The 230,686-nt window shown below is 44.4% G+C and carries 182 protein-coding genes, 10 tRNA genes, 3 rRNA genes and 2 other annotated features (1 of these 197 running past the window's edge); of the genes, 31 read left to right on the forward strand and 164 right to left on the reverse strand.

Annotated features, from left to right (window positions below; genetic code table 11):
• Positions 1-137: 137 nt before the first annotated feature.
• The 6 genes from PODO_RS23455 to PODO_RS23480 form a co-directional block, all read right to left on the reverse strand.
• The gene (locus PODO_RS23455; RefSeq protein ID WP_036677647.1) at positions 138-656 is read right to left on the reverse strand and encodes an adenine phosphoribosyltransferase; all 519 of its coding nucleotides are present in this window, start codon (positions 654-656) and stop codon (positions 138-140) included.
• 144 nt (positions 657-800) lie between these two features.
• Positions 801-3,203 carry a single-stranded-DNA-specific exonuclease RecJ gene (gene recJ / locus PODO_RS23460; protein ID WP_038572989.1) on the reverse strand — a complete coding sequence of 801 codons (2,403 nt, stop codon included), beginning with the start codon at positions 3,201-3,203 and terminating at the stop codon, positions 801-803.
• 29 nt (positions 3,204-3,232) lie between these two features.
• On the reverse strand, positions 3,233-4,183 hold the full coding sequence (locus PODO_RS23465; protein ID WP_036677651.1) for a cation diffusion facilitator family transporter: 951 nt from the start codon (positions 4,181-4,183) through the stop codon (positions 3,233-3,235).
• Positions 4,184-4,326: 143 nt separating this feature from the next.
• Positions 4,327-5,229, reverse strand: coding sequence for a protein translocase subunit SecF (gene secF, locus PODO_RS23470; RefSeq protein WP_052097271.1), 903 nt, complete (start codon positions 5,227-5,229; stop codon positions 4,327-4,329).
• Positions 5,219-6,469 (reverse strand): protein translocase subunit SecD, encoded by a 1,251-nt coding sequence (gene secD, locus PODO_RS23475; RefSeq protein ID WP_036677653.1) that lies wholly within the window; start codon positions 6,467-6,469, stop codon positions 5,219-5,221. Before secD ends, secF begins: the two co-directional genes overlap by 11 nt.
• A 221-nt stretch (positions 6,470-6,690) precedes the next feature.
• Positions 6,691-6,942: a post-transcriptional regulator gene (locus PODO_RS23480; RefSeq protein ID WP_036677655.1), complete on the reverse strand. Its 252-nt coding sequence runs from the start codon at positions 6,940-6,942 to the stop codon at positions 6,691-6,693.
• A 196-nt stretch (positions 6,943-7,138) separates the two neighbouring features.
• On the opposite strand from PODO_RS23480, the gene spoVB reads away from it, so the two are divergent.
• On the forward strand, positions 7,139-8,737 hold the full coding sequence (gene spoVB / locus PODO_RS23485) for a stage V sporulation protein B (protein ID WP_038572993.1): 1,599 nt from the start codon (positions 7,139-7,141) through the stop codon (positions 8,735-8,737).
• A 4-nt stretch (positions 8,738-8,741) separates the two neighbouring features.
• On the opposite strand, the gene PODO_RS23490 is transcribed toward spoVB, so the two are convergent.
• Positions 8,742-9,506: a YetF domain-containing protein gene (locus tag PODO_RS23490; protein ID WP_036677658.1), complete on the reverse strand. Its 765-nt coding sequence runs from the start codon at positions 9,504-9,506 to the stop codon at positions 8,742-8,744.
• Positions 9,507-9,732: 226 nt separating this feature from the next.
• Between PODO_RS23490 and PODO_RS23495 the strand changes: the two genes are divergently transcribed.
• Positions 9,733-10,125 carry a TIGR04086 family membrane protein gene (locus PODO_RS23495; RefSeq protein WP_038572995.1) on the forward strand — a complete coding sequence of 131 codons (393 nt, stop codon included), beginning with the start codon at positions 9,733-9,735 and terminating at the stop codon, positions 10,123-10,125.
• 109 nt (positions 10,126-10,234) lie between these two features.
• Complete coding sequence (locus PODO_RS23500) at positions 10,235-11,059, forward strand: phosphatase PAP2 family protein (RefSeq protein ID WP_038572997.1); 825 nt, start codon at positions 10,235-10,237, stop codon at positions 11,057-11,059.
• A gap of 95 nt (positions 11,060-11,154) precedes the next feature.
• On the opposite strand, the gene yajC is transcribed toward PODO_RS23500, so the two are convergent.
• The 11 genes from yajC to PODO_RS23555 form a co-directional block, all read right to left on the reverse strand.
• Positions 11,155-11,475, reverse strand: a complete 321-nt coding sequence (yajC, locus tag PODO_RS23505; protein WP_038572999.1) for a preprotein translocase subunit YajC — start codon at positions 11,473-11,475, stop codon at positions 11,155-11,157.
• Between the two features lie 50 nt (positions 11,476-11,525).
• Positions 11,526-12,662: a tRNA guanosine(34) transglycosylase Tgt gene (gene tgt, locus PODO_RS23510; RefSeq protein ID WP_036677666.1), complete on the reverse strand. Its 1,137-nt coding sequence runs from the start codon at positions 12,660-12,662 to the stop codon at positions 11,526-11,528.
• Positions 12,663-12,683: 21 nt separating this feature from the next.
• On the reverse strand, positions 12,684-13,712 hold the full coding sequence (gene queA / locus PODO_RS23515) for a tRNA preQ1(34) S-adenosylmethionine ribosyltransferase-isomerase QueA (protein ID WP_038573001.1): 1,029 nt from the start codon (positions 13,710-13,712) through the stop codon (positions 12,684-12,686).
• 9 nt (positions 13,713-13,721) lie between these two features.
• Positions 13,722-15,821 (reverse strand): SpoIID/LytB domain-containing protein, encoded by a 2,100-nt coding sequence (locus PODO_RS23520; RefSeq protein ID WP_038573003.1) that lies wholly within the window; start codon positions 15,819-15,821, stop codon positions 13,722-13,724.
• 32 nt (positions 15,822-15,853) lie between these two features.
• Positions 15,854-16,861: a Holliday junction branch migration DNA helicase RuvB gene (gene ruvB / locus PODO_RS23525; RefSeq protein WP_036677672.1), complete on the reverse strand. Its 1,008-nt coding sequence runs from the start codon at positions 16,859-16,861 to the stop codon at positions 15,854-15,856.
• A 36-nt stretch (positions 16,862-16,897) separates the two neighbouring features.
• On the reverse strand, positions 16,898-17,515 hold the full coding sequence (gene ruvA, locus PODO_RS23530; protein ID WP_036677675.1) for a Holliday junction branch migration protein RuvA: 618 nt from the start codon (positions 17,513-17,515) through the stop codon (positions 16,898-16,900).
• Positions 17,512-18,015: a crossover junction endodeoxyribonuclease RuvC gene (gene ruvC, locus PODO_RS23535; RefSeq protein WP_036677679.1), complete on the reverse strand. Its 504-nt coding sequence runs from the start codon at positions 18,013-18,015 to the stop codon at positions 17,512-17,514. Before ruvC ends, ruvA begins: the two co-directional genes overlap by 4 nt.
• A 244-nt stretch (positions 18,016-18,259) precedes the next feature.
• Positions 18,260-18,985 (reverse strand): BofC C-terminal domain-containing protein, encoded by a 726-nt coding sequence (locus tag PODO_RS23540; RefSeq protein WP_036677682.1) that lies wholly within the window; start codon positions 18,983-18,985, stop codon positions 18,260-18,262.
• 749 nt (positions 18,986-19,734) lie between these two features.
• Positions 19,735-21,861: a CocE/NonD family hydrolase gene (locus PODO_RS23545; RefSeq protein WP_052097273.1), complete on the reverse strand. Its 2,127-nt coding sequence runs from the start codon at positions 21,859-21,861 to the stop codon at positions 19,735-19,737.
• An 11-nt stretch (positions 21,862-21,872) separates the two neighbouring features.
• The gene (locus tag PODO_RS30190) at positions 21,873-23,033 is read right to left on the reverse strand and encodes a dipeptidase (protein ID WP_052097275.1); all 1,161 of its coding nucleotides are present in this window, start codon (positions 23,031-23,033) and stop codon (positions 21,873-21,875) included.
• A 14-nt stretch (positions 23,034-23,047) separates the two neighbouring features.
• Positions 23,048-24,022 carry an ornithine cyclodeaminase family protein gene (locus tag PODO_RS23555; protein WP_038573005.1) on the reverse strand — a complete coding sequence of 325 codons (975 nt, stop codon included), beginning with the start codon at positions 24,020-24,022 and terminating at the stop codon, positions 23,048-23,050.
• Positions 24,023-24,205: 183 nt separating this feature from the next.
• Between PODO_RS23555 and PODO_RS23560 the strand changes: the two genes are divergently transcribed.
• From PODO_RS23560 to PODO_RS23570, 3 genes are all read left to right on the forward strand, one after another.
• Entirely contained in the window at positions 24,206-25,141 is a 936-nt protein-coding gene (locus PODO_RS23560; RefSeq protein ID WP_038573007.1) for an aldo/keto reductase, read from the forward strand.
• 524 nt (positions 25,142-25,665) lie between these two features.
• Positions 25,666-26,856, forward strand: coding sequence for an enoyl-ACP reductase FabV (gene fabV / locus PODO_RS23565; RefSeq protein WP_038573009.1), 1,191 nt, complete (start codon positions 25,666-25,668; stop codon positions 26,854-26,856).
• A gap of 162 nt (positions 26,857-27,018) precedes the next feature.
• Complete coding sequence (locus PODO_RS23570) at positions 27,019-27,939, forward strand: aldo/keto reductase (RefSeq protein ID WP_038573011.1); 921 nt, start codon at positions 27,019-27,021, stop codon at positions 27,937-27,939.
• 210 nt (positions 27,940-28,149) lie between these two features.
• On the opposite strand, the gene PODO_RS23575 is transcribed toward PODO_RS23570, so the two are convergent.
• Together PODO_RS23575 and PODO_RS23580 are read right to left on the reverse strand one after the other, a co-directional pair.
• Positions 28,150-28,932, reverse strand: coding sequence for a hypothetical protein (locus PODO_RS23575; protein ID WP_038573013.1), 783 nt, complete (start codon positions 28,930-28,932; stop codon positions 28,150-28,152).
• A complete protein-coding gene (locus tag PODO_RS23580) occupies positions 28,929-29,870 on the reverse strand; it encodes an ABC transporter ATP-binding protein (protein WP_169744800.1) in 942 nt (313 codons plus the stop codon). The genes PODO_RS23575 and PODO_RS23580 overlap by 4 nt, the downstream gene beginning before the upstream one ends.
• A gap of 156 nt (positions 29,871-30,026) precedes the next feature.
• On the opposite strand from PODO_RS23580, the gene PODO_RS30195 reads away from it, so the two are divergent.
• Together PODO_RS30195 and PODO_RS23590 are read left to right on the forward strand one after the other, a co-directional pair.
• Positions 30,027-30,764, forward strand: a complete 738-nt coding sequence (locus tag PODO_RS30195; RefSeq protein ID WP_080742573.1) for a LytR/AlgR family response regulator transcription factor — start codon at positions 30,027-30,029, stop codon at positions 30,762-30,764.
• Positions 30,757-32,037, forward strand: a complete 1,281-nt coding sequence (locus tag PODO_RS23590; RefSeq protein ID WP_038573017.1) for a sensor histidine kinase — start codon at positions 30,757-30,759, stop codon at positions 32,035-32,037. Before PODO_RS30195 ends, PODO_RS23590 begins: the two co-directional genes overlap by 8 nt.
• 276 nt (positions 32,038-32,313) lie before the next feature.
• Here the strand turns inward: PODO_RS23590 and PODO_RS23595 are convergent, their stop codons facing one another.
• Genes PODO_RS23595 through PODO_RS23605 form a run of 3 tightly spaced genes read right to left on the reverse strand, consistent with a single transcriptional unit; the run spans position 32,314 to position 36,348 of the window.
• Positions 32,314-33,321, reverse strand: a complete 1,008-nt coding sequence (locus PODO_RS23595; protein ID WP_036687482.1) for a FecCD family ABC transporter permease — start codon at positions 33,319-33,321, stop codon at positions 32,314-32,316.
• Positions 33,318-34,367, reverse strand: coding sequence for a FecCD family ABC transporter permease (locus tag PODO_RS23600; RefSeq protein ID WP_080742574.1), 1,050 nt, complete (start codon positions 34,365-34,367; stop codon positions 33,318-33,320). The genes PODO_RS23595 and PODO_RS23600 overlap by 4 nt, the downstream gene beginning before the upstream one ends.
• Entirely contained in the window at positions 34,354-36,348 is a 1,995-nt protein-coding gene (locus PODO_RS23605; protein WP_244886384.1) for an AraC family transcriptional regulator, read from the reverse strand. Before PODO_RS23605 ends, PODO_RS23600 begins: the two co-directional genes overlap by 14 nt.
• Positions 36,349-36,990: 642 nt before the next feature.
• On the opposite strand from PODO_RS23605, the gene PODO_RS23610 reads away from it, so the two are divergent.
• Positions 36,991-37,491, forward strand: a complete 501-nt coding sequence (locus PODO_RS23610) for a ParA family protein (RefSeq protein WP_052097279.1) — start codon at positions 36,991-36,993, stop codon at positions 37,489-37,491.
• A gap of 170 nt (positions 37,492-37,661) precedes the next feature.
• Here PODO_RS23610 and PODO_RS23615 read toward each other — a convergent pair whose 3' ends face one another.
• The 6 genes from PODO_RS23615 to PODO_RS23640 form a co-directional block, all read right to left on the reverse strand.
• A complete protein-coding gene (locus PODO_RS23615; RefSeq protein ID WP_143767795.1) occupies positions 37,662-38,819 on the reverse strand; it encodes a hypothetical protein in 1,158 nt (385 codons plus the stop codon).
• A gap of 71 nt (positions 38,820-38,890) precedes the next feature.
• Positions 38,891-39,973: a hypothetical protein gene (locus tag PODO_RS23620; protein ID WP_169744801.1), complete on the reverse strand. Its 1,083-nt coding sequence runs from the start codon at positions 39,971-39,973 to the stop codon at positions 38,891-38,893.
• Between the two features lie 81 nt (positions 39,974-40,054).
• Positions 40,055-41,263 (reverse strand): ABC transporter permease, encoded by a 1,209-nt coding sequence (locus PODO_RS23625; RefSeq protein ID WP_038573022.1) that lies wholly within the window; start codon positions 41,261-41,263, stop codon positions 40,055-40,057.
• The gene (locus PODO_RS23630) at positions 41,256-42,119 is read right to left on the reverse strand and encodes an ABC transporter ATP-binding protein (RefSeq protein ID WP_038573023.1); all 864 of its coding nucleotides are present in this window, start codon (positions 42,117-42,119) and stop codon (positions 41,256-41,258) included. Before PODO_RS23630 ends, PODO_RS23625 begins: the two co-directional genes overlap by 8 nt.
• A complete protein-coding gene (locus tag PODO_RS23635; RefSeq protein WP_038573024.1) occupies positions 42,109-42,777 on the reverse strand; it encodes a hypothetical protein in 669 nt (222 codons plus the stop codon). The genes PODO_RS23630 and PODO_RS23635 overlap by 11 nt, the downstream gene beginning before the upstream one ends.
• A gap of 43 nt (positions 42,778-42,820) precedes the next feature.
• Positions 42,821-43,762, reverse strand: a complete 942-nt coding sequence (locus tag PODO_RS23640; RefSeq protein ID WP_244886385.1) for a D-alanyl-D-alanine carboxypeptidase family protein — start codon at positions 43,760-43,762, stop codon at positions 42,821-42,823.
• Between the two features lie 397 nt (positions 43,763-44,159).
• Between PODO_RS23640 and PODO_RS23645 the strand changes: the two genes are divergently transcribed.
• The gene (locus PODO_RS23645) at positions 44,160-44,513 is read left to right on the forward strand and encodes a BlaI/MecI/CopY family transcriptional regulator (protein ID WP_051491512.1); all 354 of its coding nucleotides are present in this window, start codon (positions 44,160-44,162) and stop codon (positions 44,511-44,513) included.
• A 226-nt stretch (positions 44,514-44,739) separates the two neighbouring features.
• Here PODO_RS23645 and PODO_RS23650 read toward each other — a convergent pair whose 3' ends face one another.
• The 43 genes from PODO_RS23650 to PODO_RS23860 form a co-directional block, all read right to left on the reverse strand.
• Positions 44,740-46,593: an ATP-binding cassette domain-containing protein gene (locus PODO_RS23650; RefSeq protein ID WP_038573025.1), complete on the reverse strand. Its 1,854-nt coding sequence runs from the start codon at positions 46,591-46,593 to the stop codon at positions 44,740-44,742.
• A gap of 331 nt (positions 46,594-46,924) precedes the next feature.
• The gene (locus PODO_RS23655) at positions 46,925-47,113 is read right to left on the reverse strand and encodes a hypothetical protein (RefSeq protein ID WP_036687467.1); all 189 of its coding nucleotides are present in this window, start codon (positions 47,111-47,113) and stop codon (positions 46,925-46,927) included.
• 69 nt (positions 47,114-47,182) lie between these two features.
• The gene (locus PODO_RS23660; protein ID WP_038573026.1) at positions 47,183-48,727 is read right to left on the reverse strand and encodes a radical SAM/SPASM domain-containing protein; all 1,545 of its coding nucleotides are present in this window, start codon (positions 48,725-48,727) and stop codon (positions 47,183-47,185) included.
• A 685-nt stretch (positions 48,728-49,412) separates the two neighbouring features.
• Positions 49,413-49,982, reverse strand: a complete 570-nt coding sequence (locus tag PODO_RS23665) for an RNA polymerase sigma factor (RefSeq protein ID WP_036687464.1) — start codon at positions 49,980-49,982, stop codon at positions 49,413-49,415.
• Positions 49,983-50,181: 199 nt separating this feature from the next.
• A tRNA-Leu gene (locus PODO_RS23670) sits at positions 50,182-50,260 on the reverse strand.
• A 19-nt stretch (positions 50,261-50,279) separates the two neighbouring features.
• A tRNA-Arg gene (locus PODO_RS23675) sits at positions 50,280-50,356 on the reverse strand.
• A 10-nt stretch (positions 50,357-50,366) separates the two neighbouring features.
• Positions 50,367-50,441: transfer RNA gene (locus PODO_RS23680), tRNA-Gly, on the reverse strand.
• Between the two features lie 36 nt (positions 50,442-50,477).
• Positions 50,478-50,550, reverse strand: a tRNA-Lys gene (locus PODO_RS23685).
• 14 nt (positions 50,551-50,564) lie between these two features.
• Positions 50,565-50,642 (reverse strand) — tRNA-Asp (locus tag PODO_RS23690).
• A 25-nt stretch (positions 50,643-50,667) separates the two neighbouring features.
• Positions 50,668-50,744 (reverse strand) — tRNA-Met (locus tag PODO_RS23695).
• An 88-nt stretch (positions 50,745-50,832) separates the two neighbouring features.
• Positions 50,833-50,908: transfer RNA gene (locus PODO_RS23700), tRNA-Val, on the reverse strand.
• Between the two features lie 89 nt (positions 50,909-50,997).
• A tRNA-Glu gene (locus tag PODO_RS23705) sits at positions 50,998-51,072 on the reverse strand.
• 618 nt (positions 51,073-51,690) lie between these two features.
• Positions 51,691-51,807 (reverse strand): 5S ribosomal RNA (gene rrf / locus PODO_RS23715).
• A 146-nt stretch (positions 51,808-51,953) separates the two neighbouring features.
• Positions 51,954-54,879, reverse strand: a 23S ribosomal RNA gene (locus PODO_RS23720).
• 262 nt (positions 54,880-55,141) lie between these two features.
• A 16S ribosomal RNA gene (locus PODO_RS23725) occupies positions 55,142-56,699 on the reverse strand.
• The 16S, 23S and 5S rRNA genes sit together here, the layout of an rRNA operon.
• Before the next feature lie 454 nt (positions 56,700-57,153).
• Positions 57,154-58,908, reverse strand: a complete 1,755-nt coding sequence (locus tag PODO_RS23730) for a LysM peptidoglycan-binding domain-containing protein (RefSeq protein ID WP_038573027.1) — start codon at positions 58,906-58,908, stop codon at positions 57,154-57,156.
• Positions 58,909-59,212: 304 nt separating this feature from the next.
• Positions 59,213-60,094: a branched-chain-amino-acid transaminase gene (gene ilvE, locus PODO_RS23735; protein ID WP_036685189.1), complete on the reverse strand. Its 882-nt coding sequence runs from the start codon at positions 60,092-60,094 to the stop codon at positions 59,213-59,215.
• A gap of 4 nt (positions 60,095-60,098) precedes the next feature.
• Positions 60,099-60,986, reverse strand: a complete 888-nt coding sequence (gene pheA, locus PODO_RS23740) for a prephenate dehydratase (RefSeq protein ID WP_036685188.1) — start codon at positions 60,984-60,986, stop codon at positions 60,099-60,101.
• Positions 60,983-61,960, reverse strand: a complete 978-nt coding sequence (gene thrB / locus PODO_RS23745; RefSeq protein WP_038573028.1) for a homoserine kinase — start codon at positions 61,958-61,960, stop codon at positions 60,983-60,985. Before thrB ends, pheA begins: the two co-directional genes overlap by 4 nt.
• Positions 61,961-62,019: 59 nt before the next feature.
• Positions 62,020-63,306: a homoserine dehydrogenase gene (locus tag PODO_RS23750; protein WP_036685184.1), complete on the reverse strand. Its 1,287-nt coding sequence runs from the start codon at positions 63,304-63,306 to the stop codon at positions 62,020-62,022.
• Between the two features lie 33 nt (positions 63,307-63,339).
• On the reverse strand, positions 63,340-63,777 hold the full coding sequence (locus PODO_RS23755) for an ACT domain-containing protein (protein WP_038573029.1): 438 nt from the start codon (positions 63,775-63,777) through the stop codon (positions 63,340-63,342).
• 158 nt (positions 63,778-63,935) lie between these two features.
• Positions 63,936-65,297 carry a zinc ribbon domain-containing protein gene (locus PODO_RS23760; protein ID WP_038573030.1) on the reverse strand — a complete coding sequence of 454 codons (1,362 nt, stop codon included), beginning with the start codon at positions 65,295-65,297 and terminating at the stop codon, positions 63,936-63,938.
• Between the two features lie 66 nt (positions 65,298-65,363).
• Positions 65,364-66,140, reverse strand: coding sequence for a hypothetical protein (locus tag PODO_RS23765; RefSeq protein WP_038573031.1), 777 nt, complete (start codon positions 66,138-66,140; stop codon positions 65,364-65,366).
• 14 nt (positions 66,141-66,154) lie between these two features.
• Entirely contained in the window at positions 66,155-66,901 is a 747-nt protein-coding gene (locus PODO_RS23770; RefSeq protein ID WP_038573032.1) for a hypothetical protein, read from the reverse strand.
• Between the two features lie 10 nt (positions 66,902-66,911).
• The gene (locus tag PODO_RS23775; protein ID WP_038573034.1) at positions 66,912-68,234 is read right to left on the reverse strand and encodes an SPFH domain-containing protein; all 1,323 of its coding nucleotides are present in this window, start codon (positions 68,232-68,234) and stop codon (positions 66,912-66,914) included.
• 210 nt (positions 68,235-68,444) lie between these two features.
• Complete coding sequence (obgE, locus tag PODO_RS23780; protein WP_036685174.1) at positions 68,445-69,755, reverse strand: GTPase ObgE; 1,311 nt, start codon at positions 69,753-69,755, stop codon at positions 68,445-68,447.
• 15 nt (positions 69,756-69,770) lie between these two features.
• Entirely contained in the window at positions 69,771-70,511 is a 741-nt protein-coding gene (locus PODO_RS23785) for a Spo0B domain-containing protein (protein ID WP_036685172.1), read from the reverse strand.
• Between the two features lie 243 nt (positions 70,512-70,754).
• Entirely contained in the window at positions 70,755-71,066 is a 312-nt protein-coding gene (gene rpmA / locus PODO_RS23790; protein ID WP_036685171.1) for a 50S ribosomal protein L27, read from the reverse strand.
• Between the two features lie 17 nt (positions 71,067-71,083).
• Positions 71,084-71,419 (reverse strand): ribosomal-processing cysteine protease Prp, encoded by a 336-nt coding sequence (locus PODO_RS23795; RefSeq protein WP_036685168.1) that lies wholly within the window; start codon positions 71,417-71,419, stop codon positions 71,084-71,086.
• A 12-nt stretch (positions 71,420-71,431) separates the two neighbouring features.
• Complete coding sequence (gene rplU / locus PODO_RS23800) at positions 71,432-71,743, reverse strand: 50S ribosomal protein L21 (RefSeq protein WP_036685166.1); 312 nt, start codon at positions 71,741-71,743, stop codon at positions 71,432-71,434.
• 14 nt (positions 71,744-71,757) lie between these two features.
• Positions 71,758-71,844, reverse strand: a sequence feature (ribosomal protein L21 leader region).
• Positions 71,759-71,926 (reverse strand): hypothetical protein, encoded by a 168-nt coding sequence (locus PODO_RS31330; RefSeq protein WP_155288184.1) that lies wholly within the window; start codon positions 71,924-71,926, stop codon positions 71,759-71,761. Its footprint overlaps the feature before it by 86 nt.
• Positions 71,907-73,148 carry an Rne/Rng family ribonuclease gene (locus PODO_RS23805; protein ID WP_038573035.1) on the reverse strand — a complete coding sequence of 414 codons (1,242 nt, stop codon included), beginning with the start codon at positions 73,146-73,148 and terminating at the stop codon, positions 71,907-71,909. The genes PODO_RS31330 and PODO_RS23805 overlap by 20 nt, the downstream gene beginning before the upstream one ends.
• A 54-nt stretch (positions 73,149-73,202) precedes the next feature.
• Positions 73,203-74,045 carry a M50 family metallopeptidase gene (locus PODO_RS23810; protein ID WP_038573036.1) on the reverse strand — a complete coding sequence of 281 codons (843 nt, stop codon included), beginning with the start codon at positions 74,043-74,045 and terminating at the stop codon, positions 73,203-73,205.
• Positions 74,038-74,934 carry a M23 family metallopeptidase gene (locus tag PODO_RS23815; RefSeq protein WP_038573037.1) on the reverse strand — a complete coding sequence of 299 codons (897 nt, stop codon included), beginning with the start codon at positions 74,932-74,934 and terminating at the stop codon, positions 74,038-74,040. Before PODO_RS23815 ends, PODO_RS23810 begins: the two co-directional genes overlap by 8 nt.
• 202 nt (positions 74,935-75,136) lie before the next feature.
• A complete protein-coding gene (gene minD, locus PODO_RS23820) occupies positions 75,137-75,931 on the reverse strand; it encodes a septum site-determining protein MinD (protein ID WP_036685156.1) in 795 nt (264 codons plus the stop codon).
• A 5-nt stretch (positions 75,932-75,936) separates the two neighbouring features.
• Positions 75,937-76,596: a septum site-determining protein MinC gene (gene minC / locus PODO_RS23825; RefSeq protein ID WP_036685154.1), complete on the reverse strand. Its 660-nt coding sequence runs from the start codon at positions 76,594-76,596 to the stop codon at positions 75,937-75,939.
• Positions 76,597-76,675: 79 nt separating this feature from the next.
• Positions 76,676-77,206, reverse strand: coding sequence for a rod shape-determining protein MreD (gene mreD, locus PODO_RS23830; protein WP_080742577.1), 531 nt, complete (start codon positions 77,204-77,206; stop codon positions 76,676-76,678).
• Positions 77,206-78,084: a rod shape-determining protein MreC gene (gene mreC / locus PODO_RS23835; RefSeq protein ID WP_036685152.1), complete on the reverse strand. Its 879-nt coding sequence runs from the start codon at positions 78,082-78,084 to the stop codon at positions 77,206-77,208. The genes mreD and mreC overlap by 1 nt, the downstream gene beginning before the upstream one ends.
• A gap of 62 nt (positions 78,085-78,146) precedes the next feature.
• Positions 78,147-79,181: a rod shape-determining protein gene (locus PODO_RS23840; RefSeq protein WP_036685150.1), complete on the reverse strand. Its 1,035-nt coding sequence runs from the start codon at positions 79,179-79,181 to the stop codon at positions 78,147-78,149.
• A 38-nt stretch (positions 79,182-79,219) separates the two neighbouring features.
• Positions 79,220-79,909 carry a RadC family protein gene (gene radC / locus PODO_RS23845; protein ID WP_036685147.1) on the reverse strand — a complete coding sequence of 230 codons (690 nt, stop codon included), beginning with the start codon at positions 79,907-79,909 and terminating at the stop codon, positions 79,220-79,222.
• 25 nt (positions 79,910-79,934) lie between these two features.
• Positions 79,935-80,531 (reverse strand): Maf family protein, encoded by a 597-nt coding sequence (locus tag PODO_RS23850; protein ID WP_036685146.1) that lies wholly within the window; start codon positions 80,529-80,531, stop codon positions 79,935-79,937.
• A 34-nt stretch (positions 80,532-80,565) separates the two neighbouring features.
• Positions 80,566-80,811 (reverse strand): DUF4321 domain-containing protein, encoded by a 246-nt coding sequence (locus PODO_RS23855; RefSeq protein WP_036685144.1) that lies wholly within the window; start codon positions 80,809-80,811, stop codon positions 80,566-80,568.
• A gap of 199 nt (positions 80,812-81,010) precedes the next feature.
• Positions 81,011-82,249, reverse strand: a complete 1,239-nt coding sequence (locus tag PODO_RS23860) for an SPOR domain-containing protein (RefSeq protein WP_052097281.1) — start codon at positions 82,247-82,249, stop codon at positions 81,011-81,013.
• Positions 82,250-82,465: 216 nt separating this feature from the next.
• Here PODO_RS23860 and PODO_RS23865 point away from each other — a divergent pair, with 216 nt between their 5' ends.
• On the forward strand, positions 82,466-83,452 hold the full coding sequence (locus PODO_RS23865) for a diaminopimelate dehydrogenase (protein ID WP_038573038.1): 987 nt from the start codon (positions 82,466-82,468) through the stop codon (positions 83,450-83,452).
• Positions 83,453-83,543: 91 nt separating this feature from the next.
• On the opposite strand, the gene PODO_RS23870 is transcribed toward PODO_RS23865, so the two are convergent.
• From PODO_RS23870 to hemC, 12 genes are all read right to left on the reverse strand, one after another.
• Positions 83,544-84,731, reverse strand: coding sequence for a glycosyltransferase (locus PODO_RS23870; RefSeq protein WP_036685141.1), 1,188 nt, complete (start codon positions 84,729-84,731; stop codon positions 83,544-83,546).
• A 336-nt stretch (positions 84,732-85,067) separates the two neighbouring features.
• A complete protein-coding gene (locus tag PODO_RS23875) occupies positions 85,068-86,225 on the reverse strand; it encodes a GGDEF domain-containing protein (RefSeq protein ID WP_038573040.1) in 1,158 nt (385 codons plus the stop codon).
• Positions 86,226-86,258: 33 nt separating this feature from the next.
• Positions 86,259-87,425 carry a GGDEF domain-containing protein gene (locus PODO_RS23880; protein WP_036685138.1) on the reverse strand — a complete coding sequence of 389 codons (1,167 nt, stop codon included), beginning with the start codon at positions 87,423-87,425 and terminating at the stop codon, positions 86,259-86,261.
• 207 nt (positions 87,426-87,632) lie between these two features.
• The gene (gene murC, locus PODO_RS23885) at positions 87,633-89,009 is read right to left on the reverse strand and encodes a UDP-N-acetylmuramate--L-alanine ligase (RefSeq protein ID WP_036685137.1); all 1,377 of its coding nucleotides are present in this window, start codon (positions 89,007-89,009) and stop codon (positions 87,633-87,635) included.
• Between the two features lie 6 nt (positions 89,010-89,015).
• Positions 89,016-90,392 carry a bifunctional folylpolyglutamate synthase/dihydrofolate synthase gene (locus PODO_RS23890; protein WP_036685135.1) on the reverse strand — a complete coding sequence of 459 codons (1,377 nt, stop codon included), beginning with the start codon at positions 90,390-90,392 and terminating at the stop codon, positions 89,016-89,018.
• Between the two features lie 5 nt (positions 90,393-90,397).
• Complete coding sequence (locus PODO_RS23895; RefSeq protein WP_051491372.1) at positions 90,398-93,097, reverse strand: valine--tRNA ligase; 2,700 nt, start codon at positions 93,095-93,097, stop codon at positions 90,398-90,400.
• A 581-nt stretch (positions 93,098-93,678) separates the two neighbouring features.
• On the reverse strand, positions 93,679-95,049 hold the full coding sequence (locus tag PODO_RS23900; RefSeq protein ID WP_036685134.1) for a LysM peptidoglycan-binding domain-containing protein: 1,371 nt from the start codon (positions 95,047-95,049) through the stop codon (positions 93,679-93,681).
• Between the two features lie 332 nt (positions 95,050-95,381).
• Positions 95,382-96,317 (reverse strand): RluA family pseudouridine synthase, encoded by a 936-nt coding sequence (locus PODO_RS23905; protein WP_244886386.1) that lies wholly within the window; start codon positions 96,315-96,317, stop codon positions 95,382-95,384.
• Entirely contained in the window at positions 96,314-97,615 is a 1,302-nt protein-coding gene (hemL, locus tag PODO_RS23910; RefSeq protein WP_038573041.1) for a glutamate-1-semialdehyde 2,1-aminomutase, read from the reverse strand. Before hemL ends, PODO_RS23905 begins: the two co-directional genes overlap by 4 nt.
• Positions 97,616-97,697: 82 nt before the next feature.
• The gene (gene hemB / locus PODO_RS23915) at positions 97,698-98,696 is read right to left on the reverse strand and encodes a porphobilinogen synthase (RefSeq protein WP_038573042.1); all 999 of its coding nucleotides are present in this window, start codon (positions 98,694-98,696) and stop codon (positions 97,698-97,700) included.
• An 895-nt stretch (positions 98,697-99,591) separates the two neighbouring features.
• Positions 99,592-101,139, reverse strand: coding sequence for a uroporphyrinogen-III C-methyltransferase (gene cobA, locus PODO_RS23920; RefSeq protein WP_038574799.1), 1,548 nt, complete (start codon positions 101,137-101,139; stop codon positions 99,592-99,594).
• 5 nt (positions 101,140-101,144) lie between these two features.
• Entirely contained in the window at positions 101,145-102,098 is a 954-nt protein-coding gene (gene hemC / locus PODO_RS23925) for a hydroxymethylbilane synthase (RefSeq protein ID WP_038573043.1), read from the reverse strand.
• A 209-nt stretch (positions 102,099-102,307) separates the two neighbouring features.
• Here hemC and PODO_RS32370 point away from each other — a divergent pair, with 209 nt between their 5' ends.
• Both PODO_RS32370 and PODO_RS32390 read left to right on the forward strand, forming a co-directional pair.
• Entirely contained in the window at positions 102,308-102,487 is a 180-nt protein-coding gene (locus PODO_RS32370) for a DUF1720 domain-containing protein (protein ID WP_080742579.1), read from the forward strand.
• A gap of 393 nt (positions 102,488-102,880) precedes the next feature.
• Positions 102,881-103,069 carry a hypothetical protein gene (locus tag PODO_RS32390; RefSeq protein WP_483310473.1) on the forward strand — a complete coding sequence of 63 codons (189 nt, stop codon included), beginning with the start codon at positions 102,881-102,883 and terminating at the stop codon, positions 103,067-103,069.
• A 37-nt stretch (positions 103,070-103,106) separates the two neighbouring features.
• Here PODO_RS32390 and PODO_RS23930 read toward each other — a convergent pair whose 3' ends face one another.
• From PODO_RS23930 to PODO_RS24085, 32 genes are all read right to left on the reverse strand, one after another.
• Positions 103,107-103,754 (reverse strand): precorrin-2 dehydrogenase/sirohydrochlorin ferrochelatase family protein, encoded by a 648-nt coding sequence (locus tag PODO_RS23930; protein ID WP_038573044.1) that lies wholly within the window; start codon positions 103,752-103,754, stop codon positions 103,107-103,109.
• A gap of 5 nt (positions 103,755-103,759) precedes the next feature.
• Positions 103,760-104,587 (reverse strand): cytochrome c biogenesis protein CcsA, encoded by an 828-nt coding sequence (ccsA, locus tag PODO_RS23935; protein ID WP_036685126.1) that lies wholly within the window; start codon positions 104,585-104,587, stop codon positions 103,760-103,762.
• A gap of 5 nt (positions 104,588-104,592) precedes the next feature.
• Positions 104,593-105,990 carry a glutamyl-tRNA reductase gene (gene hemA, locus PODO_RS23940; protein ID WP_038573045.1) on the reverse strand — a complete coding sequence of 466 codons (1,398 nt, stop codon included), beginning with the start codon at positions 105,988-105,990 and terminating at the stop codon, positions 104,593-104,595.
• Positions 105,991-106,831: 841 nt separating this feature from the next.
• Complete coding sequence (locus PODO_RS23945) at positions 106,832-107,401, reverse strand: YdcF family protein (protein WP_169744802.1); 570 nt, start codon at positions 107,399-107,401, stop codon at positions 106,832-106,834.
• 78 nt (positions 107,402-107,479) lie between these two features.
• The gene (gene rfbB, locus PODO_RS23950) at positions 107,480-108,475 is read right to left on the reverse strand and encodes a dTDP-glucose 4,6-dehydratase (protein WP_036685119.1); all 996 of its coding nucleotides are present in this window, start codon (positions 108,473-108,475) and stop codon (positions 107,480-107,482) included.
• A 28-nt stretch (positions 108,476-108,503) separates the two neighbouring features.
• Complete coding sequence (gene rfbC / locus PODO_RS23955; protein WP_038573047.1) at positions 108,504-109,064, reverse strand: dTDP-4-dehydrorhamnose 3,5-epimerase; 561 nt, start codon at positions 109,062-109,064, stop codon at positions 108,504-108,506.
• Positions 109,065-109,084: 20 nt separating this feature from the next.
• Positions 109,085-109,963 carry a glucose-1-phosphate thymidylyltransferase RfbA gene (rfbA, locus tag PODO_RS23960; protein ID WP_036685112.1) on the reverse strand — a complete coding sequence of 293 codons (879 nt, stop codon included), beginning with the start codon at positions 109,961-109,963 and terminating at the stop codon, positions 109,085-109,087.
• 148 nt (positions 109,964-110,111) lie between these two features.
• Positions 110,112-111,521, reverse strand: coding sequence for a lipopolysaccharide biosynthesis protein (locus PODO_RS23965; protein ID WP_038573048.1), 1,410 nt, complete (start codon positions 111,519-111,521; stop codon positions 110,112-110,114).
• Positions 111,518-112,621, reverse strand: coding sequence for a polysaccharide pyruvyl transferase family protein (locus PODO_RS23970; protein WP_038573049.1), 1,104 nt, complete (start codon positions 112,619-112,621; stop codon positions 111,518-111,520). The genes PODO_RS23965 and PODO_RS23970 overlap by 4 nt, the downstream gene beginning before the upstream one ends.
• A 69-nt stretch (positions 112,622-112,690) precedes the next feature.
• Complete coding sequence (locus PODO_RS23975) at positions 112,691-113,713, reverse strand: glycosyltransferase family 2 protein (protein ID WP_169744803.1); 1,023 nt, start codon at positions 113,711-113,713, stop codon at positions 112,691-112,693.
• A gap of 188 nt (positions 113,714-113,901) precedes the next feature.
• Complete coding sequence (locus PODO_RS23980) at positions 113,902-114,984, reverse strand: EpsG family protein (RefSeq protein ID WP_169744804.1); 1,083 nt, start codon at positions 114,982-114,984, stop codon at positions 113,902-113,904.
• 79 nt (positions 114,985-115,063) lie between these two features.
• Positions 115,064-116,065 carry a glycosyltransferase family 2 protein gene (locus PODO_RS23985; RefSeq protein WP_425311699.1) on the reverse strand — a complete coding sequence of 334 codons (1,002 nt, stop codon included), beginning with the start codon at positions 116,063-116,065 and terminating at the stop codon, positions 115,064-115,066.
• 130 nt (positions 116,066-116,195) lie between these two features.
• Positions 116,196-116,798 (reverse strand): DapH/DapD/GlmU-related protein, encoded by a 603-nt coding sequence (locus tag PODO_RS23990; protein ID WP_038573053.1) that lies wholly within the window; start codon positions 116,796-116,798, stop codon positions 116,196-116,198.
• Positions 116,798-117,928 carry a glycosyltransferase family protein gene (locus tag PODO_RS23995; RefSeq protein ID WP_038573054.1) on the reverse strand — a complete coding sequence of 377 codons (1,131 nt, stop codon included), beginning with the start codon at positions 117,926-117,928 and terminating at the stop codon, positions 116,798-116,800. Before PODO_RS23995 ends, PODO_RS23990 begins: the two co-directional genes overlap by 1 nt.
• Positions 117,929-117,930: 2 nt before the next feature.
• The gene (locus PODO_RS24000) at positions 117,931-118,809 is read right to left on the reverse strand and encodes an NAD-dependent epimerase/dehydratase family protein (protein WP_038573055.1); all 879 of its coding nucleotides are present in this window, start codon (positions 118,807-118,809) and stop codon (positions 117,931-117,933) included.
• Between the two features lies 1 nt (position 118,810).
• Positions 118,811-119,437 carry a sugar transferase gene (locus PODO_RS24005; protein ID WP_038573056.1) on the reverse strand — a complete coding sequence of 209 codons (627 nt, stop codon included), beginning with the start codon at positions 119,435-119,437 and terminating at the stop codon, positions 118,811-118,813.
• Positions 119,438-119,526: 89 nt separating this feature from the next.
• The gene (locus PODO_RS24010; RefSeq protein ID WP_038573057.1) at positions 119,527-120,555 is read right to left on the reverse strand and encodes a copper amine oxidase N-terminal domain-containing protein; all 1,029 of its coding nucleotides are present in this window, start codon (positions 120,553-120,555) and stop codon (positions 119,527-119,529) included.
• A 2-nt stretch (positions 120,556-120,557) separates the two neighbouring features.
• On the reverse strand, positions 120,558-121,256 hold the full coding sequence (locus tag PODO_RS24015) for a RodZ family helix-turn-helix domain-containing protein (protein WP_038573058.1): 699 nt from the start codon (positions 121,254-121,256) through the stop codon (positions 120,558-120,560).
• Between the two features lie 23 nt (positions 121,257-121,279).
• A complete protein-coding gene (locus PODO_RS24020; RefSeq protein ID WP_038573059.1) occupies positions 121,280-123,112 on the reverse strand; it encodes a polysaccharide biosynthesis protein in 1,833 nt (610 codons plus the stop codon).
• Between the two features lie 41 nt (positions 123,113-123,153).
• Complete coding sequence (locus tag PODO_RS24025) at positions 123,154-123,840, reverse strand: CpsD/CapB family tyrosine-protein kinase (RefSeq protein ID WP_038573060.1); 687 nt, start codon at positions 123,838-123,840, stop codon at positions 123,154-123,156.
• Positions 123,821-124,600, reverse strand: coding sequence for a YveK family protein (locus PODO_RS24030; protein ID WP_036685072.1), 780 nt, complete (start codon positions 124,598-124,600; stop codon positions 123,821-123,823). The genes PODO_RS24025 and PODO_RS24030 overlap by 20 nt, the downstream gene beginning before the upstream one ends.
• Before the next feature lie 119 nt (positions 124,601-124,719).
• Complete coding sequence (locus PODO_RS24035; RefSeq protein WP_038573061.1) at positions 124,720-126,711, reverse strand: S-layer homology domain-containing protein; 1,992 nt, start codon at positions 126,709-126,711, stop codon at positions 124,720-124,722.
• Positions 126,712-126,846: 135 nt separating this feature from the next.
• On the reverse strand, positions 126,847-127,629 hold the full coding sequence (locus PODO_RS24040; protein WP_038573062.1) for a tyrosine-protein phosphatase: 783 nt from the start codon (positions 127,627-127,629) through the stop codon (positions 126,847-126,849).
• A gap of 104 nt (positions 127,630-127,733) precedes the next feature.
• Positions 127,734-128,402, reverse strand: coding sequence for a ribosome biogenesis GTP-binding protein YihA/YsxC (yihA, locus tag PODO_RS24045; protein WP_036685063.1), 669 nt, complete (start codon positions 128,400-128,402; stop codon positions 127,734-127,736).
• Positions 128,403-128,414: 12 nt separating this feature from the next.
• Positions 128,415-130,778, reverse strand: coding sequence for an endopeptidase La (lon, locus tag PODO_RS24050; protein ID WP_052097284.1), 2,364 nt, complete (start codon positions 130,776-130,778; stop codon positions 128,415-128,417).
• 234 nt (positions 130,779-131,012) lie between these two features.
• On the reverse strand, positions 131,013-132,722 hold the full coding sequence (gene lonB / locus PODO_RS24055) for an ATP-dependent protease LonB (protein WP_038573063.1): 1,710 nt from the start codon (positions 132,720-132,722) through the stop codon (positions 131,013-131,015).
• A 1,593-nt stretch (positions 132,723-134,315) separates the two neighbouring features.
• The gene (locus PODO_RS24060; protein ID WP_036685058.1) at positions 134,316-134,987 is read right to left on the reverse strand and encodes a BlaI/MecI/CopY family transcriptional regulator; all 672 of its coding nucleotides are present in this window, start codon (positions 134,985-134,987) and stop codon (positions 134,316-134,318) included.
• A gap of 202 nt (positions 134,988-135,189) precedes the next feature.
• On the reverse strand, positions 135,190-136,317 hold the full coding sequence (gene ispG / locus PODO_RS24065; RefSeq protein WP_036685055.1) for a flavodoxin-dependent (E)-4-hydroxy-3-methylbut-2-enyl-diphosphate synthase: 1,128 nt from the start codon (positions 136,315-136,317) through the stop codon (positions 135,190-135,192).
• A gap of 112 nt (positions 136,318-136,429) precedes the next feature.
• Complete coding sequence (clpX, locus tag PODO_RS24070; RefSeq protein ID WP_036685052.1) at positions 136,430-137,686, reverse strand: ATP-dependent protease ATP-binding subunit ClpX; 1,257 nt, start codon at positions 137,684-137,686, stop codon at positions 136,430-136,432.
• A gap of 12 nt (positions 137,687-137,698) precedes the next feature.
• Positions 137,699-138,289, reverse strand: coding sequence for an ATP-dependent Clp endopeptidase proteolytic subunit ClpP (gene clpP, locus PODO_RS24075; RefSeq protein WP_036685049.1), 591 nt, complete (start codon positions 138,287-138,289; stop codon positions 137,699-137,701).
• A 287-nt stretch (positions 138,290-138,576) separates the two neighbouring features.
• Entirely contained in the window at positions 138,577-139,911 is a 1,335-nt protein-coding gene (tig, locus tag PODO_RS24080; RefSeq protein WP_036685045.1) for a trigger factor, read from the reverse strand.
• A 98-nt stretch (positions 139,912-140,009) separates the two neighbouring features.
• Positions 140,010-140,855, reverse strand: coding sequence for a hypothetical protein (locus PODO_RS24085; RefSeq protein ID WP_038573064.1), 846 nt, complete (start codon positions 140,853-140,855; stop codon positions 140,010-140,012).
• A gap of 279 nt (positions 140,856-141,134) precedes the next feature.
• Here PODO_RS24085 and PODO_RS24090 point away from each other — a divergent pair.
• Positions 141,135-141,208, forward strand: a tRNA-Arg gene (locus PODO_RS24090).
• Between the two features lie 936 nt (positions 141,209-142,144).
• On the opposite strand, the gene pstA is transcribed toward PODO_RS24090, so the two are convergent.
• The 4 genes from pstA to PODO_RS24110 form a co-directional block, all read right to left on the reverse strand.
• Positions 142,145-143,026, reverse strand: a complete 882-nt coding sequence (gene pstA / locus PODO_RS24095; RefSeq protein WP_036685040.1) for a phosphate ABC transporter permease PstA — start codon at positions 143,024-143,026, stop codon at positions 142,145-142,147.
• Positions 143,023-143,970: a phosphate ABC transporter permease subunit PstC gene (gene pstC, locus PODO_RS24100; protein ID WP_036685038.1), complete on the reverse strand. Its 948-nt coding sequence runs from the start codon at positions 143,968-143,970 to the stop codon at positions 143,023-143,025. The genes pstA and pstC overlap by 4 nt, the downstream gene beginning before the upstream one ends.
• 82 nt (positions 143,971-144,052) lie before the next feature.
• Complete coding sequence (locus tag PODO_RS24105; RefSeq protein WP_038573065.1) at positions 144,053-144,913, reverse strand: phosphate ABC transporter substrate-binding protein; 861 nt, start codon at positions 144,911-144,913, stop codon at positions 144,053-144,055.
• 54 nt (positions 144,914-144,967) lie between these two features.
• Positions 144,968-146,404: a stalk domain-containing protein gene (locus PODO_RS24110; RefSeq protein WP_038573066.1), complete on the reverse strand. Its 1,437-nt coding sequence runs from the start codon at positions 146,402-146,404 to the stop codon at positions 144,968-144,970.
• A gap of 470 nt (positions 146,405-146,874) precedes the next feature.
• Here PODO_RS24110 and PODO_RS24115 point away from each other — a divergent pair, with 470 nt between their 5' ends.
• The 6 genes from PODO_RS24115 (at position 146,875) to PODO_RS24140 (ending at position 154,010) form a co-directional block, all read left to right on the forward strand.
• The gene (locus tag PODO_RS24115) at positions 146,875-147,072 is read left to right on the forward strand and encodes a hypothetical protein (RefSeq protein ID WP_038573067.1); all 198 of its coding nucleotides are present in this window, start codon (positions 146,875-146,877) and stop codon (positions 147,070-147,072) included.
• A gap of 60 nt (positions 147,073-147,132) precedes the next feature.
• Positions 147,133-147,570, forward strand: a complete 438-nt coding sequence (locus PODO_RS24120) for a hypothetical protein (RefSeq protein WP_038573068.1) — start codon at positions 147,133-147,135, stop codon at positions 147,568-147,570.
• A 489-nt stretch (positions 147,571-148,059) separates the two neighbouring features.
• Entirely contained in the window at positions 148,060-148,791 is a 732-nt protein-coding gene (locus PODO_RS24125) for an ABC transporter ATP-binding protein (protein ID WP_038573069.1), read from the forward strand.
• Positions 148,788-149,837, forward strand: coding sequence for an ABC transporter permease (locus tag PODO_RS24130; protein ID WP_038573070.1), 1,050 nt, complete (start codon positions 148,788-148,790; stop codon positions 149,835-149,837). The genes PODO_RS24125 and PODO_RS24130 overlap by 4 nt, the downstream gene beginning before the upstream one ends.
• A gap of 57 nt (positions 149,838-149,894) precedes the next feature.
• Positions 149,895-150,584 (forward strand): TetR/AcrR family transcriptional regulator, encoded by a 690-nt coding sequence (locus PODO_RS24135; RefSeq protein ID WP_038573072.1) that lies wholly within the window; start codon positions 149,895-149,897, stop codon positions 150,582-150,584.
• 81 nt (positions 150,585-150,665) lie between these two features.
• Positions 150,666-154,010, forward strand: a complete 3,345-nt coding sequence (locus tag PODO_RS24140; RefSeq protein WP_038573073.1) for a DEAD/DEAH box helicase — start codon at positions 150,666-150,668, stop codon at positions 154,008-154,010.
• 73 nt (positions 154,011-154,083) lie between these two features.
• Here the strand turns inward: PODO_RS24140 and PODO_RS24145 are convergent, their stop codons facing one another.
• The 3 genes from PODO_RS24145 to PODO_RS24155 form a co-directional block, all read right to left on the reverse strand.
• Positions 154,084-155,652 carry an exosporium glycoprotein BclB-related protein gene (locus PODO_RS24145; RefSeq protein ID WP_483310474.1) on the reverse strand — a complete coding sequence of 523 codons (1,569 nt, stop codon included), beginning with the start codon at positions 155,650-155,652 and terminating at the stop codon, positions 154,084-154,086.
• A 680-nt stretch (positions 155,653-156,332) separates the two neighbouring features.
• A complete protein-coding gene (locus PODO_RS24150; protein WP_218918679.1) occupies positions 156,333-159,023 on the reverse strand; it encodes a collagen-like triple helix repeat-containing protein in 2,691 nt (896 codons plus the stop codon).
• 45 nt (positions 159,024-159,068) lie between these two features.
• A complete protein-coding gene (locus tag PODO_RS24155) occupies positions 159,069-159,428 on the reverse strand; it encodes a hypothetical protein (protein ID WP_036687001.1) in 360 nt (119 codons plus the stop codon).
• Positions 159,429-159,677: 249 nt separating this feature from the next.
• Positions 159,678-159,896 (forward strand) — a binding site (T-box leader).
• A gap of 52 nt (positions 159,897-159,948) precedes the next feature.
• Between PODO_RS24155 and PODO_RS24160 the strand changes: the two genes are divergently transcribed.
• Positions 159,949-161,802, forward strand: coding sequence for an arginine--tRNA ligase (locus tag PODO_RS24160; protein ID WP_425311700.1), 1,854 nt, complete (start codon positions 159,949-159,951; stop codon positions 161,800-161,802).
• Positions 161,803-161,863: 61 nt separating this feature from the next.
• On the opposite strand, the gene PODO_RS24165 is transcribed toward PODO_RS24160, so the two are convergent.
• From PODO_RS24165 to PODO_RS24195, 7 genes are all read right to left on the reverse strand, one after another.
• Positions 161,864-165,208, reverse strand: coding sequence for a GH36-type glycosyl hydrolase domain-containing protein (locus tag PODO_RS24165; protein WP_038573075.1), 3,345 nt, complete (start codon positions 165,206-165,208; stop codon positions 161,864-161,866).
• A 46-nt stretch (positions 165,209-165,254) separates the two neighbouring features.
• Positions 165,255-167,423, reverse strand: coding sequence for a beta-glucosidase BglX (bglX, locus tag PODO_RS24170; RefSeq protein WP_036686991.1), 2,169 nt, complete (start codon positions 167,421-167,423; stop codon positions 165,255-165,257).
• 109 nt (positions 167,424-167,532) lie between these two features.
• Complete coding sequence (locus tag PODO_RS24175; protein ID WP_038573076.1) at positions 167,533-169,137, reverse strand: extracellular solute-binding protein; 1,605 nt, start codon at positions 169,135-169,137, stop codon at positions 167,533-167,535.
• Positions 169,138-169,194: 57 nt separating this feature from the next.
• Positions 169,195-170,094, reverse strand: a complete 900-nt coding sequence (locus PODO_RS24180) for a carbohydrate ABC transporter permease (RefSeq protein ID WP_036686985.1) — start codon at positions 170,092-170,094, stop codon at positions 169,195-169,197.
• A gap of 17 nt (positions 170,095-170,111) precedes the next feature.
• Positions 170,112-171,035 carry an ABC transporter permease gene (locus PODO_RS24185; protein WP_036687012.1) on the reverse strand — a complete coding sequence of 308 codons (924 nt, stop codon included), beginning with the start codon at positions 171,033-171,035 and terminating at the stop codon, positions 170,112-170,114.
• Positions 171,036-171,097: 62 nt separating this feature from the next.
• Positions 171,098-171,847, reverse strand: a complete 750-nt coding sequence (locus PODO_RS24190; protein WP_038573077.1) for an alpha/beta hydrolase — start codon at positions 171,845-171,847, stop codon at positions 171,098-171,100.
• Positions 171,848-171,871: 24 nt separating this feature from the next.
• Positions 171,872-172,885 (reverse strand): LacI family DNA-binding transcriptional regulator, encoded by a 1,014-nt coding sequence (locus PODO_RS24195; protein ID WP_038573079.1) that lies wholly within the window; start codon positions 172,883-172,885, stop codon positions 171,872-171,874.
• 443 nt (positions 172,886-173,328) lie between these two features.
• Between PODO_RS24195 and PODO_RS24200 the strand changes: the two genes are divergently transcribed.
• On the forward strand, positions 173,329-174,237 hold the full coding sequence (locus PODO_RS24200; protein WP_052097285.1) for a serine hydrolase domain-containing protein: 909 nt from the start codon (positions 173,329-173,331) through the stop codon (positions 174,235-174,237).
• 1,468 nt (positions 174,238-175,705) lie between these two features.
• Here PODO_RS24200 and PODO_RS24205 read toward each other — a convergent pair.
• Together PODO_RS24205 and PODO_RS24210 are read right to left on the reverse strand one after the other, a co-directional pair.
• Positions 175,706-175,779: transfer RNA gene (locus tag PODO_RS24205), tRNA-Arg, on the reverse strand.
• Positions 175,780-175,988: 209 nt separating this feature from the next.
• The gene (locus PODO_RS24210; RefSeq protein WP_036686975.1) at positions 175,989-176,345 is read right to left on the reverse strand and encodes a hypothetical protein; all 357 of its coding nucleotides are present in this window, start codon (positions 176,343-176,345) and stop codon (positions 175,989-175,991) included.
• A gap of 144 nt (positions 176,346-176,489) precedes the next feature.
• Here PODO_RS24210 and asnB point away from each other — a divergent pair, with 144 nt between their 5' ends.
• Complete coding sequence (gene asnB / locus PODO_RS24215) at positions 176,490-178,334, forward strand: asparagine synthase (glutamine-hydrolyzing) (protein ID WP_036686972.1); 1,845 nt, start codon at positions 176,490-176,492, stop codon at positions 178,332-178,334.
• Between the two features lie 113 nt (positions 178,335-178,447).
• On the opposite strand, the gene PODO_RS24220 is transcribed toward asnB, so the two are convergent.
• The 4 genes from PODO_RS24220 to PODO_RS24235 form a co-directional block, all read right to left on the reverse strand.
• Positions 178,448-179,284, reverse strand: coding sequence for an aldo/keto reductase (locus PODO_RS24220; protein ID WP_036686969.1), 837 nt, complete (start codon positions 179,282-179,284; stop codon positions 178,448-178,450).
• A 155-nt stretch (positions 179,285-179,439) separates the two neighbouring features.
• Positions 179,440-179,895 carry a cupin domain-containing protein gene (locus PODO_RS24225; protein ID WP_036686965.1) on the reverse strand — a complete coding sequence of 152 codons (456 nt, stop codon included), beginning with the start codon at positions 179,893-179,895 and terminating at the stop codon, positions 179,440-179,442.
• A gap of 102 nt (positions 179,896-179,997) precedes the next feature.
• Complete coding sequence (locus PODO_RS24230) at positions 179,998-180,933, reverse strand: SPFH domain-containing protein (protein ID WP_036686962.1); 936 nt, start codon at positions 180,931-180,933, stop codon at positions 179,998-180,000.
• A complete protein-coding gene (locus PODO_RS24235) occupies positions 180,933-181,457 on the reverse strand; it encodes an NfeD family protein (RefSeq protein ID WP_244886387.1) in 525 nt (174 codons plus the stop codon). The genes PODO_RS24230 and PODO_RS24235 overlap by 1 nt, the downstream gene beginning before the upstream one ends.
• 512 nt (positions 181,458-181,969) lie before the next feature.
• On the opposite strand from PODO_RS24235, the gene PODO_RS24240 reads away from it, so the two are divergent.
• Together PODO_RS24240 and PODO_RS24245 are read left to right on the forward strand one after the other, a co-directional pair.
• On the forward strand, positions 181,970-183,913 hold the full coding sequence (locus PODO_RS24240; protein WP_038573080.1) for a glycosyl hydrolase family 18 protein: 1,944 nt from the start codon (positions 181,970-181,972) through the stop codon (positions 183,911-183,913).
• A gap of 60 nt (positions 183,914-183,973) precedes the next feature.
• Entirely contained in the window at positions 183,974-186,376 is a 2,403-nt protein-coding gene (locus PODO_RS24245) for a glycosyl hydrolase family 18 protein (RefSeq protein WP_052097287.1), read from the forward strand.
• 412 nt (positions 186,377-186,788) lie between these two features.
• Here PODO_RS24245 and PODO_RS24250 read toward each other — a convergent pair whose 3' ends face one another.
• The 3 genes from PODO_RS24250 to PODO_RS24260 form a co-directional block, all read right to left on the reverse strand.
• Positions 186,789-187,445, reverse strand: coding sequence for an XTP/dITP diphosphatase (locus PODO_RS24250; protein WP_038573081.1), 657 nt, complete (start codon positions 187,443-187,445; stop codon positions 186,789-186,791).
• Between the two features lies 1 nt (position 187,446).
• Positions 187,447-188,205, reverse strand: a complete 759-nt coding sequence (gene rph / locus PODO_RS24255) for a ribonuclease PH (RefSeq protein ID WP_036686952.1) — start codon at positions 188,203-188,205, stop codon at positions 187,447-187,449.
• A gap of 163 nt (positions 188,206-188,368) precedes the next feature.
• Positions 188,369-189,502 carry a GerMN domain-containing protein gene (locus PODO_RS24260; protein ID WP_170914313.1) on the reverse strand — a complete coding sequence of 378 codons (1,134 nt, stop codon included), beginning with the start codon at positions 189,500-189,502 and terminating at the stop codon, positions 188,369-188,371.
• Between the two features lie 269 nt (positions 189,503-189,771).
• On the opposite strand from PODO_RS24260, the gene PODO_RS24265 reads away from it, so the two are divergent.
• Complete coding sequence (locus PODO_RS24265; RefSeq protein ID WP_036686950.1) at positions 189,772-190,380, forward strand: phosphatidylglycerophosphatase A family protein; 609 nt, start codon at positions 189,772-189,774, stop codon at positions 190,378-190,380.
• Positions 190,381-192,217: 1,837 nt separating this feature from the next.
• On the opposite strand, the gene PODO_RS24270 is transcribed toward PODO_RS24265, so the two are convergent.
• From PODO_RS24270 to PODO_RS24290, 5 genes are all read right to left on the reverse strand, one after another.
• A complete protein-coding gene (locus PODO_RS24270; protein ID WP_038574806.1) occupies positions 192,218-193,228 on the reverse strand; it encodes an MBL fold metallo-hydrolase in 1,011 nt (336 codons plus the stop codon).
• 38 nt (positions 193,229-193,266) lie between these two features.
• Complete coding sequence (locus tag PODO_RS24275; protein ID WP_038573082.1) at positions 193,267-194,001, reverse strand: class I SAM-dependent methyltransferase; 735 nt, start codon at positions 193,999-194,001, stop codon at positions 193,267-193,269.
• Positions 194,002-194,152: 151 nt separating this feature from the next.
• Entirely contained in the window at positions 194,153-195,844 is a 1,692-nt protein-coding gene (locus PODO_RS24280) for a glycoside hydrolase family 13 protein (protein WP_038573083.1), read from the reverse strand.
• 71 nt (positions 195,845-195,915) lie between these two features.
• Positions 195,916-197,571, reverse strand: a complete 1,656-nt coding sequence (locus PODO_RS24285) for a response regulator (RefSeq protein ID WP_038573084.1) — start codon at positions 197,569-197,571, stop codon at positions 195,916-195,918.
• A complete protein-coding gene (locus PODO_RS24290; protein WP_038573085.1) occupies positions 197,572-199,392 on the reverse strand; it encodes a sensor histidine kinase in 1,821 nt (606 codons plus the stop codon).
• Between the two features lie 238 nt (positions 199,393-199,630).
• Here PODO_RS24290 and PODO_RS24295 point away from each other — a divergent pair, with 238 nt between their 5' ends.
• From PODO_RS24295 to PODO_RS24305, 3 genes are all read left to right on the forward strand, one after another.
• On the forward strand, positions 199,631-201,007 hold the full coding sequence (locus PODO_RS24295) for an ABC transporter substrate-binding protein (protein ID WP_036679562.1): 1,377 nt from the start codon (positions 199,631-199,633) through the stop codon (positions 201,005-201,007).
• A gap of 206 nt (positions 201,008-201,213) precedes the next feature.
• Positions 201,214-202,098: a carbohydrate ABC transporter permease gene (locus PODO_RS24300; RefSeq protein WP_036679565.1), complete on the forward strand. Its 885-nt coding sequence runs from the start codon at positions 201,214-201,216 to the stop codon at positions 202,096-202,098.
• 27 nt (positions 202,099-202,125) lie between these two features.
• The gene (locus PODO_RS24305) at positions 202,126-203,016 is read left to right on the forward strand and encodes a carbohydrate ABC transporter permease (protein WP_038573086.1); all 891 of its coding nucleotides are present in this window, start codon (positions 202,126-202,128) and stop codon (positions 203,014-203,016) included.
• A 92-nt stretch (positions 203,017-203,108) separates the two neighbouring features.
• Here the strand turns inward: PODO_RS24305 and PODO_RS24310 are convergent, their stop codons facing one another.
• The 10 genes from PODO_RS24310 to nifB form a co-directional block, all read right to left on the reverse strand.
• Positions 203,109-204,239, reverse strand: a complete 1,131-nt coding sequence (locus tag PODO_RS24310; protein WP_038573087.1) for a homocitrate synthase/isopropylmalate synthase family protein — start codon at positions 204,237-204,239, stop codon at positions 203,109-203,111.
• A complete protein-coding gene (locus PODO_RS24315; RefSeq protein WP_038573088.1) occupies positions 204,236-204,988 on the reverse strand; it encodes a HesA/MoeB/ThiF family protein in 753 nt (250 codons plus the stop codon). Before PODO_RS24315 ends, PODO_RS24310 begins: the two co-directional genes overlap by 4 nt.
• Before the next feature lie 38 nt (positions 204,989-205,026).
• The gene (locus PODO_RS24320; protein ID WP_038573089.1) at positions 205,027-205,593 is read right to left on the reverse strand and encodes a DUF269 domain-containing protein; all 567 of its coding nucleotides are present in this window, start codon (positions 205,591-205,593) and stop codon (positions 205,027-205,029) included.
• Positions 205,577-205,981, reverse strand: coding sequence for a NifB/NifX family molybdenum-iron cluster-binding protein (locus PODO_RS24325; RefSeq protein WP_036679578.1), 405 nt, complete (start codon positions 205,979-205,981; stop codon positions 205,577-205,579). Before PODO_RS24325 ends, PODO_RS24320 begins: the two co-directional genes overlap by 17 nt.
• Positions 205,947-207,284, reverse strand: a complete 1,338-nt coding sequence (gene nifN / locus PODO_RS24330; protein ID WP_038573090.1) for a nitrogenase iron-molybdenum cofactor biosynthesis protein NifN — start codon at positions 207,282-207,284, stop codon at positions 205,947-205,949. The genes PODO_RS24325 and nifN overlap by 35 nt, the downstream gene beginning before the upstream one ends.
• Positions 207,274-208,638: a nitrogenase iron-molybdenum cofactor biosynthesis protein NifE gene (gene nifE, locus PODO_RS24335; RefSeq protein WP_038573091.1), complete on the reverse strand. Its 1,365-nt coding sequence runs from the start codon at positions 208,636-208,638 to the stop codon at positions 207,274-207,276. Before nifE ends, nifN begins: the two co-directional genes overlap by 11 nt.
• 77 nt (positions 208,639-208,715) lie before the next feature.
• Complete coding sequence (gene nifK / locus PODO_RS24340; RefSeq protein ID WP_038573092.1) at positions 208,716-210,257, reverse strand: nitrogenase molybdenum-iron protein subunit beta; 1,542 nt, start codon at positions 210,255-210,257, stop codon at positions 208,716-208,718.
• Positions 210,254-211,717, reverse strand: coding sequence for a nitrogenase molybdenum-iron protein alpha chain (gene nifD / locus PODO_RS24345; protein ID WP_036679590.1), 1,464 nt, complete (start codon positions 211,715-211,717; stop codon positions 210,254-210,256). The genes nifK and nifD overlap by 4 nt, the downstream gene beginning before the upstream one ends.
• Positions 211,718-211,792: 75 nt before the next feature.
• Positions 211,793-212,662: a nitrogenase iron protein gene (gene nifH, locus PODO_RS24350; RefSeq protein ID WP_235219430.1), complete on the reverse strand. Its 870-nt coding sequence runs from the start codon at positions 212,660-212,662 to the stop codon at positions 211,793-211,795.
• 3 nt (positions 212,663-212,665) lie between these two features.
• Positions 212,666-214,042, reverse strand: coding sequence for a nitrogenase cofactor biosynthesis protein NifB (nifB, locus tag PODO_RS24355; protein WP_038573093.1), 1,377 nt, complete (start codon positions 214,040-214,042; stop codon positions 212,666-212,668).
• 662 nt (positions 214,043-214,704) lie between these two features.
• On the opposite strand from nifB, the gene PODO_RS24360 reads away from it, so the two are divergent.
• Positions 214,705-215,532, forward strand: coding sequence for a TerC family protein (locus tag PODO_RS24360; protein ID WP_036679597.1), 828 nt, complete (start codon positions 214,705-214,707; stop codon positions 215,530-215,532).
• 78 nt (positions 215,533-215,610) lie between these two features.
• Here the strand turns inward: PODO_RS24360 and PODO_RS24365 are convergent, their stop codons facing one another.
• The 6 genes from PODO_RS24365 to PODO_RS24390 form a co-directional block, all read right to left on the reverse strand.
• Positions 215,611-217,263, reverse strand: coding sequence for a response regulator transcription factor (locus PODO_RS24365; protein WP_244886388.1), 1,653 nt, complete (start codon positions 217,261-217,263; stop codon positions 215,611-215,613).
• A complete protein-coding gene (locus PODO_RS24370; RefSeq protein WP_038573096.1) occupies positions 217,250-219,013 on the reverse strand; it encodes a sensor histidine kinase in 1,764 nt (587 codons plus the stop codon). The genes PODO_RS24365 and PODO_RS24370 overlap by 14 nt, the downstream gene beginning before the upstream one ends.
• An 83-nt stretch (positions 219,014-219,096) precedes the next feature.
• Positions 219,097-219,984 (reverse strand): carbohydrate ABC transporter permease, encoded by an 888-nt coding sequence (locus PODO_RS24375; protein ID WP_038573097.1) that lies wholly within the window; start codon positions 219,982-219,984, stop codon positions 219,097-219,099.
• Between the two features lie 19 nt (positions 219,985-220,003).
• Entirely contained in the window at positions 220,004-220,909 is a 906-nt protein-coding gene (locus tag PODO_RS24380) for an ABC transporter permease (RefSeq protein ID WP_036679607.1), read from the reverse strand.
• 183 nt (positions 220,910-221,092) lie between these two features.
• Positions 221,093-222,757 carry an extracellular solute-binding protein gene (locus PODO_RS24385; RefSeq protein WP_038573098.1) on the reverse strand — a complete coding sequence of 555 codons (1,665 nt, stop codon included), beginning with the start codon at positions 222,755-222,757 and terminating at the stop codon, positions 221,093-221,095.
• 740 nt (positions 222,758-223,497) lie between these two features.
• Complete coding sequence (locus PODO_RS24390) at positions 223,498-225,870, reverse strand: YcdB/YcdC domain-containing protein (protein WP_038573099.1); 2,373 nt, start codon at positions 225,868-225,870, stop codon at positions 223,498-223,500.
• 161 nt (positions 225,871-226,031) lie between these two features.
• Here PODO_RS24390 and PODO_RS24395 point away from each other — a divergent pair, with 161 nt between their 5' ends.
• Entirely contained in the window at positions 226,032-226,979 is a 948-nt protein-coding gene (locus PODO_RS24395; RefSeq protein ID WP_038574807.1) for a serine hydrolase domain-containing protein, read from the forward strand.
• A gap of 148 nt (positions 226,980-227,127) precedes the next feature.
• On the opposite strand, the gene PODO_RS24400 is transcribed toward PODO_RS24395, so the two are convergent.
• From PODO_RS24400 to PODO_RS24415, 4 genes are all read right to left on the reverse strand, one after another.
• Positions 227,128-227,904, reverse strand: coding sequence for a Cof-type HAD-IIB family hydrolase (locus tag PODO_RS24400; protein ID WP_038573100.1), 777 nt, complete (start codon positions 227,902-227,904; stop codon positions 227,128-227,130).
• A gap of 132 nt (positions 227,905-228,036) precedes the next feature.
• Positions 228,037-229,125 (reverse strand): low temperature requirement protein A, encoded by a 1,089-nt coding sequence (locus PODO_RS24405; protein WP_038574808.1) that lies wholly within the window; start codon positions 229,123-229,125, stop codon positions 228,037-228,039.
• A 208-nt stretch (positions 229,126-229,333) separates the two neighbouring features.
• The gene (locus PODO_RS24410) at positions 229,334-230,326 is read right to left on the reverse strand and encodes a carbohydrate ABC transporter permease (protein WP_051491074.1); all 993 of its coding nucleotides are present in this window, start codon (positions 230,324-230,326) and stop codon (positions 229,334-229,336) included.
• A 3-nt stretch (positions 230,327-230,329) separates the two neighbouring features.
• Positions 230,330-230,686 carry the end of a carbohydrate ABC transporter permease gene (locus PODO_RS24415; protein WP_052097289.1) on the reverse strand. It continues 519 nt past the right edge of the window, so 357 of the gene's 876 nt are visible here — the last part of the coding sequence; its start codon lies off the right edge, out of view; it ends in the stop codon at positions 230,330-230,332.

Raw genomic sequence — 230,686 nt, forward strand, 5'->3', positions numbered from 1 at the left:
CTGCTGTTATTATCTTACATTTTCCAATTACTGTTTAACTTCCACCCTTTTCGTCACGCGCTAATCTTTGCACTTTTCAGCATAATTCGAGAGCCGAATCCCCGTTTATTTCCCGGGAAAAGACAAACTTCACAAGATTAATCCTCGTAATTCACCAAGGAAAGAACTTCAACTCCAGAAAGCTTATTACGCCCAGCAAGCTCAACCAGTTCAATCAGAAAAGCAGCACCTACCACTTTACCGCCAAGCTGTTCTACAAGGTTAACCGAAGTAGCAATGGTTCCACCAGTTGCCAATAAATCATCAGCGATCAATACTTTTTGACCAGGCTTGATAGCATCCGTGTGAACAGCAAGTGTGTCCTTGCCATACTCAAGATCATAACCTACCTCTATAGTCTCATATGGAAGCTTGCCGCTTTTACGAATCGGCACAAAACCTACTCCCATCGCATAAGCAAGAGGTGCTCCAACTACGAAGCCACGTGCTTCTGGTCCAGCGATAACGTCGATTTCCAAGTGCGCTACGAGAGCTTTCAACGCGTCAATCGCTTGGCGGTAAGCCTCCCCGTCTTTAAGCAATGTGGTGATATCTTTAAAACTAATACCTTCTTTAGGGAAATCAGGAATCACACGAATACTATCTTTAAAATCCAAATTTATCATCTCCTATAAGTTTTGTTAGCATAGCTGCTTTGATTCAGATCGACAAAACTTGCTTCGTAAGCATACGTTTTGTTATATTGAGCGTTGCATTTTTATACACCGTTGGGTACGCTCAGCAGCTCATATTTGCATGGATTATGATACGCCTAAACGACGCGATAACATCCAGTCCTGTAACTCTGACAGGCTGCCCTCCATGAAGTATTGCTCCATTTCCGCCATCTGTCCCAGTCGGACAAAATGACTCGATGCTGTCAGACTTTTAGCTACTGGCTGAGTAATAAACGCCACACTTCCCTGACTTCTTTTAATAAAATCAAGCTCCTCAAACACATCAAGCATGTTGTTAAGCATGCGGATACTTAACGAGGACTGGCGGCTTAACCGCAGCAAAACTTCGTTCTCAGGTGTTGCAACTGAGGTGATCGAAGCCAACAGTTTATATAGTATTTTGAAATGATCCCGTGTCGGAGTAATAAGTCGTTCTCGGCCATCCTTGATAGAATGCAATAACGCAATATTATCAGCATTAGGGAAGGTTTCGAGCAGCGCATCCAGTTGTTCAGGAGTCTCCGGCATATCCAGTAAGCATAACAGGGAGACATGCCCTGATTCCTGAAGGGGCTCATCCTTAACAGCAGCGCTAATGCCAGCTTCTTTATCATATACCCATAAAGACATTCCTATCAATTCACTTGCAGGCGTACTACGTCCGTTCTGAAACACTGCAGCAGCTCGATACGGACCCGCACCACTATAAGGAAGAAGTAGTTCTCTAATATGTGCGGCTTGCCGTACGGCGTCAGCAGCACCACGAAGATCGAATAACTGAGCATCCTGCACAGATAAATCCTGCAGCATCAGCTGTGATTTGCGTGAGCCATTCCATTCATTGATCGACAGCTCAGCTAACACGTTGATCGTAGTACCCGCCGGTAGCAGCCTGGATAAAGCGCCTTTACCAAACGCCAAGGCTTCAATGCTGTTTTTCCCCTGCTGCAATACAATCTTCAGGTGTTTTCCATCTTGGCCCATTGTACGTGTCTCTTTCACGGTAGCCCCACGAATAATAAACTTCGGCAACGGATTAGACATTCCGAATGGTGCAAGCCTTTCCAATTCTAACGCGGTCTGCAGTGATAAATCTGAGATTGACACCTCTGCATCAGCGGAAGCAACAGGAACGAAATGCTCTGGCGTTAACACCCCGGACGCATATTCGTTTAATGCTGCAGCAAAGGCTTCTAATCCATCCCGATGCAGGCTCATTCCCGCAGCGGCTGGATGACCTCCAAAATGATCCATTAAATCAGAACAAGAAGAAAGTGCAGCGTAGATGTCAAGTCCAGGAATGGAGCGAGCAGAACCTTTGCACATTCCGGTCTCTGGATGTATATCCAGAATGATCACAGGCCGATAATAACGCTCCAGCAGTTTGGAAGCCACTATACCTACCACACCTACATTCCAGCCATGATCAGCAAGAACAATGATGTCTGGGATTTCGCCACCCTGTGTCATCTGCTCCAGCTTGGCAGTAGCCTCAACAACAATTCTTTCTACCACCAATTGGCGTTCTTTGTTAAGCAGGTCCAGCTCTCCAGCTAGCTGCTCTGCCTCAGCCGCATGCTCGGTAGTGAGGAGGGACACAGCCCGTCCAGCATGGTCCAGGCGACCACTGGCATTAATGCGCGGCGCCATGCCAAAAGCGATATTGACCGCACTCACAGTGCTCATGTTCACACCGCTGACAGCGAGTAAGGCACGAATCCCCGGGAAACTTGAATGCCGCATACTTTCCAAGCCATTTCTAACAATCTCACGGTTTTCGCCAAGCAGCGGCATTAAATCCGCAACCGTTCCTATCGCTGCAATCTCTGCCCATTCTGTGGGAGTTTCTTCCCCTAGAATAGCCTGAGCAAGCTTATAAGCCACACCTACACCCGCTAATCCTTTGAACGGATAAGGGCAGTCTGGCAGCTTGGGATTAATAAGCGTATAGGCCTCTGGCAAAAGCTCAGGGGGTTCATGGTGATCCGTAACGATCACATCGATCCCCAGTTCATTAGCGTAAGCAACCTGATGATAAGCGCTAATGCCAGTATCTACTGTAATGATTAAGGAGACACCTTGCTGTAAAGCCCAATCCAGGGCATGATTATGCAGCCCATAACCCTCATTAGAGCGGTGTGGGATATAAATATCAAAGGAAGCGCCTAAATAGCGCAGCAGATGAATCATAAGTGCTGTGCTGGACACCCCGTCGGCATCATAATCGCCATAAATAAGAATATGTTCTTCATCTTTTAAAGCCTTTCTAATTCTAGGAACCGCTTCAGCCATTCCTTTGAGTAGGAACGGATCATGCTGTTCTTCCTCACTGCCATCCATGAAGCTTAGAGCTTCATGAGGCGTGTTCATTCCTCTATTTACTAATAGTGAGGATAAGAGTGGAGAAATAGAAAGGCTCCGGGCCATATCCCTAACTGTGTCGGGATTGGCTGCCGGAGATTGCCATCTTGTTTTTGAATAAAGCAATAGAACTCACCTTTCTCTCACCTTGCAAACTACTGAAGCAACGTAGGAATATCATTATCCGGCAATTCATAATTGCTTTTGTACGGATAGCCGGGATCATAAGGAACAACGTCCATATGCACCTCACCGACATGAACAAACCGGTGCTGCAGCAGCTTCCTAGCGCATTCCGAAATATCCTGTGCTTCCATCACCGTAATCCGCGGATTCACACTGATCTTCACTTGAAGATTCACATAATTCCCTTGCTCAAGTGCCTTCAGATGTTCTACGCGAATGACGCCATGAACACGTTGCACCGTTTCAATAAAATTAGCGGCTTCCTCCGAAGGAAGCTCCTGCGCATTTTTAGTGTTAATAGAGCTAGCAATGAGTGAATAACCTTTACGAAGAATTAAAACTCCGGTTAAGAGTGCGGCAATAGGATCCATATAAGATAGAGGATGCCAATAGGTGCCACCCATGGATAACGAAATTCCGACTAATACTGTGATAGATGTATATAAGCTGAAACGATGACTATTAACATATGCAGCGTGACTGCCATCACCTATTTTTTTAAAGTAGCGATATTGATATTGAAATACAGCTTCTTTAAAAACAATAGATACTAAGACGGTTACAAACGCCAGCTGTCCGTGTGTAGATGATTTTCCATCCGTTAAGTCGCGGATTGCAGAGAATGCGATCTGCAGTCCCCCCATAAGAATAAATACCGAAAAAAGTATAGCCAACAGCGGCTCCTTAGTGCCCCGCCGTTCTTCGATCCGTTGCTTACTCTTTCTCCCTTGCTCAGAGCGCCACGGAAGAATATCCGCCAGTTTGGCTGCTGCGTCTGCTCCGGAATACAAAGCATCCCCCATTAATGCCTTGCTCCCTGAAATATAGCCAAAACTCCCCTTAGCTACTGCCAAAGTAACATCGCTAATGATCCCTGTCCAAGCAACCGTCTCGCTTTGCGGTGATCGTTCTTTATTCATACGAGGCCCTCCTTACCAATAGCAAGTAATCTCATGATGATTCAATACACATGACATGACCCTAAAGATTTCGAAAGCCGCGTCGCATTTGACGCGGCTTTCTTAAACGTATAAGAAAAGTAGAACTTCGATGCTAATTTCTTCTAACCTTTATTCGGGCTGCTCTTCACTTTAACCTTCTCACGCTTTTTAAGCACTAACCAGAGTGGACTGGCAATAAAGATGGAAGAGTAAGCTCCGAAGAGCAAGCCGATTACCATCGCAAGCGAGAACATCTTAATCGACTCGCCTCCGAACAATAACAGGAAGAACGCCGCAATGAATACGGTAAATGCGGTATAGAGAGAACGCATAAGCGTTTGAGCCACACTTTTATTCACAAGGTGTTTCAAGTCTTCATAAGTTTTCTGTTTACCAAAACGTAAATTCTCACGGATACGGTCAAAAATAACGATCGTATCATTAATGGAATAACCGATAATCGTAAGCACCGCTACAATGAAAGTCAAATCCACTTCCAAACGGAAGATAGAGAAGAGCGCGACTACGATAAAGGCATCATGGAGCAAGGCCACAATCGATGCCACGGCGAAACGCCATTCAAAACGAATACTTACATAAATAATAATCCCCAGACAAGAAATCAGAACTGCATAAATAGCATTACGTGCCAATTCTTTAGCCATTTCAGTGTCCACGGTGTTAATCTCAAACGATGCTTTGTCATCCAGCTTAAGGATTTCAGCTTTTAGAGCCTCATCTTGAGCCTCATCAAGAACTTCGTCATAGCGGATATTCACACGCTGATCACCAAACGAAATCGTTGGTTCATGATCGACATCGATTGCACTAGTTGCAGTCTTAACCTGATCCAAGTTCAAATTCTTGGATAGGGAGATGTCCACATTAGATCCAGCTTTGAAGTCAACGCTGTAATTCAGGCCAAATGTCGCCAGGAATATCAATCCTGCTACTGTCAATGCGATAGAGAAAATATAGAAATATTTACTCAAATGTACGAAATCAAGCTCTTTCTTAAAGCGCACGGATTTCACTCTCCTTAACACCGAAGCTCTTCGGTTTGTTCAGCTTACCCGCTTTGACAAGCTGGCTAAGCAACCAGTGGGAGAAATAAAGATTCGTGGCGATACTCAGCACGATTTCTACAATCAGCACCAATGCAAAGCCTTTGACCGCACCTGTACCGAAGGCAAACATAACTGCTGCCACAATAATAGTAGTCACATTGGAGTCCATTACTGTCCGGAAAGAGGATTTATTCCCTGCTTTAACGGAGGACAGTATACTTTTTCCACTGCGCATTTCTTCCCGTATCCGTTCGTTGGTAATGATATTGGCATCGACCGCCATACCTATACCCAGAATAAATGCGGCTATACCAGGCAGTGTCAAGGTAAAGTCTGCGAAGACGAAGACCGCAATTAGCGCCCATGTATGCAAGAGCAAGGCAAAACTAGCCAAAAGACCTGGCAAACGATACATTCCGATCATAAAAATAAGGATAATCACAGAAGCCAGCAGACCTGCTCGAATCGTTTGATCAAGCGATTGCTTACCCAGGGTAGCACCCACACTTTGGGAATATTTCTCCGTCAGCTTCAGTGGCAATGCACCTAGGTTAATGGTGTCTGCAAGTTCACGCGCTTCCTTAATTGTATAGTTACCCGAAATAGAAGCACTGCCATCGGTAAGTACAGCTTGTACCGTAGGGTCAGATAGTTTGTTCTCATCCAAGTAAATCGCGAGATTCTTTCCTAAGAGACGTTTAGTAATCTCTGCAAATTTGTCCTTGTCCTTAATCTTGATGCTGATGATTGGCTGATTCAGGTTATCCCGTCCAACTTCTGCAGCACCTTCAACAAAATCACTACCTACCAGTTCGATTTTGCTGTAAGTTCCCTCAGCGTCACCTTCAGCAGCACTACGGAAAGTCAGAACTGCAGGTTCCTTCATTTTTTTACGAACCTCGGCTTCATCCGTTACGCCCGCAATTTTCAAACGGATACGGTCCGTACCTTCAGTAGTTACCTCTGGTTCACTTGTTCCGAGCGCATTCGCCCGTTTTTCTAAGCTTTCCGCTGTCTTCAGCAGAGAAGCTCGGGACAATGCTGCTCCCGCTTCCATAGGCTCAGCATGATACAAAATCTCAAATCCGCCTTTCAGGTCAAGACCAAGTCTAACCTTGTCCAGCAGTCCAGGAGTAGTAAATGCCATAACGCCTGTCAAAACGAGCACGGTAATAAAAAAGCCCATTAGTCTCTTCATGCTCTAGCTAGTTCCCCTTTCATTAACTCAATATTCCTATTATAGCTACACGCGAAATGACCGTCAATTCACAGCATTGATAGAGCTATACTCACACAAAGAAACGGCCGCCCCTGCTTAAATCAGCAAGACATCCGTTTTAATAGGAGATGTGGAGTTATTATTCTCTTACTTTACTGCTTTATCAGGCAGTTCGCAAAAAGAAATATGTGGTTTATTGTTCAGTTCAACCCCCGATAGGCCGCAATAGTCAAATAATTCATGTAACTATTGGCTTTCAAGGAATAAATGTCGTTTACCAGCTTATGTAGGGGAGGCAAGCCTTCCTTATCATAATTACGGCTGATGCAATCCCAGATATCCTTGCTGGTTACATACTCATAGCCGAGGAGCCGGAATTCTTCAGCTTTGCTGCGGCACATGGCTTCGATTTCTTCACTATGTTGATCATGATTCCACTGTTCCGATTCCACGTGTTGACACCTCCAAAGATCGCTCATGTTCGTATGCTCACCATAGATATTCGACTCTTGTTCTTCGCTTTCCTTCTTCCGTCACAAAAAGTTAAAGCTACTAAAACAAGGCATGCCGAGATAGGGGTATAGCATATCCATAAGAATAGACAAGTTCGCCAGCGTTTTATTTCATTTTGGGAAGAAGGCGTGACCTTTGAAGAAACAGAGCTTTATACAAGGAACTTTAATCTTGCTAGCCGCCGGCATCATTAATCGGATGCTTGGATTTATTCCCCGGATTGCTTTACCACGTATTATCGGAGCAGAAGGTGTGGGACTGTATCAGCTCGCATATCCTTTTTTTCTCGTGCTGGTTACTGTGATTACAGGCGGGATTCCACTGGCGATAGCCAAGATGGTAGCGGAAGCAGAAGGAGAGAATCGGCCAGAAAAATCACGGCTGATTTTACGTACTGGACTTGCCCTTAGTGTTGGACTTGCGATCTTCTTTACATTGGTTGCTATGATAAGCGCCTCATGGGTCTCTAATGTTATCTTAACAGACCATAGAGTTTATTATACGTTTATTGCCATGATCCCAATGATTGGGATCGTCGCCGTATCTGCAATCTACCGTGGTTATTTCCAAGGAAAGCAAAACATGATTCCATCGGCGCTCTCCTCTATCTTCGAATCTTTAGTTCGAATATTCTTTATGCTCTGGTTCTCCTGGTTGTTGCTTCCCAAGGGTATTGCTATGGCGGCGGCTGGAGCGATGTTAGGTGTGACGGTAGGAGAAATTGGCGGAATGTTAGCGATTCTGTGGCAATATTATGTCATTACTAAAAAAGATAAAAAGCAGACAAATCCGACTCCAGAGCAACCCGTTCTTGAGTCAGAGGTTATCCCATCTGATCCAGATGGTGTGAAAGCCAACATCCCCATATTACGGCGCTTATTAGGCATATCTATTCCCGTTACAGCAAGTCGGCTTGTGGGCTCTTTTTCATATCTGCTGGAATCTATTATTACAGTGCGCAGTCTCGCCTTGGCAGGTATAGCCACCGCTGCCGCTACAGCCCAGTACGGGTCTTTACAAGGGATGGTTATTCCCTTATTGCTGCTGCCCGGGGCACTGACCTCGTCACTTGCTGTATCTCTGGTTCCTTCCATATCAGAAGCTGCCGCAAGAAAGGACTTGCCTACCATTCACAAGCGTATGCATCAAGCGTTGCGGCTTGCGCTGGTAACAGGTGCCCCATTTGCTGTTCTTATGTATATCCTGGCGGTCCCGCTTTGCAATTTGTTATATGGCAACGCGGATACAGCCCCTATGCTGAAGCTTATGGCTCCGTTCGCCTTGTTCATCTATGTTCAAGCTCCCTTACAAGCTGCGCTGCAAGCTATGGATCGACCGGGCAGGGCACTCATCAACACCTTGATTGGAGCAGTAGTCAAAATCATTCTGATTGTAATACTGGCATCCCAACCTGAATATGGAATTTACGGCGCTATCATAGCCATTATTGTGAACAGCATTTTGGTTACGTTACTACACGGATACAGTGTAGTCAGTCTCATATCATTATCTTTAAGAGTAACCGAAACCGTAAAAACCTTATGTGCAATGCTCATTATGGGAGCGGGCGTGCATTATGTATACACTTCCATTCCCATTGCAGATGTACAATGGATTCAATTTTTATTTGCCTCTGCGATAGGAATGGTCCTGTATTTTGGAATCAGTCTGTTAGCTGGCCTTATCTCACTGCGTGATTTGGACCGTCTGCCGTTTATCAAACGCAGGCTCTAAAAGGTTATCTGTTGTCCAAACGGTCGACATAAATTCTGCCCTTATGATCTATGGAGCATAGAAATACATCTTTGAAATCAGATACTCCCTTTTGGCGAATTTGAGTTCTTAGCCAAAATCTGGTTTTTCCAATCATCTCTAAATTCTGATCCTGCACCTTTCCATCCATAATCAGAGGGATTGGAAGTCCTTCATACCTGATCTTATTCTTCGGCAGTTCTATCTTACGGTTCTTGTTCCCTTTATTATCGTCACTCTTTTTATGCTCAGCAGCTGCACTGCTATTGCCTGATTGGTTAGAGGATGAACTCCCCTTCTCTTTCTCGAATACGGTTAGCTGTCCACTAGGCTCCAGGATCGCAAATTCCACGTCAGCAGGACTGGCGATGTTCTGTCCACGCAATTGCTGCAGCAGATCATCAATATTATATCTCTGCCTACGCATTTCGCCCCGGTGCAGCTTGCCTCCAGAAATGAGTATGCTCGGTTTGCCGTCCATTAAAAGTCTGAGCTTTCTGCTCTTAAGACTGAGTTGAGCCACAATTACCTGTATCAACACTAATGTTGCCATCGGAACGACTCCTTCATAGATCGGCCGATTGATATCCTCAAGCACAAAAACAGCAATCTCGGCAATCATGATGGAGATCGTTAAATCAAATACAGACAGCTTACCTATTTCCCTCTTCCCCATGATGCGCATACACAGGAATATGAAGAAATACATCAGCACGGTCAAGAAAATATGGGTAGAGATATGCTGGAACATATAGCTTCGCTCCCCTCCATTCTCACCCGCAGACTTGTTTCCTCGGGTGGATTAATGTAACCCTATTCTGACCGCTCTGTGCAGGGAACATTCGGAAGCCGGCATATTAATTAATGGTAAAAAGGCTGCAATGCCCTTTCTTGTACTATTGGGGCAAGCCATCCCATACAATGAATAATAACTATGTTGATTCTTTTTTCTCAAAAAAACTTTAGGAGGTTGTACCATGTATTTAATCCGGCGCATGTTCTCGTGGAGAATAGCCAATCCTGTGTTATCTGGCCTATGTCGATCATTCCTTTGGATGCTGATGGGTGCGTTTGTCCTCTCTCTTTTGTTATGGGGCAGCAGTCTGAAGGAGCAGGATCTCTCAATGTACACATACATTGTGCACGGCATAGCTGCAGCATTCGGAGGACTAACCGCCGGTCGCAGAGCCACGAGCAAAGGCTGGTATCAAGGAAGTCTTACAGGAGCATTTTATGGGGTTATCGTTCTGTTAATCGGTTTTTTGGCACTGGATAGCGCACCATCTGGCGTAGATCTGCTATGGGTTCTCGCAGCTGCAGCAATTGGCGCTCTCGGCGGAATGTTTGGCGTTAATTTACAAAAAAGCTAAAATTATAATTCCATTAAATTCGAAACATTCCTTGAAAATATGTTAAACTGTGATCATCTGACTTCATTAAGAGATCAAGGAGGCTTCGATTGCTTTGTTTTACCAATCAATGAACCATATTGTTTTGTACACAGTTGCATTAGTAGTGATATTAGTATGGATTGGCTCTAAACGTAATCCAATCATGGCATTGGTTGAAATTGGGAAAGAGATGCTGCGATCTTATAAGTTTTTGTTGCTGATTGCAGGAATGTTTGGCGTATTAGCCATAAATAAATATGAACTGCAAATTGAACAAAAAATGCATCTTACCTCTGATTATACGCCATTTATATTTGGCCTAGAGGGTCATTTTGTCCAAGCCGTTCAGGATATATTCTACAGTCCATGGTTAACACCGATCATCGTCTTTTTCTACATTTTCATGCTTCAATCCGTTCTAGCAGCTTCATTAGGGGTATATCTGTTAGATAAAAACCGGGTGATGTTATACGCAACCTGTTATGCTATTATTATCAACTATGCCTTGGCGATTCCATTCTATCTTTACTTCCCGGTAAACGAGGTTTGGTCCTATCTGCCGGCAGGCGTCAAATTTACTATGCTGGATGTATTTCCGAAATTCGAACAGGAATATAGACCACTATCCGGTCTAAATAACTGCTTCCCGAGTCTACATACGTCCATATCTGTTACAATGGCACTTCTGGCCTTCCGTTCAGGGAACCGCCGCTGGATGGTCATCACTAGTATTTCCGCAGTTGTAATCGTCTTTGGAATCTTCTATCTGGGCATTCATTGGCTTACAGATATGATTGGTGGAACCTTGCTAGCTGTACTAGCCTCTACAGTTGGCGTTCAACTCGCCAAATTAACTTTGCGGGGACGTGAAGAATCGCTTACCGTTCCGAGCCGCGTAACAAATGTACGTTAAAGTTAAACTGCTAAATCGTAATAACCTTAAAGATCAAAAAAGCGGTGTCCTCTCCAATGAGAAGACACCGCTTTTTATGTACTTAAATAACAAGTCTATACTTTCTCTTCGACATCCGTCGCCACAGCGTGGCTGATGGAACCGCGATCAAAAGTCAGCTTAGTTACATCGTTGACCCGCAGAACCACAATATCATCGGAAATCTCCATGATCGTACCGTGAAGTCCTCCAATAGTAACGATTTTATCGCCCTTTTTCAGAGCTTTCAACATTGCGTTACGAGTTTTGGTCTTCTTTTGTTGCGGACGAATCAGCAAGAAGTAGAATACTACAAACATAAGGACAAAGGGACCTACCAGGCCTAGTATGCTACCTCCACCACCTGCGCCAGCTGCATATTGAAACGATTGAATCATATTTCTCCCCCCTTTCAAAGTACATTAAAGCATGACTCATAAATCAAACCCTAAAAGCCTTTAAGATTATCATATAATCCGTATTTGGCAAAAAACTCATCGCGAAAATCAAGCAGCCGATCTTCCTTGATGGCTTCACGCACTTTACGCATTAAATCCAACAAGAAGTGCAAATTGTGGTATGTCGTCAATCTAAGTCCGAAGGTTTCATCGGCTTTGATTAGATGGCGCAAATAAGCGCGGGAATAATTCCGGCATGTATAGCAATTGCACTCCGGATCAAGCGGCCCAAAATCACGGGCATACTTAGCGTTGCGTACAACGAGTCTTCCCTGACTGGTCATCGTTGTTCCATTACGGGCAATACGAGTAGGCAAGACACAGTCGAACATGTCCACTCCTCGGATTGATCCTTCCAGCAGCGCATCCGGTGAACCCACGCCCATCAAATAGCGAGGTTTGCCTTGTGGCAGCAGGGGAACTGTATAATCCAGCACTTCATACATTAGCTGCTTGGACTCTCCGACGCTGAGCCCCCCAATAGCATACCCCGGGAAATCCATGGAAGTCAAATCAGCCGCGCTCTGACGGCGCAGATCTTCATACATGCCCCCTTGCACGATAGCAAAAAGACCCTGATCGTTAGGACGAGCATGACTTTTCAGGCAACGTTCTGCCCAGCGCGTGGTGCGCTCCAGTGATTTTTTCACATAATCATACTCAGCCGGGAATGGAGGACATTCATCAAATGCCATCATTATATCTGAACCCAGGGAGTTCTGAACCTCCATCGCTACTTCCGGAGACAGGAATTTCTTATCCCCATTTAGATGGGAACGGAAATGAACTCCTTCTTCCGTAATCTTGCGCATGTCGCTTAACGAGAATACTTGAAACCCGCCGCTGTCTGTCAGAATCGGACGATCCCAGTTCATGAACTTGTGCAGTCCACCAGCTTCACGAACAATATCATGGCCTGGTCTTAGAAACAGATGGTAAGTATTGCTCAAAATAATATGGGCATCCATCTCTTTCAGCTCTTCAGGACTCATAGTCTTGACTGTAGCTTGTGTGCCGACTGGCATAAATGCTGGTGTCTCAATCACACCATGTGGAGTGTGGACTCTTCCAAGTCTGGCTCCGGATTGTTTGCACGTTTTGATGTGCTCATAAGTAATTGCTGCCATAAGTTAACCCATCCTCTTACCTTAATAAATAAACATTGCATCTCCAAAGCTAAAGAATCGGTACTTCTGCTCTATCGCTTCTTCATAAGCAGCTAGAATATGTTCCCGACCTGCCAATGCGCTAACCAACATAACCAAAGTAGACTTTGGCAGGTGGAAATTGGTAATTAGCGCATTTACTACACTGAACTTATACCCTGGATAGATAAAAATATCCGTCCAGCCACTGCATTCCACAAGCGGCCCACCTTCACATTGTCTTCCGACCGTTTCAAGTGTCCGACAAGACGTTGTGCCAACTGCAATAATACGGCCACCTCGTGCCTTAGTAGCATTTATGGTATCTGCCGTCTCTTGAGACATTACGAAGTACTCAGAATGCATAACATGCTCTTCAACCTTCTCTACAGACATCGGACGAAAAGTACCGAGACCTACATGAAGGGTGATATAAGCGATATTTACACCCTTAGCCTCAATCTGTTCCAGCAATTCTTGGGTAAAATGAAGCCCTGCGGTAGGCGCAGCGGCCGATCCCTCATGCCGAGCATACACAGTCTGATATCGTTCACGATCATCCAGTGTTTCCTTAATATAAGGTGGCAGCGGCATCGTTCCCAGCCTGTCCAGAATCTCCTGAAAAATACCCTGATATATGAAACGAAGCGTACGGCCGCCCATATCAGCTTCGTCCTCGATAACGGCACGAAGCTCATCGCTAAAGATGATCACTGCGCCTGTCTTGAGCTTTTTCCCTGGCTTTACAAGTGCTTCCCAGCGATCATCCCCAAGATTCTTCAGGAGGAGCACTTCCGCCTTAGCACCAGTATCTTCTTTCACTCCAAACAATCTAGCTGGAATGACTCTCGTATCATTTAGAACAAGCGTGTCTCCGGGATTAAAATAATCAATAATATCGGTAAAATGCCGGTGAGCCAGCTCTCCATCCTCCTTATTCACTAGAAGCAGTCTAGAAGCACTGCGATCAGCGAGAGGTGTCTGGGCAATCAATTCTTCCGGCAAATGAAAATCATAAGCATCTACATTCATGGTCTGTCTTCATTCCTTAACTATAGTAACGTTCTTATAATAGTGTTGCAATATTTGCTTGTAATCATACCCGCTGTCTGCCATGCCTTTCACGCCCCACTGCGACATGCCTAGACCATGGCCGTTGCCTTGCCCAATGAACAGAAAGCCCGAGCTGTTAGTGATCACTCTGGCCGCAGAATCTCCACCCATCACTACAGTTCCACTGCCATTCACATTAACCTTCCCCGATGCGGAAAGCACACCAGCACTTTGCGAGCTACTAATTGTGGCGGTAGCGCCGTCAGCGCCTAATACAGTATAACTTCCGGGTGCCACAATATCAAACAAAGTACTAGGTAATCCATTAAACGCGGAGCGGAACATATCAGGATATTTCACATTCAGAGCCTGACCATTAGCTTTCACCTGAATCGCTCTTCCAGAAGGACCGCGCTGGGTGACCTGCAGGTTAGAGATACTGGAAGGGAGCGTGCTTGTTGTTTTGCCCTGCAAGCTTTTTAGAAGTTCAGCAGAGGTATACGGCCCTTTGATCCAGCTATAGCTGCCAGACTCATATACTTTATCCAGAGCCACAGCGTTCTCACCCGGATTCAGCTTTCCGACTGCACTAACACTGCTCTCAATAACTGGCAGAGGACGTATATTCACATCTTTGGTTGTAGCGGTAACTATATCGAGTCCGGCAGCAGTTTTGCTGCCGGTTAATTTAATATTATCTTCACGTGCATAACCAGAGGTACCATTCGCAAGCATAACATAGTACCACTTCTTAGCAGCAGCAGCCGAAACATCTTCAACGCTTGGAACACTAGCAAATACATCGCCACCATTCGCCCAAACCTCTGAAGGGTCAGCTGTCATACCACCACTATTGGAAGAAAATACAGCCTCAACAACTTTACCACCGCTCATCAGCACTTCACCAGCAGTAGTATCTACAGCTTTGATAATGGAGGGAGCTTCAGACCCGATTCCGTTATATACCTGACTAAGAGTGGTATCTACTACATTCGCTACATCAAAACGGTTGCCTTGCGACAGCGCATAGCTGCGGGCGGCGACAGCCTGAGCTTTTAGCGCTTCTTCTGGCCAGCTGGAGGAAACCTCTCCTCCCACTACGGCATACAAGTATTGCTCCAGCGGCACTACATTAATTACAGCCAGCGATCCGCTCAAATTGCTCAGTTCCAAATTTCCGCGATATGTACGCTTGGATCTTTCCACTAACTGAATCCCAGTCTCGCTGCCTGCCGCAAGAAATTTAGCATTGCTTCCAGAAACCAGATAATGATCGGCTTGAGTTTCACTGCTAAAATCCAGCCCGGCATCCTTACGCAGTATTAATCCGGGCGAGGTGGCCACAGAAACCGTAAATTGTGGTGCCGCCGTAGACACAGCGGCCTGAACAGCTGTTAAATCACTATCATTGGCAGCTTCGCCTACCCATACCTCTACTTGTGCACTGCCATCGTTTCCTGCCAGAAACACCTTCCAAGCATCCAAACCAGCTGCAGTGAGGCTATTTAGCGCCACATCTGCTTCCTGCTCCGAAGAATAGCGGCCAGCTGATAGATGCTTATTGCCTTTCACCGCCGGGGTTTGGTCAGCAGGAATGCTCAGCCCTGCTTTGACTACACGGGTAAGCCCATCCTTGGCAGCTGCTTCACTAGCATAGACGCCCGTGTACAACTGATACACAGTCGCTCCATTTCTGGAGATTGCAACAATCTGTGGTTTATCGGAGGTGGATTGGAGCTTTTTAGCTGCATCCGCTGCTGTCTGCCAGCTTGAAACCTCCATCACCTTAACTCTATATCCGTCCAGACTTACACGAATTTGCTTCTGTGCTGGGATAGATACCAAAGGGGCACTTCCTGCTTGATCCGACAGCAAAGTAAAGCTTTGCGTTGATAGCAGTGTTACTGCTGGCACAGTGGATTTATATTTACTTCCAATATCAGCATAAAGAGCAACTCGTATCGTGCTATTAGAATCGGCATGACTGGCACCCGCAGGGATCAGGAAACTTCCTACAGCAAGCGCAGCCGCAAGCAATCCTTTGCTTAGCGGGGCGACCCCTCTCCATTTCCTCTTCGTATGCTTCATCCAGCATCCTCCTTTATAATTGTAGTGACGGACTAGTGCTGCTCCGGAGGGAGCGGAAGCCCTAAATGATGATAAGCGGCCGGGGTTACAATTCTTCCACGCGGACTCCGCTGCAAGAAACCTATCTGCAGCAGGTACGGCTCATATACGTCCTCAATCGTCTGACTTTCCTCACCAATCGTAGCTGCAATCGTGTCCAGTCCTACAGGACCGCCGCGAAAGCTTGAAATCATAGCACTTAACATCTTGTGGTCAATACTGTCCAGCCCACGCGGGTCCACCTGAAGCATCTTCAATGCTTCCCCAGAAATTTCAGGAGTTATAATTCCATCTCCGCGCACTTGAGCAAAATCACGGACCCGTTTTAATAAGCGGTTGGCAATCCGCGGCGTTCCCCGCGAACGAAGCGCGATCTCTTCTGCAGCATCGCCAACAATCTCAATGCCTAGAAGATCCGCATTTCGAGATACAATGTAACTCAGCTCATCTATGTTATAGAATTCCAGGCGACTGACCACTCCGAAACGATCACGCAGTGGCGCAGACAATAGTCCTGCCCGGGTTGTGGCACCTATCAGTGTGAACGGCGGCAAATCCAATCGTACCGAACGGGCACTTGGCCCTTTGCCGATCATGATATCCAGCGCGAAATCCTCCATCGCAGGATACATAACCTCCTCGACCGTGCGGTGCAAACGATGAATCTCATCAATGAAAAGCACGTCGCCTTCCTGCAGATTCGTCAGCAGAGCGGCAAGATCGCCTGGACGCTCTATCGCGGGGCCGGAAGTTGTTCGCAGGTTCACGCCCAGCTCATTGGCGATAATATTAGCGAGCGTTGTTTTGCCGAGACCCGGAGGTCCGTACAGCAGCACATGATCCAGCGCTTCGCTTCTCATTTTGGCCGCTTCTATATATACTTTCAGGTTTTCTTTCACCTGAGTCTGGCCGATATATTCTCCCAGATAACGAGGGCGCAAGCTTAGTTCTACCGCCTGCTCGTCCATCATCAAATTCGCGGATATAATCCGGTCATCCATTTCCTATCGCTCCCTTTCTTTAGGATGTGTACGGCTTTACTTAGCTATATATAGCAGCCCTAGTGCTTTCTTCATCAGCACATCTACAGTTCCTGTTTCTGCTCCCTCTTTCTTCAAAGCGAGCCACACGCGGTCCAATTCGCTTTCGGTATAACCCAGCCCCTTAAGCGCATCCCGCGCCTCTTGCCAGGCCAATCCGTCCGTTGCCTCTTCCGTTGGCACTGCAAACAATCCCGTTTGCATTGAAGCCATACTGAGTCCGTCCAGCTTGTCCTTCAAATCAAGGATCATGCGCTGTGCTGTCTTTTTGCCAATGCCCGGCAATTTCGTTAAGAACGTTATATTCTCTTGATAAATCGCTGAAATCAACTGATCCGGTGTTCCACCTGTCAGGATTCCAAGCGCAACCCTAGGACCGATGCCAGATACCTCTATCAGCTTGCGGAACAATTTTTGTTCCTCACGAGTCGGGAACCCAAATAATAGCGTAGCGTCCTCACGTGTTTGGTAATGAATATAGATCGTTACAGGTCCTTCTACTTTGGCAAAAGCATAAGGATTCGGGCAGAATACCCGGTATCCTACTCCCTGCACATCCAGCACCACATATTCCGACTCCAAATGAACAACGGGTCCTCTTAAGAAATCTATCATTTTCGCAATACCTCATTTAATTTAGAATTAAGACTGCTCGAATGGGCATGACATACCGCTACCGCCAGCGCATCCGCCACATCATCGGGTTTCGGAATCGCCGATAGCTTCAGCAGCAGCTTCACCATTTCCTGGACCTGCCGTTTCTCAGCCTTACCATAACCCACAACAGCCTGCTTTACCATCATAGGTGTATATTCCGAGACGGGGAGACCCCGCTGTACTGCAGCTAATATAGTCACACCGCGGGCCTGCGCCACTGGCAATGCTGTAGTAACGTTGCGAGCGAAAAACAGCTTTTCTATCGCCACAGCATCGGGTTTATATTTATCAATGAGCTGACCCATGCCTTCATAGACATGCAGCAGTCGTTCTTCCTCAGGCGTATGAGCCTCAGTCTGAATACAACCATATTGGACGGGGGTCAGTTTATGTCCTTCCTTATCTACAAAGCCAAAGCCGACGATCGCCAGCCCCGGATCAATTCCCAAAATACGCAAACATGATCTCTCCTCTATAACAGGCAGATTATTCCACCGTTTTCATCCATTCCTCCGCCATGAAGCGAACATATGTATTCCTTCTAACCATTATAGCAAAAATCCCCCTTGCGGGAGAAAAAAAGTTTACCGTTTGCAGCGAAATGGCAACTTTAGGCCTACAGCTTAGACTCTTCCCCGTTTCATTTCACACAAAAAAGCTGCCCTCAGCCATTAATAATGACTTTTGGACAGCTTATCAAATCTATTGCTTGTTCTGCATGACATGCTCAGCAGCTTCGCGGGCATAATCACTGAAGGTAGACAGCACACTGTTGTACTCTTCAATATCCTGAACACGAATCCCCTCGTGAAGCTCTTTCCAAATATTTTCCGGCAATGAGGATTTCAGGGAACCCATATCCATTTGAAAAAAAGTCTTCAGTACCTTTTCCTGAACTGGCGGACCTTTAAACAAGGTCAAATTCCCAAACGCATCTACACCAATATAGGCTTCTTTTTTTATCATTGTCGATAAATCATTCACTTTTTGTTCCAGCCACAAATCCCCTTCTGAACTAATCCAACCGCTCCATTCAGGGTGTTCATTGATTATAGTCTTCAGCTGAAGCGGGTTCTTTACGCCTGGCAACGTCTGAATCTCTTCTCCGGACACATAGGTTGTTTTTAAATGAACGGTTCTGCTGAGCCCACTTTGGGAGATGGTTTGCAGCAGTTGTTCGTTATTTAAAGTGCCCTTCTCTTTTGCCTCATCACTGTCCTCGCCTACTTTAAAGACAGCTGCGGCTAACTCACTATCGGCACTATCCGCCCAGCTAGAATTCGTCAGCAGTCCACTGATTTCCTCAGGTACCTGCATACTGCGCCAAGCCAGTACAGTAAAAGCTATACAAGCAGCTCCTACCCAAAGCGCCTTTTTCCAACGTCTCCATCGCCGCCAAAGTTGTTTTTTTAAGCGAAACGCGTTCACGTTAATCCCTTCATTCTGGTTTTTCCCTATTGTGACCTAAGAAGGGAGCATTTATGCGCTTTTCTGTGAATAATCGACATTTCTCCAAAAATACAAGGTTGACCTTGCAGTATGGTTCAAGGTTTATGGTGTAAGTCTGGAAGGGCGATTCTGGGGAGAGGTTTCACATACCGGCCTTAGGTGATACCTATTTCATGACGATCGACCATTTTTTCCACCAAAACTTTTGCTTTGCCAATAGACTATTTAGTTCTTAGTGTGCTATGCCATTGAATTGGGCGTTTGGGATGGTAGCGATGTAGGCGTTCTGCGTTTGCGTGATGGGGGGATGCGTTCTACGTTTGCGCGTTGTGCGGAGTGGATCTAAAACTAATTAGGGAAAAACTCCCTGAAAATAGCATATATTCGCTCTAAATGAACGAAATCAGGGAATTACTCCCTAATAAACAAGCTGTTTTCCTTAATTCCCGGGAATCAGACATATATTAGGGAGTTTTTCCCCCATTATATGTCTGACGACCAGAATCCTAAGAATTTCAGGGAGAAATTCCCTAATCGCTCTATAAGTGTTTTACTTTTTGCTTCAATTGAAGCATAAGTTCGTTCTTCACTTATTATTTTACCTAGGCCTCAATCGGTGCTCACTCGGTACGTCACTTGAAGCATCATTGGTCATCAAATGCTGCCTCAGCTTCAAGTGGTAATTTCTTTTACCTTTGTTCAGCATCTTCTTCGTATTAAAGTCATATTTAAGCGTTAGGAACCACCGGCAGCTTCACATGGCTCGGATACTCACGATTATGGTAAACGGTCTGCAGCACAGTAATCGCTTCTGAATCTTCATATGGATTATTACCTGTATTTGTATTAGGGAAAGCAACGAATTTGCTGGACGAAGTAACCGAGAACCGAATTCGGTGTCCAACAGCAAATCTATGGGCTATATTCGGCATGAAAATATCATATTTCTCCACCTGCCCAGGAATCAGCAGCTCAGGTGCTTCCAATCCATGACGGTATTTAGCTCTGACAATATAATTCGATAACCGGATGGAGTCCCCTTGTCCATTCACATCACTAAGCGTAACTACCCAATCCGTATCCTTGCCAGTACTGGTAGCATAGATAACCGCAGACAATTCTCCGGCCACAGTCAGCTCTTCCGTCAGAATATCACTAGTGTAGACAAGGATATCATTGCGCAGCTCGTATTTCCGCAAATTTTCAGGCTCTCGTTCACCGCTATCATTCATAGGATCATGAGGATTATAGACATAAGTATCTTCAGGAGAATGTTCCTCAGGCGCTGCGAGCAGTTGCCCATCCCCATGTCCTGAATTCGCTCGCCCACCGCTGGAAAGGTAGAAGGAAGAAACTGTGGCTTCGGCAGGTGTCCAATCCGCGGACGTTCTCCACTGATTTTCACCAACAACATAATAAGAGGCTCTAGGCTCCTGATCTATTCCATTTGGAATGCCTTTGAGGAAGCGGTCGAACCAGCGCAGCACAGAAACATCGTAATCATAGACTACGGCATCATTGCCGAAGCTCACACCTTCATAGTCTCTGGCTCTGTTCGGCCCGTGCTCCCAAGCGCCCAGACGGATTTTGCGATTAGGCACATCATGTTCTGTCAGCATTCTCCAAGTCTCCGATACGCCGGCGCTGTCGCCGTCATACCAGCCTGAGATGACATACATAGGCACCTGCACCTGATCTCCGCGCTCGGTAAAAGTACAGTTTTTCCAGAAATCATCATACTCGGGATGCTGGCTCCACAGATCCCATGGACCTGATGTTTTGCCAATCATTTGCTGAGGGATCTCTTTAATCGGTCTTGCATCAACGGCTGCTTCCGGATTCACCGTAATGCCTCCAAAGATATCAAAATCCGTCCGAGTACCCACAGATTGAGCAAGAGTCCAAGAGAGCAACGGCCAAGAACAAAGAGTTCCCCCTTTGCGAACGGTATCAACAAATGGAGAGCCTACATTCACTTCATCCACAACCGCCTTCAGATTCGGGTGCCCACTGGTGGCCGCCGCCACAACAACAAAACCTAGATAGGATGCGCCCCACATGCCGACGTTGCCATCCGACCATTCCTGAGCAATAATCCAATCAATCGTATCATAGCCGTCATCCCGTTCATTATAAAAAGGAATCAGTTCTCCTTCCGAATCCGCCCGCCCCCTAACATCCTGCCATACTACTGCATAACCTTTATTGGCCCATCTCATAAAAATCTCTTTTTTTCCGTTTCGGTCATAACATGTTCTTACGAGAATTGTTGGCAGCTTGGTTCCCGGCTTAATGCCCTCTGGTAAAAAAACATCTGTCGCCAGCCTCACTCCATCACGCATCGGAATCAGATCAGTGCCCAGATCGTTTACACCATATTCTGCCTTAGATAGAAGAGGATCATCGTAGACCACTAACGGAGTCAGCTTCTCATAACCCGCTTTAACCATAAGCTCAATACCATACCGATTCGGTGTAAGAAAAGCGATAATCTCCCCATCCAAAGTCACAATGTCCAGAGCCGTCTCTTTGCGCAGCGCCCATACTTGTGAGGTCAGTTCGCGGCCTTCAATCTGCGCCTGATACTGGATATGCTTTTGATAGATATCGCCATTACTCAGCACAACCTCATAATCTACCCACTCCGCTTTAGCATAAGCGTCTAAATGTTTGTGGATTTTTTGAAGTGGAAGCACAGTTTTGAACTGTCCATCCAGCACATTGTCTTGCATTTGCGTTCTTCTGCGCGGATCGACCTTAGCGAGCATGATCTGTTGCTCTGTAAAATGAATTTTGCCTGTATAAACACCAGAAAAGTAGACGTTAAATGTAGTTGTGTGTAAGTAGGTTGTCATCTGTTTATCCCCTATCCGCAAATTTCTTCAAATACGCGCAGCCAGTTGCCGCCCATGATCTTAGCAATATCTGCATCCGCATAACCGCGGGCAACCAAACCTCTAGTAAAGTTAATAAAATAACTATATTTCTCAAGTCCAGCAACGGTTTCTGTAGAAGGTCCGTCTCCTTTGGCGAATCCAAGCTTGGGTGCGACATGTTCTTTAAAATAAACCAATGACCAGAGCACATCGCTCATCGGCCAATCCGTTCCAATTCCGACATGATCCACGCCTACAAGCCGGATTACATATTCGATATGATCCAGCACATGGTCAATAGTTGTATGTTTAGGGTCTTCATGAACAAACCAAGGCATAGCAAAAATACCAATGACTCCACCCGTCTTGGCTATCGCGATAATCTCCTCATCACTTTTACAGCGCATATGCGGATAGATCGCCTCTACACCCGTATGTGAAGCAATCACCGGAGTTGTGGAATAAGCGCAGGCATCTAACGTAGTCTGTTTCCCGCAATGCCCCGTATCTACAATGATCCCCAGCTTGTTCAAGCGCGCAATGAATCTTTTTCCAAAATTAGTGACACCGGCGTTCGATTGTTCTGCGCAGCCCGCCCCAATCTGGTTCTGATTGTTGTAGGTCAATTGTAGAATTCTTAATCCGAAGTTATAAAGTACATCTAATTGATCAAGATTCGTGCCCAGACCATCCGTTTCTTGTGCTGTGATAATGCCCGCTTTATGACCATTACGCTTGGCAGCACGTATGTCTTCGGCAGTTAAGGCTTTGATTAACCAATCTGCGGAATCGAATTGCAGCTGCACCTCTGCCATGCTTGTAATGATGCTGTCTAAGGATTCTAAATGAAGTTCACGGTTCCCTGCTGTAATTCCGGACTTGTACCACTCTTCCTTATACTCAGGGATCTCTCCGCTCGCAGATAGCTTTGTGATGATTTTTGCAGGCATACTGCTGTATACCATTGGCTCATCTTTATAAGGCTCACATAATTCTTTGATTCTGTCAGAGATAGAGTCTGGAATCGCGCTTGGAGATAAGGGACCTTGAAACAGCAAATCGATAATAATGTTCTGCTCATGCAAGCGTTTAGCCCGCTCCTCCTCTTGCTCCGTCAACTTGAAATCATACAGACCTTCATAAGTGCTCATCGTGTAGTCGCTCCTTAGAATGTAATTTCAGTGCCTTTATGTAATCTAACAGCTTCATTATATATAAAATTAGCTGCTGCTAAATCCTCTATGGCCAGCCCTAATCCTTTAAAAAGAGTAATTTCAGCCGCGGACCTTCTACCCTCGATAGTGCCGCTGATCAGCTCACCAATCTCCCCGACAATATGATCTGCTGTGATTTTGCCTTCGTTCAGCGGAATTAAATAATCCCCAGATTCATTCTGAGCGGATTCCAGCCGATCCACATATAACTTAGCTAATTGGACGGTCTCCGAATCCAGCTCACGGTCATTGGGTCTACATGCGCCGACTGCATTGATATGTACACCCGGTTTCAGCCATTCTCCCTTGAGCACAGGTTCGGTGGATGCTGTCACGGTACAAATGATATCCGCTGCGCTGACTGCCGCTTGAACTGTCTCAGCAACAATGATCTGTACATTATATTTTTGGCTCATCTCTGTTTGGAAATCCTGCGCCTTTGCGAGTGTTCTGCTCCATACTTTTACCTCACGGATGGGTCGAACCCGCAACATCGCTTCCAGATGACTTTTTGCTTGTTCCCCAGTTCCAAGAAGAGCAAGGATTTCGGCATCCTCTCTGGCCAGATATCGGGTTGCTGCTGCACTGACTGCCGCCGTACGAATGGCTGTAATCTTTTGTCCATCCACTATAGCTTTCAGAACACCCGTAGATGAATCGAATAGAGTAACAAGACCTTGATGAGAAGGCAGGCCTGAACCGTGATTGCTGGGAAATACACTGATGATTTTGGCACCAGCTACCTCTTCATGCTGCAAATATCCCGGCATTAAGCCGAGCAGATTGCTCTTTTGTAAAGGAAGCACTTGTCTTAAGCTTTGCACGGCTTGTCCAGCAGACAGATCCTTCAAAACAGACTCCATAACAGAGATGCAAGATTCCATAGCTAATAGTTCAGCCACTTCATTTTGATTAATGACTAGCATAAGACGGACCTCCTTCTCCTCATCATGATTGCACGAACGCGAATATAAAATTTTCTTACTATCATAACTTATCCGGTTTAAATATTCATGTATAAAGCTGGAAGGCGAAAATTTGTCCTGACCTCAGTTATTCTCTATACTTAATATAGTACGTATTATATTTTAAGGAGCTGACTATTGATTATGGCTAATAAAATAACTTTAGGAAAAACCAATCTGCAGGTTCTCCCACTGGGTCTGGGTGCCAATGCTGTTGGCGGGCATAATTTATTTCCGGGTTTAAATGATGAAACCGGCAGAAATATCGTGCGCAGCGCTCTGGATCATGGGATTAATTTTATTGATTCCGCCTTTATTTATGGACCAGGAAGATCCGAGGAACTGATTGGCGAAGTGCTGAAGGAAAGAGGCGGCCGCGACAATGTGGTCATTGCTACTAAAGGCGCTCACGTGATTACCGGTGACAAGATTACACTGGACAACTCTCCAGCTTTTCTAAGACAGTCTGTGGAAGACAGCTTGAAACGCCTCCAGACCGATTATATTGATCTTTACTATATTCATTTCCCTGATGAAAACACACCTAAGGACGAAGCTGTAGGTGAACTTAAGAAGCTGAAGGATGAAGGGAAGATTAGAGCCATCGGGGTGTCTAACTTCTCCATTGATCAGCTGAAAGTAGCCAACAAAGACGGTCATGTGGATGTTCTTCAATCCCACTACAATCTGCTGCATCGTGATGCGGAACAAGATTTGCTGCCTTATACGCAGGAGCATGGCATTTCTTTCGTGCCCTATTTCCCACTTGCGTCGGGCCTGCTGGGCGGCAAATATAAGCAAGGCGATACATTCAGCGACATTAGAAAAAATGACCCGCTATTTCAAGGGGAGACCTTTGCCAAGAATCTGGAGAAGGTGGACAAGGTCCGCCAGATTGCCAATGCTAAAGGTGTCGAAGTCGCACATGTCGTACTTGCCTGGTATTTGACCGTACCTTCCATCGATGCGCTTATTCCGGGCGCCAAACGTCCTGAGCAAATCGTTTCCAACTTAGAGACGCTGAAGGTGCAGCTGACACCAGAAGAGATCAAAACTATAGATTCCATATTTAAGGCGTAATCTAGCCTCATTAGATTAAGGGGTTGTCCCATGGCCACGAAATGGCTGCTGGGGCAGCCCCTTTTGTGCTTTGGTTCATCCGATGATTCAGGTTAGATAGTTCGATTGCCATGATTCGTAAGATTCGTCATTCGTTCGTTTTATTTCCTTCGTACGTTCGTTCGATCGACCTATCACAGCTCCCCGCACAATGCCCCTATCGGACACACTTGACCCTTAACGCAGCATTATTGCACCTTTGGAATTCCATCGGACCTCATAGCCGCTATTGGCACAAAATACACCTAATATGAACCTTTTTCTAAGCAATAACGTCTCTGGGGTCCGAAACCCTGCTGAAAAGGCGATAAATTTGCATATAACGTCATCTGGGTCCGTAAGCGGCAGCGGATGGCAGTCGATCGTAGTGGAGAGCAGTCATTCTTCTCCAATATCCTAAATTCTTTGTATTAGTAAATATTGTTTGCTATACTTTCTCTGAAGTAACATTGGACTTTAATTATTATAAAAAGGGGAATTCCTTGATGATTATTCAACCTAAAACTCGCGGATTTATATGTACAACAGCCCATCCAGAGGGATGCGCCAAACAAATACAACAACAAATTGAATATGTAAAAGCACAAAAGAAAATTGAGGGACCCGCTAATGTACTAGTCATTGGTGCTTCTACCGGATACGGACTAGCTTCCAGAATTTCAGCCGCTTTTGGTGCTGGAGCCAACACTATTGGTGTTTTCTTTGATAAAGCTGCTGAAGGTCAACGTACAGCTTCTGCTGGCTGGTACAACTCTGCTGCTTTTGAACAACAAGCAGCGCAGCTTGGACTTAAATCTCACAGCATAGTTGGCGATGCCTTCTCCGATGCTATCAAAGAGAAGACCATTGAATTGATTGAAGCTGAATATGGCACAGTTGATTTAGTTGTCTATAGTGTCGCTTCACCACGCCGCACTCATCCGGTAACAGGAGAAACCTTCTCCTCCGTCATTAAACCGGTGGGAACCGCTTATTCGAACAAAACCTTGAACTTCCATACAGGTGAAGTTTCCATGACCACTATTGAGCCTGCTTCAGAAGAGGAAGTACGTCAGACCATCGCAGTTATGGGCGGCGAAGACTGGAGAATGTGGATCGATCAGCTTCAAGCAGCTGGCGTGCTTGCCGAGGGAGCTACAACCGTTGCTTACTCCTACATCGGGCCTGAAATCACTCACCCTATCTATCGCGACGGAACGATTGGTCAAGCCAAACATGATCTGGAACAAACAGCGGTCCAACTGAATGATCGCCTGTCCACTCAAGGTGGACGTGCTTTTGTTTCCGTGAACAAAGCTCTGGTAACCCAATCCAGCTCCGCGATTCCTGTAGTCCCTCTTTATATCTCTGCATTGTATGAAGTAATGAAGGAAAAAGGGCTGCACGAGAACTGTATTGAACAAATGTACCGTTTATTCTCTGAGCATCTTTACAGTGGGGGCGAAGCTACTGCTGACGGAGGCTGCTTGATCCGAATTGATGACTGGGAAATGCGTGAGGATGTTCAGACTGAGGTTATGAAACGTTGGGACGAGCTGACAACCGACAATGCAGGTGAGCTTGCTGATCTTGAAGGCTACCGCCAAGATTTCTTTAACCTGTTTGGTTTTAGAACAGAGGGTGTAGACTACGAAGCTGACATTGATCCTAATGTCGACATTCCAAATATGTATTAATAACTGATTTATAGACAAATGAGGTTATCTCTGAAGTAGTGAATTCTACTGATGAGATAACCTCTTTCTCTTTTAGATAGACATTGGCTTACCTCCCCTCTTTATGATATGGTTTGATTGAATACTGCATGTTCTACTAACATTCGAAGGAGTGAGTCACTTTTGGTTAAAAAAATTAGTGTAGCAAACGGCGCACTTGAGGTGTCACAAATTTCGCTTGGCTGTATGCGGATTGCTGATTTATCTGCAAAAGAAGCAGATACACATGTACATAGTGCCCTCGAGCTCGGAATAGACTTTTTTGACCACGCCGACATCTACGCAGCTGGCAAAGCCGAAGAAGTATTCGCAGGTGTACTGGAGAACAATCCGGGTATGCGTGATAAAATGATGATCCAAACCAAATGCGGAATCCGCAACGGTTTTTTTGATTTCTCCAAGGAACATATCCTGCAATCCGTGGAAGGCAGCCTTAAGCGCTTGAAAACAGACTATATCGACGTCCTACTGCTTCACCGTCCTGACACGCTATTTGAGCCAGAAGAAGTCGCTGAGGCTTTTGATATTCTGGAAAGCAAAGGTATGGTCAAACACTTTGGTGTCAGCAATCAGAACCCGTTGCAAATCGAGCTGCTTAAGAAAAATGTAAAGCAACCGCTGCTGTTCAACCAGCTGCAATTGAGCATTATGGTCACTGGCATGATTGATACAGGTTTCAATGTGAATATGACTAACTCCGGTTCAGTTGTTCATGATGGCGGGATTTTGGAGTACAGTCGCCTGCATGACATGACCATTCAGCCTTGGTCGCCTTTCCAATATGGCTTCTTTGAAGGCGTATTCTTAGATAACGATAAGTTCCCTGAATTGAACGAGGTCATTAACCGCTTAGCAGCTGAAAAAGACGTAACCAATACAGCGATTGCCATCGCATGGATTCTCAGACATCCGGCAAATATGCAGCCTGTCGTTGGCACAACTAATACGCAGCGCTTGCGTGATATTGCCAAAGCTTCCGATATTACTCTCACTCGGCAAGAATGGTATGAAATCTACCGTGCTGCCGGCAATGTCCTTCCATAAACACCTAAAGCCACGAGGTACGTTATTAACGTACGCCGTGGCTTTTTTACCAGAGAGCGATTCAATCCTCACGTTCTAGTAAAACTAGATAGACAGCGTCAAGATATTCGTATACTCACAAAAAGAACACAAAAAATAATAACTACTACCGAAATACTTAAGATCATAGTGGTTCTTTTGTTATCCTTTTTCATAATCCATCCTTCCTTTCTATAGATGCACATCTCTCTTTTCAAAAGAAATTAAAGCAACGCTCAAGCAAACTCCTATGATTACAACAGGGATTAGGATCATACGAACACCCTCGTTTAGGGTATATATTTCATGTGAATTTACAGCAGAGAATTTAAAAATTTGCGTCGTTAGCGTATTTTCAGAAATCACTCTCAGATATACATACGAAGAGTCTTTCAGATAACCACTGAGCAGAAAATCGCCAAATACAAAAACAAACGTGGCAATAACAGCGGTAGCCGATTTTTTCATCAATACTCCTAACAACAGCACGACAGCGGAATAAGCTGCGAGATACAAAATATTGAATCCAATAGCCCCCATAGCAACGATAAACTTCCCCTCTAAGCTTTCATTTCCGATATGGGAACCCGTAACAAGCGCTGCCAGTATATACAATACATAAAAAAGACCAAAAAATTGAATTACCCACCATAATACCACTTTTAATTCGGTCAGATATTTTCCCAGTAAATATAATGACCTGCTCTGACCCGAAGCGATAATGGTTTGAACCGACCCATACTCAAATCCCTCGGTAGCAAAAAAACAAACGTAAATCGGGATGATAAAATACAGAAAAAAAGATAACTGAATGCTAGTGATTAAAGGCTCTAAAGGACTGTCTATATCAAATCCTACTTGTACCCCCATCCAAACCAGTAATAAGGCACTTCCAAACAGCAAAAGAAGACTTATCCCCTTGAACATGGGATCCTTGGTTACATAATAAGCTTCAGCCTTAAGAAAATTCCTCATTCGTTACCTCCAGCAATTAGATCCATATAATAGTTCTCAAGATTTGGAGCCGACAGGTTAATCCCTTCAATATGGATGCCCCGCTGTAGAAAAAAAGACATCAGCTCTTCCAGATTTGTACTCTCTTTAGGAATTTGAATTTCTCCAGCTTCGCTGATCGTAATGGTTTCTAGTTGGAGTTCACTTTTCAAAATCTGAAGTGTCGCTGCGGGATCAGCCGTTCGAATACAGATCTTTGTTTCCGCCGTATGTAAGAGTTCCTCCGCAGAAGCTTCTTTGATTAACCTTCCTTTATGAATAAAACCGTATTGGGTCGCAAGTAGCTGCAACTCACTTAAAATATGACTGGATATTAGTATAGTCACTCCTTGCTCTTTGGATAGCTTCTCCAGGATCTTTCGCACTTCTACAATGCCTGACGGATCAAGACCATTAATAGGCTCGTCCAATACCAGAAATTTGGGATCGTTAAGTAGAGCAATAGCCAGACCTAAACGTTGTTTCATCCCAAGGGAGTATTCTGAGGTTAGCTTAGAACCGGCATCTGCCAGAGAAACTGCCTGCAATACTTCCGCAATTCTGCTCTTATCCTTAATCCCAAACGCACGGCAATAAAACGTAAGATTTTGCTTCGCATTTAGATTAGGATAAAGCGCTGGCCTTTCAATTAGAAATCCAACCTTTCGCCTCGCCTCGTGAACAGCTTTTGTGTCCTTTTTTTCAAAAAGAGAGATTTCGCCATGTGTCGGATGTACCAATCCGCCTATTATCTTCATTAATGTAGTTTTACCTGCCCCATTTTCGCCAACAAACCCATAAATATCTCCTACCCCAATCTTCATATAGACATCCTGAAGCGCAAAAGACTCTCCGTATTGTTTGCTTAAACCTCTGGCCTCAAAGATCGTTTGAGTCAAATCAAACACTCCTCTTTTCACTTTTCCACATCCTAACATGTTGTCATGGACACTACATTCAAACTGTAATAATCAAGTTAGTTAATGTAATTATTAAGAAGGATTTGTATAATGTGACTTATATGGTCGACAAATTCCCGGATATTTTGGACAATTCTTGTCGAAAGGAATGATAAAGTGATACGTATTGCTGTCTGTGATGATGACTTTCCCACTACTGAATTAATAGAGAGACTTATTCTGGAGACTCAAAGGAATTTCACAAGGAAAATAGAGGTGTCGATCTTTTATTCCGGAGAAAGCTTCACTAAGGCCATTCAAGAAGCCTGCTCGTTTGATATTATTTTTATGGACATTGAAATGGCGGATATGGATGGAATAAAAGCTGGGTATGTGCTGCGGGGAAATGATGAAAATGATCTAGTGCAGCTTATCTATGTCTCTAGTCATGATGAATATCATCTGCAACTCTTCGATGTTCAGCCCTCGGGATTTATAAAGAAACCTATCGATTCAGAGATATTTAAGCAAAAACTGATTTCTACGATTGAAAAAGTAATTCGCAAGCTGCAGCAAGGCAAAAAAAACTTCTTATCACTACAGCAAAAAGGAAAAGAAATTCTAATCCCCTATCGAAATATCATCTATCTGGAAAGCAACCGGCGGAGAATTATTCTTTATTCCTGCAAGGATCAACTCGACTACTACAGTACACTAAACGAGGAAGAGCAGAAGCTTCCTGTGAGCGATTTTGTCCGAATCCATCAATCCTACATCGTTAACTTTTACTTTATTAAAGAAATCAGCAACCAGGGAGTAATTCTCCTTAATGGCGAAGCCTTACCCATTAGTGCAAAATACAGTGCCGATTTTAAGAAAAAATATCTGAAATTCAGGGGGAGTCTTGTTGGATAATATCTTTCTGGAGGAGTTATTTTATCTAGTAACGCTTCCACTTTTACCTATCATCATTCATTACTTCTACAGCCATTGTTTCGTTAGCCGACTTACCACCAAAGCCAATCTTGTTATCGTGTACTCCTTATATTTCCTCTGTATTGTCTTTCTGCACTATAGCTCACTGCCAGGCTCAATCCTACTCACTCTCAATATTGGCCTGATTGCTCTCTTATCTTTTTTTTACAATGGAAATATCAAATGGCGGATCGTTGCCGCTCTTTTTCTGGTTGCGCTTATTACGCTTAGTGAGTTATCACTGCCCCTATTTTACTCGACAAAGGGATATATTCTGAACCAGTTTCTTTCCAAGCTGCTGATGTTTATATTAGCTTTTGTATCCGTGCGCGTAGCTAAAGCCTTTGGAAATGGCGGGTTATCTAAATGGTATTGGGTTCTATTATTTATTTGCCCTTCTATAAGCACACTAGGGATCTACAGCTTCGCATCCAGCCTTTATATGCAGTCCTTCCCTACCCTTGTTCCAATCCTGTCCACAGGACTACTCATTATAAATTTATTGATATTTATCTTATGTGACCGTATGTTAGTTATCCAATCTGCGCAGAACCAAAGTTATTTACTTGAGCAACAAAATGCTTACTATGTAAATCAATATCTTTTGACAAAAGAAGTACAGGAAGAATCTTTTAAGTTCCAGCATGATATTAAAAATATTCTCATAGGTTTACGCGCAAAGGTACAATCCGGTGAAGCTGCCAATCTAAATGAGTTGGACAACTTACTGGGGCAAATAGACAATCCAATAGGCGTCAGCAATAGCGGGAATACGATTATTGATTCCATTATCAACTACAAGCAGCAGGTCGCTGAGAAGCATCAGATCCCCTTCAAGTTAGACTTGAACATCCCTGCACAGCTGACGCTCGACACCACAGTTATCAGTGTGATTTTAGGAAATGCACTGGACAATGCCATTGAAGCTTGTTGCGATAAAAGAAATGAAGAGTGCTATATAACCATACATATGCATTATCTTAATGAAAGCTTGTTCATCCGGATTCAGAATCCTTATGTGAATGAAATTCATACGAATCGTTTTGGCGACATCTGCTCCACAAAAACTAATAAATCCGGTCATGGTATAGGCTTAAAAAGTATCCAGAAGGTCGTAGAGGATAGTAATGGTTTAGTAGATATTTCATATAACAATAATCTATTTCAAGTCGAAATTGTTCTTTTTATGGTCCCCTGTAAAAAAAGGATTTAGAAGCTTATCATAAGCTTCATCATAAACCCAAGTGATTCCTTCATCTTTACTGGTAAGATATATAGTTCCTGCCACACCGGTATCTTGATCAATTAACGAGATAGGGAACAGTCCTTCCTTTCTATTAAAGATAGGAGAAAGGGGATTTTTTTTATATTTATCAAACTTTTCTGGAATTTAATAAGCTCTGAAAATGAAAAAGGTCTATAAAATCGCTTATTAAGCAATCTTATAGACCTTTTTAGTATACGGTGAGAGGCTCGAACCTATCGATATTTATTTTGAACGCATTAATAGATATAGAAAATAAGGCACACTCAGCATTGTTACAATAATTCCTGCGGGAATATCTGACTTAAAGCTGACCGTTCGAGCAATCGTATCCGCTACAAGCAGCAATAGCGCACCAATAAGCGCTGAAGTAGGTAGAAGCACTTTGTAGTCGTGACCTACCAGCTTGCGAGCCACATGCGGACTAATCAATCCAATAAAGAAGATCGAGCCCCCGAGCGCTACACAGCCAGAAGCTATGCCTACAGCCGCAATCGCCAAGCGCAAAAATTTCTTCTTTACAGCGACTCCTAATCCTATCGAAATTTCGTTGCCTAGCACCAAGACGTTCAATGTCCTGAAATTAGAAAGAATATATGCGAATAGCAGCAATACCCAAGGTGCCAACAAGCTGATATAAGACCACTTGTCACCCCATAAACATCCTGCTTGCCAACGCTGCGCAAACTCATACTTCTGGTCATCAAGCTTTAAAGTCAGGAATAGCGATAGCGCACTAAACCCCATATTGATCGCAACACCAGTCAAGACAAGTCGTGTAGAAGAAATCATACGACGTTTTCTATAGGCTAGAACATAGATCAGAGCTGCTGCCAGCAGACCACCTAAGAATGCCATAGACGGCAGTAATAATGTTATAGCGGCGCCTTGAATGCTTACCGTTGAGATAATCAGCAACACCATAAGACCTGAACCTGAGCTAATACCAAGCATGCCGGGATCAGCCAGATCATTGCGCAGCAAAGCCTGCATAACTGCACCTGCCAGTGCCATCCCAAATCCAACAAGTATCGCTAATACGATCCGAGGAAGACGAAACTTATAAACAACGAGATTATGCTCCTCTGGACCTTGTCCAAGCAATACTTGAAATACTTCAAGTGGATTGAGGGACACCTTTCCCATATTAAGACTAAGAATAGCTCCTGCAATAAGCAGTATTAAAAGAGATAGAATCCATATTGTAGCCTTATGCGATTTAACAACTTTCATTTGAAGGCTCTCCTCTCTTTGCTCGCAATTAGCAAGAAGAAAGGAACACCAATCATTGCAAAAATAATGCCCAGTGCTGTCTCTGCCGGACGATTAATCAGCCTTCCTGCGATATCCGCTACAACCATAAGTGCGCCGCCGTAAATGGCTGATGCCGGAATAATATAACGATAATCTACACCTACAAAAAAACGCATAATATGCGGAATAATCAACCCTACAAAGCCGATTGGCCCTACAAGTGCAACAGCTACACCCGCTAGTAAAAGGACCGCAAGCGTAGCTATCATCTTAACGAGAACGATCCGTTGCCCGAAGCCTTTCGCAATCTCTTCCCCCAAGTTTAAAACAGTGATAGAGCGTGCAATGAATAGTGACAAAGCCAGTCCACCTAAGAACCAAGGTATAACTAGCCTAATTTCCACCCATGTTGCTCCAGCCACACTACCCGAAGTCCAATAAGCAAGGGCACGACCAATTCCATAGTTTAATGAGATAAATGACCCCACAGCTCCAAATAGCATTGTAATTGATATTCCAGCTAGCACCAGTCGTTGAGGTGTCATTCCTGAACGATTCAATGAAGCGGCAAGATACGTTAATCCTGCTCCAAGTCCTGCGCCAATAAAGCTAACCAGCAAGGTTGTTGTCTGCAGTTGTCCTGGAAGAAAAACCAGTGTAACGGCCATTGCAAGTGCTGCTCCTGCATTTACTCCCATTAATCCGGAATCTGCTAAGGGATTTCGCGTATAGCCCTGCATAACCGCTCCTGCTACCGCGAGACACATACCTGCAATAATATCAGCTGCTGTACGCGGAATACGAAGGGCATGAATAATCTGATGCTCGGTCAGTTCAGGATCAAAATTAAAAATCGCTGTCCATGCCATCTTCAGGCTCATAGAAGCAGAGCCAAATGAGATAGAAGCTGCTACTGAAAGCAGCAGCAGCAGTATCCCTAGGAGTAGAAACAGACCGAAATACGATTTCCCTCTTAAATCAGGGATAACGGTTGTTCTATCATCTAGCTTTCTATTTTTTTTCATACGCTGACACTAGCTTCTCAACTACAAAATCTAGCTGCTTATCAAGAGAGTAGATATCGGAATAATATGAAAAATCAAACCCAATTTCGATCAATCTACCTTCTTTGATTGCTGGAATGCTGTTCCAAATTGGATTGTCTGACAAATCATCAGCCCCATCCCATACAGAGCGGAACACGAAGTCTCCTATATACTCAGGTAACACCTCTAAGGAAACAAACCCTCCAGTAGCCTTCTCTCTGCCATCAATCTTTTTCTGAAGAATCTCTGGTGCTTTTAGCCCTAAATATTCATAAATGATCTGAGAGCCCCTTCCATAAAGCTTGCTATCGATCACCGCCATCTCTTTTTTGCCGCCTTCGATAATGGTTACTGTCTTATCCAAAATTCCAAGTTCATCAAGCTGCTGCTTGCTCTTCTCCAACTTCTCGTGGAAATTATCTAATAGAGCTTGTGCCTCCTGCTCCTTGCCAAATACCTCGCCAATCTTCATTACACGTTCATCCGTCGCCATTTTTTCATAAGGAATTGGAACGGTCGGTGCAATATCCTTAAGGATTTCGTAAGTTTCTTCAGAAGCAGCTATGATCAAGTCCGGCTTTACTGCCATAATAGCCTCTGGATTAGGCTCATACCATGAACCTAGATCTTCAATCCCCCCCAGCTCTTCTGCAAAGGCCGCTCCTTCAAAGACACTCGAAGTCCCTACTGGCTTAATGCCGAGGGCCACAAGATCCCCTTGAAGGTATAACACGACAACCCTCTTTGGATTAGCTGGAACAACAATGTCTCCCTTTATTGTAGAGATAGTTCTTGTCTGAGCCTCCTTATTGGCATTGTCAATTGCAGTTGAATTATTTGCTGGTGATGATGTAACTTCAGAAGCTTTGGATCCATTAGAATTTGTGGCATTAGAACCAACACTTGCAGATCCACATGCACTTAATAGCAAGGTAAAGCTAAGCAGCATCGCTACAATAAAACTTGACGTCTTTGTTAATCTCATAGGTGAAGACCCTCCGGTTATTTCATTTTGATAATAGTAATGATAATGATTATCATACTCAATAACATTATATCGGGAGGATATGTGCGCGCCAATGGAGAATTTGGCGGTGGTAAATGGACGATTGTCCGATGAGCTCACCTGCCTGCTTTCCTTGCGGAACCGGATGGGAGATTGACCATTGTATTTACTGAACATGCGACTGAAGTAATATACATCGTTATATCCAACTTCTTCTGCAATATCGCGAAGTGGAGCATCGGTACATCGTAATAGCTCTTCTGCATGTTTAAGCCGGAATCGTATCAAATATTCAATCAAGCTAAACCCTGTCTCCCCTTTAAAGCGGGTTGATAAATGACGAGGGCTATAATTAAATTGCTCCGCTATAGATTCTAGTGATAAATTATGACGATAATGCTCCTCAATATAACGGACAACCTGCCCAATGACATCCGGTTGCCTGAGGTTAATTCCATCCTTTGTAAACTGCTTTAATAATTCATGTATAAACTGATAGAACAAGCCTTTAACTTGAATTCTTTCCAATTGGCTTCCTTGTGCCCAAAGTTGTTCCATTGCCATTAGTTGATAGTGCAGTGGTAATGGCTCCAAAGACTCGAAGCTATACTGCATCCGAAATGGATTGCTGCGTTCTAAAAGTCTTGCTAAATCCTTTCTTCCTGGCAAGGAGGCTCTATAGAATAATAAATAGTATTCAAACAGCTTCCCTGTCTCTATACTTAGTCTCATGCCCTTGCCACCATGCACAATAAAGTGACGGTCTGCGTCGTAATCTATGCCGTTGAGATTCAAGCTGGCCGTCCCCCGCACACAGTAGATAAATCCGCATGCTGGTAATATATAGCCTTGCAGATTGTCCCCAGGCTCCATCACAGCATGTCGAATATCAAGTACTTTAACAGCAGCATAATTCCATGCGAAAATATGATCTTCCAGCTTCATCTTTGCCATACACTCCGATCTGCTCCACAATCTATTTGAATTAATTATATTCCACAACAATGATAATGATTATCAATTAGTATTAGGTAGTTCCTCTATTTTGTCAATCGCTGTTTAGTATCATGCTTGCTTATAGCTTCGAAGTGGAGCTTCCTCAGGAATGCCTCTATCTCATTCACATATCCTCTTACATTAATCATTCTCGGTACAACTAAGTACAATTTCTTATTCACAACTGAAGGATGTATCAAAAGTTTTCCGGCACAGGCATGAACGGAATTGTAAAAAAACAAACAAAAAAGTTCATCAGATATAGTATCTAATGAACTTTGAGTTGATTTAGTTGGTACCGGTGAGAGGACTCGAACCTCCACGGTTTCCCTCTCGATTTTGAGTCGCTCATGCTATCGGGAAGATAGCAGAAACTAAGTCAAAGAAAAGGAATCTAAAGCCCGCGAAAATCCTTGTAAGATCAAGTTTTTTTGCGGGTTCTTTTGTTAGATTTAAACGCCGCAAGGCTTCCGGGAATCTTCTCAAATAGTAGTCGCTTTTGCACAAATGAGAGAACTCGGAGAGAACTATAACAGATCAGCCCGCTCCCTATCATTGACAGATAATATCGAAGCTTTGGCTTCAGGGAGGGGAATTGATATGAGAAAAACAACAGTAAACACTATCGCTAATCAAAAAGGCAGTACAGGTAAAACCACCACCGCTTATAACCTGGCTTACGCCTTATATAATGAAGGAAAAAAGATATTACTGATTGATTTGGATCCTCAAGGGAATCTAACGATGTACTTTGGTATCGAACAACCTGATAAACTCCCTTACTCTATGTTCAACATCAAGAACGCGATGATGACGGACGAACCGCTTCCATCGCCCGAAGAGTGCATTCATTCTCAAGGTAACATTGACCTGATTCCTAGCAACATTGAACTGTCTGTTGCCGAAATTAACCTACGGGATGAAAATGGCGGTGAAAAGACATTGACCCCTTTACTGGAACCGATGAAAGCCAACTATGACTACATCATTATAGACACGACTCCATCACTTGGCTTACTCAATATCAATGCTTTGGTAGCACTCAACTGCTCAGACCATTGTGAAGGTAAAGAAGCGAATCAATCCACATATTCGCATTGAGGGCGACTTGATGACCAAGTGCGACACCCGTACCAATTTATATAATGAAACCATTCGTCTAGTGAAAGTGTGGTGTATCATAGAAGTCAGTCGTCCGGCAAGTTTATTTTGATCAATGAAAATGGACTCTAGACTCCAAAGCGAGGAAAACTGTCGGCCTGTCTTTTACGTTATTCAAAAATAATTAAGTCATCTATCTCCCCTAACGCAAAATACAAGAATCCTTTGAATTTATCAATCGTAACATTCCGTAAAATATCAGCAAAATCTTCATAATCTTTTATTACTTGAAAATTATTAAAGTAAACTTTATTCAATATCTCTGCTTCGCATTCACTTCGACTTATTGGACTAAATCTATTACTGTATACATTTATCCTTAACTCCTCTTTTAACTCGTGGAAATTTACACTTTCAAGCATGAAATTTATTATCTGTTCCACATCTATGGTTATCTTATTTGGAGTCTCGTAAATATCATTGCTGCTCGTTAATTCAAATATATAGTAAATTCTAGTAGAGTCCTCATTACTAAAAAATATAATTTCAAATTTACAGTTATTTTTGACACCATAAGCTTTATCTAATAATTTGCAAATACTTATCAAGTACAATTCATTAAGAATCGTTTGTTCTTTGTTAAAAATCTTAGAAAAATAAGTACTAGAAAGTGCAACTTTTTTATCACTATTACAAAATAATTTAAATATTTGTACATCTATATTTAAATTAGATGCTATGCGTTCCAGTTCTTTGTCATGGAATTCTTGCTTTTCCACACAACCTTTTCGCTTTGTTTTTTGAGGCAAGTCAGAAATAACAAACTCATTCTTTTCATGATTAAAAATGAAATATCTTAAATTTCCTGCTACATAAATACTACTTAAAGTCTCAAATAATTGGTCAACGTTCAAACTTTTTACGTCCTCAAGTAGGCCTATTGGTCGAGAAACAATATCTTTATTTAAATAATGAATCATTACATTGATCTTTGCCACCTCATTGTGTTTCGATAGTATTTCTTCCTCGACCTCTCTAATGGCCATTAACATTAAGTCATAATATTCATTTTTATTATTTAATATCCTCCTCATATAGTTTTCAAATTCAAAGATAAGGTTTAAACCTACTTGGTACTTCGCATTGCTCCAACTATATAAGCAATAGCAGTAACTTGTTTGTCCTCTCAAATTACTTTCTTTCTCTGTGAAAAAATCTTTGAGCATCGCCAGTATAACAAAGTGCTCTAGAACGTGAGCTAAACCGTTGTTGCTAATACCATCTTTTTCTGATCCAGCTTCGCATAAAATAAAAAATGAATACATCATCTACCTTCTTTCCGAACTTCACTTCATTTTTTTATCCTTGATGTGTTTTAACTTTATGCGTAATGCTCAATCTAAGAAGTAAACCTCATTTTATTAATGCATCTTGGCAAAAATAGTAGGAGTATAAATAAAACTGCAACAGTAATGGAAGGAACGGCAATAATTCTAGAAATACCTCCATAGGGTTCAAAACTTGTGTAATAGCTGTTGAACTTGGCTATCTGCATGGGCAGAAAATTGCCCACATAATGTTTCAGAAAGAATACCTCACTCATCTGAATGGCGTAAGATATGGCTATGGTGAATAGTAACAGGGCGTAGCCAGTATAAATCTGTGTGACTAATACGCTGATAAATAAAGTAATCCCTGTCATCAGTGAGATTGCCACATATCCAATAACCAGGTTGATTAAAAACTGCTCGAAATAATTCACCGCAACCATTGATAAAAAAAATTGTGGACTACTTTGTATAGGCAAATCCGCTCCTTGTAAACCGTACATAAAGAATATAGGCGTAATGTAAATCGCCACCGCCGCCAGATAAAGCAATAAAGAGAGCTGGAAGGCGTTGATAATCCGTATCCTACTCAGCTTACGTTTTCCAAACCTCGTGGATTTGACCAGTCCGTCCACGCCCAAGGTCTCGTCTTCATTAAAAATTGGGACCAGTAGAATGGAAATGAGAACCAGGATAATAAAAACACACTGGCTCATCCCTGAGTTAACGTTCTTCCATCCCTCGGCATAACCCATCCGGATAGGTTCGGAGAGAGAAGCCGCTGCATAATTCCCGTTGCTGATTCCTTCCCTAGAACTCCCCGCTTCCTTCTGTGCACTTTTGATGATGTCTGCCCTGTCCTGATAAAATTGTTCTGCTGAGACATCCCGTATTCCAGTCCAGTTCCAGCCATACACTTGGATAATCATATCCAAGGCTGGCAAATCTGCAACATCCGCTTTATTCCTGTCTTCTGGTAGGCTAAGTTCTCTGTATTTTTCCAAAATTTTATTAATCTCAACTTCATCCAATACCTCCGGTTGATAGAAATACCGGTATTCCGTCCCATCTGTTATCTCATATCTTGCCTGATTTAAATAACCTGTTTTGATGGTGTCTAAGTTGTAAAAGGTAAGTATCAGAAACAATGCCAACAAAAAACCGAATATGTTTATGTTTAGGATTTTACTTCTGTTTACTTTTGATAAATAGCTCATGATTTCACCTACCTTCCTCTACTGTAAATAATATCTTCTCATCCATATAGAGATACCGATTCGAGATAAGAGAATGTACACAGTACCCAGAAACAGGGCGACAAAAACATAAGGAAATACAGTATTACCCACAAAATATAATTTCTCTATGCCTATAAGATTATTGATAAAGTTCTGGGGCATGAAGACCATCACTTTTTCAATCAGCGCCCCCCTCCCCATCTGATAAGTATTTACGAGATAAAAATAAATCAGTGAAAGTGCTAATACCAGTTTCCCTCTTTTAAAAACCACTGACAAAAACAGGATAAGATGCGTCACGACAAGTGTGGAAAAGTATCCCATGGAAATATAGAGTAACCCCTCTTGAAGCTGATTCATAGAATAAAATGTAATTGTTCCGATTTGAACCGAAGAGTCCCAGCCGTGCAGCGTATACACTGCGGTAATAAACAGCAGTATGATCGCAATATACACAAAATAGGCTATCGTAGAAAACACACAAGCGGCACCAAGCTTGTAGCTGAGCAGCCTCCTCCTGCTCTCCTTGGTGGATAAGGTCACCTTGTCAATTCCTTTGCTGCTGTTTTTGGAGAATCCCTCGCATAGGATAAAGGCCAAGAACATGAAGAAAAGGTAGATCGTATTTAATAAACCTATTTTCAGGTACTCCCAGCCACTATCGTATTTGAATAAAAATGGGGTGGTTACTTTTTGCATTTTCTGGGATATGATTTCGATTTGTTTCTCTGTATAAGGAAATAGATTTTGTTCAGTGGATAAATATTCGGTAAAACTGCCCTTCCAATCTACATAAAAATTGGCGAGCTGCTCATCCGTTAAATTTAAGCTGTTATCGAGAACACGGTACTTTATATATGGAAAGTTCAGTTCCCAGTTCAGCGCATCGTGAGGAAAAGTTAATCTTTTTCCCAACTTGCGATCTGTATCCACTTCGCCTTCAATATAAGGTTTGTCCACGCTGTTTTCGTAGTTTTGTTTCATTTGTAATAAATAATCCGTCGTCATCGTGCCCTCAACCGTGCGCTCCCTTAAAATTTTCCAGCCTCCAAGACCGCTATGTATGGTTCCCTCATCATCCAAGACATCTATACTCTTGGCGGTTTGAATCCAGGGGATCAGAATAATAGTGAGAAAGAGTAGGCTGATAATTACTGTATTTTTATTTAATATTTTTTTCAGTTCTAATGGAATGAAATTACGCATGGCTCCCACTCCCTAAGTAGATGTAGTAATCTTCCAGCGTGGGCTCGCATACGATTGCGCCTGATTCCTTTTCTCCCAAGTAACGGACATTAACAACGTTTTCTTCCTGCCGGATCCGTACGATCAGGTGCTTCTTTTTAAAGGAGGCCAGTCGCTCTCTGTCCATCTCCTCAGTAAATACTTTTCCTTTAATCCCGGATAACATCTTTTGCACATTACCTTGCTCTTTAATTTTCCCCTGATTTAGGATGATCACATTGGTGGTAATTGCTTCGATATCCGAAATAATGTGGGTAGAAAACAAGATGATCTTGTCCTGTCCCATTTCGCTTATGATGTTTGAAAAACGGATTCGCTCATGGGGGTCAAGCCCAGCGGTGGGCTCGTCAAAAATTAATATCTTCGGATCGTTAATAATGGCTTGGGCAATGCCCACCCGCCTTTTCATCCCTCCGGAAAAGGTTTTGACCTTTTTATTAGCAACATTCTCCAGGTTGACAAACTGTAATACCTCTGGAACTTTGTGCTTCAGTTCTTTTTTTGACAACCCCTTCAGTGCTCCCATATATTCCAGATATTCTGTTGCTGTAAACGCGGAATAAACCTCGAAATCCTGGGGAATATATCCCACAAGATTCCGGTAGTCGTCGTTCATATGGAAGATATCCTTGCCGTTAAAGGTAACCTTACCACTAGTTTGATGGTCAACTGCCACAAGAATTCTCATCAAGGTGCTTTTCCCTGCCCCATTATCACCCAAAAGCCCATACACACCTTCAGGCAATGTAAAATTTAGTTCACTGATTGCCCGTTTCATTCCAAATGTTCTTGTTAAATTCTCCGCTTTAATTTCCATCGCTAATTTCCTCTCTCAATTGATATACGTCTCCTTCCGAGAGAACTTTCCATTCTTCTCCCGTAGACTTTCTACCTAACAGGAGGTTGGTATATTCTCCGTCCAGCTTTTTCACTTCCCATGCGAACAGATTTTCATTTTCGAATCCTGCTATGATACCTGTTTTTTCTTCCTTGTATAGAATATTTTGGATTCTTGGATCATCAGTGTTTCCCCTAGTGCCATTGTCCGCTGGTTCGGGAAACCGATCTGAATTTTCTCTCATGTATGCATCAACTGTTTTGTAGATGCCTGTTATATCCTCGATAGAAAGAGATGGAACTTCTATTGTTGGCCTAATTGATGACTCTTTTCTTCCTTGCTCCCGATAAGTTCTTTCATTTTTTTTCCTCCCTTCATCAAGACGTTTGTCCAAGGCAATATCCTCAAAAGTCCTTTTATCATCTAGCGTTGCATCCTTTGGAGTTTCCTCATTGCCCGGACTCTTATTCTCTGACTTTACATCCTTCGGATTATTATCTAAGATAATTAAATCCTCTGAGATGGTTTTATCATCCTGTATGCTTGCATATTCTGAGTAGCTGCTTCGATTTTGGAAGTAGAGGCTTCCTCCAATCAAAATGGTTATAGTTAATACAAACATTATGATTTTTTTCACTAAGACACCTCCATTTTTAATATGTAATTCTACATTTTATCGTTTATTTCAACTGACTTAATTTTCCGTATAAATTTAAAGTATCCCTAATCTGAGCCTGATCTGGATGACTAATGTCCTCTAATGGCGCCCCCATGACGATGACTATATACTCACGGTTATTCACTAACCCAAGTGTTGCCCAACATTGTCCAGCAGCAGATGTAGTTCCCGATTTACCTCCAATAATTTTGAAGCCGATTTGCTGATCTTCATTAAGGTACTTCAGTACCGTCGATTCTAACAGAATCCCTTCTGGATGGTCTGTTGTTGATGTCGTCAGGTATGTCTCTTGAGTAAACATCTTTTTAAAATCCTCGTTAGCTAATGCATAATCCAAAAGCTTTCCCACGTCTGAAGCGGTTGTATACTGATTGTCATCATGAAGGCCCTCAGGACTAGTGAAATGTGTACCATTTAAGCTGAATTCAGCGGCTTTATCATTCATCATCAGAACAAAATTTTCCACACTTCCCGCAACATGGACAGCTAAAGTGTTTGCCGCTTCACCGCCAGAAGTGAGAAGCGTCCCATATAACAAGTCTTGGTAGGTAACCTCCTCATCTTCGCAAAATCCGGCCATAGAAGAGTTACTTGCAAGAAGCTCGCCGAACGTTCTCCGGTCTACCGGCGCGATTACAGATAAGTCATCAACATGCTCAAGGGTGACAATTGCGGTCATAATTTTTGTCAGTGAAGCAGGATAAACCTTGGCTCCCGCACTTTCTTCGTAAATGGCTTGATCAGACTCTCTGTCATAGACATAAATATATGGACTGGCATAAGTGTTCTGTCCAAAGAATGGCAAGACCTTTTGTGAATCTAAATTCAGTTTACTTGCTGTTCCTATTAGCACTCCGAGAAGAACAATTGTGAATACTGATATTCTTACTAACTTGGGTTTCCTGTTCTTTAGCTTGCTACGTTCACCTTTCTCCATTTCCATTTTATCCCTATTCTTCTTGGTACAAAGTATAGATTCAACACCTTAAAAATCTAGGTGTGTAGATCTTAAATTTTTCTTAAATAAATGGTTTGGCTTTGCTATTCTTCTCTGCTTCATTAGTATCCTGCCGTACACGAACTTCAACCGAGCGTTATATATATAATGTTTCAAATAAATAGTGACATCAAAAAAATATCATCTAAATATTTTACTGCAATGTTGGTATTGCCTAACGTTGATTCTTTCTTTGTAAATCACTCATATATCCCTTAATATGCTCTAATAACAAACCAGTAAATTTTAAGAATAAAAAAATATGATGTCACTATTTTAAGATTGATATATTGTAATTTAGCAATTATAATAAACACAACCTACTATATGAAAGGTGAATGAAATGAAAAAACTGCCTAGAATCAGTCAAAAAGAACAAGATGTGTTATTGGTTTTTTGGCGAGATGGCGGAAATTTAACCGCATCAGCCATCGCAGATAAAGGGGACGGATTGGGTATTAATACCGTTCAAGCAGCGGTTCGGAATTTATTGAAAAAGGAATATATTGAAATTTCTGACATTGTATATAGTGGCACCGTATTAACAAGAAGTTATAAGCCTGTTATAAGTGCAGAACAATATGCTGCATATCAGTTGCAAATTTTAAAAATAAATGCTAAGAATTTTTCAGTATCGAACTTTGTAGAACATTTTAAAGAAAATAATGAGTTAGATTGTTTAAAAGAATTGAAGTAGTTATGCAAATCCAAGTTTAATCTCACCGTAGTTAAAGATAAAATTCATATAGGACGAGTATGAAAACTGAAAAATTAAGTATGTCAAGCATTTTGTTGATATACTATATAGACATCTGTTTATTCCTTCTTCAAGAATTACAACAATACAGGAGTATCAGATGTTTTTCCATTTTCACCTTTTGGACACTTTGTCAAGCACTGATTACTGCTTTGAGCTCTTTATATTATTTTAACAACTCACCAGCAAGAGCAGGCTCTTTAATGAATCCTTTATAGTTGTCTGCTTGAATGTCATACAGCTCCGCATATATTTTATTATTGCTAATCAGAAAATCATGATCCCCCACAGCGTCTACTTTTCCTTCGTGTATTACAATTATTTGATCAATATTTTTTATATTAGTGAATCTATGAGTAATAATTATATTAATCCTCTCTGTTTTTTTGTTTACCATATTTTCAAAGACTTCACTTTCTGTCTTAGCATCTAAAGCTGCTGTTGGTTCATCAAATACCATAACGTCTGCTTCCCGGACGAAACTTCTTGAGATAGCAAGTCTTTGCCATTGTCCTGTTGAAATATCCTCACTATTTTCCCATCCAATCAATAATTTTGTATCAAATTTCCTATTCAATTCATTAATAAAATCATGTGCTTGACCTAAGACGGAAGCTTCTATTATAACTGGCATATTGTTAATATTATCAACCATTGAAATTCCAATATTTTCTCTTATTGTAAGCGGAAACTTCACAAAATCCTGGAACATCGCGCTCATTTTCTCGAAATAGGCTTTCTTGTCGTACATAGTTCTATTAATGCCATTGATTAATATCTCGCCTTTTGTTGGTGCATATAACCCTAAAATGAGCTTGATCAACGTAGTTTTTCCACTTCCGTTATATCCGACAACTGCATAATCAAATCCTTTTTTTAATGTCAAATTTATATCTTCTAATATATGGTTACATGAGCTTGGATATTTAAAATAAACTCCTATAAACTCAATTGAATCCACGACAAAATCCTTTATTAAATCCTCACTAACTTCCTCGCTTTTTATTGAATTTATTTTGTTTAACCTTTCAAAGCTCAATAAATACAAACAATTTTCATATAGTGTCAAAGCACAGCTTATTAAATTGATCAAAGCATTTTGCAGCTTGGTAGCAGTTTCAATACTCATTATGATCACACCGATTGACAGTTTACTCATAATACCATTAACAACTATAATTATTTTCAATAAATAGGTCAGTAAATGTTGAATAGAATCACCTACTGTAGATTTTATAGTTAAAGTTCTTTTTACATTTTTATCTTGCTCAATTATCTTTTCAAAAATATTATTAATGATATTCTGTATAAAAGATATGTTGGAAAATAATTTCATTTCTTTGAAATTTTCATATGTAACTATCATATCCTTTAAAGAACTATAGTACCTAGTTTTTTCATATCGTTTATCATATACTTCAAATAACTTTGACATAGATTTTAAATTAATTATTGTACTTGGGACTATTGATAGTATGATGATAATCACTATACTTATCTGGTAAGATGCCAATATACTTATTGTACCAACGAATAAAGTCATATTCATGATAATCTCAACAATGTTATTCAAAATACCTATACTTCTCACTGTTGACTCGTCATTTGTTTTTTGGATGTCATTATGTAGTCTTGGATCTTCGAAATCTTGCATTTCCATGCTGTCTACAATTTCAATAGTTTTATTTGTTATATACTTATCAACTAATACAGTATAAATTTCCTTTACATAATTTGTAGTTTTATTAATAATTAATTTTATTAGTACAATAATGAAATGAAGAAGAAAGAGATATATTATGATAATATAATCTTTGGTGTCATTTATTAAAAGAGAACCTATTTGATCTATTATATGCTGCCATACAATTAAGTTTATGATATCAGGTAAAGCCATAACAGAACTTAAGACTAAAATTAATATGAAGTATTTTTTTGAAGAGGCGAATAATACGCTTAGAGTAGTTTTTATAATAGCAAAGTAGTTACTAAAGTGTCTAAAATTGTTGAATTTCTTCATCTCAATTATCCTCCAGTATTAATTGTGTTCTAAGTACTAAGGACGTGACTAAACCCTGAAGAATAATGTGGTATGGTTATTGTATTTCAATATAGGTCATAGCCTTCTGAAGAGTAACTCCAGTCTAACAACCTTAGATTTGAATACAACAGTGTCTTCGTCGGTATTGGACGAAGACACTGTTGTATTGTGAAACTCAATTTCTTGCCGCGTCGGAGTTATACGCGTTGTTTACAGAACCGACGCAAGAGCAATTACAATCAGGTTCTGAAATTTTATTTAACTGAATAGTTCGTTAATTGAGAATTACACATACTGCTGGTTTGTAAAACTAGTTTCTTGCTGCGTCTTGGTTAGCCGCTTCATTTACTGAACCGATGCAAGAGCATTGACAACCAGTTCCTGAAACCTTAGTAGCTGCTTGGTTCGCTAATTTAGAGTTACACACACATGGCGCACGAAAAGCTATGCTCTCATTGTCAATAGCTTGCTGTTGATATGGATTCATAATTTTCAGCATATTCTCACCTCCTTTCATTATGTATTTATCCAGGTTTAAATGAGAACAATTAAACCGAGAAATCAATTGTTATAAAAGAACATCTTCATTAAAGATTGCTAACTGTTCCGGTGATGTCCTAAGTAAGTTGTGATAATTCCTTAAACTACGTTCTGTTGTACTTCTATAATATTCACACTCTGCAAGATCAGGTTCCCTGACTCCCGAAGAATCCATTCTGTCTACATAACAACTACTACAAAGTTTAGCAGCCCAACAATCAGAGCAAATATTTTCCCAAACTTCGGAAAATTCATAAACATATTTTTTATAAATCTTTTCCTCAATAATCCCTTGATTTATATCTCCTATTGAAGGACTGTTTCCTATCCTTTCACATGCGAGAAAATCGCCATCTGCGGAAACAAATAATCGTCGGGATCCAACAACACAACAACCGTTCATTGGCACAAAATTAGTAGCTCTTTTTGTTACACTTCTTTTATGAATTCTGTCAAGTGAATTAAAGATAGTTTGTTCTTTAATTTCTTCCAAATTGCTAGTAATACTGATTTGCTTATCCTGCCATTGTCGTAGCGATTGGTCATTATAATCGGAGCTTTTAAGCAATTCTTCAGGCACAGTACCAGGACCGGCATAACCTAATTGATATCGGAAATCTTCATGAGTAAAATCTAAATTTGTAAAAAAGTCATCTATTTGAGAAACCTTTTCTTCGCTAAACGGAGGCATGTACACCGCATTTGCACTTATGTGCATTTCTTTACCATTTTTTCTAGCTACACTATTTAATAATTTGAATTTCTTGAAAACGTCATCAAATGAGCCTGAGCCATTCTTATAAACTCGATACATATCATGTATTTCTTTGGGACCATCAATGCTACAAAGAATAGATAAATTGTCAACGGTAGAAAAATATTCAGCCATTTTGGGGGTTAATACAGACAAGTTAGTAGTAAAAGAAAATTGTATAGTCCTTCCTGCTAAAGCAACCTTCGAGTATTCAATAACTTCTTTTAATAGCTCGAATTCAAGTAAAGGCTCTCCACCATAAAAAGTAATAGAAACTTCCTGCTGATCCCCATAAAGTTTCATGTAATCAATAGATTTAAGCGCCGTATCAGATGACATTCTTTTTGAAGTAAACGCCCGATTGTGAGGATACCCATCATGATATATACAATAGCGACAACGCATGTTGCATTTTCCAGTTAATTCCAAAATGAGTTGCGTTGTCCCTGTATTCATTTCATTTTTTATATACTCTAGGGATATGTCATTATATAAGTGCTTAATTTTGAATCCTTTGAATAAATCCTCCTCATTAATTGAAGTCATTAATTCATCTACATTAACGTTGTGAGCATAAATATATTGATTTAATTCATCTAAGCTTTTATTAGAGGAAATTAACAATTCAAATAACTGAGCTATATCATTGTCAAGCATCACAACCTTACTTGTACCACTATCGTAGAAGTAGTAAAAGTTATGTTCAGAGAATATCTTCCCTATGGAAAGTGCTGTTTGTGCTGGTTTTTCTTTTTTGTATTCTTGGATGTAATTAAAGAGTTCTGAAAAGTTTTCGAAGTTATCTTTATATAAATCCATTTCATTACCTCCTGCCATTAAAATACAACTCTTGAATATTATTATAGTAACATATTAAAAAAATATCAACACATTATTTTTTTAATATGTTACTTTTTGGTCTTACCACATCTAGGTTATGAAGTTTAGTAGGCGAAAACTCTACTTGATAAGACTAAACCGAGCCCCATATTTTAATAGACAACTTCGCATAGAAACCTGCAACACTCTAAATCAAAAAAGAGCAGCATAAGCGCTGCTCTTTTTTGCTAGGCTAGAATCGGAGTCTTAATACTTGAATTCATACGAATAGGAGTTTATTGTCTCCAGAACCGTACTATATTCCACAAATTTTGTTATATGTACCACCCGGTAGGTATTCCCGGAATTGACATAGTTAAACCCGTTCGAAGCATGTTAGCCCATGCTCGAGAAAGACTGGGTCCAAGACTTCACATCAGACCATTGATTGCTGCTGTTTTACCTCTTTTGTAGGGTGAGAGTAATAGAAGTATCATAATCCGTATAATTCTTTATTGTTCTCCCACTCTCAATAGTCAGCGAAACAGATGTCACCGAGATATACTATAAAGGGTATTATTATCTTCTCCTGTACAGCAGGTTCAGCATATTCTACTCTCTAAGGTCATGCAAATAAAGATTTCTTCGTAATTTCCCTCTATTTTTTTCTTATGCAGATGTTTCTTCATACTCCACTTCCGCCATTCTTAAGAAGCAGCTTCATTGCTCTGCGCCTGGCTCTGGTCAAATAGGATCTAATATTCACCGCTTGGACATCCATAGAAGCAGCAAGCTTGTGATCACTCCATTCAAGAATGTACTTGTTATACAATAAAGTCTGATCCCGTTCTGATAACTCACTGAGTATCTTGGCAATCTCTGTGTAATCCTCCTTGAGGCTATACATCTCCTCGATGCTAGGCTGCTTGTCGGCTATTTGCTCTATACTGTCAGCGGTTATCCCTGAAGAGGTATGATTCAGATGTCTTTTGCGCTGCTTCGCATGATTAATACTAGTATTATGTACGGTATGGACCAGATAGGATACTTGTTTATGCAGGTCTAGGGAACGCAATAATGCGGCTTTACTGATTAGTCTGACGAAGGACTCCTGTATCATATCATCAACAACATCATAGTCCTGCAAGATCTCATAAGCCTTCTTTTTCATAATAGGATAATACCTATCGTATAGCTCTGTTAGAAATACAACATCCTCGTTAACTTCTACAGTAGATAGGATGGTGAAGAACATGAATATTTTCACTCCCTTTAATTTACATTATAATACATAATAATAGTTGATAAACCTTATTTTGGAAGTGATGTATGATTCACAATATATGCTACTAGAAGCATTCAGCGAAACAAAAAGACCACTAGAAATAGCTATATTTAAAAAATAAAAAAAACTTGTAAAATTGCTGGAAGCAATCTTACAAGTTTTTTCGATATACCGGTGAGAGGACTCGAACCTCCACGGTTTCCCTCTCGATTTTGAGTCGAGCGCGTCTGCCATTCCGCCACACCGGCAAAGTATTAAGTTAAAATATGGCGCGCCCTGAGAGATTCGAACTCCCGGCCTTTTGATTCGTAGTCAAACGCTCTATCCAGCTGAGCTAAGGGCGCAAAATTTATATGGAGCGGACGACGGGAATCGAACCCGCGACCCTCGCCTTGGCAAGGCGATGCTCTACCGCTGAGCCACGTCCGCACACGGTATGTATTGATGTCCGACTCACTAAAGAAGTGAGCCATGAAGGACTCGAACCTTCGACACCCTGATTAAAAGTCAGGTGCTCTACCAACTGAGCTAATGGCTCATAAAGCAAGAAAATGGCGGAACCGACGGGATTCGAACCCGCGGTCTCCTGCGTGACAGGCAGGCATGTTAGGCCAACTACACCACGGTTCCAGAAGAATAATTGCTTAATGAAAATTGGTTGCGGGGGCAGGATTTGAACCTGCGACCTTCGGGTTATGAGCCCGACGAGCTACCGGGCTGCTCCACCCCGCGTCAGTAAAAAGTATTAATTCCCTTGGATTCCTCGGAAAGTATCCGGATTCCTCAGTGAAGCATTAACTTCACTTTTAGGGATGTGTTATGGTGGAGGCTGAGGGGATCGAACCCCCGACCCTCTGCTTGTAAGGCAGATGCTCTCCCAGCTGAGCTAAGCCTCCATGTAAAGAAGCAACTTAATTATCATAACACAATCAAAACTGTAATGCAACCATTTTTTCTAGAAGTCTAATGTTGTTTCAAGAAGAAATGGTGACCCGTATGGGATTCGAACCCATGTTACCTCCGTGAAAGGGAGGTGTCTTAACCCCTTGACCAACGGGCCGTTTTAAAAACAAATTGTTTTGACAACAAAAAAGATTATATCATGTATTATTAAGTATAGCAATACCTAAACTAATTATTTTTCTTTTTACTCTTCCTAGGTAATAGATTGATATGAAGCTTTTGAGATATTATCTCAACGATTTCACCTATAGTTCTATCATTCGTGTCTAGATGCTGCTTAAATACCTCGTGATCAAGCCCTCTGATGCACCTGTCGATCTGCTGAGCAGCCCAAGAGTCTTTTCCTTCACTCTAATGCTTAATCTCTTAAGCAAGGTCTCTCGGGAGGCACACAAACTAAAATGATAAAGCTCAATACCTCCATCAATTAACTTGCTGATGATTTCCCTGCAATAATCCGGATTCACTAGGGTCATAGGTACGATAATTATTCCATCATATTCGCTAGCTATGTTTTTCTTCGATAAATTTCATTTGCGGTTTCTGTCTTCCCTGGACCAAAAGCACCATTGATCCATATAATCATGATCATTTGCCTCCATGAACTAATTTTCATTCAAAAACCACTTCACAGTGATTGCCTATCCTTATAATAAACTGCTAAACATCGTACAACAAAAAGACCACTGTCGAATACTCAACAGTGGTCTTGCGTGCTTGGCAACGTCCTACTCTCCCAGGACCCTTCGGTCCAAGTACCATCGGCGCTGGAGGGCTTAACGGTCGTGTTCGGGATGGGTACGCGTGGAACCCCTCCGCTATCGCCACCAAACGGGCATTTGCGGTACAAATGCATTATTCAGGTCTCAGCATCGCCAAATGCTGAAAACAAATTCATCATCACACAGTCACTTGGACTATATAAATCTGAGCTTGATGCCTGAAAACTGAATCCGAAACGAATCTGCATTCTAAGTATAGGATAAGCCCTCGACCGATTAGTATTGGTCAGCTCCATGCATTGCTGCACTTCCACCTCCAACCTATCTACCTCGTCGTCTTCAAGGGGTCTTACTAATTGGGAAATCTCATCTTGAGGGGGGCTTCACGCTTAGATGCTTTCAGCGCTTATCCCGTCCGTACGTAGCTACCCAGCCATGCTCCTGGCGGAACAACTGGTGCACCAGCGGTACGTCCATCCCGGTCCTCTCGTACTAAGGACAGCTCCTCTCAAATTTCCTGCGCCCACGACAGATAGGGACCGAACTGTCTCACGACGTTCTGAACCCAGCTCGCGTACCGCTTTAATGGGCGAACAGCCCAACCCTTGGGACCTACTTCAGCCCCAGGATGCGATGAGCCGACATCGAGGTGCCAAACCTCCCCGTCGATGTGGACTCTTGGGGGAGATAAGCCTGTTATCCCCAGGGTAGCTTTTATCCGTTGAGCGATGGCCCTTCCATGCGGTACCACCGGATCACTAAGTCCGACTTTCGTCCCTGCTCGACTTGTAGGTCTCGCAGTCAAGCTCCCTTATGCCTTTGCACTCTGCGAATGATTTCCAACCATTCTGAGGGAACCTTGGAACGCCTCCGTTACTCTTTAGGAGGCGACCGCCCCAGTCAAACTGCCCGCCTGACACGGTCCCCGTACCCGGTAAGGGTACTAGGTTAGAACCTAGATACGATCAGGGTGGTATCCCAACGGCGCCTCCACCGAAGCTTGCGCTCCGATTTCTACGGCTCCCACCTATCCTGTACAGATCGTACCCAAATTCAATATCAAGCTGCAGTAAAGCTCCATGGGGTCTTTCCGTCTTGTCGCGGGTAACCTGCATCTTCACAGGTATTAAAATTTCACCGGATCTCTCGTTGAGACAGCGCCCAAGTCGTTACGCCATTCGTGCGGGTCAGAATTTACCTGACAAGGAATTTCGCTACCTTAGGACCGTTATAGTTACGGCCGCCGTTTACTGGGGCTTCGGTTCATAGCTTCGGGTTACCCCTAACCACTCCCCTTAACCTTCCAGCACCGGGCAGGCGTCAGCCCGTATACTTCGCCTTGCGGCTTCGCACAGACCTGTGTTTTTGCTAAACAGTCGCTTGGGCCTTTTCACTGCGGCCCCCTCGTGCTATTCACACTACCGGGGCACCCCTTCTCCCGAAGTTACGGGGTCATTTTGCCGAGTTCCTTAACGAGAGTTCTTCCGCGCGCCTTAGAATTCTCTTCTCGCCTACCTGTGTCGGTTTGCGGTACGGGCACCTTCTCCTGGCTAGAGGCTTTTCTTGGCAGTGTGAGATCATGACCTTCGCTACTATAATTTTCGCTCCCCATCACAGCCCAGCCTTAACGATGTGCGGATTTGCCTACACATCAGCCTCACTGCTTAGACGGACATCCATCAGTCCGCGTCACTACCCTCCTGCGTCACCCCATCGCTCATAGCGGATTACGGTGGTACAGTAATTTCAAACTGTTGTCCTTCGACTACGCCTTTCGGCCTCGCCTTAGGTCCCGACTTACCCTGAGCGGACGAGCCTTCCTCAGGAAACCTTGGGCTTTCGGCGGATCAGATTCTCACTGATCTTTTCGTTACTCATACCGGCATTCTCACTTGTGTAGTGTCCAGCGCTCTTTTCAGTACACCTTCAACCCCTACACAACGCTCCCCTACCCCAGATACATAGTATCTAGCCATAGCTTCGGTGGTGTGTTTAGCCCCGTTACATTTTCGGCGCAGAGTCACTCGACCAGTGAGCTATTACGCACTCTTTCAATGGTGGCTGCTTCTAAGCCAACATCCTGGTTGTCTGTGCAACTCCACATCCTTTCCCACTTAACACACACTTGGGGACCTTAGCTGATGGTCTGGGCTGTTTCCCTTTTGACAATGGATCTTAGCACTCACTGTCTGACTCCCGGCAATAAGTATATGGCATTCGGAGTTTGACTGAGCTTGGTAATCCTTGCGGACCCCGCACCCAATCAGTGCTCTACCTCCACTACTCTTATACCGAGGCTAGCCCTAAAGCTATTTCGGGGAGAACCAGCTATCTCCGAGTTCGATTGGAATTTCTCCGCTACCCCCACCTCATCCCCGCACTTTTCAACGTACGTGGGTTCGGGCCTCCAGTGCGTGTTACCGCACCTTCACCCTGGACAGGGGTAGATCACACGGTTTCGGGTCTACGTCCACATACTAATTCGCCCTATTCAGACTCGCTTTCGCTGCGGCTCCACCTTCTCGGCTTAACCTTGCATGTTAAACGTAACTCGCCGGTTCATTCTACAAAAGGCACGCCATCACCCATTAATAGGGCTCTGACTTTTTGTAAGCACACGGTTTCAGGTTCTATTTCACTCCCCTTCCGGGGTGCTTTTCACCTTTCCCTCACGGTACTGTTTCACTATCGGTCGCCAGGTAGTATTTAGCCTTAGCAGATGGTCCTGCTGGATTCATACGGGGTTTCACGTGCCCCGCACTACTCGGGATCCGTCTCGGAGAGAACACAGTTTAGGCTACAGGGCTTTTACCTCTATCGCGGGCCTTTCCAGACCTCTTCACCTACCATATTCCTTTGTAACTCCATGTGAGACGTCCCACAACCCCTAAGAGCAAGCTCTTAGGTTTAGGCTGTTCCGCGTTCGCTCGCCGCTACTGACGGAATCACTATTGTTTTCTCTTCCTCAGGGTACTTAGATGTTTCAGTTCCCCTGGTCTGCCTCTACATTTCCTATGTATTCAGAAATGAGTAACTGCGAATTACCACAGCTGGGTTTCCCCATTCGGACACCCCCGGATCAAAGCTTGCTTACAGCTCCCCGAGGCAGTTTCGTTGTTCGCCACGTCCTTCGTCGGCTCCTGGCGCCTAGGCATCCTCCGTGTGCTCTTATTAGCTTAACCTTGATTTTTCCGTAGAAAAATATCATACGATGACATTCTCTTTGGAATCATCTCACTAATAACATTTACTTGTTTGCACAAGTTGCTAAAAGATGTTCTAAAACGCAAATTCGTTTCGGTATCCAGTTTTCAAGGATCAAGTCTTACTTGAGAGCTTAAACTCTCAAAACTGAGCAACGAGTGAGTAACAGGCCTAAACCTGAGTTTTGGAAGTTAAACTTCCGATTTGAATGTCCTCATTGCAGAGAACGATTCTCCATAGAAAGGAGGTGATCCAGCCGCACCTTCCGATACGGCTACCTTGTTACGACTTCACCCCAATCATCTACCCCACCTTCGGCGGCTGGCTCCCTTGCGGGTTACCCCACCGACTTCGGGTGTTGTAAACTCTCGTGGTGTGACGGGCGGTGTGTACAAGACCCGGGAACGTATTCACCGCGGCATGCTGATCCGCGATTACTAGCAATTCCGACTTCATGCAGGCGAGTTGCAGCCTGCAATCCGAACTGAGACCGGCTTTGATGGGATTGGCTCCACCTCGCGGCTTCGCTTCCCGTTGTACCGGCCATTGTAGTACGTGTGTAGCCCAGGTCATAAGGGGCATGATGATTTGACGTCATCCCCACCTTCCTCCGGTTTGTCACCGGCAGTCACTCTAGAGTGCCCAGCATTACCTGCTGGCAACTAAAGTTAAGGGTTGCGCTCGTTGCGGGACTTAACCCAACATCTCACGACACGAGCTGACGACAACCATGCACCACCTGTCTCCTCTGTCCCGAAGGCCGCTGCTATCTCTAGCAGATTCAGAGGGATGTCAAGACCTGGTAAGGTTCTTCGCGTTGCTTCGAATTAAACCACATACTCCACTGCTTGTGCGGGTCCCCGTCAATTCCTTTGAGTTTCAGTCTTGCGACCGTACTCCCCAGGCGGAGTGCTTACTGTGTTAACTTCGGCACCAAGGGTATCGAAACCCCTAACACCTAGCACTCATCGTTTACGGCGTGGACTACCAGGGTATCTAATCCTGTTTGCTCCCCACGCTTTCGCGCCTCAGCGTCAGTTACAGCCCAGAAAGTCGCCTTCGCCACTGGTGTTCCTCCACATATCTACGCATTTCACCGCTACACGTGGAATTCCACTTTCCTCTTCTGTACTCAAGCCACCCAGTTTCCAGTGCGACCTCAGGTTGAGCCCAAGGTTTAAACACCAGACTTAAATAGCCGCCTGCGCGCGCTTTACGCCCAATAATTCCGGACAACGCTTGCCCCCTACGTATTACCGCGGCTGCTGGCACGTAGTTAGCCGGGGCTTTCTTCTCAGGTACCGTCACTCCGGTAACAGTTACTCTACCGGACGTTCTTCCCTGGCAACAGAGCTTTACGATCCGAAAACCTTCATCACTCACGCGGCGTTGCTCCGTCAGGCTTTCGCCCATTGCGGAAGATTCCCTACTGCTGCCTCCCGTAGGAGTCTGGGCCGTGTCTCAGTCCCAGTGTGGCCGTTCACCCTCTCAGGTCGGCTACGCATCGTCGCCTTGGTGGGCCGTTACCCCACCAACTAGCTAATGCGCCGCAGGCCCATCCCTCAGTGACAGATTGCTCCGTCTTTCATTCTTCTCTCAGGAGAAAAAAGAAATTATCCGGTATTAGCTACCGTTTCCGGTAGTTATCCCAGTCTGAAGGGCAGGTTGCCTACGTGTTACTCACCCGTCCGCCGCTAAGTTACTTTGAAAGCAAGCTTTCAAAGTAACTCCGCTCGACTTGCATGTATTAGGCACGCCGCCAGCGTTCGTCCTGAGCCAGGATCAAACTCTCCAATTAGTATTGAAAAGAGCGATATGCTCATTTTGAAACATCTGACGAGAAAATTAATTCTCTAATTTTGGATTTCACTTACGTGATTTCCTACTCACTCGTTGTTCAGTTTTCAAAGATCAAGTTCTCGTTGGCACCGTTTAATGTCTCAGCAGCAACTCTTATACTGTATCATGTTTTCTGATTTATTGCAACTCTTTTTTTTCAAAGTTCATTGCAATCTAATTCAGATTAACATTCACCAACCGAAAGCTTTATAGTTCCTCTTTGCGACTGGATTTATAATGTACCATATATCCCTATATAAAAACAATACTTAAAAATTTATATTTTATAAATAAGTGCTTTTGCCCCACTTAATTTAACATCTTTTATCCCTATCTACCTATAAAAAACGTGTAGATTCTAAGGATACAGAATCTACACGTGAGTCCGGACAGCGGCTTGTTTTATAAATTTATTAGTTTGAAATCCAAGGATTTCTACGTTTTTTAGTACTCGCTGCTGAACCTTGAGATTTCGTAGCAGCTTTGCTTTTCTTGCTGCTAGGTTGACCTGAGGTCTTTGCTTTTTTGCCTGTTGCTGTTTCCTTTACTACACTCCCCTTATTCTTGAGAGAAGCGTTAGAAGTTGACTCATCAGTCTCTGTTCTAGCCGCTTCAGGAGATTCCTGCACGAACGCTTCAGGTTCTTGAATTTCCGGCACCCGATTATGCTGCGAATAATTACCTATCCCTGGATACTGCGGATTGGATGGAATATTAGAGTTATCCTGTCCGCCAAATGCTCCAAGCGTAGAAGTAGGAACCATTCCCTGATTAGGCATTCCTGCTCCATATGCAGAAAAAGCGTTTGGATTCCCATATTCAGGATAGGTGTTGTATACAGGCATGTCATATGAATAAGTTTGCACTGGTGGAATATGCACGCCTCCGCACCCACAAGTTGGCCAAGGAAGGTTCGGCGTCTGTCCTCCATATTGAGGAACAGCATACGGGGAGAAATCCCCGCCTACGTTCATGCCAGCAACATTAGCCTCCATCGGATTCCACTGTCCTGGACTCATATTAGGGGCAGCATTGGGACTCCATTGTTCTGGGCTCACGTTAGGCGCTGCATTGGGATTCCATTGTTCTGGGCTTATGTTTGGCGCGGCATTTGGATTCCACTGTTCTGGGCTTATGTTTGGCGCGGCATTGGGATTCCACTGTTCCGGGCTTATGTTTGGTGCAGCATTGGGATTCCACTGTTCCGGGCTTATGTTTGGCGCGGCATTGGGATTCCACTGTTCTGGACTCATATTAGAATACATATTGCCCGAAAAATAACATGGTGAAATACATTCTGGTGCATAAGCCATTGGCTGAACATAACTTGGTGCCCAGTTCATGTTCATATTAGGGCTATTTTGATATGAATCATAGAGATAAGGATTTCCTCCCAGGCCCGGGTATCCGTTGGAATTATCCCATGAGCAATCATTGTCTGCTTTCTTCTCAGCTTTAGGTGCTTCTTGTTGAGCAACCGGCTCTTGATTTGGAACCGTAATCTGAACAAATAAACTCTGCATTTCAATTTCTTGCACTGGAGCAACTTCCATTTGCATATTAGGCGCAGGATTGGGTGCAATATTTTGTGTATTAATTGGGGCGATGTTTAGCGATGGGTGTGGTGCAGAATTGGATTCAGGTGAGATATTTGTCACTGGTTTAGGTGCAGGTTTAGCTTCTGGTTTTACTTCTGGTTTAGTTTCTGGTTTAGGTGCAGGCACTACCTCAGCAGCAGGCTGTTCTTTAGGACCTGTATATTCCTTGCCACCCACCTGCGTTTTCTCTGACGCGTTAGACGGTGTATACCCAGGCTGTGTCGGTGAGGTATTGGATACTTTTTTAGGAATATTAACTACTTCCCCTAGCATAAGTACATTTGGATTCTTTAGTTGGGGATTGGCCTCAACCATATCCTTTAAAGGAATTCCCCAGGCTTTAGATAATTTCCACAAGGTATCTCCTTGTTTAACGGTGTGCTTGTAGTAAACTTCACTGTTCTCCGGTACGGATACAGGGGCCGTAGGTATTTTTACTTTGTCTCCAACCGCTAACACATTCGGATTACTGATCTGCGGGTTTGCTTCAATAATTTTTTGTAACGGCACTCCGTACTTTTGCGATAAGGCATACAAACTATCGCCTTGTTTGACAATGTGTATTTTCACGTAGCATTAACCTCCTAAAAGTTTTGTGGAGTATTGCTTTCTTTACAGCTACACAGCAAAACTGACTTCGAAAGCAAACACCCTTTTCATGGAACATTGCTCTCTTACAAAGTTATATGCGGTACAGCCGCCTCCTTCGTTACTACATCTTATGCAGCCCATGGGCGAATGACATCCCCGAAATAAAAAAAATCCTTTCATGATCCATGAAAAGATTAACCGGAGACTCCCGTTTTCTTCTGCATGTATGCATAAAAGGACTTCTGATGCGTATTCAATGCTATTTACGTTGTATGATTAGTCTTTATTCCCAAACCTTATAGCCATCTTTATCAACCACATTACGGAACTCTTCGAGCAGCTTCAAAGTGATTGGACCCGCTTGTCCTTCACCAATGATCCGGCCGTCAATTTCACGTGCTGCAATAACCTCAGCAGCTGTGCCAGTGAAGAACACCTCGTCCGCTATATAAACATCATGCATTGTGAACGGTTCTTCTTTCAGTTTAATACCTAATTTCTCACAGAGCTCAATGATCGCCAGACGGGTAATTCCTTCAAGGGCTCCCAAGTAACATGGAGGAGTGAAAACTACACCATTTTTGATAATGAAAATATTATCGCCCGATCCCTCAGTAACATAACCTTGAGCGTTCATCATGATGGCTTCGTCGGCTTCTGCCAAGTTGGATTGGATTTTTACTAGGATATTGTTTAGGTAATTAAGCGATTTGATCTTTGGATTGAGTGCATCCGGAATATTACGGCGTTGGGACACAGAAACTGCACGAAGTCCGTTCAAATACGCTTGTTCTGGGTAAATAGCCAGTTGCTCAACGATAATAATTACACTAGCTTTTGGACAACGGCGTGGATCAAGACCTAAGTTCCCTGGTCCCCGGGAGACGATCAGTCGAATATAGCCGTTACGCATGTCGTTAAGACGAATCGTTTCAGCCATAGCTTCCAGCATCTCATCATACGTTAGCGGAATGTCCAGCATGATCGATTTTGCCGAATCATACAGTCTGTCCAAATGCTCTTTACATTTAAAAATATTGCCGTTATAGATACGGATACCTTCAAAAATACCGTCTCCATACAAAAAACCGTGATCAAAAACGGATACCTTTGCATTTTCCTTCGTTACGTGTTGTCCATCCAAATAGATCCATTGCTCAGCCATGAATTTACTGCACCTCCGCTTTCTCTTCCTCATAGGTGTATGTGGGATACGAGCCCAGAATCCTTACCTGACAGCCTAAAGCACTAATTTCTTCAATAGCCCCTGGCAGCAGAACAGATTCTATCGGTTCCAGCACATCAATATAAAAATAATAAGTACCCAGCTTCTTCTTCGTTGGTCGTGATTCAATCCGCGATAAATTCAGTTTCCGCCAGGAAAAAGCAGCAAGCACCTGATGCAAGGCACCTGGAAAATCCTCTGGCAGCGTTACTAGAACACTCGTCTTTACTCCTGTGCTGCTCCGCGGAAGATCTATCTTCTGTGGACCAACCAGGACAAACCGTGTGTAGTTGTTGTTGTGATCTGTAATTTGCCGATCTACAATCTCCAGCCCATGAGTAGCGGCGCCAAGAGCGGTACCGATAGCAGCCCAGCCCTTACCAGGATTGTTTTTGACGATTTCCACAGCTTCAGAGGTACTTCCGACCGACTCCAGTTCAGCCCAAGGGGCATGCTTACGAACAAATTGCATACATTGTGCCATTGCTACGGGATGCGAAAGGATTTTTACCATCTTGGTGAAATCCTTGTTGCCGTCTGTATCTGTGAATTCCCTTGGGTTACCGATAAGATTCTGTATCGATGGAAAAATCCATTCCGTCTGCATTGGCAGATCCACTTCATTGATGAGCCAATCGATGTGAAGACTAACTGAGCCTTCAATGGTATTTTCAATCGGAATCACGCTGTAATCGGTGGTACCATTCGCCGTAGAGAGAAATACATCGGAAATTAACTTGTGATGCACAAGCTTTACAGGTTCACCGTTAAACAAATGCAGCAGCGCTTCGTGGGATACCGAGCCCTGCGGCAATACCGCTATTGATTTCATGACCGTACTCCTTTTATCATATCCAAAAATGATACGTTTTGCATCTCGTTTATTTCAAGCAGCTCTGTAGTAACTCCAGAAGCACAAGGTGTTAACCAGCAGGTCCGAGCGGAAATGCCATGTTCCTGCATCGTATTCTTCAAGAAGGCCTCAAGCTCACTCTTACGGGTCTCTTGGCGATCCACTAAACATAGCAGAGTCGGTCCAGCACCGCTAAGTGCGATCCCTAAAGCACCATGTTCAGGAGCTTCTGCGAGCAGCTTCTCCATGCCCGGTATAAGCGGTGCACGATACGGCTGATGCAGGCGATCCTGCATCGCTCTGCTAAGCAGGTCAAGCCGGCCTGATGCCAGCGAAGCCGTCAATAGAGAGGTTCTGCTGATGTTGTACACAGCATCACTAACTGAGATTTCTGTTGGAAGCAATCCCCGCGCTTTTGTGGTTTCCAGTTCGAATTCAGGAATAACCACCAGCACCTCAAGATTTTGTGGTGGTTCCAGCCGAACATAATCCGCATGTTCACCATCCCACACGGCAGTAATAATGCCGCCAAACAAGGAGGCACCCACATTATCGGGATGTTTCTCAAGCTGGGTAGCCATATCAAACAGCTTAGCATTATCCAGCGGAGAGCCAATCATTGTGTTCGCTGCGGCCATTCCGCCAATAATAGCTGAGGCACTGCTGCCGAGTCCACGCGTAAGCGGAATCTCCGAGTACATGGATATCGATAATTCAGGCACCGTAACGCCTGCCTCTGCAAATACCATTTGAGCGACCTTATAGAGTAAATTGCTCTTATCCTGAGCCACTCCATTCATCTCGTCACCATACAGATGAAAAACAGTCTCCTCTGCTTCCTCCATCTCAATCCAGGCATATAGCGGCAAAGCCATACCCAGAGTATCGAAGCCCGGACCAAGATTGGCAGTACTAGCAGGCACTTTAACCCTAGCTCTTCCGTAAATACTCATAACAGGTACAATCTCCTTACTATGTTTTGAAATATGAAAGTATTAGTTCAGTGGCTTGGTTAACCTTCCACACGATAATGGCTCTTAATCCGGCGGATGACTTTCAGCTCCTCGAAATGGCGCAGCACTTTGTTCATGCTTGCTTTACTAGCGTTATGAGTGACAATAATGATCTCCGCATCAGGATTATTGGGATTGGCTTGCTGAACTACTGAATCCAAACTTACATCATATTCGGCAAACACTTGAGTAATCTTAGCCAATACCCCTGCTTTATCATCAACATGCAGAAGCAAAAAGTTTTTATAAAAAATAGCTTCATCACTCTTAAGCTTTTTCTGCTTGTAAGGTACTTTTTGCTTCAATCCATTCACACCTAGTTTAAGGTTCTTAATGACAGCTACCAAATCAGCTACCACTGAGGTTGCAGTTGGCATTGCGCCCGCACCCGCACCGTAGAACATGGTCTCTCCCACTGCTTCCCCGTATACGTAAACTGCGTTGAACACGCCATTGACGGAAGCCAAGGGATGACTAGCCCGAATCAAGGTTGGCTGAACACTGATGCTGAATTCTTCATCCTGACGTTCAGCGATGCCTAACAGCTTAATTTCATATCCGAGACGTTTCGCAAAGGCGATATCCGCCTTACTCACCTGAGAAATCCCACTCACACTTACATCATGCAGCTCCACGTTAGTACGGAAACCTAAGGTTCCGAGAATCGCCATTTTGCGGGCAGCGTCCAGGCCTTCCACATCCGAGGTTGGATCAGACTCTGCGTATCCCAGATCCTGCGCTTCTTTTAACACATCATTATAGGATGCGCCTTCTTGGCTCATTTTGGTTAGTATGTAATTAGTCGTTCCATTCACGATACCTATAATCTTCATAATCTTATCTGAGGAAAAGCCCTCGATAAGTGTGCGGATAATCGGAATGCCTCCTGCTACGCTAGCCTCATAAAAGACATCACATTGCTTCTCCTGCGCCTTAGCAAGAATCTCCGAGCCGTGCAGCGCCATCAAATCCTTGTTCGCAGTTACGACATGTTTACCGCGTTCCAAAGCTTCAAGAATATATTCTTTGGTTCCCGCGATTCCCCCCATAACTTCAACGATGACATCAATTTCAGGATCACGAATCACATCCCATGGATCTGTCGTTATTTTAGCAGGATCAACCTCGATTTCGCGTGGTTTATTAGAATTATTCACAGCTATACGTTCAATGACAATTGAAGAGCCTACCTGGCTGCTTAAATCCTCTTGATTCCCTTCCACGATACGAACTACACCTGTGCCTACTGTTCCCAGGCCCAGCAACCCCACTTTAACCGGCTTCATCTGTCTCCTCCTAAAAGTTTACGAATATAGTTCCTATCCCTGTCCAACGATTAAAGCACGCTTCACTCCTGGAATCTCTTTCAGACTATCCAGCATCTCTCCAAGTTCCTCATTTAAGTGTGAAATTTCTACGGAGATCACCACATTTGCCCGCCCTTGCAGCGGAATACTCTGGTGAATCGTCAACACATTAGCCCCATGTCCCGCTACAGAGCCTAGTACCTTGGAAAGCATTCCAGATTCGTGCTCCAAATCCATGGAAATCGTAACGATCCGCTCTCGTTCGAGCTGATGGATCAAGTGAATTCCATCCTTGTATTTATAAAAAGCGCTTCGGCTTAATCCCACCTGCTCTACACCTTCATTTACGGTCTTCGCATCCCCGGCCTCAAGCAATTGTTTAACCTGCATAGTCTTAAGTACAGCATCAGGCAATATGTCCTCCCGGACCAAATAATAGCGTTCTCTCACGAACGTCCTCACCTCAAAGACTTTTGTGTTTTCTTAGTGGACATTATATCGGAAAAGGCTTGTAAAATGCAATAACTTTATCTGGATGCTCCAAGGCCGGGTAGTTAGGTGTAGTAAAACCCCCGGATTCCCGGGGGCAGAAGGCAATCGTATGTACACTAACTGTATGGAATCGTCGTCCCGCAATAGTCACAGATTTTATCCTGCCCAGGAAGTACTCTACTCTTAGCACCGCAACTCGGACAAACGATGGATTTCGGCAGTTGGACAGGTGGCTTAGGCCTATTCTCCGGCAATGACTGCCGCCCAGATGATGGCTGGTTCTCTGATGCCGCGGAGGGCTGTGCCCGGTCAGGATGTACAAGATTGGGCGGTTGTTTATCTAAGAGCTTAACACGTCCTTCATAATAGACAAGATCAGAAGCAAGTAACCCCCATCTCACCAAATACCGTAGGTCTCTACGTACATCATCTTCACTTTGTTTCGTGATATCAGCTAAATTACCAATATGCCTAACATCATCCACTACGATCAGCATGAGATACTTCTTGCACAGAAAATCAAAGTTTTCTGTTGCAAAGGTAGCCCTCCCTGCAAAGCTGTCCGCCGGAATTATAAAGATCACGTAGAGGACCACCAGAATGATCAATAAAGTGTACCACTTAAAATCCCCTTTGTAGGTCCCCACGGCGAAGAGGACAGCAAGTTCCATAAAAGCTCCCATACATACATGATAGAGCAATTTGTAGTTAAATGATTTCCGCTCATTCTTATAATGAGTGCTTACAAAACGAAGCATCGCAAGTACAAACCCAAGCGGAGCAAACAAATAGGCAATCGCCATGATGATTCGATCAAACACTGTCCGGTCTCGCTTGTTACGGTAGCGAAGGTTATTCTCAGGCGCACGCACCAGTGCTTGTGCCCGTTTGGAATAAATAAGCTTCGGCGGCAATTTTACAAATGGATTGTCTACACGTCCTTCATAATAAACAATATCTGGAGAAAGCACTCCCTGATCTTTTAAATATTCCAAAACCTCGCGGACATTCTCTTCACTGAATCCGCGAATATCGGATAGGCTGCCGATATGCCTTATGCCGTCCACAAGAACCAATGCGATATAGTCATTGCAAAGATAGGTGAATCCCTCTCTCCATCCTACGGCCCTAACCGACAATTTGATGGCGGGAATCCTAAACAATGCGTAGATAATCACCAGCCTGATCAAGAGTGCGACATAATCGATTTGACCGAGTAGCTTGCTAATAATGAAATAGATCGCCAATTCTACAAAGGCACCCATACACGCATGATAAAACAGGTTAATATTGCTTGCTTTGCGCTGTCTCTTGGAATGTGTAGATAATAACCGAATGGCAGCCAATATAAAGCCAACCGGAGCAAATACATACGCAAACACAATAGTCGTATAATCAAACGCCGTCCGCTCATATTCATGCTTGTACACGGGTTTTCCCGATGTCGGCGGCTGTCTGCGTATATCCAATCCACTCATTTTGTCTTTAATCCCCTTATTTATGTAATCCTATATGCGATGCAGCTAATCTGTTGGTTGACGGCATTAATTGTACGGGATCTTCGTTCCACAGTAATCACAGCTTTTAGATTGGCTTGGGAGCACAGTATTCTGGGCTCCGCACCCCGGACAACGGATAGACTTAGGCAGTTGCGGCGGAGACTGAGGCTGCGCAGGTATCTGCTGCCCCGATGCTTGGGTTCTCCCCGTTCCTCCAAAGCCCGAAGTACTTTCAGGGTAACCTTGATTAGCTGCTGATGGTTCTGGCGTCTGGCGCCCTTCGGATAATGCGACATCAATATCAAGCAGTCCTTTATCCTTCAGATACTGGACATCTCTCCGTACATCACTTTCACTTTGGCCTATTCGTTCAGATATACTGCCAATATGCCGGATATTCTTATTTTGAATCAGCTCTATGTAAGAAGTGTTAAGCTTAGAAAGGGTATATTTAGCTTTCGCTGTCACACTGGCCAGTATAAAAGCTGGAGTCAAAAACATGATTGCAATTAAAATAAGCGTTGATACTAATTCAGAAGTTCCAAATTCCCCATTGAGCGCACTAGAAAACATGGCAATAGAAAGTTCAACAAACCCACCAATAAATACATGCATCAGCAGATTGAGGTTAGTCGGTCTGCGGTAATTTTTGTAATGCGTTGTCATCAAACGTAACAAGGCAAGCACGAGTCCAACTGGCATCAGCAGATAAGCAGCCGCGAGAATAACATAATCAAACCCGGTACGTTCGTATTTAAGCCGGGGAACGGCTGCATTTCCTCCCGGGAGCGGTGACGGCTCTTGTAGGTTCAAACTGTTCATGTAGTAAACTCCTCCTATTTAAGTGCCGCTAATTCACGGTTACGCCGCTGAAGTGTAGACTTTATACTCTCTGACATCTCATTTACTTCTACCTGCCAGCCCTCATGTGGCTCTTGGGTCGCCAGCAGTAGCTTCACGTGATCATGTAACAGGGAAATCTGCTGCTGCAGAATATCCTCTGTAGCATATAAAGACGGTTCTGATATCGGATCACTGTACTTAAATTTTTCCTCCAACATATCTAACACGTTCACTAGCTGCTCGGATTCGGAATTCTTCCAGCTACTAGCCAGCTCACTCATTTCAGTTAATTCGTTCTGATACCGCCGAAACTTTTGTAAAGACCTTTTGGCTTGCTGTTCCCCTGCCCCAGCATTCCACCCGTAAAGCCCTATCGCGGCCAAAGTGATCGCTCCTAACACAAGAATCAGCAATTGTTCGGCTGCGTACCACAAGGCGGGTAACTCCAGCAGCCAATCGAAGAGTAAGGCCGATACAAATACGATGGCTGCATAGATTCCCGTAATGATTGCGCCGCTGATAAGAAAAGGCGGAGTCTGGTGAATGCTACTTGCCGTTCGGAGCCAAAAAATACAATAGCCATAGATTACACTTTCTGCTAGCAGAACCGCGGATAAAGAAATTATGAACCGAAACAGTGAGTCAGAGAAACCTAATCCAATAAACGAGAACACTGTCAGTACTATAGCTACCGCATAAATGATGGTAATAATGTATATATATCTCCTGCTTTTGTTCATTAGGTCCTCCTTAGCCTGCTTTTGTTCCGCACTCTGCACAGAATTTTTGTCCAGCTTTCAGCTCATGTCCACAGCCGCTGCATTTAATCACCATGCTGTCTCCACAATGAGGACAGAATTTCACCCCTGGCGCTACCATAGTCCCACATTTACCGCAAGCTTTAGGCATTTCTTTTCCACAGGAGACACAAGAAGCCGCTCCCTCAGGATTATCTGCTTTACAGGATGGGCAAGGACGATAAGGATTCCCGCAACCTGGACAGAACTTAGCTCCCGCATTTAGTTCATGCCCGCATTCAAAACATTTGATCTTGTTCGCAGAGGGAGAACCTTGCGGGTTGCCTCCAAGCGCCTGCCCACAACCGCTGCAGAACCGTCCCTCTACTGGATTCATAACTCCACACTTAGAGCAGGAACGCTGCTCTTGACGTATAACTGTAGTCCCTGAATCCAAGTTCATCCCTCTAGTCATACGGTTCACCATATCCATAGCGGGTCCAGCAAATCCCATTCCAAGTCCAAGCCCCATCCCGGTGTTCATCATGCCCACTCCAAGATTGCCGGGATTACCTGCCGCTTCTTCCATCGTGTCAAAACCACGCTCCTGCTGATAGGTGAAGCCCATGATATCCATTTCCGCTTTTTTAGCCAAAGCTTCCTTCAAACGAATCGTTGCCGGATCATCCTCTGGAATATTGATCGAATCAATATAGAAATTATTCAGCTCAATGCCATTATCCAAGAAAGCCGAGGCTAGTCGGCCCTGAATATGTTTGGAGATCTCTGCAACATAAGCATTAATCTCCAGTATGCTGATTTGCTTGTGCACAAGGTAAGAAGAAATAAGTTCATTTATATTCGACATCAGCAGTCCGCGGAAATAACTGATAAGCGTTTCATGATCAAACTGCGGGAGTGTCCCTACGAGCTTCAGCAAGAATTTTCGCGGATCATCGATTTTTACACCAAACTGCCCAAAAGAGCGAACAGAAATCATGATTTTGTATTTAGGATCCTGAAGCTGTAAAGGCGAGCTTGTTCCCCATTTGACATTCATCGAATTCGTCTTATTCACATACCATACTTCAGCCGTAAATGGTGATTTTCCACCAAAAGGAAGATTAACGATATTGGATAAAATAGGTATATTAGCGGTGCTAAGGGTGTGCCGCCCAGCTGTAAAGGAATCAAGCGCTTGTCCGCCCTTGAATAGAATCGCTTCCTGGGATTCATTAACGATTAGTTGTGTCCATGTTCCCAGCTCCTGGTTAGGATATTTCCATGCAAATATACCTGGAGGACCGTCATACTTCACCACTTCTATAATTGCCATCTGCTATTCCTTCTTTCATTATCTTATATATAAATAACGTGTATGCTCCCAAATGGGAATTAGTGTATTTCGATATTTATTGTATACGATATATATCGTGTTTTGGGTTCTTTTATTGAAAAAAATTACTGATCTCCTCACAAAAAAAGCGCCAACTATGCCATCCCTTTACAGGAAAACCATAGTTGGCGCTTCATAGTCAGCTAAATATTAATAGTAGCTGCTGTTCTCAACGAATTCGAATTCGAAATCAGCGATACGGACAATTGTTCCTTCTACAGCACCGCGTTTACGAAGCTCTGCATCTACACCCATATGACGCAAAGTCCGTGCCAGCTTGAGAATCGCATCATGTGTGCTAAGCTGCATGCGCTTCAGCATACGTTCGATACGTGGGCTTGTGACCACAAATGCCTCGTTATCACGTGTAATAGTAAACGAATTATCTTCTTCTGCTTCCAGCTTATACACCTTACGTTCAGTAGTTTCAGCAACTTCCTCAACCACCGGAGCAACCGGAATACTGTCGAGAATATCCGTTGCACGATATAAGAGCTCCTGAACACCCTGACGGGTAAGGGATGAAATTGGCATGATTTCTAAATCCGGCCGCACCTCAGCTACGCGTTCACGGAAAGAAATAAGATTCTCTTCTGATTCAGGCATATCCATCTTATTCGCCGCCACAATCTGCGGACGATCGATTAGACTTGCATTGTACTGCTTCAGCTCATCATTAATTAGAACCCAATCCTCGAAGGGATCACGACCCTCAGAGCCAGACATATCAACTACATGAATGATGATACGCGTACGTTCAACGTGACGCAGGAATTCGTGACCCAGACCTATGCCTTCACTAGCTCCCTCGATTAATCCTGGCAGATCCGCCATCACAAAGCTTCGGCCATCCCCAACATCCACTACCCCTAAATTCGGTGTAATTGTTGTGAAATGGTAAGCTCCGATTTTGGGCTGAGCTGCGGACACAACCGACAGCAACGTAGATTTACCCACACTCGGGAAGCCTACAAGCCCTACATCAGCCATTACCTTAAGTTCCATAACAACATAACGCTCTTGGCCTTCTTCACCGTTCTCCGCAAGCTCTGGTGCAGTATTATTAGCTGTGGCAAAACGGGTGTTACCCCGGCCTCCACGGCCTCCACGTGCAACTACAACCTGTTGTCCATGACGCGTCATATCGGCAATGATCTCTTGCGTATCATCGTCAATCAGAATGGTTCCTGGCGGAATACGAACGATCATATGATCCGCATTCGCTCCATGTTGGCTTTTGTTCCGTCCTTTAATCCCTTTGTCAGCTTTGAAGTGGCGCTGATAACGGAAATCCATCAACGTGCGCAGTCCCTCATCTACACGGAAAATAACGTCGCCTCCACGGCCTCCGTCACCACCGGCAGGACCACCCTCAGGTACATATTTCTCCCGGCGAAATGCAACGAGACCATCCCCGCCGTCACCGCCTTTAACATAAATCTTAGCTTTATCTACGAACATAAATGTTCACCTTCCTCACATTTCAAGCGGTAATCGCAGCTCTACATAAGCCCTGCTAGGCTTAAACTGCTCTGCTTTCATGATTTTTCCTTGTACTATATTATAAATTTGCCCTTTGAGCAGCTCGGGATTGCCATGCTCCCCCTCGCCTTCGAAGGAGATAAGAATGTCTCCTCCATCCTGAAAAAAGCCAAGGCGCAGCTTGCGCGTCTCCCCCTGAGGAGCCAGCCCGTTGTACTGATAAGCCCGTATGGTCTGCATAATCACTGAAGTCAGCTCATCTCCTGCTTCTGGATTTAGCTTGTCCTCTAGCTGCAACCCTTCCTCCACCTGAACTTCCAATTCCAGACTAGACCTGTTAGTTCGGAAGGATTGGATATAGAAAACCAATGAAGGAATGCCCAACTTAGCGATACGACTATCAAGTGCTATGCGTTCCTTTATTCTTTCCACACACTCCACGGATTTATTAGGCTTTCCAAGCTGAATATATCCGTATAGAATCTGCAAATCGTTCATCCAATCATGTCGATGATGATTCAGTGTCCGAATCGCCGCCTGTTGCAGAGTGTTCTCTTGTATACGCAGCTCCCGTTCATAATGACGCTGGCTCCAGATAAAACTGAAAGCAACGATTGCCACTACCCAGATTCCGAGTAATAGACACGTCAGAAGAGAAGTATGCCAATACAAAAGACCTAAAGGAAGCATTACGGATAACATGACTGCCCAGATTGCACTTTTCCAGGATTTCATTCTTTCTCCCCGTCCCTCAGTTCGCAAAATTCATGACTTCGTTTAGATTATTTGTTTTGTTAGTATCATTTACCATTTCCTAGTATAACACACGCGTTCACTGTAGTTCACCAGAGATAATAACGAGATTTTCACATCTATCTAACCCTTCCAACTTTGCAACACAAATAATTATGAATATTCTACAAAAAAGCCTCCGGCACTCATGCCGGAGGCTTCTACTTGCTCATATGGTCCGTAAGCTTACGCTTCCAGTGCCGCTGCTACCGGAGCGACATCAACTGGGTACACGCTCACTTTTTTGCGATCGCGGCCCCAACGTTCGAACTTCACTACGCCATCCACCATTGCGAACAAAGTATCATCTTTACCGATGCCTACGTTAGTTCCTGGGTGAATTTTTGTTCCGCGTTGACGAACCAAGATGTTACCGCCGGTTACTGCTTGACCGTCAGCACGTTTCACGCCAAGACGTTTGGAATGGGAATCCCGTCCGTTTTTTGTGGAACCTACACCTTTTTTCGATGCGAACAATTGAAGATTCAATTTCAACATGTTGTCAACCTCCTTCTTTAAATATTTACTTGCTGTATTTGAATATACTTCCCGTATGATTCTGCGATATCATTCAGCATCACGACCATGGATTCAAGCAGCAATTGTACCTTCGCGGAAGTATCGAAATCTTCAACAGAACTTAATGTTCCACTTAAGAATCCGTTCTTCATGGACGTGTCCATGGAGATTCCGGTCAAGGTCTCAATCGAATTGACGGTTCCAACTGTTACAGCGGATACCCCGGCACATACGATATCTTCGCCACGCTTCGCATAACCCGCATGCCCCTTAACCTCAAAGCCAACGATAGTTCCTAGATCCGATAATCGTGTAATCCGCACGCTAATCATTAACGCACCTTCTTACGCTTGAATCTTCTCGATAGTTACTTTCGTGTACGGTTGACGATGACCTTGTTTCTTGTGGTAGTTCTTCTTAGGTTTGTATTTGTAAACTACAACCTTAGCGCCTTTACCATGTTTCTCGACTTTAGCTGTTACAGACGCGCCGCTTACTAGCGGAGTTCCTGCAGTCAGACCACCATCGTTAGAAACAGCCAATACACGGTCAAAAGTTACACTTGCGCCGTCTTCAGCTTCCAACTTTTCAATGAACAAAACGTCGCCCTCTTGGACTTTGTATTGTTTACCACCAGTTTCGATAATTGCATACATTTTACTTGCACCTCCTCATGTCTCAGACTCGCCTAGTCTAGGTGGCAGAATTCCCGTAGGAACTGCGCTTATGTACCCGATCGGAGCGGTTACAGCATGTGCAGGATCAACTGCATCAAACACATACTTGAAGATAGTATCATACTTATGACTTATCGTCAACTCATTCCAGCCATTCTCCAACTTTTCCGGTTCCCCCGCAGCACTGGCAAATCACAGGCGCAAAGCTGGCTGAATCATGCCTTGCCTTCTTTCTGGTCATCTCGAGCAGCCCGAGTCTTGTCCACCCCAAAATATGTGTTTTGGTGCGATCCTTGCAGATCACTTTCTCTAATCGCTCTGTGACCATCTTGCGGTGAAGCTCTTGTTCCATATCAATAAAATCGACAATAATGATTCCACCAGTATCGCGTAACCGGATCAAACGACCGATCTCCTCAGCTGCGAGCAAATTCGTATTGGTAACCGTTTCTTCAAGCGATGCTCCGCCAATGTATTGAGCGGTGTTGACATCAATTACGGTTAACGCCTCTGTCTCATCCCAGATCATTGTTGCTCCGCCCTCCAGCGTGATTTTGCGGCTGAAGCTCTTGAGCAATTGATCCTGAATACCATAAGCAGCGAAAATAGACTCCGCTCCATTATAAAGACAGACTGGCTTGTACCCTTCAGGAGCCATATCGTCCAGAAAGGCTGTTGCTTCTCTAGCTGCGGCAGATGAATCAATAATCAACTGATCCCGTTGCGGATTAAAGGCATCTCTTATAAAGCGTTGGACAATACTAAGATCACGATGTAGTAAAGCGGGAGCCTCTACCGTCTGTGCTTTACGTGTAATATTCTCCCATTGGGCACGCAGAAAGGAAAGATCGCCCTCCACAGCTTCATGTGGCTCGTCCTGAGAAACTGTCCGCATGATAAGCCCTTCTTCTTTCATTCGCAGACGTTCTCCGATTCCTTTGAGACGGCTGCGCTCTGCTTCCCGGCTTATTTTTTTGGAGACACCGACGTATTCTGCAAAGGGCATGTACACCATCCAGCGCCCGGGCAACGTATAATGAGTCGTTACACGCGCGCCTTTTCCGCCGCTTGGCTCTTTCCGCACTTGAACAACAATATCCTGTCCCGGCTGCAAAAGCGTCTCGATAGAGGGCTTCACATCAGGCTGTTTATCCAAATTAGGGTGCAATACATCATCAACATATAAAAAAGCATTCTTCTTCTGTCCGATATCAACAAAAGCAGCCTGCATACCTGGAAGTACGTTAATCACACGGCCTTTGTAATAACTGCCGACCAACCCTTGCTGCTGATCGCGTTCAGCCGCGTACTCCACCAGCCTTCCGTTTTCCAGAAGAGCCATTCGGGTAATGTGCTGCGTGCAGTGAACGATCATCTGTTTCATGGCTTCACCTCTGGTTTCGTTCGTTCATTCCTTCACATTCTCTGCATAAATACACTATATTCCGAAGTAGGTTGATATTAAGCGCTGTTCCGGCACAACAGCAACAACATTTCCTTTACCGTTTAACACATAGATAAAATGATATTGATTACGTTTAAATAGACGCAATATATCATCTAAAGGTTTCGCAGATAATGCAACTATTGGACGAGCTACGCTTCCTGTTCGCAAATGATACTCATAAACAGCCTCCCGATTCATCAAAAAAGCAACAAACCGGTACGGTAAATTACGATGGTCGGTAAAATTCGAATACAGCAAAAAAGCTCCGATCATGACCATATTCAGCCTAAGGCCTCCACCTGCTCCAAGAGGCAGCACCGCATATATAATCACAAGGACACTTGCGGCTACACTCACCCGTCCAGTCCATAACAAAGTGTAGTAATAAGGAAGCACTAAACTAATAGTGGCCTGAAGCACTTTACCTCCGTCAAGCGGCAGCACTGGCACTAGATTAAAAAGTCCAATCATGGCATTGGCATGAATAAAATAGGTCAGAAATTCCTGATTGCCATAACCGGCTTGTTGAAGTCCCAAAGCAATTACAATCATAATTCCATTTTGCAGTGGACCGGCAAGGGCAATTCCGATCTCACGACTGGCTGTAAGCCGCCCATGATCTTCAATAACAGCCACTCCGCCAAACGGAAGAAGCTGAACCGACTTAACTGTAACACCAGCCAAAAGAGCCGCAACGACATGTCCCATTTCATGAATGAAGACAATCGTAAATAAGGTGAGCAGCTCTAGAAATTGTCCCGTGATCACGGAGAATAACATAATGATCACGAACAGTGGATGTAGTGACAGTTCGATACCAAAGATCCTAATCAAACGATACCACTTCTGTAGGATCAATATAAGTCTTGTCTTTCATCACTGCGAAAAACAGTGTGGAAGCTGAGGATACGTCCTTCTCCATCATCCAACCGAGTGAATCCCCGCTCTGCACCCAGTCATCAACCTCCAGCTTGGTGCCGCTCAAATGTCCGTATTCTGCGGTGACACCACCTGAATGCTGAACAGCAATTCGAATGCCCCCTTCCAGCTCTTTAGAGATGGAGAGAATACGTCCCATGTCTATACTTTTCACCGTCACATTTAAGGTTGAATCGATTTGAGGCATAATTTCCACCCCTTTTAGCGTAGATGCAAAAGGCTGGACAACGCTCCCAGCTATCGGGGCAGTGAGTTGATGATGAGCGGCCACTTTTTGAGCAGGCTCATCTTTATCCCCAAATATCGGAATGAACGCTGGAGCTCCGTTAAAGTTCTCCTCATACCAAACTCTCACAGCCGTGAAATCCATGTCATTGCTTAACGCATCACTAATAAAAGCTTGCATCTTATACGACCATGGCTGATGTACCGCAAAAATCCCCCACACTGCTCCAAACACAAGAACACTAGCAACAAAGCGCCGAATAAAACCGGCAGTAAAATTTGAGCCTCCACCGCCATCATCCTCCCAGCCTCCACGACTCTTTTTCCACATCACCTCTGGATCGGGCTCTACAGAGGATTGATCCGCATTCTTAAATCCTGTTCCCCATTCCTTAAAGCTCGTACTCTTATCCGGCATAATAAATAAAGGGGGAGCCTCCGCTATTTCTAGTTCTTGAACTTCCGAAACTCCTGAGACTGCTGAGACTTCCGGGAGTTCCTCCAATAAACTACGAATACGCTCCTTGCGGCGATTCTTGATATCTGATTTCTGATCCATATTTATCCCTCCGGACGGGCTTGTTTTACTTCCATTTTATGAAGCACGGAAGTCTCTTTAGAACAAGCCCCTCCAAGACAGACCATTTAAATCCCGGAAATGCCATACATTCATATTTATTCAAAAAAAATAAGCCCCACCATAGATTTCTCTACTCGTGGGACCCGTGTATGCTTCTTATAATAGGATTGCTTAGTAAAAATTAAGCCATACCGAAAAATTTCTTAAGTTTCTTAAATGCTCCCGGTTTGCGGTCAAGCTGCATCAGGGGTACAGCATCACCTAAAATTCGTCGTGCAATATTGCGATAGGCAATAGCTGCTGACGAATCGGGATTCATAACTGTAGGTTCTCCGTTATTTGCGGCTTTAATAACTAGCTCATCATCCGGAACAATTCCGATAAGATCAATGTTCAGCACCTGTAATATATCCTCAATATCAAGCATATCCCCAGACTTCACAAGACCTGGGCGAATACGGTTTACCACCAATTTCGGCGATTCCACACTCGACTGTTCTAATAGTCCGATAATACGATCGGCATCCCGCACAGCGGCATGCTCTGGTGTGGTAACCACAATCGCTTTATCCGCACCGGCAATCGCATTGCGGAAGCCGTGCTCGATTCCTGCCGGACAATCGATCAGAACATACTCATATTCCTTCTTTAGTTCAAGAATGATATCTCTTACTTGTTCAGGAGAGACAGCCGTTTTATCCTTTGTTTGAGCTGCAGGCAGCATATACAATTCATCAAAGCGCTTGTCTTTAACGAGCGCTTGATTAAGGCGGCAACGTCCTTCCGCTACATCCACAAGATCATAAATAATACGATTCTCAAGCCCCATAACTACATCCAGATTACGCAGTCCAATGTCGGTATCGACGAGACATACTTTTTTGCCCTGCAGTGCAAGTGCGGTTCCAATGTTGGCTGTTGTGGTTGTTTTGCCAACTCCGCCTTTGCCCGAGGTTACGACTATCGCTTCTCCCATGGAGGCTACACCCCTTTAAACACATTTAAATCCTGACGTAATTTGACCAAATTATGAATCTTATCGATCTGCATAGCTCCGTTTGTTAAATATGCAAATTCCATACTGCTTTCACGGGTTTCCCATTCATCGGGCGGACGACTAATAATATCGGCAATTCGCAGCTGTGTTGGAGACATTAAAGAAGCAGCTATAATCGCTTCCTCATTCCCGTCTACTCCAGCATGCGCCATCCCTCTTAGCGAACCTAGTATATAAATATCGCCTGAACAGGTTATGGTCCCCCCAGGGTTCACATCCCCCAGATATAGAAGATTTCCGTTATGGTGCAGCACCTGACCGGAACGTAGAATTCCACTCATCAAAAACAATGCGTCATTATCCTCACTGCCGGGCGCTGGAAGCGCCTCTATAGATCGAATCAACAGATTTCCCTGTCCCTTAAGAATCTCCAGCACAGCTTCCTTGTCTTCCTCAGTTACGGTACGATTGCCCAGCTTTATGTCCACATGTACAATCGGTCCAGTTAAAATATTTTGATGGCTGTGCTCCAGCTTATAGCGAAGCTCGCTCAGAAGATCTTCAAAGGGACATTTGTCGTCTAGCAGGAATATCAGGCCATCCTTGATGCCCTTAATCCTTACATGCTTGGATTTTACTGTCATATGCCTGGCCCCCTATCCTCATTCATTCGTGCCGGGCCCCTTAAATTCCTGCTTTGTATAGAAAGAAAATAGAAGCTCTTTAAGCCGCTTCTTCCTTATTCGTTTCTTTCTTGATTAGCTCTAGCTGGCGCCGAACCGGTATGTAGAAGAGTAGCCCGATGGCAAAATGGAAAAGCATCGTCGGCAGCATGTGATTCAAAATCGCCCAGCTATAAGGTTCTTGATTAAGATTAAATACACTATAGATACCAAATAGTATACTATCCTCAAGTAGACTTCCAAGCAGAACCACAGTCATCATAAGGGGCAGCGGAGCACGCGGAATCTGAAATAAAAGGCCGATTAAATAAGCCGACAATCCCATCGCAAAAGAGTGTGCTCCAAGAATTCTGCCGTAAAAAACGACATCATGCAGCATTCCAAAACATAATCCCAATATAAGTGCTGTATGCCGATGATGATAAATAGTCACGAACAATAACACTACAAAAACCAGATTCGGAATGATTCGCATCTGCCACACATCTGGAATCAGCCAAGGTAAAATGGTTCCCTCCACAATAAATAAGAGGAACAGTAACAGAACAAGAACTGATCTGCGCATATTCACTATTCAGCACGCTCCTCCGTAAACACAACAATCAACTGCTTCCAGTCCTGAAATTCTGCTGAAGGCTTAATCACTGCTGTGGAGGTTAATCCAAATTCACCAACATCGACGCTTTCAACTGTGCCTATTGTCAATCCCCTTGGATACAACCCCCCAATACCGGAAGACAGAATAGTATCCTTCGCTGCAATAGGATCACCCGGTGGAATCTTAGTCATCAGCAGTCTGTTCGTCTCTGGATTATAACTCTCAATCATCCCAAAGGATTTACCCTCTTTATTTAAGGCAGTTGCCGCAATAGGCGGCTGGGAATTAGGATCATTGGTGTCCATCATTGTCATCAGCTTCACTGTGGAGGTGAAATTGCTCACCTTACTGATAACACCGACTAGACCATCCACTGAAATCACGGACATATTAGGTCTAACCCCATCTTTGGAGCCCAAATCGATAACAATCGTACTATTGCTTGGCTCTGTTGTCTGGCTAATTACCTGTGCAATACGATATTCATATTTATACAAATTTTTCTGTTCTTCAGTGAAATTCCAATTTCTCTCCAACTCGTCATTCCGCGCCTTGACGAAATTATACTGGGCTTTATCACGTGCATACTGGGCAGCCATAATTTTAAGCTGTTCATTTTCTTTAGCAAGATCACTCAGATTTCCAATATCTTCAAACAAGCCCGCTACATATCCAGCGGGCTTGTAGAACATTTTTTGCACGAAACCAGTCGAATCTCTGAGAAAGTTCTCCGGCCAGGACAAGCCTTTCCTTGTTGCCAAGCTGAAGCCCATTACCACAATGAACAGCACCAGTGTAATCAACAGAATAAACAGACGTTTATTGCTTAAGAGTTTAAACAGTTTCAACACCCTCTAACAACAGTATTTCTCCCATAACAGGGGTTGACTTACACAAGTGGTAGAACATCATCTTATCTCTTCGAACGAAGACTGGATCCGCTGCGGCTCTTGAACAAATGAATGTTCTCAAGTGCCTTACCGGTTCCAATAGCTACACAGTCCAGTGGATTCTCAGCAACAATAACCGGCATTCCCGTCTCACGTGCAAGCAGCTTATCCAAGTTGCGAAGCAAAGCTCCCCCACCTGTCAAAACAATTCCACGATCCATAATATCTGCTGCAAGCTCTGGCGGACATTTTTCCAATGTTACTTTAACCGCTTCAATAATAGCATTCACTGTGTCAGACAAAGCTTCACAGATTTCATCAGAAGTAATTGTAAGTGTTTTTGGCAGACCTGTTACGAGATCACGGCCGCGAATTTCCATGGTTTCAGCCTTTTCAAGAGGAAGGGCAGAGCCAACATCCATTTTGAGCTGCTCCGAAGTACGTTCACCGATCATCAGATTGTATTGACGTTTGATGTATTGAATGATGGACTCATCCGCTTCATCACCTGCAACACGCACTGAACGGCTAGTAACAATACCGCCGAGCGAGATTACGGCAACTTCAGTTGTACCTCCACCGATATCTACAACCATACTACCTGTAGGCTCCCATACTGGCAGATCCGCACCGATAGCAGCAGCAAAAGGCTCTTCGATAATGTAAGCTTCTCGAGCGCCAGCTTGTTTGGTAGCATCTTCTACCGCACGTTGCTCTACAGCAGTAATACCAGATGGCACGCAGACCATTACATTAGGGTGACGCTGGAACATAGAACGCTGTTTCTGTGCTTGACGAATAAAATATTTAATCATCGTAGCCGTTGTATCAAAATCAGCGATAACGCCATCTTTCATCGGGCGGATCGCACGGATATTTCCAGGAGTACGACCGATCATTTTTTTGGCGGATTCACCCACGGCTTCAATCGTCTTAGTATCAGTGTTAATGGCTACAACGGAAGGCTCTCTTACAACAACGCCCTTACCGCGTACGTAGACAAGCGTATTCGCTGTCCCCAAGTCAATTCCTAAATCTTTTGTGAAACCACCCAACATGCTAATTTCTCCTTTTCCTAAGTAAATCTACATTTATATTACATATGTCCTTTTTCTTTCAAGCTTACGAAACTGCTATCTCCGATAATTAGATGGTCCAGCACATCTATTCCGATAATCTCACCTGCCTGAAGCAATCTAGCGGTTAGGGAAATATCTTCTGGACTAGGTGTTGGATCACCACTAGGATGATTGTGCGCGCATATAATAGAGGCGCTACTGCATTTTATAGCTGCTCTGAATACCTCACGAGGATGAACGATCGAAGCATTCAGGCTGCCCATGGACAATGTTTCTTGTCCAATCACATGATTCTTCGTGTTCAGAAACAGACAGACAAAATGCTCCTTTTGCAAATAACGCAATTGCTCAGTCAGAATCTCTGCAGCGTCCCCAGGACAGCGGATAATGACCGGCATATTGAACCTGGAATTCGCAAGGCGCCTTCCCAGTTCGATGCCTGCTTTTAGTTGTACGGCCTTGGCAGGACCGATACCGTTGATTTTGGTCAGTTCTTCGATGCTAAGGTCAACTAGCCCACGCAGGCCACCGATCTTCCCCAGCATCTGCTGTGCAATATGAATAGCCGACTCGCGGCGTGTTCCCGTACGCAGCAGAATGGCTAACAACTCCGCTTGACTTAATGATTCCGCCCCATAATGCATCATGCGCTCTCTAGGTCGTTCTTCATGGGGGAGGTCCCGCAGCATAATTGGTTGCGACTCCATCCCTATCCCTCTTTCCCCAGGCTTCCTACCGGCTCAATACAGTTATACCGAACTCGGATAGCATTTCGCCAAGAAGCGACAAAGGCAATCCGACTACATTGAAATAACAGCCTTCAATTCGTTCCACCAAAATGGACCCAAGCCCTTGTATCGCATATGAGCCAGCCTTATCAGCAGGCTCTCCCGTAGCAATATAAGCAGCAATTTCCTCTTCAGTCATTGCCCTCATCGTTACGGAAGTAACACGGTGCTCCACTATAGTCTTCCCATTCGGGAGTCCGAGGCAGGCTACACCCGTGTATACCTTATGAGTTCGGCCCTGAAGTCTGGTAAGCATCGCTTTGCTGTCCAGCTTGTCCACCGGTTTGCCTAGCACAGTATTATCTAATACAACAATTGTGTCGCTTCCTATAATGACTGCGTTACGCTCTCCGGCCGCAGCTACTACGGCTTCTGCTTTTCGCAAAGCTAGACTGCGCACGATTCTCTCCGGCGTCCAATCCGGCGGTGTGCTCTCATCAGCTTCGCTGGTAATGACCTCAAAGGGCAAACCCAGTAAGGATAACAGCTCACGTCGACGCGGTGAACCTGAGGCTAGAATAATGAGTGGTGAGTTGTCCACGTTGTAAACGTCCCTTCTTGCTCAGTAACGAGAGTTACAGTCTGCGGTACAGCCATACAGCTGTAATAATACCGGCGAGACTAAGCATGCACAATTTCAAATGAATAGTGATGTCATAGGTTATGATGTCTAAATCGGCTCGCGGAGACCATTTGAGCACAGTCGATGTTGTTAGAAAAGACAGAGCCTTTACGGGCTGCAGCAGCTTGGCGATCCAGGCTCCAGCCAGCCAGCCTAGAATTAGAAATAACAGCAGTGTTCCTACATTTTTCTTCTTCATCTCAGTCTTCCCTCGCCATTTTTTGACACCCTAATTATTATACGGTGAAACGGTGATCAATACAAACGTAAAATCCCCTACGGTAATGTTTACCACCTTTTGCCCTAAAAGTTGCGGAACGATACCCCTCTCCGAAAAAAACAACAAGCCCCCAATTCCCCGGAGACTTGCTGTTATTTTGAATCCGCAATCCAAGCATTCAATTCATAGCAGACAGCAGCTGTTTTTGACTGGTCAAGAAGCTCAGCATGGATTCCTGCACTTCCCAAAGCAGGGCTTGCGCCTTGTTCTTGTTATATTCACTCAGTGCTGAAATTCCTTGGCTCATAGATTTCTCTAGCGCTGCGCAAATGCTTTTGGCTTCAGGCGTTATGCCTTGCTCCAGAGCTTTAACAGCTTCACTCCATTGGAGATGAAGATCACTCACAGCTGAGGTATTAGCTGCCGCATCCGTTTGCCCGTCACTGAGTAACGAAGCAGATTGACTGCTTAGTTCACTGAGCAGCTGTCCACTCACCGCAAAATAACTATTCACAGCCTCCGCATTTCCGGCAAACCCTAATCGTTCCACTCCGGGAAGCTCCACCTCTCTTACATAAAGCTCAATCCCTTGATTCTTCAGACCACTGCTGAGCAGCTTAGCTTGTTCACGGTCAGAGGACATTCCGGCATATACACGATTTCCGTCAGCAGGGTCCAAGCCCGCAGCCAAGCCAGCGTCCAACAGCTCTTGTCTAGCTTGTTCCGCGCCTGCCGGCGTACTGAATACGCCATACTGCAGCAGGTAGTAGCTTTGCGCAGCCACTTGAACAGGAATACTGTTTTTGCCGGCATCATCTGTGCCCGTAACCGGCAATCCCGAGGTTCCTACACCTGCTGGATCATTAGCTCCGGAAGTCTGCCCTGAAGTAGCCAACGTATCTGTTATCCCGGTTCCTGAACTACTGTCCATGTTTCCTCCATAAAAAAAGGAAAGTGCCGCATATCCTAATAGTAGACCCGTGCCGATCGCCCCCACCACAGACAGGGATAATTTCCACCAATACGATGGGCGACGAGTATGGTATGAGCCCCCATAACCTCCCGTGTAAACCTCTGCTGATTTATCTCTGTCATCCAGTACCAAATCTGAAAGCAGATACGATTGCTGCGTATTTCTGAAATCTCTATCCTGTTCGTCCCATTCTTGCTGGCGTGGATCTACAGTTCCTGAGTAGTAGTCGTAAGCATCCTCCGGTGGTGCCTCACGCGTAGAGCGTAAATTAGGTTCATGCACCCAAGTATGCTGCTGTGCTGGACCGACCTCCTTGCGCAACTCCTCTGCATATTCTTCAGCTGTGCCCAGTCCGCCACTGGACCAGCGCTCCACTACCTGCGGTTTTGGCTTAGGCTCGTCCTTATTCACGTCAAATCGGAATGTCATTCTTCCGTTATTCAACAGTAACACCTCACCTCATCTAATCTATATGGAAATATATGATAGACAATAGAGAGATATGCTATTTTTATAGCCAAATGAATAATGAAAGTTATACGGATTCAGTTTACATTACATGTAACTTTTATATACTATATAAAAAGAGCTAAAAGTGTGCACTATACTAGTTAAGCTAGAAATAGGATTTTAGTTCATTACAGTTTAGGAGGGCTTTTTCTGAAACAAAAAATTCAAGCAGCAATTGTGGGCTACGGTAATTTAGGAAAAGGTGTACGTAAGGCTATTAACCAAAGTGAAGATATCGAGCTGGTTGCGATCTTTACGCGCAGAGAGCCTGGACAACTGGAAGCCGGTGAAACCGGTGTGAAATTCGAGCATATCTCTGCCGTCGAACAATATAAGGGAAAAGTGGATGTTATGATTCTGTGCGGAGGATCGGCTACCGACCTGCCAGAACAGACACCAGCTATTGCCCGGATGTTTAATACCGTGGACAGCTTTGACACTCACGCCAAAATCCCTGAGTTCTTTGCGACCGTTGATGCCGCAGCTAAACAAGGCGGAACACTCAGCGTAATTTCTACGGGCTGGGATCCAGGCCTGTTCTCCATGAACCGTCTGCTAGCTGAAGCTATTCTTCCACAAGGTAAAGAATATACTTTCTGGGGTAAAGGCGTCAGCCAAGGTCACTCCGATGCCATTCGCAGAGTAGAAGGCGTTAAAGGTGGCGTGCAATATACGGTTCCAGTACAAGAGGTTATCGAGGCTATCCGTGCGGGTGAAACACCAGAACTTACTACTCGTGAAAAACATCTTAGAGAGTGTTTTGTAGTAGCTGAGGCAGGTGCAGATCAAGAGCGCATTCGCGAAGAAATCGTGAATATGCCGAACTATTTTGCAGATTATGATACTACGGTTACTTTCATCACTGAAGAAGAACTGGCAGCTCAGCATAGCGGTATTCCGCACGGCGGGTTTGTTATTCGCAGTGGTGTAACAGGAGAAGGCACGAAACAAATCGTTGAATTCGGCCTGAAGCTGGAGAGCAATCCTGAATTTACGGCTAGTGTGCTTGTGGCTTATGCCAGAGCTGCTCAGCGTATGAGTCAAGAAGGTCAAAGCGGAGCGCGTACTGTATTCGATATTCCACTTGGAATGTTGTCTCCGAAATCACCAGAAGAACTGCGCCGCAACTTGCTCTAAAATCCTGTCAACAAATAACCCGCGTAGGACTTTTAATGGTCCTCGCGGGCTATTTGTTGTCCAGAGCAGCAAGCATCTTGTCAGCAACCTTCTATACAAGACTAAGAATCTTACTCTTAACATGATTCATTTCATAATTCTTTAATAAAGTCTCATGCGCACGATCCGCAATAATAGCGCCAAGCTCAGGATTTTTCAGTAAATTCAATACACTTCCAACAACCTCAACCGAGGTATTAGCCAGCAAAATATTTCGGTTATGCTCACAATTCAGCTTCTCACACATGATAGAGCTAGTAACCACCGGCGTTTTAAGCGCCCAGGATTCCAGTATATTTCTAGAAACTTCGCAGCCTTCAAGGATAGGCACCAGAACAGCTTTAGACCGTCGTATGTATTCAGTAGAGGAATTTACTGGTCCAGTGACTATGACCGATTCATCTTCCTTAATCAAAGTCATGACCTCCGGGTGAACCTCTGAGCTGATAATATAACTTTTGATATCTGGCACTTGCTCCTTAATCATGGGATAGGTTTTTTTAAAGAATACTCGGGCTGCATCTATTCCCAGTCTCATATTCATATTCCAGTGCAGCACAATTGAATTTTCTTTAGTCACAGGCTCTGCAAAAGTCTCATACTCATTCATCTTGATGAAATGGGGGACAACATGAACCTTACGGGCATCTGCAAATGATAGAGATTTGAACGCTAGTGCATCCCATTCCGAGGTTGCTAAAAGCAGACCCGTTTTATTCATTAATCGCCGTTTATTCCTACGATCCCATGCAGCATTGAGTTTATTATAAGGATTCTTCCTGCTTAACTTTCCTGTCTCTCCGGAAGATCCTCCGCTTCCGTTTGCAAAACTATAGGTATCTGTGATCACACTGGCTTCTGGAAGCAAGTTCCTCACCATATCAATACATTTTCCCAATAGGACATGCGATATAAATACATGCTTATAATTATTGGAACGGCAAAGCTCCAAAATAGTGTTTTTCATATCTTTATCTATATGACTTAAATTTGAGAAATTCCGCAGTTTATGTAAGGGGCGCAACATTGGCCTCCAGGTCGTATAATCTTCGTTAATGTTATGAACCGTAAGTGCCGTCCGCTCATTAATAGACACGGTTTGGTTGGCACTTCCGTACGTCAGCAAATCTATATCAAATTTTCCAAGCAAAATCTCGAGAATACTCCCTGTTCTCATTTCTCCTTCTAGATCCTCTGCGCTTTGATTCTGGGCTGATAGGAACAGCATTCTTTCTCGCATGACTCTGGCTCCTTGTATTTTGTAATAAAAACCCCCATCTACCAACTGAAACTTTAGATGCAGTTCAATAGTAACTCATTTCACTTAAAAGTTTTGTCGATTTATAGGGGAAGTCTAAATTTTTTTAAGTTTTTTTCTGGTTCCTCAGAATTCTATTACAATTTCCCCTTATAAACCGCCGCTTTTTCTAAAAAACAGACTAACCCCCCTTTTTTCACGGCATACATAATCATGAATTGCTCAATTTATAGAGTTTGAAACGTTAGGTAATATGTACTACGCCTCTTTGCATACAAAAAAAGCGTCTCCCTCGCTTATTGTCGAATGGAAGACACTTTAGATGTCGTAGCTTCTAACTACACAGTTCCGGCCCTTTTTCTTAGCCTGATACAATGCAGTGTCACTAAGTTTGTAAAGAGTGTTCAATGAGTATCGTTCACCTGAATCCACCGTGATGATGCCAACACTTATCGTGTAATGCAAGGGTACACCATGAATGACCGCCCCTGTAACGGCTGTGCGCATCCGCTCTGCAATCATATCACTGTTTTGTTCATCGGCTCTATGCAGCAGCACAGTGAACTCCTCACCACCGAATCTTCCGAACAGATCGCCATTGCCAAGCTGCTGTTTTATTTTATGAGCCAGATCCTTCAGAACGTGGTCGCCGGTATTGTGGCCGTAGGTATCGTTTATACGTTTTAAGTGATCAACATCCAGCAGTAAAAAAGAATATGGCAGCTTCTTCATCGCTGAGGCAGCTATTAAAGGTCGGACACGCTGAACAAAGGATCTGCGATTCAAAATACCTGTCAGCACATCATAAGTGGCCACCCGCTCCAATTCTGTAAAGGAATCCTCTCTATATAGCAGCATGATTCCCGCAGTTCCTAAAAACATAAGCAAATAAATCCCCAGATAAAAAAATATCTGCAGCCAGTGAGAGGTCAGTGCATTCAGTCCTAACATCGAATAAAACGGTTCAAGTCCCTTGCCAACCAGCGTTAAAATTACAACACCGTACAACAATCCCATGGTTTGCTGGAGAGAGGTCTCTCTAATCTTCACAGCTAATATGTAAGCAGGTAAAGCTATGATCATAATCCCAAATAGACAAGTTGCAGCCATAACGAACCGCTCATCTGGCATAATTAAATGCAGTAGGACTACAACGACAATGGACACTCCGAACAGGATCGTATAATATCGTTCAACCCAGCTCCCAAAAACCCTGAGAAGCATCAGAAGCGCTAAGCTTTCCAGCGTACCTCCAGCTAAAGCAAGCAGCATACTGATTGGAATGGGAAGTCGCGAGTCTGTGAAATCGTTCAGCAAAAGGAGAATTAAAGCTGCCAGCTGCAAATATTTTGCCGTGACAAACAAGGTTGAAGTCCGTTCCTGCGCGTAACGCAAACGATAGACAACAATAAGCAATACCGTGAATGATTGCCACATAAAGAGGCAGACCAGCAGTGTCTTGAGATCCAGATGCATGTTAGTGAATTTCACCCCCTGTATTCTCTAAGCTCAATAAATATAATTGTATCTGACCACTCGGTTTCTTCCTTCTTGTTTGGCTTGGTATAACGCTTTATCGCTCAGCTTGTACAGCTTATTTATCCAGATCTCCTGATCCGGCATGATCGTAATTACACCTATACTAACTGTATATCCTTGTGAGAGTTTTTGTGTGGACGTCTTCATTACTGCCTCTCGTAACGCTTCAGCTTTCCGGTCACAGCTAGCTTCATCAAGCCCGCAAAGTATAACTGCAAATTCCTCGCCGCCAAGCCTGCCGAATAAATCGCTGTTTTCGAGGTTGTCCTTAATCGTCAATGCGAATTCTTCCAGAACAACATCACCGGTATCATGGCCGTATGTATCATTGATTTCTTTGAAGTGATCCAAATCCAGCAGCATAAACGAAAAGTACTCCTGCTCAGCAACTGCCTTCTCAAGCCGTACCTCAGCTTCCTGAAGAAATGCTCCACGGTTAAGGATTCCAGTCAGATCATCGTAGCTAGCGATTCGTTTTAGTTTTACAAAGGAATGCTCGTTAGAAAGTAGAATAAAGCCTGCGGCTCCCACAATCAATAATAAATACATCCCCAGGTAATATAAATACTGCGAAAGATTAGTTGTGAACACGTTCATCTCTGGCTCCCAGATCAGTGCAACAATCGCGCGGAGCAGCATAATCCCTGCAAAAGCGTAAAATAATATTCCGAGTATCTTCTGAAGAGGGGTGCCTTTGGGGTTCACCGTGAGGTGGTAAGCTGGATAGACAATAAAAAGTATCGACCATAGTGAGGTGCAGGCTATGCGCCAGCTGGAATGATGAAAGAAGACGGCAACAATACTAAAAGTAATCGAACTAAGTATGGAAAGCGTTATGTAATACAACTTTATCCGCTGCCCAAGGATGCCCATCATCAGCAGTAAAGCAATAATCTCCAGACAGCAGCCTAGAAGAATCAAAGCGTTGCTAAGTGGAATGGATAAAGCACGGGGAATATGGCCCCATAATAATAATGAACACCAGAAGAGCAGCTGCACCGCCTTAGAGCGTATGAATAAGGTGGATGCCCTGTCTTTAGGAGCGCTCCTCCGGTAATTGGTTATCAGTACCAATATAAATAGGTTTCCAAAAATAAATAAATACACTAACGTTTTGATATCAAGCTGGGAGTCCATGAGTCACCACCTACACGGAAAAATTGATCCTCTACTGACAGCACTATAGCACTCAATGGCCGGTTCAGCAAATACCCTATTTATTTCATTTTTTAGAATGTACTACACCGCTTAAGTATACAAAAAAGCACTTCCCCCTGCACGGAGCTCGGGGGAAGTGCTATGGTCAAGAGAATATGAATATTCTCGTGTAGGCCTGTGTTTGTATTAACGCTTCTTCAAGCCGTCCGCCAATGCGTATCCAACCTTCCAGATATCGCCTGCGCCCATCGTAATCACCAGGTCACCTGGGGCAATACGAGGTTTCAGATCAGCAAGCACATCTTCTTTGGTTGGCAGATGTCTTGCACCGGCGTTACTGTTCTGCACAATAAGCTCAACCAGCTTCGCAGAAGTAACCCCCTCAATCTGCTTCTCACCTGCGGGAGAGTAGATGTCGGTGATGATCACCTCATCTGCTTCGCTAAAGGCGCGGCTGAAGGCATCTAGCAGGAAGAACGTACGTGTATACCGCTGAGGCTGGAATACGGCAATAATCCGTTTCCCCGTTGCCTTAGCAGCACTGATTGTCGCCTGAATTTCAGTTGGGTGATGCGCATAATCATCGATGACCAGAATATCATCGACTTCTCCGAGTACTTGAAAACGGCGCTTCGCACCATGGAATTTCACAATCGCTTCAGCGATTTTCTCAAAAGAGATTCCTGATTTCAAACAAGCGATAACCGCAGCCATTGAGTTATACAGATTGTACTGACCTGGCACGGACAGTTCAATTTGTCCCAATACTACGCCATTATGGTTCATCGTATACGAAACCTGACGGTCGCCAAGAACGATGTCTGTTGCAATATAATCTGCTGTCTTCGACTTGATGCCGTAAGTAATCACCTTACCTGACACTTCAGGCAATAAAGAAATCACGTTCTCGTCATCTGCACACACAATCGCAGTGCCGTCTTCACGTGTCTGGTTCATAAACTGTACGTAAGCAGCCTTGAGACGGTTAAAATCTCCGCCGTAATTTTCCAAGTGATCTGCTTCCACATTCGTGACAATTCCAAGCCAAGGATGATAGTGCAAGAAAGAGCCATCGCTCTCATCCGCTTCCGCCACTACATAATCGCCTTGTCCTGCCTTTGCATTCGTACCGACATTCATAATCTCTCCGCCGATAATATACGTAGGATCAACTTCACACTCTTCCATTACAAGCGCGATCATGGAGGAGGTAGTTGTTTTACCATGCGCTCCGGCAACGGCTACCCCTTTACGTTCGTTCAATAAACGAGCCAGCATTTGTGAGCGGTGCAGAATTGGAATCTTAAGACGCTCTGCTTCCACCCATTCCACATTATCGCTGGACAAAGCCGTAGAGTACACGACCAGATCCGCACCTTTTACTTGTTCTGCTGTATGCCCAATATAAATCTTGGCACCTTTAGCAATCAATTTATCCGTCAATTCTTGGGCAGCCACATCGGAGCCCGTAACCGTATATCCCATTTCTAGCATTACTCGGGCAATCGCGCTCATACCGTAGCCGCCGATCCCTATAAAATGCACACGTTCAGTAGTATCCAACAGTCGTCACCAGCCTTTTTCAGTATCGGGTTGCTGCAAAAGTGTACCGCGCACGTCAGAAATCAAATACAGCGTACCAGATACGACGGCAAGGTCATCCTCCGCTGTAATCGACTTCAGTTGTTGCAGCGCTTTTCCCCAATTATGTTCTACTATGATTACCAAGTTTTCCTTGGCATATTTATCCCGCAGACTTTCTGCGATAACCTGCAGATGCTCCGCGTCCATTTTGTTCTGGAAATCCGGTTCGGTCAGGATGAGCGTATCCACTATAGGCAGTATATGCTTAAAGTAGGATTCATGATGCTTATTTGCCATCATTCCCATAAGTAAATTTAATTTACCGTATTTATAGAGCTGTGGCAGGCTTTTGGCAAGGCTCTCCGCGCCTTCCGGATTATGTGCTCCATCCAGTACGATCCTCGGAGATTTACTTACCTCTTCCAGCCTTCCAGCCCAAAATGCATGACGCAATCCTTCCAGAACATCTTCATCCTCTAGCATGAACGCCATATACTGGCGCAAAACTTCAAGAACCATCATGGCTCCCGCCGCATTGCTAATCTGGTGTTCGCCTTTCATCACAATCCCAAGTTCAAGCGAACGGAAGGGACCCTTAAAGTTAAAAGTCTGCACATCCGCATGGATTCCAGTAGCTTCATAGCTAAAATCTTCTCCGGCAAGATAAAGAGTAGAGCGGCAAGCCGCCGCTTTCTCCTTGAGTACAGCCACGACTTCCGGTTGATTTACGCAGCTAACAACGGGTACACCGGGTTTGATAATTCCGGCTTTCTCCATTGCAACCTTCTCAAGCGTATCTCCCAAAATATCCATATGGTCATGGCCAACATTTGTAATCACCGACACGATCGGAGTAACGATGTTCGTTACATCCAGCCTTCCCCCAAGCCCAGTCTCCCATACGACAACATCCGGACAAGAAACACCCGCAAAAAATAGAATAGCCACAGCTGTAGTTACCTCAAACATCGTTGGTGAGCCAAATTCCGTTTCTGCAATCTCATCTACCAAAGGACGAAGGGTATTCACTAGCTCAAGAAGAGTTTCTTCAGGAATGTCCGTATTATTATATTGGAACCTGTTCGTGAACTTCGTAATATACGGAGACGTGAAGGTGCCGACGGAATAGCCGCTTTGCAAAAGTGCGCTTGTCAAAAAGGCACAGGTAGAGCCTTTGCCGTTCGTACCCGCCACATGAATAAATTTCAGCCGACGGTGCGGGTTTCCCAGCTTGTCCATCAACATCTCAATTCTGTCTAAACCTGGCCGGATTCCAAACGGAATCAGGCCCTTGATCCAGTTAACCGCTTCGGTATATGTCGCAAGAGGGGCGGTGCTCCCGCCCCGATTTAGGTCATCCATGTCTCTTATCCTCTCAGCTCTGCTATGCGGGCAAGTACTTTCTCACGTTTGGCGGAGTAATCCGCCTGCTTCGCCTGCTCCTCTTCGATAACTTTTGCGGGAGCTTTGGCTACGAAGCCCTGATTGCTCAACTTTTTCTCTACGCGTTCTACTTCGCTGTTCAGCGTCTGCACTTCTTTTTCCAGACGAGCGATTTCTTGTTCAATATCAATCAGCCCCGACAAAGGCAGAAGCAGTTCCGCTCCCGTTACTACAGCGGACATTACCTTGTCTGGCGTTTCCGGATTCAGACCAGCTTCGAAAGAAGAGGTATTGCAGAAACGTCCAATGTAGTTGTCGTTACGAGTAATGATGCTCAGCGTTTCTTCATTGCTCGCTTTAATAATCAATTCAACCTTCTTGCTCATCGGTACGTTCACTTCAGCACGGATATTACGAACTGCCCGGATTACATCCATCAGCAGGTTCATTTCCGCTACCGCTTGCGGGTTCTCCAGAGCAGCATCATACTCAGGCCATGCAGCCAGAGTAATTGTCTCTCCTTCATGCGGCAGATGCTGCCAGATTTCCTCCGAAATAAACGGCATAAACGGATGAATCAAGCGCATCGTGCGGTCGAGTACATAAGCAAGTACGGACTGTGTCTTCGCTTTGGCTGCGGCATCCGTTCCGTAAAGCGACAGCTTCGCGAACTCAATATACCAGTCACACAAATCGTCCCAAATGAAGTTGTACAGCTGGCGGCCGGTCTCGCCGAACTCGTACGAGTCAATTAGACGCGTAATTTCACGAGAAGTTTCGTTCAGGCGGTGCAAAATCCAACGGTCAGCCGTACTTAGCTCACCAGTAATGTCAATATTCTCGAAGCTAACTCCTTCAAGATTCATAAGGGCGAAGCGTGACGCATTCCAGATCTTATTAGCGAAATTACGCGCCTGCTCTACCTTTTCCCAGCGGAAGCGTAAATCCTGACCCGCTGTGCTGCCGGTAGAAATCATATAACGCATAGCATCTGCCCCGTACTTCTCGATAACCTCAAGCGGATCTACGCCGTTGCCGAGTGACTTGGACATTTTTTGTCCTTCAGCATCCCGTACCAAACCATGCATCAATACGTCGGAGAATGGTTTCTCTCCCGTGAATTCCAGTGCCGAGAAGATCATCCGCGCTACCCAGAAATAAATAATATCATAGCCCGTTACGAGCACATCGTTCGGATAGTAACGTTTGAAATCTGCGCTGTCTTCATTCGGCCAGCCTAGGGTTGCAAACGGCCAGAGGTTGGAGCTAAACCAAGTATCCAGAACATCCTCGTCCTGTTTCAAGTCGGTTAGGCCGCTGATCCGGCGCGCTTCTTCCTCATCATTCGCCACAACCAGCTCACCGGTAGATTCAGAATACCAAGCCGGAATACGATGTCCCCACCAAAGCTGACGGGAAATACACCAGTCGCGTACGTTTTCAATCCAGTTCAGGTAGGTTCTTTCGAACCGTTCAGGTACAAAGTTAACCCCATTACCATCCTTCTGTGCATTGATGGCAGCTTCGGCGAGCGGCTGCATCTTCACGAACCATTGTGTGGACAGGTACGGCTCAACAACAGCTCCTGAACGTTCACTGTGTCCAACTTGATGCACATGATCTTCAATAGAGATCAGAACGCCTTGCTCCTTCAGATCCGCCGTGATGGCCTTACGGCATTCACTCCGGTCTTGACCTTGGTAAGGTCCTGCTTCTTCGTTCATTGTGCCGCTCTCATCCATTACGTTGATCTGCGGCAGATTATGACGTTGACCTACCTCGAAGTCATTTGGATCATGAGCTGGCGTGATCTTAACCGCACCGCTGCCAAACTCTTTATCTACATACTCGTCAGCGATAATTGGAATCTCCCGGCCGATAATCGGCAGGATCAGCGTTTTGCCAATCAGATCTTTATAACGATCATCCTCAGGATGAACAGCAACTGCCGTATCACCCAACATCGTCTCCGGACGTGTGGTCGCTACAGTGATATGTCCGCTGCCATCTTTAAGTGGGTAACGCAGATGGTACAGATGACCGTTAACTTCCTTATATTCAACCTCGATATCCGACAACGCCGTACGAGCCGCCGGGTCCCAGTTGATGATACGTTTACCGCGGTAGATCAAGCCTTTATTATAAAGCTTAACAAATACCTCGCGAACTCCCTTCGACAAACCCTCATCGAGGGTAAAACGCTCGCGGGAGTAGTCAAGAGAAAGTCCCATTTTAGCCCACTGCTCATGAATGGTGTTTGCGTATTTGTCTTTCCAATCCCACACCTGCTCCAGGAACTTCTCACGTCCGAGGTCATGTCTAGAAATCCCCTGCTCGCGCAGCTTCTGCTCTACCTTCGTTTGTGTTGCAATACCTGCGTGGTCCGTACCTGGCAACCAAAGCGTATCGAAGCCCTGCATCCGTTTGGTACGAATCAGGATATCCTGTAATGTGAAATCGAGCGCATGCCCGATGTGCAGCATTCCTGTTACGTTTGGCGGCGGGATCACAATGCTATAGGCTTGAGCATCCGGACGCTGGCCTGCACGGAAATATCCGCCCTCTGTCCAGTAGGAATACCATTTCTGTTCTGCTGCCTTCGGATCATACGTTGTTGGCATCTCGTTTTTAGATTCATTCGTAGCGGCAGCATCTGCCGCTGTTAGATGGTTTTGGTCAGCCATTCTCTGATACCTCCACTAGTTTACTTGTAGTTGCTTATAGTTGTTAATAAAGTTGCTGTATAGAGCGCACAGGTCTCTGAAAAAAACAAAAAGACCCCTCGTCTCAAAGGACGAAAGGTCATTCTTTCGCGGTACCACCTTTGTTTCGCGCCAATGAAAAATAAAACTACACTTCTTACCCAACGGATTCAGAAGCTTAGCGCGACACTCGTACAGATAACGGCTGCTACCGGCCACAACCTAACTTATCCTTCATAGATATGAAGATAAGCTCAGAAGGGCGACTCCGGGGCGACTTCGGGGGCTGTTTCCTACGGAATGTCACAGCACTTGCAATTCCGCTCTCTGAAGGGCTGACCGCCTACTCTTCCCGTTCCCAGTCTTTACTTAGATATTGCTTACTCCATAATACATTTTGAGCCCCCCCTAGTCAACCTGGATACGCCTTTGCAGCGGGACTTTAGGCTGAATTTCGACTTATTTCTTCTGAAGCATTCATTCCAACAATGAAACAGCAAAAATCCCGACCCTAAAACCTGATCGGGATTCACCTATTCATGTGTGTACGCATCACGATTCGATTACGGGATGTACAACACTTGGCCTTCCTCTACACTCTGCCCGGACAAGCGATTATACATCACCAGCTCCCGCGCACTTAGCTGATACTTCTCTGCAATGGTATCCAGTGTTTCTTCACGCTGTACAATACACAGCCGAACTTTGCGGAACATGTTAGCTCCGTCCGCGCTGGCAATGAATCTGCTCTTCCATTCCGTATTATTACCAACCTCTGGAACGTCCACTGCTGCAGATGTGTTTCCTTCCGACTGCAGAGCTTCCTGCTCTTTACGGACACGACTGGAGCTTAGTAAAGAGGAGAAGGTGAGATGTTCTTTTTCCGGAACCTCTGCTTCTTTTTTACTGCCCAAGGCGATCTTAAGATCTTGTTTCTCCTCATGAGAAGCCACACTCTCTTGTGAAACAAAAACTTCGTTCACATTCTCATGGATGGGTTCAGCATTCTCATCCTGTTCATGAAGCTCATGATTAGCCTCACTCTCAGAAGCAAATACAGGTATATCTTGATTCGCTTCTGCACTAGCCGTTGGAACAACGGTCTCTCTAGAAGCAAAAGAATATTCCTCTTCCGGCTGCTGCTTCTCTTCGCTCACATAACTTGCTTGATTCAGCTGGGACACTTCAGCTTCCTTGATCTGTGGCTCGGCTTTAAACCAGTAATCGGATAAACCCGCTTTGGCATCCTCTGCTTGTGACTCTAGACTATGTGTCCGGGCTTTTGCGCCCTTGTCCTTCTCCTGAGCGGATGAGAAATTGACTACAGGGGACGTATGAGCCGCTCCGCTTGAGACTAGTAACTCCTGTGCGTCCTCAGCCGCATCGGCCTGTTCATGTTCTTCTACAGCAACCTGTGATGCATCTTCACCAAAGGTCCACTGTGAATTTTCATAAAGGGTATCATTTTCGTGTTCTTGGTGCTCAGCAGTTGCTTCTATCACCCTGTCATCATTAACAGGAGAATAGGCGACTGTATACTCCTCTTGCTGCCAGGCCGGTTGAGGTTGAGGATCCGTACTACCGATCCCCCGCAGCGATAGTACGCCTGTTATATTCACAGTGCGCATCGTGAGCAGATCAATATCAAAATTCTCGATCTCCACCCCAATATCTTCAATCGAGCTGACGCGTGTAAGCGGAACAGTGATTTCGACGGGAATGGCATGCTCCAGACGTTGTGTTCGGTCATCTTCACTCCGGTAAAGCCCGGTAAGCAACAGCTGACCATATAACTCGGCCCGATCCTCCCGCTGAATCACCTGAATTTCCGGAAGTAGTTCAACCTCCTCCAGCTCAGCTATTCCCGGAAGCTCTTCCGAAAGGTGAATGCGTTCGTAAATATCAAACCGCAAGCCGTGGGACTGATCAAACACGGGATATGTCCTCCTTCTTGGCATAATCTAACCCTGAGACAGGCCCAGAGCATAAGCCCAAAATGTTACTCCCCACATGTATATGCTTCAAACAGAGAGGCATGACAACTTTGGTAGTACTAACCGGACAGGATGCTAATAAATTTCATGAATTTAAGAGCTCATCAAACCTTCAGCCTGCTGATAGATGCACTACTTCGTAAGAACAAAGTATTATATGCTGCTTTTATTAATAAGACATGGATAGATGTTTTTTTTCTGAAAAAAATAGAAAAAGAACAGCAGAACCAGCTTTTGCTGATTCTACTGTTCTTTAGTTGCTTACGTATCCGTCAGGGTGCTTCAGACAGCAGCTCTCGCAGCTGCAGCATATCCTCCGGCCACGGATCGCTGACTTCCAGCTGTTCTCCGCTCCAAGGATGGCGGAAGGACAACGACTCACCATGCAGGGCATGGCGGCCGGCAGCGCTGGAAGCCCAAACCGGGCCGCCATATAGTTCATCCCCATACAAGGGATGACCCATATGGCTGAGATGGACGCGAATCTGATGCGTCCGCCCGGTCTCCAGCTGCACATGCACCAGGCTTCCGCCATGCAGTGCCTCGCGCTCGATGATTCGCGTCACGGCAGATTGTCCGCCGGGCGAGACGCGTCTGCGCGCAGCGTGATGCCGATCGCGCCCAATCGGGGCATCGATCACCTTAAGTACAGGCGGCACTGTGCCTTCGACGATCGCGGCGTAGTGCCGTGAGATGCTTTTTTCACGCATATTCTCGTCCAGAACTAACTGTGCGAACTCATTTTTCGCATACATCACCGGACCCGTTGTATCTTTGTCCAAGCGGTGAATATGGCGCACAGCCACACTCTCGCCGGAAGTGATATAATGCGCAGCTACGAGGTGATCCAGAGTTACACCTGTTCCACTGCCATCTGGATGAACCGCCATCCCAGCTGGTTTATGAGCTACCAGGCAAAAATCATCCTCGTACAGCACCTCAAGCTCTTCCCATATCGGTTCAATCCCCACTTCACGATCGGGAAAAAGTGCCAGCCGAAGCCGGTCACCTTTCCACTGAATGCCTCCCTCGCGGCGTAACCGCAGATGAAGTTTCTCGGGCATGCCCACAGTTTCTCGCAGCCACTTATCAATCGTCGCCTGCGTATCCTCAGCTCCAGTAATGATTTTGCCGGGTGTTACCTCCAGCCATTCTCCACGCCGAGTCCAAGCGCCACCACCGGTTGTTTCTCCGGCTCCGATGCTCAAAGGGCCTTCAGGGCATTATAATGGCCCTCAATGGTATCATCAATATCCTGCTCACTATGTGCAGCCGATACGAACATCCCCTCAAACTGTGAAGGTGGCACACTGATGCCTTGGCTCACCATATGACCAAAATAACGACGGAAAAGATCCGTGTCACTCGTCTTAGCCGTTTCAAAATTGATTACAGGTCCTTCAGTGAAGAATGGACAAACCATTGATCCTACCCGGTTGATCGTGAGCGGAATGCCAGTCTCGATTGAATTCTTTCTCAAACCCGCTTCCAGACGTGCACCCAACTGTTCCAGTCGGTCATATACTTCCGGTGTCAACAGCTTGAGCGTAGTATATCCGGCTGCCATCGCTAATGGATTACCACTTAGTGTGCCCGCCTGATAAATCGGTCCAGTAGGAGCGATTTGCTCCATGATCTCTCTTTTCCCGCCATAAGCACCCACTGGAAGTCCGCCGCCGATAACTTTGCCAAAACAAGTAATATCCGGAGTAATCCCGAACAAGCCTTGAGCACAGCCGCGATTAACACGGAAGCCTGTCATAACCTCATCAAAAATAAGCAGCGAACCATTGTCAGAAGTTAATTTACGAAGCCCTTCCAGGAAGCCTGGAAGCGGTGGAACAACGCCCATGTTGCCGGCAATTGGCTCTACGATCACTGCCGCAATCTCATTGCCAAAACGTTCGAAAGCAATCTGAGTGGACTCCAAATCATTGTAAGGAACCGTAATGGTATTCATTGCAACGCCTTCTGGGACACCCGGGCTATCCGGCAATCCCAATGTAGCTACACCAGAGCCAGCCTTAATAAGCAAACTATCCGCGTGACCGTGGTAGGAGCCTTCGAACTTCAAGATCTTGCTGCGTCCAGTGTAACCACGTGCCAAACGAATCGCGCTCATCGTAGCTTCCGTTCCGGAGTTAACCATGCGCACGATATCTACAGATGCCACACGTTCAACAACGGTTTTTGCCATTTCCGTTTCGAGTAGCGTTGGGGCGCCAAAGCTTGTCCCTTTTACCGCCGTCTCCTGCAATGCCTTCACAACCTCAGGATGCGCATGACCCATAATCAGTGGTCCCCATGAGAGCACATAGTCGATAAAGCTGTTGCCGTCGATATCAAAAATACGCGAACCGATCCCATGATCCACATAAATCGGAGTCAGACCTACGGATTTAAACGCCCGTACAGGGCTGTTCACCCCGCCGGGAATATATTGTTTTGCTTCATCAAAAGCCTTCCGGGACGCTTCCTCTTTACGCGCCGTTGGCACATTACTCATGTATCTTCACTCCTATTCTCTTCTTGGTTACACAAGCTTGTACAAACATATATTAGCTGCCGCGATGTCGGTGTGATGAAGATTAGCCGCGCAGCCAGCGGGCTGCATCTTTTGCAAAATAAGTAATAATAATGTCCGCACCAGCGCGTTTCATGCCCGTCAGCATTTCCAGCACAACGGCTTGCTCGTCGATCCAGCCTTGTAATGCCGCTGCTTTTACCATGGAATATTCTCCACTCACATTATAAGCCACCAAAGGAAGATCAAACTGATCACGAATCGTACGAATCACATCTAGGTAAGCCAGGGCTGGCTTCACCATTAACATATCCGCGCCTTCCAACACATCGGATTCTGCTTCACGGAGCGCTTCGCGCAGATTGGCAGGGTCCATTTGATACGTTTTGCGATTCCCGAATTGTGGCGCTGAATCCGCTGCTTCGCGGAAAGGGCCATAAAATGCCGAAGCATATTTGACCGAATACGACATAATCGGCACATGCTCAAAACCGTTCTCATCAAGTCCCGCACGAATCGCGTGAACGAATCCATCCATCATGTTGGAAGGGGCGATAATATCTGCTCCAGCTTTTGCTTGGGATACCGCCGTACGAGTCAAAAGCTCCAGCGAAGCATCGTTGATAACATCGCCATGTACCACACCATTCACCGTATGCGTATGCACCATTCCACAATGTCCGTGATCCGTAAATTCACAAAGGCAGGTATCTGCAACGACCAACAGCTCTGGGTACCAGTGCTTGATCAAGCGAGTAGCCTCTTGCACAATTCCATCCTCTGCAAAACCGGAAGAACCGATAGCATCCTTCGTCTCAGGAATCCCGAACAACAATACAGCCGGGATGCCTAGTGCGGCGATCTCGTCCACTTCTGCTTTTAACGTATCCAGCGAAAAATGATACACGCCCGGCATCGAGCTAATCTCATTCTTCACACCTGTTCCATAAGTCACAAAAATAGGCTGTACCATATCCAGCACATTCAGTATCGTCTCCCGCACCATGCCACGAATTCCAGCAGAACCGCGCAAACGGCGGTGACGTGTAATTGGAAAGCTCATTTGTTCATCCTCCTGAAAAATAAAATATAAAACCAATTTATGTGTTTGGCAGCAAACCACAACTAGCCGCAGCCAAGTCCAAATTAGCCGCAGCCAAGTCCAAATTAGCCGCAACCAAACCGCCGACCACTGGCTAACTGCGTATAGTTGTAGTTTGTGCAACTATCTCGATGTTTTGTCCTAATTGTAAGCTTTAGTTGCATTCTCTACAGTTATTTATTACAAAAGAGCGAAGATTCCTCATTTAGCGGATATTTAATTGTACATACTACAACTAAACTCGACTTTAGCTGATATATAGGAAATTTAATTGTATGAAGTACAACTAAACCTAAACCTCAAGCAGACCTGTTCAAATTAACCTACCGACATATTCTCTACATACCAGTTAGTTTACAACCAAATATTATACTCCGAACTCCATAAGTAACTACTTTCGGAGTTCAATTTATATGTTACTTGAAGGTTGCGATGTGGCACTTTTGAGCGTAGATATAACGGCGAGCAAACCAACACATGCAATTAGTAAATGTAAGCGCAGACTCATTAATAACTACCAACTCACATGTAACCACCAACTATTTAGTAACTACCAACTCACATGTAACTACGAACTATTTAGTAACTACGAACTCACATGTAACCACCAACTATTTAGTAACTACCAACTCACATGTAACTACGAACTATTTAGTAACTACGAACAAAACTCTAGCCTGTAATGTAACTAATTATAAGCTGAGCGCTATATTTCTAAGCAGGCACTGCCTTTCTCCGTTGAACAGCTACTACTCTCCCCGCAGAGTAATCAGCTTCTACCTTCCCACCAGAAAGTAAGCTAAACAAGCCAAGCTCACCAGTAAACTATTGCTTCGTTCTATCCTCGATCCGAGCGCTACTGCAGCTGAGTCTCCGCATTCCAGCGGCAGAGCTCCTGCACCAAACCATCTATGGTTGCCTCTTCAGGCAAGAGTCCCGGTGTCAGTCCCGCGTCTACCGCAGTCTGCTCCGTTAACGGGCCGATGCAGGCGATTTTCACGTTTGCAAGTAGCGGGAGCGGATCTTCAAGTCCCATCCGTTTCAGGATGTGTATGAAATTACGCACGGTTGACGAGCTGGTGAAGGTTACCGCATGTACGCGACCTTCCTCTAGCAGCTTCAGCAGCTCGTCGTCATCCTCACCAGTGACAACCGTCTCATAAGTATCCACGTCTGTCACCTGTAGGCCAAGCTCTCTCAGCTTGTCCGGCAGCCAGTCCCGCGCCAGATCGCCGCGCGGCAAAAGCACGTTCTGCCCCGGCAGCAGCTGGGGACCGAACGTCTCAATCAGACCTTCCGCCTGAAACTTCGCCGGAAGTTCCTCAGCGATCACCCCGCGCTGCGCCAGCGCGGCGGCTGTGCCTGGCCCCACCGCTGCAATACGCGCGCGGTGTAGCCCGCGAATGTCCGCCCCCAGCTCCGCCAAGTGGCGCCAAAAAAACTCCACGCCGTTCGGGCTAGTGAAGAATACCCAGTCGTACGATTCCAGCGCGCCAAACGCCGCTGCAATCTTCGCCTTCTTCTCTGCCCCTTCCGGCATGATCGTCTCGATCACCGGGAACTCGTAGGGTTCCCCGCCGAGTTCTTCAATTCTATCCACCAGCTCGCTTGCTTGGCTGCGAGCCCGTGTCACCACGATGCGTTTGCCGAATAACGGCATCGCCTCGACCCACTTCAGCTGCTCACGCTGCAGCACCACGTCGCCGACGACGATGACTGCCGGCGGCTGAAAATCCGCCGCCTTCACCTTCGCCTCAATATCGGCGAGGGTTCCCGTCAGCGTCTCCTGATCCGCGCGGGTGCCCCAGCGCACAAGTGCCACTGGTGTTTCTGGCGGCCGCCCGTGCTTGATCAGCTGAGCGCTGATATAACCTATTTTAGCTACGCCCATCAGAAACACTAACGTGCCTGTGGCGTTCGTTACTTTATCCCAATGTATGGAATGATCCAGTTTATCCGGACTCTCATGCCCGGTGATAATCGACAGGGAAGAGGCATGATCGCGGTGCGTAACAGGTATACCCGCATAGGCAGGTACACTGATCGCTGACGTGATGCCTGGTACGATTTCGTAATAGATCCCATTTTTGCGCAGCAGCTCCGCTTCTTCACCCACTCGGCCAAAAATCGTAGGGTCCCCACCCTTAAGCCGCACCACTGTTTTCCCCTGTAAAGCCAAATCAACTAACAATTGATTAATCTGTTCTTGCTTCATCGTGTGGCGATCCGGCAGCTTGCCTACATAAATCTTCTCCCCGCCGGGTTTCATGCATTTCAGCAATCTAGGACTTGCCAAGCGATCATACACCAGTACGTCGCTTTTTTGGATACACTCGAGGCCTTTCACAGTAATCAGCTTTGCGTCCCCGGGACCTGCACCTACCAAATAAACCTTCCCCGTCAATTCACTCATCCCCTAACGTCTGACAGTATCTTCTCCGCTCCTCTTGCAATCAGCTTTTTAGCGACTTCTTCGCCGAGCTGTACCGGGTCAACCCCCGTGCAAGTTTCTTTCAAAATCGTTGAACCGTCCGGTGTTCCCACCATCCCCGTTAACGAGATTACTTTGTGCTCAGCGGTAGCAGCTTTGGCGGCTGCGTCAAGCACCGCATGAGCACCAATCGGCACTTGGCAGCCGCCATTCAGCACGCCAAGGAACGTGCGCTCCGCCGCTACCGTCAACGCCGTGTCGGCATCGTTGTATAACGCCAGCAGCTTCCGCAGGTCAGCGTCATCTGCGCGGCACTGGATGCCGAGTGCACCCTGCCCTACAGCGGGCAGGCAAACCTCCGGCGGCAGGTAGGCGCTCACGCGATCCTGCCAGCCCATGCGCGACAGCCCCGCCGCTGCCAGCAGGATTGCGTCGTATTCGCCGCTCTCCAGCTTGCGCAGCCGCGAGTCAATGTTGCCGCGCACGGGCTCAATGACCAGATCAGGCCGCAGCGCAGCAAGCTGGCTGGATCGGCGTAGGCTGCTTGTGCCTACGCGTGCACCCCGAGGCAGCTCGTCTAGCGAGACGCCTCCGTTAGAGATCAAAACATCACGCGGATCGACACGCTTCGGCACAGCACCATTGATCAGCCCATCCGGTAACTCGGATGGCATATCCTTCATGCTGTGCACCGCCATGTCGATTTCTTTTTCCAGCATCGCTTGCTCGATTTCCTTCACGAACAACCCTTTGCCGCCTACCTTGGATAAAGTAACGTCAAGAATGCGGTCACCTTTGGTGACGATCTTTTTCACTTCAAAAGTAAATCCAAAACCATGCTCTTCGCTAAGTCGCTCCAAATCAGCAATCACATGTCCCGTTTGCGTCAACGCAAGCGCGCTCTGTCTACTCCCCACTATAACCTTACGCATTGTCCATTCCTCCTGGTAACGTTCGCCTCTTACTCTTCACCACAGAACCTTGCACTAGAAATCCAAACCCAAACTAACCAATTAACTACTCTCACTCTAAAAAAGGCATTATTGCCTTTGAATTCGCTACTTCGGATGACTCCCACCAACCTGAGGCATTCTTGCCTTTCATTTGGCTCCTTCGGCGACTGTGGCTCGTTTAGAGGGCATTGTTACCGTTCATTCCGCCATCACAGCTACTTAAGTCCAATTCAACGGGATTTATACCGTTCATTTCACCATTCCAGTTACTTCAGCCCAATTCAACGGGATTTATACCGTTCATTTCACCATCCCAGCTACTTCAACCCAATTCAACGGGATTTATACCGTTCATTTCACCATTCTAGCTACTTCAACCCAATTCAACGGGATTTATACCGTAGATTCCACCATTCTAGCTACTTCAACCCATTTCAGCGGGATTTTTACCGTACATTCCGCCATTCCAGCTACTTCATCCCAATTCAGCGGGATTTATACCGCTCATTTCGCCATCCTAGCCACTACGAGCCAATTCAACAGTATTTATAGCGTACATTCCACCCTCTAAGCCACTTCAGCCGAATTCAGCAGTATTTATACCGTTCATTTCACCATTCCAGTTACTTCAACCCAATTCAACGGGATTTATACCGTTCATTTCACCATTCCAGCTACTTCAACCCAATTCAACAGTACTTATACCGTTCATTTCGCCATTCCAGCCACTTAAACCCAATTCAACGGGATTTATACCGTTCATTTCACCATCCCAGCTACTTCAACCCAATTCAACGGGATTTATACAGTACATTCCGCCATCCCAGCTACTTAAGCCGATTTCAACAGTATTTATACCGTACATTCCACCATTCCATCCACTACGAGCCAATTCAGCCATTCATTATGGTTACCCAAACAACCGCTCATCACTTCATATCTTAATCTAACCCAATTTTCTAATCTTTACAGTGTCCATGCGCACTTTTACTCCAACCGCTGCTCAGCAATCCAAGCGTCCATATCCTCCGGGCTCCACGCTATGAAGGTACCCTTGCTCATCTCGTTCAACACATCCAGCGCCCCAAGCTTCCGCAAAAGCCTTCCACGAACTTCAGCAGAAGGTTCTTTTTCCTTAATCCGGGTTCGCATGGCATGCACAAAATCCAAATATGGCTCATACGCCGCATCCAGCGCTTTTTCAAGCACATTTTTGATCTTCGTTGCCGCAAGCGGGCCAGCACCCGAAGTAGATACGGCTACCGTCAAACGTCCCCTCCGAACCACTCCGGGCGTGATAAAGTTTCCCGCTTCGGCATGGCTGGCCACATTTACATGAATTCCAAGCCGTCTAGACTCCCGCGCAACCTCTTCATTAACCGCCCTATCGTTAGTGGCTGCATATACGAGAAAGGCCCCACGGAGATCTCCGGGAGCATAAGTACGGTCCATCCAGATCAGGAGACCTTTTTCAGCTAGAGAATCAAGCGAATCTGTCAAAGAAGGACTAATCACCTTAACCGCCGCTCCAGCTTCCAACAGCCCGCTCACCTTACGTTCAGCCACGACACCACCGCCAATAACCACACAGTGCTGCCCTTCACAATCCAGCATTATGGGTAAATAACGCTTCATGCCCCTCACTCCCCGCTCCAACCGTGAAAATCAGACCAAGAATTCAACAGAAAATTTAAGATAATAAAAGCATATCCTAAAATCGCCCAGCGAGCCATACTTACTCCACTTTTCCGCCCGGACTTCTTAAAGATAATATAAAATATGTAAATCCCAAGACCGATAAGAGTCGTTAATACTTTTAAATCCTTCAATAAAAGCGTCCGTCCCTCAGATACTATAGATAAACCAGCCACCACCAGTGATATTCCCAGCAAAGGAGTGCCCACCAAAATAGCGGTGTAAGAGTATTTATCTGTAGTCTCCAGGTTCGGCAAACGACGGATCCGGTCGCTCCATTTCTTGCTTTTGAGTCTGGTGTGCAGGAACAAGTACAATATTGCAAAAACCGTCCCTAACGTCAGTGCTGCAAAACTCATATTTGCCAAAATCACATGCATCGTCAGCCAGCCATACACCGCACTCCAAGTCTCAAGCGTATGCCCACCCGCCGTCAGCCACACCCGATTAAGCAGAAAAACACTAAACCCGGCCATACTGAGCAGCAAAATCGTAAACTCGCCTCCACGTGTAAAAGCCACCGCAAGCGAAGTCAGCACAATACTAAACGCAAACCAAAACAAGAAATCATAAGGTGTGAAAATAGGCAGGCCTTTCTCCTGAGAGAAACGAATTCCAAGTCCTGCAACTTGCAAAAGACCTACAACAACAAGAAGCCCCGTGCCTAGCCGCTTCCCACCCGGACTCCTTTTAAGGCAATCCGAGAAAACAAACAGCAGGCTCAGGGCATAGACCAGCAGAGCGGCATCATATATTCCGTTCAGCAGTTGCATATTATTCACCCACCCAGCAAGCCTGCCGGAGCAAGCGCCGTCTTAGGCACAGAAAAATCAGCGCTGCCAGCCGTACGTTCTCCAGAACTAGAATCCTTAACCGAGGCAATATCTCCATCATCTGAATCGGATTTGAGCTGTTCCTGCAACGCAAAGATTTTGGAAAAATAATCAAGAGCTTCATTTCCCTGCTTACCGCCGGACAGCTCTTTAATTACATTGATCGGATCATGCATCATCTGGTTCACGATACTTTTAGTCAGACGGCGGATTACTTTCCGCTGATGCTCGTCCAGCTCGGGCAGCTTATTGAACAGACTCTCCATCGTTTCTTCATGAATCGTATTCGATTTATCCTGGAGTGCCCGGATCACCGGTCTTACCCCAAGCGTCTTGAGCCACACCTGGAACTCATCCATTTCCTCACTGATCATCACTTCGATCTTCGCAGCTTCACTTCGGCGCATTTCCAGATTGTTCTCCACAATGCCCTCCAGATCATCAATATCATACAAAAAAACATCCGGCACATTTGCCGCCGCAGGATCAATATCACGTGGTACAGCAATATCAATCATAAAAAGCGGCCGCGAAGGGCGGCGTTTCATAGCATGCGCTACCTTATCAGCCGTAAGCACATACCCATCTGCTCCTGTTGAGCTGATCACGATATCTACTTCATTTAGAGTTGTTAACGCATCTTCAATCGTACTCGGCTTACCCGAGAACTTCTCCGCCAATTCAATCGCACGCGACAGCGTACGGTTAGCGACAATCACTTCTGCCGCACCACTACTGTATAGATGCTTCACGGTAAGCTCGCTCATTTTGCCGGCGCCGAGAATCAGTACTTTTTTCCCAGTGAACATGCCAAAAATCCGCTTGCCCAGCTCCACAGCCGCATAACTGACAGATACTGCACTCTCGCCGATTGACGTTTCACTATGTGCTCTTTTGCCCAGCGTCACCGCTTGCTTGAACAACCGATTGAACCAAGTTCCAGTTACACACTCAGCCTGAGCTGTGAGAAAAGAACTCCGCACCTGTCCCAGGATCTGCGTCTCCCCAATCACCATGGAATCCAGACCGCAGGTCACGCGGAACAAATGCGCAATCGCCTGTTCGTCTTCATAAATATACATATGCTGAGCAAATTGCTCGCTTTTCACACCAAACCATTGCTCCATAAAGCCGCGGATGAAATAACCAGCCATATGAAGGCGGTCCATCACCACATAAATTTCCGTACGGTTGCAAGTAGCTACTAAGACCCCTTCTAGCACACCCTTCGTCTTCATCAGTTGATGGAGCGCTGCCGGAAGGTCACTTTCCGCAAAAGCAAACTGTTCCCGAACCTCCACGGGAGCCGTACGATAATTCAGGCCAACGACGACGATGTGCATCGATAGTTCACCATCCTAGTCTCTATAAGTTACTGAAATCCAGTTATATAAATTAATATCTTACTTACCGTTCACTTTCACAACATCCCAAAACACTGTGTTAAGTATATCACACGAAAATAAGACTTTTTACAGATTTTTTGAACGCTTTATGAAATCCAGATAATAATTATTATAAATAAAAAACCGTAGGTTCGCTACGGTTAGGATGAGTTATTTTTAGCTAATTTATAAGGTTGTGGAAGTGAGAATGAAATATTATGGCCTACTAGTTCTTAAAATCGTCAAAAAGTCCGTTCTCCAAAAAAAATAAGTCACTGCTAAGTGACTTAAAACTTCTCAGGTTTCTTAACTTTTATCGACGCTACTTCTCCACACCTTTTGCAAAATGTGAAGATAACTGGTGAGCCAAAAGAGAAGGCTTTCCCAATAGGCATGACGTTAGCATATCCGTTGCTCATTTCGCCTTTAGCGAATGTAGTATTCCCACATGATTTACAAACTAAATTGTCTTGACTCATGAGATCACCTCGGAAGTTGGACAAAAATATTAATTATATAGTAGACTCTACTCTTTTTAGAAGTCGCCGATGCTTAGACCAAACTTTAACCCAAACACGATTTTCATCATCTAGATAAAAACGAATATTCACTAATTTTAAAGGCGTCCATATTTCTTTAAAATAGTAATTTGGCATTTGGCGTCTCTCCCACGAGAATAATATTGATATAGTTATAAGTATAAAACTATTAAACAATATTGTTTGTCGTAATGCGCCTTAAGCCAAGATAAGAAAAAAACTGTTTTTGTCGGATTATAGTGTGAACGTTCTACAGCAGATTAGCGAAACCAGTTCTTAATCTGATCAAGGGTACTTTTTGCCTCCGGACCATTGTAACCAAAGGTGTTGCCGATCATTTTTACATACTCATTGAACGTTGTTTCTCTACTCTTTCGGTCACTCCACCAGCGTTTAGCGTTATATCCTGATGCAGAACCCACATACGTCAGCTCAATCTCCGATTTTTTGTACACACGACCAAAAAGAAATTTCACCCTCCGCATGTGAAAGTCAGAGGAAACAACAATCGCAGATTTAAAACCGTATTCTTTCATTATAGGAAGAGTGTACTCGGCATTCTGATAAGTGCTATCCGCCGCGTTCTCGGTATAAATAACGTCCTGTGGTATGCCTAAAGCTAGGGCGGTTTGGATCATATCACCCGATTTACTCGTTGACTCTTTAGCATTGGAAAGAATTATATAAGGAGCATAGCCTGCTTTATATAACTCAGCTGCCTGCTCCACACGACCTTGGCCTCCGCTTAGGACGATGATGACATCTGATTGTTTGGGAGGTTCAGATAGTGCTAAGAAGCGGCCTGCACTGAATAAACCAGTAATTAACAATAGCAAGCAAACGAAAAGGACCAATCTTTTATTAATTAAATTACCTTTTCTTTTCTTAACCGTTAAGTCGTGCATAAATCACTTATGCGATTCGTTACTAAGGATTTGTTGCCACCATTCAGCATTATCAATATACCATTGGATCGTCTGCGCAATTCCGGTCTCAAAAGTATAAGTTGGCTTCCAACCTAAATTCTCAAGTTTCGTTGGATCAATGGCGTAGCGTTTATCATGTCCTAATCTATCTGTTACAAATTCAATCAAATCTTCAGATTTCCCCAAGGTACTGATAATCGTCTTAACTACTTCAAGATTAGTTCTCTCATTATGACCACCTACATTATAAACTTCACCGCTTACTCCTTGGTGCACGACAAGGTCAATGGCCGCACAGTGATCCCAGACATGGAGCCAGTCGCGAATATTTTTTCCATCTCCGTATACAGGAACCTTCTCTTCGTTTAATACTCTTGAAATGGTTAGTGGAATCAGTTTCTCAGGAAAATGATAGGGGCCGTAATTGTTCGAGCAGCGTGTTATGTTCATTGGTAAATCAAAGGTCTCATAATACGCACGAACTAACAAATCAGACGCTGTTTTGCTAGCACTATAAGGACTGTTAGGCTGCAAAGGTGTTTCTTCGGTAAAAAATACAGTAGGATCAAAATCGAGTTCGCCATACACTTCATCCGTAGAGACATGGAGGAATTTAGTAATGCCGAATTTTTTAGCTGCATCCAGTAGTACCTGTGTCCCCATAACATTCGTACGAACGAATATCGCAGGATCAGTAATTGAGCGATCGACATGGCTCTCCGCAGCGAAATGAACAACATAATCGAATTTTTCCAACTCAAAAAGAGACAATATTGCCTCTCGGTCAGCAATATCAGCTTGAACAAACCGATAGTTGGATTTGGACTCAATATCCTTATGCTTCGTTAGATCACCCGCATAAGTTAGCAAATCCAAATTCACAATATCATAATGCGGATATTTATCTACCATATACTGTACGAAGTTGCCTCCAATAAATCCGGCACCACCCGTAACCAGCATCTTTTGCTTACTCAATGAACGCACTCCCGATCTATTAGCTTTATTAGTTATTGTAAAAAAAATTCAAATTAGCATCTTTTAATAAAGGCGCCTTCTCATCCTTGGCAGATAATACCGGTGTAATATGAAGAGGCCATTCGATGCCAATAGAAGGATCATTCCACAGAATACCCCCATCACATTCCGGGGCATAAAGCTCATCGCACTTATACTGAACCTCTACGTCTTCTGTTAGTGTCATGAATCCATGTGCGAATCCTTTTGGGATCAGCAGTTGCTTTTTGTTCTCAGCATTCAGTTCAATGCCGAACCATTTACTATAGGTAGGACTACCTTTTCTGATATCTACGGCTACATCAAAAATAGCACCACGTGTACAACGAACCAATTTCGTCTGTGCCTTGGGATGTAATTGATAGTGCAAACCACGTAATGTTCCTTTAGTCGCAGAGTAGGATTGGTTATCTTGTACAAACTCCATATCTATTCCATGCTCTTTAAACTTAGCTCCGCTATACGTCTCCATAAACCAACCGCGGTGGTCCCCAAAAACAGGCGGTTCAACGACTAATACGCCTTGCAATAAGGTTTCTGTAATTTTCATCACTGCCACACTTTCAGTTATTAGTATTGTATTTTACCTGTAGCTACTTTCATCAAATACTGACCATACCCCGTCTTACTTAACTTCTCCCCGCAATTCCACAAGTGTTCTTTAGTAATCCATCCATTAATATATGCAATTTCCTCCGGAGCGGCGATCTTGATTCCTTGATGATCTTCAATAGTCCGTACAAAGTTAGTTGCGTCGACAAGACTTTGATGAGTTCCTGTATCTAACCAGGTGAATCCCCGACCTAGGAGTTCCACATCAAGCTCACCAAGATTTAAGTAAGCTTCATTAATGGAGGTAATCTCCAATTCTCCACGTGAAGAGACCTCAACGTTCTTAGCAATCTCAATAACTCTGTTATCATAAAAATATAGACCAGTAATTGCGTAGTTAGATTTTGGCTGTGTTGGTTTTTCTTCTACGCTTAATACTTTACCTTCTTCATTAAACTCTACCACACCGAAGCGCTCTGGATCTTGCACGTGATATCCGAACACCGTTGCTCCTTGTTGTTTAGAAGAAGCACGTTGCAACATCTTCCGCATTCCATTTCCATAGTAGATATTATCTCCAAGGATCATGGCAACTGAATCATCACCTATAAAAGATTCACCCAAAATAAAAGCCTGCGCTAAACCATCAGGACTTGGTTGAACTTTGTATTGTAATGAGATGCCAAATTGAGAACCGTCACCTAATAAACTTTCAAATCTAGGCGTGTCCTCTGGAGTTGAAATAATAAGAATTTCTTTAATGCCCGCTAGCATTAATGTAGATAGTGGATAGTAGATCATTGGTTTGTCGTAAATAGGTAAAAGCTGCTTGCTTGTGACCATTGTTAATGGATATAGGCGCGTACCGCTGCCACCTGCTAGGATAATGCCTTTCATAATGAACCTCCACCTTTTATTCAATTTAAGAACGAAAGAATCATAAAATGTAATAATAAACCTAATCTATTATTAAATTCAAATCATCTAATTTACAAGTAATATATTTATTTGAAATTCATTGGTAATAGTTCGGAAACCCGATAAATCACACAAACTTTTTCACTGTTGTAGTAATTATCTGCTTAAATAATTTAATTATCTTTCTATTAACAATAATTACTAACAGAAATAATATTAACTCAATAAAAAATTCTTTAAATATAGTAAAATCAATAAATAATATAAATATTTGTATACTAATAAGCAATAAATTAAGCGTAATAATTCTTACATTAAGTTTCATATTGATATATTTTTTTGTATCATAATATCTTAAAACCCAAACAACAAAAAAACTAATCATTGTTGAAATTCCGGCTCCGTTAGTCCCCACTAAAGGTATGAAAATTATATTTGCAATTACATTCACTACTCCGCCAATCACTGAAGTTCTAAAGACTCCACCTGTTTGTTTAGCAGCTATATAATTCGTTCCTAAAAATCCCGAGAAACTAGAAAATATGATGCCAATTAATAAAAAAGGGACGAATTGCCAAGATTGATAGAATTCATTTGATACTAAAGTTGAAGTAATGAATTTTAAGACCAATAGAATTCCAGATGTTCCCAAAAATAATATCATTGAGAAATAACTAAATGTTTTAGAATAAAAATTCGATTTACCTTCATCGTTATATTCTTCGATAGCGGATAATTGCCAAGCTTGAAAAAAAACCGTATTCAATATAGAAAGTAGACTTGGTATTTTATTTGCAACTGCAAATAATCCATTTGCACTCGCTCCTACAAAAAAGAGAATGAAATATCGATTAGAAGCGTTTATTGTCCACCACATAAAAGCATTTGGTATAAGTGGTATACAGTAAACTAGCATTTTTACAGTTATTTTTTTGTTTATTTTATCAAATCTAATATAACTTAATATTTTGGTGTATAGTGTCAAATATACTATTGAAATTAGGTTTGCAATAATAATAGACAAAAAATACCCGTTAATACCCATGTTATATTTCACTAAGAAAATTATATTAAAGACTGCTGTAACCAATGTCATAATAATTCCATTCAAGGCGTACACTTTAATTTTACCAATTGCTCTAATAAATTGGGTCAGCATAGTTTGAAAAGCTTGTATTATTAATATTGTATACATATATTCCAACAACCCACTTAGAACATTAAAATACACAAATATTGGATAGAATAATAAAGCAATTATAGAACCTAAAATTGTAATTATTAAGGCGTTTGTAAATACAACATCATTTGGATATTTTTTATCCATTACAAATCTTAATACAGCGTCAAATATACTTAAAGAGATAATCGGTAACAACAAACTACTCGTTGTTGTAATTATATCTATCGTGCCGTACTCCACTGCAGTTAAGTAATATGTGTAAAGTGGAACTAAGAAAATTAAAATCAATTTACTTCCAAGGTTTCCAACTGCGAATATAGCAGAATTCCCGATTAATTTTTTGTACTTATTCAAATAGATTCACCACTCTTCAAACCTATAAACTTATCTAATTCCCAAAATTGTCTTTCAGATTTATCTAAAATGCTTTTGTTGATACCTTTGTTGTTTTCAAATTCAAACTCTATTTCTTCAATAGTTAGTTTATCTATTTCTTCAATAAATGTCATTGAATTAGACAGATTATAATCTGAAATTATGTCTGAGGTTTTTTTACTATATATGATAGGGTAAAATTTGCTATTCAAAATGTAAGCTAAAATTAGTGAATGAAACCGACAAGTGATGAACTTTTCAATGGAAGATATCTCTTGAAGAAAACTTTCTATGTTGCCTCTATAAAATAATGTATGAGTATCAGCTTTATTGATCCTATTTAATATATCATTAATAATTTCTTCGTCTCCTTCTATCTGACAGAAAGAAATTAGTGTAACCTGTTTTTTTTTTTCATTATAATGATTAATTATTTCTACCATTTTTTCTATATAAATTTCTTTATAATTAATTAAATCCAATCTATTTTCCAAAGAAATTAGGGATATACCGATCGAATTCTCAATCTTCTTTTGAGTGTTTGCTTCTAAGCTAAATATAATATCTGGTTCATTTCTAACATTATTTAATTCTGGGAACAACGAATAGGAATAAGAATCTCTGAAACATATATCCTCTAATTCCTTGAAAAGTTCATTATAACTCAGAACAAAATTTTCATCTTTATGTGGTCCGAAATTTGATCCAAGAACAAAATTCTTTTTCCCATTTGATTTAAACTTACTCCAAAGAAATCTTCTTCTTTCATACAGCCTTTTCCACCCTTTTATTTCCATAAAAATGGATCCACCGATGCTTACTGTAGCGGATAGATTTAATTTTCCCATAATATAATAGTGATAAATATTTAGCAAATTTGTTCGAAATAGAACTGTATAAATAATTTTCGGCAATCTGATAAGTCTGACATTCTTATATTCACTTAAAAAATTATATTTATAAGCTTTATTTTGACAGAAAATATACCAAGTCACATTTGGATATCGTTCTAATATCATCTTCAAAAATAAGTCATCACCTAGATTTTCTGCCAAATATATTTCAAGTAATATTTTCATTAATTTTCTCCCTAATCCCTATGAATTTAATTCATCCTATGTAATTTTATTTAATTTCAATATTAATATTCAATTCATAAAATCCACTTTTTTATCATTATAGTAACGAGTAATTAGATATCTATACATAGATTTATTTACATAAAACAAAGAATAGGCGAGTAGTTTAGCTTTTGATATTTTTTTTTCATTTAATAACTTTTTAGTCACTGAATTAAGAAAAGATACAACTTTTTCATATTCGAATTTATATTTTTTTTCCATTCTATGATATATGAGTACATTAAGAACACTAAAATATGAGGTGAATGCATAAGCATACGCTTCATTGACACTGCTTGTTTTTTTCTTTTTAATCACTTCAATAATCATATCAGTGAATTTTAACATATGAAAAACTTTTTCGTTGAAGCCTATTTTTGTCGCTGATCCAATGCGAATGTAATAATGATATTTTGCTTCTTTGCAGCAGACTACAGTTTTAGAGTTTAGACAAGCTTCAAAAAGAAAAAAAGCATCCTCACCAACAGATAATCCAAGATCAAATTTATGCTTTAAAATTCTCTTGTTAAAAACTTTATTACACACTGAATTACCAAATGTTTTCCTTTCTAGAAAAAAATCCGCACAATCTCTATCAGAATAGACTACATTATCATTTATCTGATGCTCTAAAATTATTTCAGTAGTACTGTTCATAAAATAATTACAACATGAAATATCTGCCTTATACTTTTCAGCATTTTCAATAAGTATTTCATACATATCAGCCTCAATCCAGTCGTCACTATCAACAAAACCAATATATGTTCCAATTGAAGCGTCTAAACCAGTATTACGAGCAGATGAAACACCATTATTTTCAGTACTAATAATTTTTATACGGTTATCAATTGTTGCATACTTCTCGCACATACTTAAAGAAGCATCATTTGAGCCGTCATTAACTAAAAGCAATTCAAAATTTGTATAAGTTTGATTAAGGATACTCTCAATACAACGACTAAGGTATTGTTCAGAGTTGTAAACTGGTACAATGATGCTAATCACTTTATCCAATCCTCTCTTTTCTCTATTATTACCTGATTCCACATGCAGCATATTTTCGTAAATTACCGTTTAAACAATTGATGGATTGTATAAATAGGTAGAGAAAAAGTCCTACTATAATTAGCACAGATTTAAAATAAGTATTTATCCATTTTAATCAAACTGTTTAACAAAGATAAATATTAAATTATTATAATAATTTGTTCTCATATATAAGTTAACTAGTCAACTTATTTGAATGTTGAAAACTGCCAAAAAAAACTATAGGGAACAACACCTTCTGACCCACTATTAAGCATGTAATAATAATAAAGGGTCAATAAAAAAAACATAGGCAAATATAATATACCACCAATACCCTTTAGTTTTATTAGTATTTTCGGAATAAAAATAATCATAAAAACACCAAAATAGTATGCCATCCGGCTAAATATAAATATCTTAGTACCAATTAAGCCAATCACAACAGAAAATACCATAAAAATTGATAAATAAAACAATTCATTTCGATCAATTATCTCTAATAGTTTTTTTTCTCTTGCTAAAAAATAAATTGAGATTATAGCTAAACACAATTGAGATATCCATATAATATAAGTACCTCTGACAGCTTTTCCCGCAAAAAATTGCGTTCCTTGATATACGTCATAATGACTTAATAAATTTAAAATAATATTATTTGAAAACATTAATAGAAAACACAAACTAAACGAAATAATTGTTATGTATATGAAATTTTTTGGTTTAGGTTTAATAAGCTTCAATGGCAAAATCAGTATAAATAATATTGAAGATAAATGAAACATTGAGGAGAGTAAAATAATTGCTAAAAAACTTTTGATTTTACCTTTTTTAAAAAAATAAAAAGAATTACATAATAATGCAACAGAAATGAATTGCCTTGATGCATTTAATGAAATACAAAAGTAGAATGTAGTCAGAAATAAAAATGTTGAAATATATACATTATCAGAGTTGTAATATACAAATACTGCAAAAGCATAAATAATAATTGCACTCGTTAAGATAGTAATAGCTTGTGGATCTACTGTAAATCTAGACAAAATTTTATTCAGTAATAAATAACCATGTTCAGACCTATATACTTTAAATAGATTTGTAATGTCTATATTAGCTACAGTTGAAAATATTTGTTGATACTGTTTAGTGTCAGTACCAACATTTATATTTCTAAATCCTGATACAAAAAAAATGGATGTAAATGCTATAATTACGAATATTCTTTCCTTTACTCTATTACTTCCTGTCATATAAAATAATAAGCCTAATATAGTTACAAAGGCTAAATTCATGAAATAAATGCTCATATAACTACTCCTTAATTATCTCTATATAAAAGTTAAAGATGCTTAATTACATTAAGTGTATATATTATAACTTTAATAACTTTATTCTCGAATACAATTGTATTGGAATTTTCACTAAATTAATATGTATACACAACAAACTCATTACAAATTTACGATTTAATGGCATAGGAGATTTTAATAAAAAAATATATTTACTTCTTAATTTTTGTGTTAGTTCTATTACTGTTTTATCGTTAAAAGATCTTTTATCAGCAAAACCATATAAAGAAATTTTTGACAATAGAGAGAAATAAGATCTTGCTTGCTTCATTTTAGCGAGCTTTATAATCTCTTGATCACCAACTGTTAATGCTAATGCCACCATTTGATCTCCTACAATCAAAATTTCCAAATCTTTATTTTGGAATCCTCTTCTAGTAATACTTGCACCATCTTGAAAGTAGAAATAAGAAATTTTATTACTTTTAACATATTTTCTCGCTCTTTGAAGCAACATAAAATTCGTCGCTCCATCTTCATATAATTGTCCTTCGGGAAATCTTATCTCGTTAAACAAATGCCGTTTATACAATTTATTCCATACAGGGAAATCTGCAATTCTTTTAGACATTCCTTCAAATAAATAATTATGTAAACTATCATTCCCCTCATAACATTTAATTTCTATTTTAGATTGATTTATATTTTCCTCACCTTTTGATAAAATATATGACACTGACGATACATCACAATCATATTCTTCTATTAAATTTAATAGGTATTCAAACATGTCATAGGTAATCCAATCATCACTATCTACAAAACCTATATACTCTCCCTCCGCTACTTCAATCCCAGCATTTCTAGCCGAACTTAAACCACCATTTTCTTTATGGATAACTCTTATTCTCTTATCTTGAGCAGCGAAAGAATCACAAATAATACCGCAATTATCAGGGGTTCCATCATTTACCAATATTAATTCAAAATCCTTATATGTTTGTGCAAGTATTGAATCAACACATCGTTTTAAATATTTTTCTACTTTATATACCGGTACAATTATACTAATTTTCGGCACTATGTAATTTCCTCCATAAATAATCAATAGTCTATATACATCAATTTCATAAATTCGAGTTTTAAATCATCAAGATTCAATTACCATTCACTGTGGAGTCTAATTTTACTCTCCTTAATAAATGAATCGCAAATCACACAGAAGAATACCTAACCCACTTTTTTGTAATATCGTTATATTTTTTAACTACTTTTGCAGGAGATCCGACTGCAATACAATTTTCAGGTATATCTTTATTAACAACTGAATTTGCACCTATAATACACCCATTCCCTATACTAACCCCCGGTAAAATACATACATTTTCGCCAATCCATACATTATTACCAATCGATACAGGTCTTGAAAAAATAGGTCTTTCATCTGGAGGAACATCAGGTGTAGAACTCAAGGTAGAATCAGAGTAGTTGCCATGACTAATATCACTTATAAATATTTTAGAAGCAAGTAAACAATTATTTCCGATTAAAACTTTCTCACCAGATGCAATATGGACATAATCACCAAATTTACATTTATGTCCTATTATAATTTTTTTGTTGCTTCCTGACCCAGTATCAAACATCTCAAACCGACAATTATATCCCGTTGTAAAACCCTGACCATAATCCAAAAACCTTTTACCTCTTACATATATTGGTCTCCGAACCAAACGTGCACCTTTATAAAAAAGTCTAGTATAAATAAGAGAGATCATATTCTTTAATATTTCCCCTAATCCATAATTATTTACCATTATTCATACAACTCCTTGATTACGACATTCATTTTTTTATTAAATGCCACTGAGGAAAAAAAATCATTAAATACTTTTTTGGTGTTTTTTCTCATTTCAACAAACTGTTCCAAATCAATATTTGTGATCTCATAAACTAATTCCTGAATATTTGTATCTGTAAGATTAAATCCTATTTTATATAGTTCCACAATTTCAGCAGTATCTGCCTGAATATTATTTATAATTGGTAAACCATGCTGGAAGTAATCAATTGACTTCATAGTTAGTCCAACGCAAACATCTTTCTTCATTATATTCAATCCAAAATGACATTGATCGAATATCAGTTGTTTCTCTGCTGCATCATAAAGTTTACTATGATACTTCACTACCGCACCTGTACTATTAATTTCTTCAATAAGGAGGTTTCTATTCTCACCATCTCCAATAATATGAAGAGTCGTAGGCTTTATCTCATGTAAGGCTTTTATAAATTTTTTAATTTGTTGAATGTCAATAATATTATTTATTGAACCTAAATAACACAGGTGAAATTCTCTTTCATTGAGAACAGAGTTATTTACAATTTTTATTTCTTTCTTTGCCAGGTATACTGTATCTTTTTTTGAGTTTTTTAATAAATCTTTCAAAATTGATTGGTATAGATTACATTCTGTAATAATAAAATCAGCAAATTTCAAGCTATTATCTCGCATCAACCTCCAAAAAGTAAAAGGTGGGAAATACTTCATATTTCCAATTGGCATAGTTTCTGGCCAAAGATCAACTAAATCAAAAACTAATTTTACATCATTGTTATTTTTTTTATATTCACCAGCAAACTTAGCAATTGAATTTGCTGGAATAACCGCATATAACAGTTCGGGTTTAATATTTTCAACTAATTCAAATGCTTTTTTTGCATAGGCATAATGAGACCTTAATCTTGCTATTGACAAATTTTTATTATAAGTGCTTGTATTGACAAATATATATCCAGGCTTCTCTTCAATACGTTTCGACTTCTTAAAGTGCCTGAAATCCGATTGTATAATCGTTACTTCATCTCCTCTCTTGCAGAAGTATTCATGAAGTAAATCTATTCGATCTTCGTAGGTATCGAAGCAGGTTACAATAACAACTTTCATATCTATTGATTCTCCAGTTCAGTTGCCATAATTGATTCACGTAAATTTTTTTTTCTGTAATTCACTTTATATATACTGATACTCTGCTCATAAACTAAATTCCCGAATATTTTATTTAAAACCCTAACATATCTTCTTAGAAGAAATAAAAAAGGATTAAATCCTTTTACTAACTTAATCTTTTTCCCATTTGCTTCAGCTATTATTTTCACCATTTCACTTGTATTTACATACTCATCGTTTTGTGGAAAAAATAATCCTCTTTCCTTATTTTCAATCATTAGTCTAATAAACTCACAAAGGTTATCTATATGAAGCATGCTACGCTGGTTATCAACGTTAGGGAATATTGGTGAGATACGGGATATTTTCGCTAATTTTAAATAATTCCCTTTAGAGCCCTTACCATAAATCATTGGTGGTCTAATTATCACTACTTTGAAATCATCACTCTCTAGAAGAGAAATACCTTTCTCTGCCTGAAGCTTACTATTACCGTAAAAATTTGATGGCTGAGGTTTCGTATTTTTATCTATTATTCTTTTCTTGTTGATATGGCTACTGTCACCATAGACAATAATACTACTTGTGAAAATAAACTGCTTAACGTGTTCTTCTTTTGCTTTCTCCGCAACTTCAATCGCCAAATCGCGGTTAACTTTATAGTATTGTTGCTCCATACTTGGGTCCGTAGATACATGAGCAATTCCAGCAACATGGAGTACTACATCATAAATTGAAAAGTCATGTTCCTTCCAATCCGTACCTCTAACCGATAGCTCCACAACTTCGTATTGATCTGGCCATTGTTCCAGCCACTTTATAAAATTTGTACCCACATAACTACCTTTACCAGTTATTAATATCTTTCGTTTACTCATCTTATAAAGTTACTCCTTTAGTAGAAGACACTTCCTGTTTTGTTGTTCCTTCTTTTACACCATCAGACTTCAAAACACTTAGAATCGTCATAAAAAATACCTTTATATCAAACTTAAAAGAAAGGCTTGCAACATATTCTCCATCCAGACTCGCCTTCTTCTCAATAGGCAACTCATCTCTACCATTAATCTGAGCCCATCCAGTCAACCCAGGTTTGATATCATTAGCTCCATATTTATCACGTTCAGCAATCAAATCATATTGATTCCATAATGCAGGACGAGGTCCCACGATACTCATTTCACCTTTTAGGATATTGATAATCTGAGGCAATTCATCCAAGCTTGTTTTTCTTAGGAACTTGCCTACTTTAGTAATGAAGAAATCAGGATCTTCCAGTAGATGAGTTGGCATGTCTTGTGGTGTGTCTGTTCGCATTGTTCTAAATTTTAGTATGTAGAATTCTGATTTATTTTTGCCTAAACGTTTTTGTTTAAATAATATAGGGCCTTTGGAAGTTGTCTTAATTGCGATCGCAATGATTAAAAAGACTGGCCATAACACTAGCATCCCAATTAAAGCTAATAGAAAATCTATGGTTTGTTTCGTGTAAACATAAGGTCTCATAAGTTCACCTGATCCTTTTAGTTACTATTTCTCCATATGTAGATCATCTCTATGCCAAATGAGCATAGAGATGATATTTTACTACTCTCTTAATCCGCCATTTTCGCAGCCAGATCTTTTCCCAACTGAAGCTGTGATTCAAATTCACTTTTATATTGACTAATAATTTCTGTACTGTACCCATTGCTGTTCAGTTTTTGTTCAGCATCAGCAACTATACTATTGAAGCTAGCAGTGAATGAGGCTAGTTGTTGTACCCCTTTAGCTTTAATACTTTTCTTACTCGCCTCATCTGTTGCTCCAACATACTCAAACGCAATACTCATTAATGTAGATTGGCTTTGATTTTTAAGCGCCGTAAGCTTAGCTTCTGTGTCACTAGTGATAGTTTCATATGAAACCTTTCCAGTTCCTGCAGAACCACCACCTGGTACACCTGTTGTATCCGTTGGCGCTGGTGTCGCTACTGGAGATGGGTCCTTAACATTGTCATTGTTTGTCGATCCATTAGTGGATTGTTCCTGATAAGCCTTGGAAGCTGCAGTAATGGTCTTCGTCTTCTGATCCCAGCTAATGTTATGACCTACAGATTCCGATAAAAAACGTAGGGGTACATATAAGGAACCATTCAGGATGAAGCTAGATTGGCCTATAGGCAAAGCCTTGGTTGCACCGTTAAATACATAACTTGCCTTAACTTGATTGAGGGCAATATTCTTCGCTGCTGCTGCTGAAGTACTATTCCCGTTCGTTGCATTCATTAGGTATTCTTTAATCACAACTAGCTCTGAGCTGCTAGGCTCTGCCACGGTAACTTTAACATTCTTAGCATCCCAAGCTACACTCTTTTGCAAGGCATATGACATAAACCGCAATGGAACATAAGTTGTATTGTTGTACATAAATACATATTGACCTGAGGGCGGCTGAATACTCACGCCGTCAAAAATTAAATTCACGTTCATACTTTGCACTTTAATTGTATTAGTTGCAGCCTTGTTCGTTGCACTTGGTACTGCCGCTGCTGATACTGATATAGGTGCGGATGCTGTTAAGGGTGCTAAACCAATTGAAGCAATTAACGATAAAGCCACGACTGATAATGTTGCTTTAGACATGTTTATTCACTTCCCTTTTCTTTCGCTTTTAATTGTTCTTCTTCAGCTATAATTTGGTCACGTGACTTCCCTTGACTAACACCATACTTCTTAGCAATCTGAGAAAGCTCATTGTATTGCTCTTCGGATACTTTACCAAGAATTATACTGCGTGCTTCCCGCTTTTCATCAAGCGTTAAGCCACCCTTTGCCAAATCTTTAAGACGATTAATATCCGATACACTAAGCTGACCAAGCACAATAGAAGCGACATCTGCTTTGTCTTTAATCGTTACATTTTCTTGAATTTGCTTAGCTTTATCCGTGGAGACCTGTGCTGTATAACCATCTGAAGAGCCATCTTTTTGTTCTGATGATGGAGCTTTGGTCGGTTCACTAGTAGTAGACGCTGTTGTTTCCCCACTAGGTTTATCGTTATTTTTAGTACTTTGATTACTACTTCCCTCATCATTTACTGGTGGGGTAGAAGGTACCGCAGACTCTACAGGTTCGACATTACCATCATCAACTGTATCAGTTGGTGCCGTTCCTTGATCTTGACCACCACCAACATTATCCTCAGACTCCAGATCAAAACCATCTGCCATTGAATTCATCAGCTTATCTACTGCATAATTCGCGGCGAACAAGCCACCAACACCCAGCACTACAATTACTGACAGCGTCCATAAAAGGATCTTTTTCCATCGTTTGTTGAACACTTTATATCCCCCTTTATGAATAGTTAGCTAATAGCAACTTGGGCAACGGGCTGCATTGGTACAATCTGATTGATTATTTCGCGGATGACTTCTGGTTCCTCAGCGAGAACACGTTCCAAACGTTTAAACTCCAGTTCTAACTGGTTCAGACTTATGACATTAGGTTTACCGATAAAGATTCTTCCATGATCGGTAGAGCCTAAATTCTCTTCATCTGTAAGCAACTCTTCATATAACTTCTCACCCTCACGAATACCGGAGAAATGAATATCAATGTCCTTATAGGGTTCATATCCAGAGAGCGTAATTAAGTCTTCCGCCAACGTTAGAATCTTAACCGGCTCTCCCATATCCAGAATGAACACTTCTCCGCCTTTGGCGAAAGAACCAGATTGGATGACAAGCTGAACAGCTTCCGGAATCGTCATGAAATAACGCACCATTTCTGGATGAGTGACAGTGACTGGACCTCCGGCAGCGATCTGTTGCTTAAAGGCTGGAATTACACTGCCGCGACTGCCAAGAACATTTCCGAAACGCACAGCAGAGAACTTCGTTTGACTTGTAGTGTGCAGGCTCTGCACATACATTTCCGCAATCCGCTTAGTGGCACCCATCACACTGGTTGGGTTAACCGCCTTATCAGAAGAGATCATTACGAATCTCTCGGCACCATATTTATCTGCACAATCCGCAACATTTTTGGTGCCGAAAACATTATTTTTAATAGCTTCCGAAGGATTACGCTCCATTAAAGGAACGTGTTTATGTGCTGCTGCGTGAAAGACTACATGCGGTCTATGGCCACTGAATATGTCCATCATTCGACTACGATCCTGTACATCTGCTATCACAGTCACAATGTTTAACTCTGGAAAACTCTTACGAAGCTCCATTTCAATCGTGTAAATACTGTTCTCACCGTGTCCAAGTAACATTAGCTTGTCCGGACCAAAAGGAGCAATCTGCCGGCATAACTCTGAACCAATAGAGCCGCCAGCCCCCGTAACTAACACCGTCTTATGATGTACATAACCTAAAATACTGTTCAAATCAGCTACGATCGGCTCACGACCTAATAAATCTTCTACGCTAACATCCCGAAGTTTCTTAACTGATATTTTTCCAGCGATCAGATCATTAAGAGCCGGTATAATCTTCAGCTTTGCTCCAGTCTTTTTGGCAAGATTAATAATTTCAGAAATCTCAGTACGTGAAACAGAGGGCATGGCGATGATTATCTCATGAATTTCTCTTTCTTTCACAATAGCTGGGATTGCATAACGATTTCCAATTACAGGAACACCCATAATGTACATATGGTATTTATTCGCATTATCATCAATGAAACCAACTAATTTGGTATGAGCAAAAGAGGGTCCCATCATTTCCCGAGCAATTAATATCCCACAATCACCAGCACCTACAATTAGTGTATGGGTCTTAGTGTCTTTGTAATTGATTCGATCATTATGAAGTACTCTCCACAAAAATCGGACTCCACCTACTAATAAAAGAATAGTCTCCATCGACCGAACTTCTATGGCAAGAGGTACTCTATCCGGCAAAATTAGATATGCCAGTGCAAATGAAAATAAAGACCCTACTACAATAGCTTTAGAAACCGATATAATTTCACCGATGCTGGCATATTGCCACATTCTTCGGTAAAGACCGAAGTATATAAGGCTTCCACCAAATGCAAATGTTGCAATCAAACCAAATTGCAGCATCTGTACAACGTATTCCTGAAGAGCATGGTTAGGGTACCGAAACAAATAAGATGTCACAATACTGAACCAAATGATCGCAAGATCAATGAAGAATAAAAGAATCACTCTAGATTTCGCTGTCATTTTCAGTGCCTCCAAAAATAACATTTTTAATTATGAATAAATCAATTTCCATAGTAGTAGTAATAGTACCCTTCACTAGCTTTACGTTTTACATTATTGAGAACAACGCCGAGCATTTTTGCACCTACACGATCTAGATTAGTTTTAGCTTTTACTGCGATATCGCGTTTTACCTTACCATAGCTGACAACCATAATAACGCCATCACTCTTCGAGGCCACAATTTGTGCATCCGTAACCGCTAATAATGGTGGAGTATCAATAAGAATGACATCATACCGCTGACGCAAATCCTGTAAAAGAGTGCTCATCCGATTAGATGCCATCATTTCAGCCGGGTTAGGCGGGATTGGTCCAGAGGTCATAATTGAAAGATTATTAACGCCAGAGTCTTGGACAGTGTCCTCAAGAACTGCCTGTTGAGACAGCAGGGAGGATAAACCAAAACGGTTACTTAATGTAAATGTCTTATGTGCCGTCGGCTTCCGCAAATCGGCATCAATCAACAACACTCTTTTATCTGCTTGTGCGTAAGCTGCCGCCAGGTTAGCAGATACCGTAGATTTACCTTCTTCCGGTCCGGATGAAGTGACCATAATCACTTGAATAGTCTGATCTACAGAAGAAAAATCAATATTCGTGCGCAATGCGCGAAACGCTTCAGAGACAGGAGAGCGTGGGTTCGTAACGGTGATCAGATGGCGTTGTTTATTTGGAAGCTGTGACATGTTCGAGGTCCCCCGCCTTTCTGGATGATTGTTTCTGTGTTTGTGCGGCACCTTGCTTGCTTTCATCTTGACCCAATCTTGTAATCATAGCTATGGTAGGCAAACCAAGATACTTCTCAATATCAGCTTCTGTCTTCAGGGTGTCATCCATATATTCCAGCAGGAAGGCAATCCCTAATCCAATCATCAAAGAGACGATAAAAGCAATAGCCATGTTCAGTAAAACATTTGGTTCTACCGGCCGTGGCTCAACAGTTGGATTCACTTTAGCTTCATTCAGAATCGATACATTTTCCACATTAAATAGACTTGGAATTTCTTCCTTGAACACAAGTGAAATGGCATTCACGATTTCAGCAGCCCGCTGATAAGAATTATCTCGAACGACAAGTGTCATCACCTGCGTATTATTTACGGAACTCACATTAACCTTTTTTAATAGCTCTTCCGCAGTGATATTGAATTGCGGATAATCCTTTGTAACAATATCAAGGATGGCCGGAGTCTTAATAATTTCCTTATACGTATTAATTAATTGAATATTGGTATTAATCTGGTTTAAATCAAGCTGCCCCACCGCTGACTGCGTTGGTGTTTGGTTAACGATAATCTTCGTGGATGCCTCATATACCGGGTTTTTAATATACAGACTATATACACCAGCAATACCGCACACCAATACAACTATGCTGAAAATGAGCCATAGTCTCTTCCTGACGATCTGAAAATAATCGCGAAGATCCAATTCTTGTGATGACAAGTGAAATTACCCCCAAGCTATTTCTGAAATATTTCGATGCCTGTTCAAATCTTCCCTATTTGCAAAAAAATCGCCTCCTCTCACCTACATGAGAGGAGGCTGTATACTATAAGTTTTATTTACTTGAAGTTAATAGTACGGTAGATAATTACTGCTGCTTCAGCACGGGTAGCTGTATCGTTCGGGTTGAACTTGCCAGCATTTCCGATAACCAGGTTGTGGCTTGCTGCAAACGCTACGCCATCTCTTAGGGATGCACTGATCTTAGCAGCATCAGAGAATTTGCTGATTGCAGTAGAATCGGTTTTTGCATCAGGATTGATAGATTTCAACGCACGGGAGATCATTGTTGCCATTTCTGCACGTGTAATAGTTGCATTAGGATCAAATTTGGCCGCACTGCGTCCAGTAATAATCCCTTTTTCTGCTGCAACTGCTACATATGGTGCATACCAAGCAGTTGAACTTACATCGCTAAAGCTTTGTACAGCAGAGTTGTTTTCCAGGTTAAGCGCACGAATCAGCATTTTGGAGAACTCAGCACGAGTTACGTTGCTCTTCGGTGCAAATTTACCTGCTCCGACTCCTTCAATCGCACCTTTAGCAGCTACGACTTGAATTTGTCTACCAGCCCATGCTTGTACAGCAGCAATATCATTAAAGGAGACTTTATTCTCAAGTACTGCGTAAGAAGAGAATGTATCACGTGGTTCTACGATGAAATCTCCATCAAGAACTCCACCTTGGAATTGCAGGTCGCCGTATACAAGTTTACCAACGGAAAGCAATTCTTTATCAAGACCATCAGTATTCTTAAGTGGCAATTTGATAGTAATTGGTTGTTTAAATGTGCTTTGTACTACACCGTTCACACTAAGTGTGAATTCATACACATCCGAAGCCAATTTCAGCTTGGTAACGGAAGTTACAACTTCTGGTTTAGCTGTAGTTACTGTCAATGAAATCGCTGTGCTGAATTGGCTTACAGGAATCGTTACAGTTACACCGTTGAAAGTAACGGCGATATTCGCAATACCTTTAGCTTTTGCAGCTTCAATAATGGCTTGGGAAAGTGGAACTTCAACTGTAGTAGCGTTTACTGTTCCCAGATTCAGGGTCAAAGTAAGACCAGTTTTACCAGGGTTCGCTGCAACTAGTTTATCAAATTCTTTAATTACATCAGCATCAACCAATTTCAAGGTTGCTTTACCGTCAACAATGCTTACGAGCTTAGATACGTCATAGATTCCTGGAGTTTGAACAGGAGCTACAGGCGTTGTAACACTTCCATTCCCGCTTCCACTACTACCATTACCATTGCCGTTGCCATTACCGTTGCCATTATCGCCTATTCCGTAGGCTTTAATATAAGCAAATGCAAGTGATTTCGCCGCAGGTTTCGCGGATTTAATATTATTGTTCAGGTTTTTCAGTGTTTCTTTCACATCACTAGCAGTAACTCCAAGCTTGTCCAACGCTTGACTTACTGTGAGTGCTCCTGTTCCTGTTGTATGGCTCAATACTTTCGCAATAGCTTCATTCAGCAAAGTATCGTAACCGGATTCGGATGTGAGAATTGCCAACAAATCTGAAGTGGACTTGCTGCTTACCAGATCACGAAGTTCTGTTTCAATACTGCTCAAGAATTCAGCAACACTATCAACAGTAAGTCCAGACACACCCGCTTTAGCTGCAATTTTGCTTACCAAAGCAATGTTTTTGTCATCGTTACGGATCACTTGGATTCCGGAGAAATCATTGCCATAGACGTCGTAGACTACACTAGTAACGCTTTGGAACAATTTAAGTGATGTTTTTGTTTCTTCTCCATCCAGTGAAAGCTTGTTCAGTACTGGAGCAAAAATTTCTGTAAATTCTTTCTCACTCAGTGCTGCAACCTCAGTCTTCAAATTGTAGAGATAAACTGCATCTGTTGCGGTCAATTGTTTGTAAACAGCAAGAACCTTATCCTTAACTGCTGCACTGCTACTAACTGTAGCCGCAGATGCTGTGCCTACTGCTCCAAGGCTTCCCAACGGAAGACCCGCTACGGATGCTGCTACCATACTTGCTGCTAATGTTGATACTACTAGTTTCTTTTTCAAAGTCACTAAATATCCACCTCTTCTTATGTATTAAAATACTGTACTACCATAGACCTAGAACAATTCGCCCAAATGCTACGCTATTACGTATAGCATTAAATCACCCAATAAAACCCATTCTACCACTATTAGGTAGATTAGTCAGCCCTTTCGGAAAAAAAATCCAAACAATTTTTGTCGGTTTCCCCTTGTTTGTACGTGTTTTCCATGAATAACCTCGCCATTAGTCATAATTTGCTGAGCATTGCCGCGAACATAGTCACGCAGCTCAGGGCCTAATTCTTTCTCCATAACCACATAAGCAGCGTTTAATCCAAAAGGACGATGAACACTGTCATGTGCATCAGAGGCCAACACATGTACTGCATTTCTACGGCATAGCTCCAGCGACAATTTCTGTAGCTTATTCCCGAAAACGCCTGCAAGACTCTGTGCGGTTACCTGCCCAAGTGATCCTAGCTCTATCAATCTCTCTAGTTTAGAAGGATCAGCAGCTATTTCAGCATTGCGCTCCGGATGGGCGATGACCGGAACGAACCCTTGAATGATCAGCTCGTGGCAGATTTCTTCCATGTTACGTGGTACTCGTGAAGAAGGCATTTCCAGTAAAATATACCGCGAATCTGCAAGACTCAGCAGTTCCCCCCGCTCCAGATCATTCAGCAGATCCCCGTAGATACGGATCTCTTGACCTGGAAGAACAAGCAGTGGATTACCAGCCTGACGAAGTCTTTCGTTCATCAGCTCCACAGCTTCTCTAATCTTGGGGGCGTTATTCATATATTGACCGTTGGCGTGATGTGGCGTGGCGATGACTGAAGTAATCCCTTCTCTGTGGGCGTCTTGCGCCATGGCAAGAGCAGCTTCCCAATCAGAGGCTCCGTCATCCAAAAAGGGTAAGATGTGGCAGTGAATATCTATCATATGTTATCTATCGGTCCTTTTCCATAGAAATTTTAGTTTTATCAACAAAAAAATACAACCATTCCCACTAGGAATGGTTGCTTGATTGTAAATGAGTTCATATCTTACGCTTCGGTTGACTCCTCTTGCTGAGATTCATTTGCTATCATTTCAGCATCCTCTGAATCCGGAGATTCATTCTCAGAAGGGCGAATATACCCATCGATTAAGCCCCAAAGCTCATCTTTGCCGAGACCAATTTCCGAGGAGAATGGAATAAAATTATCCCCTGGCAGCACGCCCAGCTCCTGCTTCATGGTCTTGATATGCTTTTGCCAGCGTGTCTTAGGAATTTTATCCGCTTTGGTCGCTACAACACACATAGGAAGATCATAATGCTTCAACCAGTCGAACATCATCTTATCATTGCTGGTAGGTGAATGCCGCAGGTCCACAATAAGCAGAACAAGCTTCAACGTATCGCGCTCAGAGAGGTATTTCTCAACCATTTTACCCCACACCGCGCGTTGCGTCTTGGAAACCTTGGCATACCCGTAACCTGGAAAGTCAACAAAATACATGCTGTCTTCATTGATACGGTAATAGTTCATGTGTTGTGTCTTACCAGGCGTGGAGCTTGTCCGAGCCAGATTCTTACGGTTAATCATTCGGTTAATGAGGGAAGACTTCCCCACATTGGAACGCCCTGCCAGAGCAACCTCTGGCAAGGAATCATCAGGGTACTGATCAGGGCCAACGGCACTGATAATAAATTCGGCAATATTAACTTTCATAGGACTTCCTTTCTAATGCACACTACTCGGTGGCTCACTGCTAATTTCATTATGATGCTCAACTAACGCATGATGCAAGACCTGATCCATATTAGATACCGGTACGAACTCAACATCATTACGTACGCTCTCAGGAATATCTTTCAAATCCCGTTCATTGTCTTTGGGAAGAAGGATCTTTTTATATCCAGCTCGGTGAGCGGCAAGAGATTTCTCTTTCAATCCACCAATTGGCAGTACACGTCCCCGCAAGGTGATTTCACCTGTCATCGCCACATCCTTGGAAACATAACGTTTCGTGAGCGCGGAGATCAATGCGGTTGCAATCGTAATCCCTGCAGACGGACCATCCTTCGGAATTGCACCTTCCGGGATATGGATATGAATATCAATCTTCTCATAAAAATCGGGCTGGAGCCCCAGCTCCTCCGCCTTCGAACGAGTATAGCTGAATGCGGCCTGTGCCGACTCCTTCATTACATCGCCCAGCTGTCCAGTAAGAGTTAGTTTACCTGTTCCCTGCACAACCGTAACTTCGATCAGCAGTGTATCCCCACCGACCTCAGTCCAAGCCAACCCAGTGACGGTACCAATCTGATCTTCAAGCTCGGCCATACCGTAACGATATTTGGAAGCCCCAAGATAATCCTTGATGTCGTCAGGAAGAATAATCACTTTCTCTTTTTCCTCAGACACGATTTGTTTCGCAGCTTTGCGGCATAATGCTGCAATCTGCTGCTCCAAATTACGCACACCGGATTCACGGGTATATTCGCGGACAATGCGTAATAAGCTATCGTCTTCGATAATCAGTTGATCTTCTGCAAGACCGTGGTTTTTCTTCTGCTTAGGCAATAGATAACGGCTGCCGATTTGCAGTTTCTCCAGTTCCGTATAACCTGGAATGAACAGCATTTCCATCCGATCCAGCAAAGGACGCGGAATATTATGCACTACGTTCGCTGTTGTTACAAACATTACGTTCGACAAGTCGAACGGCAGTTCTACAAAATGATCACTAAACGTGTTGTTTTGTTCTGGATCCAGTACCTCAAGCAGCGCTGAAGATGGATCTCCACGGAAATCCGCAGCCATCTTATCGATTTCATCCAATAGGATAACCGGATTAATCGTACCCGCCGTCTTCATGCCTTGGATAATCCGACCCGGCATCGCACCTACATAAGTCCGGCGATGACCTCGAATCTCCGCCTCATCACGTACACCGCCTAACGAGATACGGACGAACTTGCGGTTGAGCGAACGGGCGATGGAACGAGCCAGTGAGGTTTTGCCCACACCTGGAGGACCTACAAGACATAGAATAGGACCCTTAAGCTTCTTAACCAGCTGCTGAACGGCCAAATATTCCAATACCCGTTCCTTTGGTTTTTCCAAACCGTAGTGATCCTCATCAAGTACCTGCTCGGCCTTTTTGATGTCAAGATCATCCTCTGTCTGTTCACTCCAAGGGAGACTGAGCAGCCAATCTACATAGTTGCGAATGACGCCGCCTTCCGCAGAGCTGACTGGCATTTTTTCCAGACGATCGATTTCTTTCTCCATCTTTTCTTTCACGCGTTCCGGAACATTTTTCTCTTCCATTAGCGTCCGCAGCTCTTCCGCTTCTCCTACCCGGCCTTCCTTCTCGCCGAGCTCTTTCTGGATCGCTTTCATTTGCTCACGCAAATAATATTCCTTCTGCGTCTTTTCCATCTGCTTTTTGACACGTTGATTGATCTTACGTTCAAGCTCCAGTACTTCACGCTCATTATTAAGAATATCAAGAAGCTTCTCCAGCCGTTTACTAACATCAATCGTCTCAAGAATTTCTTGCTTATCCTTAATTTTTAGCGATAAATGACTCGTAATGACATCCGCAAGTCGACCAGGCTCTTCTATATCGGATACAGCAGCGAGGGTCTCTGGGGTCACTTTTTTGGATAACGTAATATAGTGTTCGAACTGATTGAGTACTGTACGCATCAGCGCGTCACATTCTTGATTGCTATCTTCATCTTCCGGCAGCTCACGCGCCATAACCTCATAGTACTCATCATTATCGATATAATTAATAATTTCGGCCCGTTCTACACCTTCAACCAGTACACGTATCGTACCGTTTGGAAGCTTCAGCATTTGCCGCACATTGGCGACAGTACCGACCCGAAAAATATCGTCCTGACCTGGCTCTTCAATATTCACTTCCGACTGGGAACAAAGAAGAATCAAATTATCTTCAACCATAGCTTTCTCTAGCGCCCGAACTGACTTCTCACGGCCCACATCCAAGTGAAGAACCATGCTTGGGTACACAAGAAGCCCTCTTAGCGGCAATAAAGGAAAACGACGACCTTTTGTTTTATTTGTCATCATCGCTTTCGCACCTCCCATGGCTCTCAATTAATCTCATATGCATTCATTCTAACAAAAGCAGCCCCAAAACACCAACAGAGTCCTTAGATTTCAAGAAGAACCGACTTGCTTTTCCTTAAATAGAGACAACATCTCTTATAGCATTTAAAAAGGAAGCAGCAGAATTGCCTGCAGCCTCCTTTATTTTACAGCGACAAATCTCACCTTATTCTTCGAATTAGGGATCAATTTAGTTTAACCCTTTGCAGATTCACCAGCGGCATCGGCCTTTAGGAGTGAAGGTGCAGCGGAGAACAACTCTCCAGCAACCGCAGGCAACCTTACATCAGCTGTATCGGCACCGAACAGATGACGGAACACCTCTTCTACTGTTTCCATTGGAATAACGCGTAATGGCGCGAGGTCAGCGAAGAGAGACTGCCAGTTTTCTTTTGGAATAAGCACTGTAGTGGCTCCAGCTTGAAAAGCAGCTTCTACTTTGGCGATTACACCACCCACTGGCTTAACTCGACCGTGGATGCCTATCTCGCCTGTGATCGCTACCGTGTTATCCACGGGAAGTCCACGAATAGCAGAGACGATTGCTACTGCCATCGCCACCCCTGCCGAAGGTCCGTCAATCGGTGTACCACCTGGGAAATTTACATGTAGATCATAACGATCGGGCTCCAGATTCATCGTACGTAGTACAGTCAATACATTCTCAACCGAGCCCTTTGCCATACTTTTTCGCCGAATCGTGCGGGAGCCTCCACCGATCTCTTCTTCATCCACCACACCGGTCACGTTCAATCTGCCTTGGCCGTTCACAGCAGGTGCTGCGGAAACTTCGATTTCGAGCAGAGTACCCATCCCTGGCCCATACACAGCAAGACCGTTTACTAATCCAATCTGTGGCGCGGAAGGAATCTTGCGTTCCGTACGTAGAGGAAGCTGGCTGCTGCCTGCCACCCATTCCACATCAGCAGCATTTAGTGTATCTCTCTGCTCAGTTAAAGCTAATCCGGCAGCCAACTGAATCATATTAACTGCCTCCCGGCCGTTGGTTGCATACTGTTGCACCACAGTGACTGCTTCCGGACTTGGTTTAAGCCCGATTTTCTGTATCGCGTCACGCGCGATGACGGCAATCTCATCCGGCAGCAGCGGGCGGAAATAAATCTCCATGCAGCGCGAACGCAGCGCAGGTGAAATCTCATCCGGAGAGCGCGTAGTAGCGCCAACTAGCCGGAAATCAGCAGGCAATCCATTTTGAAAAATATCATGAATATAAGCCGGAGTATTATTATCCTCCGAATTATAATAAGCGCTCTCTAGCAGGACCTTCCGGTCCTCAAGCACTTTAAGCAGCTTATTCATCTGAATAGGGTGAAGCTCTCCTATCTCATCCAGAAAAAGAATCCCGCCATGCGCCTTAGTGACCGCTCCCGGCTTCGGCTGTGGCACACCCGCCACACCCATGGCCCCTGCACCTTGATAAATAGGATCATGCACAGAGCCGATCAACGGGTCAGCAATACCACGCTCATCAAAACGAGCGGTAGTGGCGTCAATCTCTGTAAATTTAGCGTCACTTTTAAAAGGAGAAAGCACATTCTTTTTCGCCTCTTCCATGACAACACGCGCTGCCGCAGTCTTGCCCACTCCCGGCGGACCATAAATAATCACATGCTGCGGATTAGCGCTGCAAAGTGCGGCTTTCAGGGCGCGCAGCCCATCTTTTTGCCCGACAATATCTCCAATAGAAGCCGGACGTGTTTTCTCCGACAATGGTTTAGTTAATGTAATCATCCGCATTTTCCGTAACTTGTCCAGTTCCTTGCGCGACTCTCGTTCTACCGCTGTCTTATTTGTCTTCTGACCCCGCAGCAGATTCCAAAAGTATACGCCGATAACCAGCGCGAAAAAGAGCTGCACGATCATCACAACTATACTTAATTCCATAGGTCATCCTCCTGTTTCGTTCAGTCTACCTTTCCACCCTTGGCTACTATTAGGTAGTATAGCCGTTTCGGTAATTAGTAAACGCGAATTTGCGGATTTGTTGAATTGTTGCAGTAGGATAGACTCTGATAATTAACTATAAGGGCAATAATGAGTGTGGGGAGTGCAAATGTAGCTTATGTAAATTTTAAAAAGGAGATTGTTGAGGTGGTTAGAAAGGAGATTGGAGAAGAAGGAATGCGGAGAAATGCGGAGGAGTGCGGAAGTAAAGGAGGGATGAAGAGGAATGAAGGTTAATGATGGTGAATGATGGTGAATGATGGTGAATGATGGAGAGATTAGTGGAAAGGGGATTTGAGGAACTGTAGTGTTAGGAGGAATCGCCATACTTAGTAACTGAGGATCGAGATCGGTGCTATGTGGGGGTGAGGAACCTAGTTCTGCGACTGTACCGCTAAAGGTGAGGGAGTTGGGAGTTTCCTGTAGATGTTAGTTAGTTGAGTTCGTTGAGGTACTTTTAGAAGCTGAGTTACTCTAGAAACTAAGTCAGCTGGGCACGGTGAGTTACTTTTAGAGGCTAAGTCAGTTGGGGACGGTGAGCTACTTCTAGAGGCTGAGTCAGCTGGGCACGGTGAGTTACTTCTAGAGGCTGAGTCGGCTGGGCACGGTGAGTTACTTCTAGAGGCTAAGTCAGCTGGGCACGGTGAGTTACTTCTAGAGGCTAAGTCAGCTGGACACGGTGAGTTACTTCTAGAGGCTGAGTTAGCTGGGAATGGTGAGCTACTTCTAGAGGCTAAGTCAGCTGGGCACGGTGAGTTACTTCTAGAGGCTAAGTCAGCTGGGCACGGTGAGTTACTTTTAGAGGCTAAGTCAGTTGGGGACGGTGAGCTACTTCTAGAGGCTGAGTTAGTTAAGTTCGGGGGACTACCTCTAAGACGCAGAGTTAACTTAGTTTGCTGAACGTATGAGTTTGTATCTTCTATGTTCGTAGAAACAACCTATTTAGTACAAAATCTAAGTATCATTGGTACCCAGCCAAATAATTAGGGAAATACTCCCTATTTATCAGTAATTCACGACCTTTCAACTGCTAATTAGGGAAATCCTCCCTGATTATCGGTAAAATCACACATAATGAGGGAAATGCTCCTTTTATTAGGGAGTTTTTCCCTAAAAAGCTCGATTTTGAGCCATAATCGGCTTATTTCAGGGAGAATTTCCCTAATTGTTGCGTTTCAATTCATAACCGACTTCACATCAAGCTCCCTCACATACCTTCTTTTCAAATCCCCACCTTCAGCAAAAGTCATGGCCAAAATTGTTACGCCTATATGATCAGCCCCATCAAACCACTTCAGCTACACCTGCTCCATCAGCCAATTTTACTACTTTATCCGTTTCAACATTAGCTACGTCATCTACACCAGTTACATCAGCTACACCAGTTACATCAGCTACAATGGCACCAACAACTCCATAAGTTACACCAGTTATATCAATTACATTGGCTAAACCTTTGCATCATTTACTTCTATATTAACAACTTCCATCATATAGGCTCCATCAACCATCAACCATCAACCTTTACAATTATCAATCCCAGTAATAGAGAACATCACGAGCCAGCTTATACTCAACATTTTTGACGCCGATTCCCCTTTTTATGGGGGTTAGCCAGCCTTTTTCACAGAGACTCTTTAGCATCATGCGTACTGTTTTAGGATCTAGCGTGAAATAATCAGCTACCTCTTTAGGACGTATTATCCCAGCGTTTCGTACCACTAAACGCATGATTTCCTTCTCAGCGATTAGCAGCCTGTCACGTGGCGCATCTAAAATTTGGTAGCGGCTTAACGCCAAACGCAGCAGTGTAACACATAACTCAGGGCGCTGTTCAACATCATCGTAAGCAAATGAAATTACTTGATAACCCATTCCGTACAGAAAAGTTTCACGATTTAGCTCATTACAATACTTCAGCCTATCCATGTCTCTTACATGAGCTGCATACCCTTTAATCTCGAACAAGAGCTTGATCGGCCCCGGCAAAAAAGCAAAATCAGCAAAATAAGCTCGTCTCTGTAAATCCAGCACCTCATACTCCGGATGAAGATCATTGAAGTCACCACAAAGCGGCCACCAGACGTTCTGCAAAAATAATTTTTCTGCGTGGCCATGACCTCTCTCTAGCCTCCCCCGCCGTTCGCCCGTTCTGCTTGCAAGATGCTGCGCAATAAATTTTTCATGGGCTTGATCATAGTTCATGTTTACTCATCCCTTCCTCCAAAATGGAAATAAACGCAAAAAAAAACGCCCCATGGACCCCAGATTTACCGGAGCTGCACAGGGCGTTCTTCGCCACTTAGATCACCACTTACCTAACGTCACCCAAAATTACTATACGATGCTAAGAAGTGTTTATAATATTATGAGATTGAAAATTCTTATAAATACCATTCAGACCAAGTTACTTCGACTGCACCGGAGGTGCAAGGTTAGCGTGGGCGCGGCCTGGGATTTCGCCCGTTGCCTCGTAAGCCACCACGATCGCATCAATTTCCTTTTTCAACTCGTTTACGAGTTCTGCTTCAGGCACTTTACGGATCATTTGTCCGTAACGGAAAAGCAAACCTTCCCCACGAGCGCCAGCAATACCGATATCTGCTTCACGTGCCTCACCAGGACCATTAACAGCACAGCCAAGGACAGAAACTTTAATAGGCACCTTAAGCTTCGAAATGTATTCTTCCACCTCATTAGCGATGGAGAAAAGATCGATATCCAGTCGTCCGCAAGTCGGACAAGAGATCAGCGTCGCTGCGTTAGAGATCAGACCAAACGTCTTCAGCAGCTCACGCGCCACCTTAACCTCTTCAACCGGATCGGCACTAAGCGAGATACGCAGGGTGCTGCCGATGCCCATTGAGAGCAGTGCACCGATACCTGCGGAGCTTTTCACTGTACCAGCAAACAACGTGCCGGATTCTGTAATCCCCAGGTGCAGTGGATAAGGAATAACTTCCGCAGCCTGACGGTAAGCTTCGATAGCCATTGGCACATCTGATGCTTTTAGAGAGACGATAATGTCGTGGAAATCCAGTTCCTCCAGAATACCAATATGGTATAACGCACTTTCTACCATGGCTTCTGGGGTTGGGTATCCGTATTTCTCCAAAAGGTGATTCTCCAAAGAACCAGCATTTACACCAATACGAATCGGAATCCCTTTTTCTTTACATGCTTTAACTACCGCTTCTACCTTTTCGCGGCGACCAATGTTCCCCGGATTAATCCGTACCTTATCGATGCCGTTCTCAATAGCCATCAACGCTAGCTTATAGTTGAAATGAATATCCGCTACGAGTGGGATATGAATCTGTTTCTTGATCTCCTTGATTGCGGCAGCCGCCTCTTCATTGTTGACAGTTACGCGTACCAGCTGGCAGCCTGCTTCCTCAAGCCGCAATATTTCAGCTACAGTAGCCTCCACATCAGCGGTTTTGGTTGTACACATGCTTTGAATCGCAACCTCGTTGTTTCCCCCAATAATGAGCCCGCCAACATTGACAGGACGGGTTTGGTGTCTCAAGAACATGATTTTTCTCCCCCATAACGCCAAAGCTCCACCCCTTCGCTCCCGCTAATGTGAAGCGGGATAAGCGGAAGAAAGGTGGAGACTGTGACATGTATTGTTAAGGAAAAGCGGCTTACGCGCTTTCCTCTTTCTTCTTGTCTTTCTTAAGGTTGAGCTCAGGCAAAGCTTTCTCCTGAACGACCTGTTCCGTGATCACACAATCTTTAATATCATCGCGTGAAGGAACTTCATACATCACATCGAGCATGATGCTCTCAATAATCGCGCGCAGTCCACGGGCTCCCGTATTACGTTTGATCGCTTCCTTGGCAATTGCTTCGAGTGCCAATGGTTCGAATTTCAACGCTACGTTGTCCATTTCCAGCAGCTTGATATATTGTTTAGTGAGTGCATTCTTAGGCTCGGAAAGGATACGTACAAGCGTATTCTCATCAAGCGGCTCTAAAGTCGAGATGACTGGCAGACGGCCTACAAATTCAGGAATAAGACCGAATTTGAGCAAATCTTCAGGCAATACCATCGACAAATATTCGCCAGGCTTAAGATCCTTTTGTCCTTCAACTGCTGCGTTGAAGCCAATGATTTTTTTACCGATACGGCGTTTAATCATTTGCTCCAGACCGTCAAAGGCACCGCCAACGATGAACAGGATGTTCGTCGTGTCGATCTGAATAAACTCCTGGTGAGGGTGCTTACGTCCGCCCTGCGGAGGCACAGAAGCAACAGTTCCTTCCAGAATCTTCAGAAGCGCCTGCTGTACACCTTCGCCGGAAACGTCACGAGTTATGGACGGATTCTCGGATTTACGTGCTACTTTATCAATTTCATCAATATAGATAATGCCGCGTTCGGCTTTCTCCACATCGTAATCTGCAGCTTGAATGAGTTTGAGCAGAATGTTCTCAACATCCTCGCCGACATAACCAGCTTCCGTCAGGGAAGTAGCGTCTGCAATAGCAAAAGGAACGTTGATAATCTTCGCCATCGTTTGTGCTAACAAGGTTTTACCAGAACCTGTTGGACCAAGCAAAAGGATATTACTCTTCGTCAGTTCAACATCTTCGATCTTGCTTTGGCTGTTCACACGCTTGTAGTGGTTATACACCGCTACAGAAAGAGATTTCTTCGCTTGCTCTTGACCGATTACATATTGATCCAAAATATCGCGAATTTCCTTTGGTTTTGGAATATCCTTCAGATCAAGCTCTTCCTCATGACCGAGCTCTTCTTCCACAATTTCCGTGCAAAGCTCGATACATTCGTCACATATATAAACGCCCGGTCCTGCTACAAGCTTACGAACCTGCTCTTGTGATTTACCGCAAAAAGAACATTTCAATTGCCCTTTTTCATCATTAAATTTAAACATCTAACCACCCCTTTAAGATTTCATCGGTGAAGAAAGAACTTGGTCAATAAGCCCGTATTCCTTGGCTTCTTCCGCGCTCATGAAGTTATCGCGGTCTGTGTCCCGTTCGATTTTTTCAAGGGGCTGACCTGTGCGATCTACATAGATTTGATTCAGCTTCTGTTTCGTCTTAAGGATCCAGTCAGTGTGAATCCAAATATCAGACGCTTGACCCTGAACACCGCCGAGCGGTTGATGAATCATAACTTCGCTGTTGGTCAGCGCATATCTTTTGCCCGGAGCCCCAGCTGTTAGAAGGAGCGATCCCATGCTTGCTGCCATCCCTACACAAATGGTTGAAACATCCGGTTTGATATATTGCATCGTATCGTATATACCCATGCCGGCTGTTACTGAACCACCGGGTGAGTTGAGGTACAAGTGAATGTCCTTCTCGGGATCATCTGCTGCCAAAAACAGCAATTGAGCAATAACCAGATTGGCGACATCATCGTCAATCGCACTGCTTAAGAAAATGATGCGATCCTTGAGCAATCTGGAATAGATATCGTATGAACGTTCTCCACGACTTGTTGATTCCACAACCATTGGTACCAGACTCATGCCACCAACCTCTTTTCTCTGTACAGATTAGTCTTATCGTTTCAGAAATATTTTAACACGTTCAAGGCGCGATGTCATTTTTTCACTACAGTCGACTGTCTGCTGCTTGTGAATTGTGACGTTACTACCCCTATTACCTTATTGCCATACGTTCATACGGATACCTATGTAGTCACATATATTTGCGGCCGAGGATAAAAATAAGGCACGTAACGAAACTTACGTGCCTTATCATATCTGTATGGAGGCCGTGTAACTTGGCCGTTCTAGGTAGTGTTTAAAATATCCTACTCAGCTTTAGTGTCTTCAGCAGCTGGTGCTTCTTCTACTGCTTCAACTTCTACACTATTGCTAACAAGGAAATCAATGGTTTTACGCAACGAAAGCTCTTCGCTCAAACTGCCCAGTGAACCGTTAGCTGCCAAGATGCTGCGGATTTCTTCTGGAGTACGTTTGTAAGCTTCAGCCATAGTAGCCAACTCTTCGTTAACTTCTTCTTCGGAAACTTCAATGTTCTCTTGTTTTGCGATAACTTCCAATACCAGGTTGTTGCGAACGCGTTTTTCAGCATCGCCTTTCATTTGGTTCTGCAAGTCTTCACGAGTTTGGCCGGAGAAGCTAAGGAACATATCCATGTTCATGCCTTGTTGACGAAGACGAGTGTCGAAGTCACGAACCATGTTCTCAACTTCACTGTTGATCATAGCTTCAGGGATTTCAACTTCAGCGTTAGCTGCTGCTTTATCAACAACTGCATTCTCACGAAGGCCTTTCAGTTCTTCCTCTTTACGGGATTCGAGCTGAGCTTTCAGATCTGCTTTGTACTCATCCAAAGTTTCGAATTCACTTACATCTTTAGCGAACTCATCATCGAGTGCAGGAAGTTGTTTGCGTTTGATTTCGTGCAGCTTCACTTTGAATACTGCTTTTTTACCCGCAAGGTTCTCTGCATGGTATTCATCAGGGAAAGTAACTTCAACATCTTTGAAATCTCCAGTAGCCATTCCTACCACTTGCTCTTCGAATCCTGGAATGAAGGAGTTGCTGCCAAGCTCAAGAGAGTGACGTTCAGCTTTTCCGCCTTCAAACGGTACATCATCAACATATCCGTCAAAATCGATTACAGCGATGTCGCCGTTAGCTGCTGCTTCTTCTTCAACTACTACAAGCTCAGCATGACGTTCTTGCAGACGAGCAAGTTCAGCACTCAACTCTTCTTCAGTCACTTCAGCTTTTTGTACTGGAACTTCCAGACCTTTGTAATCGCCGAGCTTCACTTCAGGTTTAACCGTGATCTTCGCTTTGAAGATAAAGGATTGACCTTTAGCAAATTGCTCAATATCAACTTCAGGACGGTCTACAGGGAAGATGTCAGTTTGTTCAACTGCTTCACCGTAAGCTTCAGGAAGAAGAATGTCGATTGCATCTTGGTACAAGCTTTCTACACCAAAACGGGATTCAAAGATCGGCCGAGGTACTTTACCTTTACGGAAGCCTGGTACGTTAGCTTTTTTAACGACTTTGTTAAAAGCTTTATCAAGTGCTGCTGTTACGCGTTCTGCGTCTACTTCTACTTCAAGAACTCCAAGGTTCTTCTCTATTTTTTCCCATGTTGCTTTCATATTATACTTTTCCCTCCAAAATATAGGTTCACAAGTTTACTTCAAATAATGATACAATCCACGCACAGAATAACCATTATATTATATACAACATTACTTTATTTATCAAGTAGAGAAGTCTTTACAAAACCCTTGAGAGCACGATAAGCTCCCTCAAATTGAAAGCGCATGCCGTCTGTGATGCCATACATTCCACGTGTCTCTTCCTCTTGTCGGGAGCCGTTTAAACTTTCAGAAACAAATTGGTGCAAAGCTCCTGCCCAAATATCCAGCAAAACGTCTTCGCCTTCCAGCAATTTCCGATATTCGTCCGACCCATAAATCGACATGATGAACTGACCCCAGAGCTCTTGTGCAAAATAATACAGCGTAGGCTCATGCACCTCAGCCTGCTCGGCTACCCGTTCCAGCACATGACTCACCTCCGGAGGAAAATCCTCCGTCTGCAGTGGCACGCTCTCGATCTCTACGAGTACCGTTTCATGTCCGCGAATCAGCTTCACTGTTCCCTGCATCCCACGCCGCTTAAGCGTCTGCAAGGTCCGAAATTGCAGCAGTGGATGAACATTATCCCCCTGCAACCAAGTGGTCAGCTCCTCGTCAACGCCGCCACCTTCCAGATAGGATAGCTGCTCTAGTGCAAGTATTGTCGCCTCAGACAGAGGTTCATTCATCACCCGCTGCAGCAGCTTTTTGGGATACCCCGCATCCTCGTTCATTTTGGATTTGGCCAAAAAGCGGGCCATATCCTCTTCCCTTAAATCTTCGTCTTCGGGGTGAACAGCTCCCTCCGCATCTCCATTCTGGGACGCGTAAGGAAATGCCGTTTCGAGCCATTCCAGCAGGGACCGCCATTCCTCGTAATTTCGCTCTTCCTGTCCTTGACACTGCAGCAAAAAACGAAGCAGCTCCATCGCTTCCCCGTAGCGTTCACTTTCCAGCATCACCGTCAGCTGGATTTGATAATAGTCCAGTGTCTTGGGGAACAGGACGATATTCTCTTTGGTGGCGGGGGAATCCGAATGTTTAATGAGGGCACCTCCTTATGTCTACTTATGTGAATGGAATCCTAACCATTATAAAAGTTATTAATACCTTAAGCTTCTTCCGAAACTTAATAATTGTAGATTATAGCATACCCCGTACTCTTTTTAAAAAACAGCTTGAAAAAGATCATCCCATATGATATGATAATTCCTGCTTGCTTTTCTGCCAGCAACCATGTCCCGGTAGCTCAGCTGGATAGAGCATGCGCCTTCTAAGCGCACGGTCGGGGGTTCGAATCCCTTCCGGGACGTCATATAGAAACAGCCTTCCTTCGGGAAGGCTGTTTCTATTTTCAGGGGAAGGGTTGGGCGGAGCTCAGGGAGTCACTACTGGGACGAATAGACGACTGAACGACTGAGCTTAAGATTCGCGGCTCTGGATTACCCGAGTTTCAGGGATTCATGGAGCTTGGATTCGAAGCTCAGAACCTGATGAAAACTTAGCCTCGTCGGAGCTCAGGGTCCGATAAAGCTTAGCATTCGAAACTTAGAATTTGGTGAAAACCTGGGCCTCGTCGGGCTATGAGTCGATGGAGCTTAACTTTTGATGCTCGCTCGGACTTGGTCACACTTAGATCTCGTTGGGGCTCAGGGTTCTGTGAAGCTTAGCAATCGATGATCAGTTTCTATGAGTCAGTACCACATCATACCCCGCAGCATTAGAATATTAGGGTTGCTTTTCCGGAGATACGCCGCTACATGCTATCTAATTGCATTTTCTGCAACTAAAAGTACCCTTTTACCTCCAAAACTCGCTTTAATTGCATTTCATACACTTATATTCTCAGATTTACGCCTAGAATGGTCTTTTCACCATTTTTAACTGCACAAAGTACAATTAAACCCAAACAAACCTATCACCATCAAAAATAAGTGCATAAAGTGCAATTAAAAACCACTCTTATCACCACTACTCATCACTTATTACTCACCAACCACTCATTACTCATTACTCATTACTCATCGACTATTAATCTTCACATTCCCATTTCTGATTTTTAAATATGGGAACATTTTTAGCTCTCTATAACCGTGCCCAATCTAATTACTCAAAAGACACGCGCATTAGCAATATTATCGAAGGATGAGACTATCCTGCTTATTTAATCGAGAATAAAAAAACTGTTCACGGCGTTTTCTTCCGCCGAGAGACAGTTTTTTATGCATGTTCTTCCTTTATAAGCGAATCAGCGCCCTTTGCGGCGATTTCCAAGCCAGAGCGGAAAACGGAAAGCAAAGTTAATAAACAAAACTACAAATACTAGTACTGCCGCTGATTTGTCAGCGATTTGCCGCGCATCTTCTACAATTGCCTCAGATTGTACATACCAAAGGTGTACGGCCAGGGTTTCTCCCGGCGAGAACAGATTAAAGTCCCACATTTCGCCCGAGGTACTGAGACCAGCGGTAAGGATAATAACCGCAGACTCCCCGAAGGCGCGTCCAGCAACGAGACAAATCCCAGTAACAATGGCAGACATTGCAACGGGTAGGACAACTGTGCGGATCACGTGGAATTTAGTCATGCCCAGTGCATATCCAGCTTCGCGCATCTCCCCAGGAACAGCACGGACCGCTTCCTCCGTCACACGTGCAAGCATAGGCAGATTCAAAAGCGCCAAGCTTACCCCACCGCCAAGAATCGTCAGACCGATCCCAAAATATTCAGCAAATATCGCAAGACCAAGCATACCGAATACAATCGAGGGAACCGAAGAGAGCGCCTCTACACATATACGCAGTCCGCCTGTAAAAGCATTATCCGGAGCGTATTCCGCCATATAAATCCCCGCTCCTAAACCGATAGGGACGGAAATAAGCAGCGAGATGAACAAAATATAAAAAGAGTTGAAAAGTACAGGACCGATCCCGCCACCAACGTCAATCTCTTCAGGCTGTTTGATCAGGAAATCAGGTCGCAGCGCTGGCAGGCCTTTACTAAGAATCGTGAAGAGCAGCCAGAAAATTAGCAGCATGACTAAAGCCCCAAGCGTATAAAACCCAATAGTCGCGAGCTTATTGCGTCTCTGAGCACGCGCTGTATGCTTTGTACTTGCGAATCCGTTCACGCTGCATCCCTCCTTTTTCTACCCAGCACGCGGATGATCAGAATCAGTACAAAGGAAATCACCAGCAAAAGAAAGGCCATCATATGTAGGGCATAATTCCAGGTTGACTCAAACTCTACATTCGAGATTTGCATAACGATGTTACTAGTCAAGACCGAAGCAGGTGTAAATAAGGTTTTCGCCAACTGTGGTGTGTTTCCGATAACCATAACTACAGCCATTGTCTCCCCCACAGCACGAGTCATCCCGAGGATGACCGCGGAGATAATTCCTCTGCTAGCCGCAGGTAAAACAACACGCATAATGACTTGCAGACGGGTAGATCCAAGAGCGTACGCAGCATCCCGATATTTGCGTGGGACAGCGACGATAGCATCATCACTGATTCGACAAATCGTTGGCAGGACCATTAATGCGAGTACGAGGGCCGCAGCCAGCAAACCATCACCCAAGCTCTCCCCACTAACTCTACGCAGGAAAGGAAGTAATACCGTTAAGCCTAAATAACCATATACTATAGAAGGAATACCAACGAGCAGATCGAGCACCGGGCGAATGAAGGTCTTCATCCACTTCGGAGCAATCTCCGCACAGAGAACGGCCATGCCTACCGAAATAGGAACTGCGATCAGCAGGGTCAAAGCCGTCAGTGAAAGTGTATTTACAATGAAGGCAGCAGCCCCAAAGGAGTCCTCTTCAGGCGTCCAGTTAAAAGAAAAGAAAAAGTCCGCAGGCGAGAGATGACCAAACAGAAGCAGCGCCGTTTTGCCGATAAATAGGATTACAAGTCCAAGCACGAAACAAAGTGCAAGAATGCTGAATAAGAAATAAAAGCGGAATAATCGGTTGCTAAACATATGTCTACTGTGACGTTTGGAGTTGGCGCTAACTTCTGTAACGCCCTCCTTAACCTTAGTTGCCAGGTTGTGGACTGGTGCCCCCATACTTTCCCTCCTGTAAGCGGCCAACCCCGTATCAAAATCGGGGCTGGCCGCTGTTACCATTCAATATGATCTTCAGATGTTATTAACCCTTCATTGCTGCGATCGGAATGAATTTAAGCTTTTTCAGAGAACCTTGTTGGAACTTTTTGCTTTGTACGTATTCGATAAATTCTTTAGTTGCGCCAGTAGGCTGGCCTTTAGTCATGTAGTAACCATAAGCCCAAATCTTATAAGAACCGTTAATTACGTTGTCTGTAGTAGCTGCGATACCGTTGTGTTTCACTGCTTTTACGTCGCCACTTACATAAACAAGGTCGATATAACCGATGGAGTTAGGAGTAGTTCCTACTGCTGTTTTCATGTCGCCGGATGAACCTGTTTCTTTGTAGTTCTTAGCTTTTTTTACGATATCTCCGCCATCCAAAGCTTTAGCCTGATAGTTAACGCGGGTACCAGAACCGAATGAGCGAGTGATGACAACGATATCTGCATCTGCGCCGCCTACTTCTTTCCAGTTGGTGATTTTACCAGCGAAAATACCTTTAAGCTGTTCTGTTGTAAGGTTATCTACACCCACATTTTTGTTCACGATCGTGGCAAAAGGAATGACAGCCACTTTGTTCGCTACCTGTCCGTCAAAAGCTTTGAAACCTGGTACGTCGATGCTAGCATCCCAGTCGCAAGCGCCGATATCAGCGATGCCTTTTTTTACAGCTTGTGGTCCAGTTACAGAGCCTTTACCAGATGCTGCGATTTTCACTTTAGGATGCAGCTTTTGGAATTCTTTTGCCGCTTGCAACGTCAATGGAAGAAGTGCGGTCGAACCGTTAACGGTGATTTTGCCACTAAGTGAATCTGCTGCTGCTGCAATCCCTGCAAAAGATGCGGTTACCGCGATTACGGCTGTTAAAGCCGTTACTGTTAATTTCTTGAAGATTTTCATTGTACTATTTTCTCCTCTCGGCTCTAGGCCGTTAAAATATGTTTGAAATAATAATTATTTAGTCAGTTGCAGCCCTTTACCGCCTTGGATAACCCATACGCTGTCGCCGCTCACAATCGCAAGCTTGCTTCCGTCTTTAGATACAGATACTTCAGATACATCTTCAGCCGTACGGAACAGTTCGGTCTTTGCACCACTACCATCGATAGAATAGATCACTGTGCTTCCGTCTGCCGTAGTACCTGCCACTACCAAACCATTGCTTACGCCAGTGGACCAATTCACTTCGATATCAAGTGCAATATTAGTGCTGGTTGCGTCCGCTTTTACAAGCTTCAGGGTATTCTTCGCATTGCCGTCTGCATCTGCGCTCAGGTATGCCACATTTCCATCAGCCAAAATCTCTGGGTAAAGCTTGTTATCTGCTGTAGTTGTTAGTGCAGCTGGTTTAGCATCTTTTGTAGCCAAATCAAGCTTGTAAAGCTGCTCTCCTGCCGAGCTAAAGTCAACCGTAAGAGAATCTTCTGTGCTGTCTGCATCATTTTTAGCAACACCCGTCAAATTAACGATATAAACGGCGCTTTTTTCGTCAGCAGAAATACGCAGTTCGGATTTATTCTCAACCTTGTCAGCCAATACGGATTTAACATCACCAGTCTCTACTGAGATTTTAGCGATTTTTTCTTGCTTGTCTCCTTGGATGAAATAAATGCTTTTCCCATCTTTGGACCAAACCAGATCTGTCTTCACACTATTGTCGGTGCCTAGTGTTTTAACAGCTCCGCTAGACAAATTAATCAGATTCAGCAAACCTTTCTCATCATTAAAAGCTCCCCACTGTTGATCCGGCGATACTGCAAAGTCTACTGCACTGTCATTTGACGAAAACACTTCATAGTTACCTGGTTCTGTACTGAATTTGATAAGCTGAGTAGTTTCAGCATCACTTTTGTTCGCAATCAGGTTGCCAGCTGCCGTCCAGTGCAAAGTATCAAACAAACCTTCAGGACGTGCAAAGCTCAAAATCGTGCTAGCATCAGCGTCCAGCTCTCCACCTAATGCAGTAACTAACTTAGTAAGCTCTACATAGGTTTTACCGTTATAAAATACTGGAGCAACTGTGAACGATTCGGAATTACCATCTACTTGATAGCTCTTTGAGCCTGTTTTGAGTTGAACATTATGTAGTCCTTTGCTGTCATTAAGTTCAAACCCGCTTGTTCCCAGTACTACCTTAGCCCCAATTTCTCCAGCTACCTGAGTCAGCGAGTAAAGCTTGTAACCACTGCTGTTAATGGTGTTAAACACAATCGGCGTTCCGTTTACATTCCAAGTAGTTGTACCTTCTTTAACTGCTGTTGCAGCAGCAACTTGATTGGTAGCTACAGATTTTACATTACTGCCGGTGCTAGCTGCAGATACACTTCCAACGCCTACTGTTGCAAGAAGTGCTGAAGCCAACGTTGCGCTAATCCATTTACTGTTTTTCAATTAGATTCACCCTTTTCGTATAGGTAACTGCTAATGTCATTTTCGTCTACAATTGTCAATTCTGTTGCAGAGGAATGTAATGGAAATATTAACTAGTATTCTTTTTTTAAAAAAACCAGGTAACCAAATGAACTAAGCAGCAAAAACAGCCTCTTTTCGTAAAAAGGTGCTCGGTGTGGCTGCCTTATTTAGTTGGAGAATTGTTTGGAACTTTGGGGTGACGTAGGGACTAATTTGATATTGCAGGCGCGTGGAGGGAACTTGTTGCTGAGGTGGGTGGGTGGAGTATATTGCGGAGTTCGCTTGGAGTGTGGGGAACGTATTACGGTGGTCGCTTGGCGCGTAGGGGAAGCTTGTTGCTGAGGTCGATGGGCACGTGGAGTATATTTCGGAGGTCGCTTGGAGTGTAGGGGAAGCTTGTTGCTGAGGTCGATGGGCACGTGGAGTATATTACGGAGGTCGCTTGGAGTGTGGGGAACGTATTACGGTGGTCGATGGGCACGTGGAGTATATTTCGGAGGTCGCTTGGTGCGTGGGAGAGCCTTGTTGCTGAGATCGATGGGCACATGGAGTATATTGCGGAGGTCGCTTGGAGTGTGGGGAACGTATTACGGTGGTCGCTTGGCGCGTGGGGGAAGCTTGTTATGTGGCTGCTGCTTACAATTTAAAAACTAACTGGTCTGTTGTGGCGCATTCTGCGTAAGGATCATCGTAGGAGATTCGGCTGATTGTACGGGATTTATACCGTTCTTTTGAACTTTAGCGGGATAGACCTCATTGTAAGGGATTTATACCGTTCTTTTACTAACTTTAGCGGGATTGAGCTCACTGTACGGGATTTATACTGTTCTTTTGCTAACTTTAGCGGGATTGAGCTCATTGTGCGGGATTTATACCGTTCTTTTGCTAACTTTAGCGGGATTGAGCTCATTGTGCGGGATTTATACCGTTCTTTTGCTAACTTTAGCGGGGTTGAGCTCATTGTACGGGATTTATACCGTTCTTTTACTGACTTCAGCGGGATTGGGCTCATTGTACGGGATTTATACCGTTCTTTTGCTAATTTTAGCGGGATTGAGCTCATCGTACGGGATTTATACCGTTCTTTTGCTAACTTCATCGGGATTGAGCTCATTGTACGGGATTTATACCGTTCTTTTGCTTGATTTATCTAGATCATGCTTATTTAGTGGCATTTATGCCTTTCTTTTAGCTGATTTAACTGGATCGACGCCATTTAAGGGCATTTATGCCTTTCTTTTAGCTGATTTAACTGGATCGGCGCCATTTAAGGGCATTTATGCCTTTCTATTACCTAGTTTAGGCGGACTGACGCTATTTAGTGGCACTTTTGCCTTTCATTCAAATCATCTCTATATACATAGTAAAAGGACAAGTTGAATTAACAAACCTCAATTGGGATTAAGCTAATACTGTGGGATACATTTGTATAAAATATATGGTTTACAATTCCTAACTTTTGATGCAAGATAATGAGTGAGTACTCACTCATTATCTAATCAGAGTGTACAGAGCAGTATAATTCAGGAATATCTCAACACCTTCTACACCTTCATCACCATCACCACCACCTTATCAGCAACATCTTCAACTCAAGCAAGTATCCCAGAACATTCAGAATCGAGGAGATAAACATGGGTTCAGAGGTTCCAGTTATTTCAGTGAGCCATGTCGGGAAAGCGTTTGGAGAGAAACAGGTGCTCGAGGATATTTCGCTTCAAGTGGAACGTGCGGAAACCTTTGGCATACTAGGGCCATCCGGCTCAGGAAAAACAACATTAGTGAAGCTGCTTACAGGTATCGATGAGGCAACCTCCGGCGAGGTGAAAATACTTGGCGTGGCGATGCCGAAGCTGACTATGCTGCAACAGATTGGGTATATGGCCCAGTCTGATGCCTTGTACACGGAGCTTAGCGCGAAGGAGAATCTGGAGTTTTTTGCAGCGCTATATGGACTAAAGGGGGAGCAACGCTCCAAACGCATCACAGCCGTAATGGAGATCGTTAATTTACAAGATCATTTGCGAAAAAGAGTAGACCAATACTCCGGCGGGATGAAACGCCGCTTATCATTGGCGATCGCGCTGCTGCATGAACCGCCGCTGCTTATTCTTGATGAACCTACAGTTGGTATAGACCCGGTGCTGCGGCTATCCATCTGGAAAGAACTAAAAGCTCTGAACCAGAAAGGCACCACCATTGTGCTGACCACGCATGTCATGGATGAGGCTGAAAAATGTGACCGGCTCGGAATGATCCGTGATGGCAAGCTACTTGCCGCCGACACGCCTGCCGGACTGCTGCAAGCCACCGGTTCAGCTTCTATTGAAGAAGCCTTTTTATATTATGGAGGTGTGCGTTCATGAGAATCCGAGCGATCACCTTAAGGATTTTGCGGCAATTTATTCATGATAAAAGAACGATGGCATTAATGTTCATTGCACCGCTCCTCGTTCTAAGCTTAATGAGCTTGGTCTTCAACGGTGACGCCTATGAACCAAAAATCGGTGTGTCCGGTGTACCTCTAAATATGTCAGCTGCGTTAAAAGAACAAAATGCCACCATCAAAGAATATGCCAGCGTAGAGCTGGGAAAAGAAGCTTTAGTAGAAGGGAAAATTGACGCTTTGATCACTTTGAACGGAACCGCCGGAGATTCGCAAGTTACGCCTCAAGTGCTGTTAGAAGGTAGCAACCCTACAGCCAACAAGGCAGTAATCATGACGCTTCAACAAATCTCCCAGAAGCTTCTTCCAAGCACAAAGGAACAATTACAGCCGCAGATCAGCTATCTTTACGGTTCTGAGAATATGAAGACGATCGACCGTTTCGGTCCCATTATGATTGGCGTATTTGTTTTCTTTTTCGTATTCTTGATTGCAGGTGTATCCTTCTTAAGGGAACGAACCACAGGCACTCTTGAACGCCTACTTTCGACTCCATTAAAAAGATGGGAGATTGTGCTCGGGTATGTATGTGGTTTCGGCATATTTACCGTTTTTCAGGCGCTATTGATCTCATGGTATTCCATACAGATTCTTGGCATTATGATGACAGGCAGCTTTGGTTACGTATTGCTGATCACATTACTCCTATCGATGACAGCGCTGACGTTGGGCACACTGCTGTCGGCTTTTGCAGCCAATGAGTTGCAGATGATTCAGTTCATTCCGCTCATTATAGTGCCACAAATCTTCCTCAGTGGATTATTCCCGCTCGATACCCTTCCACTGTGGCTCCAGCGCGTTGGCCTCGCTACACCGATCTATTACGGATCAGAAGCTCTGATGGACATTATGGTCCGTGGCAAAGGATGGAGCGCAATTGCACTGGATGTCTATGTACTAATAGGATTTTCGCTGCTATTTATGCTGCTGAATGTATTGGCACTGCGCAAACATCGCAAAATGTAATTTCACAAAAGCTATTATCATTGAAACAAAATGAATCAAGCATGGAGGGTTATTGTAATGAAAGAGCAAGTTTCTACGGAACAAAATATAGAAGAGCAGTGGATAGAAGAGCTGCTGACCCTTGGCAAAGACGAGAAACTGACACCGAAGCAGATTTCTATTCTACAAGCGGCGATTGAGGTATTTTCCGAAAAAGGATACTCTGCGACTTCAACGAGTGAAATTTCTCAGAAAGCGGGCGTGGCGGAGGGAACGATTTTTCGCTATTACAAGACTAAAAATGATCTGCTGCTTGCCATAGTAGGTCCTACCATGAGTCGCATGCTTGCGCCTTTTGTGCTGCGGAATTTCAACGGCGTGCTCGATATGCCCTACGACAGCTTCGAAGAGTTCCTGAGGGCATTTATGATCAATCGGCTGGATTTCGCCCGCAAGAATTTTAAAATTCTTAAGATTCTTATTCAGGAGATTCCTTTTCAGCCAACAGTTAGAGCTCAGTTTGTAGAGAATATTCTTAGCAAAATACTGGAGCGCGTGATTGATATTGTTGAACATTTTAAAGAAAAGGGTGAAATCATCGAGGTGCCTACACCCACACTTATACGCTTCACACTCTCGTCTGTCGTAGGTTATTTGATGAATCGCTTGCTGCTGCAGCCAGATAAGGACTGGAATGACGAGGAAGAAATCAACCTGACGATCGCTTTTATCATGCATGGAATAAGTAAAGCAACACCCCCTATTTGATGCGCACGCCCGTTCTGTTATCATAAGTACTATATTAAATTCGGACTTTTCGAGATCAAGTTATGAGAAAGGAATTATGTTATGGGCTTTAGTGTATCAGAACGGGTTATCAAACTGCTGTGCGGCAAGTCTATTTTTGAAAAAGGATTAGCTTATTACCAAACTGAAAGTGTCGATATAATTGAAGTTGAAGAATACAATGTCTCCATTCCAGATTTGCCCCGCTCTCGATATGAAGCCATTGTTCAGGGGGCGATCGACTATGAAGTTATGGTGGTCATTGATATTGATGGGGACGTCCAGGCAGAGTGTAATTGTCCAGCCTACTCCCATGGCGGGCCATTCTGTAAACATATCGCGGCTGTGCTAATCAACGTTGACGCCCTTAAAAATGGCCGAGATCGTTCAGAGCTTACCGGAGCTTCGCACCTGTCTTCTATAGAAGATACTGAGATTCTAACCCCACGTATTTTTACAGATACTGCGCGAGACAACGGGGGAAAGTCCAGAGATCAACAGCTCGTGAGCAGCCTACTGGGGATGTTCGGCAACCATACACCGCGTCCTAGCGGTACGGGGGCTTTTGTAGATAACAGACTTCCTCTAAATATAGAGTTTACATGCAAGCCATTCACCTATAGTTATAGCCACACCATGCTGGGTATAGAAATGAAAGTCGGTCCAAAACGTCTATATATTGTTCAGAAAATAAGAGGATTTCTAGAAAGTGTACACCGCGGAGAATCCTTTGAATTCACGAAACATTTTATCTATGATCCTGCCATTTACAGCTTTCGGAAGGAAGATAATGTTGTTCTACAGAAGCTGATTGATATTGTATTAAATGAAAAAATGTACCGTGATAACGTCACTCCTTACTCACCTTATGGGGGGAGTATTGGGGGAGATCGGTTGCTGGCCGTCCCTCCTTTTTTCTGGGAGTCGCTTCAGCCTGCGCTTTCAGAGGTCTCTTCGGTATTTTTGCAACAAGAAGAGATGCTGTACGAAGGCATCCATGTGTCTAATGAGGCACCTCCACTCAGCTTTGAATTTGAACAGGCAGAAGAGGACGGATATCATCTGGATATTCAAGGACTTGAGCAGATTTCGGTCTTAGAAGATTACGGGATGGTACTATCGGAAGGTAAGTTGCTGAAGCTATCCCCTCAAGAATGTATACGCCTTGCTGAAATGAAAAAAATGCTGGATTCCTCCCGCCGAAATGGTATCGATATTGCCCCCGAGCAAATGGAGTCTTTTATGGACAAGGTTATTCCTGGTCTGAAAAAGCTGGGCAACGTCCATATCGCCGACTCCATTGCGGATCGGATTGTCCAACATAGGCTTATCGCGAGGCTTTATCTGGATCGTGTGAGAGATCGGCTGCTCGCCGGACTAGAATTCCAATATGGTGACATTGTGATCAATCCTTTAGATGAAAAAGCCCATGTTCGCGGGACGAATTTGATTCTTTTGCGAGACGGGGAGGGAGAAGCTCGTATTCTGGAGCTGATGGAGCACGAATCTTTCGCTAAAACCGAGGGCGGATATATTATGACAGACGAAGAGGGCGAATATGATTTTTTGTACCATACCATTCCGCTGCTGGAACCGCTACTTTCGGTTTATGCGACCTCCGCAGTCAAAGCAAGACTGTTCACGAGCACTACACCCCCAAAGGTGAGCATTAGTTGGAATGAAAAGACGGACTGGCTTGATTTTAAATTCGATATGGGCGGGATTCCAGAAGCTGAGATTGTTATGGTTCTGAAATCCCTGCAGGAAAAACGCAGATACTACCGCTTGCCTGATGGAGCCCTGCTACCGCTGGAGAGCGAGGAGCTTCAAGAAATCATTACCTTTATGAATGATATAGGCATCCGGGAAGGTGAGATCAAAGGGGTGGAGTTTTCTCTGCCCGTTGTTCGTGGGTTACATTTGACCTCCACGGATGCTAAGAGTGACTCCATTAAGCTGGGCAGATCCTTTAAAAGGTTACTTGCGAACATGCGGAATCCGGAGAATCTTGATTTCCCTATACCTGACAGTCTGGTTCCTGTGCTAAGGGATTATCAACAGTATGGGTTTCAGTGGCTGAAGACGTTGGCCCATTACCATTTTGGTGGTATTTTGGCGGATGATATGGGGTTAGGCAAAACGCTGCAAAGTATCGCTTTTCTCCTGTCAGAACTTCCAGAGATCCGCCAGAATGGGCTGCCTGCCCTAATTGTCGCTCCTGCGTCTCTCACTTATAACTGGCTTAATGAGCTTAAAAAATTCACGCCAGTGATCAAAGCTGTCATTGCAGACGGTAGTCTAATTGAGCGCGGGCGGATTTTAAAAAATACAGCAAAAGCTGATGTAATCATCACCTCTTATCCGCTGCTCCGCAGAGATGTTCAGTTGTATGCCAAAAAGTCTTTTCATACCCTGATTCTCGATGAAGCACAAACTATAAAAAACCATACTACACAGACAGCCCAAGCTGTAATGGCGCTTCAAGCCCGGCACCGTTTTGCACTTACGGGTACTCCTGTGGAGAATGCGTTGGAAGATTTATGGTCCATTTTCGGCACCGTGTTCCCTGGGTTATTTCCAGGCAAAAAAGCTTTTCACGATTTACCAAGAGAAACGGTTGCGAAGCGGGCGCGTCCCTTTTTGCTGCGGCGCTTAAAGAGTGATGTGTTAAAGGAACTTCCGGACAAAATTGAGTCCGTACAAGCATGTGAACTGCTGCCGGAGCAAAAAAAGTTATATGTAGCTTATCTTGCCCGTTTGAAAAAAGAGGCGCTTAAGCATTTGACCCAAGATAGTTTCGGCAATAATAATCGGATCAAAGTTCTGGCGGGACTAACTCGTCTGCGCCAGTTGTGCTGCCACCCTGCTCTTTTTGTCGATGGATATGAAGGAAGCTCTGCTAAATTCGAGCAGCTGCTCGAAATCATAGAAGAATGTCGCAGTTCGGGTAAACGTATGTTAGTATTCTCACAATTCACAGAGATGCTGGGCCTGATTGGGCGTGAACTAGGATATCAGGGCATTCCATACTTTTATTTAGATGGTCAAACGCCTGTTTCTCAACGAGTAGATTTATGTAATAAATTTAATGAAGGAGAGCGGGATATTTTCTTAATCTCCTTAAAGGCCGGCGGGACCGGGCTCAACTTAACTGGGGCAGATACTGTAATCCTTTACGATTTATGGTGGAACCCTGCCGTCGAGCAGCAAGCAGCGGATCGGGCTCACCGGATCGGACAGAAAAATGTAGTACAAGTAATTCGTCTAGTCACCCAAGGCACCGTAGAGGACAAGATGTATGAGCTGCAGCAGAAGAAAAAGAACTTGATCGATGAGGTCATCCAGCCAGGTCAGGAAAGCTTGTCTACCCTCACAGAGCAAGACATCCGGGAGATTCTGATGATCTAAATAACAATGTTTGAGAAAAAATCAGGGATATCCTGCAGCCTCTATGGCTATCGGGATATCCCTTTTCTTCAGATTATGCAATTGTAACTCCTGCACTAGCGTAGCCAGCAACAGTAGTTGCAACGTCAATGCCAGCCGTGACCGTCGAAGTGAAGACCAACAACAAGCGTTCTCCCACAGTTACAGGAATGCTTAAGCCTGTGGTATTACCACTGCTAATAGTTCCAAGAGCAATTAATCCTGTAAGCGGAGGACTTAACGTAACTAAAGCCCCAGGTACTGCTGTGAAGGTATTGTTAGGTGTAGTAGATCTGTATAATTGAGCCGTGATTGTTACCGTAGAACCCACCAAACTAACGGAAGATGTCGCACTGAAATAGGCTGCCATAGACGTAAGCGTTCCTGTTCTAGGAACTGAGAATGCAAAGTTCAGCAAGGTTCCAGCCGCTCCAGTAAGATCTATAGTACCGCCTGTAATACTGATATTGGTCGCACTGCTACCAAAACCAACTGCACTTGAAGTATTCAAAAGACCCCCTAATACAGTGGTCATAGCAACTGGAAGTCCAGAAGAATATGGAATGATTGCGCCTGCACCAGCAGCACCTGTTGCTCCGGTTACACCAGCACTTCCTGTCGCTCCCGTTACGCCAGCACCTGTCGCTCCCGTTACGCCAGCACTTCCTGTCGCTCCCGTTACGCCAGCACTTCCTGTCGCTCCCGTTGCTCCAGCGGTTCCTGTCGCTCCCGTTGCTCCAGCGGTTCCTGTTGCTCCGGTTGCTCCAGCGGTTCCTGTCGCTCCGGTTACACCAGCACTTCCTGTCGCTCCCGTTACGCCGGCAGTTCCTGTTGCTCCCGTTGCTCCAGCGCTTCCTGTTGCTCCCGTTGCTCCAGTACTTCCTGTCGCTCCCGTTACGCCAGTACTTCCTGTCGCTCCCGTTACGCCAGCACTTCCTGTCGCTCCCGTTGCTCCAGCGGTTCCTGTTGCTCCAGTTACGCCAGCAGTTCCTGTTGCTCCTGTGGCTCCAGCAGTTCCTGTTGCTCCAGTTACGCCAGCAGTTCCTGTTGCTCCTGTGGCTCCAGCAGTTCCTGTTGCTCCAGTTACGCCAGCAGTTCCTGTTGCTCCTGTGGCTCCAGCAGTTCCTGTTGCTCCAGTTACGCCAGCAGTTCCTGTTGCTCCTGTGGCTCCAGCAGTTCCTGTTGCTCCTGTGGCTCCCGCAGTTCCTGTTGCTCCAGTTACGCCAGCAGTTCCTGTTGCTCCTGTGGCTCCAGCAGTTCCTGTCGCTCCTGTGGCTCCAGCAGTTCCTGTTGCTCCTGTGGCTCCCGCAGTTCCTGTTGCTCCAGTTACGCCAGCAGTTCCTGTTGCTCCTGTGGCTCCAGCAGTTCCTGTCGCTCCTGTGGCTCCCGTTGCTCCAGCAGCTCCTGTCGCTCCCGTGGCTCCAGCACCTGTGGCTCCGGTTACGCCAGTACCTCCTGTCGCTCCCGTTGCACCAACGCTTCCTGTAGCTCCAGTAGCTCCAGTAGCACCTGTAATTCCTATATATTCTCCATATAATTCAGAGTAGACAAGGCGATGAGCAGTCACTAATTGACCTGTGCTGCTCTTCCCCCAAACTGAAATTTGAATGGGATCATCAATCATAGTAGGTGTTGTGAATAAAAATTCAAATGAATCAAAGTTTGCATAATAGTCATTAGTAATTACTTGATTAGGAGCTACATTAACCAGCTCACTTACATATAAAGTTCTTGTCCCATTCATATAATAACCTTCGACTTGAACCGTTGACGGAGTGTCATCGCTCTGATTAACAATTTTAAGAGTAATAAGCTGAGTAGGTCTTACGCCGCCTACCAGATTATTTTCTATGGGACCAGTAGATAGTTGACTCAATTTTCAACACCTCATTTTTTATGAAATTATAATACTCGTATTATTTGAATTTCGAAAATCAACTCACCTGAACAAAACTATCCTCAAGAGTTTCGTATAAACTAGGTTTTTATCTATAATCATTCCTCCCACCTGCTCTAAGTTGATAATCTATGAGCCTACAAATCAGTTCATATTTTTTGGCTCTTTATAGTATTATTCTTATTTTGAATTAAGGTGTGGACATCCATTTAAAAACTACTATTACACATATTTGATTTATTAAAATAAGCTAAAAATCTGTAATGGTTTAATAGAATAAGAATCTAATAAGCAACGTTCCAGTCGACTTATAACATATGCCAACAAAACAGAGGGTAACCCGAGAGCCGCACTAACGGCTACCGAATTACCCCTGTTATAAACACTGAACTTGAAGATAAATAAGCTTAAGTTAATTCATGAACAGACCAGACGATACCTGCTGAGTTCGCTCCACCCAAATTCAAAGGAACCGTCAAACCATTTGCCACATAGAACAAGCCAATCACATCACCTGCGGTTAATGCAAATTCTCCAGCCAGCGACACAGTACCACTTCCCAAAATTGCTCTCAAATCTAATATAAGTGCAACATTCACATCAAGTACTGGGAACAACCCACTTACCAGATTTGTTGCAGTAGGAGAAGTTCTCTGAACTACGAAAGCCGGATTAACTCCAGCACCAAGACTGATAGAAAGTGAGGCAGTTGTAGAATAATTGATAGTCGCTTCAATCGAATATCTACCAGTTGTCGGAATGGTATAATTTCCCCCAACTTCGTCGAAAGACGGGCTATCATAAAAAGGTGTTGTCACAGTCCAGCCAGTTAATTGTGTAGATGTGGAAATTGCCAATGAGGGCTTGAAAGCAGAAAACCCTTCTTGTTGAATGTTTGGACCTGTAGCTCCAGTTGCTCCGGTAGCTCCGGCCACTCCAACTCCTGTTGCTCCAGTTACACCAGCTACTCCTGTCGCTCCTGTTACTCCCGTTGTTCCCGTTACTCCAGCTACTCCTGTTGCCCCTGTTACCCCCGTTGCTCCTGCTACTCCAGTCGCTCCGGCCACTCCAACTCCTGTTGCTCCAGTTACACCAGCTACTCCTGTCGCTCCTGTTACTCCCGTTGTTCCCGTTACTCCAGCTACTCCTGTTGCCCCCGTTGCTCCTGTTTCACCCGTTGCTCCGGTTACACCAGCTACTCCTGTTGCCCCCGTTGCTCCTGCTACTCCAGTCGCTCCGGTCACTCCAGCTTCACCCGTTGCTCCGGTTACACCAGCTACTCCTGTTGCTCCCGTTGCTCCTGCTACTCCAGTCGCTCCGGTCACTCCTGTTTCACCCGTTGCTCCGGTTACACCAGCTACTCCCGTTGCTCCGGTTACACCAGCTACTCCTGTTGCTCCAGTTGCTCCTGCTACTCCAGTCGCTCCGGTTACTCCTGTTTCACCCGTTGCTCCGGTTACACCAGCTACTCCTGTTGCTCCGGTTGCCCCAGCTACTCCCGTTGCTCCAGTCGCTCCAGCTTCACCCGTTGCTCCGGTTGCCCCAGCTACTCCCGTTGCTCCAGTCGCTCCGGTTGCTCCGGTTGCTCCAGCTACTCCTGTCGCTCCGGTTGCTCCGGTCGCTCCAGTCGCTCCGTTTGCTCCTGTAGCTCCAGTCTCTCCTGCTCCGGTCGCTCCGGTAGCACCCGTTGCTCCTGTTGCACCTGTAGCTCCATCTGCTCCTGTTGCCCCAGTCTCTCCTGCTCCAGTCGCTCCCGTTGCTCCGTCTGCTCCCGTTGCTCCTGTTGCACCTGTAGCTCCATCTGCTCCTGTTGCCCCAGTCTCTCCTGCTCCGGTCGCCCCGGTTGCTCCGTCTGCTCCCGTTGCACCCGTTGCTCCATCCGCTCCGGTTGCACCAGTCGCCCCCGTTGCACCAGTTACTCCGTTTGCTCCTGTAGCTCCAGTCTCTCCTGCTCCGGTCGCTCCCGTTGCTCCGTCTGCTCCCGTTGCACCAGTCGCCCCAGTTGCTCCATCGACTCCAGTCGCCCCAGTCTCTCCTGCTCCAGTCGCTCCCGTTGCTCCGTCTGCTCCCGTTGCTCCTGTTGCACCTGTAGCTCCATCTGCTCCTGTTGCCCCAGTCTCTCCTGCTCCGGTCGCCCCGGTTGCTCCGTCTGCTCCCGTTGCACCCGTTGCTCCATCCGCTCCGGTTGCCCCAGTCTCTCCTGCTCCAGTCGCTCCCGTTGCTCCGTCTGCTCCCGTTGCTCCTGTTGCACCTGTAGCTCCATCTGCTCCTGTTGCCCCAGTCTCTCCTGCTCCGGTCGCCCCGGTTGCTCCGTCTGCTCCCGTTGCACCAGTTGCTCCATCCGCTCCCGTTGCACCAGTCACTCCATCTGCACCTGTTGCCCCAGTCTCTCCTGCTCCGGTCGCTCCAGTTGCTCCGTCTGCTCCCGTTGCACCAGTCGCCCCAGTTACTCCGTCTGCTCCTGTAGCTCCAGTCTCTCCTGCTCCGGTCGCTCCAGTTACTCCATCCGCTCCGGTTGCACCAGTTGCACCTGTAGCTCCATCGGCACCTGTTGCCCCAGTCTCTCCTGCTCCAGTCGCTCCAGTCGCTCCAGTTGCTCCATCCGCTCCCGTTGCACCAGTCGCCCCAGTCACTCCATCTGCACCAGTAGCTCCAGTCTCTCCTGCGCCGGTCGCTCCCGTTGCTCCTGTTGCTCCATCCGCTCCCGTTGCACCAGTCGCCCCGGTCGCGCCAGTTATTCCTTGCGTTACACCAAGCAATTCTGCATGTACAAGTCGATGGGCAGTCACAATCTGGCCAACGCTATTTTTTCCCCATACTGAGATTTGAATCGGATCATCTACCAGACTTGTAGTTGTAAAAATAAATTCGAACGCATCAAAATCGCCATAATAATCACGTGTTATAACTTCATTAGGTGCTACATTTATCAGCTCGCTTACATATAAAGTTCTTGTCCCATCCATATAGTATCCTTGAACAAGAGCCATTGATGAATCAATGTCACTTCGGTTATCAATTTTGACAGTAACATGCTGAGTAGGTCTTACACCCCCTACCATACTATTGTCTATCGGTCCGGTAGATAAATAACTCAATTTCTCATCACTCCTTTAACGTTAACTGTGTCACAAAAATAATTATTAAATTAATACTGCCTGCTTCTCCCACGCAACTATGCGATGAGGATCTACCAATGCCCCCGAGTTCTGTTTTCCCCAGACTGAAATCCCAACCTCTGCTTCAACTGCTTCTACTGTTGTAAACACAAATTCAAATGCGTCCAAATCGGCAAAATAGTTCTTAGTTAAAACTTGATTAGGTGCTAGATTTACTGTTTCATTCACATACATCGTTCTTGATCCGTTAAGAAGGAAACCTTGAATAACTAGATTATAAGGATTAAGAGAATCCCGATTAACTACTTTTACGGTTACCAGTTGCGACGGTCTGACCCCTAGGATCGGGCTGTTATCTATAGGTCCAGTAGAAAAAATAGCCATGTTTTATTCACTCCTCCCTTCCACTACAATTTGAAAGATTAGTGGCTCCGTATAGTAATATTCCTTGGCTTGAGTTAGCGTGTGGACTGTTGTGTAAAGGAACAGCTAGTCCTATAACAAGACAGCCTTCTTTTTTCAAATTTATAATCTACTAAACTGATAATCTAACAACAAAGAGCAACCAAGATTGTTAAGAAGCTAACCACTATTGCTTTTTATGAAATATTAGGTATACTGGTAAAAATTAATTAAGCATCGATGAGCGGGAGAGTAATTAACGAGATCTAGTCCTCAGCGAGCCGGGAGAGTGTAAGCCGGTACAGATCCCTTTAATGAAGCGCACCCGTGAGATGGACTTCTGAACCTTAGTAGGAAGTCCCGGCTGAAGGCCGTTATCCCGTAAGGTGGCTGAACAACTTGTTCAGCAACGAGAGTGGTACCGCGAGCGCTAAAGCCCTCGTCTCTTTTGAGACGAGGGCTTTTTTGTATTTTCAAAGGAGGGTATACCATGTAAAATCAAATCATCAAAGACGGAATCGAGCACAGTGTACACCGTGTATTCAATACTTTAGGAGCTGACTATCCAGAGGACATTGCCATTCTGATCGAACAGCCAGCAAATCTAGAACATGGTGATTATTCATGTAATATCGCTATGCAGCTAGCCAAAACTCTACGTAAATCCCCAATGGTCATAGCAGAATTAGTGAAAGCAGAACTTCAATTCAAAGGGCGTTTCGCAGGTCTATTGCAAAAAGTTGAAGTCGCTGCTCCCGGATTTATCAATTTGTATATGAATTGGCAAAGCTGGGCTGAACATTCCTTTGAACTGCCTGCCAGCACTGGCGAAAAAGTCATCATCGAGCACACTTCTATCAACCCCAACAAAGCCGCTCACGTAGGTCATCTAAGAAACACCTGTATCGGCGATACTCTAGTCAGAATTATGAAAAGAACTGGGTATAACGTAGAGGTCCATAACTACATTGATGATCTCGGCAATCAGCTGGCGGATACAGTTGTTGGATTATTAAATATACCTTTAGAAGGGAAACACAAACGTTTCGGTGATTTTTGCTGGGATCTTTATGCCAAAGTGAACAAAGAATATGCGCTGAACCCAGAGATGACACACAAGCGCACTGATATACTCCACTCACTTGAACTAGGGGGCGGTAACGAAGCCTGGCTGGGCAACCTTGTAGCTGAACGCATCGTTAGAGAGCATGTAGAGGAAATGAAACATTTTGGGATTTATTATGATTTGCTGGTATGGGAGAGCAGTATTTTAAAGGAGGGATTTTGGGCAGCCGCAGCTGAGCTACTGAAGCAGACAGCCGTTTTTGTACAAGAGACTGAAGGTAAACTCGCAGGCTGCTGGGTGCTGAAGCAAGGAACAGAGGCTAACATTGGAGCGGATTCAGAGGAGCATCATCTCGATAAGGTGCTGGTGCGTTCGAATGGGATTTTAACGTATACAGCCAAAGATATTGCCTATCATCTCTGGAAATTTGGTCTTTTAACCAAAGATTTCTCCTATAGCGAATTCTCGTCCGGTTTATGGACAACAGGATTAACTGGAACCCAAGAGTCTTATGGGCAGGCGGACAGAGTCATCAATGTGATTGATTACAGACAGGAATATCCACAACAGATGGTTAAGCAAGCCTTAGGGGCACTAGGTTATAACGAGCAAGCAGACAAACTCCATCATGTGAGTTATGGTGTTGTATCTCTTAGTCCCGCCTCGGCTGCCGAGCTGGGTATAGATATTTCAGAAGGCAAATCTTCTTATGCTATGTCCGGACGACAGGGAATCGGGATTAAGGTAAGCGATCTGGTGGAACTCATGGAACAGAACATCGAACACTCACGTTCCGATAAAGACGGCCTCTCCAGCCGAATGATTGCCACTGCTGCGATTCGCTACTATCTGCTACGGTTTAATTTAGGAACGGAAATCGTGTTTGATTTCAAACAGGCTACCGAAATATCCGGCAATACCGGAGTTTATCTGATGTATACTTTTGCGCGTGCGACAAGCGTTTTGAGTAAAGCTACGATCCCAATCCTTACAGCTGCCGCACAGCTTCAGTTCCCTTCCAAATTGGAAAAAGCAGAGCTTGCGCTGCTAAGACAGCTAAGCCTCTGGCCGGAGATATTACATTCAGCAAGTATAGAGTTAACGCCAAATACGCTCTGCACTTACGCCCATACCCTAGCTACCCTGTTCAACAACTTCTATTCTGTATGTCCAATTCTAAAAGGCGATTCAGCCACGATCGAATTCCGCCTCTGGCTCACTTCAAGATTCAAGGACATCTTGGGAGATGTGCTCGAAGTGCTTGGGTTACCGACACCGAGCCGAATGTAAAAAACACAAAAAAAGGGCAATCTCCGCGCTTAACGCGGAGATTGCCCTTCTATATATAATGTTACTTATAAATCTCTATCACATTTCCAGCTTCCGTGCTGAGACGATCAAAGTCCGCACGTTTGATGCGAACACCACCGTTACGATAGCGGTTAGGTGTACCTTCTGTTTGCACTTCCGTACCGTTGATAGTAATTCGACTGATCTCACGACCTGTAAGATGATAGATAAAATCTACCTTAGTGCCTGCATATTCAAAGCTAAAGTGCATTCCATCCAGCGATTCCGGCAGAATCGGGTCAACAATTAAGTCTCCACCTTCCGTACGGATCCCCAGTGCATTCGAGATTAACTGGTTCATATAGATCCCAGGACCGCTGGAATAGATTCTCCAGCCACCTTTAACAGCTACGTCACCATTGCGCAGTTTATCGAAATTCTCCTGTGCCTCATAACGGGTGTTAAATTTACCATCCGAGCTACTGAAATAGGAGTTAGCTTGACGTAGTTCAGCGTTTGGCACCACATCGCGGATTCCGATCGGATTAATCGCTGCCAGACCCTTCCAGACCTGATCGGTTTTACCGAGCTTGGCCATAGCCTCTACATAACGGATATGTGCATGCACATATTGAAGTCCAATTTCCCGGCCAAAGTTAGCCGCTTGCTCCGCACGTTTGAAATGAGTGCTGACCCCGCCAACATATTGAGCTGGACGATTCATCAGACGTACACCGTCAGGGCAGAATAGTTTATCCTGAATGACATCATAGTGTGCTTCGGCCTGTTCCGGAGTAAGCAGCTCACTGATCATACTGCGCGTCATTGGCAGCAGACGGTACTGGATACCTGTTTCTGTGTCACTTGGGTGCACCATAAGCTTAATCTGCTCAGGGTCCTCCATATACAGGAAGCCAGGAATTACTTCGGATTGAAGCATATGAGTATGGAAATCCTTACGGATTCCTTCCACCATCGCCTTCAGTTCCTCTGCCTCAGCTTGATCAACTGAACGAAGTACCTCTGAGAACTGATTAAGTGTCTGATAGGTAAGCGCCACTGTCCAGCTGCTAACCATATACTGCTTCAGCTGTGGATTTGCAGGCTGGAGTGTATCATCCCAGTCTCCATCACCGTAAGAAGACAGATGTGTGTCATGCAGGAAATGATCCTTAATATAAGCAATTTCCTTCCGCGCATGATCCAGCAACGTCGCTTTTTCTTCTGTAAAGTCAAAGCTGTGCTTACGGGTATACGGCACTGTTGCTCCCAAGATGCTGTAATCCTGAGTTACTGCCAAGTAGTCTCCAAGCACCTTAAGCGGCCACACAATAATATCTCCATGGCTCTCTTCTTGTTGTATCTTCGTGTATTTATCAAACATGAACCATTGTGGCCAGTTGCCATCATCTTCATATTGATGACTATACAGCGTCAGCAAAATTTCACGAACCTGTTCGTATTTTTGCGTAGCCATGAAATATTCCACAGGTCCCTGACATACATCCCGTGTTCCCCAAGCAGCGCCACCATATTGCTCTAAACCATGTGGAACCGAATAGTGAACCAGCATGTTATGTGTGTACCACCAAGTCAGAGCATTAACCTTAAACAGTTCACCTTCTGTTCCGTCCCCAAGCGTCAGGCGGAAGCCATTCATCACACCAGCATAAAATGCGCGATAAGCAGAAATCTCTTCCTCAGCTGAACGATTTCTTGGAGCAAGTGACTTACCATCCAGAAGGCCTTGAATATTCAAGGTCCATTCACTGCTGGCAGACAGCTCCAGTACTGCTAACGGTGCTTCAGTTGGTTGAACAGGAGAGACAAGTCTACCTTCATCCTGCAGAGTTAACTCCGCACCCTGTACCTGTAATTTATACTGTAAGTCAGGATATTCACCAGCACTTAGTGCGCTTCTGTCAGCCGAGAAGATTACTGCTCCACCTTCTTGCTTAGATTGATATGGAAGCTCGTATTCGTTAACGTTCATGGTGATTTGATTAGTGACTAAATAACGATAAGCTCGTCCGCTTTCCGAACGCACATTCAGGAATATCTCTGGCGAATCTTCGGTGGTGTAGTTCGTAATAATGAAGCATTCACCATCTGTTCTGTAATACCAACGAGCATAGTTGAAACCAACCTCAAATAGAGAAGGCATAGTCAGCAAACGATATTCACCGTTCCACTCTACATAAATGCGTTGTCCTGAAGCTTTTGGAATGTTAAGCGCATTTCTTGGATTGGACATTAGCTTGTTGAAATTGGTATTTCCAATTACCACCTGGGAGTTAAAGATCCCGTACATATAAGAAGTTGTTGTGATGACCTTATCATTAAGTCGAGCGTTATCCCCACTCATCAGGATATGGCCGTGTGGCCGCTCTACGCGCATTTCTTTCTCTTTTAATACTACGTGCTCATAATTCTCCGTGAAAAAAGAAAGTAGTGTGCCTCCTTCTCTCTCCTCCTGATAACGAACCGGAAACAAGACCTCGATCTCTTTCTCTGTCAGCGAATCTGCAGCCAGCGGTGCTCCCAGCTCCTTCGAAAAGAAAGAACGTTCAAGTGCTGCTTCAGCTTCTAAAGGTAAATCTTTAACAGCATCCCAAGCCGCAGCAATATCATTAGCAAATTCTAGCGCAGTGATCGCTTCTGGATGATCTTGCTTAAACAATCCGTAGAACACAAACCGTGTTTCCCCGCTCAGCTTCACCCGTTCCGATTGCAGCGCAGTATATGCGAATTCATATTGATAGATTTCATTACTTAATTGCTCACGACCCAAGCTCTCTGGTTGGTTGGTTTCTTTATAGGACAGTCCAAAGAATTGAAAACCATCTGTTGAGAAGCTCGTTGCCTTGGTAAGTGAACCCTGTTGCAGATATGGGAATTTCCCGCCCTGTGGCTGATTCTGTCTAGAGCAAACAACGTACCCTTTGGATTGATCCTCAAATACCGCATGATCGATATACTGTGACAAGTAAGCTTCATTACTGCGGACAGCGGCGATATCAGCAATCCCTACATCCTGTCCGTACACGAGATCTACCTCTGCATTTTGTCCAGTAAGCTTCACATCCCAGAACCAAGTTCCTCCTGCAGTAGGGGTGAAAATAACTTGATATTCTATATTTTCAGCAGTACCTTCCCAAACCAAACGGTTTCCAGCCTTACGTACAGTGCTTGAAGAATGAATGCCAAGCAAAGGAATGGCTTGAATGTTTCCATCATTGTGCACTCGCAAATATAGATTGGATAATGAGCCGTCCACAATGCTTGGCAGCAATTGATTGATCATTGTCCGTTCGTAAAGGACTTGGAACAAGTCCCCGCTGTTTGTAAAAGTGAAGGATAGATCCCCGGCGTTTAAACGGATGTTAGTATTCAAATTAGTAGTCATATTTTACACTTCCTCCATTACGGCGTTACTGCCGTATATATTCTACTTATGCTAATGTTAAGCAAAAATCCCGTTCTTTAACCTCATTGCTGTTCGAACCGACGAATAATTTAAATCGTCCCGGATCACTGCTAAAGCTTAGATCGCTATGATAATAACGAAGCTGCTGTTCGGTAAGGGTAAAGGTCACTTCACGACTTTCCCCTGGTGAGAGGTTGATTTTGGCAAAATCCTTCAGTTCCTTCATTGGTCTGACGACCTCTCCGGAAATGTCTCGGATATACAGCTGCACTACCTCTTCCCCATCTACTTCTCCAGTATTGGTCACCGTAACGGTTATTTCAATAGGCTGATTTTCAGTCATGATTTCACCGGACAGAATTGGTTCACTATAGCTAAATGTCGTATAGCTTAGTCCAAAACCAAATGGCAAAAGCGGCTCATTAGGAATATCCAGATATTGCGAGACATAACGTTTGTCGGCACCCGGAGCATGAAGTGGGCGTCCAGTGTTGAAATGATTGTAATAGACTGGAATCTGCCCAACGGATACCGGGAAAGACATCGTTAATCTTCCTGAAGGATTCTCATCTCCATAAAGTAGACTGGCAATTGCCGCTCCGCCTTCACTGCCTGGGAACCAAGCTTCCAGAATAGCATCTGCATGCTCGTACACACCGGCCAAGTCTAGTGGACGTCCATTAAACAACACCACCACGATAGGCTTATTCAGCTGTTTCAGACGTTGTAAAAGCTCAAGCTGCGCTTCGGGCAAACGGATATCTGAACGGCTGCCCGCTTCTCCACTCATCTCTGAATGTTCACCAAGCGCCAGTACAATCACATCAGCTTGCTTAGCAGCCGCTTCCGCCTCCAGCCACTGTTCCTCTGTAAAGCTATCGACTCCAGAACCTTCTGCAACAGTAATCTTACCCGCACCTGCGCGAGCTTGAAGTGCCGGTGCAAGACGGCTTGCCTCTTCCGTTGAACCCAACCACGACCACGGTCCAAGAATATCTCCGCTAGTAGCAAACGGTCCAATTAGCGCAATCCGTTGCTCTGCAGCAAGCGGCAGAACCTGATCATTCTTGAGCAGTACGCAGGATTTAGCCGCCAACTCACGCGCCGCATTTCGATGATCTTCACAGAAGATTACCTCACGCTCTTTCTCAACGTCAGCTCCGCGGAACGGATGCTCGAACAAGCCCAATCTTTGCTTCAATTTCAAAATACGAAGCACAGCTTCATCAATAATCTTCTCATCTACTTGCCCATCTGCAACAAGCGCCGGAAGCTGATGAACGTAACAAGCCGTCATCATCTCGATGTCTACACCAGCTTTGATGGCTTTAAGTGCTGCCTCAGCCTCATCCTCGGCGACACCATGTGGGATCAGTTCCTTCACTGCACCCCAATCCGAAATCAATACGCCATCAAATCCCCATTCCTCACGAAGCAGCTGGCGAAGCAGCTTAACGTTGCCGCTTATCGGAATCCCATCAATCGTATTAAATGAAGTCATGACCATTTCTGCACCTTCATCCAGTGCTGCACGATAGGCTGGCAGATAATATTCACGCAGCTGCCGTTCCGATAAATCCACCGTATTATAATCACGACCGCCTTCGGATAGACCATAGGCAGCAAAGTGCTTGATACAAGCCGCCAGACGATCCACATCACCAGTCAAGTCGCTTCCTTGAAATCCGCGCACAAACGCACGGGCAAACCTACCATTCAAATATGGATCTTCTCCTGTAGATTCCATTACTCTTCCCCAACGCGGGTCCCGTACAAGATCCGCCATTGGCGCATAAGTAACGTGCACACCGGAGACTGCCGCTTCTTTAGCCGCAATCTCGGCGCTCAGCTCTGCGCGATCCATATCCCAAGAGCAGCCAATTGCCAGCGGGACCGGAAAAATCGTCTTGAAGCCATGCACAATATCCGCCATCATCAGCAAGGGAATGCCCAATCTATTTTTGCGTAAATGGGCTTCCTGAACCGCAATGACTTGCGCTGCACCTGATAGACCAAGTACAGAGCCGCTGCTCTCGATCATGTGGTCCGTAATTCCCATGGATGCCATAGGGCCAGTGATTTGTCCTCCATCCTCTGCCCCTTCATAGAAATTAGCGGCTAGCTGCTGCAATTGTGCAATCTTTTCTTCAAGCGTCATCTGGTTCAACAAGGTAGTCAGTTGCTGCTCATTCATTTCAAATCCTCCATTGTTCAATTCTGCCGATGCCTATGAATGGAAAAACCCGTGTGCAAGAATTGCACGCGGGTCCTGTAGGTTCATTCCTACATGCATAGGGCGAAAGCTATTTTTTTAGATTGTTTAGTTCATCTAGAACCGGCTGAACGAGGGATTGTTTGCTCTTAACCCATTCTTTCCAGTTCGTCTCTAGATCGCCTGGTTTCAAAATCAGGTTAGTGTATTCTGTAGCATAGTCAAAGGAAGCCTGATTTTTAGCCTTGGAATCATACAACTGGTAATCCCAGTCATATTCAGCCGTTGCTTTGTCTTTTAAAGCAAGCTCAGCTTTTTCTTTGAACAGTTCTACAGAACGATCGCGATATTCTTTTTTGATCGCAGGGTTCACGATACTAAAGTCATCCGCCAAGACATACAGTCCTTCAAAACGGTTCGGATATTTCTTATCCAATGTTGTTCCTTCAGGGAGTAGGCTGATTAATTCGCCATTTTCGCCTTTTTTCCAATCTGTTCCTTCAAAGCCCAAGTTAACGGTCAATTGACCTTCTTTACTTGTTGTGTATTCCATGAAGTCCATAATCCGTTCAAACTTCTCTTTGCTAATATCTGGCGAGAAGATTACAGCAGACCAGAAGTTAACTTGATCGAGGTTACGATATTTACCGTCATCGCCAAGCACAATAGCTGTGTGTACTAGGTCATCACTATTTACACCTAGGTTATCTTTCATTTTAACGTCCATGTCTTTTCTGTAAGAAGCCAAACCACCTAGACTCGTAATACCGGAAACACCGTTAACTGTGAACTTTTGGCCAGATTCGCCATTTTTCCAAGTATAAAACTCAGGGTGCAGTAATCCTTCTTTATAAGTAGTTTGAAGTTCTTTCAGTGCCGCTAACGTTTCATCGTTGGCTGGACCCCATTGGTATTTGCCATCTGCATCTTTATAGAATGCTGACTCTACTCTGGAGTGCACGCTATTAGCCATTACAATATTAGTCAAAGCATCGTTGATGTCATAAGAAATAGGAATGAGTTTATCTCCTACCTTGCCAGGGTCTTTCTCTTTAAGCAATCTAGCAAATTCCATCAGTTCTGTAGTAGTGTAGGCATCTTTCAATTCAAAACCAACGGCTTTAGCCCAGTCAGAACGCAGAGCAATTACTCCGATTTGGTTAATGAGCGGATCTGCCGGCTTGTTCTCAAAGTATACCGGTCTTGGCAGAACATAAGTGCCACCTACCGCTTTCTCCAATTCATCGCCAAGTCCTGTCAGCTTATAAGCGGCTGCCACATTCGGCCAACGTTCTTTCCAGTCATCTGGCAGCTTGTACAGCAGTCCTTGATCAATGTAATTAAGCGCATCACCGTGAACATAGTTCCAGCTTGCTACGTCAGGAAGATCACCAGAGTTAATCCACAGGCGCAGCTTCTCAGCCCATGAATCCCATTCAATATAGTTGTAATCCCATTTAATATTGAACTTATCCGTAAAATATTTATGATACACGTTATCAAAATCAGATTCTGTTGTCTTAATGGTACTGGCTAACGAAATCTTCAACTCGTCTTTATATCCATCTGTTGGATTGCCTGAATTTCCGCTATTAGCATTGTTGTCTGAGCTTGAGCATGCTGCCAACATGATTGGAGTAAGACATAAAACACCGGCAAGGATTGACTTTACAGATTTTCTTTTTAAAATATTCATTTTGTCCTCCTTAAATTGTGTGACTGACCCTCTTTTGTATGGATAAATCATAAATCCCTAGGTCTTGATAGCCCCTGTCAGTACTCCTTTGGCAAAGTGCTTTTGGAGCATTGGGAAGAAACACATAATAGGAACCATGGTAACGAACACTGCCGCCATTTTCATACCCATGGAGAATGATTGTTTACCCACTGCGTCAACACTTGTTGCATTCGATGCATTCACTTGGGCTTCCATAATGATAGATCGCAACACGTTTTGCAGTGGCATCTGATCCGCTTTCCGCAGGAAGATCATGGCGTCATACCATCCATTCCAGAAGGCTACTCCGTAGAACAGTGTGATGGTAGCTACGATTGGAGCAGATAATGGCAGGACTACAGAGAATAGGATTCTCCATTCCCCAGCACCATCAAGTCGCGCAGATTCCATCAGGGACTCAGGCAGACTGCTAAAATAGTTCGACATCAGAATCAGGTTAAACGCACTGAAGCTTCCAGCCAGAATAACTGACCAAAGGTTGCCTGTCAGATGCAGATCCTTCATCACCAGATACAAAGGTACAATCCCGCCATTAAAAATCATTGTGAACAGGACAAGCATAAAAATCAGCTTTTTACCCGGGAATTTATTGCGGCTAAGGCCGTAAGCCATACTTGTCGTTAAGAACAAGCTAAGCGGGAGTCCTAAGATTAAGATCTTAAAGGTATTCCAATACCCTGTCCCGATCCGCCCATCAGCAAAGAGTGCCCGATAGGATTCCAGTGTTGGGTTCTTCGGAAATAACATCATAGGGTTATCAGCGTATTCTTTTTGCGTAGAAAAAGAAATCATAATGACATTCCAGAATGGAATAAGAATGGCCAAAGCGCCCACACTCAGAATTACGAAAATCACATAATCCATAGCGGTCATTTTTTTATGGTCTTGCATAATTGTCAGCTTTTTTTTACTCATACATTTGCACTCCTTTCTTACCGGAATAAACCGTCTCCGCCCATAAGTTTGGCAGCTCTATCTGCCAGAATCAGCAGAATCATATTAACAAGTGAACGGAACAAACTGACTGCAGTGGAGAATGAAAAGTCTGTTGAAGACTGGAACGTGATTCGGTAGATATACACATCTAGTACTTCTGAGACGTTTTTCGTTGCAGCGTTGCTCAAGTTAAAGATTTGGTCAAATCCAGATGACATCAGGCCACCGACGGAAAGGATAAACATAATCGTAATCGTCGGAAGAATGTTAGGCAGAGTAATGCGGAACATTTGCTGCAAGCGTGTAGCACCATCAATCTGTGCGGATTCATATTGGTCTGTATCAATACCAGAGATAGCGGCCATAAAGATAATGGCTCCCCAACCTGCTGATTTCCAGATATCCGTAAGATACAACATCGGAACGAACATTTTTTCAGAACCCAGGAAGTTAATGCCTGTCCCGCCAAACATTTGAATGAGGCTGTTGACCAGTCCATCATAGGAAAGCACATTGATAACAACCCCGGATACTACGATCCATGACAGAAAGTTCGGAAATGTGAACACCGTCTGTAAAGCTTTTTTGTAACGATTCATGCGCAGTTCATTCAGCAGCAAGGCCAATATGATTGGAAAAGGGAACTGAATAATCAGCTTGCCGATGTTAATGGTTAACGTTCTCCATACGGCGTCAATAAAAGCCGGGTCACGGAACACATAGGTGAAATTCTCGAATCCGCTCCATGGGCTGCCCCAAATTCCTAAATTCGCTTTAAAATCTTTAAAAGCCAGAGATAGACCACCCATCGGCAGATAAGCAAATAGGAAAAGCCACACTAGTCCAGGAAGCACCAGAGTATAGACCATTCTGTTCTTCCAGACTTCTCTTAGGAACAGTTGGAATCTGCTGTCGTTCATTTTTTTAGCCGGTATTGCAACTTCGGATTTCAATTTGCATCTCCTCACTCTGCTTATGTCTTTTAGTTGTACAAGAAATCAAAGGTTGTCTTCAGATGCTCCTCCCAGAATCGCCATTCATGAGTTCCAGGGGTCTCAACATACTGAAATTCATAAGGGGTCGTCTCCAGGTGAGCTGCGAATTCCCGATTCATCTCCACAAACGGATCTTCCGAACCACAGCAAGTCAGAATCGAAGGCAGGTTACGTCTATCGTCGACCAATTTAGCGGCTAAAGCGTACAGATCCTGATCCGGCTTAATTTGTAAGCGTTTTCCAAAAGTACCCGCCATCTCCCTCGCCATGTCCTTGGACATTTGCGGATCGTTTAATCGTTTCTGGAGATCGGTAACTCCTGATAACGAAACCACTTTGCTGTAACGCTCGGGATAGGTAAGTGCACATTTCAGAGCGCCATACCCGCCCATCGATAAACCAGCGATATACGTCTTCTGCGGATTATCATCCAACCTCATCATTCGGCCACAAAGCTCGGGAAGCTCATGGGTCACATAGTAGAAGTAGTCCAGTCCGTACTCCATGTCTGTATAATAGCTCCTGTTTACTTGCGGCATTATGACTGTACAACCATATTGACTTGCATACTGCTCAATAGTAGTCATCCTGTGCCAAGTACTGGCGTTATCACCAGCACCATGCAGCAGGTAGAGCGTTCCTCCAGACATGTTGCCTGAATCGACGGGGGAGATAATACTGATGGTCGTTGTCATTCTCAAAGTAGGAGAGCCTGTCTCAACTGTTAATAATGCCATGAGTTATCTCCTTTTCGTTCTTATTCATTTGTTTATTTTCTTGCAAGATCCCCGCTTAACCAGTACGGATTCGAATACCATATGTTTGTTTTGCGAATCACCTGTGATCAGGTCAAACAAAATTTCAACACTGGCCTTCGCCATATCCACTCCGGGTTGGCTGATCGTATCCAGAGATGGATGATAATATTCTGCCATTTCAATCCCGTCGAATCCGATAATCGAAACATCATTTGGAATTGATAAGCCCAAAGACAATAACGCCTTAGCAGCCCCAATGGCAATCGTATCTGATGCAGCAAAAACAGCAGTGATATCTTTTTTCTTATTGAGCAGACGTTTGGTAGCTGTAAAGCCAGAGCTTGGACTATATTCACAATCCTCTACCATTGAAGGGTCGTACTCAATTCCATGCTCCTCAAGCGCTTTGATATATCCCATAAGCCGCCGGTTGCCTGTCGTATTTTGTACCAGAGGAAATCTGGCCAAAAAGCAGATATTGCGATGTCCTAATGAGATTAAATAGCTGACAGCCTTATAAGATTCCTGAAGATCATCAATGATCACGCTTGAAAAAACAGCAGGATCGACTTCTTTTGTAGTCGTGATGGTAGTCAGAACAAATGGAACTTTTAATTGTTTGAATTTATCTTCGGAATGATCATACGTTCCGCCCATAAAAATTACGCCATATAGATTTTTTTCTTTTACAAGCTGTAGAGCGATATCGATCTCATCTACTCCATCTTCTACATGCTGGATCATAAGCGGACATCCCCGCAGGTTCACCTGGCGTTCAACTTCCTTGATCATGTCTGCAAAAAACGGGTTTGAGATCCCTTTTACCATTAGCGCTATGGTATTGGATCGCGTCTTTTTCAAGTTGCTCGCATTACCATTTGGAATATAGTTATGTTCTCTAACAACCGCCATTACTTTAGCTCTAGTTGTATCGCTTACAACACCGCTATTATTGATTACTCTGGAGACTGTGGCGATACCCACGCCTGATAGCCTTGCAATATCTTTGATATTCATATTTACCTTGCTCCACTCCTATGATGAGTCCCCCCTTCACCCGATGAAAATCAGGTTGTGGAAACGCATGAAATGATGGGAAACGTTTCCCGCGACATCATTTTGAGTCCTTAGCGTGTTTTTTCCGCTTACTTCGTCCATTATGAACAGGTAATTTTTATAAGTCAACTAAAAACACAAAAAAAATTGTGATTCATCACTTTTTATTTGGTTAAAATTACAATAAGTCTATAGTTACTCAATCTAGAAATTAGAAGTAATTGGTATTTATATATCAAACAATAGTTTTCCTTACTTTATTGACTTTAAAATAAGAATGGAATACCATCAATTTAGTGATTTTTATCGTTTTAACAGAAAACGTTTCCACTCATTTTTCTAGTTTTTCTTTTTGTCACTTCGCTACCTAGCTAGGAATATCAAGAGAAAGAAGGACTCTTTTTATGTTGAACATGGCTCAATTCGCAGCTAAGGCTCGTGAACGAAACCTGAATATCTTCAATGTTCGTGTGCTTCAAAACGGAAACCTTGTGGGAAAACTGGATCTCACGGAGGATATTCGGCGCTTGCAGCATTCCGTCAGCAAGTCTTTTACTTCTATGGCAGTAGGTCTTGCCATTGATGAAGGGAAGCTGACACTGGAAACAACGCTTAAAGATGTTTTTCCGGAGTATGTCTCTCCTCTTAAACAAACACCTCCTTCCATGCAGCCCGGAGATATAACTTTGTTCGATTTACTGCGAATGAGTACAGGGCACGATTCCCCTCCATTTTGGGCTGAAGAGAGATTAGCCTTGAAGGATAAAAATTGGGTGCAGCATTATTTATCTCTGACTTTAGACAGAGCTCCCGGAGAGAAATTTACATACAGCAGCGGAGATACCATTATGATCTCTGCAATGGTGCAAGCCCGCGTCGGGCAAACCGTAAAGGATTATCTGGTACCTCGTTTGTTTGCACCTCTGGGTATAAACAATGTGGATTGGGAAACAACACCTCAAGGGGTAACCCTTGGCTGTGCCGGACTTCAGATTAACACGGAAGAGTTAAGCCGGTTTGGACAGCTGCTTTTACAGCAAGGAAAGTGGCAGGGCCAGCAACTGATCCCCGCAGCATGGATCGATTTTGTTACACAAAAACAGATCGACAATGATGGAAACGGCGACTGGGGAGAAGGATACGGCTGCCAATTCTGGCTCTGCTCCCACGACGCTTACCGTGCCGATGGCGCTCATGGACAATTCTGTCTTGTGGTGCCGGACGCTCAAGCAGTCATTGCAATTAACAGCATGGAAGATAACATGCAGGGAATCCTGGACACCGTCTGGGAGGAAATCTGGCCGCTTCTTTAGGAGCGGTCTTTTTTATGGCTTAAGGTTAGCGTGCGCATAATGGGTAATTTACATTCTTCGGCGATTAGTACATAACACCGCCAAGTAACCAGCACTTGCTGTTGCTGAGGAGGCTCGCGGACTCAGATGACCTTATTTGCTCATTTATCGCCTTTTGAGATACGTTTCGGACTCCAGTGCAGCTATTCCTGAGAAAGCGGCTCTTTTGGGACACGTTTGGCACCAATAGCGACGATGGAGTCCGATAACATCGCAAATCCCACACTTTTCAGCATTTAAGGTCATCTGGGTCCGATAGCAGCTGGGTATGTGCAAATATGGTCTAGATGTTCGAAGTTTGATGTTCAACGATGATTAGTAGCTAAATACGCCCAAGCGTTCACACCAATCGATGCTCAAACCGTAAGTCCCCACCATCAAACTCGCCATGCAGTCAACAACAATAGATGCACAACACCAAGTAACCAGCATTACTCAGACCGAGGAGGCTCGCGGACTCAGATGACCTTATTTGCTCATTTATCGCCTTTTGAGCAACGTTTCGGACTCCAGTGCAGCTATTCCTGAGAAAGCGGCTCTTTTGGGGCACGTTTGGCATCAATAGCGACTATGGAGTCCGATAACATCGAAAATCCCGCACTTTTCAGCATTTAAGGTCATCTGGGTCCGATAGCAGCTGGGTATGTGCAAAATAAGTAACTCAACACACCAGTAACCAGCACTTGCTGAGACTGAGGAGGCTTGCGGACTCAGATGACGTTATTTACTCATTTAACACCTTTTGAGATACGTTTCGGACTCCACTGCAGCTATTCTTGAGAAAGTGGCTCATTCGGGGCACGTTTAGCACCAATAGCGACGATGGAGTCCGATAACATCGCAAATGTGGCACTTTTCAGCATTTAAGGTCATCTGGGTCCGATAGCTACTGCGTATGTGCAAATATGGTCTAGATGTTCGAAGTTTGATGTTCAACGATGATTAGTAGCTAAACACGCCCAAGCGTTCACACCAATCGATGCTCAAACCGTAAGTCCCCACCATCAAACTCGCCATGCAGTCAACAACAATAGATGCACAACACCAAGTAACCAGCATTACTCAGACCGAGGAGGCTCGCGGACTCAGATGACGTTATTTGCTCATTTATCGCCTTTTGAGATACGTTTCGGACTCCACTGCAGCTATTCTTGAGAAAGTGGCTCATTCGGGGCACGTTTGGCACCAATAGCGACGATGGAGTCCGATAACATCGCAAATTCCGCACTTTTCAGCATTTAAGGTCATCTGAGTCCGATAGCTGCTGCGTATGTACAAATGTGATCTAGTCGTTTGAAGTTTAATGTTCAACGATGACTCGAATTTCGACGTTTAGTTCAAGAAGGAAGACAAAGGTATCCCGTGTGTGACCTCGAACTAAAACTCGCGCACGCAAAAACAGCCTTCCCGAAGGAAGGCTGTTAATTGACGTCCCGGAAGGGATTCGAACCCCTGACCGTGCGCTTAGAAGGCGCATGCTCTATCCAGCTGAGCTACCGGGACATATAAGAAATAAATACTATGTATTGACGCAACGATATTTATTATACCTTATTCAGCGGATTTTTCAAGTCAAAACAACTTAGAAAAATAATAAAAGAGTTTTCGGTGCGGTTTTTTTACACGTCAGTATAACCACAGGAAATGAAAAGAACGGCATTTCTGCCGTCCTTTTCAGCGATTCCAGTGTACACTTTACAAGCCTTCGTTATTTACTCCAGCTTTCGAAAACGCTTCTCCAGCTGCTTTTTCAAATCCCCAAAAGTGAGTAATTCTCTTTGAAACTTGGAATGCTCATCTTCTGGCGACATGAAGTTGCTGCCTGTAAATGCACTCGAGGTCACATCTTGAAAAGCGTCATGCATATTGTTATCAAACCAATCGGTAGAGGTATCAGCATCATTAGTCAGAATACGGACAATCTCATATCCCTCTTCACGCCGATCCTCAACGATATACACCAAAAGCGCAGGATCACTAACAGCACCCGGCAAAACACCCACTTCTGCACAAGGCGCACCATCGTACTCCATCATTCTGCGAATTTTGGCGTCTTTAATATAATACACCTGTCATCCTTCCCTCCTGGCAAATTCCCCTCTCCCCTAGTGTTCGGATAAGGACATACATTTTATGCCTTCCTTCGGCATATATCTGTATTACTTGGCAAAAAAGTAAGGACAACAATCGCACAAAAGAGAGGATGAACCATCATGTGCGGAATAACCGGATTTATCCAGTGGCGCGGAGATCTCACTCAGCACTCGCAGCTGCTGGTCAAAATGACTGAAACTTTAGCAAACCGCGGCCCCGATGCAGCCGGAACCTGGATCTCAGGCCCCTGTGCTTTCGGTCACCGCAGACTTAGCGTTATCGATCCGGAGAACGGTGCCCAGCCCATGATCACCCGCCATGAGGAACAGGTATACGCGATTGTTTACAACGGCGAATTATATAACGCCCTCGAACTCAAACAGGAACTTAAGCAGCGAGGGCATCAATTCCGCACCCAGTGCGATACAGAGGTGCTGCTGCATTCCTATATCGAATGGGGGCCGGATTGCGCAGAGAAGCTAAATGGAATCTTTGCTTTTGCAGTATGGGACGGTCTTCGGGACCAAGTCTTTTTTGCACGTGACCGTTTAGGTGTGAAACCCCTGTTCTATAGCAAGGTTGATGACGTCCTAGTTTTTGGCTCAGAGCCTAAGGCGTTGCTGCAGCATCCCAAGGTACAACCAATCGTGGGTCCTGAAGGTCTCGCAGAAATCTTCATCATCGGTCCAGCGCGTACACCGGGTCATGGTGTTTATAAGGATATGCAAGAGCTTCGTCCAGGTCATGCTATGATCTATAACCGTGAAGGTCTGCGCAGTTATGCCTATTGGAAGCTGGAGAGCGCAAAGCATACTGACAATGAAGCAGAGACAGCCGCTAAGGTGCGTGAACTGCTCCAAGATACACTCGAACGCCAACTGGTCTCAGACGTCCCTGTTTGCTCTCTTTTGTCGGGAGGGCTGGATTCCAGTGCGCTGACGGCACTTGCAGTGGATTACTACAACCGGAATGGTCAGGGACAAGTGGATACTTATTCCGTAGACTATGTAGATAACGACAAACATTTCAAAAGTCATACTTTCCAGCCGGGAGCAGATGGGCCGTGGATTAAACGAATGGTCGATGAATTGAATACAAACCACCACTACATCTCGTTCGATACCCCGGAGCTTGTAGAAGCGCTGGATAATGCTTTGTACACTAGGGATTTACCAGGGATGACCGATGTAGACTCTTCTTTGTACTTATTTTGCCGGGAGATTAAAAAGAACGCGACAGTAGCTATTTCCGGTGAAGCGGCGGATGAGATTTTTGGCGGATACCCTTGGTTCCACCGTGAGGAAATGCTCTCCTCAGGCACTTTTCCTTGGTCAGTTGCGCCGAAAATGCGTGCAAGTCTACTTTCCCCAGAAATTAACGAGTGGATCCGTCCACTGGAATATTTGGGTGACAGATATAGCGATGCGGTGGCTGAAGTTCCAAAGTTGGATGGAGAAACGGGAAAACAAGCACAAATGCGCGTCATGTCCTATCTGAATATCACCCGCTTCATGCCTACTCTGCTAGACCGTAAAGACCGAATGAGCATGGGCGCAGGGCTAGAGGTACGTGTTCCATATTGTGATCACCGACTCGTTCAATATGTATTTAATATTCCTTGGGAAATCAAGAATCTGGGGGGCCGTGAAAAAGGGATTTTACGTAAATCTCTTGAAGGCATTCTTCCAGACGATGTGCTCTACCGCAAAAAAAGCCCTTACCCCAAAACTCATAATCCTGCCTATTTAAATGCGGTACGAACTCAGGTATTAAACATTCTGGATGACTCCACTTCCCCCCTACTTCCGTTAATTGATGCTGCCAAAATCCGTGAGATCGCCGCTTCCCCGGAATCCTCAACCAATCTGCCTTGGTTCGGCCAACTCATGTCCGGTCCTCAGCTGTTTGCTTACCTCGCCCAAGTGGATCTCTGGCTGCGTAAATATAACGTCTCCATCCAATAAGCGCGTAGACAACTGAGATAATCGACAAGCCAAACAGCAAGTCCCCGTATCCGGTGGCTTGCTGTTTGGCTTGTATTTGCAAGGATTACTCTACGATCTTATCTGAACGATCTTTAAAAGTTAAAGTTGTCCGGGTCCGGGCCAAATCGATGGTCTTTGTTCAAGCCCTCGATAGCTTTGACATCCTCATCACTAAGCGTAAAGTCAAAGAATCCTGCATTCTCCTTGATTCGATCCGCATGTACGGATTTAGGTATCGTAATGACACCTTGCTGCAAATCCCAGCGAAGTACAATTTGAGCAGGGGTCTTACCATACTTCTCAGCCAACTCTTTTAAGAGCGGTAGGTCAAGATTCCCTTGCATTAGTGGACTCCATGCTTCAAGCTGAATGCCCTGTTCATTGGCATATTTCAGCAGCTCACGCTGAGTCAACAGCGGATGGAATTCCACCTGATTCACCACTGGTACCACTCCGGTATCCTCGATGATATCTTTCAGATGATGAACCTGAAAATTGCTCACGCCGATAGATTTGATGAGGCCCTCTTTTTGCAGATGAATTAAGGCCTTCCATGTCTCACGATATTTTCCTGCCACCGGCCAGTGTATGAGATACAGATCTAGATAGTCCAGACCTAGCTTGCGCCGGCTATCCTCGAACGCTTTTAGCGTAGACTCATAACCTTGATCAGGATTTCGTACTTTAGTCGTAATAAACAGCTCATCCCGGGCCACTCCACAATCACGAATAGCTTGTCCTACGCCTTCTTCGTTATTGTATCCGGCTGCCGTATCAATACTTCGATATCCTAATTCCACTGCGGTTTTGACCGCATGAATAACCTCTTCGCCATCTTTAGTCTTATACACGCCAAGACCCAGCCACGGCATGGTCACCCCATCATTTAAAGTAGGACCACCCGAGAACGGTGCATTCAATTCACTCATCACTTAACCCTCCAAGCTTATTGTTATTTCGTTAAACATACTTAACCTTTTTACCCACTTAAGAAGCAAACGCTACCATAAAAAGTATAGCAGATGGCTTCATCATTCCCCAAATCCTTATAAAAAAACGGAGGCGTAAGCGCCCCCGCTCTTCTTTATTTCTCAATTAGTTTGAAATCATCAAAATGGAATTCAGGAGAAACAATACAGGATACCAGCGTCGGCTCTTTGCCTAACGAACGCGCGGCCTGCCATACTCCCGCTGGAACAACCACTTGTGGCTGCTGGCCTGCAGCAATATCGAGACCCAGAATAACTTCCTGCACATCCTCAGGCTTATCTCCATTACCTCCGAGACTAAGCACGATTGGACTACCGGAATGCCACAACCAAACTTCATCGGACAATACAGTATGCCAATCAGATTGTTCGCCTTCGTGAAGCAGAAAATAAATTGAAGATGCCGAATGACGTGATCCAGAATAGCTATCGCCTAACACTTCCTGCGAAATTTCAAATTCCGAATTCCAAAGTCTTTTGTACCAACCACCCTCAACGTGAGGCTGTAATCCAAGCAGTTCAACTAGCGGTGAAATTTCTTTTTGCGTCACAGTAGCTTCTCTCCTTCAAAGTTAGCATGAACAACAATAGCTTCATATGCATAAGGTTGTTTTTGCTTTTTACTTTAACGGAATAAGCTCGAATTGTAAAATCTATTTACTGTCCTTGCTCGCTTTGAAGACTTCCGCAATCGCTCCAAGACTTCCCAGCGTTTCAACAGCGCTAGTTGGCAAGAACACTTTATTAGCAGGGCCTTTGGCAATCTCAGCCAGAGCCTCGAAGGAACGATAAGCCAGCACCTGCTCATCCAGACCTGCTGAACGAATCAGCTCAATGCGTGATTTTTCTGCTTCTGCCACGGCTTGAATCGCTTTAGCCTCACCGTGTGCTTCCAGTTCCTGCGCCTGCCGTGAACCCTCTGCTTGACGGATACGCGCTTCTTTATCGCCTTCTGCTTTTAGAATCTTACTCTGTTTATCCCCTTCAGCGCGCAGGATCATATCCTGCTTGGCAGCTTCCGCTTCCAAAACAATGGCACGTTTGCTCCGCTCTGCTTTCATCTGCTTATCCATCGCTTCCTGAATATCCAACGGCGGTTTGATATCGATAACTTCCACACGCTCGATCCGTACGCCCCACTTCTCAGTAGCTTCATCGAGAGCAAGACGGATATCCGTCGAAATCTTTTCCCGTCCAGACAAGGTCTCATCCAATTCCAGCTTACCGATGATTTGCCGCATCGTTGCCGTCGAAATGTTTCTTACCCCATAGACATAATCAGAAATACCATAAGTAGCTTCCTCTGGTCCAACCACCTGGTAGAAAATAATCGTATCAATCTGCACCTGCACGTTATCCTTTGTAATTACCGTTTGCGGAGGTACATTTGCTTGTTGGATCCGTAAATCATGGTAGGTGCGCACCTGATCAATTACAGGAATCAGAATGTTCAGCCCCGGTGTCAGCAGACGATTAAATTTACCGAGCCTTTCCACTACGCCTACCCGCTGCTGTGGTACGATTTTGACTGTTAATGCCACAAAAACTACGACCACTACAATAATAATTGCGATAATTGCCCATTGCATTAGTTCATTTCCCCCCATCGTTCTACTTCGATAATCGTCGTGCCTCTTTTCACTACTCTTACAACCTCATCCTTGCCTAGAGACTGTTCAGAGGTCGCGCTCCACGTATCTCCGCCTACCTTCACTTGCCCGTAACGTCCCTGCTCTATCGGCTCAACAACTACTCCTTGCCTACCGATGATTTCTGTACCTGTATCCTTGAACCCACGTGAATGGCGAAATCTAGAAACCAGTGGTTTCGAGAATATAGTCAGACCAAGTGCGACCAGTGATCCAAGGACCACCTGAAACAAAATGGCTTCGGGAACAATCAGCGACACCAAACCTGCGGCCAAAGCACCAATACTAAGCCACAATAAATAAAAAGTAAGCGTCATCATCTCTACAACAAACAGGACACCGGCTGCGATCAGCCAAAACACCCACACAACCATCGGTGAGCCCACCACCTTCCGTATGATACTACTATAACGAAAAGAAACATCGATGCGTTGCATAGTTCCACAAATAAATATTTCAGGCATGTATATGATTTATATTCATTACATCGGTGGTTATGTGTTTCTTCATGAGTTTCTTGATAAAAGGCGAGTATACAAATCCAAAAGGGTTCACTTTTTGAAGAGTCACTATAAATTAGAAAATTGTCCCCCTATATCACCTGATTTTATCCCTAGCGCAATTGCAAGCTATGCTTGAGAATAAGAGTTACCATCACCCATTTATATCTAATTCATCCTAATTATCCAACTTCCAAACATCCTCCTCTATTCACTCAAACCATACACAGCATGTTACATCTTTAAAAATCCATGAAACAGCAGCACACAAAAAGCATAAAAGAAAGCGCTTACTGATTGGGTAAGGCTTGATTTGGACCGCTGCTTTTTTGCTGCTGAATCTACGAATTGAACTTCAATAGAGTGATAGGGACGCCAAGGGTGATGGTGCACTACAACCGACGGGAGGTGAAGGTCAGGACATCTTGCCGAAAAGAATTTCGAACTACACTTTGAATCTAGGAGGTAGAAATTCAATGATCTTCACGAAAAAAGCTTCACGCAAAACCTTTGCAATTGCGATGATCGCCGCGCTTGTTCTGACACTCTTTTCCACCCTGGGCGGCAGTCCCAAAACAGCCAACGCCGCACAGGATTACAAACTGGTTGGTTATTACGCTTCATGGGCCGCTTACGGGCGTGCTTACAATGTAACTGATATCGATCCTACCAAAATGAATGTCATTAACTACGCTTTTGCGGATATTTGTTGGAATGGCATCCATGGCAATCCCGACCCCACCGGACCTAATCCGGTGACCTGGTCTTGCCAGAATGAGCAAGGCCAAGCCATCAGCGTTCCGAACGGTACGATTGTTCTTGGTGACCCTTGGATTGACACTGGAAAAAGCTTCGGGGATGACAAATGGGATGATCCCATCAAAGGTAACCTGAAGCAGCTATGGAAGCTTAAGGAAAAGAACCCGAACCTGAAGACCCTAATCTCCGTTGGGGGCTGGACCTGGTCGAACCGTTTCTCGGATGTAGCTGCGACAGCTGCGACCCGTGAGGTTTTTGCCAATTCCGCGGTTGATTTTATTCGAAAATACAAGATGGACGGCGTGGATCTCGACTGGGAATATCCAGTAAGTGGTGGACTCGCAGGCAATAGCTACCGTTCTGAAGATAAAGAAAACTATGTACTGCTGCTGCAAAAAGTTCGCGAAAAGCTGAATACAGCCGGCGCGGCGGATGGAAAAACCTATCTGCTGACCATTGCTTCCGGGGCAGGCCCAACGTATATCAACAATAATAATCTGGCCGGCATTGCTTCCGTTGTCGACTGGATCAATATTATGACCTATGACTTTAATGGGAGCTGGAACACCACCACCGGACACAATGCTCCGTTGTACTATGATCCCGCAGCTTCCGCTTCGGGCTTAACCGAACCGCAAAATTTTAACATCGATAAAGCGGTAACCTCCTATCTTGCGAATGGTGTACCTGCGAACAAGCTTGTACTTGGCATGGCTTTTTACGGTCGTGGTTGGGGCGGAGCTCCTGCTTCAGGAAACGGCCAATATCAGGTGTCCGCTGGCATCTCACCAACGGGTACATGGGAAAAAGGCAGCTATGATTTCTATGATCTCGAAGCCAATTATATCAACAAAAACGGTTATATCCGCTATTGGAATGATACATCCAAAGTGCCTTATCTCTATAATCCAACAAATCAAACCTTTATCAGCTATGACGACGTAGAATCCTTTGGCCACAAGATCAGCTACCTGAAGTCCAAGGGTCTTGCAGGTGCTATGTTCTGGGAAACAAGTGGTGACCGGAACAAAACACTAACCAATAAACTAAACGCCGATCTTGGTGGCGGAGTGGTGCAGCCGACACCGACACCATCCACATCACCAACACCAACTGCAACCGCTACACCTACTGCAACTCCAACTGCAACACCAACGCCAACTGCAACCGTGACGCCAACCCCAACGCCTACACCGGGACAATGTTCTGCAGCGACCTGGGGTGCAACAACCGTATACACTGGCGGACAGCGTGTCTCCTACAATGGCTCAGTCTATGAAGCCAAATGGTGGACGCAAGGGGATCGTCCTGATCTTAGCGGAACTGATGGGGTCTGGAAATTCATCAGCGTATGCGGAACAGCGACACCAACTGCAACTGTGGCCCCAACTTTAACACCTACGGTAGCACCAACGCCTACCGCAACCGTTGCACCTACGCCTACTTTAGCGCCAACGCCAACTGCAACCGTTGCACCTACACAAACTCCTTTACCTACCGCTACGCCTACTTCGGAAGGGTCTAGCTGGGGAACAGGCGTTGCGTACAAAACAGATGATGTCGTCGCTTATAACGGAAAAACATATACCTGCTTGCAGCCCCACACTTCACTTCAGGGCTGGGAGCCAGCCACCACACCTGCGCTATGGAAGCTCAATTAAAGACTTGCTGGAAGCATCGTTCCTGAAATAACATTATCCCCCTTTGGAGGTATATTAAATATGATTGCAAAAGCACGTGCTAAGCGCAAAATATCCATAAGTTACCTTGCTGCGCTAATGAGCCTAATCGTTCTGGTTCCACTTTACACCGGGACAGGTGCATCCTTACCAGTGGCCCATGCCGCGGAAACAACACCTTCCGCTCCCGCTCCAGCAGCTGATCACCCTCGTAAAATCGTTGCTTACTTCCCAGAGTGGGGCGATCAGGAGAACAAAGGATTTTACACCGTAGACAAGATTCCGTGGGATAAAATTACCCATATTAACTACGCCTTCGCCAAGGTAAATCCTCAAACGAACAAGATTGATCTCATGGACCGTACAGCTGCAATCGAAAAAGACTATCCCGGTCAGCTGACCACCCTGCCTTTTAAGGGGCATTTTAACCAACTGGTTAAGTACAAACAGCTCTATCCTGATGTCCGCACCCTGATTTCTGTTGGCGGCTGGTCGGGTTCCGGAGGGTTCTTCAACATGGCGAATTCAGAAGCCGGGCGAGAAGCTTTTGCCAATAGTGTTGTGGATTTTCTGCGTACCTATCAGTTCAACGGAGTAGACATCGATTGGGAGTACCCTTCTGGCACTGGGCAGTCCGGTAATCCTAACGATTTTGCCGTGGCAGAACCGCTGCGTACAGTTAATTACAACAACTACGTTCTTCTTATGAAAAAACTCCGCGAAAAGCTCGATCTGGCAGGTGCTCAAGACAATCAGAAATATGACCTGACCATTGCGGCCACCGCCTCTTCCTGGATTCTTGGGGGCATGAAGCTTGGGGAAGCCAATCAGTATTTAGACTGGGCGAACCTTATGACCTATGATTTCCATGGGGCTTGGAATGGATATGTAGGGCCGCATTCTGCATTGTACCCGGATTCCCGCGATACTGAAACTGCTGCGCTGGGCACTCCGGTTCTGAATACCGACTGGGCGGTCCGATACTATCTTGGAACGCTTCCTCCGGAAAAAATCGTGATCGGAGTTCCTTATTATTCACGAGGCTGGAAAAATGTGAATGGAGGCATCAACAATACCGGCCTTTACGGCACAGCTCCGACAACCGGTGGGGGAGCAGATGGCCAATACGGGATCTGGAATGATCCCGCACCAGAGCAGCCTGCTGGTGCAAATCCGATCTGGCATGTGCTAAATCTGCTCAAAGATCCAGCGAATAAACGTTACTTCGATCCTGTTACCAAAACACCGTACTTGTTCAACGCAGACAAGAAGGTTTTTCTTACGTATGAAGATAAGGAATCTCTAGGCTACAAGCTGGATTACATTAAACAAAAAGGCTTGGGAGGCATGATGTTCTGGGAATTAACGGGCGATTACTCTGAGCAGAGCGATGGCACTTATACGTACGGCAATTCTCTGACCGATTTTGCCTATGATCAGCTGAAGACAGCCTCGCCGCCGGGCGGAGCTCCTAAGCCGCAGTTGCCTGAACCTAAAAACTTCAACCTCAGCTTCAGCGGCGCTTATGATCATCCGAACTATACCTATTCATTAAAAATAACGAACAATACCGGCACAGATATTTCCGGTGGCTGGAAGCTAGAATTCGACCTGCCAACAACTACAACCCTAACCTCGGCATGGGGAGCAGGTAGCGTTGAGCAAATCTCCACGGCCTGGGATTTCAACCGCTACCGTATTACAGGTACAGCTACTCAAACCATTGCAAACGGAGCTTCACTTGAAATTCCGGGTATGATGAAGCTGAATTTTTCAGGCGGTCCACAGCGAATCACCCTGAACGGAAACTCGTCCCAACAGGAATACGATAAACTGTACGGTGGCATTACGCCAACACCAACACCGTCTGCATCACCGACAGCAACACCTACTCCGACGACTACACCAACAGCAACACCAACGGCAACACCTACAACAACACCGACTCCGACGGCAACCGTGACGCCAACGCCAACTGTAGCGCCAACACCTACTCCTACGCCGGGACAATGCTCGGCAGCGACCTGGAATGCGGCAACCGCATATACTGGCGGACAACGTGTTTCCTACAACGGCTCAATCTATGAAGCCAAGTGGTGGACACAAGGCGATCGTCCCGATCTTAGCGGACCGGACGGTGTCTGGAAATACATCAGCGTATGTGAAACAGCAACGTCTACACCAACGGCAACTGTAGCTCCAACGGTAATACCGACTTTGACACCTACGGTGGCACCGACGCCTACTGCAACCGTAACACCCACGCAAACTCCATTACCGACTGCTACACCTACTTCGGGAGGGTCTAGCTGGGTAACAGGAGTTGCTTATAAAGTAGGTGATGTCGTTGCCTACAGTGGAAAAACGTATACCTGCTTGCAGCCTCACACTTCACTTCAGGGGTGGGAGCCAGCTTCTACACCTGCTCTTTGGAAGCTGATATAATCGGGTGCTCTCTTTGATTCCAACAAGAAGATTGTCCCATTACAAGGAGAACATCCCATTATTAGTGCAGAGTCATACTCATTCTCTGGGGCTTACGTTAAGGACCCAGTTGACGTTATTTACAAATTTCAAGCCTTTGGAGCTATGTTTCGGACTCCAGTGCTGCTATTCCTTATGAAATGCTTCTTTTGGGGTGTTTTTCGTGCCCATAGCGACTTTGGGGTCCAGTAGAATCTCAATTATCGGAAATAGCTACGTTTAAGGTCAGCTGTGTCCGGGTGGCAGCTTCATACGGGTAAATGTGTTAGAATCGAACGAAGTTTGAGGCTTAGTTCAAAGGGAAGGTATAAAAAACGGGGGTGCCCAGCAGCCATTTCGCGGCTTTTGGACACCCCCACTTTTATAAAAAACTCTATTCCGGCGATAGGCCGCCTTCAGCCGCCAGTTTCTTCTCCAGCTTCGCCGTCAGCAGTCGCAGTGCAGTTCCTCGATGGCTGATCTGCTGCTTCTCTTCCAGCGTAAGCTCGGCCATAGTTTTTTCATGTTCCGACAGGTAGAATAGCGGGTCGTAACCGAAACCACCGGCACCTGATGGTTCTGAAGTAATCCAACCTTCGACCGCACCTTCTGCGGTTAGCTCCTGCTTGGAAACTGGATCGTACAGCGATAAAGTACAGACGAACCTAGCCGTGCTCAGCAAAGGCTGATCTGTGTCTTCCCCCTGTTTCAATCTCTCTAGCTCGCTAAGCAGCTTTAGGTTATTTTCCCCATCCGTAGCATCTTCACCTGCAAAACGTGCAGAGTACACACCAGGTCTGCCATCCAAAGCATCTACACAAAGACCCGAATCATCAGCGAGTACCGGAATTCCAAGTGCGTCACCTACGGCTTTGGATTTTTTAAATGCGTTTTCTGCAAAAGTAGCTCCGTCTTCTACCACATCGGGCAGATGCGGATAGTCATACATACTCTTAACTGTCAGGCCCAGCGGGGCAAAAGCGTGCTCGAATTCGCGCACCTTCCCCTTATTCTTCGTAGCGACAATGAGAATATTGCCCGTGGAATTCATGTTACACCTCTTGGCCCGGCTGGCCGGAAGGGATTTTCAGAGCAATCGCTCCGAGCGCTTCTTTTTGTGCGGCAATCAGTTCATAAATCCCTTTCTCACCTAGACCCAATAAAAGATCCAGCTCTTGACGCGAGAATGGTCTTTCTTCGCCAGTTCCTTGTACCTCAACAAAAGCACCGCCGCCGGTCATGACTACATTCATATCCACTTTGGCTTTGGAATCCTCTTCATAATTCAGATCGAGCAGTGTTTTATCCCCTACAACACCTACACTAATTGCTCCCAAAAAGTCTGTTATAGGAAAAACAGCCAGCTTGTGCTGTAGTGCAATTTTATTAATAGCAAATGCCATGGCAACAAAAGCGCCTGTTATCGAAGCCGTCCGAGTTCCCCCATCCGCCTGAATCACATCACAATCCAGCGTAATGCTGCGTTCACCTAACGCTTGTAAATTCACCACGGAGCGAAGCGCACGGCCGATCAGCCGTTGGATTTCCATTGTACGTCCGGTAAGTTTACCGCGTGCAGCTTCACGTTGATTACGGGACTGGGTGGCCCGTGGAAGCATCGAATATTCGGCAGTTACCCAGCCTTTTCCTTGTCCTTTAAGAAACGGAGGCACTTTTTCCTCTACAGTAGCCGTACAAATGACTTTGGTGTCTCCCATCTCAATGATCACGGAGCCCTCAGCATATTTATTCGTTTGGGTCGTTATTGTCAGCGGCCGTAATTGGTCGTCAGTTCGCCCGTTTGATCTCATCTTTTCTGCCTCCTACATCGTATAGCTAATAGTTTAGTGTGAGTCCCGTTTCCCTGTTGTTCATTGCGGCAGTACACCGTTCGGGACGTTACGTCTTTTTGAGCAACTTTTATTCTACCAAAGAGGAGGCACAAAAGCATCTTTTAAACCTTAGAAGGTCATTCTATAACGGGAGCTCGTTCAAAAATTCAGGTGCAGAAACAGGTTTGCTATAATCCACATTGTCAGTGTCAGTAATCGATTGTTTGCCGTTCAAACGAATTTGAACCAGAGCATCTTCCGTATTTTGCGCAACAGTCAGAACAACCGATTCCAGCAATTCGGCAGGAACTTCCTTCCCATCTGCGAACATATCGTCAGTCAAGGATACAGTAACAACACCGTTTTGTCCGGCTTCAACCGAATCAAGTGATGTGCCCTGTGTCATAACCATTTCCAGACCGTCTCCGGATTCAGGTCCCGCAATCAGTTCATTGATAGCAGCAGTCAGCTGTTCTTGCCCTGCGGGTACAAAGCGCGTAACCGGAACATAATATTGGATACCGTCAGGAGATGTTGTGGAAAAATAAACAGTAACCGCACTAGAGTTCATCAAAGATGGACCTTGTTTAGGCAGGTTAATGCCCATTGTGCGGGACAGCGGGCGATCCAGCGGAGTACCTTGAAGCGGCATTTCCGTAAGCTTTTTACCATCTACCCAGAACTGTACACCTTTAATGTCATCTTGACCGGTCAGCGTCCAAGTGATCGCTTCAAGGATTTTGCGTTCATCCGCAGCATCGTAGTTGTTAAATTCCGAATTGAACTCAACAACTGCCAGATTCGACTTGTCTACCGTAATGCTTTGCACCTCAGTTCCAGCTGGTAGAATGCCTTGGAAGCCTTCTGGCAATGAGGACGCATATTCTCCCTTATTCACTAATGCCATTAAAGAGTTCTTGAGCGTGCTGGAATCTTTGCTTTTTGGCAGATTTAGCGACACTGGAGCGAGTAAGCCGTTTCCATCTTCCAAATATACGGTCGTCCGGTCACCGGAAGCCGTTGTTTTATCCGTTGCTTTAGCGGTTTTGGTGCTGTCCTTAACAGCTGTTTGTGCATCATCCTGAGCCACTGGACCAAATACACCTGAATCCAAAGTGTTATTTCCCTCTGTCTGTAGCATCTGCGCTTCAACCTCAGGTGGCGGAGCATCAATCGATGCTGATTCCGAACCGAACAAGCCACAACCGGACAGTGCCAGTGGAACTGCGAGTAGGCAGACCGCGGAAATCCCGCGGATTTGTTGCATTGTTTTCATCATTTATTACCCCTTTCAAGGTTAGATAGCATTTGTACTGCTATGTATACGAGACCTTTGTCCAAAAAATAACAACTGCTTATCCTAAATTGTTGGAAAAGCCTGTGTACTTTATTTTCAGGTTGGGTTGGATCTAGATTTTAATTCACATAGACTCCGCTTTCTGGACAAATACTTCTTCTAAACGTACAATCTGAGATAACACCAGCGCTTAACATCATGCTAACGAACGTTGTAATGCAAAGACTTAACTTACGAGGTGACTAATCATGGCTGATGAACCAATCGCAAAAATACCTTACAGTCTGAACAGCAAGGCAGTCGCAGATGCGACCAAAGTGTGGTTGAATAAGCGTGGAGTGAACCTGCAGGAAATCGCAGAGCTCGTTATGTTTCTGCAAAAAAAATATTATCCAAACTTAACAATGGAAGAGTGTGTCCATAACGTTGAGATGGTACTCAGCAAACGGGAAGTGCAAAATGCAGTACTTACGGGCATTCAATTGGACATGCTCGCGGAGGAGGGGAAGTTGTTTCCGCCGCTTCAGGATATGATCGAAAATGATGAGGGATTATACGGAGTGGATGAGATTCTGGCTTTCTCCATCGTAAATGTATACGGCAGCATTGGCTTCACCAACTATGGTTATGTGGACAAGCTTAAGCCAGGCGTTCTTGAACGGTTGAACGACAAAAACACCGGGCAGATCCACACCTTTCTCGACGATATCGTCGGAGCTGTAGCCGCTGCAGCTAGTAGCCGAATCGCACACCGTAAGCAAGCAGAGCGTGAGATAGACCTCGAACTTCCGCATTCACCTGAGGATCGCGAAGAAGCTGCAAGGAAACTTGCAGAACATGAAAAACAACCGGAGTAACCGGTGTTTTGGGTACACTCTGAGAATTAAAAAGCGATTGTTTCGTAGCCCTTGCGGGTTATGAGACAATCGCTTTTTTTGAGGTTGGGTTGGGTTGGGTTGGTTGGGTTGGGTTGGGTTGGGTTGGCTTGGCTTGGCTTGGCTTGGCTTGGCTTGGCTTGGCTTGGCTTGGGACCGTTTTAGGGAAAAACTCCCTAAAAAATACCGAAAATCGTTCAAAACCTAAGTTATTAGGGAATTCTTCCCTAATAACTCTACGAAAACCTTAATTTATAGCTACATCGTAGAATATTAGGGAGAAATTCCCTAATATCCGCTCTACACCTCAACAATCCTCAAAAAACAGGGAGGAATTCCCCAATTATTCAATACCAACACTTAGTTACTCGGCAAGATGTGTTTCTACCCACGAATAGCGGCATCTGAGTCCGAATGATCTGTGTGACGCATGAGTTAAGTAATCAAATGTTAGTTTGGTAATGCGTTCGGACTCAGGTGACACTATACTCACAATCCCCTTAGATTTGGACACTTTCGGACTCCAGAGTCGCTATTCACTCAAAAATGACCAATAACTACCCTCTGCACTAGCAATAACGCCTCTCCGGTCCGATACTAACCTCAAAAGTCCCAAAACCCACGAATAGCGGCATCTGAGTCCGAATGATCTGTGTGACGCATGAGTTAAGTAATCAAATGTTAGTCCGAATGTTCAGCCTGACGCATGAGTTAAGTAATCAAATGTTAGTTTGGTAATGCGATCGGACTCAGGTGACACTATTTCCATAAAACACCCTTAATTTAGTCACTTTCGGACTCCAGAGTCGCTATTCACTCAAAAATGACCAATAACTCCCCTCTGCACTAGCAATAACGCCTCCCCGGTCCGATACTAACCTCAAAAGTCCCAAAATCCACGAATAGCTGCATCTATGTCCGAATGATCTGTGTGACGCATAAGTAAAGTAATCAAATGTTAGTCCGAATGTTCAGCCTGACGCATGAGTTAAGTAATCAAATGTTAGTTTGGTAATGCGTTCGGACTCAGGTGACACTATTTCCATAAAACACCCTTGATTTAGTCACTTTCGGACTCCAGAGTCGCTATTCACTCAAAAATGACCAATAATAACCCTATGCACTATCAATAACGCCTCTCCGGTCCGATACTAACCTCAAAAATCCCAAAATCCACGAATAGCTGCATCTATGTCCGAATGATCTGTGTGACGCATAAGTAAAGTAATCAAATGTTAGTCCGAATGTTCAGCCTGACGCATGAGAGTTAAGTAATCAAATGTTAGTCCGAATGTTCAGCCTGACGCATGAGTTAAGTAATCAAATGTTAGTTTGGTAATGCGTTCGGACTCAGGTGACACTATACTCACATATCCCCTTTGATTTGGACACTTTCGGACTCCAGAGTCGCTATTCACTCAATAATGACCAATAACAACTCTCTATACTATCAATAACGCCTCTCCGGTCCGATACTAACCTCAAAAGTCCCAAAACTCACGAATAGCTGCATCTGAGTCCGAATGATCTGTGTAACGCGTAAGCAAAGTAATCAAATGTTAGTCCAAATGATCAGCCTAACGCATGAGTATGTAATCAAAGATTAGTTTGGTATGCGATCCGACTGAGGAGCTCAATATTCATATAAATAGCACCGAATTATACTCTCTCCTTAGTCACTAAAACCAAAACCCAAAAAAAGAGCAGTCCCAATAACACAGGACTGCTCTGTACCTCTACTTGATCATAACCTTCACATCTCAATTCATTCCATCAATCATCATTCATCACTCATCACTCTTCGAGCCCGCTAGAAACTCTAACTAACATGGTCTCCAGCACTTTCAGATGCTGCAAACAATATAGCACCGTCCGCCTCTATCATCACAGCCCGCTCCCGGCGCATCAGCTCCGCTAAATGCGCCAGTGTCTCACTCATCGCAAAGCGCATCTGGTGAACGGTGGTTACCCGGCTGCGAAACAGAATTTCGCAGACTGCGAAGCCGCTCAGCGGGCCGTTTGCGAGCAAGGCTGCAGCGGTATCCAGCCGCTCCTCATGATGAGCGAGCAGGCTGCTGACCCGGTGCGTGAAGCCCGTGAACGGTTCCCGATGGCCCGGGAACGCCATGCTGACCGGATAGCTGCCCAGCTCCCGCAGCCCCTGAAGAAACGTCTGCAGCGGCTGTGGATCGCTGCCTGGAAGCAGGCTGACATTGGGCGAAATCTGCGGCAGCACAGCATCGCCGCAGATCATTTGCCCGCTGTCCGCATGATACAAGCTCACATGTCCCGGTGCATGTCCGCCAGTTACAATCAATTGCCATTCACGGCCCCCCATCCCGAAAGGCTCTACCTCATTCAGATAAGTTACAACCGGCTGCGGCTCCACTTGAGCGTCAAAGCTCTCCAAATGCGCTTTTATTCCACTCGACCATTCTTCCGACATTCCGTGTCCAATGAAATATAACGGCAAAACTTCATTGATATCCGTGTCACTGCCCCACATCAACATCGCTTCGGCATGAGCACGTTCAGTCATCCATACCTTACATCCGGTCTGTAACTGCAACCATCCCGCCAATCCATAATGATCGGGATGATGATGTGTTACGACGATATCCCGCACGTCCTTCCACGACAATCCCAGCTCCTGCAGGATCGCCTGCCAGCATTTTTCTGTCTCCGGGCTACGCGGACCGGGATCAATAATAGTAATTCTGCCATCCTCATCGGGCAGAATATAGCTGTTCACTTGACGAAGCGGCGAGTCCATGGGCACCGAGACCTGAAGAATGTTCTCGTCCCATGAAGTGATATCCGCCTTAGACATGGTGCGATCACCGCCTTTGAATCTTTTTCCTGATACCATTACGATCGAATTCCACTAAAAATCATCCGCGTGGAGCTTTCTGCATTATAAACCTCATCTTCATAGCTGCCATGCACAGCTTCGAGCTGTAAACCCGCTTCCTCGATCATCCCGCTGAATTTCTCCAAGGTATACAGCTTCACACGTTCATGATATTGGCGAGGTGTAGAATCATTTTTAGAGGTTAAAATGATGTCCTTCTTCACGTACCCATCCTCGATCCGCCGCGACTCATCAATCAGATTTTTTCCATCCTCGCGGGTAGAATGCGGCACCAGATGACGAATTACATACGCAGGATTCAGATAATCAATAACAAACTTGCCACCCGGCTTCAACATCCGATAGATTTCACGCAAAACCTTTACCTGCTCCTCATCCTCTTCAAAATAACCAAAGGAAGTGAATAGATTAACCACAGCATCGAAACCTCCAGTTAATGGTAGGTCACGCATGTCAGAACGCAGCCAAGTTACCTGCTCCGCTCCTGTTTGAGATCTTGCCTCACGCAGCAATACCTCTGATAAGTCCACTCCAGTTACCTCGTACCCTGCTTCCGCAAGCGCCAGTGAATGACGTCCCATCCCACAACATAAATCCAGCACTTTGGAGCCTGGCGGTAGTCCCAGCCACGAGATCATTCGTTCAACTTCTTTACGAGCTCCACCAAAGTCTCGATGTTTGTATACGACCAGATAATCCTCTCCGAAGCTCTTTTCATACCATTCAGTCATGTTGTCTCTCCTCCCACAGGCGTCTTCCTGTAACTCCACTCTATGTATGTTAATGTATCGCCATTGTACAGTCTTTTACTCACAAACTCAAAGAAGAGTTGTCACAGTGAGCGTTCAGCCCCTTCATGACAACTCATTCCTACAGCTTCCTTTACACAAGCTGCTGCAAATATACTCGTGCTTCATAAGGTCGAAGTTTAAGCGGTTGGATCTGCTCATCTTTTTCCACGGAATAATTAGAAATTAACAGCTCTATATTTTCTGGTTGGAACTCTGCTGGCCATTCGAATACAGGCTCTCCATCATAAAAATTCAGAATAACCAGCAGCCGCTTATCTTCCAATGTCCGGGTATACGCATATATCTCTGTATGCTCTGCAAGCAACAGCTCGTAGGCTCCATAAACGATGACTTTATGTTTTTTTCTCAGGGCAATCAGCTGTTTATAGTAGTTGTAGATGGAATCGGGATCTTTAATCGCGTTGCCAGCGTTGATCTCCATATAGTTGGAATTCACTTCGATCCAAGGAGTCCCCGTCGTAAAACCACCTGCGTGACCATCGTCCCACTGCATCGGGGTGCGGGCATTATCCCGGCTTTTATGATGAATGGCAGACATAATCTGCTCTTCTGGAACGCCGTTTTTTCGCTTTTCCTCATAATAATTAAGCGTCTCTACATCCCGGTAATCATCAATGGATTCGAAACAGACATTCGTCATTCCAATTTCTTCGCCTTGATAAATATAAGGTGTGCCTTCCAGCATGTGAATGAAGGTCGCCAGCATTTTAGCCGAAGGAATCCGGTAAAAAAGGTCGTTCCCAAACCGGGACACTGCGCGCGGCTGGTCATGGTTGCAGAGATAATTCGCATTCCAGCCTTTGTCATGCAGAACCGTCTGCCAATTACTCATAATCTTTTTCAGCTCCAGTAGACTCCATGGGACGACATCCCATTTTCCACTACCTGCCGAAGCGGCATCCAGAAACATATGCTCAAACTGAAAAGTCATATTCAGCTCCCGGCGACCATCACCTACGTAATCTAGCGCCTGCTCCGGTCCAAGTCCTGAGGTCTCTCCTACCGTCATAATATCGTAGAAATAAAGCACTTTATCATATAAATTCTGTAGCAGGGTATGCACATCTGCCAGATTGGAGAACATTCCATAAGCCCGCACGGTAGGTGTTCCACCTGGATTATCCGCATCCGGGTAACCTTTCGTCTTCACGATATGTGCAATGGCATCAAAGCGAAATCCGTCCACACCCTTCTTCAGCCACCATTCCACCATCTCATGCAGCTTATCAATGACCACGGGATTCTCCCAGTTCAGATCAGGCTGATATTTGGAATAGAGGTGAAGGTAATATTCATCGGTCCGCGGATCAAGCTCCCACACCGAGCCACTGAAATAAGACTCCCAGTTATTCGGGGGACCTCCATTTTTTCCTTTTCGCCAAATATAGTAGTCCCGTTTCGGATTCTCCTTCGACGATCTGGATTCAACAAACCATGGGTGCTCATGTGACGTATGGTTCAGAACCAAATCCATCATCAGCTTCATCCCACGTGAGTGCATCTCCCTCAGCAAATGGTCAAAATCATCCATCGTGCCAAATTCCTTCATAATGTCACAGTAATCACTGATATCATAACCGTTATCATGGTTTGGCGATTTATAAATAGGGCAGACCCAAATCACGTCTACACCTAAATCCTGCAAATAATCCAGTCTGGATATGATTCCTTGCAAGTCTCCAATCCCATCTCCGTTACTATCCATGAAGCTAATCGGATAAATTTGGTACACGACACTTTCTTTCCACCATTTCGGGTTCATTTCTCGGTTACCTCCTATTTAGCTATATGTAGAGTTTAACCACACAAAGCCTAGTAGATAACAATTTGCTCCTACTTCCCTAGTCCCTTTTGATATTGTGAGGGCGTAAGTCCGGTCCATTTCTTAAAAGTAGCACTGAAGTGGCGTTCTTCCCCGTAGCCTACTAACTTTGCAACAGCGTACATTTTTAAGTTTTGGCGGAGCAGCTTTTTTGCCTCTTCTACCCGGTATTGATGCAAATAATCGAGAAAATTCACACCCAGCTCCTGGCGGAACAGTGAACTTAAATAAGTATTAGATACATAAGCTTCCTTCGCAACATATTCCAGAGACAGATTGGTATTATATTTGTTACGGATGATCTCGAGCGCTGTAACTACTGTTCGATGCAGAGGGCGATGTTTAGAAAAAGCCTCCACCACATTCTGCATGATCTTATTCAGGATCGTAGACAATTCTTCCAGCGTCTCGATCTGTGGTGCCTGCTCCATCCAATTGACCAAATGCTGCTTCCATTCGAATCCAGCTACTTGTTTTTCCTGCGCAAGCCTCTTAAGGCGAACGACAAAAGCTGTTGCCCGAATATTCACCTCCTGCTTGAGGCATCCGGGGTTTCCGCGAAAACGTTCCAGCCATTGCTCCAGCAGATCGAGGGCAAGCTCATTACTTCCTGCACCGACTGCCACAAGCATCTCATCCTCCAGCACATTTAATTCAGGATCATCTAAAATCCCGATCTCCTGTGCGCCACCCCCAATAACTCCCGAGCCTTCTGTATAAAAATAAACGCCGCCTTTCCCGTTCAGAAAGCGGGATTCCATGGCCTGAAGCGCTTCTTTATAAGACAGGTGAGCTTCCGAAATATCCGCACGACAGGAGCCTACAGCAATACTGATTGACAGCTTGAGGTATTTCTCCAGATTGCTTTGCAGCATCCCGATTTGCTCTTTTAAATAGATGGGGGTTCGGTAAGACTTGCGGGAATCCGTTCCAGCTAAACCACTGCCGATCCAGAGCAGGAGATTGCCATCATGAAAGGTCTCGATTTTTCCTTTATAGATAGGAGACAAGGTCTCACTAATAATATTTAGGGCCGCGTAACGTAAAAGTACAAAATCCTGTCCAGACCCACCGGCAGAGGGAGGATCAAAATCAAAGCTGACCAGCCCAATCTGCGGACCTTCGTGGCTAATAGCCATAGCTAACTCACCGATCAGCTCCTGCCGCCGCTCCAGCGGAACCGGAGGATGATGAATCCATTGGGACAGCACTTGGCTTTTGACAAGCGGTGCATTTTTATGCCAGGAACGATCTCTTTTTAGCTGCTCATTCTCCTGACAACGCTGCCTTTCAATTAGCTCCTTAGCCTTTAGTACCGTCTTCAGAATTTCTTCCGGCCGGCACGGCTTCAGCACATAATCGACAACCCCCAGCGCAATCGCTTGTTTCGCATAAGAGAACTCATTGTATCCAGATAAAATAATCGAGCGAAAGTCGTAACCGCGACGCCGTCCAGCTTCGATTAGCTCCAGACCATTCATCTGCGGCATGCGGATATCCGTTAACAATAAATCCGGCTGTTCAGACTCCATCAGAGCCAGCGCTTCACTTCCGTTCCCCGCCTCGCCCATTACCTCAATCTGATGCGAATTCCAGTCAATCATATTGACGATACCCTCACGGATGGTGTCTTCGTCTTCAGCAATCAGCAGCTTCAGCTTCATCATTTAGGGACCCTCCACAGTGATATGAATGATAATACGTGTGCCTGCTCCTTCTACACTCTCTACTTGCAATGAGGCTCCGGCAAAAAACAAAGCTAAACGTTCCTGTACATTCGAGAGTGCAAACCCCGAACGTCCAGCATTCTCCTCTTCCTCCGAAATAGAGCTTCCTCTCGCTAAACGCTGATGTAGCTCCTGAAGTCTTTCCGGCGTGATTCCCACCCCGTTATCTTGAACTTCGAGCACAATAGTTCTATCTTTGCGGAAGGCGCGAATCGAGATGAGTCCACTTCCAGCCAGTGGCTCGATCCCATGAATCACTGCATTTTCCGCCAGTGGCTGGAGCAGCAGTTTCGGAACTGTGAAATCCTTGATACTCTCATCCAAGGCAATTTCGAACTCAAAACGTTCTCGAAACCGATTTTTTTGCAGGAACAAATAATTCGTCACAAGCTCTACTTCCTGTTCCAATGTAAACGTATCCCGCCCATCATTTAAGCTCAGCCGGAATACTTGAGAAAGCGAATAGACCATATCGGCTATTTCTTTGTCGCCCTTTTTCTCAGCTTCCCAACAAATCGTATTCAGCGTGTTATATAAAAAGTGCGGCCTGATCTGTGCCTGAAGCGTTTTCAATTCTGCTTCCTGCTGCTTCAGTTTGGAGGCATATACATCATTGATGAGCGATTTGATCCGCTGCACCATTAGATTATAACCATGGCCCAAAAGACCAATCTCATCATTTCCTTCAAAAAATACGCGCTGCGTGAAATCCCCTGTCTGGAATCTGCGCATGGAGCGGGAAAGCTTTTTCAGCGGTTTCGTTATTGAGGCGGCGGCGAGCCAGGTAACCATTAAGCTAACTGCTAAGCACAGAAAAGCGATCGTCACCGTGACCTGTGAAATCTGTCCCAGCTCTTTGACAAGCTGCCGTTTGGAATGCACCACCACTACATACCAACCCGTCGTTTCTGACTGCAGATGCGAGACAATCCACTGTTTGTGATCCGCTGTAGACTCCAGTCTCTCCTTTAGGCTCAACTTAGGATCGCTGTCCGCAAAATACGGAAGATCAAGATCTCTTTTGCCGATCCAGCTCTTGTTAGAAGCCGTAATGATGAGCCCGTCTCGATCTACCACAAACATATCTACATCATCTTCAGAGTTGTCTAGATATTGGCTTCCAATCTTACCAGCATCGACCCCGATCACCGCAAGCCCTGCCGGTTTTAAAGTATATACATTCTTGATAATTCTGGAAAGTACAATCTTATGATAATGATCACCAACAAATATGCCATCCGTGGGTCTGGACAATCCAAAGGTTGGACTACCTGCGGCTTCAACGGCTTCCTTGTAGTACGAGGTTTGGATAAAGTTAGAGAACTTCATGCCAGTTGTCAATCCGGCTTGGTTCGCAGCAAAAGGCTCCGCCCCGTTATTCTGGTCTTCCAAAGAGTATAGAATCAGTGATTGAATCGAGTTGCCAGCGACCATCAGGTTGGTGACCGTTTTAAATACGGAATTTCGTTCTTTTTGTGCTTCTGACGACACTAAGAGCCGCTGCACACTTTCATCCAGAAAGAGTGTATTGGAAAAAGAAATCATTCCCCTCACCATCTCATCAATCTGCTCTGCTGTTTTTCGGGTCAGGTGATCCTGTGACTGTTTCATTTTCTCCACCACCTGCTGCGAAGAGATCTGATAGGAGTTCCACCCCATAGCGAATATAGTCACGAGAAGCAGCGGCACAAACCATAATAACAGCTTAAACTGGAGCGGAAGATGGCGATAACGGCTTAATAAGCGGATGTTTCGATTCATGAGAACCACCTTCATGTATAATCAATAAATGTGTAAACCAAGTATAACTGAAATCATTAAACCCTGAACCAGCTTTTTACAATCACTGAAAAATGCCTACATAGTTCTTAAATATGGACCATGTTTCTATCGGTCATAAACTCTTAAGATGGGGATGCAAGAAGAAACGACATTGTCGTCCTCGTTTGATGACAGCCGTTCTAGTGGAAATATATCTCATAAAAAAGGTGGGTTTTTGATGAAAGGTAAAGGAATAAAGCTAGCACTTATGAGTCTAATGCTACCAGCTCTGCTCGCAGGCTGCGGTGGCGGAAATAACAATGCGAAAGCTACCAATGCACCTACAAATGACAAGGCCGAAGCTACTGCCGAAGCAACAGCAAGTGCAGGGGAAAACACACCCGCCGAAAAAATCACACTGAAGTTCTTCACCGCGCTCGCGGATCGGGCAAATGGTTCAGGTAAGGTAGAGCAAGACATTATCGATGCTTACATGAAAGAGAACCCTAACGTCAAGATTGAAGTGGAAGCGCTTCAAGATGAGCCTTACAAATCAAAAATCAAAGTGTATGCCTCCAGCAATCAGCTGCCTGATATCATTCAAGCCTGGGGTCAGCCCTCCTTCCTGAGTCCGCTGCTGGATAACGATCTGCTGCTTGAACTGAACAGCGCTGACTTCGAAGGTAATCAGTTTGTGTCCGGATCCATGGACGGCTTCAGTAAAGATGGTAAACTTTACGGCTTGCCGCGTGGTGCCGACTACATGGTCATGTACTATAACAAAAAAATATTCGCTGACAACGGCATCGAGGTTCCAAAAACCACAGATGATTTGCTTGCCGCCGTCAAAACACTTCGTGCCAAGAAAATTAACCCGATCGCTATGAATGGTATGGACGCTTGGACACTGCCTATCTGGTATGAATTTGTAGCCCAACGTCAGACTGGCGATTTCAATACAATGGATGAAGCTGTTGCGCGTAAAATATCCTTTACAGATCCTAGTCTCGTTGCAGCCGCAACTGAAATGCAGCAATTTGCCGATGCTAAAGGTTTTGCCGATGGCTGGCTGACTGCCGATTACGGTGCTGCACGCAACTTGTTCGGACAAGGGCAAGCTGCCATGTTCTTTATGGGCGCTTGGGAGTCGGGTCTGGCAACAGACGAGAACTTCTCTGAAGAATTCCGCAATAACGTAGGTGCTTTCGCTTTCCCAGCTTCAGATAAAGGTAAAGCAACCGATGATGCTGCTTGGTATGGTGGTGGATATGCAGTCAGCAAAAACTCCAAACATGCTGAAGCCGCTGTTGATTTCTTGAAATATTTCTTCGCTCCAGAGCATTGGTCTAAAATGCTATGGCAAGCTGGCGCGGGTACACCTGCGCAGCAATTCGATCAATTCCTAACGGGTAACGAAACCCAGCTGCAAAAAGAATTGATTGAAGTGTTCAGCTCGATGACATCCTCCAGCGGTACTCCACTGCAGGATGTGGGTGACGATGAGTTCAAGCAAAAGGTAATGGAGGCGCATCAAAGCCTGCTTTCTGATGCAATTACCCCTGAAGAATTCGCCAAAGCACTGGATGCTGCATCCGATAAATTCGCTGGTAAATAAACCAGAGACTACAAAAAACATGAACCTTAGCGCTCCTGAAGTAACCTTATAGATGGCAGTGCGCAAACCCCGGCTTCCCCCAGAGGCCGGGGTTTTGTTTTCGAAAAAATGTATACACCGATCTGAAATTTACGGCATGTTCCGGTGCCTGGCTTCCCGTTACGATGGTAATAGATAGATTACTCTTTAAAAGGACGGAGATTTCCATGCACAGAGTGTTAAGCGACAAAAAAGCGATATTCTTACTCATCGCACCTGGACTGTTCCTATTTGCTTTTATGATCTGCATCCCTATCTTCATGAGCGCTTATTACGGTTCTACGGATTGGGGCGGAATCGGCAAATACAATTTCATCGGCTTTGATAACTACCGTGAAATTCTATTTCATGACAAAGTGTTCTGGAGATCGCTAGTCAATGCCCTGCTCCTGACCGCCGCCACTGTATTTTTACAACATCCCTTTGCCATTCTCATGGGGATATTCCTAACCAATTCCGGCAAATACGAAAAAATATTCCGGACGATCTTTTTTATCCCCGCTGTAATTTCCGTCGTCGTTACAGCCAAGCTGTGGACCGGAATTTTCCATCCAAACTACGGACTGCTCAACAAGCTGCTAAGCGGAGTTGGATTGGATGCACTTACGCATGATTGGCTCGGTGATCCAAAGACGGCCATCTGGTGCATCATCATTGTTGTTATGTGGCAAGGCTTTGGGTATGCACTGCTGCTGTATTATTCAGGTCTGCAAGGCATTCCGGAAGATTTAAGCGAAGCCGCAAGAATCGACGGCGCCAACAACTTCACCCTCTACACGCGTATCATCATTCCGCTGCTTTCGCCGATGATGCGGGTTGCCATCATCATTGCCGTCACCACCTGCCTTAAGCAAATGGAAACCGTATTCTTAATGACCAACGGTGGCCCTGCAAATAGCACACAATTCCTAGGGAACTATCTGTACAAAACCGCCTTCTCATCATCGTTATACGGCTATGGTAATGCCATTTCGATTCTGTTTATTGTGTTCTGCCTGATCCTAACCGTTATCCTCAACAAGATTTTAAAGAAAGATATCGGAGAATTTTAAAGAAACCCTGTAACCGGAGGAAATCCTATGAATAATTCCTTATCGCCTGCCGCTTCACCCCCTAAGCTAAACCTTCACAAACAAGAACGCAGAAAGCCTACAACGGGCAAAATCCTAATGATGGTGTTCCTGTGTATCATGGCGTTGATTCAGTTATTTCCGCTTATTTGGTTGATCGATTATTCCCTGCTCAAGAGCGGTGAGTTCTTTGGAAGCTCATTTCTGAAATGGCCCTCTCCACCCCAGTGGGAGAACTATCGAAACGCTTTTACCTACGGGCGTGTGCCACGTTATTTTGCCAACAGTCTTATCATTACAGTGATTACTGTTATGCTCTCTGCGCTGGTGTCCCTGATGATGGGATATGCGTTTACCCGGATGAAATGGAAGCTAAGTGGCATCGTCCTCTCTCTAATCATGTTAGGCATGATCATTCCCATTCACGCCACATTGCTGCCAAACTTCATTCTGTTTAACAAGCTTGGGATGCTGAACAATATGTACACATTGATTTTGCCTTACTCAGCCATTGTCATCCCCATGAGTGTCCTGATTATGACCGGGTTCCTGGAGACCATCCCACGGGCTATTGAAGAGTCCGCCGTTATTGATGGCAGTGGCATTTACGGGTTAATCTTCCGTATCATCCTGCCCATCACCAAACCGGCGCTGGCAACCATCTGTGTACTCAATTTCATCAGCACTTGGAATGAATTCATTATGGCGAACACCTTCCTCACCTCGGAAGATCTTAAGACGATTCCCTTCTCCATTATGAAATTCACTGGTGAGTATTCATCCAACTATGGTGCACAGTTCGCGGTTATGACGATCATCGCCATCCCAACCATCCTGATCTACCTGCTCTTCACAGAACAGATGACCAAGGGAATTACCGCCGGGGCGGTTAAGGGCTAACACAATAAACTTAATCATAACAACATAAAAAGGCTGACAAGACAGGTTTCGTACCCGTCTTGTCAGCCTTTATTCATTCTTACTGATATCTCTTACGGTCGTTGCCAATCCTCCCTCAGCCATTCAACCAAGAGGAGCTCTGGCACATTCACTTTATTAACTTCGGCATAGTCTCTCACCCGTTCAAGCAAACGTCCCGCGGTTCCCGCACTAACCTCTAAACCATGTGCGTTCAGAACATGCATGATTCCACCACTTCCGGAATGTTTACCTAACACAAAATGATGTGCTCTCCCCACCTCAGTGGGATCAAAGGTCTGGTAGGTGGCTGTTTCTTTCAACAAACCGTCAACATGTATCCCAGATTCATGTGTGAAGGCGAGTGATCCGACGATTGGTTTGGCATCGCCGACACTTCGGCCCGAGGCTGCGATCACCCTATCCGCCACCCCCTTCAGACACTCTGGACGCACGCTGCTCTCCCCGCCATAAAGATAACGCCAAGCCATCACTACTTCTTCCAATGCTGCATTCCCGGTGCGTTCACCAATCCCTGCCACCGTAGTGCTTGCCCAGACCGCACCCGCGGCAATACCGCTAAGTGTGTTTGCAGCCGCAAGACCAAAATCATTGTGGCAGTGTACCTCAAGCTCTACATCTGCAGGAACAGCACTAAGTAATGTGCTTACCCGCTCTGCCATTTGACCCGGATGATGAGCAGATACCGTATCTGCATAACGGAACCAACGAATGCCTTCTTTATATAATGTATTTACCAGTTCAACCAAGTACTCCATACTTGCCCTTGAAGAGTCCTCCATCCCCACCGACACAGTCATTCCTAGCCGTTGACCATATTCCGTCGCATGCAGTAATCTTGTCAGACCTTTGGCAGGTGTTAAACCTAGCTTACCTTGTAATTGAATTTCCGAGACAGGGATCGATACATGACTCCAGTTCACACCCGTCGCCCAAGCTTTATCGATATCACTTTCCAAAGCCCGATTCCAAGTCATCATCTTCATAGGTAGACCTAAATCAGCGATAGCCGCAATATCTTCTTGCTCTTGCTTGCCCATGGCAGGAATTCCTACCTCTGCTTGCTCCACTCCGCATTCCGACAGCAACCTTGCGATTTCCAGCTTTTCTTCCCTCGTGAATGAAACTCCAGCCGCCTGTTCACCATCCCTAAGTGTCGTGTCACATAGCCTGAGACTTTTCACGGTTTACCTTCCTCTCCGCAGCAAGTGCAATTCGGATTACGGGTAATATGGACGCTGTAACAGGCGAAGTCGAGTGAATTGAAGCGATGCATTACGCCCGCATAAGTCGTCCCTACCCTTGTAACCCATTTTACGGCTTCCAACGCAGCCAGACAACCCGCAATTCCGGAGGTTGCTCCCAATACTGGAAAGCCAAACGGTTCCCATTCTGGATTCACATCCGGATAAAGACACTCTAAGCAAGGGGTTTCACCAGGTATAACCGTTGTTAGTGAAATCTCAAATCCATACATCGCCGCCTCTACCATTGGCGTGCCGGTTTCTACACATAGGCGGTTCAACGCATATCTTTCCGGAAAATCATACCGTGCATCAATCACTATATTAGCTTGCTCTACCCAAGGTTTTGCCATATTGTATTCAATCTTCGAATTATATCCTTCAATTTCAACATTTGGATTCAGACGTTTTAGCTGCTGAATTGCTGTGCTCATCCTTTCCATACCCAAATGATCACTGTCCATCAAAATCTGTCGATTTAAATCTGGAGGCACAATGTTTCCTTCATGCGCCAAGATCAGCTTGCCGATTCCGGCAGCAGCTAAATAAAGTGCGGCAGTGCCTCCAAGCCCACCAATTCCAGCAATCATCACTGTAGCTTCTTTTAGCGCTTTCTGCCCGCCTTCTCCAAGCAGCTTCAATTGGCGTGCGTATCGTTCCAGTTCGGTGCCGCCTACAAGCTGCTCCATTTTGCTCCCTCCCTGTGGCTGAGCTGCATCATTGGAATCTAACCCTCCAGACCATCCGTTCCATAGAGAGCTGTCATTTCATTAAATTTATCCATAAAGGCCAGCCCTTCTTCTACACAAGCAACGCCGTAGCGAATTACTTTATCCTCCGAGGTAAAAGGAAACGGAAAACCTGCTCTCAAGCTTTTTAACACAAGAATAATCCGATCACTATATAAAAGAGCACGCCCAAATCCTTCCCCATTTATTTCAGAAGAGCTCTGAACCAGAACCCCACTTTTCTCCTCGATCACGCCCGCCACCGCCTGAAACAAGAGAGGAACCTGCAAACGGACCTTTGGAGAAACCGCGCAGTTAAAATCAGATTTGTTCTTGTCTTCAGGGGAAGCGAGAAACAATCGTTCGATCTTCTTCTGTGGTGAAAGAGAAGCATGCCTTCCAAAAAAGTCTTCTGTATCAAGCAATTGACACAACCGGCGTATGAGCATCTCTGCTATATCTTTATCCAGCTTTTTCTCCGTGGTTCGACAACGGCGTTTTAATACTGCCGCTTCCGGAGCAACCCGGCCCATTAATGCAGCACTCTCATTAGCTATGGGATCCATCTACACTCGCCCCTTCCGCTTCATTTTCAGCATGTAATACCTTGGCTAGCCACATCGGTGGTTTGCCCTGTAGCATTTCAACAATCCGCTTCACTTGCTCATCAATAGGACTGCCTGGTGGAACCTTTACCGGCATAATTTTACGACGTGTGACTCTTGCCGCTGCTGAGGCTCCAATCTGCATGATGAATATTAGCGTGCAATCCTCTACCACCTCCAGACGACTCTCTATTTTGCCTGCTTCATCCTGATTGAGAATCGTTGGCAGTTTACGAAGACCTATAAGCTCCCCGCCACCTTTGGTAACTTTATAAATTGCGAACATCGGACTCTGCCCAAAATGGGCATTCACTCTAATTCCATCCTCTGTAGCGAATGCTACTTTCACGATGTTCCTCCTCCCTTCGCATTAACAGATTCGCCGCTTTATTCGTCCACTCCATCGCTCCCCGATACCCTACAGAGGTGGCCATATAAGCACCAAGCTCATTCCAAACGGGAAATCCAGCCGCCATAAAAGCAGCATCTAACCGCGCCGCTCCATTTATCCCATGTGAGTTACCGATCCATAAATCTGCACCTTTGCCCAAAAGCTCAACATCATCCAGATCACCGACCCATACCTCTCGTTCCATCTCAACCACCAAAGGAGTTTCATAGGAGGTGACCAGGGCCTTTTGCTCCACCCCCAGCTCTTCGAGCCAAGAAGATACGGTATACAAATGATCTGGCTCCAGCGCGACAAGTGCAGACATCCCCGCAAATTGAAAATGAGCATCCAGCATGCTATCCAATAAATTCTCCCGTTGCCAGCAATAACGAAGCTGTACCGGCTCCCCGCTAATTTGATGCAGGAATTGCAAAATATCATCCGTTGCTTTAAGCCCCATCGCACTCTCGAATACTTTGTAGGGAGTTCCCAGCGCATTATGCAGTCTTCTAGCTGGACGCTCCATACTTCCGCCGATGGCAATGGTTAGACCCGAATGCAAGCTTTGCAGCATCGAATCTAGAGGCACCCCACCTCTTGTCAGCGGTGAAAATCCTGTCAGCAGATGCCCAGACAAAGAGGTCGAAATATCAGGTAGAGCGATTACCTCAAAACCGAAGGAGGATATCATTTCTTTCAGCTCCATCACATCACCCGGCGTCAGAAACGATCCCGGCAAGAGGGTAATCTGACGTGTATTTACACTCCTTGAACCCCGATGGCCTACCTGCTGAATCATCTCATCAAGCATCGCCTCCACGGTAGAGCTGAACCCCGATTCCAATGAACCACGAAAGTCTGGTAAGGTGACGGAAAAAGCAAGCCCACCCCGCATGTTCCGCTCCCTTTTATAGGTCTTGAGCATGGATTGATAATCCACTCCTGCCACATCCGTCAGCTCAGTCCCAATAATGCCTATAATGTCTGGTCGGTGTTTACTGAGTATGGTATTTAGAGCTTCCTCTAAATTACGATTCGCATCAAAGATTACATCCATCTCCTGCAAAGCAGAGGTCTGTACGGCTATAGGCTCACGAAAATGCCGGGTAAGCAGTGCCTTCGGAAATGCGGAACAACCTTGCGCACCATGCACAATAGGCAATGCCTTGTAGCAACCCTGAAATGCCAGTACGGAACCAAGGGATTGGCCTATTTTCATTGGATTAACCGAAGTCGGTTTACTCCTTTTGTTAACGGTCATAGGAAGGTTCCTCCTTATCCCAGGGAGCGGCACTGGCAGCCAGCTTCCAGATTGGATTAGCAAGAGAATACGTCAGCTCCTTTGCCAGCCTTAGTAAACCTTCGTAACCAGCATAGGCCTTGTGTCTTTCTTGATTAATATCGATAAACGGAATCTGCTCTTTCATTGCCACATACATATTCCGTCCGCCAGCAATCATAATATCTGCCTTACGATCCCGGACGGTTTTGATAATTCGGCTTGCCCCGCCCTCCGGGATATATTCGGTGTCATCACCAACACGATCCGCTATACGCCGTACATCATCTTCCGTGCTTTTGTTCGTGCCTACACCTACCACCTGAACGCCTAACTCCTTCAGTGCGGAAATAATCGACCAGCTTTTTACTCCACCCGTATAGAGAACTGCTTTCTTTCCTTTAAGCAGCTTGCGGTAGGGCCGCAGCTCCTGAATCAGTCTGTTTTCCTCTCGTTCCGTCAACCGATCCACACGCCGCTCCATCTCACGGTCATTCAGCAAATAAGCCATTTGACGTAAGGAATAAGTTGTCTCTTTGGCCCCATAGAAGGAGCCTTCGAAATAGGGAATGTGGTATCTTGCCTCCATTTCTTTTGCCAGACCTAACAATGCACGGCTGCACACAACCATATTCACTTTTGCATGATGTGCCCATGTAATTTCCTTATATCTTGCATCCCCTGTAATTCTGGACATTAGCGTAATTCCAACACTCTTCATTAATTTCTCGATATCCCACATTTCACCCGCGATATTGTACTCTCCAATCAAATTCACACCTAAAGGAATCTCAATCTCTGGTTCACCTGTGCCAATGACATATTGTAGCAGCGCTTCACCAGCCAGCCGATTTCCAAGATTCTTACTGCCTACGAATCCAGGGCTGTTCACGGGGATCACAGGAAGCCCCAATCTGCCTGCCGCTTCCTTGCATACCGCATCCAAATCCTCGCCAATCAATGCTGTCACACAGGTCGCATATACAAATATTGCCGGAGGCATAAAGCGCCCGGCAATATAGTCAATGCTATCTTTAAGTTTCTTTTCTCCGCCAAAAATAATGTCGTTATCGTTGAGATCTGTAGTAAATCCGTATTGTGAAAGTGATGGCCCGCTTGATAAAGCCCCTCTACTTTCCCAGCTATTCCCGGCACAAGCAGCCGGCCCATGGACGAGATGCGCAGCATCCATGATCGGCAGCAGCGTGATTTGGGCTCCGTCGAAGGAGCAGCCCCCAGCCGCTTCGCCCGGCTTGGGGCGTGGACATGGCTTCGATTTCGGAGTTAAGCTCCCGCAAGCTTGCGCGTCGAATACATCGTTTCTGATGGACTCCATCGTACCACCTCCCGTAACTGAATACTCCTTACTCTTAAAATGCTCAATTATTCAGTGTCACTACGATAAATATTGGACTAACGAACAAGATCGTGGTTGAAGCCAGATGAATCCTCATCCAACCCCTGCAGGATTGTATTTACTATAGTAGTTAACAAGTTCAAGGCACCTTGATAACCGATAATCGGATAACGATGCAGATGATGGCGGTCAAAAACAGGGAAGCCTACACGGATCAAAGGAACGTCGGCATCTTTGGCAGCAAATTTAAGATGAGAGCTTCCAATGGCCAGATCCACAGGATCATCAATCAGCAGAGAGCGCATATGCCACAAATCATTTCCGATATGAACCGTTGTTTCTGCTCCGTAGGGACTGGCAGCAAGCAGAGCTTTCGCTTCTTCTTTAAATCCGTTTTCCCCATTGGAGCACACAATATGAATAGGCTCTATACCGACTTCCAGACAGAATTCAATCAGGCCGATCAGCAAATCCGGATCGCCAACTAAAGCCACTCGTTTGCCATGCAGATAAGGGTGGCTATCGAGCAAAGCATCCACTACCCGGCCACGTTCTTCCACAAGCTCAGGCGGAATGGGCAATCCCGTTAATTCACTGATAGACTCTATTAGCCGATCTGTGGCATGAATGCCCAGCGGAGTCGACATCGCAACGGTCTGTTGTTTCCATGTGCCGCTGATGTATTCCAACGTTTTTTTGACAGAATATTTCTGAAGAGAAAGAGTTCCCAACGCATTAGCTGCCTTCGGCACATCTGCCAGCTTCGTTCCCCCATAATAATAGGAATATTCTCCTGTAGCCGGGGAATCAAAATTGCCGCTGTGGTCACCAAGGAAGGTGTAGCCTGTATCAAACGCGGCAAGGATTTTTCGAATTTCTGCAAAATTCCCCGTATAAGGCTCAAACCCTATAATGACATTCAGCTTCTCTCCAGTTCCCTCTCCACTGCCAGGGGTAGCTTCAATCCCAGAGCGGATGAACAAGGTACTGAGGATGGACTTTAACATGGAATCGTAACCTGTAATATGTGATCCGGAAAAACTTGGCGTGTTGGCGTAGGGCACTGGAATTTCGTTCGAAATTGCACCCTTCTGGCGGGCATTGGATATAAAAGCCTGCAGATCATCCCCTATAACCTCAGCCATACATGTAGTGGATACAGCTATCATCTCTGGCTTATAGAGCGCCACACTATTTTCAAGACCATCAATAAGATTGTTCATCCCTCCGAACACCGCACCATCTTCTGTCATAGAGGAAGAAACCGCGGGGGTTGGCTCCTTGAAATGACGGCTCAAATGACTACGAAAATACGCAGTGCAGCCTTGGGAGCCATGTATAAACGGCAGAGTTTTTTCGAATCCCAGCGCAGCCATCAAGGCTCCTAGGGGCTGGCATGCTTTATGAGGATTAACTACCAGTGAGGTGCGGGCAAAATTCTTATCCTTATATTCAGACGACTTCGAGTAGGCTAATGCTTCCGCTGTCTCTTGCTCACTGCAGGGTGCCTCGAATGCTTTTTTCCCTTCACGTTGCTTCACATAGGGTTCAGTTTGAAATAATGTATTGTAATCCGGGATCTCCAGTTTGTCCTTCATACGCCCGCCTCCTTTTTAGGGAGTGATCCTGTTTTCCCTGAATTGATCAAGCTCCACACTGGGCTGTTAATGGTCATGTCCATGTCCTTAGCAAAAATCTTAAACCCGTCATAGCCATGGTAAGGACCACTATAATCCCAAGAGTGCATTTGCCGGAAAGGAATACCCATCTTGTGATACACATATTTCTCCTTCACACCCGAGCCCATCAGATCAATATCAAGTCTTTGCGCAAGCTCTTCCAGCTCGTAAGCGGTTGGATCATCGTAGATAATAGTGCCTTCCGGCAGTTCAGGGAATGTTTTCTCGTAATCATCCTTGTGAGCGAACTCATAACCTGTGCCCACTACCTCCATACCCAGATCCTCATAAGCCCCCAGTGTATGGCGGGCACGTAATCCGCCTACCAGCAGCATGACCTTTTTACCTTCCAGCCGGGGTTTAAATTTAGAGATAATCGCCTCCATTTGTGGCGTGTATTTAGCGATGACTTTCTCGCAATTTTCCTGAATATACTCATCAAACCTTGCGGCGATGGCTCGAAGGCTTTCAGCTGTTTTGGTCGGCCCGAAAAAGTTGTATTCCAGCCAAGGAATCCCATATGCTTTCTCCATCGTCGTTACCATATAGTTCATGGAGCGATGACAGTGAATCAGATTGAGCTTCGCCTTATGCGCGATCGCCAATTCATTGATGGTTCCATCCCCAGACCACTGCGCAATAACACGCAGACCCATTTCCTCCAGTAAAATGCGTGAAGCCCAAGCGTCCCCACCGATGTTATAATCTCCGATAATATTAATATCGTAAGGACCACATTCCGCAAGCTCCTTCTTCCCCATCAGAAAATCACGGATCGCATCGTTAGCAATATGATGACCCAAGGATTGGCTAACCCCACGGAATCCTTCACAACGAACGGGAATGATCGGGAGACCTAGCTCGATAGACATTTTTTTGGACACCGCTTCAATATCGTCTCCGATTAGCCCCACAGGACACTCTGATTGGATCGAAATTCCTTTAGCCAGTGGGAACATTTCTTTAATTTCACGGCAAATGACTTCAAGCTTCTTGTCACCGCCAAATACAATATCTGTCTCCTGAAAATCACTCGTCACCTGCATAGCCGTAAAATTATCAATGCCCAGTGTTCCATTGGCATAATTCCGTCTTGTTCCCCAGCTATATTGTCCACAACCTACAGGACCATGGCTGATATGCACCATATCCTTGATCGGGCCCCAGACCACGCCCTTCGAACCAGCATAAGCACATCCTCTTTGGGTCATAACCCCCGGACGGGACTTCATATTCGATTTGATGGCGCATTTGCCACAGTTTATTAACTCTTCATTATTGATTTCAAAATGCTTCTGACGATCCTTCCGTGCCTTTTCCGGGTAAACCTCAAGAATCTCTTCGAGCATCTTTTGGTTATCTTCGATATTTAGCCCCATTCTGAATCCTCCTCATCCCTTAGAGTGATCCGGTGAACAGCCGTCTCTCCACTCCTGTTCACCGGACGAACCTAATTATTGGCCAGATGCCTTCAGCTTTTTCAGCGCGGTCTCTTCATCCTCAATCACACCAAATTCCATGAGTAAATCCTCCAGCTCTTCCATAGAAATCGGGGTCGGGATTGTCATCATATTGTTATTCAGAATCTTTTCTGCCAAAATCTCATATTCTCTAGCTTGCTGATGATGAGGATTATATTGGGCTACGGTCATTCTTCTCAGCTCTGCATGCTGAACCACATTATTCCGCGGGACAAAATGGATCATTTGTGTATTCAAACGGCGTGCCAGCTCCATAATGAGCTCATCCTCACGGTCCGTATTACGACTGTTGCAGATCAGACCGCCCAATCTTACGCCACCGCTGTTGGCATACTTTAGAATTCCGCGCGCAATGTTATTGGCCGCATACATAGCCATCATTTCCCCGGAGCATACGATATAAATTTCCTGTGCTTTATTCTCACGGATCGGCATTGCAAATCCACCACATACCACGTCACCAAGTACGTCATAGGATACAAAATCCAATCCTTCATAAGCCCCTTGCTGCTCCAAAAAATTAATCGCTGTAATAATCCCGCGGCCGGCACAACCCACACCCGGTTCAGGTCCACCGCACTCCACATTAAGAATGTCGCCATATCCCAACTGAACTACATCCTCAAGCTCCAAATCCTCAACCGTTCCTCTTTCAGCTGCCAATTGGAGCACTGAATTCTGAGCTTTGGTGTTCAGAATCAACCGTGTGGAGTCCGCTTTAGGATCACAGCCTACGATCATTGTTTTTTGACCAAATTTAGTGGCGAGCTGCGCCAAAGTGTTCTGCGAAGTTGTGGATTTACCGATACCGCCCTTACCGTAAAAAGCAATTTGTCTCATCATTCATCATCCCTTCGAAATCGATATATTTTCAAAATAAGAGCTGATCTTCACACTTTCGAGAATCACATCCTGTATTTCACCTTTACGCACCAGAGGCAATACCCCGGCTTTATTTAAGCTGGCGCGAGGGACATCGCCAATACCAGAGCAGAGCAATATTTGACAGTCCTGTAATATAGAAATAATTTCTTGTAGCGTGGTATTCTTATCCCCATTACAATCCGCTTTACCGTGGCAATAGGCCTGAATCTTTCGGACACCTAGCAGCTTCACGCTTACTCCATCTGTTTCATAAACCATGAACTCTGTCGCGTGGCCAAAATGTTGATTGACCTTATCCCCACCACGTGTAGCAACAGCGACTTTGGTGGTGTGCTGCCCTTGCTGGAAAGAGTTCTGCCTTAGCTCTTTGGCTTTGACACGCTGACGGATTTTGGCATCGAGTTCACGTTGAAAGAGCGCTCTAGCTTGCTCATTTATAACTGGATTTGCATCCATCTTTTCTAATATAAAATCCTGATTACGATCCTGACCTAGCAGCCCAATGGCATCAGCACGGCATTGCCGACAATGGCGCATGACCTTCATCCCTTCGCGCCCAAGCACTTCCTGCAGGTTGTGCAGTTCTTTAGGGCGCGGCGCCTTGCGCCCATCCCGTTCATACTGACTTCCCGGTGCGATAATTAAAGGCGTCACATTATGCAGAGTTGCCCCGAGCGCTTTAACTGTTCGCGATACTTCAGGGAGATGATGATCATTGACCCCTGGAATCATAACGGAATTAACTTTAACAAGAATACCTTGCTGTGCCAGCAGCTCCAAACCTTGAAGCTGGCGGCTGATCAGCAGCTCCGCTGCTTCTTGTCCTTCGTACCGGACCCCTTCGTCAACAACCCATGGATAAATTTCACGGCCCACATTGGGATCAATGGCATTGATGGTGATCGTGACATGACGGATACCTAGCGCTAGTATGGCGTCTACATGCCTGTAAAGGGTCAATCCATTAGTACTCAGGCAAAGGGTAACATCAGGGATCTGCCGCTTGACTCGTTCGAACGTGTCAAAGGTTCGTTCTGGATTCGCCAGCGGATCACCCGGACCTGCAATCCCAACTACCGACAGTTGCATCAGCTGTGCGGCTACACCTTTCACTTTTCTTTCAGCTTGCTCTGGAGTTAGCACTTCACTAACTACACCAGGCCTGCTTTCATTCACACAATCGAATTTTCGGTTGCAGTAATTACATTGGATGTTACAGGCGGGAGCAACCGGGATGTGCATCCTAGCAAAAAAACGATGAGCTTCCTCGCTGTAGCAGGGATGGCGGCTGAGCTCCTCCTCTGCTTCAATGGATAACCTCGATGACGTCTGCGGCATTTCCCCACCTCCTAAAAGTTTTATGCAACATGAACTTCTAGTACTTCTTCGCAGTAAAACTCACTTCAACAGAACAACTGATGTAATTTTAGTTAACACAAACCATGTTCGATTGCTTTGATTAGTTTCATCATATTTTCATCAACCTACATCGTCAATCGAGTTTTTCCTTTTTAAGTCCTGTTTTTCCTTATGTTTGCAGTTTCGTCATATTAAATGTTAGTTTATATAACCTAAATGTATCATGTTTCCGTTTCCATTTTTATTCAATCTCTGTTGATTTCCGTCATCATGTCATGTTTCTGGCCATTTTAATGATTCTTAAAAGATAGAATCCATTTATTTCTGCAACTTTTATTGACAATGACTTTCATCTCGTATATGATCTCTTTAGGCAAGAACACATTGAATAATCTTAAAAATTTAATATATCCCGTAAAGGGGAGTAGCTGTTAAATAAAGTCGTCAATACGAGAATATGAGGATATTCTCCGGCTTTATTGGCAATTCACATTGTTAGCGAGACCTTTACCAATCAGGTTAGACCTTTATTCCAAAGGCTAATCTGTTTGGTAAAGGTCTTTTTTATATAAATTTGGTTAAAATGGTAGGGTAGATATCTTTTGGTAGATATTTGCATTCAAAAAGGGAGGACAACAGTAATGGATTGGGGATTATTATTAGAGTACGGTTGGGTATTGCTTGTTCTGGTAGCACTAGAGGGACTACTCGCCGCAGATAACGCATTGGTATTGGCAATTATGGTTAAGCACCTTCCTGATGAGGAAAGAAAAAAAGCGCTGTTTTACGGATTAGCGGGGGCCTTCGTGTTCCGATTCGGTTCGCTATTTGTCATCTCCTATCTGGTCGATATCTGGCAAGTACAAGCCATCGGCGCGATTTATTTATTATTTATCGCGGGTAATCATATTTTCCGAAAACTGTTGTTTAAGAAGCCCGTCACAGATGAAGCTGCTGAAAGCGGCACTGACGGTGCGGTCAATAAAAAGAAATCCAGCTTTTGGTTTACTGTTCTGAAGGTAGAAGTCGCTGACATCGCCTTCGCGGTCGATTCCATCCTAGCCGCAGTTGCACTCGCGGTTGCTCTTCCTGCAAGTGGTCTTCCAAAAATCGGAGGCCTCGATGGCGGACAATTCCTCGTCATCTTTGCCGGTGGATTTATCGGTCTGGTCATTATGCGTTTCGCAGCTTCCTTCTTCGTTAAGCTGCTGCATTCCCGTCCAGGACTTGAAATTGCAGCCTTCTTTATCGTAGGTTGGGTGGGTGTTAAGCTGTCAGTCATTACATTGGCGCACCCTTCACTTGGTGTTCTGTCCGAAGATTTCGCTCATAGTACCTGGTGGAAAGCCACCTTCTACGTTGTGCTCGTACTCATCGCTGTAATCGGCTGGTTTATGAGTAGCCACAAGGTTGAAGAGAATGTTGGCGAGAATCCGGTTAGAGAAGTAGACAAACAACTCGGTAAATAATCGTTAAAATACAGCCACAAACAATACCCCGTAAGATGCACCTTCTGAACAGGTGTACGTCTTTCGGGGTATTGTTATTTATCCTCGTTTTTGCTCTCGATATTCCTGCGGCGTACAGCCAACGGTTTTTTTGAAGAATCGAAAAAAATAGTGCTGATCACTAAACCCGAGCTGGCCGGAGATCTCGTGCATTTTTAGAGCAGTTCCAAGCAACAGCTCCTTACTCAGCTCCACTTTTTTCTCCAGAATATAATCAGAAATCCCCTTCCCTGTCGTTCTTTTATACCAGCGTGACAGATAGGACGGATTAAGTGAGACTTCCTGCGCAATCCGGGTTAAGGACAAATCATCGGCCAGATGGGATTTAATATATTGGTGGATCATGGACAGGATATTCGATTCATCATGTTTATAGGTAGCGCTTCTGTTCGAGATAATCCATTCAAAAAACGTGTGATAAAAAGAGATGACGTCCGACCAGTGTGTATTGATATTAAAATATAACATACGTGATAAATTCATACCGCTATGGGCTTTTTCCGTTAAACCTAACTCTTGTAAAGTCTGCAGCAGGGTGTTACTGATCCCAGACATTAATCTTAATCTCAAAAAAGGATCCTCCGGCCCACCTTCCCCCGAGAGCTCCACCCATTTGCGAAAAGATGTGCCCCAATCGAGATCACCTTCAAGCAGCCGTTGTTTTAAATAGTCGAGCAGTAGTTCTGCTGTTGCATTTCGATTATGCATAGAACCTGGACTTGGGCTCACTTCCTTGGTATTTATCCTCAGCAGCTTTTCCATCCCAAGTCCGGGGCTATCAAAAATGGCTAATCGTAAACGGTTCAAGGCATAGTTCAGCTCATGCCAATGCACTTCCTGATCACTGGCGATGATAGACACAGATAGTTGCAGACATTTGCCACAGGCTTGCTGAACGGATTCCATTGTTCCGTGGACGAAGCGCAGCGTTTTTAACCAGAGCTCTTCTTCCTTGATTGAGGATACACTTTCACTTTTAGGCTGAACAAAACAAGCTATCGTCCCCGGATCCAGATCCACAGCCTTAACTTCAACCTTGTCGCTGAGCAGCTCCTCCGCAATATTGGCTACCGCATAACGAATTAAACTCCGGTCTGAAGCCGTTTCATAATTTCGCCAAGCCTCCATCCGCAGAATAATAGGCAGGACGGATCCATCCGCGTTGAACGGGAGCTGAATGGCATCGAATTCAACCTGCAAGCTCTGCCGGTCTATCCGTTCGGTGCGTCTTAGAATATCGTGTAATAACTGCTGCTGTAACTGGGGCAGCGCGCGCGGGAGCTTGTCGCGAAGCCACTGGCTTTTATAGAAATAATCCTCTTCTGAAGATATTTTCTCCAAAGTCAGCTCCACAGCGGCACGAATTTTATCCATCCCCTCTGTCTTCAATAAATAGTCAACTACACATGGATTTCGGATCGCCTGATGGGCAAAATCGAATTCATTATGTCCTGTCAGCAGAATTACTTTACAACGTGGCCAGCGGTCGACAATTTCCTGAATTAACGCCATCCCATCCATACCTGGCATACAGATGTCACTAAGCACAATATCTATTTTTACGGTATTAAGCCAGTCTATGGCATGATCCGCTGAATGAACCTTTATGATCTCCAAATCTTTAAAATCTGCCTTTACAAAAAATTCGTACAGCCCATCCAAAATATTAGGCTCATCATCAACTATCATCATTCGTTGCATCCTGCACGTCCCCTTTAAGCGGTAAATTGACTCTTACACAAAGTCCGCCCAAACTGCTTCTCTCTGCCATCAAGCCATAAGGGGAACCAAATTTGATCCTCAATCTCTGATTTACATTTAATAAACCCGTGATCTCCCCCTGAATGGCATTCTGCTCGGAGAACTGGCGCTGCAAGAGATTTAACTTGTCCTCACTAAGTGAGTCACCGTTATCTTCTATTATAATAGTCAGCGTATGCTCAACTTTTTCATAACTCATTTTTAATAGGCCATTGCTGCTTTTTTGCTTAAGCCCATGCTCGAATACATTTTCAATAATGGGCTGCAGGAGAACCCGTGGGACTTTGATGTCCCGGCAATCCGCTGCAATCTCATCTACCTCAGCTCTAATTCTCGCGCCAAAACGAATCCGCTGTATAGCCAGATAGACCAAAGCATGCTCCTGCTCTTGCTGCAAAGTAACCTCCTGGGCGGAATCCCGGGTCATGTACCGAAAATATTGCCCTAAATAATCAGAGAATTCCTTGATCAGCTCTACATTTTCCACCTCAGCCATCTGTTTTATGCTAAATAGACTGTTATAGAGAAAATGAGGCGTGATCTGCGATTGTAAATGTTTAAGCTCCGCTTCCCCTGTCCGGATACGCTGCACGTAGTTCTCATCGATTAACGTATTCAGATGCTTAAGCATCTCATTGAAACGAGAATATAGATACCCAAACTCATCCCTGCGGGAGTGAGTTATAAAGATCCCCGTCTGCCCCTGCTCCGCTTTCTTAAACCCCCTGATAAGAATAGACATCGGGCGATGAATCATCCTGTACGTCCATAAAGAGAACAAGATAATGATCACTATCGAGACAACGAACAACAACCATAGCAACAATGAGTAGACATGAATCGGCTTCATGAGCACCGTATTGGGAATATTTGCGGTCAGCCTAAAGTTATTGCTGTGATCGTAGAGCGAATAGTAAAAAGAATTATCAAAACGATACCGCTGCACACTTACAGTCTCTTCACTATTTAGTGGTTTCTCTATGGGGAACAACCTGGGCTTCTGGTCAGAAGTTGATATCACATAATCGTTATTGCCGAAGGCTAACGTAATATCGCTCCCCCCTGATACCGCAAATTCTTTCAAACGCAACTCAAGCTCAGGTGAGGAAAGCTTCACTCCCAGCAAAAAATTAGGTGAAAGATTGCGATCCAGGTTATAAGGATTACTACGCAGTAAATATAAGTCGTCTTCGTATTTAGATAAAGCACCCTTCAGATTACCCATAGTGGCCAGCAGACTTTGCCATTCCTCGTTGGTGACATCCCTAACCCCCACCGCAGCGCTAACCCGCTTATTAATTTCCGGGACATAATACACAACATCACTAATATAAGGACTGGTTTCTTTGATTTGTTTTAGCTTGGTGTATATATTGTTCAGATTAGAATCCACTTCGTACCGGCTCATAATTGGAATACGGGTACTGAAGGTAGCCAGCGTTTCATCCTGAGAGTACTCCGTGACTAAGCCCGTTATCCGTTGCAGCTCAAATTCAAGATGGCTGTAGTAAAAATGAACCTTCGATTCGTTCGCCCTCTCCACTTCAGCTTGCATTTGGTTGGAGCTATAGTAGGTAATAGATATACTCAGCGCACAGAGTGGAAGCATGACCAATAGGAAAGCTCCGATCAGCTTGATCACAATGGAATCGGGGTTCCACCCGATGGAGAATGATTTCATTGGAATGTTCTCCCTCTTCTATCGAATAATAATAAAGAAGGAGCCATGTTCAGGCTCCTTCTTATATTTAGGTCCAGTCCAGTTTAACCCTTTACACTACCCACGACTAGTCCATGCACAAAATATCTTTGCAGGAACGGATAAATCGCCAGGATCGGAATGATAGACAAGAAGATCTGGGAGGCTTGCGTTGTACGGTCTGAGATTTGATTTAATAACGCAGCTTGTTCAAAAGTAATATTTTCAGTCTGGATCGATACCTGCTGAAGTATGGATTGTAAATAGGTGGCCAGCGGATAATGTTCCGGGCTTCTCATATAAATCATACCATCGAACCATGCATTCCAGTGACCCACCAAAGCGAACAACGTAATGGTCGCAATACTTGGCATAGATACCGGCAGATACACACTCCATAACGTGCGTAAGTGTCCCGCGCCATCCATCCATGCGGCTTCCTCCAATTCTTTTGGCAAACCTCTGAAGAAATTGAGCATAAGTAGAACATTAAAGATCGGCACCGCGCCCGGTATAACAAGCGACCAGATGCTATCCAGCAGCCCCATTTCTTTTACAATTAAATAGCCAGGAATCAGACCCCCACTGAAGAGCATCGTGAACACAAAAATCCAGGCGTACACGGTCCGTGAGCGGAAGGACTTTGCCTCTTTAGACAGCGGATAAGCTACTAGAATCGTAAACAACAAGTTAACGGATACGCCAAGCACTACCCGGAGCAGACTAGTTCCGAAGGAGTGAATGAACTGGTTGTTCTGAAGGATATATTTATAGGAAGAAAGTGTGAAATCCACAGGCCAGAAGGTTACGCTACCCGCGTTAACAGCTGCGCTGGAGCTGAAAGAGATCGCCAGAATATTCACGATTGGAAAAAGACAAAGCACCGCGAGCAAAGTCAGAAATACATAATTGCAGCGGAGAAACCAACGATAAGCAGTTGAAGTATGGTGCATTTAGTCCACTCCTTTCTCTCTAAAAAATCCGATATTTAGCAAAACGATACGCCAGATAATAACCCAGCCCGATAAATACGAAGGAAACTACCGATTTTATCAATCCTAGTGCGGTCGATACAGAGTACTGAGCATCCTGTAGACCAATTCGGTAAATCATCGTGTCCAAAATATCACCTGATTCATACACTAGCGGATTGTACAGGTTGAACACTTGGTCAAATCCCCCGTTCAGGACGTTGCCAAGGCTGAGTGTAAGCATCAGGATCATAATCGGGCGAATGCCCGGAAGCGTAATATGCCAGGTCTGCTTCCATCTTCCGGCACCATCGATTACAGCAGCTTCATAAAGAGAGGAGTCAATGCTGGTTAAAGCCGCCAAATAAATAATCGTCCCGAATCCAAACTCCTTCCATTGATCTGTGATCACTAGTACGTATGGGAACCAGCTATTGTCCGCTAGAAATTGAATAGGCTGCATGCCTAGTGCTTTTAAAAGCATGTTGACAATCCCGCTGCTCGGAGACAGTACATCTACGATAATCCCGCCCAAGATAACCCATGAGAAAAAGTGCGGCATATAAATAATCGTCTGAATCGAACGTTTGAAGCCGTTTACACGAACCTCATTAAGCAATAAAGCCGCTATAACTGGCACGGTCAGCCCAGCAATAATTTTCATGACGGAGATAAATACAGTATTCCATACGACCTGACCAAAACCGGGAAGCTCAAACAAATAACGAAAGTTTTCGAGCCCTGTCCAGTTCATATTCTTAAACCCTGAAATCGGGGAAAAATTCTGGAAGGCAATTACAAGGCCAGCCATTGGAATATAACTAAAAATAATGATCACTATTAAGGCAGGTAAAATCATTAAATGGAGCGGAATATTACGTAGAAATTGCTTAGTATTAAAGTGCATATGCTTTCTCCTCCTTGTATCTCAATTATAGAGCAGCCCCAAATTGCCTTAATAGTGTAGCGTATTGACTTTAAGTATCTTTTGTTGACCTGGCTATCGAACCGAATAGCTGTTCAGCCAAAAAAAGAACTGCCCGTTTGTCATTATCATGACTAGGGGCAGTCCTCTTCTGCGTCGTTTTTACTAGTTTGCTTTTACGATATCATTTACTTCTTTCGTTATTTGATCTCCACCGAGCTTTTTCCAGTTGGCTACGAATTTGTCGAATTCATCGATAGGAAGACTTCCGTAAATGATTTTGACAAAGGTCTCTGCACGCAGTTTATCCAAGGTAGCCGCTTTGCTGTTCATCGTTTTAGTTGGGGCATAAATGAACTCATTCATCAACACCAAGTCATTGTCGCGGTAGTGTTTGATAACCGATTGTGAGCTAAGCGGCCCAAAGATCCGTTCCATATGCCATTTATCAAGATCTCCACCGCGGTAGCTTTGAATATCATCATAGAATAATTTAGCTTCAAGGCCCATGTTTGAGGTATCTCCCGATTCAAGGGCTTTTTCCACTTCATCCTGTGCCTTTACATTTTTGTTCGGTGGCAGGTTGGATACAACCGCATTTTGGAAGCCCAGACCTGTGTCCCCGTTCAAATATTTTGCCCGTTCCGTTTTAGCGGACTCCCCAAACATTTTCTCTGCTTGGAAGTTAAGCAGCTTGATCAATGCCTCCGGATGCTCGTAGCCCTTACGGACCGCGAATACGCCACCAATTGTAAGATGGTTTTGAGTTTTGGCAGGTTGGTCATCAATAGATTGTACCGGATAAGGCACCCAGTTAACATTTTGATCTTTTTTAATCATGTCCTTTACTTGGAAAGGGGCCCATTGCGGCAAAAATAACATACCGGACTTACCAGCATTTACATCCTCCATCGCTTTGGCAAAGTCTTTCACTCCAAACTCTGGATCAATGACTCCTTCTTTATACAATCTTTGCAGCTCCGCAAGTCCAGCCTTTACCTCCGGTTGAATCGTACCATTCACAACCTCGCCATCGGCGTTTTTGATCCAAGTTTCCAGGTAAGCATGGTACCCGAGTAGAAACGCATTGATTGGCAAGTCCTTGTTCAACGAAATGCCGTAAGTATCCTGTTTGCCATTTCCGTCTGGATCTTTAAATGTAAAGTCTTCTGCAATCTTAATAATATCCTGCATGGATGTTGGCTCTGCCAAATTCAGCTTGTCCATCCAGTCTTTTCGAATCCATATCATATCAGAGGAATCCAGCGAACCCGGGAAGCTTACCATCGCCATCAGTTTTCCATCTTTCGTAACCGGCTTAAGCCCTGCTCCGTCCTCTTCAGCGTAATATTCTTTGACAAGATCCGAAGCATATTTATCAAATACCCCGGTCAAATCCTCCAACATGCCAGCTTCATAAAGCTGCTCGAATTGCACCGTGGACACCTTTAACAAATCAGGTAAATCCCCGCTCGCCAAGGTAACATTCATTTTATCGTTATAGTTAGCATCAGCCACAATCCAGTCATAGGACACTTTAATCCCAAGCTCTTCCTCGTATCCTCTGGTCCAGATGTTATTGGAATGTGTATCGCCCTGCGCCAACGTCTCTTTGCCTGTTTCGTTCATCGTGGAGCGAAGTTTGATCGGCGGATCATATTTGGTTAAAGGGCCGCCTTCCATTTCCGTTTGCACACTAGTGTTTCCCTCTGCGGAACTACTACTGTTTCCACTACTGTTTCCACTATTATTGCTGGAGCAACCACTGAAAACTAATGATAAAACAATGGCCGATGCCATTAAAGGCAAGCCTTTAATCTTTCTTTTCATCTATTGAACCTCCCTTATTTTCTATATCCTAATTGTAAGAAGAAAGCGTTAACACAGCGAGTGTGAACCGTTTACATTCGGTATCTTTTCTTTACCTATTCATGTTCGCCTAACAAAGCTCCGCTTTAGGGTCACTCTGATTATCATAATACTGTGAGTTTGTAAGTGTCTATGTATTGGTAATTAATTACACAAAAAAGAGGCTGATCTTTATGCTATCCCATAAGAATTTTAGCCATCAAGATTACCTATATAGTGAGCCGGCGGTTGCATAGTGTAAGAGGATTGGACTGAGGATTGCGTTGTGGATCGCGCTGAGGATTAAATTAAGCATTGAATTACGCGGCATTACGCAGCATTACGCAGCATTACGCGCATTACGCGTTTAATTGTATTTAGTACACTTATAATGCATCAAATCACTCGGCCAAAGGATATAAGTGTATTTCGTACACTTATATTCTTGCTTTTCTCGCCGATAGGTGAATTCTCTAGTTTTTAGTTGCAGAGAATGCAATTAAAGATTCACATTCACCTTTTGCACAAGAAATAACTGTATAGAATACAGTTATTTTACGGATTCCAGCAAGAATCGGCGCACAAAAAAATGCTGGGTGGAGACCGAAAACTGCATCTGCCAGATAGAGATGCTTCAGTCACTCCACCGCGCTACAAACTAAAAAGCCAGGCAGCGATCCTCCAATCGTCGGAGAATCGCTGCCTGGCTGTCTTTTTAACACTTATTGACCTATGATCTGATCGGTCTTTCCTTGCAGCTCCACTAGCTTCATGATCACCGAAGCCGCCAGCGCTTTTGTTACATTCTGCTGCGGATTAAACTTGCCGTTGTCATCCTTTAAGAGTCCCAATTTCACAACAAGAGCCACGGCCCCCTTATTGTTTATAGCTGAGCTATCACTAAACTGACTTACAGTCACATCTTTATCAAGATAAGCTGTGAGTTTATTGTATTTCAAGAAATTAGCCAGATGAACAGCAAGCTGTTCCCGGGTTAACTTACTCTCTACTTGCAGGCTTTCATCCTTATTGATCCATTTACGATCTGCTGCAAAAATAACTGCATCATAATATGAATTCTCTGGCTTCACGCCTGCCACAGTTTTTCGTTCATTATTATTATAATAATTGGTGAAATTTGGACTAGAAGCTTTGGCAAGATAGGATAACCAATCACCGACAGTTATTTCTTGATCCGGGTTCACTTTGCCATCGGCATCCGGTGTAATCACATGGTGGTTTACCAATTCTGATAATTCCCGCTCTGCTGCATGACCTTTGATATCCGTTGCAGATAGTTGAGCATCTTGCTGACCGAGGTAATCATACACCGCAACCCATTTTCCAGTGGCTGCATCCAAAACCTGATTCAATCCATTAGATTCATCAAAGGTTGTATCATATACCAGCTTCACCTTCGGTGCGACATAGTTACTATAAGTATTGTATCCGCCAACCTGAGTATACTTCAGTTTAGTCTGATATTTAGGTTTATAACTTTCGAGCGCTTCTTTCTTGGAAATTGTTGCATCAGGCGATAATGTGATTCCATCGATACCGCTTATCCGATTCCCCATGTAAGAAGTCAGTCTGCCGTAAAGATCCAAGCTTACCGTAATGGTGCTGTCACTCACAGGAATTCCTTGATGATATCTAATAAACTGGTATCCATATCCTGATCCGTCTGAAGTCAAACTCGAATTATCCCCGTATTCTACCAGCTTTAGCTTCTGGCTCGCCTGAGGATATAGACTATTAATTATACTAAGCGCTTTCACCTTCGCTTCAGCCTCACTAAGCTTCTTACCTCCAGCAGGTGCCGGCTCTTCCTTCTTCTTATCCTGAATAGCACCATAAGCTTGAACCTGGTACTGCAATACTTCACCGGTCTTTGCATCGATCTCGGCAGAGGATTGCTCTGGAAAGCCAGCACCAATGTAACGATCATTTCCATTACTGCCCCAGTATAGCTGCCAGATTTTTCGATCTGAATCCTGATAGTCATTTCTCAAGGTTTGCGAGATCAATTTACGATCTGCTGGAATATAAGCAACCTTCTCTACAAGTTGTGCTGCTTCTTTTGCAGAAAGCTCTGTACTAGAACTTCTTGCCTGAAAAACATCCTTACTCTTCGCTACTTCTGAATACACGACTGAGGTGGATACGGATTCTTTTCCTTCATAATCTATCCGCTTGCCCGTTAATGCATCGATAGGATATAGAGACTGATCTATTGGACGCCAGCCTAGAATCCAGTTGTTAGGTTTTCCGTTCTTATAAATAGGAATGTAAAATAGGCCCACATCAAACTGTTCCGCAAATTGCTTCTGTGCTTGCTCCAAGGTAATCTTGGGCTGTGCAGACGGGTACTCAAGCCCTTGAGCAGACTTAGAGAATTGCGTTACATTTCCGTTACCATCCACAACTATGTTAATGCTGTCCGATCCAGAAGGAATACCATTCTTCAGAATACTGAAGTTATACCCATATTGAACAGGACCGAATAATGATTCCGAAAAATAACTATAACCGACATTCTCATTTAATTGCAGCTCACTGCTCTTAACTGATGAGGCTGCCTTAGCCACAAAAGTCTTGGCGATCTCCAATGCCTGAGTCTGCGATACTTTCGGTGGATAATAGGACTCGTTCTTTTCCTGCGAGAATGAGAGATAGGTATTGATGATATCACCATTAATGGCGTCTACCTCACTGCTAAAACCATATCCCATATTCCCTTCTTGAACCTGCCACTGAATATGCCAGATCATTTGATTTGCTGGTGCTGGGTAGCTTTGGTTAGATCCCAGTTGAACATTGTTTACAGTTGCATCTTTTAGGGATGGGAATAGTTCTTTTAACTTTGCAATGGCTTGCTCCTGCGTGAATTTCACTTTTGTAGGATCAGCCTCAGAGTTCGTAGTCGTAGCTGGAGCCGCTGATTGCGTACTAACCTGCGTTACGGAAGTGTTGCTGCTAACAGATATAGAATCGGCTGCGGCTAAGCCAGGGGGTAAGAGTAACGCGAGTGCAACTGAAGTGATCAACACCGTTTTAGCCGTTTGATGAACAAAAAGAGTACTATTGCTTTTCAAAAGAATTCATCCTCCTCTAACACGTGATTCATATTATTATACAGATATTTTCTTGTATTTTCCATAATTATTTAACGACAGGAAATTACGACATTTTGGTGATGTGAGCTATAATGGTAAACAGTTGCAGCTATAATTCATCTAGAAAGGGGGTCACCGACATTACTGACTGGAACCTTCAGCCGCTTATTGACGGTATTACTAGCCTAGACATTCGCAGTTGTCTAATCGTTCAACATGGAGAAACCATACTGGAGCATTACCGTGATCCACAAATCGCTGCAGAGCTTGGCAAAATCAACTCGTGCACCAAAAGCGTACTTTCTGCCTTAGTTTGCATAGCCATAGATAAACTAATCATTCCACCTCCAGACACACCTATTTCTTTATTTTTTCCTTCATTAAAAGAAGATCGTGACCCACGTAAAAAAGAGATCACTATCGAACACTTATTAACGATGACCGGAGGCTTTAACTGGACAGAGTTCGGTGGGCAGAATTCTTTTCCAGCCATGACTAAAACCGCGGACTGGATAAAATACGTGCTTGCACAGCCATTAGCTCATACACCAGGAACCGTGATGACCTATAACTCAGGCTCCTCCCAGCTTTTGTCCGCAATCCTGCGTGATTGTTCTGGACAAGCGGTTGCAGAATTTGCCGAAGACCAGCTGTTTCAACCGCTTGGTATTCAAAGCTATCACTGGGAGAGCGATCCGCAAGGCATACATACCGGTGGGTTCGGACTTCATCTGAAGCCAGAGGATATGCTGAAATTCGGCTTACTTTATTTACAGGAGGGACGCTGGAAGAATCAGCAGATCCTTTTTTCGGATACAATTCAGCAATCCACTCGCCCTTACGTTGAAGCCAATCATCCGCAAAAAGGATTCTACGGCTGGCATTGGTGGGTATCCCAGTTCAATGCAGGTTCAGAGCAGCAGCCGAACGAGATCCCTTATTATTTTGCACTCGGCTTCAAAGGTCAGCATATTATTGTAGTTCCTGCTTACGAGCTGGTTGCAGTTATCACCGCGGATAAGTACAAAAAAGGCTCTCCTGCAAATGTTTTCGGCCGATTTATTGTGCCGGCTCTTCTAGGACAATAAGAACCAGGAATCACATGCAGTTCTATGTGTGGATGCCACACAATCCATAAAGCAGCCGCAGCCATAGACTGATAAAGTCTTGGGCTGTCGCTGTTTGATTTGAACGAAAGATCGTTCTCAATTTTTCATCAATTAGTTTGCTGCAAGCTTAAATGACACCAAATTTCTTTAATGCGTAGGCTATCCCGCCTTCACTTGCTTTTTTTGTAACAAAATCGGCTTTTTGTTTTAACTGTTCCGCACCGTTTCCCATCGCAATGCCCAATCCCACATACTCCAACATGTCGATATCATTTCCACCATCACCAAACGCGATAGCTTCTGACCTGCAAATATTCAGATAATCCAGCACTTGTTTAATCGCAATTGATTTAGAAACTTTTGTTTCTTCAAGCACATTCATAACGTATCCGTGAAAACGTTCGAACCGTAATTCAGGAAATCTATCTTGGAATTTTTGCGCTTCATTTTCGTCCGCATACAAGCATATACAGTAAACCTCCTCTGGCAGAGCGCTCATTTTTTCGGGATATTGTGTAAGACTCAAAGTCTCCTTTAATGCCTTCATAACGCGCTCATCCTCGGAACCCATTCCGTTCATGGTTATAAGTTCGGTGAAATAGGACATGCCATGTCCGTTTAACTCAGCAAAAGCCGAGAGTTCCCGCACGGTTTCTGTTGAAAGCATTGATTTATAGATAACGTTATCCTTACATTTGACAAGCGCACCGTTAGCAGAAATAAAGGTATCAATGCCCATAGACTTGAACTCTTCACATAAGTTATGCGGTCTCCCTGTTGCAACTACGACATTAATTCCTCTCTCTATCAACTTCTCAATTGCTTCTATCGTGCTAAGCGGGATGCTTCTATCAATTTCACTTACTAGAGTACCGTCCACATCAAAAAATACAATCTTATACATATTATGAAATAAGCCTCCCCGTTCGAACGTAACTAGATAAGATTATATTTCATGGGATCTAAAACAAGAAGGAAGCCGATCACATGGATCGGCTTCCTTCTTGTTTTCTTATTCAGCTTCGGCACAACAAACTTACGTCGTTAATTTTGCATATACCACAAAAAATAACATCATTTCACCAATGATCAGGTAATTAGGTATAAGGAACAACAAATCTACTGCGAAAAAAACACCAAGTAAACCTAATAATAACGCCAAATGGAATATCCCTAACCGTTGCTGTATACGTCTATATTTATGGAAGACCAGTGAGGTAGAGAAGAAGTAAAGCAGGACCGATCCAAAAATAAAACACACCATAAATATATAATTTAATTGATCTAAAAATAACAGTTGGATCGAAGCTGCAATCATACTCAAGGATACATAAATAAATAAATGCCCATAAATTATGGTTTGCCCGGCAGTCTCTATAGTCTTGTCCACTTTCTTTTCAACATTATCAAAATATTGCCACCACATAGCTATAATTAATAGAAAAGTTAATAATGCAAATACAATAGATTGCCACGTCCAGTGGCTAGACTGTAAAACCGCAAGGATACTGACCACTGATTCCCCAAGCAGAATAAGCGTAAACAACGAGAAGCGTTCTAATAAATGATGAGTATTGATCGGACTTTTCACCAAGTATTTCCGACCGACTAATGGAAGCAAAATGTCTACAGTAATTCCCGCATACAAAACTACATAACGCATCCAAGAGTCAAAGAAAAGTGATAAAGAAGAGATCACTAATCCAATCCAAAATCTGCTTCCCAGATACCGGGCAGTGCCCTTTCTATCATCCTCTTCATTCTTATTTACCGTAAGATATTGAATGGCTGTCATAGCTCTTAAACCAACATAACCTATTAAGAATGGCATATAATATTGATCAAAGTTAACCGATAAACTCGCCGTCATTATTAATACAAAAAATAATTGTAGAATCAAGAATATCCGATGTGAAAAGATGTCTTGCCCAAACCGATTCACAAAAAGAGATTGCCCTACCCAAGCCCACCAGATCGGAACAAATATCAAGATAAATTTGGATAAGTATTCAAGTGGGATTGTACCCGCCTCTACATGCAATAGGACATGGCTCGCTTTTGAAACTGCTGCTACAAAAAGCAGATCATAAAATAGCTCCAGCCAAGTAACTTTCTTCTCAGCAATGGATGCTGTACTGTGCTCAAATCCCGATGTGCGTTTATTCATCGTCTGACTCCCTTGGTTTGGATGTGTATTTCTAATTCAGTTTATCGAATACTTATCCATCTTAACCGAATTGATATACTAATTTGAAGCCCCTTTGCCTAAAATAAAACCAGCAAGCCCCCACATACGGGAGGCTTGCTGGTTTTTTCTGACTAGAGCTTTGTTCTTATTCCCCGGCAATACCGGAGCGTTCCACACTTTCTACGAAATGACGCTGTACGAACAAATACAGAATCAGAATTGGCAGAATAGTTAGAATACACGCCGCCATAACCTGATTCAGTCCAGTTGGGGCCATCCCAATAGAACCCGAAGTCATTTGCGACATCGTCTCCGCTGCCTGATTATTGGAACCATAAAACATCGCTAATCGCTGCGACAGATTATAGAAATCCGGTGTTGTTAAATACGTATTCGGTTCAAAGCTGTCATTCCAGTGCCATACCACAGAGAATAAGAATACGATCAGCATTGCGGGCTTGGCGATAGGAAACATGATTTTCCAGTACGTTCTGAATGCGCCTGCACCGTCGATACGTGCTGCTTCCTCCAACACTTTAGGCATTCCGCGGTAGAACTGAATAAAGATCAGTACGAATAATGCCCCCTTCAACCCGTGCCCAAACATAGAAGGAACCACAAACGGCAAATGTGTATTAATCCACCCCAAGTCACTAAAGAACAAATACAGTGGCACAACAATCGTCTGCGGTGGAACTAGAAAAGTAAACAGCAGCAGAACGAAACACACTGCGTAGCCTGGAAAACGGTATCTGGCAAAGCCATAACCGATTAAGGAACAGCTTAAGATTTGCAGAACCGCACTCCCGAAGGAAATAATCGCACTATTTGCGAACCCGGCCCAGAATTTTAGCGAATCCCATGCCAGAAAATAGTTGCCAAAACTAATCTTTTTCGGAAGCCATTGCACTGTGGCATCGGCCACGTCTGTTACTTGCATCATGGATTTGGATACCATGTATAACAAGGGATATAGGAATACGAACGTTAAGCTGAGAATAACCAAGTAATAAAAAGCGATATTCAGCACCTGAAGCGAACGTTTCACGACCCTGTCCAGCTTGCCGCTTGCTTTTAGACGAGTTGTCAGATGTTCCATGTTCGTTGTCCGAACCTGCTTTACGGATTCCTTCAACATCTTCTACTTCCTCCCTTCGGTGGCACCGAGCGACTTGCTGAATAACAGGAAGACCAAACCCAGAACCAAGAAAATAAACACAAAATAAATCCAACCCATCGCTGAGCCATATCCAAAATCATTATTCTTAAAGACGACATTCAAAATATGACTCATGATTTGATTATCTGCCTTCGTGAATGAGCTGACGATACTAAACAATGTGTTTACGAGCATCATCGGCATAATCATCGGGAAGGTGATTTTCCAAAAGCTTTCCCACGCGGTTGCTCCATCACATTTGGCCGCTTCATACAGTGAAACAGAAATCGTCTGTAACCCCGCTAGAAAAATCAGAATTTGCACGCCAGAATCCCACAT

It is taken from the genome of Paenibacillus odorifer (assembly GCF_000758725.1).
Taxonomy (GTDB): Bacteria; Bacillota; Bacilli; order Paenibacillales; family Paenibacillaceae; genus Paenibacillus_AQ; species Paenibacillus_AQ odorifer.

Excerpts from the sequence above, each read along its gene's own strand:
- PODO_RS23465 (WP_036677651.1), bottom strand. The coding sequence starts at position 4,183 with ATGAATAAAGAACGATCACCGCAAAGCGAGACGGTTGCTTGGACAGGG.
- secD (WP_036677653.1), bottom strand. The coding sequence starts at position 6,469 with ATGAAGAGACTAATGGGCTTTTTTATTACCGTGCTCGTTTTGACAGGC.
- PODO_RS23490 (WP_036677658.1), bottom strand. The coding sequence starts at position 9,506 with ATGTTCCAGCATATCTCTACCCATATTTTCTTGACCGTGCTGATGTAT.
- PODO_RS23495 (WP_038572995.1), top strand. The coding sequence starts at position 9,733 with ATGTATTTAATCCGGCGCATGTTCTCGTGGAGAATAGCCAATCCTGTG.
- PODO_RS23500 (WP_038572997.1), top strand. The coding sequence starts at position 10,235 with ATGAACCATATTGTTTTGTACACAGTTGCATTAGTAGTGATATTAGTA.
- yajC (WP_038572999.1), bottom strand. The coding sequence starts at position 11,475 with ATGATTCAATCGTTTCAATATGCAGCTGGCGCAGGTGGTGGAGGTAGC.
- tgt (WP_036677666.1), bottom strand. The coding sequence starts at position 12,662 with ATGGCAGCAATTACTTATGAGCACATCAAAACGTGCAAACAATCCGGA.
- queA (WP_038573001.1), bottom strand. The coding sequence starts at position 13,712 with ATGAATGTAGATGCTTATGATTTTCATTTGCCGGAAGAATTGATTGCC.
- PODO_RS23520 (WP_038573003.1), bottom strand. The coding sequence starts at position 15,821 with ATGAAGCATACGAAGAGGAAATGGAGAGGGGTCGCCCCGCTAAGCAAA.
- ruvB (WP_036677672.1), bottom strand. The coding sequence starts at position 16,861 with ATGGATGACCGGATTATATCCGCGAATTTGATGATGGACGAGCAGGCG.
- ruvA (WP_036677675.1), bottom strand. The coding sequence starts at position 17,515 with ATGATAGATTTCTTAAGAGGACCCGTTGTTCATTTGGAGTCGGAATAT.
- PODO_RS23545 (WP_052097273.1), bottom strand. The coding sequence starts at position 21,861 with ATGACAACCTACTTACACACAACTACATTTAACGTCTACTTTTCTGGT.
- PODO_RS30190 (WP_052097275.1), bottom strand. The coding sequence starts at position 23,033 with ATGAGCACTTATGAAGGTCTGTATGATTTCAAGTTGACGGAGCAAGAG.
- PODO_RS23555 (WP_038573005.1), bottom strand. The coding sequence starts at position 24,022 with ATGCTAGTCATTAATCAAAATGAAGTGGCTGAACTATTAGCTATGGAA.
- PODO_RS23560 (WP_038573007.1), top strand. The coding sequence starts at position 24,206 with ATGGCTAATAAAATAACTTTAGGAAAAACCAATCTGCAGGTTCTCCCA.
- fabV (WP_038573009.1), top strand. The coding sequence starts at position 25,666 with ATGATTATTCAACCTAAAACTCGCGGATTTATATGTACAACAGCCCAT.
- PODO_RS23575 (WP_038573013.1), bottom strand. The coding sequence starts at position 28,932 with ATGAGGAATTTTCTTAAGGCTGAAGCTTATTATGTAACCAAGGATCCC.
- PODO_RS23595 (WP_036687482.1), bottom strand. The coding sequence starts at position 33,321 with ATGAAAGTTGTTAAATCGCATAAGGCTACAATATGGATTCTATCTCTT.
- PODO_RS23600 (WP_080742574.1), bottom strand. The coding sequence starts at position 34,367 with ATGAAAAAAAATAGAAAGCTAGATGATAGAACAACCGTTATCCCTGAT.
- PODO_RS23605 (WP_244886384.1), bottom strand. The coding sequence starts at position 36,348 with ATGGCAAAGATGAAGCTGGAAGATCATATTTTCGCATGGAATTATGCT.
- PODO_RS23610 (WP_052097279.1), top strand. The coding sequence starts at position 36,991 with ATGAGAAAAACAACAGTAAACACTATCGCTAATCAAAAAGGCAGTACA.
- PODO_RS23615 (WP_143767795.1), bottom strand. The coding sequence starts at position 38,819 with ATGATGTATTCATTTTTTATTTTATGCGAAGCTGGATCAGAAAAAGAT.
- PODO_RS23625 (WP_038573022.1), bottom strand. The coding sequence starts at position 41,263 with ATGCGTAATTTCATTCCATTAGAACTGAAAAAAATATTAAATAAAAAT.
- PODO_RS23630 (WP_038573023.1), bottom strand. The coding sequence starts at position 42,119 with ATGGAAATTAAAGCGGAGAATTTAACAAGAACATTTGGAATGAAACGG.
- PODO_RS23640 (WP_244886385.1), bottom strand. The coding sequence starts at position 43,762 with ATGGAAATGGAGAAAGGTGAACGTAGCAAGCTAAAGAACAGGAAACCC.
- PODO_RS23645 (WP_051491512.1), top strand. The coding sequence starts at position 44,160 with ATGAAAAAACTGCCTAGAATCAGTCAAAAAGAACAAGATGTGTTATTG.
- PODO_RS23650 (WP_038573025.1), bottom strand. The coding sequence starts at position 46,593 with ATGAAGAAATTCAACAATTTTAGACACTTTAGTAACTACTTTGCTATT.
- PODO_RS23655 (WP_036687467.1), bottom strand. The coding sequence starts at position 47,113 with ATGCTGAAAATTATGAATCCATATCAACAGCAAGCTATTGACAATGAG.
- PODO_RS23660 (WP_038573026.1), bottom strand. The coding sequence starts at position 48,727 with ATGGATTTATATAAAGATAACTTCGAAAACTTTTCAGAACTCTTTAAT.
- PODO_RS23665 (WP_036687464.1), bottom strand. The coding sequence starts at position 49,982 with ATGTTCTTCACCATCCTATCTACTGTAGAAGTTAACGAGGATGTTGTA.
- ilvE (WP_036685189.1), bottom strand. The coding sequence starts at position 60,094 with ATGGCTGAGCAATGGATCTATTTGGATGGACAACACGTAACGAAGGAA.
- pheA (WP_036685188.1), bottom strand. The coding sequence starts at position 60,986 with ATGAAATCAATAGCGGTATTGCCGCAGGGCTCGGTATCCCACGAAGCG.
- thrB (WP_038573028.1), bottom strand. The coding sequence starts at position 61,960 with ATGAGTATTTACGGAAGAGCTAGGGTTAAAGTGCCTGCTAGTACTGCC.
- PODO_RS23750 (WP_036685184.1), bottom strand. The coding sequence starts at position 63,306 with ATGAAGCCGGTTAAAGTGGGGTTGCTGGGCCTGGGAACAGTAGGCACA.
- PODO_RS23760 (WP_038573030.1), bottom strand. The coding sequence starts at position 65,297 with ATGAGTGGATTGGATATACGCAGACAGCCGCCGACATCGGGAAAACCC.
- PODO_RS23765 (WP_038573031.1), bottom strand. The coding sequence starts at position 66,140 with ATGAACAGTTTGAACCTACAAGAGCCGTCACCGCTCCCGGGAGGAAAT.
- PODO_RS23770 (WP_038573032.1), bottom strand. The coding sequence starts at position 66,901 with ATGAACAAAAGCAGGAGATATATATACATTATTACCATCATTTATGCG.
- PODO_RS23775 (WP_038573034.1), bottom strand. The coding sequence starts at position 68,234 with ATGGCAATTATAGAAGTGGTGAAGTATGACGGTCCTCCAGGTATATTT.
- obgE (WP_036685174.1), bottom strand. The coding sequence starts at position 69,755 with ATGTTCGTAGATAAAGCTAAGATTTATGTTAAAGGCGGTGACGGCGGG.
- PODO_RS23785 (WP_036685172.1), bottom strand. The coding sequence starts at position 70,511 with ATGAAATCCTGGAAAAGTGCAATCTGGGCAGTCATGTTATCCGTAATG.
- rpmA (WP_036685171.1), bottom strand. The coding sequence starts at position 71,066 with ATGTTGAAATTGAATCTTCAATTGTTCGCATCGAAAAAAGGTGTAGGT.
- PODO_RS23795 (WP_036685168.1), bottom strand. The coding sequence starts at position 71,419 with ATGATTAGCGTGCGGATTACACGATTATCGGATCTAGGAACTATCGTT.
- rplU (WP_036685166.1), bottom strand. The coding sequence starts at position 71,743 with ATGTATGCAATTATCGAAACTGGTGGTAAACAATACAAAGTCCAAGAG.
- PODO_RS23805 (WP_038573035.1), bottom strand. The coding sequence starts at position 73,148 with ATGAAACAGATGATCGTTCACTGCACGCAGCACATTACCCGAATGGCT.
- PODO_RS23815 (WP_038573037.1), bottom strand. The coding sequence starts at position 74,934 with ATGGATCAGAAATCAGATATCAAGAATCGCCGCAAGGAGCGTATTCGT.
- minD (WP_036685156.1), bottom strand. The coding sequence starts at position 75,931 with ATGGGAGAAGCGATAGTCGTAACCTCGGGCAAAGGCGGAGTTGGCAAA.
- minC (WP_036685154.1), bottom strand. The coding sequence starts at position 76,596 with ATGACAGTAAAATCCAAGCATGTAAGGATTAAGGGCATCAAGGATGGC.
- PODO_RS23840 (WP_036685150.1), bottom strand. The coding sequence starts at position 79,181 with ATGTTGGGTGGTTTCACAAAAGATTTAGGAATTGACTTGGGGACAGCG.
- radC (WP_036685147.1), bottom strand. The coding sequence starts at position 79,909 with ATGGAGTCGCAACCAATTATGCTGCGGGACCTCCCCCATGAAGAACGA.
- PODO_RS23855 (WP_036685144.1), bottom strand. The coding sequence starts at position 80,811 with ATGAAGAAGAAAAATGTAGGAACACTGCTGTTATTTCTAATTCTAGGC.
- PODO_RS23870 (WP_036685141.1), bottom strand. The coding sequence starts at position 84,731 with ATGCGAGAAAGAATGCTGTTCCTATCAGCCCAGAATCAAAGCGCAGAG.
- PODO_RS23875 (WP_038573040.1), bottom strand. The coding sequence starts at position 86,225 with ATGCATCTGGATCTCAAGACACTGCTGGTCTGCCTCTTTATGTGGCAA.
- PODO_RS23880 (WP_036685138.1), bottom strand. The coding sequence starts at position 87,425 with ATGGACTCCCAGCTTGATATCAAAACGTTAGTGTATTTATTTATTTTT.
- PODO_RS23890 (WP_036685135.1), bottom strand. The coding sequence starts at position 90,392 with ATGGATGACCTAAATCGGGGCGGGAGCACCGCCCCTCTTGCGACATAT.
- PODO_RS23895 (WP_051491372.1), bottom strand. The coding sequence starts at position 93,097 with ATGGCTGACCAAAACCATCTAACAGCGGCAGATGCTGCCGCTACGAAT.
- hemL (WP_038573041.1), bottom strand. The coding sequence starts at position 97,615 with ATGAGTAATGTGCCAACGGCGCGTAAAGAGGAAGCGTCCCGGAAGGCT.
- hemB (WP_038573042.1), bottom strand. The coding sequence starts at position 98,696 with ATGAGCTTTCCAATTACACGTCACCGCCGTTTGCGCGGTTCTGCTGGA.
- hemC (WP_038573043.1), bottom strand. The coding sequence starts at position 102,098 with ATGCGTAAGGTTATAGTGGGGAGTAGACAGAGCGCGCTTGCGTTGACG.
- PODO_RS23930 (WP_038573044.1), bottom strand. The coding sequence starts at position 103,754 with ATGAAGCGTTATTTACCCATAATGCTGGATTGTGAAGGGCAGCACTGT.
- ccsA (WP_036685126.1), bottom strand. The coding sequence starts at position 104,587 with ATGCAACTGCTGAACGGAATATATGATGCCGCTCTGCTGGTCTATGCC.
- hemA (WP_038573045.1), bottom strand. The coding sequence starts at position 105,990 with ATGCACATCGTCGTCGTTGGCCTGAATTATCGTACGGCTCCCGTGGAG.
- rfbC (WP_038573047.1), bottom strand. The coding sequence starts at position 109,064 with ATGAAAATTACAGAAACCTTATTGCAAGGCGTATTAGTCGTTGAACCG.
- rfbA (WP_036685112.1), bottom strand. The coding sequence starts at position 109,963 with ATGAAAGGCATTATCCTAGCAGGTGGCAGCGGTACGCGCCTATATCCA.
- PODO_RS23970 (WP_038573049.1), bottom strand. The coding sequence starts at position 112,621 with ATGAAAATATTACTTGAAATATATTTGGCAGAAAATCTAGGTGATGAC.
- PODO_RS23980 (WP_169744804.1), bottom strand. The coding sequence starts at position 114,984 with ATGAATTTAGCCTTTGTAACTATATTAGGCTTATTATTTTATATGACA.
- PODO_RS23990 (WP_038573053.1), bottom strand. The coding sequence starts at position 116,798 with ATGGTAAATAATTATGGATTAGGGGAAATATTAAAGAATATGATCTCT.
- PODO_RS23995 (WP_038573054.1), bottom strand. The coding sequence starts at position 117,928 with ATGAAAGTTGTTATTGTAACCTGCTTCGATACCTACGAAGATCGAATA.
- PODO_RS24000 (WP_038573055.1), bottom strand. The coding sequence starts at position 118,809 with ATGAGTAAACGAAAGATATTAATAACTGGTAAAGGTAGTTATGTGGGT.
- PODO_RS24005 (WP_038573056.1), bottom strand. The coding sequence starts at position 119,437 with ATGAGACCTTATGTTTACACGAAACAAACCATAGATTTTCTATTAGCT.
- PODO_RS24010 (WP_038573057.1), bottom strand. The coding sequence starts at position 120,555 with ATGTCTAAAGCAACATTATCAGTCGTGGCTTTATCGTTAATTGCTTCA.
- PODO_RS24020 (WP_038573059.1), bottom strand. The coding sequence starts at position 123,112 with ATGACAGCGAAATCTAGAGTGATTCTTTTATTCTTCATTGATCTTGCG.
- PODO_RS24025 (WP_038573060.1), bottom strand. The coding sequence starts at position 123,840 with ATGTCACAGCTTCCAAATAAACAACGCCATCTGATCACCGTTACGAAC.
- PODO_RS24040 (WP_038573062.1), bottom strand. The coding sequence starts at position 127,629 with ATGATAGATATTCACTGCCACATCTTACCCTTTTTGGATGACGGAGCC.
- yihA (WP_036685063.1), bottom strand. The coding sequence starts at position 128,402 with ATGAAAGTTAATATTGCCGAATTTATTATCAGTGCCGTTGGCCCTGAT.
- lon (WP_052097284.1), bottom strand. The coding sequence starts at position 130,778 with ATGATGACAAATAAAACAAAAGGTCGTCGTTTTCCTTTATTGCCGCTA.
- lonB (WP_038573063.1), bottom strand. The coding sequence starts at position 132,722 with ATGGAATTAAGTATAGTTGTGATGATCGTGCAGCTCTTTTTCGCGCTG.
- PODO_RS24060 (WP_036685058.1), bottom strand. The coding sequence starts at position 134,987 with ATGAACTATGATCAAGCCCATGAAAAATTTATTGCGCAGCATCTTGCA.
- ispG (WP_036685055.1), bottom strand. The coding sequence starts at position 136,317 with ATGTTCTTGAGACACCAAACCCGTCCTGTCAATGTTGGCGGGCTCATT.
- clpX (WP_036685052.1), bottom strand. The coding sequence starts at position 137,686 with ATGTTTAAATTTAATGATGAAAAAGGGCAATTGAAATGTTCTTTTTGC.
- clpP (WP_036685049.1), bottom strand. The coding sequence starts at position 138,289 with ATGAGTCTGGTACCAATGGTTGTGGAATCAACAAGTCGTGGAGAACGT.
- tig (WP_036685045.1), bottom strand. The coding sequence starts at position 139,911 with ATGAAAGCAACATGGGAAAAAATAGAGAAGAACCTTGGAGTTCTTGAA.
- PODO_RS24085 (WP_038573064.1), bottom strand. The coding sequence starts at position 140,855 with ATGCTGGAAAGTGAACGCTACGGGGAAGCGATGGAGCTGCTTCGTTTT.
- pstC (WP_036685038.1), bottom strand. The coding sequence starts at position 143,970 with ATGGGGGCACCAGTCCACAACCTGGCAACTAAGGTTAAGGAGGGCGTT.
- PODO_RS24105 (WP_038573065.1), bottom strand. The coding sequence starts at position 144,913 with ATGAAAATCTTCAAGAAATTAACAGTAACGGCTTTAACAGCCGTAATC.
- PODO_RS24125 (WP_038573069.1), top strand. The coding sequence starts at position 148,060 with ATGGGTTCAGAGGTTCCAGTTATTTCAGTGAGCCATGTCGGGAAAGCG.
- PODO_RS24130 (WP_038573070.1), top strand. The coding sequence starts at position 148,788 with ATGAGAATCCGAGCGATCACCTTAAGGATTTTGCGGCAATTTATTCAT.
- PODO_RS24135 (WP_038573072.1), top strand. The coding sequence starts at position 149,895 with ATGAAAGAGCAAGTTTCTACGGAACAAAATATAGAAGAGCAGTGGATA.
- PODO_RS24140 (WP_038573073.1), top strand. The coding sequence starts at position 150,666 with ATGGGCTTTAGTGTATCAGAACGGGTTATCAAACTGCTGTGCGGCAAG.
- PODO_RS24145 (WP_483310474.1), bottom strand. The coding sequence starts at position 155,652 with ATGATTGATGATCCCATTCAAATTTCAGTTTGGGGGAAGAGCAGCACA.
- PODO_RS24155 (WP_036687001.1), bottom strand. The coding sequence starts at position 159,428 with ATGGCTATTTTTTCTACTGGACCTATAGATAACAGCCCGATCCTAGGG.
- PODO_RS24165 (WP_038573075.1), bottom strand. The coding sequence starts at position 165,208 with ATGACTACTAATTTGAATACTAACATCCGTTTAAACGCCGGGGATCTA.
- bglX (WP_036686991.1), bottom strand. The coding sequence starts at position 167,423 with ATGAATGAGCAGCAACTGACTACCTTGTTGAACCAGATGACGCTTGAA.
- PODO_RS24175 (WP_038573076.1), bottom strand. The coding sequence starts at position 169,137 with ATGAATATTTTAAAAAGAAAATCTGTAAAGTCAATCCTTGCCGGTGTT.
- PODO_RS24180 (WP_036686985.1), bottom strand. The coding sequence starts at position 170,094 with ATGAGTAAAAAAAAGCTGACAATTATGCAAGACCATAAAAAAATGACC.
- PODO_RS24185 (WP_036687012.1), bottom strand. The coding sequence starts at position 171,035 with ATGAACGACAGCAGATTCCAACTGTTCCTAAGAGAAGTCTGGAAGAAC.
- PODO_RS24190 (WP_038573077.1), bottom strand. The coding sequence starts at position 171,847 with ATGGCATTATTAACAGTTGAGACAGGCTCTCCTACTTTGAGAATGACA.
- PODO_RS24195 (WP_038573079.1), bottom strand. The coding sequence starts at position 172,885 with ATGAATATCAAAGATATTGCAAGGCTATCAGGCGTGGGTATCGCCACA.
- PODO_RS24200 (WP_052097285.1), top strand. The coding sequence starts at position 173,329 with ATGTTGAACATGGCTCAATTCGCAGCTAAGGCTCGTGAACGAAACCTG.
- asnB (WP_036686972.1), top strand. The coding sequence starts at position 176,490 with ATGTGCGGAATAACCGGATTTATCCAGTGGCGCGGAGATCTCACTCAG.
- PODO_RS24220 (WP_036686969.1), bottom strand. The coding sequence starts at position 179,284 with ATGAGTGAATTGAATGCACCGTTCTCGGGTGGTCCTACTTTAAATGAT.
- PODO_RS24230 (WP_036686962.1), bottom strand. The coding sequence starts at position 180,933 with ATGCAATGGGCAATTATCGCAATTATTATTGTAGTGGTCGTAGTTTTT.
- PODO_RS24235 (WP_244886387.1), bottom strand. The coding sequence starts at position 181,457 with ATGCCTGAAATATTTATTTGTGGAACTATGCAACGCATCGATGTTTCT.
- PODO_RS24240 (WP_038573080.1), top strand. The coding sequence starts at position 181,970 with ATGATCTTCACGAAAAAAGCTTCACGCAAAACCTTTGCAATTGCGATG.
- PODO_RS24245 (WP_052097287.1), top strand. The coding sequence starts at position 183,974 with ATGATTGCAAAAGCACGTGCTAAGCGCAAAATATCCATAAGTTACCTT.
- PODO_RS24250 (WP_038573081.1), bottom strand. The coding sequence starts at position 187,445 with ATGAATTCCACGGGCAATATTCTCATTGTCGCTACGAAGAATAAGGGG.
- rph (WP_036686952.1), bottom strand. The coding sequence starts at position 188,205 with ATGAGATCAAACGGGCGAACTGACGACCAATTACGGCCGCTGACAATA.
- PODO_RS24260 (WP_170914313.1), bottom strand. The coding sequence starts at position 189,502 with ATGAAAACAATGCAACAAATCCGCGGGATTTCCGCGGTCTGCCTACTC.
- PODO_RS24265 (WP_036686950.1), top strand. The coding sequence starts at position 189,772 with ATGGCTGATGAACCAATCGCAAAAATACCTTACAGTCTGAACAGCAAG.
- PODO_RS24270 (WP_038574806.1), bottom strand. The coding sequence starts at position 193,228 with ATGTCTAAGGCGGATATCACTTCATGGGACGAGAACATTCTTCAGGTC.
- PODO_RS24275 (WP_038573082.1), bottom strand. The coding sequence starts at position 194,001 with ATGACTGAATGGTATGAAAAGAGCTTCGGAGAGGATTATCTGGTCGTA.
- PODO_RS24280 (WP_038573083.1), bottom strand. The coding sequence starts at position 195,844 with ATGAACCCGAAATGGTGGAAAGAAAGTGTCGTGTACCAAATTTATCCG.
- PODO_RS24285 (WP_038573084.1), bottom strand. The coding sequence starts at position 197,571 with ATGATGAAGCTGAAGCTGCTGATTGCTGAAGACGAAGACACCATCCGT.
- PODO_RS24290 (WP_038573085.1), bottom strand. The coding sequence starts at position 199,392 with ATGAATCGAAACATCCGCTTATTAAGCCGTTATCGCCATCTTCCGCTC.
- PODO_RS24295 (WP_036679562.1), top strand. The coding sequence starts at position 199,631 with ATGAAAGGTAAAGGAATAAAGCTAGCACTTATGAGTCTAATGCTACCA.
- PODO_RS24300 (WP_036679565.1), top strand. The coding sequence starts at position 201,214 with ATGCACAGAGTGTTAAGCGACAAAAAAGCGATATTCTTACTCATCGCA.
- PODO_RS24305 (WP_038573086.1), top strand. The coding sequence starts at position 202,126 with ATGAATAATTCCTTATCGCCTGCCGCTTCACCCCCTAAGCTAAACCTT.
- PODO_RS24315 (WP_038573088.1), bottom strand. The coding sequence starts at position 204,988 with ATGGAGCAGCTTGTAGGCGGCACCGAACTGGAACGATACGCACGCCAA.
- PODO_RS24320 (WP_038573089.1), bottom strand. The coding sequence starts at position 205,593 with ATGGATCCCATAGCTAATGAGAGTGCTGCATTAATGGGCCGGGTTGCT.
- nifN (WP_038573090.1), bottom strand. The coding sequence starts at position 207,284 with ATGACCGTTAACAAAAGGAGTAAACCGACTTCGGTTAATCCAATGAAA.
- nifE (WP_038573091.1), bottom strand. The coding sequence starts at position 208,638 with ATGGAGTCCATCAGAAACGATGTATTCGACGCGCAAGCTTGCGGGAGC.
- nifK (WP_038573092.1), bottom strand. The coding sequence starts at position 210,257 with ATGAAGGACAAACTGGAGATCCCGGATTACAATACATTATTTCAAACT.
- nifD (WP_036679590.1), bottom strand. The coding sequence starts at position 211,717 with ATGGGGCTAAATATCGAAGATAACCAAAAGATGCTCGAAGAGATTCTT.
- nifH (WP_235219430.1), bottom strand. The coding sequence starts at position 212,662 with ATGATGAGACAAATTGCTTTTTACGGTAAGGGCGGTATCGGTAAATCC.
- nifB (WP_038573093.1), bottom strand. The coding sequence starts at position 214,042 with ATGCCGCAGACGTCATCGAGGTTATCCATTGAAGCAGAGGAGGAGCTC.
- PODO_RS24360 (WP_036679597.1), top strand. The coding sequence starts at position 214,705 with ATGGATTGGGGATTATTATTAGAGTACGGTTGGGTATTGCTTGTTCTG.
- PODO_RS24365 (WP_244886388.1), bottom strand. The coding sequence starts at position 217,263 with ATGATGATAGTTGATGATGAGCCTAATATTTTGGATGGGCTGTACGAA.
- PODO_RS24370 (WP_038573096.1), bottom strand. The coding sequence starts at position 219,013 with ATGAAATCATTCTCCATCGGGTGGAACCCCGATTCCATTGTGATCAAG.
- PODO_RS24375 (WP_038573097.1), bottom strand. The coding sequence starts at position 219,984 with ATGCACCATACTTCAACTGCTTATCGTTGGTTTCTCCGCTGCAATTAT.
- PODO_RS24380 (WP_036679607.1), bottom strand. The coding sequence starts at position 220,909 with ATGCACTTTAATACTAAGCAATTTCTACGTAATATTCCGCTCCATTTA.
- PODO_RS24385 (WP_038573098.1), bottom strand. The coding sequence starts at position 222,757 with ATGAAAAGAAAGATTAAAGGCTTGCCTTTAATGGCATCGGCCATTGTT.
- PODO_RS24400 (WP_038573100.1), bottom strand. The coding sequence starts at position 227,904 with ATGTATAAGATTGTATTTTTTGATGTGGACGGTACTCTAGTAAGTGAA.
- PODO_RS24410 (WP_051491074.1), bottom strand. The coding sequence starts at position 230,326 with ATGTTGAAGGAATCCGTAAAGCAGGTTCGGACAACGAACATGGAACAT.